Origin of the sequence: Mycobacterium sp. IS-1556 (assembly GCF_001499985.1) — a bacterium.
GTDB lineage: Bacteria > Actinomycetota > Actinomycetes > Mycobacteriales > Mycobacteriaceae > Mycobacterium.
The window spans coordinates 1-201,056 of sequence record NZ_LQIM01000042.1 but is presented as its reverse complement, the minus strand read 5'-3'; the positions used below and the strand labels follow the sequence as shown (position 1 = coordinate 201,056).

195 protein-coding genes, 4 pseudogenes and 2 riboswitches are annotated in these 201,056 nt (G+C 67.0%); of the genes and pseudogenes, 87 read left to right on the top strand and 112 right to left on the bottom strand.

All coding sequences use genetic code 11. From position 1 onward, the window contains the following. Nucleotides 1-176 precede the first annotated feature (176 nt). The gene (locus AU187_RS25745; RefSeq protein ID WP_172800353.1) at nt 177-332 is read right to left on the bottom strand and encodes a hypothetical protein; all 156 of its coding nucleotides are present in this window, start codon (nt 330-332) and stop codon (nt 177-179) included. A 90-nt stretch (nt 333-422) separates the two neighbouring features. Here AU187_RS25745 and AU187_RS24790 point away from each other — a divergent pair, with 90 nt between their 5' ends. Then, a complete protein-coding gene (locus tag AU187_RS24790) occupies nt 423-923 on the top strand; it encodes a MarR family winged helix-turn-helix transcriptional regulator (RefSeq protein WP_059100279.1) in 501 nt (166 codons plus the stop codon). A 17-nt stretch (nt 924-940) separates the two neighbouring features. After that, nucleotides 941-1,357 carry a DUF5313 domain-containing protein gene (locus tag AU187_RS24785; protein ID WP_059100280.1) on the top strand — a complete coding sequence of 139 codons (417 nt, stop codon included), beginning with the start codon at nt 941-943 and terminating at the stop codon, nt 1,355-1,357. Here the strand turns inward: AU187_RS24785 and metE are convergent. From metE to AU187_RS24730, 11 genes and pseudogenes are all read right to left on the bottom strand, one after another. Beyond that, on the bottom strand, nt 1,354-3,621 hold the full coding sequence (gene metE / locus AU187_RS24780; RefSeq protein ID WP_059100286.1) for a 5-methyltetrahydropteroyltriglutamate--homocysteine S-methyltransferase: 2,268 nt from the start codon (nt 3,619-3,621) through the stop codon (nt 1,354-1,356). The genes AU187_RS24785 and metE overlap by 4 nt on opposite strands. A 121-nt stretch (nt 3,622-3,742) precedes the next feature. After that, nucleotides 3,743-3,944, bottom strand: a riboswitch (cobalamin riboswitch). An 84-nt stretch (nt 3,945-4,028) separates the two neighbouring features. Continuing rightward, nucleotides 4,029-5,243 (bottom strand): Dyp-type peroxidase, encoded by a 1,215-nt coding sequence (locus tag AU187_RS24775; RefSeq protein WP_059100281.1) that lies wholly within the window; start codon nt 5,241-5,243, stop codon nt 4,029-4,031. Beyond that, nucleotides 5,236-5,766 (bottom strand): copper chaperone PCu(A)C, encoded by a 531-nt coding sequence (locus AU187_RS24770; RefSeq protein ID WP_059100282.1) that lies wholly within the window; start codon nt 5,764-5,766, stop codon nt 5,236-5,238. Before AU187_RS24770 ends, AU187_RS24775 begins: the two co-directional genes overlap by 8 nt. Next, entirely contained in the window at nt 5,759-7,180 is a 1,422-nt protein-coding gene (locus tag AU187_RS24765; RefSeq protein WP_059100283.1) for a PepSY-associated TM helix domain-containing protein, read from the bottom strand. The genes AU187_RS24770 and AU187_RS24765 overlap by 8 nt, the downstream gene beginning before the upstream one ends. 145 nt (nt 7,181-7,325) lie before the next feature. Then, the gene (locus AU187_RS24760; RefSeq protein WP_059100284.1) at nt 7,326-7,874 is read right to left on the bottom strand and encodes a hypothetical protein; all 549 of its coding nucleotides are present in this window, start codon (nt 7,872-7,874) and stop codon (nt 7,326-7,328) included. Between the two features lie 27 nt (nt 7,875-7,901). Next, the gene (locus AU187_RS24755; protein WP_059100285.1) at nt 7,902-8,777 is read right to left on the bottom strand and encodes an NAD(P)-dependent oxidoreductase; all 876 of its coding nucleotides are present in this window, start codon (nt 8,775-8,777) and stop codon (nt 7,902-7,904) included. Between the two features lie 8 nt (nt 8,778-8,785). Beyond that, nucleotides 8,786-9,166: a 4-carboxymuconolactone decarboxylase gene (gene pcaC, locus AU187_RS24750; RefSeq protein WP_059100287.1), complete on the bottom strand. Its 381-nt coding sequence runs from the start codon at nt 9,164-9,166 to the stop codon at nt 8,786-8,788. Nucleotides 9,167-9,382: 216 nt separating this feature from the next. Further along, nucleotides 9,383-10,114: pseudogene (locus tag AU187_RS24745) on the bottom strand (cutinase family protein); the annotation flags it as partial. 109 nt (nt 10,115-10,223) lie between these two features. After that, a complete protein-coding gene (locus AU187_RS24740) occupies nt 10,224-11,246 on the bottom strand; it encodes an NADP-dependent oxidoreductase (RefSeq protein WP_082691883.1) in 1,023 nt (340 codons plus the stop codon). 68 nt (nt 11,247-11,314) lie between these two features. Further along, nucleotides 11,315-12,550 carry a serine/threonine-protein kinase gene (locus tag AU187_RS24735; protein WP_082684053.1) on the bottom strand — a complete coding sequence of 412 codons (1,236 nt, stop codon included), beginning with the start codon at nt 12,548-12,550 and terminating at the stop codon, nt 11,315-11,317. A gap of 38 nt (nt 12,551-12,588) precedes the next feature. After that, a complete protein-coding gene (locus AU187_RS24730) occupies nt 12,589-12,825 on the bottom strand; it encodes a hypothetical protein (RefSeq protein ID WP_059101544.1) in 237 nt (78 codons plus the stop codon). Nucleotides 12,826-12,975: 150 nt separating this feature from the next. On the opposite strand from AU187_RS24730, the gene AU187_RS24725 reads away from it, so the two are divergent. Further along, nucleotides 12,976-13,950, top strand: a complete 975-nt coding sequence (locus tag AU187_RS24725) for a TIGR03885 family FMN-dependent LLM class oxidoreductase (protein WP_059101545.1) — start codon at nt 12,976-12,978, stop codon at nt 13,948-13,950. Then, nucleotides 13,947-15,623: an alpha-amylase family protein gene (locus AU187_RS24720; protein ID WP_059101546.1), complete on the top strand. Its 1,677-nt coding sequence runs from the start codon at nt 13,947-13,949 to the stop codon at nt 15,621-15,623. Before AU187_RS24725 ends, AU187_RS24720 begins: the two co-directional genes overlap by 4 nt. 202 nt (nt 15,624-15,825) lie before the next feature. Here the strand turns inward: AU187_RS24720 and AU187_RS24715 are convergent, their stop codons facing one another. Beyond that, nucleotides 15,826-16,479 (bottom strand): M15 family metallopeptidase, encoded by a 654-nt coding sequence (locus AU187_RS24715; RefSeq protein ID WP_059101547.1) that lies wholly within the window; start codon nt 16,477-16,479, stop codon nt 15,826-15,828. Nucleotides 16,480-16,959: 480 nt separating this feature from the next. Between AU187_RS24715 and AU187_RS24705 the strand changes: the two genes are divergently transcribed. The 5 genes from AU187_RS24705 (at nt 16,960) to AU187_RS24685 (ending at nt 22,569) form a co-directional block, all read left to right on the top strand. Next, on the top strand, nt 16,960-18,081 hold the full coding sequence (locus tag AU187_RS24705) for an XdhC family protein (protein WP_059101826.1): 1,122 nt from the start codon (nt 16,960-16,962) through the stop codon (nt 18,079-18,081). A gap of 74 nt (nt 18,082-18,155) precedes the next feature. Next, nucleotides 18,156-20,525: a xanthine dehydrogenase family protein molybdopterin-binding subunit gene (locus AU187_RS24700; RefSeq protein ID WP_059101549.1), complete on the top strand. Its 2,370-nt coding sequence runs from the start codon at nt 18,156-18,158 to the stop codon at nt 20,523-20,525. A 22-nt stretch (nt 20,526-20,547) separates the two neighbouring features. Continuing rightward, entirely contained in the window at nt 20,548-21,234 is a 687-nt protein-coding gene (locus AU187_RS24695) for an SRPBCC family protein (protein WP_059101550.1), read from the top strand. Next, complete coding sequence (locus AU187_RS24690; protein WP_059101551.1) at nt 21,231-22,106, top strand: FAD binding domain-containing protein; 876 nt, start codon at nt 21,231-21,233, stop codon at nt 22,104-22,106. The genes AU187_RS24695 and AU187_RS24690 overlap by 4 nt, the downstream gene beginning before the upstream one ends. Next, nucleotides 22,099-22,569 carry a (2Fe-2S)-binding protein gene (locus tag AU187_RS24685; RefSeq protein WP_059101552.1) on the top strand — a complete coding sequence of 157 codons (471 nt, stop codon included), beginning with the start codon at nt 22,099-22,101 and terminating at the stop codon, nt 22,567-22,569. The genes AU187_RS24690 and AU187_RS24685 overlap by 8 nt, the downstream gene beginning before the upstream one ends. A gap of 340 nt (nt 22,570-22,909) precedes the next feature. On the opposite strand, the gene ctaD is transcribed toward AU187_RS24685, so the two are convergent. The 6 genes from ctaD to AU187_RS24655 all read right to left on the bottom strand — a co-directional run bounded on the left by ctaD (nt 22,910) and on the right by AU187_RS24655 (nt 30,231). Then, nucleotides 22,910-24,595, bottom strand: a complete 1,686-nt coding sequence (gene ctaD, locus AU187_RS24680) for an aa3-type cytochrome oxidase subunit I (protein WP_502687795.1) — start codon at nt 24,593-24,595, stop codon at nt 22,910-22,912. A gap of 134 nt (nt 24,596-24,729) precedes the next feature. Then, nucleotides 24,730-25,206: a GreA/GreB family elongation factor gene (locus tag AU187_RS24675; RefSeq protein ID WP_059101554.1), complete on the bottom strand. Its 477-nt coding sequence runs from the start codon at nt 25,204-25,206 to the stop codon at nt 24,730-24,732. A gap of 132 nt (nt 25,207-25,338) precedes the next feature. Then, the gene (locus tag AU187_RS24670; protein ID WP_059101827.1) at nt 25,339-26,604 is read right to left on the bottom strand and encodes an NAD(P)/FAD-dependent oxidoreductase; all 1,266 of its coding nucleotides are present in this window, start codon (nt 26,602-26,604) and stop codon (nt 25,339-25,341) included. A 153-nt stretch (nt 26,605-26,757) separates the two neighbouring features. After that, a complete protein-coding gene (locus tag AU187_RS24665; RefSeq protein WP_059101555.1) occupies nt 26,758-28,284 on the bottom strand; it encodes a PucR family transcriptional regulator in 1,527 nt (508 codons plus the stop codon). Nucleotides 28,285-28,328: 44 nt separating this feature from the next. Further along, entirely contained in the window at nt 28,329-29,183 is an 855-nt protein-coding gene (locus AU187_RS24660) for an SDR family oxidoreductase (protein WP_502687793.1), read from the bottom strand. A gap of 115 nt (nt 29,184-29,298) precedes the next feature. Next, complete coding sequence (locus AU187_RS24655; protein WP_059101557.1) at nt 29,299-30,231, bottom strand: enoyl-CoA hydratase; 933 nt, start codon at nt 30,229-30,231, stop codon at nt 29,299-29,301. 159 nt (nt 30,232-30,390) lie between these two features. Between AU187_RS24655 and AU187_RS24650 the strand changes: the two genes are divergently transcribed. From AU187_RS24650 to AU187_RS24640, 4 genes are all read left to right on the top strand, one after another. After that, nucleotides 30,391-30,744: a hypothetical protein gene (locus AU187_RS24650; RefSeq protein WP_059101558.1), complete on the top strand. Its 354-nt coding sequence runs from the start codon at nt 30,391-30,393 to the stop codon at nt 30,742-30,744. A 100-nt stretch (nt 30,745-30,844) separates the two neighbouring features. Further along, nucleotides 30,845-31,201: a hypothetical protein gene (locus AU187_RS24645; RefSeq protein ID WP_059101828.1), complete on the top strand. Its 357-nt coding sequence runs from the start codon at nt 30,845-30,847 to the stop codon at nt 31,199-31,201. A gap of 50 nt (nt 31,202-31,251) precedes the next feature. Beyond that, nucleotides 31,252-31,416 carry a hypothetical protein gene (locus AU187_RS25615; RefSeq protein ID WP_156425646.1) on the top strand — a complete coding sequence of 55 codons (165 nt, stop codon included), beginning with the start codon at nt 31,252-31,254 and terminating at the stop codon, nt 31,414-31,416. Continuing rightward, nucleotides 31,417-32,877 (top strand): alpha,alpha-trehalose-phosphate synthase (UDP-forming), encoded by a 1,461-nt coding sequence (locus tag AU187_RS24640; RefSeq protein ID WP_059101559.1) that lies wholly within the window; start codon nt 31,417-31,419, stop codon nt 32,875-32,877. Here AU187_RS24640 and AU187_RS24635 read toward each other — a convergent pair. The 12 genes from AU187_RS24635 to AU187_RS24580 form a co-directional block, all read right to left on the bottom strand. Beyond that, entirely contained in the window at nt 32,864-33,352 is a 489-nt protein-coding gene (locus tag AU187_RS24635; protein WP_059101560.1) for a mammalian cell entry protein, read from the bottom strand. The genes AU187_RS24640 and AU187_RS24635 overlap by 14 nt on opposite strands. Next, nucleotides 33,352-34,044 carry an Rv1363c family protein gene (locus tag AU187_RS24630; protein ID WP_059101561.1) on the bottom strand — a complete coding sequence of 231 codons (693 nt, stop codon included), beginning with the start codon at nt 34,042-34,044 and terminating at the stop codon, nt 33,352-33,354. The genes AU187_RS24635 and AU187_RS24630 overlap by 1 nt, the downstream gene beginning before the upstream one ends. After that, nucleotides 34,041-35,852, bottom strand: a complete 1,812-nt coding sequence (locus tag AU187_RS24625) for a virulence factor Mce family protein (protein WP_059101562.1) — start codon at nt 35,850-35,852, stop codon at nt 34,041-34,043. The genes AU187_RS24630 and AU187_RS24625 overlap by 4 nt, the downstream gene beginning before the upstream one ends. After that, nucleotides 35,852-37,048, bottom strand: coding sequence for an MCE family protein (locus tag AU187_RS24620; RefSeq protein ID WP_059101563.1), 1,197 nt, complete (start codon nt 37,046-37,048; stop codon nt 35,852-35,854). The genes AU187_RS24625 and AU187_RS24620 overlap by 1 nt, the downstream gene beginning before the upstream one ends. Then, complete coding sequence (locus tag AU187_RS24615) at nt 37,045-38,451, bottom strand: MCE family protein (RefSeq protein WP_059101564.1); 1,407 nt, start codon at nt 38,449-38,451, stop codon at nt 37,045-37,047. The genes AU187_RS24620 and AU187_RS24615 overlap by 4 nt, the downstream gene beginning before the upstream one ends. 8 nt (nt 38,452-38,459) lie before the next feature. Further along, nucleotides 38,460-39,506, bottom strand: a complete 1,047-nt coding sequence (locus AU187_RS24610) for an MCE family protein (protein ID WP_059101565.1) — start codon at nt 39,504-39,506, stop codon at nt 38,460-38,462. Then, nucleotides 39,499-40,533: an MCE family protein gene (locus AU187_RS24605; protein WP_059101566.1), complete on the bottom strand. Its 1,035-nt coding sequence runs from the start codon at nt 40,531-40,533 to the stop codon at nt 39,499-39,501. The genes AU187_RS24610 and AU187_RS24605 overlap by 8 nt, the downstream gene beginning before the upstream one ends. After that, nucleotides 40,533-41,723 (bottom strand): MCE family protein, encoded by a 1,191-nt coding sequence (locus tag AU187_RS24600; RefSeq protein WP_059101567.1) that lies wholly within the window; start codon nt 41,721-41,723, stop codon nt 40,533-40,535. Before AU187_RS24600 ends, AU187_RS24605 begins: the two co-directional genes overlap by 1 nt. 11 nt (nt 41,724-41,734) lie before the next feature. Next, nucleotides 41,735-42,589 (bottom strand): MlaE family ABC transporter permease, encoded by an 855-nt coding sequence (locus AU187_RS24595; protein WP_059101568.1) that lies wholly within the window; start codon nt 42,587-42,589, stop codon nt 41,735-41,737. Next, the gene (locus AU187_RS24590) at nt 42,589-43,350 is read right to left on the bottom strand and encodes an MlaE family ABC transporter permease (RefSeq protein ID WP_059101569.1); all 762 of its coding nucleotides are present in this window, start codon (nt 43,348-43,350) and stop codon (nt 42,589-42,591) included. Before AU187_RS24590 ends, AU187_RS24595 begins: the two co-directional genes overlap by 1 nt. Before the next feature lie 259 nt (nt 43,351-43,609). After that, nucleotides 43,610-44,524: a 3-oxoacyl-ACP reductase gene (locus tag AU187_RS24585; protein WP_059101570.1), complete on the bottom strand. Its 915-nt coding sequence runs from the start codon at nt 44,522-44,524 to the stop codon at nt 43,610-43,612. Nucleotides 44,525-44,569: 45 nt separating this feature from the next. Further along, nucleotides 44,570-44,761 carry a ferredoxin gene (locus tag AU187_RS24580; RefSeq protein WP_015309489.1) on the bottom strand — a complete coding sequence of 64 codons (192 nt, stop codon included), beginning with the start codon at nt 44,759-44,761 and terminating at the stop codon, nt 44,570-44,572. Nucleotides 44,762-44,905: 144 nt separating this feature from the next. Here AU187_RS24580 and AU187_RS24575 point away from each other — a divergent pair, with 144 nt between their 5' ends. From AU187_RS24575 to AU187_RS25290, 5 genes and pseudogenes are all read left to right on the top strand, one after another. Then, a complete protein-coding gene (locus tag AU187_RS24575; RefSeq protein ID WP_059101571.1) occupies nt 44,906-46,087 on the top strand; it encodes an acyl-CoA dehydrogenase family protein in 1,182 nt (393 codons plus the stop codon). An 11-nt stretch (nt 46,088-46,098) separates the two neighbouring features. Then, the gene (locus AU187_RS24570; protein WP_059101572.1) at nt 46,099-47,196 is read left to right on the top strand and encodes an acyl-CoA dehydrogenase family protein; all 1,098 of its coding nucleotides are present in this window, start codon (nt 46,099-46,101) and stop codon (nt 47,194-47,196) included. A gap of 1 nt (nt 47,197) precedes the next feature. Then, nucleotides 47,198-48,697: a long-chain-fatty-acid--CoA ligase FadD17 gene (fadD17, locus tag AU187_RS24565; RefSeq protein ID WP_059101573.1), complete on the top strand. Its 1,500-nt coding sequence runs from the start codon at nt 47,198-47,200 to the stop codon at nt 48,695-48,697. A gap of 85 nt (nt 48,698-48,782) precedes the next feature. Next, nucleotides 48,783-49,346, top strand: coding sequence for a DUF6597 domain-containing transcriptional factor (locus tag AU187_RS24560; protein ID WP_059101574.1), 564 nt, complete (start codon nt 48,783-48,785; stop codon nt 49,344-49,346). Next, a pseudogene (locus tag AU187_RS25290) lies at nt 49,289-49,429 on the top strand (LpqN/LpqT family lipoprotein); the annotation flags it as partial. The gene AU187_RS24560 and the pseudogene AU187_RS25290, both read left to right, overlap by 58 nt. A gap of 79 nt (nt 49,430-49,508) precedes the next feature. Here the strand turns inward: AU187_RS25290 and AU187_RS24555 are convergent. Both AU187_RS24555 and AU187_RS24550 read right to left on the bottom strand, forming a co-directional pair. After that, nucleotides 49,509-50,639, bottom strand: coding sequence for an NAD(P)H-dependent flavin oxidoreductase (locus tag AU187_RS24555; RefSeq protein WP_059101575.1), 1,131 nt, complete (start codon nt 50,637-50,639; stop codon nt 49,509-49,511). 19 nt (nt 50,640-50,658) lie between these two features. Then, nucleotides 50,659-52,347, bottom strand: coding sequence for an acyl-CoA synthetase (locus tag AU187_RS24550; RefSeq protein WP_172800352.1), 1,689 nt, complete (start codon nt 52,345-52,347; stop codon nt 50,659-50,661). 33 nt (nt 52,348-52,380) lie between these two features. Between AU187_RS24550 and AU187_RS24545 the strand changes: the two genes are divergently transcribed. Next, a complete protein-coding gene (locus tag AU187_RS24545) occupies nt 52,381-53,181 on the top strand; it encodes a crotonase/enoyl-CoA hydratase family protein (RefSeq protein WP_059101577.1) in 801 nt (266 codons plus the stop codon). An 81-nt stretch (nt 53,182-53,262) separates the two neighbouring features. Here the strand turns inward: AU187_RS24545 and AU187_RS24540 are convergent, their stop codons facing one another. From AU187_RS24540 to AU187_RS24530, 3 genes are read right to left on the bottom strand one after another with little or no spacing between them, the layout of a single operon-like run. After that, nucleotides 53,263-54,456: a cytochrome P450 gene (locus AU187_RS24540; RefSeq protein ID WP_059101578.1), complete on the bottom strand. Its 1,194-nt coding sequence runs from the start codon at nt 54,454-54,456 to the stop codon at nt 53,263-53,265. Beyond that, nucleotides 54,453-55,172 (bottom strand): acetoacetate decarboxylase family protein, encoded by a 720-nt coding sequence (locus AU187_RS24535; RefSeq protein ID WP_059101579.1) that lies wholly within the window; start codon nt 55,170-55,172, stop codon nt 54,453-54,455. The genes AU187_RS24540 and AU187_RS24535 overlap by 4 nt, the downstream gene beginning before the upstream one ends. Before the next feature lie 43 nt (nt 55,173-55,215). After that, nucleotides 55,216-56,247, bottom strand: a complete 1,032-nt coding sequence (locus AU187_RS24530) for an LLM class F420-dependent oxidoreductase (protein WP_059101580.1) — start codon at nt 56,245-56,247, stop codon at nt 55,216-55,218. Nucleotides 56,248-56,305: 58 nt separating this feature from the next. Here AU187_RS24530 and AU187_RS24525 point away from each other — a divergent pair, with 58 nt between their 5' ends. From AU187_RS24525 to AU187_RS24505, 5 genes are read left to right on the top strand one after another with little or no spacing between them, the layout of a single operon-like run. Continuing rightward, nucleotides 56,306-57,310 (top strand): Zn-ribbon domain-containing OB-fold protein, encoded by a 1,005-nt coding sequence (locus tag AU187_RS24525; protein ID WP_059101581.1) that lies wholly within the window; start codon nt 56,306-56,308, stop codon nt 57,308-57,310. 10 nt (nt 57,311-57,320) lie between these two features. Continuing rightward, on the top strand, nt 57,321-58,376 hold the full coding sequence (locus tag AU187_RS24520) for a thiolase family protein (RefSeq protein WP_059101582.1): 1,056 nt from the start codon (nt 57,321-57,323) through the stop codon (nt 58,374-58,376). Nucleotides 58,377-58,380: 4 nt separating this feature from the next. After that, complete coding sequence (locus tag AU187_RS24515; protein ID WP_059101583.1) at nt 58,381-59,562, top strand: thiolase family protein; 1,182 nt, start codon at nt 58,381-58,383, stop codon at nt 59,560-59,562. Then, complete coding sequence (locus AU187_RS24510; RefSeq protein ID WP_059101584.1) at nt 59,559-60,437, top strand: TIGR03619 family F420-dependent LLM class oxidoreductase; 879 nt, start codon at nt 59,559-59,561, stop codon at nt 60,435-60,437. Before AU187_RS24515 ends, AU187_RS24510 begins: the two co-directional genes overlap by 4 nt. 3 nt (nt 60,438-60,440) lie before the next feature. Then, complete coding sequence (locus AU187_RS24505) at nt 60,441-60,857, top strand: nuclear transport factor 2 family protein (protein ID WP_059101585.1); 417 nt, start codon at nt 60,441-60,443, stop codon at nt 60,855-60,857. On the opposite strand, the gene AU187_RS24500 is transcribed toward AU187_RS24505, so the two are convergent. Continuing rightward, complete coding sequence (locus AU187_RS24500; RefSeq protein ID WP_059101586.1) at nt 60,854-61,837, bottom strand: MOSC domain-containing protein; 984 nt, start codon at nt 61,835-61,837, stop codon at nt 60,854-60,856. The two genes, AU187_RS24505 and AU187_RS24500, sit on opposite strands and share 4 nt — an antisense overlap. A gap of 81 nt (nt 61,838-61,918) precedes the next feature. Between AU187_RS24500 and AU187_RS24495 the strand changes: the two genes are divergently transcribed. Continuing rightward, nucleotides 61,919-62,578 (top strand): hypothetical protein, encoded by a 660-nt coding sequence (locus tag AU187_RS24495; protein WP_059101587.1) that lies wholly within the window; start codon nt 61,919-61,921, stop codon nt 62,576-62,578. Between the two features lies 1 nt (nt 62,579). Here AU187_RS24495 and AU187_RS24490 read toward each other — a convergent pair whose 3' ends face one another. Then, nucleotides 62,580-63,116: a gamma carbonic anhydrase family protein gene (locus tag AU187_RS24490; protein WP_059101588.1), complete on the bottom strand. Its 537-nt coding sequence runs from the start codon at nt 63,114-63,116 to the stop codon at nt 62,580-62,582. Nucleotides 63,117-63,225: 109 nt separating this feature from the next. Between AU187_RS24490 and AU187_RS24485 the strand changes: the two genes are divergently transcribed. Genes AU187_RS24485 through AU187_RS24475 form a run of 3 tightly spaced genes read left to right on the top strand, consistent with a single transcriptional unit; the run spans nt 63,226 to nt 65,594 of the window. Continuing rightward, nucleotides 63,226-64,392: a 3-ketosteroid-9-alpha-monooxygenase, oxygenase component gene (locus AU187_RS24485; RefSeq protein ID WP_059101589.1), complete on the top strand. Its 1,167-nt coding sequence runs from the start codon at nt 63,226-63,228 to the stop codon at nt 64,390-64,392. Further along, nucleotides 64,389-64,901: a hypothetical protein gene (locus AU187_RS24480; RefSeq protein ID WP_502687792.1), complete on the top strand. Its 513-nt coding sequence runs from the start codon at nt 64,389-64,391 to the stop codon at nt 64,899-64,901. The genes AU187_RS24485 and AU187_RS24480 overlap by 4 nt, the downstream gene beginning before the upstream one ends. 51 nt (nt 64,902-64,952) lie before the next feature. After that, a complete protein-coding gene (locus tag AU187_RS24475) occupies nt 64,953-65,594 on the top strand; it encodes a sensor domain-containing protein (protein ID WP_286132157.1) in 642 nt (213 codons plus the stop codon). A 74-nt stretch (nt 65,595-65,668) separates the two neighbouring features. On the opposite strand, the gene AU187_RS24470 is transcribed toward AU187_RS24475, so the two are convergent. Genes AU187_RS24470 through AU187_RS24460 form a run of 3 tightly spaced genes read right to left on the bottom strand, consistent with a single transcriptional unit; the run spans nt 65,669 to nt 68,735 of the window. Beyond that, the gene (locus AU187_RS24470) at nt 65,669-66,814 is read right to left on the bottom strand and encodes a sulfotransferase family protein (RefSeq protein WP_059101590.1); all 1,146 of its coding nucleotides are present in this window, start codon (nt 66,812-66,814) and stop codon (nt 65,669-65,671) included. Beyond that, nucleotides 66,811-67,593 carry an SDR family oxidoreductase gene (locus tag AU187_RS24465; RefSeq protein WP_156425654.1) on the bottom strand — a complete coding sequence of 261 codons (783 nt, stop codon included), beginning with the start codon at nt 67,591-67,593 and terminating at the stop codon, nt 66,811-66,813. Before AU187_RS24465 ends, AU187_RS24470 begins: the two co-directional genes overlap by 4 nt. Nucleotides 67,594-67,607: 14 nt before the next feature. Further along, nucleotides 67,608-68,735, bottom strand: coding sequence for a hypothetical protein (locus AU187_RS24460; RefSeq protein ID WP_059101592.1), 1,128 nt, complete (start codon nt 68,733-68,735; stop codon nt 67,608-67,610). Between the two features lie 85 nt (nt 68,736-68,820). Between AU187_RS24460 and AU187_RS24455 the strand changes: the two genes are divergently transcribed. After that, complete coding sequence (locus AU187_RS24455; RefSeq protein ID WP_082684057.1) at nt 68,821-69,804, top strand: IclR family transcriptional regulator; 984 nt, start codon at nt 68,821-68,823, stop codon at nt 69,802-69,804. A 117-nt stretch (nt 69,805-69,921) separates the two neighbouring features. Here the strand turns inward: AU187_RS24455 and AU187_RS24450 are convergent, their stop codons facing one another. From AU187_RS24450 to AU187_RS24430, 5 genes are all read right to left on the bottom strand, one after another. After that, entirely contained in the window at nt 69,922-70,332 is a 411-nt protein-coding gene (locus AU187_RS24450) for a heme-binding protein (RefSeq protein WP_059101593.1), read from the bottom strand. Between the two features lie 120 nt (nt 70,333-70,452). Next, nucleotides 70,453-72,549, bottom strand: a complete 2,097-nt coding sequence (locus tag AU187_RS24445; RefSeq protein ID WP_059101594.1) for a RecQ family ATP-dependent DNA helicase — start codon at nt 72,547-72,549, stop codon at nt 70,453-70,455. Between the two features lie 65 nt (nt 72,550-72,614). Beyond that, nucleotides 72,615-73,676 carry a 4-hydroxy-2-oxovalerate aldolase gene (gene dmpG, locus AU187_RS24440; protein WP_059101595.1) on the bottom strand — a complete coding sequence of 354 codons (1,062 nt, stop codon included), beginning with the start codon at nt 73,674-73,676 and terminating at the stop codon, nt 72,615-72,617. Continuing rightward, on the bottom strand, nt 73,673-74,623 hold the full coding sequence (locus AU187_RS24435; RefSeq protein WP_059101596.1) for an acetaldehyde dehydrogenase (acetylating): 951 nt from the start codon (nt 74,621-74,623) through the stop codon (nt 73,673-73,675). Before AU187_RS24435 ends, dmpG begins: the two co-directional genes overlap by 4 nt. 13 nt (nt 74,624-74,636) lie before the next feature. Further along, the gene (locus AU187_RS24430; RefSeq protein WP_059101597.1) at nt 74,637-75,422 is read right to left on the bottom strand and encodes a 2-keto-4-pentenoate hydratase; all 786 of its coding nucleotides are present in this window, start codon (nt 75,420-75,422) and stop codon (nt 74,637-74,639) included. Nucleotides 75,423-75,495: 73 nt separating this feature from the next. Here AU187_RS24430 and kstD point away from each other — a divergent pair, with 73 nt between their 5' ends. From kstD to AU187_RS24415, 3 genes are all read left to right on the top strand, one after another. Continuing rightward, nucleotides 75,496-77,178, top strand: coding sequence for a 3-oxosteroid 1-dehydrogenase (gene kstD / locus AU187_RS24425; RefSeq protein WP_059101832.1), 1,683 nt, complete (start codon nt 75,496-75,498; stop codon nt 77,176-77,178). After that, nucleotides 77,178-78,038, top strand: a complete 861-nt coding sequence (gene chsH3 / locus AU187_RS24420) for an enoyl-CoA hydratase ChsH3 (protein WP_059101598.1) — start codon at nt 77,178-77,180, stop codon at nt 78,036-78,038. The genes kstD and chsH3 overlap by 1 nt, the downstream gene beginning before the upstream one ends. A 210-nt stretch (nt 78,039-78,248) precedes the next feature. Next, complete coding sequence (locus tag AU187_RS24415; RefSeq protein ID WP_059101599.1) at nt 78,249-79,163, top strand: MPT63 family protein; 915 nt, start codon at nt 78,249-78,251, stop codon at nt 79,161-79,163. 36 nt (nt 79,164-79,199) lie between these two features. On the opposite strand, the gene AU187_RS24410 is transcribed toward AU187_RS24415, so the two are convergent. Genes AU187_RS24410 through AU187_RS24380 form a run of 7 tightly spaced genes read right to left on the bottom strand, consistent with a single transcriptional unit; the run spans nt 79,200 to nt 86,129 of the window. Next, the gene (locus AU187_RS24410) at nt 79,200-80,003 is read right to left on the bottom strand and encodes a hypothetical protein (protein ID WP_059101600.1); all 804 of its coding nucleotides are present in this window, start codon (nt 80,001-80,003) and stop codon (nt 79,200-79,202) included. 44 nt (nt 80,004-80,047) lie between these two features. Continuing rightward, the gene (ltp2, locus tag AU187_RS24405; RefSeq protein ID WP_059101601.1) at nt 80,048-81,202 is read right to left on the bottom strand and encodes a 17-hydroxy-3-oxo-4-pregnene-20-carboxyl-CoA lyase; all 1,155 of its coding nucleotides are present in this window, start codon (nt 81,200-81,202) and stop codon (nt 80,048-80,050) included. An 11-nt stretch (nt 81,203-81,213) separates the two neighbouring features. Beyond that, nucleotides 81,214-81,618 (bottom strand): MaoC family dehydratase, encoded by a 405-nt coding sequence (locus AU187_RS24400; protein WP_059101602.1) that lies wholly within the window; start codon nt 81,616-81,618, stop codon nt 81,214-81,216. Continuing rightward, entirely contained in the window at nt 81,615-82,595 is a 981-nt protein-coding gene (locus AU187_RS24395; RefSeq protein ID WP_059101833.1) for a bifunctional MaoC family dehydratase N-terminal/OB-fold nucleic acid binding domain-containing protein, read from the bottom strand. The genes AU187_RS24400 and AU187_RS24395 overlap by 4 nt, the downstream gene beginning before the upstream one ends. Before the next feature lie 38 nt (nt 82,596-82,633). Next, entirely contained in the window at nt 82,634-83,797 is a 1,164-nt protein-coding gene (fadE29, locus tag AU187_RS24390) for an acyl-CoA dehydrogenase FadE29 (RefSeq protein ID WP_059101603.1), read from the bottom strand. Nucleotides 83,798-83,799: 2 nt separating this feature from the next. Further along, nucleotides 83,800-84,825: an acyl-CoA dehydrogenase family protein gene (locus AU187_RS24385; protein WP_059101604.1), complete on the bottom strand. Its 1,026-nt coding sequence runs from the start codon at nt 84,823-84,825 to the stop codon at nt 83,800-83,802. A 44-nt stretch (nt 84,826-84,869) separates the two neighbouring features. Beyond that, entirely contained in the window at nt 84,870-86,129 is a 1,260-nt protein-coding gene (locus tag AU187_RS24380; protein ID WP_059101605.1) for a cytochrome P450, read from the bottom strand. Nucleotides 86,130-86,250: 121 nt separating this feature from the next. On the opposite strand from AU187_RS24380, the gene AU187_RS24375 reads away from it, so the two are divergent. Continuing rightward, nucleotides 86,251-87,414: a steroid 3-ketoacyl-CoA thiolase gene (locus tag AU187_RS24375; protein WP_059101606.1), complete on the top strand. Its 1,164-nt coding sequence runs from the start codon at nt 86,251-86,253 to the stop codon at nt 87,412-87,414. A gap of 82 nt (nt 87,415-87,496) precedes the next feature. Here AU187_RS24375 and AU187_RS24370 read toward each other — a convergent pair whose 3' ends face one another. Beyond that, nucleotides 87,497-87,877 (bottom strand): DUF8021 domain-containing protein, encoded by a 381-nt coding sequence (locus tag AU187_RS24370; protein WP_059101607.1) that lies wholly within the window; start codon nt 87,875-87,877, stop codon nt 87,497-87,499. Nucleotides 87,878-87,900: 23 nt separating this feature from the next. Between AU187_RS24370 and AU187_RS24365 the strand changes: the two genes are divergently transcribed. Beyond that, on the top strand, nt 87,901-88,356 hold the full coding sequence (locus AU187_RS24365) for a nitroreductase family deazaflavin-dependent oxidoreductase (RefSeq protein ID WP_059101834.1): 456 nt from the start codon (nt 87,901-87,903) through the stop codon (nt 88,354-88,356). Here AU187_RS24365 and AU187_RS24360 read toward each other — a convergent pair whose 3' ends face one another. Then, nucleotides 88,357-89,262 carry an SDR family oxidoreductase gene (locus tag AU187_RS24360; protein WP_059101608.1) on the bottom strand — a complete coding sequence of 302 codons (906 nt, stop codon included), beginning with the start codon at nt 89,260-89,262 and terminating at the stop codon, nt 88,357-88,359. Between the two features lie 18 nt (nt 89,263-89,280). Beyond that, nucleotides 89,281-90,054, bottom strand: coding sequence for an SDR family oxidoreductase (locus tag AU187_RS24355; RefSeq protein WP_059101609.1), 774 nt, complete (start codon nt 90,052-90,054; stop codon nt 89,281-89,283). Between the two features lie 67 nt (nt 90,055-90,121). Between AU187_RS24355 and echA20 the strand changes: the two genes are divergently transcribed. From echA20 to ipdC, 4 genes are read left to right on the top strand one after another with little or no spacing between them, the layout of a single operon-like run. Continuing rightward, nucleotides 90,122-90,880 (top strand): (7aS)-7a-methyl-1,5-dioxo-2,3,5,6,7,7a-hexahydro-1H-indene-carboxyl-CoA hydrolase, encoded by a 759-nt coding sequence (echA20, locus tag AU187_RS24350; protein WP_059101610.1) that lies wholly within the window; start codon nt 90,122-90,124, stop codon nt 90,878-90,880. After that, nucleotides 90,877-91,752, top strand: a complete 876-nt coding sequence (gene ipdA, locus AU187_RS24345) for a cholesterol ring-cleaving hydrolase subunit IpdA (protein WP_059101611.1) — start codon at nt 90,877-90,879, stop codon at nt 91,750-91,752. Before echA20 ends, ipdA begins: the two co-directional genes overlap by 4 nt. Continuing rightward, nucleotides 91,752-92,498 (top strand): cholesterol ring-cleaving hydrolase subunit IpdB, encoded by a 747-nt coding sequence (ipdB, locus tag AU187_RS24340; RefSeq protein ID WP_172800351.1) that lies wholly within the window; start codon nt 91,752-91,754, stop codon nt 92,496-92,498. The genes ipdA and ipdB overlap by 1 nt, the downstream gene beginning before the upstream one ends. After that, on the top strand, nt 92,495-93,556 hold the full coding sequence (ipdC, locus tag AU187_RS24335; RefSeq protein WP_059101613.1) for a (3aS,4S,5R,7aS)-5-hydroxy-7a-methyl-1-oxo-octahydro-1H-indene-4-carboxyl-CoA dehydrogenase: 1,062 nt from the start codon (nt 92,495-92,497) through the stop codon (nt 93,554-93,556). The genes ipdB and ipdC overlap by 4 nt, the downstream gene beginning before the upstream one ends. A 9-nt stretch (nt 93,557-93,565) precedes the next feature. On the opposite strand, the gene AU187_RS24330 is transcribed toward ipdC, so the two are convergent. Continuing rightward, the gene (locus AU187_RS24330; protein ID WP_059101835.1) at nt 93,566-94,834 is read right to left on the bottom strand and encodes a PucR family transcriptional regulator; all 1,269 of its coding nucleotides are present in this window, start codon (nt 94,832-94,834) and stop codon (nt 93,566-93,568) included. A 202-nt stretch (nt 94,835-95,036) separates the two neighbouring features. On the opposite strand from AU187_RS24330, the gene AU187_RS25610 reads away from it, so the two are divergent. The 9 genes from AU187_RS25610 to AU187_RS24290 all read left to right on the top strand — a co-directional run bounded on the left by AU187_RS25610 (nt 95,037) and on the right by AU187_RS24290 (nt 104,044). Beyond that, nucleotides 95,037-95,186, top strand: a complete 150-nt coding sequence (locus AU187_RS25610; protein WP_156425649.1) for a hypothetical protein — start codon at nt 95,037-95,039, stop codon at nt 95,184-95,186. A 120-nt stretch (nt 95,187-95,306) separates the two neighbouring features. Beyond that, a complete protein-coding gene (locus AU187_RS24325) occupies nt 95,307-96,110 on the top strand; it encodes a lysophospholipid acyltransferase family protein (protein WP_059101614.1) in 804 nt (267 codons plus the stop codon). A gap of 246 nt (nt 96,111-96,356) precedes the next feature. Then, nucleotides 96,357-97,640: a cytochrome P450 gene (locus AU187_RS24320; protein ID WP_059101836.1), complete on the top strand. Its 1,284-nt coding sequence runs from the start codon at nt 96,357-96,359 to the stop codon at nt 97,638-97,640. Then, entirely contained in the window at nt 97,637-98,635 is a 999-nt protein-coding gene (locus tag AU187_RS24315; RefSeq protein ID WP_082684059.1) for a PDR/VanB family oxidoreductase, read from the top strand. Before AU187_RS24320 ends, AU187_RS24315 begins: the two co-directional genes overlap by 4 nt. After that, nucleotides 98,632-99,675: a Rieske 2Fe-2S domain-containing protein gene (locus tag AU187_RS24310; protein ID WP_059101616.1), complete on the top strand. Its 1,044-nt coding sequence runs from the start codon at nt 98,632-98,634 to the stop codon at nt 99,673-99,675. Before AU187_RS24315 ends, AU187_RS24310 begins: the two co-directional genes overlap by 4 nt. Before the next feature lie 35 nt (nt 99,676-99,710). Continuing rightward, on the top strand, nt 99,711-101,447 hold the full coding sequence (locus AU187_RS24305) for a GMC oxidoreductase (RefSeq protein ID WP_059101617.1): 1,737 nt from the start codon (nt 99,711-99,713) through the stop codon (nt 101,445-101,447). A 51-nt stretch (nt 101,448-101,498) separates the two neighbouring features. Beyond that, nucleotides 101,499-102,149, top strand: a complete 651-nt coding sequence (locus AU187_RS24300) for a SatD family protein (RefSeq protein ID WP_059101618.1) — start codon at nt 101,499-101,501, stop codon at nt 102,147-102,149. Next, complete coding sequence (locus AU187_RS24295) at nt 102,146-102,871, top strand: hypothetical protein (RefSeq protein WP_059101619.1); 726 nt, start codon at nt 102,146-102,148, stop codon at nt 102,869-102,871. Before AU187_RS24300 ends, AU187_RS24295 begins: the two co-directional genes overlap by 4 nt. 57 nt (nt 102,872-102,928) lie before the next feature. Continuing rightward, complete coding sequence (locus tag AU187_RS24290; protein WP_059101620.1) at nt 102,929-104,044, top strand: NDMA-dependent alcohol dehydrogenase; 1,116 nt, start codon at nt 102,929-102,931, stop codon at nt 104,042-104,044. Between the two features lie 17 nt (nt 104,045-104,061). On the opposite strand, the gene fadA6 is transcribed toward AU187_RS24290, so the two are convergent. The 4 genes from fadA6 to ipdE1 are packed head-to-tail and all read right to left on the bottom strand — an operon-like array spanning nt 104,062 to nt 107,759. Next, nucleotides 104,062-105,222, bottom strand: coding sequence for a steroid 3-ketoacyl-CoA thiolase FadA6 (fadA6, locus tag AU187_RS24285; protein WP_059101621.1), 1,161 nt, complete (start codon nt 105,220-105,222; stop codon nt 104,062-104,064). Further along, the gene (gene kstR2, locus AU187_RS24280) at nt 105,215-105,826 is read right to left on the bottom strand and encodes a TetR family transcriptional regulator KstR2 (protein ID WP_059101622.1); all 612 of its coding nucleotides are present in this window, start codon (nt 105,824-105,826) and stop codon (nt 105,215-105,217) included. The genes fadA6 and kstR2 overlap by 8 nt, the downstream gene beginning before the upstream one ends. Then, a complete protein-coding gene (ipdF, locus tag AU187_RS24275; protein WP_059167446.1) occupies nt 105,823-106,611 on the bottom strand; it encodes a (5R,7aS)-5-hydroxy-7a-methyl-1-oxo-2,3,5,6,7,7a-hexahydro-1H-indene-carboxyl-CoA reductase in 789 nt (262 codons plus the stop codon). Before ipdF ends, kstR2 begins: the two co-directional genes overlap by 4 nt. Continuing rightward, nucleotides 106,608-107,759 carry an acyl-CoA dehydrogenase IpdE1 gene (ipdE1, locus tag AU187_RS24270; RefSeq protein WP_059101624.1) on the bottom strand — a complete coding sequence of 384 codons (1,152 nt, stop codon included), beginning with the start codon at nt 107,757-107,759 and terminating at the stop codon, nt 106,608-106,610. The genes ipdF and ipdE1 overlap by 4 nt, the downstream gene beginning before the upstream one ends. A gap of 47 nt (nt 107,760-107,806) precedes the next feature. Between ipdE1 and fadD3 the strand changes: the two genes are divergently transcribed. Genes fadD3 through AU187_RS24235 form a run of 7 tightly spaced genes read left to right on the top strand, consistent with a single transcriptional unit; the run spans nt 107,807 to nt 116,051 of the window. Next, on the top strand, nt 107,807-109,360 hold the full coding sequence (gene fadD3, locus AU187_RS24265) for a 3-((3aS,4S,7aS)-7a-methyl-1,5-dioxo-octahydro-1H-inden-4-yl)propanoate--CoA ligase FadD3 (protein ID WP_059101625.1): 1,554 nt from the start codon (nt 107,807-107,809) through the stop codon (nt 109,358-109,360). After that, nucleotides 109,360-110,484: an acyl-CoA dehydrogenase family protein gene (locus AU187_RS24260; protein ID WP_059101626.1), complete on the top strand. Its 1,125-nt coding sequence runs from the start codon at nt 109,360-109,362 to the stop codon at nt 110,482-110,484. Before fadD3 ends, AU187_RS24260 begins: the two co-directional genes overlap by 1 nt. 4 nt (nt 110,485-110,488) lie before the next feature. Next, the gene (locus tag AU187_RS24255; RefSeq protein WP_059101627.1) at nt 110,489-111,442 is read left to right on the top strand and encodes an acyl-CoA dehydrogenase family protein; all 954 of its coding nucleotides are present in this window, start codon (nt 110,489-110,491) and stop codon (nt 111,440-111,442) included. Next, a complete protein-coding gene (gene ipdE2, locus AU187_RS24250; protein ID WP_059101628.1) occupies nt 111,439-112,380 on the top strand; it encodes an acyl-CoA dehydrogenase IpdE2 in 942 nt (313 codons plus the stop codon). The genes AU187_RS24255 and ipdE2 overlap by 4 nt, the downstream gene beginning before the upstream one ends. Nucleotides 112,381-112,432: 52 nt before the next feature. Beyond that, nucleotides 112,433-113,545 (top strand): pyridoxal phosphate-dependent aminotransferase, encoded by a 1,113-nt coding sequence (locus AU187_RS24245; protein ID WP_172800356.1) that lies wholly within the window; start codon nt 112,433-112,435, stop codon nt 113,543-113,545. A gap of 13 nt (nt 113,546-113,558) precedes the next feature. After that, entirely contained in the window at nt 113,559-114,725 is a 1,167-nt protein-coding gene (locus AU187_RS24240; RefSeq protein WP_059101837.1) for an MFS transporter, read from the top strand. A gap of 45 nt (nt 114,726-114,770) precedes the next feature. Beyond that, on the top strand, nt 114,771-116,051 hold the full coding sequence (locus tag AU187_RS24235; protein WP_059101630.1) for an HNH endonuclease: 1,281 nt from the start codon (nt 114,771-114,773) through the stop codon (nt 116,049-116,051). Here the strand turns inward: AU187_RS24235 and AU187_RS24230 are convergent. From AU187_RS24230 to AU187_RS24220, 3 genes are read right to left on the bottom strand one after another with little or no spacing between them, the layout of a single operon-like run. Continuing rightward, nucleotides 116,032-117,930 carry an acetoacetate--CoA ligase gene (locus AU187_RS24230; RefSeq protein WP_059101631.1) on the bottom strand — a complete coding sequence of 633 codons (1,899 nt, stop codon included), beginning with the start codon at nt 117,928-117,930 and terminating at the stop codon, nt 116,032-116,034. The two genes, AU187_RS24235 and AU187_RS24230, sit on opposite strands and share 20 nt — an antisense overlap. Then, nucleotides 117,927-118,673, bottom strand: a complete 747-nt coding sequence (locus AU187_RS24225; protein ID WP_059101632.1) for a 3-hydroxybutyrate dehydrogenase — start codon at nt 118,671-118,673, stop codon at nt 117,927-117,929. The genes AU187_RS24230 and AU187_RS24225 overlap by 4 nt, the downstream gene beginning before the upstream one ends. Next, the gene (locus AU187_RS24220; protein ID WP_059101633.1) at nt 118,670-120,034 is read right to left on the bottom strand and encodes an MFS transporter; all 1,365 of its coding nucleotides are present in this window, start codon (nt 120,032-120,034) and stop codon (nt 118,670-118,672) included. The genes AU187_RS24225 and AU187_RS24220 overlap by 4 nt, the downstream gene beginning before the upstream one ends. Nucleotides 120,035-120,105: 71 nt before the next feature. Here AU187_RS24220 and AU187_RS24215 point away from each other — a divergent pair, with 71 nt between their 5' ends. Both AU187_RS24215 and AU187_RS24210 read left to right on the top strand, forming a co-directional pair. After that, nucleotides 120,106-121,071: a LysR family transcriptional regulator gene (locus AU187_RS24215; RefSeq protein WP_059101634.1), complete on the top strand. Its 966-nt coding sequence runs from the start codon at nt 120,106-120,108 to the stop codon at nt 121,069-121,071. 10 nt (nt 121,072-121,081) lie between these two features. Next, entirely contained in the window at nt 121,082-121,849 is a 768-nt protein-coding gene (locus tag AU187_RS24210) for an alpha/beta fold hydrolase (RefSeq protein WP_059101635.1), read from the top strand. Nucleotides 121,850-121,859: 10 nt separating this feature from the next. Here the strand turns inward: AU187_RS24210 and hsaB are convergent, their stop codons facing one another. Genes hsaB through hsaA form a run of 4 tightly spaced genes read right to left on the bottom strand, consistent with a single transcriptional unit; the run spans nt 121,860 to nt 125,463 of the window. Then, entirely contained in the window at nt 121,860-122,426 is a 567-nt protein-coding gene (hsaB, locus tag AU187_RS24205; RefSeq protein WP_059101636.1) for a 3-hydroxy-9,10-secoandrosta-1,3,5(10)-triene-9,17-dione monooxygenase reductase subunit, read from the bottom strand. A 34-nt stretch (nt 122,427-122,460) separates the two neighbouring features. Further along, on the bottom strand, nt 122,461-123,363 hold the full coding sequence (gene hsaC / locus AU187_RS24200; protein ID WP_059101637.1) for an iron-dependent extradiol dioxygenase HsaC: 903 nt from the start codon (nt 123,361-123,363) through the stop codon (nt 122,461-122,463). Next, nucleotides 123,360-124,265 (bottom strand): 4,5:9,10-diseco-3-hydroxy-5,9,17-trioxoandrosta-1(10),2-diene-4-oate hydrolase, encoded by a 906-nt coding sequence (gene hsaD / locus AU187_RS24195; protein WP_059101638.1) that lies wholly within the window; start codon nt 124,263-124,265, stop codon nt 123,360-123,362. Before hsaD ends, hsaC begins: the two co-directional genes overlap by 4 nt. A 13-nt stretch (nt 124,266-124,278) precedes the next feature. Next, nucleotides 124,279-125,463, bottom strand: a complete 1,185-nt coding sequence (hsaA, locus tag AU187_RS24190) for a 3-hydroxy-9,10-secoandrosta-1,3,5(10)-triene-9,17-dione monooxygenase oxygenase subunit (RefSeq protein ID WP_059101639.1) — start codon at nt 125,461-125,463, stop codon at nt 124,279-124,281. A 204-nt stretch (nt 125,464-125,667) separates the two neighbouring features. Here hsaA and AU187_RS24185 point away from each other — a divergent pair, with 204 nt between their 5' ends. Next, the gene (locus tag AU187_RS24185) at nt 125,668-126,726 is read left to right on the top strand and encodes a ferredoxin--NADP reductase (protein WP_059101838.1); all 1,059 of its coding nucleotides are present in this window, start codon (nt 125,668-125,670) and stop codon (nt 126,724-126,726) included. Between the two features lie 72 nt (nt 126,727-126,798). Continuing rightward, entirely contained in the window at nt 126,799-127,338 is a 540-nt protein-coding gene (locus tag AU187_RS24180; protein ID WP_059101640.1) for a hypothetical protein, read from the top strand. Nucleotides 127,339-127,365: 27 nt separating this feature from the next. Here the strand turns inward: AU187_RS24180 and AU187_RS24175 are convergent, their stop codons facing one another. Then, nucleotides 127,366-129,483 (bottom strand): acyl-CoA dehydrogenase family protein, encoded by a 2,118-nt coding sequence (locus AU187_RS24175; RefSeq protein ID WP_059101641.1) that lies wholly within the window; start codon nt 129,481-129,483, stop codon nt 127,366-127,368. A gap of 274 nt (nt 129,484-129,757) precedes the next feature. Between AU187_RS24175 and kstR the strand changes: the two genes are divergently transcribed. From kstR to AU187_RS24160, 3 genes are read left to right on the top strand one after another with little or no spacing between them, the layout of a single operon-like run. Then, nucleotides 129,758-130,363 carry a cholesterol catabolism transcriptional regulator KstR gene (gene kstR, locus AU187_RS24170; RefSeq protein ID WP_172799375.1) on the top strand — a complete coding sequence of 202 codons (606 nt, stop codon included), beginning with the start codon at nt 129,758-129,760 and terminating at the stop codon, nt 130,361-130,363. Nucleotides 130,364-130,365: 2 nt separating this feature from the next. Continuing rightward, nucleotides 130,366-131,118, top strand: a complete 753-nt coding sequence (otsB, locus tag AU187_RS24165) for a trehalose-phosphatase (RefSeq protein ID WP_059101643.1) — start codon at nt 130,366-130,368, stop codon at nt 131,116-131,118. Between the two features lies 1 nt (nt 131,119). Then, the gene (locus tag AU187_RS24160) at nt 131,120-132,058 is read left to right on the top strand and encodes a phosphotransferase (protein ID WP_059101644.1); all 939 of its coding nucleotides are present in this window, start codon (nt 131,120-131,122) and stop codon (nt 132,056-132,058) included. Here the strand turns inward: AU187_RS24160 and AU187_RS24155 are convergent. The 5 genes and pseudogenes from AU187_RS24155 to AU187_RS24135 all read right to left on the bottom strand — a co-directional run. After that, nucleotides 132,055-133,155 carry an Rv3575c family transcriptional regulator gene (locus AU187_RS24155; RefSeq protein WP_059101645.1) on the bottom strand — a complete coding sequence of 367 codons (1,101 nt, stop codon included), beginning with the start codon at nt 133,153-133,155 and terminating at the stop codon, nt 132,055-132,057. The genes AU187_RS24160 and AU187_RS24155 overlap by 4 nt on opposite strands. 32 nt (nt 133,156-133,187) lie before the next feature. Then, complete coding sequence (locus AU187_RS24150; protein ID WP_059101646.1) at nt 133,188-134,054, bottom strand: metal ABC transporter permease; 867 nt, start codon at nt 134,052-134,054, stop codon at nt 133,188-133,190. Then, the gene (locus AU187_RS24145; RefSeq protein WP_059101647.1) at nt 134,054-134,830 is read right to left on the bottom strand and encodes a metal ABC transporter ATP-binding protein; all 777 of its coding nucleotides are present in this window, start codon (nt 134,828-134,830) and stop codon (nt 134,054-134,056) included. Before AU187_RS24145 ends, AU187_RS24150 begins: the two co-directional genes overlap by 1 nt. Then, complete coding sequence (locus AU187_RS24140) at nt 134,817-135,818, bottom strand: metal ABC transporter solute-binding protein, Zn/Mn family (protein WP_059101648.1); 1,002 nt, start codon at nt 135,816-135,818, stop codon at nt 134,817-134,819. Before AU187_RS24140 ends, AU187_RS24145 begins: the two co-directional genes overlap by 14 nt. A 10-nt stretch (nt 135,819-135,828) precedes the next feature. Continuing rightward, a pseudogene (locus tag AU187_RS24135) lies at nt 135,829-136,596 on the bottom strand (class I SAM-dependent methyltransferase); the annotation flags it as partial. A 208-nt stretch (nt 136,597-136,804) separates the two neighbouring features. Between AU187_RS24135 and AU187_RS25740 the strand changes: the two are divergent. From AU187_RS25740 to AU187_RS24120, 3 genes are all read left to right on the top strand, one after another. Further along, nucleotides 136,805-137,515: a hypothetical protein gene (locus tag AU187_RS25740; protein WP_059157015.1), complete on the top strand. Its 711-nt coding sequence runs from the start codon at nt 136,805-136,807 to the stop codon at nt 137,513-137,515. A gap of 605 nt (nt 137,516-138,120) precedes the next feature. Next, the gene (gene bluB / locus AU187_RS24125; protein WP_059101650.1) at nt 138,121-138,792 is read left to right on the top strand and encodes a 5,6-dimethylbenzimidazole synthase; all 672 of its coding nucleotides are present in this window, start codon (nt 138,121-138,123) and stop codon (nt 138,790-138,792) included. Nucleotides 138,793-138,820: 28 nt separating this feature from the next. Then, a complete protein-coding gene (locus tag AU187_RS24120) occupies nt 138,821-139,576 on the top strand; it encodes a LamB/YcsF family protein (protein ID WP_059101651.1) in 756 nt (251 codons plus the stop codon). Here the strand turns inward: AU187_RS24120 and AU187_RS24115 are convergent. From AU187_RS24115 to rpmB, 7 genes are all read right to left on the bottom strand, one after another. Beyond that, on the bottom strand, nt 139,569-140,228 hold the full coding sequence (locus tag AU187_RS24115) for a (2Fe-2S)-binding protein (protein ID WP_059101652.1): 660 nt from the start codon (nt 140,226-140,228) through the stop codon (nt 139,569-139,571). The two genes, AU187_RS24120 and AU187_RS24115, sit on opposite strands and share 8 nt — an antisense overlap. Further along, the gene (locus AU187_RS24110; RefSeq protein ID WP_059101653.1) at nt 140,225-141,007 is read right to left on the bottom strand and encodes an ABC transporter ATP-binding protein; all 783 of its coding nucleotides are present in this window, start codon (nt 141,005-141,007) and stop codon (nt 140,225-140,227) included. The genes AU187_RS24115 and AU187_RS24110 overlap by 4 nt, the downstream gene beginning before the upstream one ends. After that, on the bottom strand, nt 141,004-142,074 hold the full coding sequence (locus AU187_RS24105; RefSeq protein WP_059101654.1) for a FecCD family ABC transporter permease: 1,071 nt from the start codon (nt 142,072-142,074) through the stop codon (nt 141,004-141,006). The genes AU187_RS24110 and AU187_RS24105 overlap by 4 nt, the downstream gene beginning before the upstream one ends. Further along, complete coding sequence (locus AU187_RS24100) at nt 142,071-143,051, bottom strand: ABC transporter substrate-binding protein (RefSeq protein WP_059101655.1); 981 nt, start codon at nt 143,049-143,051, stop codon at nt 142,071-142,073. The genes AU187_RS24105 and AU187_RS24100 overlap by 4 nt, the downstream gene beginning before the upstream one ends. Before the next feature lie 89 nt (nt 143,052-143,140). Beyond that, nucleotides 143,141-143,264: riboswitch (cobalamin riboswitch) on the bottom strand. Nucleotides 143,265-143,283: 19 nt separating this feature from the next. Further along, entirely contained in the window at nt 143,284-143,562 is a 279-nt protein-coding gene (locus AU187_RS24095) for a WhiB family transcriptional regulator (RefSeq protein WP_059101656.1), read from the bottom strand. Further along, nucleotides 143,562-143,726 (bottom strand): 50S ribosomal protein L33, encoded by a 165-nt coding sequence (gene rpmG, locus AU187_RS24090; RefSeq protein WP_059101657.1) that lies wholly within the window; start codon nt 143,724-143,726, stop codon nt 143,562-143,564. Before rpmG ends, AU187_RS24095 begins: the two co-directional genes overlap by 1 nt. Continuing rightward, a complete protein-coding gene (gene rpmB / locus AU187_RS24085; protein ID WP_059101658.1) occupies nt 143,726-143,962 on the bottom strand; it encodes a 50S ribosomal protein L28 in 237 nt (78 codons plus the stop codon). The genes rpmG and rpmB overlap by 1 nt, the downstream gene beginning before the upstream one ends. A gap of 62 nt (nt 143,963-144,024) precedes the next feature. On the opposite strand from rpmB, the gene mrf reads away from it, so the two are divergent. Beyond that, on the top strand, nt 144,025-145,212 hold the full coding sequence (gene mrf / locus AU187_RS24080) for a ribosome hibernation factor-recruiting GTPase MRF (protein WP_059101659.1): 1,188 nt from the start codon (nt 144,025-144,027) through the stop codon (nt 145,210-145,212). Nucleotides 145,213-145,222: 10 nt separating this feature from the next. Further along, nucleotides 145,223-146,143 (top strand): MBL fold metallo-hydrolase, encoded by a 921-nt coding sequence (locus AU187_RS24075; RefSeq protein WP_059101660.1) that lies wholly within the window; start codon nt 145,223-145,225, stop codon nt 146,141-146,143. Nucleotides 146,144-146,215: 72 nt separating this feature from the next. On the opposite strand, the gene rlmB is transcribed toward AU187_RS24075, so the two are convergent. Genes rlmB through carD form a run of 4 tightly spaced genes read right to left on the bottom strand, consistent with a single transcriptional unit; the run spans nt 146,216 to nt 149,601 of the window. Next, nucleotides 146,216-147,163: a 23S rRNA (guanosine(2251)-2'-O)-methyltransferase RlmB gene (gene rlmB / locus AU187_RS24070; RefSeq protein WP_059101661.1), complete on the bottom strand. Its 948-nt coding sequence runs from the start codon at nt 147,161-147,163 to the stop codon at nt 146,216-146,218. Next, nucleotides 147,164-148,564, bottom strand: a complete 1,401-nt coding sequence (gene cysS / locus AU187_RS24065; RefSeq protein ID WP_059167445.1) for a cysteine--tRNA ligase — start codon at nt 148,562-148,564, stop codon at nt 147,164-147,166. 45 nt (nt 148,565-148,609) lie between these two features. Further along, entirely contained in the window at nt 148,610-149,095 is a 486-nt protein-coding gene (gene ispF / locus AU187_RS24060; protein WP_059101663.1) for a 2-C-methyl-D-erythritol 2,4-cyclodiphosphate synthase, read from the bottom strand. Nucleotides 149,096-149,112: 17 nt separating this feature from the next. After that, nucleotides 149,113-149,601: an RNA polymerase-binding transcription factor CarD gene (carD, locus tag AU187_RS24055; RefSeq protein ID WP_003888533.1), complete on the bottom strand. Its 489-nt coding sequence runs from the start codon at nt 149,599-149,601 to the stop codon at nt 149,113-149,115. A gap of 340 nt (nt 149,602-149,941) precedes the next feature. Between carD and AU187_RS24050 the strand changes: the two genes are divergently transcribed. The 3 genes from AU187_RS24050 to disA all read left to right on the top strand — a co-directional run bounded on the left by AU187_RS24050 (nt 149,942) and on the right by disA (nt 153,133). Beyond that, nucleotides 149,942-150,508, top strand: a complete 567-nt coding sequence (locus AU187_RS24050) for a copper chaperone PCu(A)C domain-containing protein (protein ID WP_059101664.1) — start codon at nt 149,942-149,944, stop codon at nt 150,506-150,508. Between the two features lie 75 nt (nt 150,509-150,583). Then, entirely contained in the window at nt 150,584-151,984 is a 1,401-nt protein-coding gene (radA, locus tag AU187_RS24045) for a DNA repair protein RadA (protein ID WP_059101665.1), read from the top strand. Nucleotides 151,985-152,014: 30 nt separating this feature from the next. Beyond that, nucleotides 152,015-153,133, top strand: a complete 1,119-nt coding sequence (disA, locus tag AU187_RS24040) for a DNA integrity scanning diadenylate cyclase DisA (RefSeq protein WP_059101666.1) — start codon at nt 152,015-152,017, stop codon at nt 153,131-153,133. Between the two features lie 14 nt (nt 153,134-153,147). Here disA and AU187_RS24035 read toward each other — a convergent pair whose 3' ends face one another. Both AU187_RS24035 and AU187_RS24030 read right to left on the bottom strand, forming a co-directional pair. Further along, nucleotides 153,148-153,918: a hypothetical protein gene (locus tag AU187_RS24035; protein ID WP_059101667.1), complete on the bottom strand. Its 771-nt coding sequence runs from the start codon at nt 153,916-153,918 to the stop codon at nt 153,148-153,150. A 59-nt stretch (nt 153,919-153,977) separates the two neighbouring features. Next, the gene (locus tag AU187_RS24030; RefSeq protein WP_059101668.1) at nt 153,978-154,598 is read right to left on the bottom strand and encodes a carbonic anhydrase; all 621 of its coding nucleotides are present in this window, start codon (nt 154,596-154,598) and stop codon (nt 153,978-153,980) included. Between AU187_RS24030 and AU187_RS24025 the strand changes: the two genes are divergently transcribed. Beyond that, nucleotides 154,597-155,532, top strand: a complete 936-nt coding sequence (locus AU187_RS24025) for an HhH-GPD family protein (RefSeq protein WP_059101669.1) — start codon at nt 154,597-154,599, stop codon at nt 155,530-155,532. The genes AU187_RS24030 and AU187_RS24025 overlap by 2 nt on opposite strands. Here AU187_RS24025 and AU187_RS24020 read toward each other — a convergent pair. Continuing rightward, nucleotides 155,469-156,455 (bottom strand): GlxA family transcriptional regulator, encoded by a 987-nt coding sequence (locus AU187_RS24020; RefSeq protein WP_059101670.1) that lies wholly within the window; start codon nt 156,453-156,455, stop codon nt 155,469-155,471. The genes AU187_RS24025 and AU187_RS24020 overlap by 64 nt on opposite strands. 71 nt (nt 156,456-156,526) lie before the next feature. Between AU187_RS24020 and AU187_RS24015 the strand changes: the two genes are divergently transcribed. Next, a complete protein-coding gene (locus tag AU187_RS24015) occupies nt 156,527-156,781 on the top strand; it encodes a hypothetical protein (protein WP_059101671.1) in 255 nt (84 codons plus the stop codon). Here AU187_RS24015 and AU187_RS24010 read toward each other — a convergent pair. After that, a complete protein-coding gene (locus AU187_RS24010; RefSeq protein ID WP_059101840.1) occupies nt 156,755-157,549 on the bottom strand; it encodes an alpha/beta fold hydrolase in 795 nt (264 codons plus the stop codon). The genes AU187_RS24015 and AU187_RS24010 overlap by 27 nt on opposite strands. Nucleotides 157,550-157,604: 55 nt before the next feature. Between AU187_RS24010 and mhuD the strand changes: the two genes are divergently transcribed. Both mhuD and AU187_RS24000 read left to right on the top strand, forming a co-directional pair. Continuing rightward, complete coding sequence (gene mhuD / locus AU187_RS24005) at nt 157,605-157,928, top strand: mycobilin-forming heme oxygenase MhuD (protein ID WP_059101672.1); 324 nt, start codon at nt 157,605-157,607, stop codon at nt 157,926-157,928. Further along, nucleotides 157,909-159,279, top strand: coding sequence for a serine hydrolase (locus AU187_RS24000; protein WP_197413460.1), 1,371 nt, complete (start codon nt 157,909-157,911; stop codon nt 159,277-159,279). Before mhuD ends, AU187_RS24000 begins: the two co-directional genes overlap by 20 nt. On the opposite strand, the gene AU187_RS23995 is transcribed toward AU187_RS24000, so the two are convergent. From AU187_RS23995 to lysS, 6 genes are all read right to left on the bottom strand, one after another. Beyond that, nucleotides 159,276-159,827 (bottom strand): histidine phosphatase family protein, encoded by a 552-nt coding sequence (locus AU187_RS23995; protein ID WP_059101674.1) that lies wholly within the window; start codon nt 159,825-159,827, stop codon nt 159,276-159,278. The genes AU187_RS24000 and AU187_RS23995 overlap by 4 nt on opposite strands. Beyond that, nucleotides 159,824-160,621: a CbtA family protein gene (locus AU187_RS23990; RefSeq protein WP_059167444.1), complete on the bottom strand. Its 798-nt coding sequence runs from the start codon at nt 160,619-160,621 to the stop codon at nt 159,824-159,826. The genes AU187_RS23995 and AU187_RS23990 overlap by 4 nt, the downstream gene beginning before the upstream one ends. A 21-nt stretch (nt 160,622-160,642) precedes the next feature. Next, nucleotides 160,643-160,858, bottom strand: coding sequence for a CbtB domain-containing protein (locus AU187_RS23985; RefSeq protein ID WP_059101676.1), 216 nt, complete (start codon nt 160,856-160,858; stop codon nt 160,643-160,645). Nucleotides 160,859-161,180: 322 nt separating this feature from the next. Beyond that, nucleotides 161,181-163,724, bottom strand: a complete 2,544-nt coding sequence (gene clpC1, locus AU187_RS23980) for an ATP-dependent protease ATP-binding subunit ClpC (protein WP_059101677.1) — start codon at nt 163,722-163,724, stop codon at nt 161,181-161,183. A gap of 271 nt (nt 163,725-163,995) precedes the next feature. Further along, nucleotides 163,996-164,337: a histone-like nucleoid-structuring protein Lsr2 gene (gene lsr2, locus AU187_RS23975; RefSeq protein WP_059101678.1), complete on the bottom strand. Its 342-nt coding sequence runs from the start codon at nt 164,335-164,337 to the stop codon at nt 163,996-163,998. A gap of 112 nt (nt 164,338-164,449) precedes the next feature. Next, on the bottom strand, nt 164,450-165,982 hold the full coding sequence (lysS, locus tag AU187_RS23970; protein WP_059101679.1) for a lysine--tRNA ligase: 1,533 nt from the start codon (nt 165,980-165,982) through the stop codon (nt 164,450-164,452). 23 nt (nt 165,983-166,005) lie between these two features. Between lysS and AU187_RS23965 the strand changes: the two genes are divergently transcribed. Next, a complete protein-coding gene (locus AU187_RS23965) occupies nt 166,006-167,238 on the top strand; it encodes an alanine racemase (protein WP_059101680.1) in 1,233 nt (410 codons plus the stop codon). Here AU187_RS23965 and AU187_RS23960 read toward each other — a convergent pair. The 11 genes and pseudogenes from AU187_RS23960 to ftsH form a co-directional block, all read right to left on the bottom strand. Continuing rightward, on the bottom strand, nt 167,235-168,050 hold the full coding sequence (locus AU187_RS23960; RefSeq protein ID WP_059101681.1) for a type III pantothenate kinase: 816 nt from the start codon (nt 168,048-168,050) through the stop codon (nt 167,235-167,237). The two genes, AU187_RS23965 and AU187_RS23960, sit on opposite strands and share 4 nt — an antisense overlap. A gap of 4 nt (nt 168,051-168,054) precedes the next feature. Beyond that, the gene (gene panD / locus AU187_RS23955; protein WP_059101682.1) at nt 168,055-168,462 is read right to left on the bottom strand and encodes an aspartate 1-decarboxylase; all 408 of its coding nucleotides are present in this window, start codon (nt 168,460-168,462) and stop codon (nt 168,055-168,057) included. Continuing rightward, nucleotides 168,462-169,394, bottom strand: a complete 933-nt coding sequence (panC, locus tag AU187_RS23950) for a pantoate--beta-alanine ligase (protein ID WP_059101683.1) — start codon at nt 169,392-169,394, stop codon at nt 168,462-168,464. Before panC ends, panD begins: the two co-directional genes overlap by 1 nt. Continuing rightward, nucleotides 169,391-170,356 carry a Rossmann-like and DUF2520 domain-containing protein gene (locus tag AU187_RS23945; protein ID WP_059101684.1) on the bottom strand — a complete coding sequence of 322 codons (966 nt, stop codon included), beginning with the start codon at nt 170,354-170,356 and terminating at the stop codon, nt 169,391-169,393. The genes panC and AU187_RS23945 overlap by 4 nt, the downstream gene beginning before the upstream one ends. Nucleotides 170,357-170,445: 89 nt before the next feature. Next, on the bottom strand, nt 170,446-171,765 hold the full coding sequence (locus tag AU187_RS23940; RefSeq protein WP_059101685.1) for a DUF6779 domain-containing protein: 1,320 nt from the start codon (nt 171,763-171,765) through the stop codon (nt 170,446-170,448). Between the two features lie 78 nt (nt 171,766-171,843). Further along, nucleotides 171,844-172,320 (bottom strand): DUF3180 domain-containing protein, encoded by a 477-nt coding sequence (locus tag AU187_RS23935; protein ID WP_059101686.1) that lies wholly within the window; start codon nt 172,318-172,320, stop codon nt 171,844-171,846. Beyond that, the gene (gene folK, locus AU187_RS23930; protein ID WP_059101687.1) at nt 172,320-172,832 is read right to left on the bottom strand and encodes a 2-amino-4-hydroxy-6-hydroxymethyldihydropteridine diphosphokinase; all 513 of its coding nucleotides are present in this window, start codon (nt 172,830-172,832) and stop codon (nt 172,320-172,322) included. Before folK ends, AU187_RS23935 begins: the two co-directional genes overlap by 1 nt. After that, nucleotides 172,829-173,191 carry a dihydroneopterin aldolase gene (folB, locus tag AU187_RS23925; RefSeq protein WP_502687794.1) on the bottom strand — a complete coding sequence of 121 codons (363 nt, stop codon included), beginning with the start codon at nt 173,189-173,191 and terminating at the stop codon, nt 172,829-172,831. The genes folK and folB overlap by 4 nt, the downstream gene beginning before the upstream one ends. Next, nucleotides 173,183-174,023, bottom strand: a pseudogene (gene folP / locus AU187_RS23920) (dihydropteroate synthase); the annotation flags it as partial. The gene folB and the pseudogene folP, both read right to left, overlap by 9 nt. After that, nucleotides 174,020-174,628, bottom strand: coding sequence for a GTP cyclohydrolase I FolE (gene folE / locus AU187_RS23915; RefSeq protein WP_059101690.1), 609 nt, complete (start codon nt 174,626-174,628; stop codon nt 174,020-174,022). The pseudogene folP and the gene folE, both read right to left, overlap by 4 nt. 28 nt (nt 174,629-174,656) lie before the next feature. Next, nucleotides 174,657-176,975, bottom strand: a complete 2,319-nt coding sequence (ftsH, locus tag AU187_RS23910; protein WP_059101691.1) for an ATP-dependent zinc metalloprotease FtsH — start codon at nt 176,973-176,975, stop codon at nt 174,657-174,659. A 188-nt stretch (nt 176,976-177,163) separates the two neighbouring features. Here ftsH and AU187_RS23905 point away from each other — a divergent pair, with 188 nt between their 5' ends. Genes AU187_RS23905 through AU187_RS23895 form a run of 3 tightly spaced genes read left to right on the top strand, consistent with a single transcriptional unit; the run spans nt 177,164 to nt 179,912 of the window. Then, entirely contained in the window at nt 177,164-178,129 is a 966-nt protein-coding gene (locus tag AU187_RS23905) for an alpha/beta fold hydrolase (protein WP_172800355.1), read from the top strand. Next, nucleotides 178,130-179,149, top strand: a complete 1,020-nt coding sequence (locus AU187_RS23900; RefSeq protein WP_059101693.1) for a zinc-binding dehydrogenase — start codon at nt 178,130-178,132, stop codon at nt 179,147-179,149. Nucleotides 179,150-179,165: 16 nt separating this feature from the next. Further along, the gene (locus AU187_RS23895; protein WP_059101694.1) at nt 179,166-179,912 is read left to right on the top strand and encodes an SIMPL domain-containing protein; all 747 of its coding nucleotides are present in this window, start codon (nt 179,166-179,168) and stop codon (nt 179,910-179,912) included. Here AU187_RS23895 and AU187_RS23890 read toward each other — a convergent pair. From AU187_RS23890 to dacB, 5 genes are all read right to left on the bottom strand, one after another. Continuing rightward, nucleotides 179,909-182,128, bottom strand: coding sequence for a molybdopterin-dependent oxidoreductase (locus AU187_RS23890; RefSeq protein ID WP_059101695.1), 2,220 nt, complete (start codon nt 182,126-182,128; stop codon nt 179,909-179,911). The two genes, AU187_RS23895 and AU187_RS23890, sit on opposite strands and share 4 nt — an antisense overlap. Nucleotides 182,129-182,326: 198 nt before the next feature. Then, on the bottom strand, nt 182,327-182,917 hold the full coding sequence (hpt, locus tag AU187_RS23885; RefSeq protein ID WP_059167443.1) for a hypoxanthine phosphoribosyltransferase: 591 nt from the start codon (nt 182,915-182,917) through the stop codon (nt 182,327-182,329). Further along, nucleotides 182,904-183,893, bottom strand: coding sequence for a tRNA lysidine(34) synthetase TilS (gene tilS, locus AU187_RS23880; protein WP_059167442.1), 990 nt, complete (start codon nt 183,891-183,893; stop codon nt 182,904-182,906). The genes hpt and tilS overlap by 14 nt, the downstream gene beginning before the upstream one ends. Continuing rightward, on the bottom strand, nt 183,872-184,933 hold the full coding sequence (locus tag AU187_RS23875) for an Rv3626c family coenzyme F420 biosynthesis-associated protein (protein WP_286132151.1): 1,062 nt from the start codon (nt 184,931-184,933) through the stop codon (nt 183,872-183,874). Before AU187_RS23875 ends, tilS begins: the two co-directional genes overlap by 22 nt. After that, nucleotides 184,930-186,309: a D-alanyl-D-alanine carboxypeptidase/D-alanyl-D-alanine endopeptidase gene (gene dacB, locus AU187_RS23870; protein ID WP_059167441.1), complete on the bottom strand. Its 1,380-nt coding sequence runs from the start codon at nt 186,307-186,309 to the stop codon at nt 184,930-184,932. Before dacB ends, AU187_RS23875 begins: the two co-directional genes overlap by 4 nt. Nucleotides 186,310-186,429: 120 nt before the next feature. On the opposite strand from dacB, the gene AU187_RS23865 reads away from it, so the two are divergent. From AU187_RS23865 to AU187_RS23855, 3 genes are all read left to right on the top strand, one after another. Continuing rightward, a complete protein-coding gene (locus tag AU187_RS23865) occupies nt 186,430-186,924 on the top strand; it encodes an inorganic diphosphatase (RefSeq protein WP_059167453.1) in 495 nt (164 codons plus the stop codon). Between the two features lie 120 nt (nt 186,925-187,044). Continuing rightward, nucleotides 187,045-187,569 (top strand): 2-oxo-4-hydroxy-4-carboxy-5-ureidoimidazoline decarboxylase, encoded by a 525-nt coding sequence (locus AU187_RS23860; protein WP_172800349.1) that lies wholly within the window; start codon nt 187,045-187,047, stop codon nt 187,567-187,569. A gap of 60 nt (nt 187,570-187,629) precedes the next feature. Then, nucleotides 187,630-188,781, top strand: a complete 1,152-nt coding sequence (locus AU187_RS23855) for a serine hydrolase domain-containing protein (RefSeq protein WP_059167440.1) — start codon at nt 187,630-187,632, stop codon at nt 188,779-188,781. A 4-nt stretch (nt 188,782-188,785) separates the two neighbouring features. Here the strand turns inward: AU187_RS23855 and AU187_RS23850 are convergent, their stop codons facing one another. Continuing rightward, nucleotides 188,786-189,793 carry a TerC family protein gene (locus tag AU187_RS23850; RefSeq protein WP_059101700.1) on the bottom strand — a complete coding sequence of 336 codons (1,008 nt, stop codon included), beginning with the start codon at nt 189,791-189,793 and terminating at the stop codon, nt 188,786-188,788. Nucleotides 189,794-190,086: 293 nt separating this feature from the next. Between AU187_RS23850 and AU187_RS23845 the strand changes: the two genes are divergently transcribed. From AU187_RS23845 to AU187_RS23815, 7 genes are all read left to right on the top strand, one after another. Beyond that, nucleotides 190,087-194,016 carry a Pls/PosA family non-ribosomal peptide synthetase gene (locus AU187_RS23845; RefSeq protein WP_156442408.1) on the top strand — a complete coding sequence of 1,310 codons (3,930 nt, stop codon included), beginning with the start codon at nt 190,087-190,089 and terminating at the stop codon, nt 194,014-194,016. Further along, nucleotides 194,013-195,371 (top strand): M1 family metallopeptidase, encoded by a 1,359-nt coding sequence (locus AU187_RS23840; RefSeq protein ID WP_059167451.1) that lies wholly within the window; start codon nt 194,013-194,015, stop codon nt 195,369-195,371. Before AU187_RS23845 ends, AU187_RS23840 begins: the two co-directional genes overlap by 4 nt. Beyond that, entirely contained in the window at nt 195,368-196,645 is a 1,278-nt protein-coding gene (locus AU187_RS23835) for a polysaccharide biosynthesis protein (RefSeq protein ID WP_059167438.1), read from the top strand. The genes AU187_RS23840 and AU187_RS23835 overlap by 4 nt, the downstream gene beginning before the upstream one ends. Before the next feature lie 62 nt (nt 196,646-196,707). Next, nucleotides 196,708-197,685: a UDP-glucose 4-epimerase GalE gene (gene galE / locus AU187_RS23830; RefSeq protein ID WP_059167437.1), complete on the top strand. Its 978-nt coding sequence runs from the start codon at nt 196,708-196,710 to the stop codon at nt 197,683-197,685. After that, nucleotides 197,669-199,459 carry a hypothetical protein gene (locus AU187_RS23825; protein WP_082691882.1) on the top strand — a complete coding sequence of 597 codons (1,791 nt, stop codon included), beginning with the start codon at nt 197,669-197,671 and terminating at the stop codon, nt 199,457-199,459. The genes galE and AU187_RS23825 overlap by 17 nt, the downstream gene beginning before the upstream one ends. A gap of 24 nt (nt 199,460-199,483) precedes the next feature. After that, complete coding sequence (locus AU187_RS23820) at nt 199,484-199,984, top strand: EspA/EspE family type VII secretion system effector (protein WP_059167436.1); 501 nt, start codon at nt 199,484-199,486, stop codon at nt 199,982-199,984. Nucleotides 199,985-200,041: 57 nt separating this feature from the next. Next, nucleotides 200,042-200,917: an alpha/beta fold hydrolase gene (locus AU187_RS23815; RefSeq protein ID WP_286132149.1), complete on the top strand. Its 876-nt coding sequence runs from the start codon at nt 200,042-200,044 to the stop codon at nt 200,915-200,917. Nucleotides 200,918-201,056 lie beyond the last annotated feature (139 nt).

Below are 201,056 nucleotides of genomic sequence, written 5' to 3'. Positions count from 1 at the left end.
GCAGGCCTAAACCACTAACACCGAGTGTCAAGGATCAACCGAAACAGATTCGTCAAGGATCAACCGACGTCAGACAGGGGCTCAATGAAGGAGCGGACCCAACTGTGGCGAGGTTCGATCTCAGGCCTCGTCAGCGCGGCGGCCTACCACTACGTCGTCGTCCCGTTGCCAGCAAGTCAGGTTTCGTCGGCGACGTCGTGGCGATCCTGATGGCCGCCCGGCGCCTCGGGGTCGTCGTTGCGGTGATCCAGATCGTCCTGCAGGGCACGCTGTTCCTCGGTGACCTTGGTCGCGTCCTTCGGCGTGGCCGGCGGGTCGTTCGGCGTTGACATGCGAGCAGGGTCGCCCGTTCCACCTCTGGCGAAACCCATGTGACCAGAAGTACATTGCTAGGCCACTAACTATTAGGACACCATGGATATGTGACCACGTCGCTTCCGCCCAAGGTCGATCCCCTCGCGCTCAAACAGCAGGTCTGTTTCGCGCTAGCGGTCACCCACCGGGCGGTGCTGGCGGTCTACCGTCCCCTGCTCGAACCACTCGGCCTCACCCATCCTCAATACCTGGTGATGTTGGCGTTGTGGGACCATCACAAGTCCGGCGGTAGCGGCGACGCTCCGACGAAGCCGTTGTCGGTCAAGGACATCGCCCGCGCGCTGCAGCTGGACTCGGCGACACTGTCGCCGATGCTCAAACGACTCGAGTCGCTCGGTCTGATCACCCGATCACGCAGCGTTGAAGACGAGCGTGCCACCGATGTGCGACTCACCGAAGAGGGTGTGCGGCTCCGGCGACGCGCGCTGAAGATCCCGCCTGCGGTGGTCGAGCGCCTGGGCGTCGACCTCGACGAGCTCGAACACCTTCGCAACGTGCTGACCCGCGTGAACACCGCCGCCCTCGCTGCGGGCGCGCTAGCCGACTGACCACCCGAGGAGTAACTATGGCTGCAGCTCGTCCCGGCATCGTCCAATACCTGACCTACTCGTATGGACGCCGCCTGCCCGACTCCATGCGCGAGTGGGTGGCGCGCGACCTGGCAGGCCCGGGCGCCCTCCGTCGCCACATGATCCGGATGGCGATACCTCCGCTGCTTGTCCTGGCTCCGTTCTGGTTACTTCCCGCGTCGCTCTACGTGCACTTGGAAATGACTGTGCCGATCTACATCTGGGCTATCTTGATGGCGTTGGCGCTCAACAAGATTTGGCGTCGGCACCGCCTGGCCCAGCACGGGCTGGACCCGAACCTCGTCGACGAAATCAAGCGCCGCAAGGACGCGCGGATGCACGAGGACTATGCCCGCCGCTTCGGGCCCCGTCCAGAAGAGGCGCGCTGGCAGCAGAACAGCAGCCCGTTCTAACCGCCGCGGACCTCGTTGGCAGCGGCCACGAGATTACGCAGCGAGGCAGTCACCTCGTCGGTCTTGCGGGTCTTGAGGCCGCAGTCGGGGTTGACCCAAAGACGTTCGGCAGGAACGGAGTTCAAAGCTTCGCGCAACGCTGTCGCCATCTCCTCGACGCCCGGGATGCGCGGTGAATGGATGTCGTAGACCCCAGGTCCGACGCTGTTGGCGAACCCGGCCGCGTTGAGGTCGGCCAGCACCTCCATGTGCGAGCGCGCCGCCTCGATCGACGTCACGTCGGCGTCGAGGTCCGCGATCGCGCCGATGACCTCACCGAACTCCGAGTAGCACAGGTGAGTGTGAATCTGCGTCGAGTCCGCCACACCCGAGGTCGCCAATCGGAACGCGTCGACCGCCCAGCGCAGATAGTCGTCTTTGTCCTTGGCGCGCAACGGCAACAGTTCGCGCAAGGCGGGTTCGTCGACCTGGATGATCGCGATACCCGCCGCCTGCAGGTCGACCGTCTCGTCCCGGATCGCCAGCGCGACTTGGGCCGCCGTGTCGGCCAGCGGCTGGTCGTCGCGCACGAACGACCAGGCGAGGATGGTGACCGGACCGGTGAGCATGCCCTTCACCGGCTTGTCGGTGAGCGACTGCGCATAGGCGATCCAATCCACGGTCATCGGCTTGGGCCGGGCCACATCGCCGTACAGAATCGGCGGGCGTACGCACCGACTGCCGTAGGACTGCACCCAGCCGTTCTGCGTCGCGAAGAACCCGTCGAGTTGTTCGGCGAAGTACTGCACCATGTCGTTGCGCTCGGGCTCACCGTGGACGAGCACGTCGAGACCGAGTTCCTCCTGCAACCTGATGACATCGGCGATCTCGGCCTTCATCCGGCGCTCATACTCCGCGAAGTCGATGGTGCCGGCGCGCAGGTCCGCGCGTGCCACCCGGATGGCCGACGTCTGCGGATAGGAGCCGATCGTCGTGGTCGGAAGCAGCGGCAGCTTCAACCGAGCCTGCTGCCCGGCGCGACGCTCTTCCGCGGGCCCGCGCTGGGCCCTGGACGCCACGATCGACGAAATCCGCGACCGGACATGGCCGTTGTTCAATCGCGGATCCGCTCGCCGCGCCTCTACGGTCGCGTTCGACGCGGCCACCTCACCGGAGACCGCGTCGCGTCCCTCTCTCAAGCCTCGGGCGAGCGTCACCACTTCGGCAACCTTCTCGGATCCGAATGCCAGCCAACTGCGCAGCGCGGCATCGATATCCGGCTCGGCGTCGAGGGAGTACGGCACGTGCAGCGTCGAGCACGATGTCGATACCGCGACGTGGCCCGCAGAGCCCAGCAGCGTGGCCAGTGTCCCGAGGGCGGCCTCGAGGTCCGAGCGCCAGACGTTGCGCCCGTCGACCACACCTGCGACCAGCAGCTTGTCCGCGAGTTCAGGCACCGCGGCGACCGATGACCCACTGCCGGCGACCAGGTCGACGCCGATCGCCTCGACCGGCGTGCGCGCCAGTGCGGGCAGCGCGTCGGTGTGCTCGCCGAAGTAGGTGGCCACGAAGATCGCCGGACGCTTTGCCAGCCGCCCGAGGAACTGATAGGCCTCTTCGGCGAGTTCGCCTGCGTTATCGACGATGTCGGTGACGAGCACCGGCTCGTCGAGCTGCATCCACTCCACGTCCCGTTCGGCGAGCAGCTGCAACAACTCGCCGTACACGACGAGGAGTTCGCGGAGCCGCTCGATCGGCGCAACCGCGCCGTCGACCGCCTTGCTCAAGGCGAGGAAGGTGATCGGCCCGACGACCACCGGACGGGCCGGAACACCCTGCGCGCGGGCCTCTTCGAGTTCGCCCAGAATTTTGGCGGGGTTCAGCGCGAAACCGGTCTGCGGGCCCAGTTCGGGTACGAGGTAGTGGTAGTTGGTGTCGAACCACTTGGTCATTTCCAAGGGAGTGATGGCGTCATTGCCGCGCGCGGCCGCGAAATAGCGGTCCACTTCGTCGGGCACCTCGGCGACCCGTTGCGGCAGCGCGTCGACCATCACGGCGGTGTCGAGCATATGGTCGTAGTACGAAAAGGTGTTGACAGGAACGGAGTCCAGGCCGGCGGTGGTGAGCGCATGCCACGTATCGCGGCGCAGGTGCGCGGCGATGGACTCGAGTTCGGCGCGGTCGACCCGGCCCGCCCAGTACTTCTCGACGGCGCGTTTGAGTTCCCGGTTCGGCCCGATGCGCGGCGTACCGAGGATGGTGGCGGTGAATGGTCTTGCGGTCATGACGACGTCCTCATCGGTGCAGCGGATGGTCATCGCCAGTAGACGTCCAGCCGAGCACGGCATCGAACCGGCTTCGGCCACAGCCCATTCCACGAGGCGATGCACCACCGGGCGCGGCGCGTCCGGTACAGCTGGCAGGTCTTCGGACTCGCAGGCCCGCGCGAGGAGATCGCGCACCTAGTGGCCGTCGCTTCCCAGCCCGTCGGGGCCAGTGCTGGTGACGGCGGTCGTTCCTGCATACCGCTGCGGGACAGTCCCGGATTCTCACCGGGTTCCCTCTCGCGCCGCACCCGGACTGGCATACGGCACTCGATGTCGATGTTCCGACTTCGTCCCCGAAGTCGGGTCGCCGACAAACCAGTTGCGCTGACCAGCCTACCCTTGCCGGCATTCGGGTACACGGCCGGCTATGCCAGCAGCGTCTGGCCGAGATATCCGCCTGGCTCGACTCCGGGCAGGATCGCGAACGTCGCCGACCCGATCGTGGTGATCCACTCGTTCAGCGCATCCGATGCCGCGAGACGCTGCTGAACCGGCATGAACTGCGCGGCCGGATCACGTTGATAGGCAGCGAAAATCAGGCCGCTTTCGGTTGTTCGTCCGGCGGGCGGAGGGTCGTCGAAGTTGTAGGGACGGCGGAGGAACTGTTCGTTCTCGTTGCGGTGCCGGGCCAGCGCGATGTGCGAGTTCGGCGGAATCACCGGGATGCCGTTCTCGGTCGCGGAGAAGTCCGGTTCGTCGAACTCCCGCTGTCCGGTGAGCGGTGCACCGGTGTCGATTCGACGCCCGACCGTGAGTTCCTTGCTGCTGCGGTCGAGTTCGTCCCAGGTGTCCATCTCGGCGCGGATCCGGCGCAACACCAGGATCGTGCCGCCGTCGAACCACCGCTGATCGTCTCCGGCGTCCCATACGTGCCGGTCGAAGCCCGCCTCGTCGGTGATGTTGGCGGTACCGTCGATCTGGCCCATGAGGTTGCGCATGCTGGCGCCCTCACCGTTTCCGATTGCGTTGCGGAATCCGGTCTGCCGCCAGCGCTGAGTGGTCATGGTGCGGACGTTCTTCAGCAGCACCCGGCCGGTGTGCGCGACGGTGACCGGATCGTTGGCGCAGATCTGCAGCAGGAGGTCCCCGCCACACCACTGCGGTTGAAGCCGGTCGGTGGTGAAGGCGGGCGGTTCAGCCAGAGATCGCGGGCGCCGGTGTGCCAACCCGATCCGGTCGAAGAGACCTGGCCCGAGGCCCACGGTGACGGTGAGGCGGGCCGGCCGGTATGCCAGTTCGGGTTCGGTATCCGCCAGCGCGGGAGTGCCCTGCGTCAACCGCGCGGCGTCCGAGGTCCACAGTTTGAGGACCGCGGCCAGCGTCTCACGCGGACTGCGCCGGGATTGCGGTGTCAGGTCGAGCGCCACGAACAGTGCGTGCGTCTGTGGTGGCGTCGCGACGCCGGCCTGATGCTTGCCGTGAAACGGTTCGACGGCGCGGTCGAACGGTTCCGCCGGGACCGCGGACTGCGCGATGCTGCATTGTGTGAGCGTCGCCCCGGCCGCCACCGCGGCGGCGCTGCCCGCGAGGAGCCGCCGGCGGTTGAGCCGCAAGGAGGCGCCGGTCGAGCGCTCAGCCATGATCGTCGTGCGGCGCCGACCCGCCGGTCGACGGCTGATAGTCCTCGTCCGCCCCGGCGAAGTCACGCACCTGCGCGGTGACGGGCAGCGTCGAGCCGTCCTCGAACTCGACGGTCAGGGTGACCTCTGAACCCGGCGGCAGCGGCTGCGTGAGGTCCATCAACATCAGGTGATCTCCGCCGGGCACCAACGCATGTGAGCCGTCGGCCGGGATTGTCATGCCGCCCTCCTTGGGGCGCATCGTCTTGACGCCGGTGGCGCCGGGCGCGACCTCATGGACTTCGACTCGGCCCGCCACATCCGAGGTTCCTTTGACAATGCGGGCGTCGTGGTGTCCGGTGTTGGTGAAGGTGCCGAACACCGCCGCCATACCCGTCTCCGCCGAGCTTGCCCACTGGTCGGCGATGGTCACCGCCGACGCCATCGGCTCTTCATCGTGGTGGGCCTGCGTCGTACAACCCGCGGCAACGACCGTCGCCGTCGCCGCGAGTAGCAAAGCTTTGCGATACCGATTGTCAGACATGGGCTTTCGTCTCCTGCTTCTTTTCTTCTTTACGTTTCTTGACCGCGCCGACGAAGAGGTCGACGACCATGAATGCCGCGAGGCTGAGCCCGAACAACGGCAGCGCCCAGGCCAGGGCGAGCGCGACGACGGCCAGCGCGGTGACCGCGACTGGGTTCAGACCGCGAAGGGTGCCGCGCAGCGGCGGACGTCCCACTGCCCAAGCCGTTCCGCGCGTCGGTCGTCGTCGCCACCACATCACGTAACCGCGCGCGACAATCGTGATCAGCCCGATCGCGGTGAGCGCCAACAGGATCTGGTTCGGAACGCCGAACAGGACGCCCATGTGTGCGTCGATGGCCCAGTCGGTGAGCTTGGCCAGGACCGGCCACTCGGCGAAGTCGACACGGTCGGTGATCGCACCGGTGTGGGGGTTCACGGTGATCGCATCGTGTCGGGTCGGCCAGTCGCGCTTGTTCTCCGCGACCTGCCAGCCGTGGCCGGGTTCGGCGGGTGGGTACATCCACATCGGCCCACGCAGTCCCGCGTCGACCGCGGTGCGCAGCGCCGTGTCCGCGCCGTGCAGCGCGGCGTCACCACCTGTCGGAGACACCCCACCGTGCTGATGCCCGCCCCGGATGTCGCTGCCGGCCGCTTGCGCCAACGTCGTGTCGACCGTCGGCGCGGTGGTGTTCAACCGCTCCTGGAGAAGATTGACGGTCTCGCCGCCGTACCGCGACCAGGTGATGCCGGTGATCGACAACCCCAGCAGCGCCACGATGACCCAAACCCCCACCGCGCCATGCCAGGACAGCGTGCGGCGGCGATCGGTCTTGTCGCGGTCGGGCACGGCGATGCGGCGCAGCTTCTTCGTGTCGCGGCGGTGCAGGTACCACAGCGCCAACCCCGCCAGCGCGATCACCCACAGCCAGCTCGCGGCGAGTTCGCTGTAGTTGCGGCCCACCACGCCGAGATGCAGGTTGCGGTGCAGTTCGTCGAACCAGGCGCGCAGCGGCATCCACTGGCCGTAGGTGGTCAGCGCGCCGCGAACCTCGCCGCTGTACGGGTCGACGAAGACCGTGCGCGCGTAGTCGGGCGGTACGTCGTCGACGGCGAGCGTCACGCGTGTCGTCTCGTCGGCGGCGGCGGGTGGGCGGATGCTTTCCACCGTCCCCTCGGGGTGGGCGGCCCGCGCGGCGCGGATCTGCTCGGCCAGTGGCAGCCGCTGCTGGCCGACGCGGTCGACCGTGACCTCGTGGCGGTGTACCGCGTTGTCGATCTGGGGGATCACCGCGTACAGCAGTCCGGTGGCGGCGGCGATCAGGATGAACGGGCCGACGAAAACGCCGGCGTAGAAATGCAATCGGAGCAGCAGTGGGCGCAGCCCGCGCAGGTGTCGGCGCGTGGGCGCGCTACGGGTGGGAGTCGTCGTCATGGCATCGGAAGCTTTCGAGCCGGTGGCGCGCCGAGCGCCGGCACGCCGGAGATTGAGGTGGCTAGTGGGAACTAGGTGTCAGGGGCCGCGAAAAGCAGCCACCCGCGGTCGGCGAGACCGCGGCGAATTCAATCGAGGTGGCGGGCTATGCCGCCGTTGCGGACCTGACCGGCGGAGCGCGCATACCGAGCCCGTAGTTGTACAGCACGGATTCGGCGACAACGGTTTTGGCGGCGCGATGCAGTCGGCGCACCCGCGGCCGCAGGGCAAGAGCGGCGAAGATCCGCAGCCAGCGCAGCACGGACACGCAGACCACGTACAGGTATTCGACGGCGGCGATCGCCGCACCGAGAACGAGCGCGGCGCCGATGTGCGCCGCCACCATCGCGGGCGTGAAGCCGAGGGCGGCGGCCGAGTGGTGGTGTCCACCGGCGACGATGAACGAGAGGTGGCCCAGGACCTGCGCGAGGCTCAAGGCGCCGACGGCGCCCACCAGCCGCGCGTGGCGACCGTCGAGTGCGAGCCGCGCGACCGCTGTGCCCGCGGTGGCGCAGACGAGCGTCGCAACGATCAACGCCGACCCCCGGGGAAGCTCGCCCTCGGCGAAGGTGTGAGCGGTCGCGGTGAGGATGGCGGAGCACGCGCCGACCAGGCCCCCACGCAGCCAGCGTGCGCGCGATGTCGGCGTGCTCATTTGCCGCACTCTACCGGCCGGGTCCGGTCACCCTTCGACCACGACGCCCGCGGCGGCTTCGATCGGTTTCACCACCGCGGTGAAGTCCGAGTCGGCCCCCTCGCTCGCCATCGTCGACTCCCAGACCTGCGCCACGGCGTCGGCAACTTCGGTCGGCAGCCCCAGCGCTTTCGCCTCGTCGAGGTAAAGCCGAACGTCCTTGACCATCAGCCCGGTGGCGAAGCCGTAGTCGAACGTGCGTGGCAGGACCGCCCGCGGAAACTTGTCCCGACTGGCATGGGTGCCGCCCGACCCGGCGTTCAGGACATCGAGCATCACCCGGGCGTCGAGGCCGGACTTCACGCCGGCCACCATCGCCTCGGCGGTGACCGCCAACGTCGTCGCCGCGATCAGGTTGTTCACCAGCTTCATCGTCTGTGCCGCTCCGGGCTTCTCCCCGACAAACGTCGCTCGGCCGATGGTCTCGAAGATCGGCAGGCAGGCTTCGAAGTGGGCCGGCGGACCCGACACCATGACCGCGAGTGTGCCCGCCTGGGCTCCGTGCACGCCTCCGCTGACGGGACTGTCGAGCGCGGCGATCCCTCGCTCGGCGAGAAGCACGCTGTTGCGCTGCGCCGTTCGGCGGCCCACCGTCGACAAGTCGACGAAGCGTTCGGCGACGCTTCCGCGCGCGACGTCGGCGGCGACGGACTCCGATGTCGCGGGGGTCGGCAAGCTGACCAATACCGTCGCGACGCGATCGGCGACCTCGCGCACCGACGCCGCCGCTTCGGCACCGGCTTCGACTGCTTTGTCGACCACCTCAATGCGCCTGTCGCACACCACGACCCGATGCCCGGCCGCCCGCAGGCGAGTCGCCATCGGAAATCCCATGTTGCCGAGGCCGATGAAGCCGACGTCCATGCCGAGCCCTACTGGTGGTCGGCGTCGTCGAAGGCTGCACGCGCCACCCGGAACGCCGCCACCGCTGCGGGGACACCCGCATAGACGGCGACCTGCATGAAGATCTCGCGGATCTCCTCACGCGTGACTCCGGTGGTGAGAGCGCCCCTGACGTGCGTGCGCAACTCATCGGGACGGTTCAGCGCCGCCAGCATCGCAAGGTTGAGCATGCTTCGGGTTTTCCGGGGTAGGCCGTCGCGACCCCATACCGCGCCCCAGCAGTACTCGGTCACCAGATCCTGGAACGGCCCCGTGAAGTCATCCGCGCCGTCCGCGGCCTTCTGCACATAAGCCTCACCGAGTACCGCGGTGCGGATTTCGCGGCCCCGGTCGTACATGTCTTGGTCCACCACTCGAGAGTGGCAGACCGCGACAGCGCCGACTCAGCCGACTGGCGCAGGCGCTGGCGGCGTCGGTGCCGGCGCGGGGGCCGGGGCCGGTGGTGGTGGTGGTGGTGGGGGTGCGGGCGCCGCGAACGGGGCTGGGCCCAGCGCTGGTGCCGGTGCTCCGAACGGTGCCGGCGGCGCTGGTGCGGGGGCAGGTTCCGGAGCAGGCGGAGCCGGCTCGAGACGTGCCACCGCGTAGGCCGCTCCCTCGGCGGCCATCCCGTTCACGAGGTACGAGTTGTGCGCGAAGCTCGGAAGACCGATGGGCGCGCCGTTGCAGATCGTGTCGCCCTCGGCGCACAGGCTCAGCGTCTTGTCTTGATACGACGGCCCGATCGCGATCGCGGGTGCGCCAGCGTCGGTCAGGAATCGATCCGACGGCCGGCCAAACAGCACCACGGCGGCAACGTGGTCGCCGACTTCGTCGGACATCGGCTCGGGGATGAAGTGCCGGTACTCAGCGGGTACCTCCTCAGGAATCTCCGCAGAGGTCACATAACCGGCCACCGCGGCGCCCTGCGAGAATCCGCCGAGCACGATGTCGGTATCGGGGCACGCCGCCGCGGTCGACTCGACTTTCCGTCCCGCATCGCGGATCCCGTCTACGACCGTCCGCGCGAATTGGATCCGATCGCCGAAGTCCGCACTCGCCGGGTAGTTGACCGCGTAGACGTCGATCGAGCGCGGAGCGGCCTGCGCGCGCAGCGCGTCGACGAATGCCTGCCCGACCCCGCCGACACCGACTGGCTCACCGGTCCCGCGAGCGAACACGACTTGCACGTCGGGGCAGGCGGGCGGCGCCGGTGGTGGCGGAGGCGGCGGTTGGGCCGCCGCAAGAGGCACCGTTGCACTGACGAGCGCCGCGAAGGGCACGACCAGACCAACCATCCGAGCGATTCGACGAGCACCCATTCGACCACTCCCTCTACGTGTGTAGCTGTATCGACCGAACTGCCACGGCAGTCGCGGTTCGTCATACCCGCATTGTTTGCCAGTCAATCAACGAGCCTCGCGGCGGGATTCATCCGCGGCTCGGCTCGCTGATCCTCACCAGCATTTTGCCTATGTTCGCACCGGTGAACAAGCCGTTCATAGCATCCACACACGACTCGATGCCCTCGAAGATGGTCTGGCGGTGCACCAACCGGCCCTCCTGCGCCCACCGGCGCAACGGCCCGAACGCCTCCTCGAAACGGCCCCACTCGTCGAGCGCGTTGAATCCCTGCATGAGCGCGGTCTTCGACAGCAGGTTGACGTAGTTGGCCGGGCCGGGATGTTCGCCGGTCAGGTAGCTCGAAATGACGCCGCACAACACGACCCTGGCCTTGTGGGCCAACCGGCCGAGCATCGCGTCGAGGATCGGCCCGCCCACGTTGTCGAAGTACACGTCGACGCCCTTCGGGCAGTGCTGTTTCAGCGCCGCGGGCAGGTCGTCCGCGCGGTAGTCGATGCACGCGTCGAACCCGAAATCGTCGATGACGGCCCGGCACTTCTGCGGCCCGCCCGCGATGCCCACCACCCGGGCGCCGGCGATCTTGGCGATCTGACCGGCGACCGAACCCGTGGCACCGGCAGCCGCCGACACCACCACGGTCTCCCCCGGCTGCGGCTTGCCGATGCCGACCATCCCGAAGTAGGCCGTTGCGCCGGTCGGTCCGTACACCGACATCACCGCGAGCTGGTCGACGTCGGGGCCTTCGACGGGTGTGGTGAAGATGTCGTCGCGGCTGATGACGTATTCCTGGAATCCGGTCAGCGTGGTGACCACGTCACCGACGGCGTACGCGTCGCAGCGCGAGGCGACCACTTCGCCGATGCCCGCCGCGCGAATGACCTCGCCGAGTTGCACCGGAGGCAGATACCCCGGCTGGTCGTTGAGCCAGGTGCGCGCGGCGGCGTCGATGCCGATGTAGGTGGTGCGAACCAACGCCTCACCTTCGGCGGGTTCCGGTGCCGGGCGGGCGATCAGCTCGGTGTCGGCGGGCTGGACCAGCCCGGTGGGTCTGCGACGCAACACGATCTGGCGGTTCATCAGCTCGGCCACGACCGCAACCTACCGAAGGTCGAATCAGCTCAGCGGTCGTTCATCCCGATCCCCGGGTAGGACGGCGGTTAGCGCCCTTGCTCCTCGGCGCGCTTGCGCTGCTCCTCTTCACGCTTCTTCTGCTCTTCCTCGCGTTTCTTCTGCTGCTCTTCGAGTTTCTTCTGCTGCTCTTCGCGCTTCTTGAGTTCTTCCTCCGTCAACGGAGGCGTACTCGGAGTGGGAGGCGCCGTCGTGGTGCCGGGTGCCGGCGGCGGACTCGGCGGTGCGGTGCTCGTCGGCGTGGAGGCCGGTTGGGGCGCGTCGAACGGTGAGTTGATCATCAGCAAGACGGCGGCCAGGGCCAGCACCGCGGCGACCGCCGCCACGCCGATGCGTGTCTGCTTGCGGCTCGGCGGCTTCCAGCCGCTGTCGCCAGCCGCGTGCGGCATGTAGGTCGCCGGAGGCACCGGAGACGTCATCACAGCCGTGGGCGGTCGCAACGGAGCGCCGACCGGCGCACCGAATCCGTTCAGTGCCGCGCGCATCTGCCGGGCCGAGCCAAAGCGTCGCGCCCGATCAGGATGCATGGCCTGGGCCACCACCGCGGCCAATGCCGGGTCGGCGTCGGGCCGTAGCGCGGTGACCGGAGGGGCCCGGTGGTCGAGGATGGCTCGTGCCAACGCGGCGACATTCTCCTGATCGAATGGCCGTCGACCGGTCAGCGCCTCATATCCGACCACCCCCACCGAGTACACATCGTCGGCGACCGTAGCGGCCTCACCGGCGATCCGGTTGGGGCTCAGGTAGGCCATGGTGCCCACGATCTGACCGTCGGTGGTGAGGTCGACACCGGCGCTCTTGGCGATCCCGAAGTCGCTGAGCTTGGTGAGGCCGCTCGGCGTGAACAGAATGTTGGCGGGCTTGATGTCACGGTGCAGGATGCCCGCATCATGCGCGGCGGAGAGCGCACCCAATACCTCGTTCAGGACCCGTCGCACCAGCGGTTGAGGCAGCGGCCCCTGGGCGATCGCGTCCGCCAAGCTGTTGCCGGGCAATCGCTCCATGACGATGTAGGGCGTCCCGTTGTGCTCGCCGCTGTCATGGACGGCGACGATGTTGGGATGGTTCAACGCCGCCGCGGCGCGTGCCTCCTCGACGAAGCGGCGCCGGGTCGCGGTGTCCGCGAGCATCCCCGGGTGAAGGACCTTGACTGCGACGGCTCGGTCCAAGCGGGTGTCCCAGCCGTCGCGGACCACGGCCATTCCGCCGCTACCGAGCGCTCCTCGCAGCTCGTATCGGCCGCCGAAGACTTCGGGAGCCGACATCGATCAGATCGCGATTGTTCAGGCGATCCGGCGAGATATCAGTGCCAGCCTTCGGGCAAGTGGCCCCACGGGATCGCGTTGCCCCAACCCGGTACGTCATTCCAATACGGGATGTCGCCGGGGCCCGGAATCTTCGGGAACGGATAACCGCATGATTCGCATTTCCACGGATCAGCACCTGCCGTGCCGGCTGCGACGGTGGCGCCGGTGAACAGCGAACCGGCGATCGCACCTGCAAGCGCGGTGACTCCGGCGATGCGCTTGATCGTCTTCATCGTGTTCTCCCTTCGGTCAGCCCTGCAGCGGCAGACCGGTATCACGACCCGACCTGGTTACAGGCTTACCCTGCGCCGCTGCGATGTCAAACCGGCGGTCAACTGCTGACGGTCACGTAAGAGACCCGAAGAACGGGTACGCGGTAGGCCATGACGGTCATCGGCTTTCACTGTTCGCACGAGCAGATCAACCCCGCCCAGTTGCTCCGCGACGTGCAACATGCCGAACAAGCGGGATTCACTGCCGGCATGTCGTCGGACCACTTCAGCCCCTGGAGTGAACGACAGGGCGAATCCGGTTTCGCGTGGGCGTTCCTCGGCGCTGCGCTCGCCACGACGCAGCTGCCCTTCGGCGTCGTCAACGCGCCGGGGCAGCGTTACCACCCGGCGATCGTCGCGCAGGCGATCGCAACGCTCGCGCAGATGTTCCCCGGCCGGATCTGGGCGGCGCTCGGCTCGGGCGAGGCATCCAACGAACGGATCACCGGCGACCAATGGCCACGCAAGGAGGTGCGCGACCGGCGCCTCGTCGAGTGCGTCGACGTGATCAGGCGCCTGCTGCGCGGCGAAGAGGTAACTCACGAAGGTCTGGTCAATGTCAACCGGGCGCGGCTATGGACGCTGCCCGAGAAGGTTCCCGACCTCGTCGGTCCGGCCGTCACCCCGGAGACCGCCGCGCGGCACGCCGTCTGGGCGGACGGTCTGGTCACCGTCAACCAGTCGCGAGACGCGCTGCAGAAGGTGCTGCACTCCTACCGCGACGCCGGCGGCCGCGGACCTGCGCGCCTGCAGATCCACCTCAGCTGGGCCCCTTCGGAGGACGAAGCCCTCGCGATCGCCCACGACCAGTGGCGCACCAACGTTTTCGATCCTCCGGTCTGCTGGGACATCGAGACGGTGGAGGCGTTCGACGTCATCGGCGAGAAGGTCTCCACCGAGCACGTTCGCCGATCGGTTCGGGTCTCGAGCGACCTGGGCCAGCACACCGAGTGGCTCCACCAAGACCTCGCACAGGGATGGGACGAGCTCTATCTGCATTTCGTGGGTCAGCAGCAGAGCGCATTCATCGACGCGTTCGGCAAACACGTGCTCTCACAGCTGAATTCAGAGGCGGTCAGCGCGTGAGGAAGATCGAGACCGGCGACCTGTGGTGGAAGAACGCCGTCTTCTACTGCGCCGACATCGAAACGTTCTACGACTGGAACGGCGACGGCTGCGGCGACATCCGCGGCATGACCGAGCGCATCGAGTACCTCTTCGACCTCGGCGTCAACTGCCTGTGGCTCATGCCGTTCTACCCGACCGGCCGCATCGATGACGGCTACGACATCACCGACTTCTTCGGTGTCGACCCGCGTTTCGGTACCCACGGCGATTTCGTCGAACTGGTGCGTACCGCCAAGGCGACCGGAATCCGGGTGATCGTCGACTTCGTGATGAACCACACGTCGGACCGCCACCCCTGGTTCAAGTCCGCGTGCCGCAGCACCGACGATACGTATCGCGACTATTACGTGTGGAGCGCGACCGAACCCAAGTCGAGCCCGAAAGACGTCGTCTTCCCGGATCAGGAAGACAGTCTCTGGGAATTGGACCCGAAGAGCGGCGAGTGGTACCTGCACCACTTCCTCAAGCATCAGCCCGACCTCAACATCGCGAATCCCAAAGTGCAGGAGGAGATTTCCCGTGTCCTCGGGTTCTGGCTCGAGCTGGGGGTGTCGGGTTTCCGCGTCGACGCCGTTCCGTTCCTGTTCGCCCGCGACGGCGCTCCGGGCGACCCTGGCGTGTTCGACCCCTACGAATACCTCGGCGATGTACGCAATTTCATCACTCGCCGCGTCGGAGACGCCGTCCTGCTCGGCGAGGTCAACGTTCCCTACAAGGACCAAAAGAGCTTCTTCGGCGGCCCCGACGGCGACGGGCTCAACATGCAGTTCGACTTCATCGGCATGCAGAACCTCTACCTGTCGCTGGCCCGCGGCGACGCGCGTCCCATCGCCAAAGCCCTGAACCGGCGCCCGACACTCGACATCACCAGCCAGTGGGCCAATTTCGTCCGCAACCACGACGAGCTCACCCTGGACAAGCTGAGCGACGAGGAGCGCCAGGAAGTCTTCGACGCCTTCGGTCCGGATCCGGATATGCAACTCTACGGGCGCGGACTGCGCCGACGGTTGCCCGCCATGCTCGGCGGTGACCAGCGGCGGATGCGCATGGCCTACTCGCTGATGTTCTCGTTACCCGGCACTCCGGTGCTGTTCTACGGCGAAGAGATCGGCATGGCCGAAAACCTCGAAGTGGCAGGGCGATTCGCTGTGCGAACACCCATGCAGTGGACCGCCGACGTCAACGGCGGATTCTCCACCGCGGCCAAACGCCGGCTGCCGCGCCCGCAACCCGACGGGATGTACGGCCCGGACCGCGTCAACGCCGCAGACCAGCGCCACGACCATCGGTCGTTCTGGTGGTTCATGCGCGATCTGATCTACACCTACCGCTCACAGCCGGAGATCGGCTGGTCGACCCCGGAGGTTCTGCAGCAACCGAACTCCGCCGTGCTGGCCCATGTCTGCCGGGAAGCGTCGGGCTGGGCGATGGTCGCGTTGCACAACTTCGGCGGCGAAGCCTGCATCGTGCCGATCGAACTCGACGAAGCGCCGGAATGCCGGCTCGTCGACCTACTCGACGGACTGTCCGAACACCAGCTCGACAACAAGGGCCGCATCGAGGTGGGCCTGGAACCTCACGGGTACCGGTGGCTGCGGGTGCTGCGTCCCGGCGACCCGCCCATCATCTGAGGCGGCGTGCGTCAGCTCCGGAAAATGTGTCCCAGATCTGGGATTGATTCGGCTACGAGCGGGTAGATATGCGACATGCTCGAAGCCGATGAGACCACCGCGGTCGCGGTCTGCGCTGGTTGTGGTTATCCGACGCTCGGGCCGGAGTTGTGTGCGTACTGCCAGGCCATGACGGTCGGTCCGACCGCGGCCTGAGTTCGGCTCACCTCACCGGCGCATCGAGTATCGGCCGCTGCTCGTATGCGCCGGGCGCATCGAAATGCCACCATTCCCCCTCGTAGACGGTCAGCCCGCCCGCCGCCATCGCGTCCCGCAACCGCGCGCGGTTGGCCTGGGCCGCCGCGCCGACTCCGTCGGTCGCATAGGCGTTCGCCCGCGGATCGAACTCGTCGAAGCCGGTGCCCATGTCGACGAGGGCACCGTCGCGGGCCAACGTGACGTCGACCGACAGACCGGCCTCGTGGCTGCGGGCGTACGGCCCCGGCCGCGCCACCCAACCGGGCTCCGGCACCGCCTCGTACATCCGCACCTGCACGTCGTGCGGCCGGTAGCAGTCCCAGAACACGAGCACCTCGCCGCCGGGGCGCAGCGCGTCAGCGGCCGCGGACAGGCGTGGCGCCATCGACTCGTCGACCAGACAGCGCGCGTCGGCGGGATACAGCTGCTCGCCGACGAAGTTGTTGGTCGTCGCGTACCGCAGGTCGATCACCGCGTCGGGGACCGCGGTGCGCACATCGACCAGACCTGCCGCACGGGCCGCGTCGGACACCGGCGGCACCGGTTCGTCGGCGGCGGCCACGCCGGACATCGCGCATGCCAGGACGACCGCCGCCGCACCGGTCCAGGCTCTCCGCATCGCGGGCCTCGTTTCGCACTGGAGAAGTGGAGCTACGCGCGCAATCTGCACCGCGACGTGATGCTAGCCGCGACCGCCGGGAGCCCGAACACGTCGAGGTACTCCCCAGGGAAACATCGGCTGGTTGGCGGGGGGTGCGACCGTCGAGGGCCGCGTCTTGATCGACACACTGCCGTTGGTTTGGCAGGTCGTCATCGAGCCCGTGTCCTGGCAGGTAGGTCGAGCATCGGCGGCCGGAGCCGAAACGACCGCCATAACCGTCAAACTCACCATGACCAGCGCTGACTTGCGTCGAGTTGTCATGTGACCGTTGCCCTCCAGCCGCTCCCACCTGATACCACGATGCTCGCATGCGGGCAGTCCTGATAACCGCACCTTCACAGCACGGCTTTCCGATCCAGCGAGGAGATCGGCAGAGCGTTTGTGTCGAGTTGACGTGTGCTGAGCACTCGCACAGCGCCGCGGGCTTACACTGCGACGGTGCGCGACGTGCTCGACGAGTTGCTGACCGTGTGGCGGGCCGGCGGCACCGCCGGTGTGGCCACCGTCGTGCGCACAATCCGCTCCGCGCCCCGCCAACCTGGCGCCACCATGGTGGTCTGCCCCGACGGCACGGTCGCCGGCTCGGTGTCGGGTGGCTGCGTCGAGGCCGCTGTCTACGAACTGGCCAACGAGGTGGTCTCGGCGGGGCGCCCCGAACTGCAGCGCTACGGCATCAGCGACGACGACGCGTTCGCCGTCGGACTCACGTGCGGCGGCGTCATCGACATCTTCGCCGAGCCGGTGTCATGCGACACCTTCCCGCAACTGCAGGCCGTCGCCGACGACATCGCCGCGCACCGTCCGACCGCACTCGCCACGGTGATCGCCCATCCCGATCCGCACCGGATCGGCCGCCGGCTCGTCATCGGACCGCACTCGGTCGAGGGCTCGCTGGGCTCGGTGCGCGTCGACGCCGCGGTCACCGACGACGCCCGCGGATTGCTCGCGGCCGGCCGCACGGGCGTGCTGTCGTACGGGCCCGACGGTCAGCGTCAGGAGTCGGGAATGGAGGTGTTCGTCGCCAGCCACGCCCCGCCGCCGCGGATGCTGATCTTCGGGGCGATCGACTTCGCGGGCGCGTTGGCCCAACAGGCGACATTGCTGGGCTACCGCGTCACCGTGTGCGACGCGCGGCCGGTGTTCGCGACCCCCGCACGCTTCCCGGGCGCCGGGGAGGTCGTGGTGATGTGGCCCGACCGCTACCTCGCCGAGCAGGCCGAGCGCGGCGCGATCGATTCACGCACCGCGATCTGCGTGCTCACCCACGACCCGAAGTTCGACGTGCCGGTGTTGCAGGTCGCACTGCGTCTGCCCGATGTCGGCTACATCGGGGTGATGGGCTCACGTCGGACCCACGACGACCGGATGCAGCGGCTGCGCGAGGCCGGACTGACCGACGCCGAACTGGGCCGGCTGGCCAGCCCGATCGGGCTCGACCTCGGCGCCCGCACCCCCGAGGAGACCGCGGTGTCGATCGCCGCGGAGATCATCGCCCGCCGGTGGGGCGGAGGCGGTAGACCGCTGAGCGACACCGACGGACGCATCCACCACGAGGCGTGAGACAGCACGTATGGAAATGTCGTTCTCGAATGCGATAACGTCGCTCTTAACACGGCGAGGGGAAGGGTGAGCCGGTGACTTCTGCTTCAGCGGATAAAGTCGCGACCCGCTACGCGGGGGCCCGCGTGCCACGCATCGAGGACAACCGGCTGCTCACTGGTCGCGGAACTTTCGTCGACGACGTCGTACGACCGGGCATGCTGCACGCCTGCTTCGTGCGCAGCCCGTTCGCCAGGGCAACCATCAAGGGCATCGACGCGTCGGCCGCGCTCGCCATGCCGGGCGTACACGCGGTATTCACCGCCGAGGATCTCAACCCCGACGTCAAAGAGGCGTGGCACGCCGTCGCGGGTAAAGACCTCGCGGACACGCCGCGGCCACCGCTGGCCGAGGGCGAGGTGAAGTTCGTCGGGGACCCGCTCGCCCTGGTCGTGGCCGACAACCGCTACCTCGCCGAGGATGCCGCCGACGCGGTGGAAGTCGACTACGAACCGCTGCCCGCGATCGCCGATTTCACCCGGGCAGTCGGTGGTGCGGAGGCCGGCGTTCCGGTGGTGCACGAGGCCTATCCCGACAATGTCGCGGGCGGCATGGCCGGCGCGCCGCCCGACGAGGAGACCTTCTCCACGTCACCCCATGTTGTCCAAGCGAACGTCTATCAGCAGATTTACGCGCCGGTGCCGATCGAGTGCCGCGGCATGGTCGTCGAATGGACGCCCGCGACCGAGGAACTGACCATGTGGGCCTCGACGCAGACGCCCCATGAGTTACGGGCGTTCTGCGCCCGCCTGCTCGGCATCCCGGCGCACAACGTCCGGGTCATCATGCGCGACACCGGCGGCGGGTTCGGCCAGAAGGTCGTGCCGATGCGCGAGGACATGTGCATCATGCTGGCGGCGCGCAAAGTGCCTTCTGTGACGTCGAACGCGCAATCGGGCGCAGCCTTGAAGTGGATCGAGGACCGCCGCGAGAACCTGATGTCGGCCGGGCAGGCCCGCCACGTCGACGGCACCGCACGCGCGGCTTTCGATGACGAGGGCAACATCCTCGCGGTCGACATCGACTTCACCTACGACATCGGCGCCTATCCGACGCCGTATCCGGTGCTGACCACCGCTGCGGTCGGCATGTTCTTCCCTGGCCCGTACCGGGTGCCCAAGGCCAGCTTCAATTACAAGACGGTCTTCTCCAATACCGCCGGACTGGCCGCCTACCGCGGGCCGTGGCAGTACGAAACACTCGCGCGCGAAGTGCTTTTCGACATCGCAGCGCGAAAAATGGACATGGATCCGGTCAAGTTGCGCCGGCGCAACATCCTGCGCGGTGACGAGATGCCGTACTTCAACCCCAACGGCATGCCCTACGACCACGTCGCGCCCGCCGACACCTTCGAACAGGCCGTCAAGATCCTCGACCACGAAGGTTTCCGCAAGGAGCAGGCCGACGCACTGGCCGAGGGCCGCTACCTCGGACTGGGATTCTCGGCCTACATCGAACCGACCGGCGCCGCAACGGGTCACCTCGCCACCGAAGGCGCGACGATCCGGATGGAGCCGACCGGCAAGATCAACGTCTATGTCAACGGCGGTTCGACCGGCAACAGCCTCGAGACCACGGTCGTGCAGTTGACCGCCGACGCGCTGGGCGCCGACATCGAGGACGTCTCGACGATCCAGGGCGACACCGCGGTCACCCCGTACGGCGCGGGCACACAGGGCAGCCGCAGCGGACCGATGACCGCGGGCGCCGTCGCCGAGGCCGCCGCGATGCTGCGCAAGCAGATCCTCGCGATGGCGGCGCCGCGCCTGGAGGCCGAGGAGTCCGAGCTGGAACTGGCCGACTCACGGGTTCGGGTACGCGAGAACGCCGACAAGAGTGTCAGTTTCGCCGATCTGGCCTACCGCGCGTACTACGAGCCGCAACAGCTGCCGCCCGGTGTATCGGCGTCTTTGGAGGCGACCGCGCGGTTCACCTCGCAAGCGCCGATCCACTGGGCGAACGCCACCCACGCGTGCACGTGTGAGGTCGACATCGAGACCGGCCGCGTCACGCTGACCCGATACATCGTCAGCGAGGACGTCGGGCCGATGATCAATCCCAACGTCGTCGAGGGTCAGATCGCCGGCGGCACCGTACAGGGCATCGGCGGAGCGCTGCTGGAGGACATGGCTTACGACGACGACGGCAACCCGCTGTCGAGTACGTTCGTCGACTACCTGTTGCCGACGGCCACCGAGGTGCCCGCGATCGAGTACGGACATGTGGAGATCCCGGGACCGGGCGTCGGCGGATACAAGGGTGTCGGCGAGGGCGGCGCGATCGGTTCGACTCCTGCCGTGATCAATGCCATCAACGACGCCCTGGCACCCCTCGGCGTCACGCTGACCCGTCTGCCGGCCAGCCCCGCCGCGATCGTCGAGGCGATCGAACAAGCCAAGAAGTGATTGATCGAAGAATGGATCAAAGATGGAGTTGAACAACGAGTTCCGCGTCGCGGTGCCCGCCGCCAAGACGTGGGAGGTGCTGACCGACGTCGAGCGGGTCGCGCCGTGTCTGCCCGGTGCCACACTGCTGTCCGTGGACGGCGACGACTTCACCGGTGCGGTGAAGGTCAAGGTCGGCCCGATCACGGTGTCCTACAAGGGCGTTGCCTCGTTTCAGGAGAAGGACGCCGCCGCGCAGCGCGTCGTGCTCAAGGCCGAGGGCAAGGAGACGCGCGGTAACGGCAACGCCGCGGCGACCGTCACAGCGCAGTTGAAGGACGAGGGCGACGCGACCAGGGTGGTCATCAACACGGATCTGACGATCTCGGGCAAGGCCGCGCAGTTCGGTCGCGGCGTGCTCGCCGACGTGGCTTCCAACCTGATCGGCCAGTTCGCCAAGTCGCTGGAGGCCAGCGTGGTCGGTGACAAGGTGACCGCGGCACCGACGACGGAGGCGGCCGCGGCCGCTGCGCAACCTGAAGCCGGTGAGTCGATAGACATGCTGAAAGTCGTTGCGGTACCACTGGCCAAGCGTGCGGCCCCGGTGGCGGCGGGTCTCGCAGCGGGATTGGCGGTCGGCCTCCTGCTGGGCCGTCGTCGCAGGAAGGCGCCCGCCGCGGCGGTGGCCGAGGATCTGCAGGCCGCGCTGGCGCGACTGCTGTCGTCATGAAAGCCGCCCCGTTCGCCTACCACCGCCCCGAGTCGGTCAAGGAAGCGGTGGACATGCTCGCGGAATTCGGCGACGACGCGAAACTTCTTGCCGGCGGGCAGAGCCTGGTCCCGATGCTTGCGATGCGACTGACGTTTTTCGAGAACCTCATCGACATCTCGCGAATCGACGAGCTTCGCAGCATCGACCTGGTCGACGGCGCAGTACGCGTCGCTGCCGGCACCCCGCATTCCTTCGTCGGGATGGATGACGAAGTGGCGGAGTCGGTTCCGCTGCTGACCCTCGCGACGCCGCACATCGGTCACTTCCAGATCCGCACCAGGGGGACACTCGGCGGCGCCATCGCCCACGCCGACCCGGCGGCGGAGTATGCGGCCGTCGCGTTGGCGCTCGACGCGCGGATGGACGTCCTCTCCTCGACGGGATCCCGACAGATCGCCGCGAAGGACTTCTTCACCGGGCTGTGGGAGACCTCGTTGCGACCCGACGAGATGCTGACCGCGGTGGACTTCCCGATCTGGAGCGGACGCACGGGCTTCGCGGTGGAGGAATTCGCGCGCCGGCACGGCGACTTCGCAATTGCCGGCGCGGCGGTTGCGGTCGAGCTGGACGACGACGACCGGATAACCCGTTGTGGCATTGGGCTTTTGGGTTTGGGCTCGACACCGCTGCGGGCCAGTGCCGCCGAAGAGGCCGTCGTCGGTCGCCCGGTCGGCGACATCGACGCCGGGGAGTTCGGCAGGCTCGCGGTGAGCGGACTCGACGACATTCCGTCCGACCTGCAGGGGTCTGCAAGCTACCGAGCCAAAGTCGGGGCGACGATGGTCGCCCGTGCCTGGGCTTCAGCCATTACGGAGGCAATCGATGCATGACATGCCGGTCGAAGTGACGGTCAATGGGCGCACGTTCAGCGCGACCGTCGAGCCGCGGCTCACGCTCGCCGACTTCCTGCGCGAGAAGTGCGGCCTGACCGGCACACATCTCGGTTGTGAGCACGGTGCATGCGGGGCCTGCACGGTGCTGCTCAACGGTGACGCGGTGCGTGCGTGCCTGATGTTCGCCGTGCAGGCCGACGGCATGGAGGTCACCACGGTCGAAGGTATCGGCGACCCCGACGGTGAACTGTCGCCGGTGCAGGCCGCGTTGCGGGACTGCCACGGCCTGCAGTGCGGCTTCTGCACGCCGGGCTTCGTCACCTCGATCACCGCGCTGCTACGCGACAACCCCAAGCCGACCGACGAGGAGATCCGCGAAGGGTTGTCGGGCAACTTCTGCCGGTGCACCGGTTACCAGGGGATCGTCAACGCCGTCCATCGTGCGGCCGAGATGACCTAGCACTCGGAAGTGCTCCACCCTCGGTCTCCCACCGTGAAATCGCCTGATGGGTGAGCAGGTGATCATCGTTGTGCCGTAGACCACTTTCACGTAGTCGTGTCAACAGCGCGGTGCCACCGGCAGTTTCGGTGGATGTGGTCATGTCTGCTGCCCTCGTTCGGTCATGTCGCTTGGAGTCCCCAAGCCCGCTCCGTTGAGGGTTTGGGGAACACCTTCCATGGTGCCCGCCTCGGAGGGAACTGGCGTTGCACCATTACGACAACCGCCGAGTCACTTGTTGTCCGCGCGCAACAACGCCCGCGAAGCAGCGATTTGAGCTGCGCGACCCGCCAATGTCTAGCTAGCGGTCGGGTTCGGTGCGCGGGCCGAAGCCCGTCGGCGACTCGCCGGCGGTGGCGTGCCTGCCGATGTGGGACTCGGCGCGCATCCGATCGACCATGTGCGGGTAGTGCAGCTCGAAAGCGGGGCGCTCCGAACGGATCCGGGGCAGCTCGGTGAAGTTGTGCCGCGGCGGCGGACACGAGGTCGCCCACTCCAGCGAGTTGCCGTAACCCCACGGATCGTCGACGGTGACCGGCTCGCCGTACCGCCAGCTCTTGAACACATTCCACGTGAAGGGAAGCACCGAAACGCCGAGGATGAACGCGCCGATCGACGACACGACGTTGAGCGTGGTGAACCCGTCGGTGGGCAGGTAGTCCGCGTAGCGCCGCGGCATACCGTCGTTGCCGAGCCAGTGCTGCACCAGGAACGTGGTGTGGAAACCGATCAACGTCAACCAGAAATGCAGCTTGCCCAGTCGCTCGTCGAGCAGCCGGCCGGTCATCTTCGGGAACCAGAAGTAGATGCCCGCGTAGGTGGCGAACACGATGGTGCCGAACAGCACGTAGTGGAAATGTGCCACGACGAAATAGCTGTCGGTGACGTGGAAGTCCAGCGGCGGGCTGGCCAGCATGACGCCGGTGAGCCCACCGAGCAGGAACGTCACCAGGAATCCGATCGAGAACAGCATCGGTGTCTCGAACGTCAACTGGCCCTTCCACATCGTGCCGATCCAGTTGAAGAACTTGATGCCGGTCGGCACCGCGATCAGATAGGTGGTGAACGCGAAGAAGGGCAGCAGCACCGCGCCGGTGGCGAACATGTGGTGGGCCCACACCACCACCGAGAGCGCGGCGATGCCCAAGGTGGCGTACACCAGCGTGGTGTAGCCGAAGATCGGCTTGCGGCTGAAGACCGGGAAGATCTCGGTGACGATGCCGAAGAACGGCAACGCGACGATGTACACCTCGGGGTGGCCGAAGAACCAGAACAGGTGCTGATACAAGAGCGGCCCGCCGTTGGCCGGGTCGTAGATGTGCGCGCCGAGATGGCGGTCGGCGGCCAGGCCGAACAGCGCCGCGGTCAGAATCGGGAAGGCCATCAGCACCAGAATCGACGTCACCAGGATGTTCCAGGTGAAGATCGGCATCCGGAACATCGTCATGCCGGGTGCGCGCATGCACACCACGGTGGTGATCATGTTGACCCCGCCGAGGATGGTGCCCAGACCGGCGACGGCCAGGCCCAAAATCCACAGGTCCCCGCCGGCGCCGGGTGAGTGGATGGCGTTGCTCAGCGGTGCGTACGCCGTCCAGCCGAAGTCCGCCGCGCCGCCCGGGGTGATGAAGCCGGCGATCGCGATGAGCCCGCCGAACAGGAACAACCAGAACGAGAACGCGTTGAGTCGCGGGAACGCCACGTCGGGCGCGCCGATCTGCAGCGGCAGCACCAGGTTGGCGAACCCGAACACGATCGGCGTCGCGTAGAACAGCAGCATCACCGTGCCGTGCATGGTGAACAGCTGGTTGTACTGCTCGTTGGAGAGGAATTGCAGCCCCGGTACACCCAGCTCGACCCGGATGAACAGCGCCATCAGCCCGCCGATGAAGAAGAAGACGAAGCAGGTGACGACGTACATGATGCCGATCAGCTTGTGATCGGTGGTGGTGACGAGCTTGTAAACCAAGTTGCCCCGCGGGCCCATTCGGGCCGGGAAGGGTCTGCGGACTTCCAGTTGCGGAACCGGGGTGACTTCGGCAGTCACAAGACCCTCCTTCGGCGCGGGGCGTAGGGGTCGTCGTCAATCCATCCTAGTTAGCCGCAGAGCGAGCCGAAAGATTATTCGCGAAGCACCATCTCGCCGCCGTGCAGGCCGTATGGCACCGCGGTGAGCATCGTGACGGACAGATCCGCCCCGCTGGGGAGTTTGAACGTGCGTTGTTCACCCGGGCGGGCGCCGAGGATGGCCGCGCCCAGCGGCGACTGCGCGGAGTAGACCTCCATGTCACCGTGCTCGGCGCTGCGCACACCGAGGAGAAACGTCTCGACCTCGGCCGTGTCGTCGTAGCGAACGGTCACCACCATGCCCGGTTCGGCGATGCCGTCGTCCGGTGGATCCTCGCCGACCACAGCGTTGATGAGCATCTCGTGGATCTGCTGGATGCGCGCCTGGCGGGCGCGTTTGACGGCGGTCGCGTTCTCGTCCGCGTCTTCGTCACCGACTGCGTTTGCGACGAGCTCACGGAGCGTGGCGAGTTCCTCCTGCAGCCGCGTATGGGCGTCCGGTGATATCCAAACACGTTGTGCGATGGTCATTTCTGGTCCTTTCTCGGAAAAGGGGTTGCCGTCAGGGGCGGCCACGGGCGCAGACAGCGCCGCCGCTGACGACTCGCAGCGCCCATGGCGGGCGAGCATGCGACGGGTTTCGTTCGGTCGCCTGGCGCCGGTCTAGGCGACCGCGCGTCGTAACGGATCGAGGGGCCGCAGTGCTTCGGGCTGCTTGCCGGTGGTGATCTGTTCGGCCAGGAGTCGGCCTGTCACCGGGCCGTGCGCGAGCCCCCACATGCCGTGCCCGCCTGCGACGTAGACATTGCGCGACATCTCGCCGACCAGGGGCCGGCCGTCCGGGGTGATCGGGCGCGGACCGACCCAGATGTCGCTGCGCTCGGCCCACCGGACGCCTTGCAGCAGCGGGCTCGCGGACGCGACGATCGCACCCACCCGCTCGGCGGTCACCGGTTCGTGTGGGTCGCGGAACTCCATCGTGCCCGCCACGCGAAGCGCACCGTGGTAGGGCGTGCACGCGACTCGTACATCGGGCAGGTAGATGGGCCCGGGGATCGGACGGTCCACCGGCACGGTGAAGGAGTAGCCGCGACCGGACTCCACCGGGACGCGCAACCGGTGGCCCGTCAGCCGTGACATCCACGCACCGGTGGCGATCACCGCGGTGTCCGCGGTCAGATGCTTGCCGTGGTAGGGCTGCACCACCACTTGATTGCCGGAACTGAACACGCCGCGCACGTCCCGCGTCAGGATGCTCGCCCCGCGCTCCTCGACCGTCCGGCCCAGGGCCTGCACAAACCGTCCAGGATCGACGAACCGCTGACCGTTGATGTTGATACCGGCGGTGATCGCCGGCGATGCCAGCGGCACCTGTTCGCGCAACGCCTCACCGGACAACCCGGTGACGAACAGCTTCTGGCCGGCCCGCTCGAGGGCGCGGAGTTCGCGCATCATGTTCTCGGCGTCCTCGGTGTTGCGGAACACCGCTGTGATCGGGGCGTCGGTCACCGGCGCTTCGACACCGTTGGCGACGAGAACGTCGAACGCTTCGATGCATTCTTCGTTCAGCGGCACACTGGCCTCCACCGCCTGGCGCCACGCCGACGGGCGGCAGTTGGCGGCGAACTGCATCAGGAACAGCCACAACGCACCGTCGATGCTCAGCGGGATGTGCAGCGGGGCGCTGCGGTCACGCAACGAGCGCAACCCGTAGCGCAGCACCTTCGGCGAGTTCAACGGCAGGGTCAGCGCGGGAGCGACCCAGCCGGCGTTGCCCCAGGAGGCGCCGGCGGCCACCCCGCTGCGGTCGACGACGGTGACTTCGACACCGCGCTCCTGCAGGAACCATGCCGTCGACAACCCGACGATGCCGGCGCCGACCACGATCGCAGACCGCGGCCCACCGTCCATCCGCTCGCCGCTGACCATCTCGATACCCTCCGTCGCCGAAACACCGCGTTGTCCACCCATGGTGCCGCCGGTCGCGTCACCGTGAATTGCCGCGCCAGGACAATCCGCGGCGCTGCCGTTGTGGTGATCCGACAACGGCCAGACCTGGCCGGACGAAGCGGCGAAGCCGTTTCAATCGGTGTCGATGGCCGCGAGTTCGATCATGATGGCCAGCCGCTTGCGGGCGTCGTCCAGCGGGAGTTCGGTGATCTCACCCATCTTGCGCAGCCGGTACCGCACGGTGTTCTCGTGCACGCCCAGGCGGACGCCCGCCTGAACGGGGTCGCCCAGCGCCTCCAACCATGCCCTCAGCGTCGAGACGTACTCCGTGGCGTGGTCGTGATCGTGACGGCGAAGTTCGGCGACCGGTCCACGGTCCGGGGTACGACCGGACCGAGCCGCGGTGCGGAGACGCTGCAGCAGGATCTCGTCCCACGACTCGTCGTAGGCGGGGGGCACCGCGTTCGACGGCCTGATCTCGTGCAGCGCCAGGCACTCGTCAGCCTCCTCACGCGCGGCTGGCAGGTCGGTGGTGCCGGCGGCCTTGCTGATGCCGGCCAACACGGTGACCCGGTCGGGCAGGGCCGCCCGCAACCCGGTGACCCATTTGCGAGCGGGGTCAGCCTGCTCGCCCGGCAGCACGGTGTAAATCGTGTTGCCCGCCAGCGCGCTGCGCCCGGGGCGCGACCAACCGAAGCCGGCGGTCGCCCTTTCGAACGCCAGCAGCAGCGCGGCGTCGTGTTCCGTGCCGATGAAGGCCCGCACGGCGATGACCCGCATCGGTCCCTGCGAGAGGCCGAGTCTGCTGGCGGATGCCGCGGCGGCCGCACTTCCATCGAGGAGTCGGAGCACCAACTCGGATTCCACCTGGCGCTCCAGATCTGCACTGGCGCGGGACCGCAGCAAATGCAGAGCCACCGTGCGGGCGCCGTCGGCCAGCGCCGTGCGTTCGGGTTCGGCCAACGGCTCGGAGCACGAAACCCACACCGACCCCATCAACTCCCGCCCGGACCGCACGGCGACCACCATGCGGCCGGACAAGCCGTGTCCGGTGTCGGGTCCGACGAACAGCGGCTCGTCGGAGTTCAGCAGATGGGCGAATATGCCTTGGGCATGGAAGAATTCGCGCAGGGACTCCGGCGCCTGCCTGCTCATGACGGTCGCCACCCGCGCCGCGTCGGCGTTCTCCTGCATCGTCGAGTACGCGAGCACGCGCGACAACGGGTCTTCGATGGTGACTCCGCCGCCCGTCGCTTCGGCCAGGCTGTCGGCGAGCGCGAACAGATCCGTTGGCCCCCGCCCGGATTCGGTTTCGCGTCCCTCGAGCACCAGCCCGTAGACGACGGCGGCGAGCTCGCTCCAGGACACCGTCTGGTCGACGACCATCACCGCGACACCCTCGACCATGCCCGCGAACGTCGTGTCGTCGTCGCCGTCGCGAAGAAGTACCACCACCGCACGCGCCGAAACCGCCCACCGCAACGCCTCGTTGACGGTTCGCGCCCCGATCGCCATCAGCACGTCACCGGTGACCGTGCGGCCGCCGGCCATTTCGTGCATCACCACGCTGCCCAGCTCTCTGGAACGCGGGATCGGGCAGAAGCGTAGGCGCACGCCGTAACTGCCCAGCACGTTGACGAGCCGGTCCAAGGTGACCACGCGCCCGACGTTACCGGGCCGGCTGGACAGCCCGGGAGGATCGGCTAGGTGGAGACGACTCCCCGCAAGCCGTCCGCGCCGAAGAGCGGTTCGAGCATCGACGAGTAGTCCGGGCCGCGGCGCACGAGTTGTCCGCCGTCGACGTTGATGACCTGGCCGGTGATGAAACTGGAGGCATCGCTGAGAAGGAAGAGCGACGCGTTCGCGATGTCGGTGACCTCGCCGGGCCGGGGCAGCGGCGTGCATGCGGCGTAATCACCGCTCAGTTCCGGCGATTCGAGTACGGGCGCGACGAGTTCGGTGCGGATCAGACCGGGCCGGATGCAGTTGACCCGCACCCAGGAGGCACCGAGTTCGTCGGCGGCCAACTGCATCATGTGGTCGATGCCGGCCTTGGACACCCCGTAGGCGCCGAACCAGCGGTGGGTGTTGCTCGCCGCGATCGACGAGATGCCGATGAACGAGCCGCCGCCTCCGCGCACCATCTCCCGCGCCGAATGTTTGAGCACGTACATGGTGCCGTTGATGTTGAGGTCGACGGTGCGGCGCCACAGCTCCGAGTCGATCTGCGTGATCGGACCGATCGTCTCGCTGCCACCGGCGCAGTGCACGACGCCGTACAGCCGACCCTTCCATGCCGTGGTGGCCTCCACGACGCGGGCCACCTCGTCTTCGTTGGTCACGTCGGCCGGTTCGTAGAGCACCGAGCCCGAACCGCCCTCAGCGGAGATCTCGTCGGCCGCGGTGGAGAGCTTGTCGGCGTTGCGCCCGACGAGCATCGCGTTTCCGCCGGCTGCCACCACCGCCGCCGCCACACCCTTGCCGATGCCGCTGCCCCCACCTGTGACCAGTACCGTCCGACCCGCCAACGACAACTCCACCGAAGACCCTTTCGCCATCTGATTTCTTCTAACGACTTCTCATCCGATCACAATGTCGGTATGAGAGCGTCGCGGTGGATATATAGCCGCGACAGCGCCCTCAGCCCGACATTGCGTCAGCAATACCCCGCGGTCACGGTTCGTCACGGCGGGCAGGCTTGGGCGCCCCGAGCGTGCGCCAGTCCGGCACGTTCGGCGGAAGCCCGACGGGATAACGGTTCTCGTTGTGCGCCGCCCAGTGCGCGTGGCCGAGTTCGTGGATGTGGAAAGCGTGGCGCAACGCCTCGGTGAAACCCATCGCGTCGGCCGCGGCGTTCACCGAGTCCTTGATCAGCAGCGCCGCCATCGTCGGGCGCTCGGCGATGCGCCGGGCGAACTCGAGCGTCTTGTCCTCCAGTTGGTCGCGCGGAAAAACCTTCGAAACCATACCGAGCCGGTGCGCCTCGTCGGCATCGATCGAATCACCGGTCAGCAGAAGCTCTTTCGCTTTGCGGGCACCGAATTCCCATGGGTGCGCGTAATACTCCACGCCCGGCATGCCCATCCTGACGCCGACCACGTCGCTGAATTTCGCGTCGTCGGCGGCGACGATCAGGTCGCAGGCCCAGATCAACATCAGGCCGGCCGAGATCGCGTTGCCCTGCACCTGCGCGATGGTGATCTTGCGCAGATCCCGCCAGCGACGGGTGTTCTCGAAGAAGAAGTGCCACTCCTGCAGATATGTGCGCTCGGCGATCGCGGGCACGGTCGCACCGTGCGACTGGAAAGTCGGATGCTGCGCCGGACCGGGCTTGCGTTCCAGCATCGCTTCTTCGGACCCGAGATCGTGGCCGGCCGAGAAGTTCTTGCCACGCGCGGCCAGGATCACCACTCGCACCCGGTCGTCGGCCTCGGCGCGGCCGAACGCCTCGTCCAACTGCACAAGCAGCGTGCGCGACTGGGCGTTCTGCGCCTGCGGGCGGTTGAGCCAGATGCGGGCGATCTGGCCGTCGTCCAGCGTTTCGTACGCCACCTGTTGAGCGGCATCGCCTCCGGCGTCGGCGCTCGTCAGATCAGGGCTCGCCATCGCGGACCACCTCGCTTGCGTTGTTCGGCTTACTGCACATTACGGTGCCGCCCACCCCAGCCCTGCACCCCTTCCGGTTCGAGCCCCGCGGCGGTCGATGGCGACCCACCGACGCGCCAATCGAGCGCGGATACCGAGGCAGGCTCCTAGAATCGCGCAATGGCGAATTCCTCGTTCCCACTTCGACGCCTTGTCCTCGCCGGCGCATTCCTCGCAGCCCTCGCGGCCGCGCCCGCGGTCGGCCTGTCTGTCGCGCCCGGACCGGACGCCGCGCTGGCGCAGGGCTGCCAATCGGGCGAGGAAGCGGACCAGTTCACGACGACGTGTGTGCCGTACCTCGTGCCGACTTCGCCGCCGTTGTTCCAGACCACAGCGGCCAATCCGGACGTTCCGGAGATCGACGGCATCCCCTGCATCGGGCACAATGCCGGGGCCTGCATGGGGTTGGCCGAGGACGAGGCAGCGATGGGCCCCCCGGCGCAACCCCGATCCACCATCAGCTCCAGCCCGTAGCCACCGCTGCCCACGAACTCTGTGAAGCTGTGCAGAAAGCTGCCGGCTTCCATAGACTTCATGCCGACGACACGGTTTGACAACTACAGGAAGCGTGACGATGGCGACCTTGAAGTTCCCCGCACAACGACTGATGCTTGCCGGTGGCTTTGCGGTTGCGATCGCCGCTGCGCCAGTGCTCGCCGCCTTCGTAGCCCCCGTCCCGAACGTGGCGCCCGCGGCGCAGAGCTGCTCCGGTGGCGAAGAGCCCGACCCGTTCACCGGTGTCTGCGTGCCCCACACGGTGCCGAACGCCGGCTCGACGTTCTCCACTCCGGCCGGTAACCCGGACGTGCCGGAGGTGCTGGGCGTACCGTGCATCGGCCACAACCAGGGTGGCTGCATCGGCCTCGCCGAGGAGGCCCAGGCCGAGCAGGTGACTCCGCCGCCGGCGCCGGTCTTCAGCCACAGCCCCTAGTCAGCGGGTTGCCGGACCGCAGCGAGGGCTCCTTCGCCTAGAGTTGTCGTATGCCTGCCAAATCAGATTCCGCCGAACTCGGCGACGTCGAACCGCTCGCCGACAGCACTGCCCGCCAGGCGCGGCGCGTTGTCGCCGCATACGCGACGGACGCCGACGAATGCCGGGTCTTCCTCTCGATGCTCGGCATTGGACCGTCGAAGCTCGAGGCGTAAGTGACGCCGGGAGGCGGTCCGAGGGCCGGCTCCGGGAACGCCGACTTCGTGGTGGTGGCCAACCGGCTGCCCATCGACATGGAGCGGTTGCCTGACGGCAGCACCACCTGGAAAAGAAGCCCCGGCGGGCTGGTGACAGCCCTGGAGCCGTTGCTCCGCCGTCGGCAGGGGGCGTGGATCGGCTGGCCCGGCATACCCGATGCCGATGACGCGCCGATCGAGCAGGACGACATGACCCTGTGCCCGGTCAACTTGTCCGCCGACGACGTCGCCGAGTACTACGAGGGCTTCTCCAACGCGACACTGTGGCCGCTGTACCACGACGTGATCGTCAAGCCGATCTACCACCGCGAGTGGTGGGACACCTACGTCGAGGTGAACCGGCGCTTCGCCGAAGCGACCGCGAAGAACGCCGCACAGGGCGCGACAGTCTGGGTGCAGGACTACCAACTGCAGTTGGTGCCCAACATGTTGCGCACGCTGCGGCCGGACCTGACCATCGGCTTCTTCCTGCACATCCCGTTCCCGCCGGTCGAATTGTTCATGCAGATGCCGTGGCGGACCGAGATCGTCGAGGGCCTGCTCGGCGCGGACCTCGTCGGCTTCCACCTGCCGGGCGGAGCGCAGAACTTCCTCATTCTGGCGCGACGGCTGGTGGGCGCCAACACTTCCCGTGCGACGATCGGTGTCCGGTCGCGGTTCGGTGAGATCGATGTCGGCTCGCGCACGGTGAAGGTCGGCGCCTTCCCGATCTCGATCGACTCGACGGCCCTCGACCAGCAGGCGCGCTCGCGGTCGATCCGCCAGCGAGCCTTGGAGATTCGCCACGAGCTGGGCGATCCCCGCAAGATCTTGCTGGGTGTCGACCGGCTGGACTACACCAAAGGCATCGACGTGCGGCTCCGGGCGTTCTCCGAACTGCTCGCAGAGGGCAGGGCCGACCGCGAGGACACCGTGTTCGTGCAACTCGCGACACCGAGCCGGGAGCGGGTCGAGAGCTACATCGAGATGCGGCAGGACATCGAACGCCAGGTCGGCCACATCAACGGCGAGTACGGCGAGGTCGGGCATCCGATCGTGCACTACCTGCACCGCCCGGTGCCGCGCGACGAGTTGATCGCGTTCTTCGTGGCGGCCGACGTCATGCTGGTGACGCCGCTACGTGACGGGATGAACCTGGTCGCCAAGGAGTACGTGGCATGCCGCAGCGATCTGGGCGGCGCGCTGGTGCTCAGCGAGTTCACCGGCGCCGCAGCCGAATTGCGTCAGGCTTACCTGGCCAACCCGCATCACCTGGAGGGCGTCAAGGACGCCATCGAGGCGGCGCTGAACCAGTCACCCGAGGAGGGTAGGCGCCGGATGCGGGCGCTGCGCAGGCAGGTGCTTGCCCACGACGTCGACCGGTGGGCGCGGGCGTTCCTGGATGCGCTGGCCTCGACCGAAGAAGCTAAATCGGAGTGATGTAGTTGATCAGCCAATGGCCGTCGATGCGCTTGTATTCCACGCGCAATCGCGCGCCGTCATAGATCGGCTGATCGCGGTTTGACTTCTCCGACACCGTCCGATTGATGTAGACCATCACGGCTGCCGAGTTGCGCTGCGCGTCCATTACTCCCACGCCGACCACGTTGGCTTGGCTCACCACTTCCCGCTCCCGAGCCTGCGGGATGATGTCGGAAAACGCCCTGTCCTCGAACTCTCTGCGGTATTCCGGCGTCAGCAGGTTGTAGGCCTCGGTGAGGTTGCGCTCGACGGTTTTGTAGTCGTAGGTGAACACGGTCGGGATCTGCTTCTGCGCAAGCGGTCCCAGCAGGTCGCGGGCGGCTTGCTCGCCACGCGTCTCCACTCGCTGCCAGTACAGCGCACCGCCCACCGCGGCCAGGCTCACGAACGCCGCAGCCACCAGGCCCGCAACCAACCTCACAATCCAGCGCATCAGTTGCCGCCGTTGGGATAGTTGAGGTCATAGGCGGTCATTCGACCGTCCTCATCCTCGTGGACGATTATCCGCAACCGGTAGGGTTTCGACGGTCTGTTGTTCCCGTGCATGTCGCTTGCCGTGACCCGCGCCGACACCAACACCGATGCGTTATTGCTGATGTTGTCGATGCTCTCGAGCGCGGCGCCGTTGATCACGGCCTCCGAACTGCCACCGGTCTCCCGGAAAATGGCCTTGAGATTCTCGACATTGTTGCCCTGGCTGAACATGTCGCGCAACGGCCCACTGGTGCCGTTGTAGAAGCGGTCGACGCTCTCGTCGATGGTGTCCTGCTTGAAACTGAACATGTTCACCACGGTCTGCGTCGCGGTGTCGACGAACTCTTGGTTGCGCGCTTGCACCGCTTCTGCGTTGTTCCGCTGGACGATCAACACCGCCACCGCACCCCCGAGTGCGCTCATCGCGACGAACCCGAACATCAGGACAAGCGTCACGACCAGCCGACGGTGCGCCGGTCGGCGGGGCGGTGGCGCGACCGCAGGCGTCTTGCGGGCGGGTGTCGTGCCGGCCGTAGCCGGTGTCCCGACGCGCACCGCGGTGGCGTCGGCGGCCTTGCCGCTGGCCGGTCCGGCGGGCCGGGATGCGCGGCGGCGAACCGCCTGACGCGGGCGGGTGGAAGTCGATGTCATGTCTGCCTCGGATAAAGCATGAGATCTAGCCAATTCTCCTGCGGCTGGATGTTAGCGGCACCAGCCGCGTATACGCCGGTACCGCCGGCCGGGTCGATGAACACACCGCTGTTCTGGTCGTACGTACCGTAGACGGTGCTGTTCGCTTGCGCTGCGAGTGGCTGACCCCCCGGCGCAAGTGAGGCGGGCGCCGAGGCCTGCGGCTGGGGGGCCCCAGGTGGCGGCGGCGCTGCAGGAGCCGGGCCGGGCGGTGGCGGGGGCCCGTAGGGCCCGGCGAACACGGGCGGCGGGTTGGTCGCCCACCCCGGCGGGACCGCCGGCGGCGGCCATGCCTCCGGATACGGCGCCGGCGGTATCCAGGCCGTCAACGGTGGCGGCGGTGGCCCTTGGTTCGGCGGGGGAATATACGGCCAAGGCTGATGCGGCGCTGGGCCCGGGCCGGTCTGCACCCCCGGGGGAACCAGACCTGGCGCGACGGGATAGCCCGGGTCTGGGTCATTCTCGGGTGGAATGTATGGGAACTTGTTGGGGGGCAGGATATTTCGCCCGTCCTCAGGCGTGTCGTCCTCCATGACGTCCATCGGCGTGCCGATCGGCACCGGCGGACCGCGCCATGGACTGTTTCCGATCGGGACGTAGCCGCGCGGGTCGCGGCACAACTGGATTGTGGGCGCGCGCTTTCCGGGGAACTCCTGGCACGGGTAATTCCTCGCGCCACGCACCACCATCGGATCGTTCTGCGCAACTTTGCAATACATGTCCGTCGGCAGTTCACGCAAAGTCGTGTCGCCAGGTGTGCGAATCTCCGACGGCGGCAAGAACCCCGTGTTGCAGGGTGGCGGGTCGTTGATCGAGATCTTGAAGTCCTGCTTGCCACCTTCGTCAACGGGAAGCTGGCCGCCGATTGTCAACAGCGCCGCTTGCAGGGCGGGGAAGATCACGAGCGCCTGTTCGATCGACTTGTGATAGATCACGCCGACGCGGCCGAAGTTGGCCAGATTGGCCGCGAGCACCGGGAACGACGGACGGATGCCCGAGAAAGTCTCGCTGGCTTCGGCTGCCGCCCCTGGCGCGGTCGCGAGCAACGAACGCAGCTGCGGGTCGGCACCGGCCACTTCGCTGGTGAAGCGTGCAAGTCCGTCGGCCAACGACCGGATGTCATCGCCGCTGCGAACCTGCGCTTCCAAGAGCGGCCCGGCCTGATCGATCAGAGCCGAGGTCTGCGGCCAGCTTGCATTGGCCTCGTCTATCAGCCTCCGTGCCGACTCGATCAGCCGCGCCAGTTCGGGCCCGGAGCCGTTGAACGCCTTGAACGTCTCGCTCAACAGGTCCTGAAGCCGGGTGTTGTCGAGGCTGCTCACCAATTGGTCTGCCTCACGCAACAACTCGGTGACTTCCTGTGGTATCGCCGTGCGCTCCTTCGGAATGGTTGCGCCATCCCCCAGCACCGCCGAGGAGGGATCATCGGGCGGAACGAAATCTACGTATTGTTCGCCGACCGCGGACACGCTCTTGACGGTGGCCGTGGAGTTCGCCGGGATTTTGATATCGCTGTTGAGCCGCATGTGCGCGGCAACGCCGTCGGCGGTCAGCTCCACGCCCTCGACGCGTCCGGCTTGCACGCCGCGGAAGGTGACATTGGCGTTTTCGTACAATCCGCCGCCGGCGACGAAATTCGCCGACACCTGATACGTACCCAGGCCGAGCCGGGCGGGAATACGTACGTACAACAGGGCTATCGCGCCGACCGCAAGCACGGTCACGATGACGAAGACCCACAGCTGGATTTGCGTAGTTCGAGTGAACATTACTCGGGCGGCACCTCCTGACCCGACGCAGTGCCGGGCGGGATCTTGAACGGGTCCGCGGCCTGCCCGGACAGGTTCGCCATCTGCCCGGTCAGAAACTCCGGCGGGTTGACGACTTCAGAGAGTCGCTTCATGTTCGGGTCGAAAAACGATGTGGTGAAGATAGTTTCGCCGAGCCGGCGGATGGTCAGGTCGAATGTTTCGAAGATGTTGAAGTAATCGCCCCTGGCCACTCGATGCAGGTTCTTGCCCGGGAAGGGGAAGGTCGCCAAGCTGTCAAGGCTGGTCACAAGATCTGCGCGATTGTCGTTGAGCGGCTTGATCACCGCGTACACATCGATGATGTCCTCGGCGAAATCATCCTTGGTTTCGGAAAGGATGCGCGCCGACACAGTGGCCAGGCGCCTCAGCGCGGCGAAAGCGTCGACAATATGGGCACGGTTCTCGTTGAGTACTTTGAGCGCCCCGGGAAGAGTGTCCAGCGCGCGGCCCAAACTGTCCTTACTACGCGCGAGAACTCCCGCGAATCGGTTCAGGCCCTCGGCTGTCGCGATGATGTCTTCGGTCTGCCGATTCAGTGAGGAGGCGAGTTCGGCGAGTCGCGGTATCAGGTCGGCGAACTGGCCCTGGCGGCCGGCCACCGCGTTGTACACCTCTTGCGTGATGTCTTGCAGCGCCCCGAGGTTGCCCTTGTTGACAACCACGCCCAACGCCGACAGCACTTCCTCGGTAGACGGATAGCGGCTGCCCTGGCTCAGCGGGAGCTGAAGCCCGTCGCGCAGCTCACCGACCGGCGGTTCGTCGACCGGAGGTGCCAGCTCGATGTGCTGCGACCCCAGCAGCGATGTCTGCGCGACCTTCGCCGTCGAGTTGGCCGGCAATTTGACGTCTTCGTCCAGGGCGAGTTTCACCGCGGCGTAGAAGCTGCCGTCGGCCCGCTGAACCGCCTCGATTCCCGACACGCTGCCGACTGTGACGTTGTCAATCATCACGGGCGAGTTTTGTGGGAGCGTGGCCACGTCGGGCACCTCCACGGTGATCGAGAATGCGCCTTTGCCGTGGCCTGCGGTGCCCGGCATGTTCAGCGAGTTCAACCCGCCGAACTGACAGCCGGCCAGCAGTACCACGCCGGAACCGATGGCCAGGGTTCGGCGAGTCGCGCGACCCGCATTGATTCGCACTAGCTTGCGTGTCATTGTCCGCCTCCATGCGGGACGGCGGCCTCGGCCGGAAGTGGACCGGGTGCAGCTGGCGCAGGCGGTACACCCGGAATCGGACCAGGAGGGGGACCTGGCGGCGGTACCACTGGGCCGAGCGTGTACGGCTGCGCCGGTGGCGGGGGCCCCGGAACCGCAGGTTGAGGCAGCAGCAACGCGCTGGGATCTCCCGGATCGCCCTGCCGTGGCGGGAATCGCCCATCGGCCGGTATCCACTCCAAATACGGGATGTAGGTCTTCGCCTTGGCCTCCGTCGCCGGGGTGTCATAGATGACCTGACCCTTGTACGCGGTGATCGTGTTGATCCCGTGCGACATGAAGGGCGGGTAGTTGACCGCCAGGCGCTTCAGCACCGGGGCCATCCGCTGGCGACAGATCTCGGTTCGCTTGTCGTAGTCGGGCGTTCCAGCGGCGTCGAAATTACCGCAGACGAATTGCACTGGGTTGGCGAACTCCGGCAGGCCCAGAACGCCGTTAGCGGTGCCCTGAGCCGGGTTGTAGATGTTGTAGAAGTTCGCCATGGCGTTGGGCAGGACATGCAGGATCTGCTCGACGTCATCGGTCTGCGTTGTCAGGATGCTGGTGAAGTCGGTCAGCCTGTCGATGCTGCCTACCAGCGTCCGGTTGTTCTCGTCGAGGAAGCCGCGGACGTCCGACAACGCCTGGTTGAGGCTGCCCAGGGTGTCGTTGAGGCCCACCGAGCTGTCGGCCAACACCTGCGATACCGAGGCCAAGTGTCCACTGAATTGCACGATTTGCTCGTTGCTCTTCGAGAGCGCGTCGACCAGGATCTGCAGATTCTTCACGGTGCCGAACAGGTCGGCACTCGAGTCGCCCAGCCGCCCTGCGGTCTGCGACAGTTCGCGCAGGGCTTCCCGGAATGAGTCGCCGTTGCCGTCGAGCGTGTCGGCGGCCTGATCGACGAACTTGCTCAGTGGGCCCTGGACTTGGCCTTCCGACGGTCCGAGCTGCTGGCTGAGCCTGGTCAGCTCGGTCTTGACGTCGTCCCACTCCACCGGCACGGCGGTGCGGTCGAGTTCGATGGTGCCGCCGTCCTTCATCGCCGGGCCGCCTTCGTAAGCGGGGGTGAGCTGGATGAACCGGGCAGCCACCAGGTTCGGCGCCATCATCACCGCGCGGGCGTCGGCGGGTACCTTTACGCCGTCCTTGACATTCATGGTGATCTTGACGGCATCGGCCTGCGGTGTGATCGATTCGATCGAGCCAACCGGAACGCCCACGACGCGGACTTCGTCGCCTGGATACACGCCCGCCGCCGAGGCGAAGTAGCCGACGATCCTGTACGTGGTGGCTCGTGGCCATACCACGGACACACCACCGATAAGCGCCAGCAGCAGTGCGGCGATTAGTCCATAACGCATCCAGCGGCTCACGGTGACTTCGGCCTTATGATCAGCCGCTCGGTGAGGAACCCGCGCAGCATGTCGGCCAAGCTATCCGGGATCTTGCCCGGTTGGAAGTAGAGATCCAGCAGCAGAGCCTCGGTCGTACTGTTTGGTACCGCGTTGGGCAGGTTCACCTGGAAACCGGGCGCCGAGCCGACCGCCTCGCCGAGGGCGGTGGCGTACGGGGGCAGACGCTTCAGCGCCTCGCTGATGTGTTCGCGGCGTTCGAGCAGGTTGTCCAGTACCAGATTCAACTTCCTCAGGGCCGGGCCGAATTCGCGGCGGTTATCGGCGACAAACCCCGAAATCTGCTCTGAGACATCGTCGATGCCTGCGATCAAACTACTCAGAGCGGCCCGTCGTTCATCGAGAGCGGCGAAGAGCTGATTGCCGTCGATGATGAGTTTATTGACCTGACCGGCCCGGTCGGCGAGCACCGCGGACACCGACTTTGCGCGCGACAACAGCTGGCCCAACGCTGCATCGTTGGCATTGATGCTGCGCGACAACGTGGCCACCCCGTCGAGCGTTCGGCGCAGCTCCGGCGTCGCGTCGCGGAATGAATCGGTCAGTACCTGCAACGCCTGGGTCAACTGCTCCTTGTCTAGAGCGTCGGAGTTCTGAGCGAGATCTTGCAGTGCGGTGTTCAAGGTGTACGGAACCGTCGTGCGGCTCAACGGAATTGATGTCACCGATCCGCTACCTTGTGGATCGATCCCCAACGACCGCTCCCCCAGAACGGTGTCGGTCCGGATCGATACGAGCGTCTGATCCCCCAGCCTGACCTTGCGGTCAACCGTGAATGCCACCTTTGCGACGGTGCCGGCGAGGGCAACATCGGTCACTTTGCCGACCGTGATACCGGAGACGTTGACGTCGTTACCCGGCGAGATGCCGCCGGCGTCGGCGAAATAGGCCTCGTAGGACTTGCCTTGGGGATAGAACGGCAGGCTGGTGTAGCCGAACGCAACGAACAAGACCAACACCACGATGATGATTCCGAAGATGCCTGCCCGGAGCGTCTTATCCATTGTCTGAGCACCTACCCTTCGACATGTCCGGCACAGACATAATCGGCAGGATGATGTCGCTGCCTGCGGGCCCGTTGAACTTGAGCTTCACTTCGCAGATGTAGTAGTTGAAGTATGACCCGTACGCACCAAGTGAATTGAGCCGCAGGTAGTTCTCGGCCAGTGGTTCGATGACGCTGTTGACCTCGGCCTTGCGGTTGTCGAGTTCGGTTGCCAGCGGACGAAGGTTCTCGAGCACGCCCTGGAGCGGTCGTCTCGAATTGACCAGCATGTCGGTCAGATCCGCTTCCGCGGAAGCCAGCGGAGGAATCGCCCCGGCGATGGGATCCCGGCCCTGAGCCAGTCCGCTGACTAGCTTTTGGAGCTCGTCCACGCTGGCGTCGAACTCGACGCTCTTCTCGTCGATGGTGCCCAGCACCTCGTTGAGATTTCGGATCACCTCCGAGATCACCTGGTAGCGATCGCCCAAAGCCTGGCTGAATGACCCTGTCTCCGAGAGCAATTGGGAAAGCGCGCCACCCTCACCCTGGAGCAATTCGAGGATCGCATTGCTGATCTGATTGACCTGCTCACCATTGAGACCCTTGACCACTGGGCGCAGGCCGCCGAGCAAGGCGTCCAGATCCAGGGCCGGCTGGGTCTGGTTGATGGAAACCATGCCACCCGGCGGCAACTTTCGAAGCTCGCCCGGACCCGAGGTGATCTCCATATACCGGTCGCCGACCAGGTTTTCGTAGCGGATCACGGCTCGCGTCGACGTATACATCTGGTACTTCTTGTCGAGGGTGAACGCCACATCGACCGTATTGTCGGGATTCAGCTTGACACTTTCGACAGTGCCGACCGGAACCCCGGCGATGCGCACGTCGCTGCCGCCCTCCAGCTTGGAAGCGTCGCTGAACGTGGCGTGGTAGCTGTTGGTCTTGGCGAACCGGAACTCACCGAAGATCACCACCAGACCGACGGCAACCATCAGCATGACCACCGCGAAAATGCCCACCTTGAGCAGAATCCCTCGGTGGCCCATCAGAAGTCGTCCCGTTCTGCGAAGGCGCCGTTGAAGAGGAACTGGAACGTCGACGGAGCGTCGACCTGCACCTCGGTGAACGGCTCGTACGGGATGTAGGCGTTGTCAGTGACCAGGAATGGTGACCTGTAGAACGAGCCGCCAATCTCCTTGCTGGGCAGGTCGGGCAGGCCGCGGCAGTTCGGGCCGCCCGACGCGTTCACGATCGGCAGACTCTCTGGATAGGTGTACGACGGCACGCCCAACACGAAGCTGGAACTGACCATCGCCCCAGGCTTGTAGCCACCGAGGATGGCCGCGCCCCGCTCGGCTCCCCTCGCGACACCCTGCACTATGCAACCGAGTACCGGCGAATAGTCGCCCAGCACTTTCAACGGCGCCCGTAACCGCTGGATCGCAGCAATGTAGTCGTCCGCCGCGGGCTCCAGCGTTGCGGATCCCTCGTTCGCCACCCCGATTGCCGCGAGCAACGTCGCGTTCAGGTTCTCCCGCTCATCGACGATTGTCTTACTGATCGTGGGCACATTCTCGATCACGGTCACCAGGTCGGGGCCGGCATCGCCGTAGATGTTGGACACCGTCGCCGTCTGCGCGAGCAGCGACTCGACCGTCGGCAACTTTGGATTCAGTTGGGCGAGATACTGATTCAGATTCGCCATGGTGGAGCCGAAGTCGTCACCGTGACCGCGCAGGCCCTCTGCGATCGCCGAGATGCTTGCGTTCAGGTGGATGGGATCGATCTTGTTCAGTACATCGATCAGGGTCTGGAACAACGTGTTGGCTTCCAGCTGAACCGCGTCGGCCTGCACAACGGCGCCGGGGCGTAGCGACGTATCGGACGGGCGCTCCGGCGCAAGGAACTCCACCGACTTTGCGCCGAAAACCGTTGTGCTGCCGATACGCACCGGCGCATTCGATGGAACGTAGCCCAGCTCGTCACGGTTGATCGCGAGCGTCAGCGTCGCGTGTTCACCGGAATACTCGATGTCTTCGACCTTGCCGATTTGGATACCGCGGTATTTGACCTTGGCGTCCTTGTCCATCACCAAACCAGCGCGCGGAGCGGTCACCGTCACTGTGTCGGTCGGGGTGAATGCGGCGGTGTAGGCGAGATAGGTGAACACCGAGAACGCCACGATGATCGCCGCCAGCACTGCAGCGGCGATTCTGATCGCGGAGGTCCTCGACATGATGCTCTCCTCTAACCCGACAGGTTGAAGTTACCGGTCGCGCCGTACACGCCCAGGGAAATGAACAGGGTAATGATGACCACCACGATCAGCGACGTCCGAACCGCCTTTCCCACAGCGACGCCCACGCCGACCGGGCCGCCGGATGCGTTGTAGCCGTAGTAGGTATGCACCAGCATCACCGCGACCGCCATCACAATGGCCTGAGCGAAGGACCACAGTAGATCTGTCGGTATCAGAAACGTGTTGAAGTAGTGGTCGTAGAGACCGCCGGACTGGCCGTTGACGTACACGGTGATGGTGCGGGCCGAGAAGAACGCCGCCAGCGTTGCCAACGAATACAGCGGAATGATCGCGACCAGCCCGGCCACGATGCGGGTGGACACCATGTATGACACCGAGTGCACGGCCATTGATTCGACGGCATCGATCTCCTCGCTGATGCGCATCGCGCCCAGTTGGGCGGTCGTGCCCGCGCCGATGGTGGCGGCGAGCGCGATACCGGCGATGATCGGCGCAACGATTCGCACGTTGAGGTAGGCGGACAGGAATCCGGTCAGCGCCTCGATACCGATGTTGCCGAGCGACTCGTAGCCCTGCACCGCGATGACGCCGCCGGATGCCAGAGTAAGGAAGGCCGCGACGCCGACCGTGCCGCCGATGAGGATCAGCGCGCCGGTGCCCAACGTCATCTCCGCGATCAGCCGGATCGTCTCTTTGCGGTAGCGCCGCACCGCGTTTGGTATGTATCGGACCGATTCGGCGTAGAACAGTGCCTGCTCGCCAAACGAGTCGACGCCGTCGACCAGCCCACCGAACGCCCGCCGCATCCGCAGCGTGATGTCGTAGTTCCCCAGCTGGCTCATCAGCTCAGAACCCGAACGCCGATTGCGGTCATCAGCACGTTGATCACGAACAGGCAGATGAAGGCGTAGATGACGGTCTCGTTGACGGCCTCTCCGACGCCCTTGGGTCCGCCCTTGACGGTGAGGCCGCGGTAGCAGCCGACGAGCCCCGCCATCACCCCGAACAACAGGGCCTTGACTTCTGAGATCACCAACTCGCCCAATCCGGTCAGAATGGTCAGACCGTTGATGAACGCTCCGGGGTTCACTCCTTGCAGGAGCACGGAGAACACGTAGCCACCGCAGAGGCCGATCGCGATCACCAGACCGTTGAGCAACAGCGCCACACAGGTCGACGCCAGTACGCGCGGCACCACGAGCCGTTGAATCGGATCGATGCCGAGCACCCGCATCGCATCGATCTCTTCGCGAATGGTGCGCGCGCCTAGGTCGGCGCAGATTGCAGTCGCACCAGCGCCGGCGATGACGAGCACGGTCGAGATCGGACCCAGCTGAGTCACCGTGCCAAACGCGGTACCGGAGCCGGACAGATCCGCTGCACCAATCTCGCGCAGCAGGATGTTGAGGGTGAACGCGACCAGGACCGTGAACGGAATCGAGATCAGCAGCGTCGGAATGAGCGAAACGCGCGCGATCATCCAGGTTTGCTCGAGGAACTCGCCGAACTGGAAGGGGCGACGGAACACGGCCCGGAGAGTCTCGAGCGACATCTGCATGAACCCGCCGACAGCCCGCGTCGGAACCGTGAGCTGTTCGATCAACCTCGGCTCCGTTCTCCGGCAGATGCTCGGCGCGTGCGTCGTGGCGAATAAAGCGAATCGCGTTGCCGCGGCGGGCTTCCCACCCCTTGTTTAAGCGTGGCTCTTAGTGAGCCGGATCATACTAACTAGAACAAGTTCGCAGTGTCAAAGAACCGGAAAAGGAGTCGAAATTGTGATCTTTGCGCTGGTCAAGACAGGTGTGATGCAAATCATTCTAGAACGTGTTCTAATGCCGGTCGGCGTTTGACGCCCGAGACCGTCAGTCTTGCTCGGCCATCAGTCCGGTGGCCGCGAAACACTTCTGCGGATCACGTCCAGCAAAGTAACTTCTCAGCGTTTCGGACAGGTCCGCCGTGTCCCATTCAGCGGAATCCGAACTGAACTGTGCCTCGACAGTCGGCGCTGCCACCAACGTCACCGTTGGACCGTAGACGATGAACAGCTGTCCGTTAACCCCCTCCGCCGCGGGCGAGGCCAGGAAGCGGACGAGGTTCACGACGTGCTCCGGCGACAGCGGGTCGATCTGCCCCTCTGCAAGTTCCGGTGCCTCGCCGAACACGTCCGCGGTCATCGCGGTGCGGGCGCGCGGCGCGATGGCGTTGGCCCGTACCCCGTAGCGTTCGAGCGCGCGCGCCATCGACAGCGTCAGCGCGGTGATGCCGGCCTTGGCCGCGCCGTAGTTGGCCTGCCCGACCGGCCCCACCAGGCCGGCCTCCGAGGAGGTGTTGATGACCCGGCCGTAGACCTGTCCGTTGTTCTCCTTGGCTTTCGCCCGCCAGTACGTTGCGGCGTTGCGGGTCAGCAGGAAGTGCCCCCGCAGATGCACGGCGATCACCGCGTCCCAGTCCTCGTCGGACATGTTGAACAGCATCCGGTCGCGGGTGATGCCCGCGTTGTTGACGACGATGCCCAGGCCGCCGAGACCGTCGGCCGTTTCGACCAGTTCGTCGGCCGTCGACCGTTCGCTGATGTCACCGGCGACCGCGACGGCCTTGACGCCCGCGCCGGTGATCTCGTCGATGACGTCGGATTTGTCCAACGCCGCGGCGATGTCGTTGACGACGATGGTGGCGCCCGCCCGGGCGAGGCCGATGGCCTCCGCGCGGCCCAGTCCGGCGGCCGCGCCGGTTACCACCGCTACGCGGCCGGACAGGTCGTTGGCGTCAGTGCTCATGCGGCTCCTCGGGTGGCCGGTTTCGGCGTCAATTTATGAATACCTCTAGTCTCTGCGGATCAGTGCGGCCCGGGGGCACTCGGCGATCGACTGCTCCGCCAGATCCTCCTGGTCGGCAGGCACCGGGTCGGCCTTGACCACCGCATAATCCTCGTCATCGAGATCGAACAGGTCCGGCGCGATTCCCACGCATACGGCGTTACCCTCGCAACGGTCCCGGTCCACTTCCACTCTCATCACAACCTCCTCGCGGTCAGAGCTGCTCCGAGCCCAGTGTGGCACCGGTCTGGACCCCAAGACTAGAACGTGTTACAACCGGGGGTGAACGCGGGCTGGCTCCCGGCTGCCACTTCGTGCCTCTACAGAAGTTAGGACAAGGCGATGCGAATCGGCTACACCCCAGAGCAGGAAGAGCTGCGCCGCGAGCTGCGCTCCTACTTCACCAAGCTGATGACCCCCGAGCGGGCCGAGGCGCTGGCGTCCAACGACGGCGAGATGGGCCGCGGCAATGTCTACCGCGAGACCGTCGCTCAGATGGGCAAGGACGGCTGGCTCACGTTGTCGTGGCCCGAGGAGTTCGGCGGCCAGGCCCGCCCGCCGATCGACGGGCTGATCTTCAACGACGAGGCCGCGCTCGCCAACGTGCCGGTCCCGTTCCTGACCATCAACAGCGTGGCGCCGACCATCATGGCGTTCGGCACCGAAGAGCAGAAGAAGTTCTTCCTGCCCAAGATCGCCTCGGGTGATCTGCACTTCTCGATCGGGTACTCGGAACCGGGCGCAGGCACCGATCTGGCGTCGCTGCGCACCACCGCGGTTCGCGACGGCGACGACTACGTCATCAACGGCCAGAAGATGTGGACCAGCCTGATCGCGTACGCCGACTACGTCTGGCTGGCGGCCCGCACGAACCCGGACGCCAAGAAGCACCGCGGCATCTCGATGCTGATCGTGCCGACCACGGCGGAGGGGTTCTCGTGGACGCCGGTGCACACAATGGCCGGCGTGGACACCAGCGCGACGTACTACCAGGACGTGCGGGTGCCGGTGACCAACCTGGTCGGCCAGGAGAACGCCGGCTGGAAGCTGGTGACCAACCAGCTCAACCACGAGCGGGTCGCGCTGGTCTCCGCGCAGCCGATCTTTCTGGCGCTCAACGGCGTTCGAGAATGGGCGCAGAACACCAAGGATGTGCACGGCAACCGGTTGATCGACTCGGAGTGGGTGCAGCTGAACCTGGCCCGGGTGCACGCCAAGGCCGAGGTGCTCAAGCTGATCAACTGGGAGTTGGCGTCCTCGGACGAGGCTGCACCCTCGCCCGCGGACGCTTCGGCGGCCAAGGTGTACGGCACCGAGTTGGCCACCGAGGCCTACCGCCTGCTGATGGAGGTGCTGGGCACCGCCGCGACGCTGCGCCCCGATGCGCCCGGCGCGCTGTTGCGCGGGCGGGTCGAGCGGATGCACCGCAGCTGCCTGATCCTGACGTTCGGCGGCGGCACCAACGAGATTCAGCGCGACATCATCGGCATGGTCGCGCTCGGCCTGCCCCGAGTGAACCGGTAAGGATTGTCGACATGGACTTCAAGACGACGGAAGCGTCCGAGGACCTCGGCGGGCTGGTGCGCACCATCGCCGACTCGGTCGTCACGCCGGAGCGCCAACGCGAGCTCGACGGCCTCGATGAACGATTCGACAAGACCCTCTGGGCCAAACTGATCGAGGCCGACGTGTTGTCGGCGGCATCCCCGGAAGCGGTGGGCGGCGGCGGATTCGGTGTGCTCGAGCAGGTCGCGGTGCTCGTCGCGCTCGGTCGACAGCTCTCTGCAGTGCCTTACCTGGAGTCGGTCGTGCTCGGCGCGGGCGCGCTGGCCGCGTTCGGTACCGAGGCGCTGCAACAGGAGTGGGCGGTGCCCGCGGTCAAGGGCTCGAAGATCCTGACGATCGCGCTCGACGGCGAAATGGGTGAGGGGCCGGTGCAGGCTCAAGCAAGCGGGGCTCGGTTCCGGCTCACCGGCTCACGCACGCTGGTGCCGTTCGGACCGGTCGCCGATGCGTTTCTGGTGCCGGCCGAAACCGATTCGGGCACAAAGGTGTTTCTGGTGGCGGCGACCGAAGCGGGGGTAGCGGTCGAGTCGCTGAGCACCACCGGGCAGGGCAGTGTGGGGCATCTCGAGCTGCGCGGTGTCGAGCTGGGCGCCGACCGCGTCGTCGGTGATGCCGACACCATGGCGTGGCTGGTGACGCGAACCACCTTGGGACGCAGTGCGTTCCAGTTGGGTGCGCTCGAACGCGCCTTGGAGCTCACCGCGGAATACGCTCGGGAACGTGAGCAGTTCGACCGGCCGATCGGTAGCTTCCAGGCGGTGTCGTCGCGGTTGGCCGACGGCTACATCGACGTCAAGGCGCTGCGGTTGACGGTCACCCAGGCCGCGTGGCGACTCTCCGAGAACCTCCCCGCCGACGTCGACGTGAACACCGCGGCGTTCTGGGCCGCCGATGCGGGCCACCGCGTCGCGCACACCACGGTTCACGTACACGGCGGCGTGGGCATCGACACCGATCACCCGGTGCATCGCTACTTCCTGGCGGCCAAGCAGACCGAGTTCGCGGTCGGCGGCGCCACCGGACAATTGCTGCGCATCGGCCGGGAGTTGGCCGACACGCCCGCCTGAGGTGAACGAACTTCCCACCGTCGCAGGACTGTTGACGCCGCTGATCGACGTCGACGACCGCGGGGTGTACTTCGAGGAGTCGTACACACCGTGGCGTGAACACATTCGGTACGGCGCCGCGGTGGCGGCGACGCTGCGCGCTCGCCTCGACCCGGACCGGCCCCCGCATGTCGGCGTGCTGCTGCAGAACACCCCGTTCTTCTCGGCGGTGCTGGTGGCCGCGGGGCTGACCGGCATCGTGCCGGTGGGACTGAACCCGGTGCGACGCGGCGCGGCACTGCGACGCGACATAGAACACGCCGATTGCCAGGTGGTGCTTGCCGATTCAGCGTCGGCGTCGGCGCTCGGCGATGTCGACCACATAGACGTCGACTCCCCCGAGTGGGCGGCCGAGGTGAACGCGCACCGCGACGCGCCGGTGCAGGTGCGGACCGCCGACCCCGGCGACCTGTTCATGTTGATCTACACCTCGGGCACCAGCGGCGACCCCAAGGCGGTCAAGTGCAGCCAGGGCAAGGTCGCGATCGCGGGCGTGACGATGACGCAACGCTTCTCGCTCGGACCCGCCGACACCTGCTACGTCTCGATGCCACTGTTCCACTCGAACGCTGTGTTGGTGGGCTGGTCGGTGGCGCTGGCGTCACAGAGTTCACTGGCGTTGCGCCGCAAGTTCTCCGCATCGCAGTTCCTGCCCGACATCCGCCGGTTCGGTGCGACGTACGCGAACTACGTGGGCAAGCCGCTGTCGTATGTGCTCGCCACCACCGAACGGCCCGACGACGCGGACAATCCGCTGCGGGCGGTCTACGGCAACGAGGGCGCGCCGGCCGACATCGAGCGCTTCGCCGAACGATTCGGTTGTGTGGTCATGGACGGCTTCGGTTCCACCGAGGGTGGTATCGCGATCGCGCGCACGCCCGATACGCCGCCGGGTGCATTGGGCCCGCTGCCGCCGGGCACCGACATCGTCGACGTCGACACCGGCGAGCCGTGTCCGCCCGGCGTGACCGGTGAACTCGTGAACGCCTCGGACACCGGACGTTTCGAGGGCTATTACAACGACCCCGATGCCGATGCCGACCGGATGCGCGGCGGTGTCTACCACAGCGGCGACCTGGCCTACCGCGACGAGCAGGGCTACGCCTACTTCGCGGGCCGGCTCGGCGACTGGATGCGGGTCGACGGCGAGAACCTCGGCTCGGCACCGATCGAGCGGGTCCTGCTCAGGCATCCCGACGTCGTCGAGGTCGCGGTGTACGGAATACCGGCGCCGGACGTCGGCGATCAGGTGATGGCCGCGGTGACGCTCGCCGAGGGCACCGCATTCGATCCCGGCGGATTCCGCGACTTCCTTTCGGCCCAACCGGACCTCGGCCCCAAGCAGTGGCCGTCTTTCGTCCGGGTCAGCGAAACGTTGCCGCGCACCGAGACGTTCAAGGTGATCAAGCGGCAGTTGGCTGCCGAAGGCACCGAATGCGCCGACCCGGTGTACGAGGTCTAGTCCCTTTCGCCGAAACTGAACACAGATCGTCATTTCGGCGTGAATCGCAATCTCTGTGCAGTTTCGGTGATCCGGCGCGGGCTTCGTGTCGTCGCCCGTCGGTAGCCTGGCGGGCGTGGGATACCGCGAGTTCGCGTCGCCCACGACGCTGAGCGATCTCGTCGAGTGCGCCTGGGTGACGCACGGACCGCCCGCACCCGTGCGGGTGCTGCCGGACGGCTGCATGGACCTCATCCGGATGGACGGGCGGATCATCGTGGCGGGCCCCGACACCACCGCGGCGACGTCGGTACGCGGCACCGAACCGGTGCTGGGGCTGCGCTTCCGGCCCGGCGTGCTGCCGCGGCTATTGGGCATGCCCGCGGATCGGCTGCGCAATCAGCGGGTACCGCTGGCCGAAGTGCGGCCCGGGACGGGACAGTCCCGGTCGCTGGTAGAGCTGGCGGTCCGGCTGGCATCCGACGACCCGCGAGCCGAGACCGCGCCGTGGCCGCTGCCGCTGCTGCGCCGGGTGACGGGGCAACTGGCCGCCGGGTCGACCGTCGACCAGGTGGCGGCCGAGATGGGGTGGTCGCGGCGCACGGTTAGCTCGTCGCGCAGAAGACCGTCGTCATTCCCGGCCCCGACGGGGTCTATGTGCTGCAGCTGAATGCGGACGCGTTGGAGACCCAGGCGGACGTCATCGGTCCCGCGACGTTGGCCATCGACGACGGAACGACGATCGGCTTCTGACCACGCGCCGAGTGCACGCTCCAGGTACGGAATCACGCCAAAGGCGTACGTGAGCCGTGCACTCGGCGAGTGAAGACCGTCAGCTTTCGCGGATCCCGTCGAGCCGGCGGGACGCCTCCTCGAAGCCCTGCACCAACTCGGCGATGATGTCGGCGACAGGGCGGATTTCGTTCATCCGGCCGACGATCTGGCCCACCGGCATCGCGACGGTGTCGGGGTTGTCGGACTCGTTCATCCGCTGATGGGCCTCGCTGACGAGGATGTTCTGCAGCGGCATCGGCAACGGCTCCGGCGCATCGGGGGCATCCCACGCGTCAGTCCACTTGCTCTTCAACAGCCGCGCGGGCTTGCCGGTGTAGATGCGGCGGCGCACGGTGTCACTGGAGTTGGCGCGTAGCAACGCTTCCTGGATCGTCGACACGCCGCTGGGCTTGCGATGGCCGAGGTCATATTCGGCCGCCGTCAGGAACGCCGAACCCATCCACACTCCGGACGCGCCCAGCGCCAGCGCGGCGGCCACCTGCCTGCCGGTGCCGATACCGCCGGCCGCCAGCACCGGAGTTTTATGGCCAAGCGCGCGCAGCCCATCGACGATTTCCGGCCACAGCACCATCGATCCGATTTCACCGGTGTGTCCACCCGCCTCGTGACCCTGCGCCACCACGATGTCGACGCCGTTCTCGACATGCCGCTGGGCATGCTTGGCGCTACCGGCCAGCGCCGCGACCGGCACTCCCGCCGCATGCGCCTGGTCGATCACGTCCTTCGGCGGGGAACCGAGCGCGTTGGCGATCAGCTTGATCGGATGCCTCAGCGCGACCTCGACGTGCGACCGGGCCACCGAGTGAAGCCAGCCGAGCACACCCTCGTTGCGCTCCCCGTCGTCGGGAAGCGGCGGGACCCCAAGGTCGGCAAGGGTTTTCGCGACGAAGTCCCGGTGGCTCTGCGGGATCAGCTTGTCGATGTCGACCGCCGTGCCCTCCTGCGGCACCTTCGCAGGCATCACCACGTCGACGCCGTAAGGTTTGCCGTCGGTGTTCTCGTCCATCCAGCACAGGACGCGCTCGAGGTCGTCGGCGTCGTTGAACCGCACGCAGCCCAGCACCCCGAGTCCGCCGGCCTTGCTGACCGCGGCGGCAACCTTTTCCGACGGCGTGAAGACGAAGATCGGGTACTCGATGCCGAAGCGATCGCACAGTTCGGTGCGCATCTCTATTTCTCCCGTCGCGTCAGGACGCGGTCCCGACGTGGTTGGCGTGCGCATCGTCGGCGGCCCGTTCCTCGGTGATGTCCTTGGCCCACCGGTAATCCGGCTTACCGGCCGGCGTCCGGTGGATCTCGTCGACCCACCAGACCTTGCGGGGCACCTTGTATCCCGCGATCTCCTGGCGCACGAACGTGTCGAGGTCCGCGAGCGTCGGGTGGGTGCCGGGACGGCGATGCACCACCGCAGCGACACACTGGCCGTAGCGCTCGTCGGGCACCCCGACCACGAGGGCGTCGAACACGTCCGGGTGCCCCTTGAGCGCGGCCTCGACCTCCTCGGGGTAGATCTTCTCGCCGCCGCTGTTGATCGACTGCGAACCGCGGCCGAGCATCGTGACGGTGCCGTCGGCTTCCACCTCGGCGAAGTCGCCCGGAATGGCATAGCGAATTCCGTTGAACGTCTTGAACGTCTCGGCCGTCTTCTTCTCGTCCTTGTAGTAGCCGACCGGGATGTTGCCCTTCTTCGCGATCATGCCGCGCACTCCGGAACCGGGCTTGACCTCGTTGCCGTCCTCGTCGAGGACGACGGTGCGGTGGTCGATCGTGACCCGCGGTCCGCCGGTGTGCGACTGCCCCTTCGCCACGATGCTGGTGCCACCGAAGCCCGTTTCCGAGGATCCGATCGAGTCGGTGATCACGCGGTTCGGCAGGAGCTCGAGGAACTTGTCCTTGATGCTGCTGGAGAACAGCGCCGCCGTGCTCGCGAGCAGGAACAGGCTCGACAGGTCGGGCTCCTGGCCGGAGTCGTGCAGTTTGGTCAACGCATCCAGCAACGGGCGGGCCATCGCGTCACCGGTGAAGAACAGCAGGTTGACCTTGTGCTGCTCGATCGTCTGCCACACTTCGTCGGGGTCGAATTCCGGTGCCAGCACGGTCGTTTGGCCCGAGAACAACGACATCCAGGTCGCTGACTGGGTTGCACCGTGGATCATCGGCGGAATCGGGTAGCGGACCATCGGCGGGTTCTCGGCAGCGGCCTTGGCCAGGTCGTACTCGTCCTTGACGAACTCACCCGTCGCGAAGTCGGTGCCGCCGAACAACACCCGGTAGATGTCTTCATGGCGCCACATCACCCCCTTGGGGAAACCCGTGGTGCCGCCGGTGTAGAGCAGGTAGATGTCGTCCGCGCTGCGCGGGCCGAAATCCCGCTCAGGCGAAGCCTGCTCGAGCGCGGAGTAGAACTCGACGCCGCCGTAGCGCTCGAAGTCGTCGTCCGACCCGTCCTCGACAGACAAGATCGTCTTGACGTTCGGCGTCTCCGGCAGCACGTTGGCGACGCGGTCGGCGTAGCGGCGCTCGTGCACCAGCGCCACCATGTCGGAGTTCTCGAACAGGTACTTCAGCTCGCCCTCGACGTAGCGGAAGTTGACGTTGACCAGGATGGCGCCGGCCTTGACGATGCCGACCATCGCGATCACGATCTCGATGCGGTTGCGGCAGTACAGCCCGACCTTGTCGTCCTTCTTGACGCCCCGGTCGATGAGATAGTGGGCCAGGCGGTTGGCCTTGTCCTCCAACTCGGCGTAGGTGAGCTGGTCGTCGCCGCAGATCAGGGCGACGCGGTCTGGCACAGCATCGATGGCGTGCTCGGCGAGATCGGCAATGTTCAGGGCCACGGAACCTAAACTAGAACGTGTTACATTTTCATTCAAGTCTGTGGTGAATCAGGAGAGAGGCGGACACCTGTGAGTGAGCCGGCGAAGGGCCCCGACGCGCTCATTGAGCAGCGCGGACACACTTTGATCCTGACGCTGAACCGGCCCGAGGCGCGCAACGCGCTTTCCACCGAGATGCTCTCGATCATGGTCGAGGCTTGGGACCGCGTCGACAACGATCCGGAGATCCGCACGTGCATCCTCACCGGCGCCGGCGGCTACTTCTGCGCGGGTATGGACCTCAAGGCCGCGACGGCCAAGCCGCCCGGCGACTCGTTCAAGGACGGCAGCTACGACCCGTCGCGAATCGACGGGCTGCTGAAGGGCCGTCGCCTCAAGAAGCCGCTGATCGCCGCGGTGGAGGGACCGGCGATCGCGGGGGGAACCGAGATCCTGCAGGGCACCGACATCCGCGTCGCCGGCGAAAGTGCGAAGTTCGGCATCTCGGAGGCCAAGTGGAGCCTCTACCCGATGGGCGGTTCCGCGGTGCGCTTGGTGCGTCAGATCCCCTACACGATCGCGTGCGATCTGCTGCTGACTGGGCGTCACATCACCGCCGCCGAGGCGTTGGAGTACGGGTTGATCGGCTACGTGGTGCCCGACGGCACCGCGCTGGACAAGGCGCTGGAGATCGCCGAGGTGATCAACAACAACGGTCCGCTGGCCGTGCAGGCGATCCTCAAGACGATCCGCGAAACCGAGGGCATGCACGAGGAAGAGGCGTTCAAGCCCGATACCGCCAACGGCATCCCGGTGTTCTTGAGCGAGGACGCCAAGGAGGGCCCCCGGGCGTTCAAGGAGAAGAGGGCCCCGAACTTCAAGATGAAGTAGGCCTTCTCGGCACCGCGTTTGTGAATCTCACGACGCAAATCGCCGCTTTAGCGTCGTGAGATTCACACTCGAGGCGGGTTGCTAGGCGACCGGTTTCGTCGGCGTGAACACCACGGGCATCTGCTCCAGCCCGGACACGAAGTTGGCGGGGCGCAAAGGTAATTCGTCGCCGGAAGCCAACCGAAGATCGGGCAGGCGCTGCAGCAGCTTGGTCTGCATAATGGACAGTTCGAGGCGGGCGAGTTGGTTTCCCAGGCAGAAATGTGTGCCGAACCCGAACGCCAGGTGGTTGTTCGGATAGCGCTCGATGTCGAACCGTTCCGGATCCTCGAACACGGTCTCGTCGAAGTTCGCCGACTCGAACAGCAGGATCATTTTCTCGCCCTCCTTGAGGGCGGTTCCGTGAAATTCGGTGTCGGCGGTGACGGTTCGCGCCATGTTCTTGACCGGCGCAGTCCAGCGCAGCATCTCCTCGATCGCGTTGGGCAGCAGCGCCAGGTCGTTGATCAGCTTCTGATGCTGGTCCGGATGACGCAGCAGCTGCCGCGTCCCGCCGGAAAGGGTATGGCGGGTGGTCTCGTCGCCGCCGATCAACAGCAGCAGCACCTCGGTGACGATCTGGTGGTCCTCCAGCTTCGACCCCTCGACCTCCGCGTGCACCAGGACACTGACCAGGTCGTCGGTCGGCTCGGACTTGCGGGCCTCGATCATGCCCATCATGTACTGGCTGTAAGCCGCGAACGCGTCCATCGTGATCTGGAACTTCTCGGGGTCCGCGGTGCTGCTGAGGAAGCTGACCAAATCATCGGACCACTTGAGGAACATCTCGCGTTCCTCGGGGCGCACACCGAGCATGTCGCCGATGACGGCCATCGGCAGCGGCGCGGCGATGTCCCAGACGAAGTCGCACTCGCCACGCTCACAGACGTTGTCGATCAGCGTGTCGCACAGCGAACTGATCGACCCCTCAAGGTCTTTCACGCGCTTGCGGGTGAACCCGGCGTTGACGAGCTTGCGCCGCAACAGATGCTGCGGATCGTCCATCTCGATCATCATTTCGACGCCCGGCTGATCCGGCCGGATTCCGCCGGCGTTGGAGAACAGTTCGGGATTGCGCTCGGCTTCGATCACCGCGGCGTACGTCGCGGCGGCGGCCAACCCGTTGCGGTCGCGGAACACCGGTTCGTTCTCGCGCATCCACTTGTACACCGACCGCGAGTCGCCGGCGTAGAAGGCCCCGTCGGTCAGATCGACGTCCGGTCGAGTAAGCGTCATGGATGAACCTCCTGCGCGTCTGCGAACGACATCTCCACGTTGCCAGCCGAACTGGAGACCATCGCGCGTTTCGGGAAGCCTAACGAGGCCAGATCCTTCGCATAGGGATGTTCGCCCAACCGGACCTGTGCGCCGCCCAACCGATAGCGCACATCGGACAGCTTCATCTCCCCGACCGTCTGCCGCACCACTCCGTCGCGGTAGGAGTACGTGGGGTGCGCCTGCGGCTTGGACGTGAACGCCGCGGGCGCCTTCAGCCCCGGCTTGAAATCCATGCCGACCGCGAACTGGCCGTCGATCGTCACGTCGAACCCGAACGTGTGGCCGTCGCGAATCGTGAAGTCGGACATGACCTTCGGATAGCCCCAGATTTTCGTGCCCGCCTCGAGCGTGAACGCCTGGTCGACGGGCAGGTGGTGGATGAAGGCGCCGGCGTCCTGCAACGCGCGCGGGCCAGAAGCCGTCGACCCCGGCGGGTTCACCATCACGTTGGTGCCGTATTCGTAGTACTGGCCGAGATCGCCGTCGACGTAGTGCATCAGCATCAGCACGACGACCGCGCGTCCGGGCAGAAAGCGGCACACCTGCAGACCGCTGTAGTCGATCATCCGTTGGGCGGCGTCGGCGTCTACCGAGAACATCGCCATGTGTTGCTGCGCCTTGCGGATCTTCACCGGCATGGTCAGGACGGTGCCCGCGATGGTGTGCTGACTCATCGCGTCAATCTAGAACGCGTTATAGACAACTAGCAAGAAGTGTCTACACAAGTCCGGCGAGGTCGCGGATCTGCTCGGGCGACCGCGCGCCGACGACCATCATCGTCACCCCCGCGGCCTCCCACGCCTTGATCTGCTCCTGCACGTACGCGAGGTCGCCGACGATCGCCGAGTCGTCGACCAGTTCGTCGGGGATGATCTTTGCCGCCTCATCCTTGCGGTCGGCGCGAAACAGTTTGGTGACATCGTCGACCACCTCGGCGTACCCCATCCGGCGGTAGACATCGGCGTGGAAATTGGTGTCCTCGGCGCCCATCCCGCCCATGTACAGCGCCAGATGCGGCTTCATCAGTTCCATGATCTCCGCGCGGTCGTCGGTGACGACCACCTGGGCCGTCGCACAGATTTCGAAGTCCTCGCGGCTGCGGCGCGCGCCCGGTCGGGCGAAGCCCTCGTCGAGCCACTCGTTGTACATGCTCGCGATGCGCGGAGAATAGAAGATCGGCAACCAGCCGTCACAGATCTCGGCGGCCAGCGCGACGTTCTTCGGGCCCTCGGCGCCCAACATGACGGGGATGTCCGCGCGCAGCGGATGCGTGATCGGTTTGAGGTTCTTGCCCAGGCCCGTGGTGCCTTCGCCGGTCAACGGCAACGGATAATGCGGGCCGTCGCTGCGGACCGGCGCTTCCCGCGCCCAGACCTGACGCAGGATGTCGACGTACTCGCGGGTGCGGGCCAGCGGCTTGGGGAACTTCGCGCCGTACCAACCCTCCACGACCTGCGGCCCCGAAACACCGAGGCCGAGGATGTGGCGCCCGCCGGAGAGGTGGTCGAGCGTCAGCGCGGCCATCGCGCACGCGGTGGGGGTGCGCGCCGACAGTTGGATCACCGACGTGCCGAGCCGCATCCGCTTGGTCTCGCGTCCCCACCAGGCGAGCGGCGTGTATGCGTCCGACCCCCACGCCTCGGCGGTGAACACCGTGTCGAAACCCGCGTCCTCGGCCGCGGCGACCAGTTCGGCATGGTTTTCGGGCGGTTGGGCGCCCCAATAACCGAGTTGAAGACCTAGCTTCATTAGTTCGCCTCCGGACCCGTCCTTGAAACCATTGTTAGAACCTGTTCTACTCGATGCCGTGACCACCAGCCAAAGCAGCCCGGTGCAGATCGATCCCCATCAGCGGCCACTTTCGGCTCCGCTGAGGCTCTCATTCGACTACACCCGTTCAGTAGGGCCACTCCTGTCCCAATTCTTCACCGCCCTGCGCGAGCGACGCATCCTCGGCGTGCGCGGTTCGGACGGCCGGGTGCTCGTACCACCCGCAGAGTTCGACCCCGTCACCTACGAGAGATTGACCGAGATCGTACCGGTGGCCGGTGTCGGGACCGTGGTGTCGTGGACCTGGCAGGCGACGCCGCTCGAGGGCCAGCCGCTGGAGCGGCCGTTCGCGTGGGCGCTGATCAAGCTCGACGGCGCGGACACCCCGCTGCTGCACGCGGTGGACGCGGGTTCGTCGGACGCGATCAGCACCGGAACCCGGGTGCACGCGCACTGGATCGACGAGCCCGTCGGCGCCATCACCGACATCGCGTACTTCTCACTCGGTGACGAAGCCGAGCCGGAAGGTCAGGCCGACGAGCGCGACCCGATCACGGTGCAGGTGACGCCGAGCAGCATCGAGATCCAGCACACCGCGTCGTTTCCGGAGACCACGTTCCTCAAGGCGCTCGAAGAGGGCAAGCTGCTCGGCGCCCGCACGAAGAACGGTCGCGACGGCAAGCCCGGCAAGGTCTACTTCCCGCCGAAAGAGGCCGATCCGGCCACGGGCCTGGAACTCGACGAGTTCGTCGAACTGCCGGACAAGGGGACGGTGACGACGTTCGCGGTGATCAACATCCCGTTCGCCGGCCAGCGCATCAAGCCGCCCTACGTCGCGGCCTACGTCCTGCTCGACGGCGCCGACATTCCGTTCCTGCATCTGGTGACCGAGATCGACGCGGCCGACGTCCGGATGGGCATGCGCGTGGAGGCGGTGTGGAAGCCCCGCGAGGAGTGGGGCCTCGGCATCGACAACATCGACCACTTCCGGCCGACGGGTGAGCCCGACGCCGAATACGACTCCTACAAGCACCACCTGTAAAGGCGCTGAAATGACTGAGATCGCTGTCGTCGGATTCGCGCATGCACCGCACGTGCGCCGCACCGACGGGACCACCAACGGCGTCGAGATGCTGATGCCGTGCTTCCACCAGCTCTACGACGAGCTCGGCCTGCAGCAGACCGACATCGGCTTCTGGTGCTCGGGCTCCTCGGATTACCTTGCCGGCCGGGCGTTCTCGTTCATCTCGGCGATCGACTCGATCGGCGCGGTGCCACCGATCAACGAGTCTCACGTCGAGATGGACGCGGCATGGGCACTGTACGAGGCCTACATCAAGCTGCTGACCGGCGAGGTGGACACCGCGCTGGTGTACGGCTTCGGCAAGTCCAGCGCCGGCACGCTGCGCCGGGTGCTCGCGCTGCAGACCGACCCGTATACCGTCGCGCCGCTGTGGCCGGACACGGTGTCGATGGCCGGCCTGCAGGCCCGATTCGGTCTCGACGCGGGCAAGTGGACCGCCGAGCAGATGGCCCAGGTCGCACTGGACTCCATGGCGGCCGCCGGACGCACTGACAGCGAGAAACCGGCCAAGTCCATCGACGAGCTTCTGTCCAGGCCGTACTTCGCCGATCCGCTGCGCCGCCACGACATCGCACCGATCACCGACGGCGCGTCGGCCATCGTGCTCGCCGCCGGCGACCGGGCCCGTGAGTTGCGCGAAAACCCGGCCTGGATCACCGGATTCGAGCACCGCATCGAAACCCCCGTGCTCGGCGCCCGCGACCTGACCACCTCGCCGTCGACGACAGCTTCGGCCGACGCGGCCACCAACGGCGACGCCGGTTCGATCGAGGTGGCCGAGATCTACGCCCCGTTCAGCCATCAGCACCTGATCCTCAAAGAGGCGATCGGCCTGGGCGACACGACGAAGATCAACCCGTCGGGCGGCGCGCTGGCGGCCAATCCGATGTTCTCGGCGGGGCTGGAGCGCATCGGCTTCGCCGCCCAGCACATCTTCAACGGCTCCGCGCAGCGGGTGCTGGCCCACGCCACGAGCGGGCCTGCGCTGCAACAGAATCTCGTCGCCGTCCTGGAAGGGAAGTAACGAAATGGCGGGCCAACTCGCAGCGGTGCTGGGCACCGGGCAAACGAAGTACGTCGCCAAGCGCCAGGACGTGTCGATGAACGGCCTCGTGCGTGAGGCCATCGACAAGGCGCTGGCCGATTCGGGTTCGACGATGGACGACATCGACGCCGTAGTGGTCGGCAAGGCGCCCGACTTCTTCGAGGGCGTGATGATGCCCGAGTTGTTCATGGTCGACGCCGTCGGCGCGACCAACAAGCCACTGATCCGCGTGCATACCGCCGGTTCGGTGGGCGGGTCGACCGGCGTCGTCGCCGCGTCGCTGGTGCAGTCGGGCAAGTACCGCCGGGTGCTGGCCATGGCGTGGGAGAAGCAGTCGGAGTCGAACGCCATGTGGGCGTTGAGCATTCCGGTGCCGTTCACCAAGCCGGTCGGCGCGGGCGCGGGCGGCTACTTCGCCCCCCACGTGCGCGCCTACATCCGTCGCTCGGGCGCGCCGAACCACATCGGCGCGATGGTCGCGGTCAAGGACCGGCTCAACGGCGCCAAGAACCCGTTGGCGCACCTGCACCAGCCCGACATCACGCTGGAGAAGGTGATGGCCTCGCAGATGCTGTGGGACCCCATCCGGTTCGACGAGACCTGCCCGTCGTCCGACGGTGCGTGCGCGGTCGTGATCGGCAACGAAGAAACCGCGGATCGCCAGGTGGCCGAAGGCAATCCGGTGGCGTGGATCCACGCCACCGCGCTGCGCACCGAACCGCTGGCCTACTCCGGGCGTGACCAGGTCAACCCGCAGGCCGGCCGCGACGCGGCCAAGGCGCTGTGGAAGGCGGCCGGCATCACCAGCCCGATCGACGAGATCGACGCCGCCGAGATCTACGTACCGTTCTCGTGGTTCGAGCCGATGTGGTTGGAGAACCTCGGCTTCGCGCCGGAGGGCGAAGGCTGGAAGCTCACCGAAGCCGGTGAGACGGCGATCGGCGGCAGACTGCCGGTCAACCCGTCGGGCGGGGTCCTGTCATCCAATCCCATTGGCGCATCGGGCATGATCCGCTTCGCCGAGGCCGCAAGGCAGGTCCAAGGCAAGGCGGGCGACCATCAGGTGCCCGATGCCCGTAAGGCGCTCGGCCATGCCTACGGCGGCGGCTCGCAGTACTACTCGATGTGGGTCGTCGGTTCCGACAAGCCGGCAGCCCAGTCGTGAAATACACCTGCAGCGTCGCGATGGGCCCAGTCGAGGAGCTCATCGAGATTGCCAAGACGGCAGAGGAAGTCGGGTTCGACGCGATCGCACTGCCCGACTCGCTGTTCTACATGGAGAAGCAGTCGACCGACTATCCGTACACGCCGGACGGCTCGCGGATGTGGAACGCGGAGACCCCCTGGGTCGACCCGCTGATCGCCGCGGCCGCGATGGGTGCGGTGACGTCGACGCTGCGGTTCTACACCAACGTGCTCAAGCTCGGCTCACGCAACCCCCTGCTGCTGGCACGCCAGGTCGGCTCGGTGGCGAACCTGACGAACAACCGGTTCGGCTTCGGCGTCGGAATCGGCTGGGCACCCGAGGAGTTCGAGTGGTGCGGCCAGCCGTACGCCAAGCGCGGTAAACGCGTCGACGAGATGATCGAGGTGATCAAGCTCGTCCTGGCCGGTGGCATGGTGGAGTTCCACGGCGAGTTCTACGACTTCGACAAGCTGCAGATGAGCCCCGCGCCCAGCAAGCCGGTGCCGTTCTACGTCGGCGGTCACACCGAGGTGGCGCTCAAACGCGCGGCGCGGGTCAGCGACGGTTGGACCAGCGCGATGATGACCGGCGACCAGTTGGCCGAGACCATCACCAAGCTCAAGGCGCTGCTCGCCGAATACGGTCGTGCCGAGGCGCCGTTCGAGTATCAGGCGGTGTGCATCGACAAGTTCGGCGTCGACGGGCACCGCGAACTCGCCGAGGCCGGCGTCACCGACAACATCGTGATCCCGTGGGTCTTCGAGGGTCTGGGCTTCGACGCGCCGCTGGAGAAGAAGAAGGACGCGATGAAGCGCTTCGCCGACACCTACATACACTCGGGCTGGCAGGACTGACCGATGACCGTCACCGATCCGGACGCGCCGGTCCACCTGGCGGGCAAGCGCTCACGCGAGGCCGCGATCGCGCACGACAAGCAGGCATGGCTGGACAACTTCGCCGACGACGCCGTCGTGGAGGATCCCATCGGCCCCTCGCACTTCGATCCGGAGGGCAAGGGCCATCGCGGTAAGGAAGCCATTGCCGCGTTCTACGACAAGGCGATCGCACCGAGTGAACTGACGTTCAACTTCGAGCAGACGTATCAGTGCGGCAACGAGGAAGCCAACGTCGGCAACATCGTGATCCGGTCCGCCGGATACGAGGTGACGGCCGAGGGCGTGTTCACCTACCGAGTCGACGATGCCGGAAGGATCGTCGCGCTGCGCGCGTACTGGGAACTCGACCGAGCGACCGCCAGCGCTCGAAAGATCTAGCGCGAGAAGCGGTCCGCCGCCGACGTCGCCAGCCCGAACGTCAACCGCTTCGCGCGCCGGGTCGCGTCGGCGAGGATTCGCTGTGGCCTCGCAGCCGTGCGCACGTCGGCCGTATCCCCCACCCGGACAACGCCTTCGGTCTGCACCCAGCAGTACACGCCGAGGCACCGCTGCGCACGCTGCGCGACCGCGCGGGTGATGCGGCGGTCGACCTCGAGACCGGGTTGGGGGCGGCTGGGCACGACACAGCGGATCGTCGGCATGGTGACCTCGAGCACCGCGCCGCCCACCGTCAGTTGCCCTCCCGTCCAGTGTGATTCGGGCAGTGCGTCGTCGGAATCATCGAGCGTCAGAACGACGTTGGGCCGGAACCGGCGTACGTCGACGTCGGCGCCCACTGCCCCGCCGATCGTGGCAAGGCTCGTCTGGCTGATCACATGTACCGGCGCCAGGTCGACGAACATCCCCGGCGGCGTCGAGTAGCGGGCCAGCATGGCCAGATCGGACATCCGGAACATCGAGACGTCCGGGAACCCCTCGTCTTCGGTGATGCCGAAGTCCTGCCGGTAGGTCGCGATCGAGATGTTGTCACGCTCGTGCTTGCTCAGCCGATGCAGGCTGGTGTCCTCGGCCGGCGGCAGCGCGGTCAACCGGACGTCGCGGCCGGCCACTTCGGACAGCTTCGAATGGACACCGGCGTCATTGCTGGACATGACGGTGCCGTCGGGAAAGGTGATCTCGACCTCGGGCACGTTGCCGGGCCCTGCATCCGCCGCGAGTGGAGCGGCGTAGCGGGCGGTGGCGGTCAGCAGCGCCGGTATGCGCCTGGCCGACGCGGTGACGTCGCGTTCGAGGTCCCGCACGGCCCACAGCCGGTCGCCGTGCAGCCCCCGCGGTCCTATCTCGATGCGGTCGACCTGCTCGCCGCCCAGCGACTTCACCGGATACCGCCAGAGGGCCGCGACGTTGCCAATCGTCATCTGACCACCGTATCGCCCCGCGCCGGTACCTTGGGTGTTTGACCGATTGTTCAGCAACGAACGTCACGAAACGAAGATCGAATGCCTGCGAACCGCCGTAATTCATATCGGAAGTCTTTGTCCGCCATCGCTTTCGCGACGCTGGTATGCGCCGCGGGGGCCGGCTGTGAATCATCGGGGCCGGCACCCGATGGCGGCGCTCCACGCCTGCCCGCCTTCACGACCTCACAGGCGCAGCCGGCCCCGACCACCAGCCCCACCGGCGACGCGGCACCCGAGGGTGACTACAGCGGTTTGCTGCTTCGTCCAGAAGACCTCAGCGATGCCGAGGACACCTTCGCGGTGCGCTCGACAACCCCCGGCGGTCCCGACGGGCTGCCGGGCGCAAGTGCGCTCTTCGTCAACCAGGACGACACCCGGGCGATCTCCGACGCCATCGTGATCTATCCCGACGCCGCGACGGCGACCACGACGTTGCGTGAGGCGCTGCCGACGATCGGCACGGTCGTCGCCGGCGCGACTCCACGACCGGCCCCGGTCGGCACCGACGGCACCATGGCCATCGGCATGTCCCCCGACGGCACCAAGGCGGCCACGCTGCTGTTGTTCACGCAAGGTCCCGCGCTGGTACGCCTGGAATTCGAGAGCGCACCGGGCGACGCCACCACCGACGAGTTCGTCATCAACATCGGAAAAATGCAGCAGATCGCGCTGCGGACCGGGCTCAGCCGATCGCAGTGACTCAGCGCTCGTCGTCGACGCGCTGCAGTGACGCCGAGTACCTGCGAGCCAACTCCTGGTACGCGCCGGGATTGGTGTTCACCCACATCTCCGCGCCGGTCCCCGCGATCGGGCCGCGCACCTTCGCGGGCGACCCGGTGACCACGACCTCGTCGGGGATCTTCGTGCCACCGATGACCAGCGAGTGTGCCGCTATCAGGCTGCGCTTTCCGATGACCGCGCCGTCGAGCACCGTGCAGTGGTTGGCGAGCACCGCCTGCGCGCCGATGTGTGCTCCGTGCACCACGCACGCGTGCGCGACCGTCGCGCCTGGCCCCACGTCGACGGGAATCCCCGGCGGTGCGTGCAAAGCGCAGCCGTCCTGGACGTTTGCGCCCTCACGGATCACGATCGGCGCGAAATCGGCGCGAAGCACCGCGTTGAACCACACCGACGCGCCCGCCTCCACGTGTACGTCACCCACCAGCGTCGCAGTGGGCGCGATGAACGCGTCCGGATCGATCGTCGGAGCGCGGCCTTCGAAGGAGTACAACGGCATCGTTTGGTTATACCGCTGGATATACCGCAGGTAGAGGCGTTTGGATTGCGCGCCGCGCGGGAAAAACTGTAACGTGTTCTAGTTAGAGACACATAACGGGAGGCCCACCGTGACTACCGACAGTGCGGGAATTCGCGAGATCGACACCGGCGCTCTGCCCGACCGGTATGCCCGAGGCTGGCACTGCCTGGGCCCGGTGGAGAGCTACCTGGACGGGAAGCCGCACGGCGTCGAGATCTTCGGCACCATGCTGGTGGTCTTCGCGGACTCGCACGGCGACGTGAAAGTGCTCGACGGCTACTGCCGCCACATGGGCGGAAACCTCGCCCAGGGCACGATCAAGGGCGATGAGGTGGCGTGCCCGTTCCACGACTGGCGCTGGGGCGGCGATGGCAAATGCAAGCTGGTGCCTTACGCCAAGCGCACACCGCGACTGGCCCGCACTCGCGCCTGGCACACCGACGTGCGCGGCGGCCTGCTGTTCGTCTGGAACGACCACGAGGGCAACCCACCGCAACCCGAGGTCCGGATCCCCGATATCCCCGAGGTCGAGAGCGACGAGTGGACCGACTGGAAGTGGAACTCGATCCTGATCGAGAACGCCAACTGCCGGGAGATCATCGACAACGTCACCGACATGGCGCACTTCTTCTACATCCACTACGGGCTGCCGACGTACTTCAAGAACGTCTTCGAGGGCCATATCGCCTCGCAATACCTGCACAACGTCGGTCGGCCCGACATCAGCGACATGGGCACCACGTACGGTGAGGCGCATCTCGACTCCGAGGCGTCCTACTTCGGTCCCTCGTTCATGATCAACTGGCTGCACAACAACTACGGCGGCTACAAGGCCGAGTCGATCCTGATCAACTGCCACTACCCCGTCACCCAGAACTCGTTCATGCTGCAGTGGGGCGTCATCGTCGAGAAGCCCAAGGGCCTGGACGAGGAGATGACCGAGAAACTGGCGAACACGTTCACCGAGGGCGTCAGCAAGGGCTTCCTGCAGGACGTCGAGATCTGGAAGCACAAGACCCGCATCGACAACCCGCTGCTCGTCGAGGAAGACGGCGCTGTCTACCAGATGCGGCGCTGGTATCAGCAGTTCTACGTCGACGTCGCCGACATCACGCCGGATATGACCGACCGCTTCGAGATCGAGGTCGACACCACAGCGGCCAACGAGAAGTGGCACGTCGAGGTCGAGGAGAACCTCAAGCGGCAGGCCGAACAGAAGGACGAGAAAGAAAAGGCCGACCAAGCGAGCTCATGACTCCGCGCCGAGACGCTCCCGACTCCGGTCAGATTGTCGGCCCCGCCGACTCCGGCCAGATTGTCGGCCCCGCCGACGTCGACCGGCTGGCCCGGGCGATGTTGTTGCTGCACGGCGGCCATGACGACGACCACGACCACGGCCACGGTGGTGAGCCGAGGCCCGGAAGCACCTGGAAGGCACCGCCTTTCGGCGCGGACCGCGCCGCGGCACTGAGGGAGGCCACGCAGCGCGACCGTGAGCGCTATCTCAAGTCGGGCCTGGTGTCGGTCGACTGCCGGTTCTGCCACGTCTCGGTGGATGTCAAGAAGCTCGGGGCGGCTCACACATCGGTGCAGTGGAACGCCGAAGCGTCGCAGCGCTGCGCGTACTTCAACGAGATTCGGCAATCCGGCGGTGATCCGGCCCGCGCGAAGGCCTGTCCGAGGCTGGCCGACAGCATCAAGCACGCCGTCGCCGAAGGCTGTCTCGAGGAGATGTCGTCGGCCCCCTCCCCGGGCGACGGCTAGCGATATCTCGCGCTAGCCCCCTTCCCGCGAGAAGACGTAAAGTGCCCTGAAATGCGGCAATTTTGGGTCACTTTCTGTCTGCTCGCGATGGGTGTCGTCGCGGCCTGCACGCGCGTGGTGGACAGCCCGCAGCCGACGGCCGAACTGCCGGTCGCACCGATCGCTGCGGGACAGGTCGGCAAGCTGTTGAGTTCGAAGGTCGCCAAGGCCGACGGCAACCTGTTCGTCTCCGTCGAACCCCAGGACTGCGCGGGAGTCGCACGTGAGGTCGATCCGCCGTTCATCGTCGATCACCACCCCGCGGCGTACGACGGCGGCCACTGGTACGTCGACCAGCCGGAGACATACATCGAAGAGATGGTAGGCGTGTATCGGGCAGACTTCGACGCCGGAGCCGCATTGGCTGCAGCGCGCCAGTCCATCGAATCATGCCGGGGTAAGACGTTTCTGGTGACGAGCATGAGCGAGCGCGAGTACGCCTTCGAACTGCTACCGCCGATGGAGTCAGAGTCGCCGGAGATCCTGTTGTGGTCGTTCAAGGGCGACGACTGGGCATGTGACAGCGCATTCGTCGCCGCGCACAACGCGGCCGTCGAGATCTCGACATGTGGCCCCGCCAACGGCTACGACGTGCGTTCACTGGCCGAGGAAGCGTTGAAACGTATTGATACGCTGGCCAACACGACGGCGTGAACACCCGCGGGCAGACGTGAATTGCCCCGAAACGCTGCGAAAGAGAGGCACTATGCGTCTGCTCGCGGAGAAGGTCACAACCCCGCAAACCGGTCCTTGACCTGCTCGTCGCTCAGACCGTAGTCGGCCAGCGAATAGGTGTGCTTGGGCGCGCGCGGGCCCTGCTTGCTCTCCTCGTGGCTGCGTTCCATCGCGGCTCGCGCGTCCTCGGTGAAGTCGATGTCGAAGTGCCGGTACACGTTCTCCACGGTACGGACCGGGTCCTTCACGAACTCGAAGTAGTCCAGGTCATAGAACTGCGCCGGATCATGTTCGGCGCGAACCCGATTGAACAGCTCCAAACCCCGCGACCAGGTTTCCATCGCGTCCCGGCCGATGACCTCGCCGGTGAAGCTGTTCGACCAACCTTCGGTGGTGTGCTGGGCCAACGAGCACATCGACGCCATGATCGTCTCGACCGGCCGGTGGCACTGGATGACCAGAGCGTCCGGATAGGTGTTGAACAATGCGTCGAGCGCGAACAGGTGGCTGGGGTTCTTCAACACCCAGCGCTTCTCGGGTTCGTTCAGGCCGATCAACTGGAGGTTGCGGCGATGCCGCTGGTAGGGCTTGGTCCAGTCCTGCTCGGCCAGCCAGTGTGCGTAGGTCGGAATGTGCGCCAACGTCTCGTACGACACCGAGTGCAGCGACTGACGCAGCAGTTGCCAGCACTCCTCGACCTCGTCGGCGGTCATGTAATGCAGGCCGGTGTAGTCCGGGTTCTCCTCGTGCGCCTTCTTGAACCGGGCGTCGAGCTCGGCGAAAACCGGGTTGTCCAGCCATGTTTCGCGGGGTGGGCGCGGCTGCGGGAACTCCGCCAGCCACATCTCGAGGCCCTGGTGTCGCGGGTCGGCGGCCAGCAACCGGTGGATGGCGGTGGTACCGGTGCGGGGCAGGCCCGTGACGAAGATCGGCCGCTCGACAGGCACGTCGGCATGCTCGGGGTACTGCTTGAACGCCGCCTCGCTCACGAGCCGGGCCACCAATGCGTTGCGCACGAAGAACCGCTGCATCTTGCTGCCGAACTCGGTGAGATCGGCGTCCTTTCGGTAGGACTCGAGCAGCACCGCCAGCGCTTCGCGGTAGTTGTCGTCATCGCTGCCGAAGTCGTCGAGCCCGCACGCCTTGGTGGCCGAGGCATGCAGATCCTCGACCGTGCCGACATCAGTACGCGCACTCACGCCTTGTACTCCCCGCAGTTGACGTCGAGCGCCTGTCCGGTGATGCCACTGGACAAATCGCTTGCCATGAACAGGATCGCCGAGGCCACCTCGTCCTCGGTGGGCAGCCGCTTGAGGTCCGACGCAGCCGCCGTGGCCTTGTAGATCTCGTCGACGGTGGTGCCGTACTTGCCGGCCTGATGGCTGAAGTAGCTCTCCAGCGTTCCGCCCCAGATGTATCCGGGCAGTACGGAATTCACCCGGATGCCCTGCTCACCGAGTTCGGTGGCCAGCGACTGCGACATCGCCAGCAAGGCCGACTTCGCCATCTTGTAGGCGCCGTACTTGGCCTGCGAGTGGCGCACCACCATCGAATTGACGTTGACGACCGATCCGTTGGCCTCCGCCAGCGCGGGAGTGAAGCCTTGGATCAATCGCAGCGCGCCGAACACCGTCAGCTCGATCGCGTCCCGCATGTGCTCGAAGGTGGTGTCGGCCAACGGTTTCATCGACGGCACCCGAAACGCGTTGTTGATCAACACGTCGACCTTGCCGTACGCCGTCATGGTCTCCTCGACGAGGTTGCGCACCTGGGCCTCGTCGGTGATGTCGGTGCCCACTGACAGGGCGCGCCTGCCCAGGTTCGTCACCTCCTTGGCGACGTCCTCGAGTCGTTCGACCGTGCGCGCGGCGAGCACCAGGTCGGCGCCGTTCTCGGCGCACCGCCGCGCGAGCGTGGTGCCGAGTGCGGGACCGACGCCGCTGATGACGACGACCTTGTCCTTAAGCAGGCCATCCAGCGTACCCGCCATCGTCAGCCCACCATCCTGTTCTGAATCTGCTGTTGCCGCAGCGCGATCCGCGCGCGCCAGTCTTCCTCGGAAATCTTGTTCGACTCGTAATATGGCAGGTTTTCGGAGACCTTGTCGACTTCGACGATCTCGACCGTCGGGCCGTCGGCCTCGGTCAGCTCGCGCGACAGTCGCTGCCAGCGGAACTGCAGGTATCCCTTGGCGTGGCCGAGCGTCTCGCACCAGTTCGTCACGCCGGGATTGGCGTCGGACACCACGATGCGGATCTTGCCGTCCGGATCCGCTTGTGCCTGAGTGCCATTCAGCGACGTCTGGTGGTTGATGTAGTCCAGCGAGATGTACCACAGGCTGCCCAGCTGGAAGCCGAGGTACGGCGCGTCGGGCACCGGCAGCGTGATGACCATCGCCTGGTCGGGGCTCAGGTCGAAATGCCCGACCGACGAGTACTGGGTGGCCAGACCGCCGGGGGTGAGCCGCGGCGCCACCATGGTGTTGACCGGCAGGTTGTTGTAGAACCACTGCGGGAACTGCAGCCACGTCTTGATCCGCTGCACCAACTGCTTGCCCGCGACCGCGTACCGCTTCTCGATCGTCTCCTTGGTCAGCGGCGGCGGCGCGGTGCCCGCGGTGTCGGTACGCGCGATGCTGATGTAGCCGCGCTGGGCCGACCAGTCGTTGTACACCTCACGTACCAGCAACTGCGACGGGCTGGTTGGCGTGACTCGCCACTCGAAGGTGCCGTCGGCGGCGATGTCGAGTTCGCGGTCGTCGAACGCTGCCTGGCTGACGGGCACGTTGTCGTCGGTGTACTCGCCGCCGAGCATCTGGAAACTCAGGTCGGTGGTGGTACCGCGTTTTCCGGTGACGACGTACTCGTGGCCGGGCTGGACGCGGGTGCCGAAATAGAGCGTGTCGGGGTTGTCCAGGGCCATCTTGGTGAACGGTCCGGTGCCGGACTGCATGAACGGGTGGTCGCGGTCGTAGTCGAACGCCAGGTGCGTGCAGGCGGCGACACAGCCGGCCAGGTATTGCAGGCCTTCAAGAAGGTCGGCCTCGGACTCGATGAACGGCGCTTGCGTGACGAGGCGTTCGGCCTCGGCGATCGCGTCTACCAATGGCTGCGAGTACACCCCCTGAAACTAGAACGCGTTCTAGCGGTAGTCAATATATAGAACGAGCTGGTCCAAATATGGAACGTAGAGTAGGTTGTCCCGCATGGCCGGCCTGGATCGTCCGCGAGACTCACACCAGGGTGGTGATTCGTTGCACGATCACGACCCTGGTGTTGATTTCGCGAGAGCCACCGGTCGCGCGTCGCCGCCGACCGAACGCGTGGTGCGCATCCTGGATTACCTCGCGGGCCACCCCGACCAGCGGTTCGGTGTCTCCGAGTTGGCCCGCCGCCTCGGGCTGAGCAAGCCGACCTGCCTGGGTATCGTCACCACGCTCTCCGATGCGGGCTACCTCGTGCGCGACCCCGGCGACAAGACCTACCGGCTGGGTCCGTCACTGATCACGCTCGGCCACAAAGCGCAGGAGTCGCTGCGCGTCAGCCCAGCCGCCCGCGAGCAGCTACGGCGGCTGTCGTCCCGCTACGGGGTCACCGCCGCGCTGTCGGCTGTCATCGACGATCGGATCACGCTGCTCGACCTTGTCGCGCCGCCCGGCACCAGGCCCGGCGTCGTGGTCGGCCAGAGTTACCCGTTCGCGCCGCCGGTCGGGCTGATGTTCGTGCTCTGGGACGACGAGGCGCAACGCGACTGGTTGGCCAAAGAGCCGACAATCCCGTTGCGCACCGACACCGAGCGGCTGAACCGGGTGATCGCCGAATGCCGCGCGCACGGGTACCTCGTCGAACGGCTGACACCCGGCGGGCGGCGGCTGTATTCGTTGATGGCGGGAATGTCGACCGAGCTGCCCGACGAGTTGCGCGCGCTGCTCGGCGAACTGGTATCCGACATCGGCGAGCGGGTGTATCTGCGCGCCGAGACCGCGGGCGCCCGCAGACGACACGACATCAGCGTGATCTCCGCGCCGGTGTACGACCACTACCAACGGCAAGTCATGGTCGCGTCGATGCACATCGGAAAGTCGTTGACTGACAACGAAATTACCGAGCGGGCACGGGCAGTGGTGGCAACGGCCGATGCGGTCACCGCGCAACTGGGCGGAGTGAAGAGCGTAAACACTTCCCGGTAACGAACTTGTGCACGTTCTGGAGCGCTCACCGCTCGCGGTGCACAAATCGCAGAACTCACCGCGCCGACCGGAGCCGGCGCGGTGAGCTTCTGATGTCGTACTGGTCAATCAACCGATTCAGACGTCAGTCAACGCCTCTGAAATCGGCGTCGGCTCAACCTCGATGCCGCACTGGCTCGAGATCGCGGCTGCCGGCTCGTTGATCGCCTTGAGCTCGGACTCGACCTGCGGATTCTCCGCGAAGTAGGTGCGGAACGCCTCCGTGACCTGCTCCTGCGGTTGCGTGGCGATCTCCGTCAGCGCCTCGTTGGCCTCGGGGTGCGAGGAGAGGTAGTTGCTGGTGGACGCCGACACCGTGCTCGCGGTGTTGGCGATTGCGCTCACGCTGCAGGTGTTGTCCTGCGCCGGCGCAGGGGCCGGCTGGGCGCTGGCAACGGGTGCGACGATCGCGGCGGAACCGAATGCGAGAAGACCGCCTGCAAACATGCCGTACAGGCCGCGTCGCACGGTCGTAACGGACATCTTCATCGAATCACTCCTTCAGTCTGCGACCCGGTGGCCGCTCCCGAAGGCGTAACCGGCCTCGGGGGCGACCTAAACAACCCCAGGCCAGGCGCCGTATTCCGGCGGAGTCAGACTTTCGCCACGTCAGCTCACGCCCGCCAGCGTGAACGGCAGCACGGCCGGCGCGCCCGCGGCCCTCACCAGCCGCGATGCCATCGTCAGCGTCCACCCGGTATCGGCCACGTCGTCCACGAGCAGCACCGGCCCACCGGCCGCGGCGATCCGTGCCGGATCGGGCGCCGTCCACGCGTCGCACAGCGCGGCGACCCGATAGGCGGAGTTCGCCGCGGTCACCGGCCTGCGCCCGGGCGCGTACTGCAGAACACCCAGGTCGGTCAGTCGGCCGAGGCGGGCGAGTTCTCGCGCCAGTGACGAGATCAACATCGGGTGCGCGTGTGAATCCAGCGCCATCACCGCGGTCGGGCGGGTCTCCCAGTCCCACGCGGCCAACACCTGCACCGCGGCCTGGACCATGTCCCCGGGCACCTCCGCATCCGGAGCGTCGAGCAGGTGTCGTAAGCGGGCTCCCCAGCCGAGATCGGTCAGTCTGCCGATGGCCCGGCCGCAAGCGGGGCCATCGCCGATTCGGCCCTTGAGATCGATCCCGATCCTGCTCAATCCGGACGGCCACTGTTTGCGAGGCGTGAGTTCCACCCCAGGACGCAAGAGCGACGCTCTGGTGCGCTCCTCTGCCGTGGTGTCGACGGCCGCGTCGTACCGCGGTCCCTCGCAATTGTCGCAGCGGCCGCAACGCTCGCCGTCGGTGAGGGCGGGATCGTCGAGTTGAGCCCGCAGGAAGGCCATCCGGCAGCGGTCGGTGGCCTGGTAGTCGAGCATCGCCTGCTGTTCCCGCTTGCGCGCGTCGTCGAGCTTGCGATAACGCGGTTCGTCGTAGGTCCACTCCTGGCCGGTGCCGACCCAGCCGCCCTTGACGCGCCGCACCGCACCGTCGACGTCGAGCACCTTCAAGACCATCTCCAACCGGGTCCGATTGAGATCGACGAGTGGTTCCAGCGCGGCTGTCGACTGCGGGCGTTCCCGATCCAGCTCTCGGATCACCTTGCGCACCACCGCTTCTGGTGGAAATGCGACCGAAGCAAAGTACCGCCAGACGTCCTGATCTTCTCTGCCGGGCAGCAGGACGACCTCGGCGCTCTCTGTCGACCGGCCGGCCCGGCCCACCTGCTGGTAGTAAGCGATCGGCGAGGACGGAGCGCCGAGATGCACGACGAAGCCGAGGTCGGGTTTGTCGAATCCCATGCCGAGCGCCGACGTCGCGATCAGCGCTTTGACGCGGTTGGTCAGCAGGTCCGCCTCGAGTTGTTCGCGTTCGGCGGCCTCGGTGGAACCGGTATAGGCCGCCACGGGATGCCCCTGCTCGCGCAGCAATGCGGCAACGTCGTGTGCCTGTGCAACGGTCAAGGTGTAGACGATGCCCGAACCGGGTAACGAATCCAGGTGTGCGGCAAGCCATGCCGCTCGCTGCGCCGGGTTGCCGGCGTTGACCACCGACAGGCGCAGCGACTCCCGGTCCAGCCCACCGCGCAGCACCAGAGTGCTGCCGGCTTCGGAGCCGCCGACGCCCAACTGCGCCGCGACGTCGTCGACCACCCGGTCGTTGGCGGTCGCGGTGGTCGCGAGCACCGGGACGTCGGCGCCGAGTTCGGCGATCAGAGTGCGGATCCGTCGGTAATCGGGCCGAAAGTCATGACCCCAGTCCGATACGCAGTGCGCCTCGTCGACGACCACCAACCCGGCATCGCGCGCCAGCGCGGGCAACACCGCGTCGCGAAAGTCCGGATTGTTCAACCGTTCCGGGCTGACCAGCAGGACGTCGAGCTCGCCGCCGCGTACCCGGCGGTGGATGTCGTCCCAGTCGGCGACGTTGCTCGAGTTGATCGTCGCGGCGTGCACACCGGCCCGCTCGGCGGCGGCCACCTGGTTTCGCATCAGCGCCAGCAGCGGTGACACGATCACGGTCGGGCCGTGTCCGTCGGCGCGCAGCAGTTTGGCGGCGATGAAGTAGACGGCGGACTTACCCCAGCCGGTGCGCTGTACGACCAGGGCGCGCCGCCGGTGCACCACCAGCGCTTCGATGGCGGCCCACTGGTCGTCGCGCAGACTCGCCCGCGGCCCGGCCAACCGCTCGAGGATCGCCTGAGCCTGTTCGCGGGTCGTCATCGCGGCCGATTGTGAACCTGGCGACGAAAAATCCGGAAGAACGTCGTCAGATTCACAAATGCGGTTCAGGAGCTCGCCGACGCGGCCTCTTGCTCGCGCTTGATCTCCAGCGCGATGTCGATGAGCTGGTCCTCCTGGCCGCCGATCAGCTTGCGCTGCCCGGCGCGGTGCAGCAGCTTGTGTGCCGGCACGCCGTAGCGCTCGGACTGGCGGATGGCGTGCTTGAGGAAGCTCGAGTACACCCCCGAATAGCCCATGATCAGCGCGTTGCGGTCCAGCAGGCATTCGGCGGGCATCGCGGGCGCGACGACCTCTTCGGCCGCGTCGGCGATGTCGAAGAAGTCGATGCCGGTCTTGACGCCGATCTTGTCGAACACCCCGATCAGCGCCTCGACCGGCGCGTTGCCCGCGCCCGCGCCGAAGCGGCGGCACGAGCCGTCGATCTGCTTGGCGCCCGCGCGCACCGCCTCGATCGAGTTGGCCACGCCCAGGCCGAGGTTCTCGTGGCCGTGAAAGCCGACCTGCGCGTCGTCTCCGAGTTCGGCGACCAGCGCCGCCACCCGGTCGCGCACGCCCTCGAGCACCAGCGCGCCCGCGGAGTCGACCACATACACGCACTGACACCCGGCGTCGGCCATGATGCGCGCCTGTTCGGCCAGCTTCTCCGGCGGGATGGTGTGGCTCATCATCAGGAAGCCGACCGTCTCCAGGCCCAGTTCGCGGGCCAGCCCGAAGTGCTGGATCGACACGTCGGCCTCGGTGCAGTGCGTGGCGATCCGGCAGATCGACCCGCCGTTGTTCTGCGCCTCCTTGATGTCCTCCTTGGTGCCGACACCCGGCAGCATCAGGAACGCGATCTTGGATTCCTTGGCGGTCTCCGCGGCGAGCTTGATCAGCTCCTGCTCCGGCGTCTTCGAGAACCCGTAGTTGAAGCTGGACCCGCCCAGCCCGTCACCGTGGGTGACCTCGATGACCGGCACCCCCGCGGCGTCCAGCGCCGCAACGATCCCGTGCACCTCGTCCTTGGTGAACTGGTGACGTTTGTGGTGGCTGCCGTCGCGCAGCGACGTGTCCGTCATCCGGACGTCCCAGATCGGGTTGAAGTAGATCTGTTCGGTGACGCTCATGCCTGGCCTCCTGTCGATACGGAGAGGCTCGCCCCAGCCTGTTTCCGGGCGATCTCCTCGCCCACCTTGGCCGCCGCTGCGGTCATGATGTCCAGGTTTCCAGCGTAGGGCGGCAGATAGTCGCCCGCACCCTCGACCTCGATGAACGTGGTGACCAGATGGTTGCCACCGTTGACCACCGAGGGCTCGTCGAACTGCGGTTCGTTGAGCAACCGGTAGCCGGGGACATACGTCTGCACCTCGGCGACGACATCCTTGATGGACTGCGCGATGGCGTCCCGGTCGGCGTCTTCGGGAATGGCGCAGAAGATCGTGTCGCGCATGATCATCGGCGGTTCGGCCGGGTTGAGGATGATGATCGCCTTGCCGCGCTGGGCGCCGCCGATGTTCTGCACACCCGCAGCGGTGGTCTTGGTGAACTCGTCGATGTTGGCCCGCGTGCCGGGGCCTGCAGACGCCGACGACACCGACGCCACGATCTCGCCGTAGGGCACCCCACCGATGTCGCGGACCGCACGACTCACCGCGTACACGATCGGGATGGTGGCCTGACCACCGCAGGTGACCATGTTGACGTTGGGCGCATCCAGATGCTCGTCCAGGTTGGCCGGCGGAATCACGCCGGGCCCGACCGCGGCCGGGGTGAGGTCGATGGCGCGGATGCCGGCCTCGGCGTACTTGGGGGCGGCGTCGCGGTGCACGTAGGCGCTGGTGGCCTCGAAGACCATGTCGGGCTTCTCGTCCTGGGCCAGCAGCCAGTCCACGCCCTCGTGCGACGTTTCCAACCCGAGCTTGCGGGCGCGGGCCAGACCTTCGCTCTCCGGGTCGATGCCGATCATCCAGCGCGGCTCGAGCCATTCCGAGCGCAGCAACTTATACAGCAGGTCGGTGCTGATGTTGCCCGATCCGACGATCGCGACGGTGCTTTTCCCGGCCTGTCCGGCCATTGTGTCTCCCTACCTATTCGAAGCTCAAACGAACCGAGCCCAGCCCGGCGAAATCTGCGACGTAGTCGGCGCCGGGTGTGGCGTCGAACGCCTTGGTGCACGACCCCGGCAACACGATGTCACCCGCCTTGAGGCGGACGCCGAAGCTGTCGACCTTGCGTGCCAGCCAGGCCACCGCGGTCACCGGGTTGCCGAGCACCGCATCGCTGCGGCCCTTCGCCACCACCTCGCCGTTGCGGGTGAGGACGGCATCGATCGCGGTGATGTCGATGTCTTTGGGTGAGACCCTGGCTTCCCCGAGCACCCAGCCCGCCGACGACGCGTTGTCGGCGATGGTGTCGCAGAGTTTGATTTTCCAGTCCTTGATGCGGGTGTCGATCAGCTCGATCGCGGGCGCGAACGCCGCGGTCGCGGCGAGCACGTCATCCTCGGTGCAACCGGCGCCGGGAAGGTCGTCGGCGAGGACGAAGCCCACCTCCACCTCGACGCGCGGGTAGAGGTAGTCCGCAGATTTGACCGGCCTGTCTTCGAACACGGCCATCTCGTCGAGCAGGTGCCCGTAGTCGGGTTCGTCGACGTTCATCATCTGTTGCATGGCCTTCGACGACAATCCGACCTTGTGACCGATGACCTTGGCGCCCTCGGCCACCCGCTGGCGGATGTTGATCAGCTGAATCTCGTAGGCATCGACCACGTCGATGTCCGGATGCCCGTCGGTCAACGGTGCGATCGGAACCCGGCTGCGCTCGGCCTGCGCGAGGTCGGCGGCGAGCTCCTGACGCACCTGGTCACTGAGCATTCTTATGAAGTCCCCTTGTTCTGTTGACCGGCGCGGTTGTGGGTCTGCCGGACGATTCTATAACGTGTTCTACATGAGCGGTCAGGAGTATGACGTCGTCGTGGTGGGCACCGGCGCGGCCGGCATGGTCGCTGCGCTCACCGCAGCCCACCAGGGACTTTCCACAGTAGTCGTCGAGAAGGCTCCGCACTACGGTGGTTCCACTGCGCGGTCAGGTGGCGGTGTGTGGATTCCGAACAACGAGGTGCTCAAGCGCGACGGTGTCAAAGACACGGCCGACGCCGCCCGCACCTACCTGCACAACATCATCGGCGACGTCGTGCCCGCAGAGAAGATCGACACCTATCTCGACCGCGGTCCGGAGATGCTGTCTTTCGTGCTGGAGCACTCGCCGCTGAAGCTGTGCTGGGTGCCGGGCTACTCCGACTACTACCCCGAGACACCGGGCGGCAAGCCGACGGGCCGCTCAGTCGAACCCAAGCCGTTCGACGCGAAGAAGCTCGGGCCGGATCTGCCGGGCTTGGAGCCGCCGTACGGCAAGGTCCCGCTCAACGTGGTCGTCATGCAGCAGGACTACGTTCGGCTCAACCAGCTCAAGCGTCACCCCCGCGGTGTGCTGCGCAGCCTCAAGGTCGGTGCGCGCACGATGTGGGCCAAGGCCACCGGCAAGAACCTCGTCGGCATGGGACGCGCGTTGATCGCGCCGTTGCGCATCGGCCTGCGCGACGCGGGCGTGCCCGTGCGGCTGAACACCGCGCTGACCGACCTCTACGTCGAAGACGGCGTCGTGCGGGGGATTTACGTACGCGATGCCAGCGCGTCGGAAACCGCTGAGCCCGAACTGATCCGGGCTCGCCGCGGAGTGATCCTCGGCTCGGGTGGCTTCGAGCACAACGAGCAGATGCGGGTGAAGTACCAGCGCGCCCCGATCACCACCGAATGGACGGTCGGCGCCAAGGCGAACACGGGTGACGGCATCATCGCCGCCGAGAAGCTGGGCGCCGCGCTCGACATCATGGAGGACGCCTGGTGGGGCCCCACCGTTCCACTGGTTGGCGCACCGTGGTTCGCGCTGTCGGAACGCAACTCGCCGGGTTCGATCATCGTCAACATGGCGGGCAAGCGGTTCATGAACGAGTCGATGCCCTATGTCGAGGCCTGCCACCACATGTACGGCGGCCAGTACGGGCAGGGGCCGGGACCCGGCGAGAACATTCCGGCGTGGCTGGTGTTCGACCAGCAGTACCGCGACCGCTATATCTTCGCCGGACTGCAACCTGGCCAACGGATTCCGAAGAAGTGGCTGGAGTCCGGCGTGATCGTCACAGCGGACACGCTCGAGGAGCTGGCCGAGAAGACCGGTCTGCCCGTGCAGGCTTTCACCGAAACGGTCGAGCGCTTCAACGGTTTCGCCCGGTCCGGCGTCGACGAGGACTACAAGCGCGGCGAGAGCGCCTACGACCGCTACTACGGCGATCCGACCAACAAGCCCAACCCCAACCTCGGCGAGATCAGCCACCCGCCCTACTACGCAGCCAAGATGGTGCCCGGCGATCTGGGCACCAAGGGCGGCGTGGTCACCGACGTGCACGGCCGTGCGCTGCGCGACGACGGCTCCGTGATCGAAGGGCTCTATGCTGCAGGCAATGTCAGCGCGCCGGTGATGGGCCACACCTACCCGGGTCCGGGCGGCACCATCGGCCCCGCGATGACGTTCGGATACCTTGCCGCACTACACATAGCGGGGAAGAACTGATGCCCATCAATCTCGACGAGGCGCTCGGCGCGGAACTTCCTGCCGCCGAGTTCTCTTGGACAAGCAGCGACATTCAGCTCTACCACCTCGGGCTGGGCGCCGGCGCCGACCCGACGGACAAGCGCGAACTGCGCTACCTGACCGACGAAACCCCGCAGGTACTGCCGACATTCGGCAACGTCGCGCAGAGCTTCCACATGACCGAGCCGCCGACGGTGAAGTTCCCCGGCATCGACATCGAGCTGTCGAAGGTGCTGCACGCCAGCGAAGCGGTGTCAGTGCCGGGGCCGATCCCGCCGGCCGGCACCGGTATCGCGGTCACGCGCTTCACCGACATCTGGGACAAGGGCAAGGCGGCGGTGATCTGGTCGGAGACCACGGTGACCGCGCCCGACGGCACGCCGCTGTGGACCCAGAAGCGTTCGATCTTCGCCCGCGGCGAAGGCGGCTTCGGTGGTGAGCGGGGTCCGTCTGGGTCTTCGGAGCCGCCACCGCGTGCGCCCGATTTCGAACTCTCGATCCCGGTGTCACCGCAGCAGGCGCTGCTCTACCGGATGTGCGGCGACCGCAATCCGCTGCACTCGGATCCCGACTTCGCAGCAGCTGCCGGCTTCCCGCGGCCGATCCTGCACGGCCTGTGCACTTACGGCATGACGTGCAAAGCGATGGTGGATGCCCTGCTCGACGGTGACACCGCCCGGGTCGCAAGCTATGGCGCCCGGTTCGCCGGCGTAGTGTTCCCGGGCGAGACACTCAAGGCCAGCGTCTGGAAGAACGGCGACGGGTTCGTCGCGACGGTGACCGCACCAGAGCGTGACGACGCGGTGGCGCTCGCCGGCGTCGAGTTGATTCCCGCGTAACTCGGGCCCTGCCCAGTTTGCCCTGCCCGACGAAACCGTATGAAACGCAACGCCAACCGTGTCACATGCTCGAAAAGGTCGTTGCCACATGATGACTCGGGTAGCCCTAATGTCAAGGGCTTCAGTCGATCCGGAATCCACAATCGCCGAGTGACCTGATAGTTTCGTTCGGTGACCATCCCAATTGTCGGACGAGTCAGGAGCAAAATCATGAAGATCACGAAGATCACCAGTGTGTTGGCGGCGGCCGCGACCGCCGGCTTCATCGGGGCACCGCTGGCCTCCGCAGAAGCCGAAGCCACCCAGCGCGGGACCACCGTCCAGACGCAGACACTCGGAAGCCAGGGCAAGCTGGTCGACGGCGCAGTCATCCAGGGCTGGACCATCGACGACCTGAAGCCGAGCAGCGACGTCATCGCATACCCCGTGTCCGGACAGCTGTGGGAAGCCACCGCGACCGACCAGGCGATCCAGGGGTCGGCGACGCCGATCGTGTCGAATCTGAACGCAAGGGCCGCCGACGGTCAGACCTACCGCGCGCTGTTCGGCGCCGCCACCCCGCAGGGGGTGAACCCGGCGACGCTCGCCCAGGGTCAGCAGACGTCCGGCAAGGTCTATTTCGACGTCACCGGCGCCGCCCCCGACAGCGTCGTGTACAACGCCGGTGGTCAGGACCGGCTGGTGTGGACCGAGCCGCCCGCCTCCAGCTCGAGCAGCTCATCGCCGTCGACCTCCTACGACGCGGAAAGCGACCCGGCGACGGCCGCACCCGCCGAGGCTCCTGCCGCTGAGACTCCCGAGGGCACGACCGCCGCTCCCGCCGCTGCCGGCACCGAGGTACCGGAGGGCAGCCAGGGCACCCCGCTCCCTGAGGGCAGCCAGGGCACCCCGATTCCGGTCGGCAGCGAGGGCACCCCGACTGCACCCGAGGGCGCTCCGGTCCCGGCCGCGCAGGACGCTCCGGCTCCGACCGCGCACGGCACGCCCGTTCAGCCCGCCGACGCCGCTCCCGCCCCGGCGGGTACCGAGGGCGTTCCGCAGCCTGCGGGCAGCCAGGGCACGCCGCTGCCCGCCGGTGACCAGGTGCAGACCCCGACCACCTACGTCCCGGCGCCCACTCCCTGACGGGACCATCGGTAGCAAGTCAACCGGTCAGCGTCGTCACGAGTGCGACGACCACCACGCGTACAGCTGTGGGAAGGTCGGGCCGCCCGGCCCCGCTCGGACGGCGCTGACCGTCATCTTGGCCTCGTCGGTCCAGACGACGGTCGGTTGACCGGCCTGCAGACCGCAGAAAAGATTTCCGCTGATCCTGTCCGGAGTCGCGTTGCGCCGCCACGGCCCCGGCGACTGAATGTTGCCCGGGCAGTTGACCCTCGTCGCCGCTGCGACCGCGGCATTGAAGACCGCCTCGAGCGAAGCCTTGTCGCCGACCAGGCTGTAGGTCGCCGACACCGGGCCCCCGGGATCGTCGTTTCGACCGCAATTCACCTGCGCCAACACGCTTTTCGTGGGAGGGACCGTTTCGCATGCATCCGGCCGGTAGCCCTTGGGTAACTGACGTAACAACCGGACGTCGCCTTCGGAGCGGACCGGTTGCTCCGGCGACGGGGACGTCGTCGGCTCTCCGGCGCTCGGCGGTTGCTCACCGCCGCCAGACGGCCGTGACGACCAGAAGACCAAGCCGCCGACGACCGCGACAGCGCCCACTACGGCAGCACCGATGACCAGCGGCTTGAAATTGCGTTGAGGCTTGACCTGGCGCGGGTTGATGGTCAGCGGTGCATCGAACCTCGGCGACCAATTCCGCTGGGCGGCATAGAAGTCCGGGGGCGGCGGCGCGGCGGGTGGCCGGTGGGCCTGCAGCGGACCGGTGTCCGCCTCGTCGGCTTCCGGTTCTCGGACGCCGTCGACCGACGCGTCGCTCTCCTGCGGTCCCGGCTCCGGTGGCGTCGACGAACTCACCCCTCAGAGGGTAGTAGGCCGGCTACGCCCCACCCACCGGATGGTCAGCCCAGAATCAACCCCGACGTCGGCACTCCGGTACCCGCGGTGACGAGCACATGCTCGACGTCCGGTACCGGATTGACCGACGTGCCACGCAACTGTCGAACGCCCTCGGCGATCCCGTTCATGCCGTGTATGTACGCTTCGCCCAACTGACCGCCGTGGGTGTTGATCGGCAACCGTCCGCCGACCTCGATCGCGCCATCTTTGACGAAGTCCTTGGCGTCACCGCGATCGCAGAAGCCGAGTTCCTCCAACTGAATCAGCGTGAACGGGGTGAAGTGGTCGTAAAGTATCGCGGTCTGAATGTCTTGCGGTGTCAGACCCGATTGCGCCCACAGCTGCCTGCCCACCAGACCCATCTCGGGCAGCCCCAGCTCCGGTCGGTAGTAGCTCGTCATCGAGTACTGGTCCGGGCTGGAACCTTGCGAGGCCGCCTCGATGATCGCCGGCCGGTGCTTGAGGTCCTTGGCCCGCTCGGCGGACGTCACCACCAGCGCCACCCCGCCGTCGGTCTCCTGACAGCAGTCCAGCAGCCGCAGCGGTTCGGCGATCCAGCGCGAATTCTGGTGATCCTCAATGGTGATCGGCTTTTCGTAGAAGTACGCCTTCGGATTCTTCGCCGCATGTTTGCGGTCCGCGACCGAGATCATGCCGAAATCTCTGCTCGTCGCACCCGACTGATGCATGTACCGCCTGGCGATCATCGCGACCTGTGCGGCGGGCGTCGACAGCCCATGCGGATAGGAGAACGAGTTGTCGACTCCGGTCGAGTCGGCGTTCTCCACCAACCGCATCTGAACCTGGCCGAACCGCACACCCGAGCGCTCATTGAATGCCCGGTACGCCACAACACATTCCGCGACACCCGTCGCCACCGCGATCGCCGCCTGCTGGATCGTCGCGCAGGCCGCGCCGCCGCCGTGATGGATCTTCGAGAAGAACTTCAGCTCACCGATGCCCGTCGCCCGGGCGATCGCGACCTCGGTGTTGGAATCCATCGTGAACGTGACCATGCCGTCGACATCGGCGGGCGTGAGGCCGGCGTCGTCCAGGGCATCGAGCACCGCCTCCGACGCGAGACGCAGTTCACTGCGGCCGGAGTTCTTGGAGAAGTCGGTGGCGCCGATCCCGACGATCGCCGCCTTGCCGGACAATCCACTCCCACTCACGCCAGGTCCCCGATCGTCAAGGTCGCGGTGGCGATCACATGGTCGCCGAGACTGTTGCTGCCAACGATTTTCAGCGTGATCACCCCATCGTCGATCGCGGTCACCTCACCGGAAAACGTCACCGTGTCGTAGGCGTACCACGGCACACCCAGGCGCAGCGAGATCGACTTGATGATCGCGGTCGGACCCGCCCAGTCCGTGATGTACCGCTGCACCAGGCCGGTGTCGGTGAGGATGTTGACGAAGATGTCCTTCGATCCCTTGGCCTGTGCCTTGTCCCGGTCATGATGGACGTCCTGATAGTCCCGGGTGGCGATCGCGGTCGACACGATGAACGTCGGGTCGCCGTACAGCGCGAGCTCGGGAAGCTTCGTGCCAACCGATATGGAGGGGGCGCTCATCGTTGCGCCTCCTCACCGGGCTCCCACGCATACAGCGTCCACGCGGGACCTGACTCTCCCTCTGGGAAATCGATATACGTTGCGTGAACAGGCATTCCGATCTCCACGGTGGCCGGGTCGACGTTGCGGAGCTGGCCGAGCATCCGTACGCCTTCTTCAAGTTCGACGAGCGCGATCACAAACGGCAGCGTGCGCCCGGGCACCTTCGGCGCGTGGTGCACCACGAAGCTGAACACGGTGCCCTTACCGCTGGCGACGACGTAGTCGGTCGGCTTGTCTTTGTCCTGCCACAGCGCGGGCACTGGCGGATGCACCAATGTGCCGTCGGGGCGCTTCTGGATGCGCAACTCGTGCGCGTTGACGCCGTCCCAGAAGAACTTGGTGTCACGAGACGACGCCGGCCGCATCATCATGTCCGCGTCCAGATCGTCGGGCACCGCCGCGACCCCGCCTTTGTCGGCGTTGTCGGCCGGCCTGAACTTCATGATGCGCCACATCATCTCGGCGACCGGATCCTCGACGTCGTCACCGACCGTCCACGTGATCTTCTGCGTGATGAAGAAGCCCTCGCCGAGCGCAGTGTTCTTCGGCCCGATGACATCAGTCAGTTCCGCAGTGACGCTGACCTCTTCACCCACCTGCAGGTACCGGTGGTAGATCTGCTCGCAGTTGGTCGCGACCACACCGACATAGCCCGCCTCGTCGAACAAGTCGAGGATCTTGCCGAGAGGGTCGTCGTCGGGCCGGACACCGCCGAGGCCCATCATCGTCCACACCTGGATCATCGCCGGAGGCGCAACGGCGCCGGGATGCCCGGCCGCCTTGGCAGCCAGATCGTCGACGTAGATCGGGTTCCGGTCCCCCATCGCGTCGAGCCAGTGGTCGATCATCGGCTGGTTGACCGGATGCCTACCGGCCCGCGGCTTGCTCTTGCCCTCGGCCTTGATCCGTTCGGCGGCCTTCTGTATCTCGGTCACCGCCTGCTCTTCGCGCGAGCGCTCATCGCCGATGGCGCTCACCGCGGCACCCTCGGGACCTTCAGGCCGGCAGCCGCGATCATCTCCCGCATCACCTCGTTGACACCTCCGCCAAACGTGATCACCAGATTTCGTTTCGTCTGGGAGTCCAGCCATTCCAGCAGTTCCGCAGTGTCGGGTTCGGCCGGGTTGCCGTACTTGCCGACGATCTCCTCGGCGAGACGCCCGGCGTACTGGATGCGTTCGGTACCGAAGACCTTGGTGGCGGCCGCATCGGCGACGTCGATGGTTTCGCCTGATGCGGCGACCTGCCAGTTGAGCAGTTCGTTGATCCGCCACATCGCCTTGAGCTCGCCGAGCGAGCGCTTGACGTCGTCGTGGTTGATCGGGATGTCGCCGTTTCCGCCCGGCTTCGACGCCCACTCGTAAATCCGATCGTAGAGGCTCGCGAAACGGCCTGCCGGCCCGAGCATCACGCGTTCGTTGTTCAGCTGCGTGGTGATCAGCTTCCAGCCGCCGTTCTCCTCGCCGACGAGCATGTCGGCAGGCACCCGCACATCGTTGTAATAGGTGGCGTTGGTGTGGTGGGCGCCGTCGGACAGGATCATCGGCGTCCAGGAGTAACCGGGATCCTTCGTATCGACGATCAGGATCGAAATGCCCTTGTGTTTCACCGCCTCCGGGTCGGTTCGGCAGGCCAGCCAGATGTAGTCGGCATCGTGGGCGCCGGTGGTGAACACCTTCTGCCCGTTGATGATGTACTCGTCGCCCTGCCGAACGGCGGTGGTGCGCAGCGACGCCAGGTCGGTGCCCGCCTCCGGCTCGGTGTAACCGATCGCGAAATGGACCTCGCCGGCGAGGATCGCGGGCAGGAACTTCTTCTTCTGCGCTTCGGTCCCGTACTGCTGCAGCGTGGGTCCGACGGTCTGCAGGGTGACCGCCGGCAGCGGGACGTCGGCCCGGTGCGCCTCGTTGACGAAGATCGACTGCTCGATCGGACCGAAACCGAGCCCGCCGAATTCCTTGGGCCAGCCGACACCGAGCTTGCCGTCGCTGCCCATCCGCTTGATGACCGCGCGGTAGGCCTTGCCGTGGCGGTCCTTCTCCATCTCCTTCGCCTCTTCAAGGGAAATGAGATTCGAGAAGTACTCCCGCAGTTCGGCTTTCAGCTGTTTCTGTTCGGGCGTCAGTTCGATGAACATTTTTAGCTCCCGTCGCCTCGCTCGCCCAGTGCGGCTCCCACCGTGTCGAGCCGGTGTGACGGACCCCCCACCAGGCGGGCGAGGTCCTTGATCGAGGAGTAGTAGCGGTCCATGGGATAGGCGATGTCCATACCCATTCCGCCGTGCAGGTGGTGACACAGCTGCATCACCGGCGGCGCTTGGGAGGCCAACCAGTAGCCAAGGACGTCGATGTCATCGTCAGCTTCGCGACCCTCCGAAAGCCGCCAGGTCACCGAGTTGGACACCAAAGTCAGTGTCCGAGAGGCGATGTAGACCTCGGCCAGCTGCGCGGCGACCGTCTGGAAGGTCGACAGCGGCTTGCCGAACTGCTCCCGGTTGGCCACGTAGTCGGCGGTCAGCCGCAGCGCACCCGCAACCAGACCGGATGCGAAGGCACCGATCGCGGCGAGGGCCAACTGGTTGATGCGGCGGGCGTCCGCGCCGTCGAGCACTCCGTCGACCGCCGCATCGGTGAACGTCACCGAGTACTCGTCGCCGTGGTTCGACGTCGGCGTCTTGGTCGCCGTCACACCGTCCGCCGTCGGGGATACCACGGCTACCCCGGTGTCGGCGGTCACGACGAGCCAGTCCGCTTGCTCCGCATAGGGAACCGCGACTTTGATGCCGTTGAGTCTGCCGTTGGCGAACGTCACCGCAGGCCGATCCGGCAGCGGCGCGCCGGGTTCGTTGAGCGCGGCCGAGAGCACGGCGCCTTTCGCCACCCCGGCGAGATAGCGGTCCTGTTGCTCCTCGGTGGCCGCGTCAAGGAGCGGCAGCAATCCGAGGCCCAACGTGGCCAGCGCGGGGCTGATGGTGCCGTGCCTGCCGATCTCGGTGAGCGCCGTGGACACCTCTGGCAGACCCACCCCGTCGCCGCCGAGGCGCTCTGGCACGGCCAGTGCGGTCACGCCGCCGGCGACCAGTGCGTCCCAAGTGTTGTCACGGCCGAGCACCGAGTTCACCACGTCGGCGACAGCCTGCTGCCCTTCGTCTGGACTGAAGTCCACCCGAATCCTCCTTGATACCGGGAAATTTGCCGCGGTGGCTAAACCTACTTCGTGACCGGACACTTACCGGTGTAATCCACCTGCCAGTGCTTGATGCCGTTGAGCCAACCGGACATCAGCCGCTCCGGCTCGCTGATCGGCTTGAGGTCGGGCATGTGGTCGGCGACCGCGTTGAAGATCAGGTTGATGGTCATCTTCGCCAGGTTCGCACCGATGCAGTAGTGGGCGCCGGTGCCGCCGAAGCCGACATGCGGGTTGGGATCGCGCAGGATGTCGAACTTGTGCGGGTCCTCGAACACCTCGTCGTCGAAATTAGCCGAGCGGTAGGACATCACGACCCGCTGGCCCTTCTTGATCTGCACGCCACCCAGCTCGACATCCTCCAGAGCGGTGCGCTGGAACGCCGACACCGGGGTGGCCCAGCGGACGATCTCGTCGGCCGCGGTCTCGGGCCGTTCCCGCTTGTAGAGCTCCCACTGCTCGGGGTTCTGCGAGAACGCGATCATGCCGTGGGTGATCGAGTTGCGGGTGGTCTCGTTGCCGGCGACCGCGAGCATCACCACGAAGAAGCCGAACTCGTCGTCGGAGAGCTTCTCCCCCTCGATGTCGGCCTCGATCAGCTTGGTGACGATGTCTTCGGTCGGGTTCTTGGCCCGCTCCTCGGCCATCTTCATCGCGTACTGGATCAACTCGAACGACGAGACCGCGGGATCGACATCGGCGTACTCCGGGTCTTCACCGGCGGTCATCTCGTTGGACCAGCGGAAGATCTTGTCGCGGTCGTCCTGCGGCACACCGAGCAGCTCGGCGATCGCCTGCAGCGGCAGTTCGCACGAGACCTGTTCGACGAAGTCGCCGGAGCCTTCGGCCGCGGCGGTCTGGGCGATCTTCTGCGCGCGCGCCCGCAGCTCGTCTTCGAGCCGTCCCACGGCGCGCGGCGTGAAGCCGCGCGAGATGATCTTGCGAAGACGGGTGTGCTGAGGCGCGTCCATGTTCAGCAGGACCGCCTTCTGCAGGTCGATCGCGTCACGCGTCATGTCCTGCGGCCACACCGGGATGGCACCGTCCGGCGAACTGCCGAAGACCTCGTTGCGCTTGGACACCTCTTTGACGTCGGCATGCTTGGTCACCAGCCAATAGCCCTTGTCGCCGAAGCCGCCCGTGCCACCGGGCACGTCGACCCAGTGAATCGGCTCGGACTTGCGTAGTTCGGCGAGTTCCTCGACCGGGAGACGCTCGAGGTTCAGGGTCGCGTCGAGGAAGTCGAAGTCAGGGCTGATCGGGCATGAGTTGGGGCCGGGCATAGGAAAGCACTCCTCAATTGCAACGTGTTCTAGTGCCAGTAAAACATGCCTTCTGCGCAGATGAAAGGCACGTAGTCAACGCCGCTTGTCAGAGTAATGAAACGTGTTCTAGCCTGACGGAATGGGTAACCCTGTCATCGTTGAAGCCACCCGCAGCCCGATCGGAAAGCGCAACGGCTGGCTGTCCGGCCTGCACGCCACCGAGTTGCTCGGCGCCACCCAGAAAGCTCTCGTCGAAAAGGCCGGAATCGATGCCGGCGACGTCGAGCAGGTCGTCGGTGGTTGCGTCACACAGTATGGCGAGCAGTCGAACAACATCACCCGGGTGAGCTGGCTGGTGGCCGGCCTGCCCGAACACGTCGGCGCGATGACGGTCGACTGCCAGTGCGGCAGCGGGCAACAGGCCAACGGGCTGATCGCGGGCCTCATCGCGGCGGGAGCCATCGACATCGGCATCGGCTGCGGCATCGAGGCGATGAGCCGTGTCGGGCTGGGCGCCAATGCCGGTCCCGACCGCAGCATCCTGCGGCCGGCCTCGTGGGACATCGACCTGCCCGACCAGTTCACCGCCGCCGAGCGGATCGCCAAGCGCCGCGGGATCACCCGCGAGGAGATCGACCAGTTCGGTTTCGAGTCGCAGCGCAAGGCCAAGCAGGCGTGGGCCGAGGGCCGCTTCGACCGGGAGATCAGCGGCATCGAGGCGCCCGTGCTCGACGAGCAGAAGCAGCCGACCAGCGAACGCCACATCGTCACCCGCGACCAGGGGCTGCGCGACACCACGCTCGAGGGTCTCGCCGGGCTGAAGCCGGTGCTCGAGGGCGGTATCCACACCGCGGGCACGTCTTCACAGATCTCCGACGGCGCCGCCGCGGTGTTGTGGATGGACGAAGACAAAGCGCGCGCACTGGGGTTGAAGCCGCGGGCGCGCATCGTCAGCCAGGCGCTGGTCGGCGCGGAGCCCTACTACCACCTCGACGGGCCGGTGCAGTCGACGGCGAAGGTGCTGGAAAAGGCCGGCATGAAAATGGGTGACATCGACATCGTCGAGATCAACGAGGCGTTCGCCTCGGTGGTGCTGTCCTGGGCGCGGGTGCACGAGCCGGACATGGACCGCGTGAACGTCAACGGCGGCGCGATCGCGCTCGGCCATCCCGTCGGCAGCACCGGCAGCCGGCTGATCACCACCGCGCTGCACGAATTGGAGCGCACCGACAAGAGCACCGCGCTGATCACGATGTGTGCCGGCGGCGCGCTATCCACCGGCACGATCATCGAGCGGATCTAACCGCGCCGCTTTGTCTCACGAGCAGACGCGAAGTGCCCCGAAATCGCCGCGATCAGAGGCATTTTGCGTCTGGTCGCCCCGCCTACTCGCGCCTGACCGTCGGGCTGAAGCGCGCCCGGATGTGGTGAATCCTGCCGTCCGAGGCGGGAATCAAGAACGTCTCGCGCACCGGGGCCACGACTCGGCGGCCGGCGAGCTTCGCCTTGGTGACGACCGTGAACGTTGCGTGCACGTGGTCGCCGTCGACGGTGAACTGGCGGTCCGTCGTCGCTTCGATGATTCGGTACTGCGGTCCCCGATTGAGGCTGCGCCGCAGGTGGTCGCCGGAGAAGCCGGTCTTGACGCCCTGCTCGATGCGCACGCAGTCGGGAGCGAATGGCACATCGTCGGCCCGATGGCTGGCGAGCGCGTCGATGTAGGCGTCGGCCGCCGCAATGCGGTCGGTGTCGGAAACTGTGTCCACCGACCGAGCATAGGATGACCGCCATGCCAAAATCGCGGCCCCGGTTCATGGACACCAAAGCCTCCGACTTCTTCATCAAGTGGATGTCGAAGATCAACACCTTCATGTACCGCCGCAACAACGGCGCGGGGCTCGGCGGCGAGTTCCAGGGCATCCCGGTGGCGCTGCTGACAACCACCGGCCGCAAGACCGGTGAACCGCGGGTGAGCCCGCTGTACTTCCACCGCGACGGCGACAAGGTGATCGTCGCCGCGTCCAAGGGCGGCAGCGACAAGCACCCGATGTGGTACCTGAACCTCAAGGCCAAACCGAAAGTCAAGGTGCAGATCAAAAGCGAGGTGCTCGACCTCACCGCGCGCGACGCCACCGAGGAGGAACGCGCGCGGTACTGGCCGCGGCTCGTGGAGATGTATCCGACCTACGAGGACTACCAGTCCTGGACCGACCGCCGGATCCCGTTGGTGGTCTGCGAGCCCTGATCAGGCGCCGTAGACGGGAACCGGCGTGCGCGCCTTGCCGAGCAGGTCGGCGACGACGGGCCCCAATTCGGCGGGATCCCACCGGGCGCCCTTGTCCAATTGCGGGCCGTGCGCCCAGCCCTCTGCGATCCGGATGATGCCGCCCTCGACCTCGAACATGCGGCCGGTGACGTCCTTCGACTCGACGCTGCCCAGCCAGACCACCAGCGGGGAGATGTTCTCCGGGGCCATCGCGTCGAAGTCCTGGTCCTGAGTGGCCATCATCTCGGCGAACACGGTCTCGGTCATCCGGGTTCGGGCCGAGGGCGCGATCGCGTTGACGGTGACGCCGTACCGGCCCATCTCGGCGGACGCGACCAGCGTCAGCGCCGCGATCCCCGCCTTGGCCGCACTGTAATTCGCTTGTCCCACACTGCCTTGCAGGCCGGCGCCCGAACTCGTATTGATGATCCGGGCGTCGACTGGATTGCCGGCTTTGGACTGTGCGCGCCAATACGCCGCGGCGTGCCGCATGGTGGCGAAGTGCCCCTTGAGGTGCACGGCGATGACGGCGTCGAACTCCTCTTCGCTGGTGTTGGCGAACATCCGGTCACGAACGATGCCTGCGTTGTTGACAAGGACGTCGAGCCCGCCGAACGTGTCGACAGCCGCCTGGATGAGGCCCTCGGCTTGAGCCCAGTCCGCGACATTGGCACCGTTGGCGACGGCTTCCCCTCCGGCCGCGGTGATCTCGTCGACGACGCTCTGCGCGGCGCTACCGCCCCCGGCGGGCGACCCGTCCAGGCCGACGCCGATGTCGTTGACCACCACGCGGGCGCCCTCGGCGGCGAACGCCAGCGCATGCGCGCGTCCGATGCCGCCACCCGATCCCGTCACGATGACCACACGGCCGTCGAGCAATCCCATATCTGTTGTCTCCCTTGGTTATTTGATGTCAGCAGTGGTGGTTGCCAGGTAATGGGGCGGCTCGCCGCCACCGTGGACTTCGAGCGATGCGCCGCTGATGTAGGAGGCCGCGTCGGAGGCCAGGAATGCGGCGGCCCACCCCACGTCGGCCGGTTCAGCGAGTCGGCCGAGGGGGACGTTGCGTGAGATCGCCGCGATCGAATCCGCGTCGCCGTAGAACAATTCGGACTGCTCGGTCTCGACCATGCCGACCACCACCGAGTTCACCCGGACCTTCGGTGCCCACTCGACGGCGAGGGTGGCGGTGATGCTTTCCATACCGGCTTTGGCCGCGCCATAGGGTGCGGTTCCCGGCGTGGGTCGGCGGCCACTGACGCTGGCGACGTTGACGATCGACCCGCCGTGCTCCTGCTTTTGCATCACCGCGTTCGCGTGCGTGGAGACCGACAACGGGCCCAGGAGGTTCAGTTCGACGATCTTCCTGCTGAACTTCGCCGATGCTTCGGCGGCGAGCACATAGGGCGACCCGCCCGCGTTGTTCACCACCACATCGAGGCGACCGTGCCGGTCGACGATGGTCTGGATCAGCGCGCCCACCGCGTCGTCGTCACGCACATCGCACGGGTGGAACTCGTAGGGCAGGCCCTCGACCGGTCGGCGGGCACAGGTCACCACGCGGGCACCCTGGTCGGCGAACACCGCACTGATCCCGGCGCCGACGCCGCGCACCCCGCCGGTCACCAGGACCACCCTGTCCTTGAGTCCGAGCTTTATGTCTTGCAGGTCGGTCACTGTGCTAGCGTACCAAGCAAGTGCTTGCTTTCCTACGCCGTCCCCCAGGAAGTAGTCGGGAGTTTCGATGACAATCGCTCATTCCATCACCGAACCGGGCATCGTCTCGGTCACCGTCGACTACCCCCCGGTCAATGCGATCCCCTCGCGCGGATGGTTCGAACTGGCCGACGCGATCACCGCAGCGGGGCGGGACCAGAGCACCCACGTCGTGATCCTGCGCGCCGAGGGTCGGGGTTTCAACGCCGGTGTCGACATCAAGGAGATGCAGAACACCGAAGGCTTCACCGCGCTGATCGACGCCAACCGCGGCTGCTATGAAGCGTTTCGCGCGGTCTACGAGTGCGCGGTGCCCGTCGTCGCCGCGGTGAACGGCTTCTGCGTCGGCGGCGGTATCGGCCTGGTCGGCAACGCGGACGTCATCGTCGCCTCCGACGACGCCACGTTCGGGCTGCCCGAGGTCGAACGCGGCGCGCTCGGCGCGGCCACCCACCTGTCGCGATTGGTGCCCCAGCACATGATGCGGCGACTGTTCTTCACCGCCGCCACCGTGGACGCGGCAACGCTGCACCACTTCGGTTCTGTGCATGAGGTGGTACCGCGCGCCGAACTCGACGAGGCCGCGTTGCGCGTCGCCCGAGACATCGCCGCCAAGGACACCCGGGTCATCCGTGCGGCCAAGGAGGCGCTGAACTTCATCGACGTGCAGCGGGTGAACTCGAGCTACCGCATGGAACAGGGCTTCACATTCGAGTTGAACCTCGCGGGGGTCTCCGACGAGCACCGCGATGCATTTGCCGGCACGTCCAAGGGGGAAAAGGCGTGACAGACAAGAGAACTACGGTCGACGACGCGGTCTCTTCGATTCGTAGCGGCATGACCATCGGCCTCGGCGGGTGGGGTTCGCGCCGCAAGCCGATGGCGTTCGTGCGGGCGCTGCTGCGTACCGACGTCACCGACCTGACCGTTGTCGCCTACGGCGGACCCGACCTCGGGCTGCTGTGCTCGGCGGGCAAGGTCAAGCGCGTCTACTACGGCTTCGTGTCGCTGGACTCGCCACCGTTCTACGACCCGTGGTTCGCCAAGGCCCGCACCAGCGGTGCGATCGAGGCGCGCGAGATGGACGAGGGCATGCTGCGGTGTGGCCTGCAGGCGGCGGCACAGCGGCTGCCGTTCCTGCCGATCCGAGCCGGGCTCGGCAGCGATGTGCGCGCGTTCTGGGGTGACGAGTTGAAAACCGTGACGTCGCCATACCCGACCGGTGACGCTTACGAAGAACTCATCGCGATGCCCGCGCTGGCCCTGGATGCCGCATTTGTGCACATGAATCTCGGTGACGCACAAGGTAATGCGGCCTACACCGGTATCGACCCCTACTTCGACGACCTGTACCTGATGGCCGCCGAGCGCCGGTTCCTGTCGGTCGAGCGCGTGGTCGCGACCGAGGAGCTGGTCAAGGCCGTGCCGCCGCAGGCGCTGCTGATCAACCGGATGATGGTCGACGCCGTCGTCGAGGCCCCCAACGGCGCGCACTTCACTACCGCCGAACCGGATTACCGCCGCGACGAGAAGTTCCAGCGGCACTACGCCGAGGCCGCGGGTTCCGACGAGTCGTGGCAGCAATTCGTCCAGACCTATCTGTCGGGTACCGAGGCCGATTACCAAGCGGCCGTGCGCAAGTTTGGAGAGAGCAAGTGATGTCGGTATCCCGTGCCGAAGTGTGCGCCGTCGCGTGCGCCGAACTCTTCCGCGACGCCGGCGAGATCATGGTCAGCCCGATGACGACCATGGTGTCGATCGGCGCCCGGTTGGCCCGCTTGACCTTCTCCCCCGACATCCTGCTGACCGACGGTGAGGCGCGCCTGCTCGCCGACACACCCGCCCTCGGCGCCGCAGGCGCGATCGAGGGGTGGATGCCCTTCGGCCGGGTCTTCGAGACGCTGGCGTGGGGTCGACGGCATGTGGTGATGGGCGCCAACCAGATTGACCGCTACGGTAATCAGAATCTCTCGGCGTTCGGACCGCTGCAGCAGCCGACTCGCCAGATGTTCGGGGTGCGCGGTGCGCCCGGCAACACCATCAACCACGCGACCAGCTACTGGGTCGGCAACCACTCGAAACGGGTGTTCGGCGACTCCGTCGACGTGGTTTCGGGCATCGGCTGGGACAAGGTCGATCCGGGCAACCCGGCCTACCGGTTCGTCAACGTCCACCGGGTGGTGACCAATCTCGGCGTGTTCGACTTCAACGGCCCCGAGCATCAGATGCGGGCGGTCTCGCTGCACCCCGGGGTTCAGGCCGAGCAGGTCGCCGAGAACACCTCGTTCGAGGTTCACGGACTGGGATCGGCGGAGGAGACTCGACTGCCCACCGAGAGCGAGCAGAAGCTGATCCGCGAAGTAATCGACCCGAAAGGTCTGCGGGACAAGGAAATACGGTCATGAGTAAGTTGCGCACACCGTTGACCGAGCTGGTCGGCATCGACCATCCGGTGGTCCAGACCGGCATGGGCTGGGTGGCGGGTGCGCGGCTGGTCTCGGCGACTTCCAATGCCGGCGGTCTGGGGATCCTGGCGTCGGCGACCATGACGCTGGAGGAACTGCAGACCGCGGTCACCAAGGTGAAGAGCGCGACCGACAAGCCGTTCGGCATCAACATCCGCGCGGACGCGGGCGACGCCGGCGAGCGCATCGACCTGCTGATCCGCGAGGGCGTCAAGGTCGCCTCGTTCGCGTTGGCGCCCAAGCCCGACCTGATCGCCAAGCTCAAAGAGGCCGGGGTCGTGGTGATTCCGTCGGTGGGCCTGGCCAAGCACGCCAAGAAAGTGGCGGGCTGGGGCGCCGACGCGGTGATCGTGCAGGGCGGCGAGGGTGGCGGCCACACCGGTCCGATCGCGACGACGCTGTTGCTGCCGTCGGTACTGGATGCGGTCGATATTCCCGTTGTGGCGGCCGGTGGCTTCTTCGACGGCCGCGGCCTTGCGGCGGCGTTGTCGTATGGCGCCGCGGGCGTCGCGATGGGCACCCGGTTCCTGTTGACGTCGGATTCGACGGTGCCGGACGCGGTCAAGCGGCGATACCTCGATTCGGGGCTGGACGGCACCGTCGTCTCGACCCGCGTCGACGGAATGCCGCACCGGGTGTTGCGCACCGGGCTGGTGGAAAAGCTCGAGAGCGGATCGCGACTGCGCGGGTTCTCCGCGGCGGTACGCAACGCCCAGAAGTTCAAGAAGATGTCGGGCATGACGTGGCGGTCGATGATCCGCGACGGCCTCGAGATGCGGCACGGCAAGGAGTTGACGTGGTCACAGGTCGTGATGGCGGCCAATACCCCGATGCTGTTGAAGGCCGGCCTGGTCGAGGGCAACACCGACGCGGGCGTACTCGCTTCTGGGCAGGTCGCGGGGATGTTGGACGATCTGCCGTCGTGTGCCGAGCTGATCGAGTCGATCGTGGCAGATGCGGTCAAGCAGCTGCAGGCGGCGGCCGCGTTGATCGACTGAGCCGCGGTCTCACCTCAGCACCGCAGCGCCGAACCAGTGGCTCAACAGCAAGGCGACCTCGACGTCCGATCGGTCGTCGGCTATCGGCTTACCGCGGCGCTCGATGGCGCGCTGGACGCGATACTTCACCGAGTTGAAATGCAGATGCAGTTCCTCGGCAGCAGTGGTGTAGCTGGACCCGGTCCGCATGTAGACCAGCAGCGTTTCCCGAAGCCGCTCATCACTTTCCGTGGGAGATGCCAGCGGGCCGAGGATGTCGCCGATCCACGCCGACGCTGCGTCGAGGTCGTTACCCAGCAGAGCCGCCACCGAAAGGCCCGGATCACTCGCCAGGGTGACGCGGCGTGAACCCGCACCGGCCGTGATTGCGACCCTGCGCGCATCTTGCGCCTGTTGATGTGAACGTCGGAAACCGTCGATACCCGGCAAGGGGTTCCCTGCTGCGATGCATGGGCCGCTGGTGTCGCCCGCCAGCTCTCGTAGACGCATCGGCGCCTTGACAGCCGCCTCCTGCGACAGTGACATCCAACCCCACCCGGTGACGCGATCCACCGCGATGAACAACGAATTGTCCTGAGCACCTACAGATTCGGCGACTGATCGGAAGGACGGTTCCAACGCCGCCGGTTCGGCGCCGTCATCGGACTCAGCACACCAGACGACGACGGCGAGGTGGATTCTCCTGAGCGAGTATCGGATCGCAGTAGTCATCGCGTCGACGTCGACATTGCCGCCGGCGAGTATCTCGCGGACCCGCGCGGTGCGCAGGCTGTTTCGGTTCTCCAGCCAACGCTCACGCTCTTCCTGGTAGGTGGCGATGACCCGCTGCGAGATCCAGTCGATGTATTCGAATGACGTCGCCGCCATTCGTTCGAAGACATCCAGGCTCAGGCGGGGGTCCAGGTCGGCGGCGCGAATCTCGTTGAGCACCGCCTCCAGCGCAGCCCGGTGACCCAGCCGGTAGGCACGCACGAGCGCGTCGGCGGAAATCTCGCGCTGGGACAACCGCCGGGCGTACTCGAGCGCCGCCGTCGGCGGCTCGACCTGAGTAACCGGAATTCCGTGCCGGATCGCCGCAAAGAATGTGTCGACGTTTCCCGAGACGGTCTCCCGCAGCAACTGGGTGAGTTGTGGGTCGCCCCCGAGCTCGGCGATCTCGGTGACCAGCAGTTGCTGGATCCGCCCGGTCACCTCGTCGAGCTTCGCGGACAGCCGGCCGACGATGAGGGCCGCATTCTTTCCGACAACTGCGTCGTCATCGGGTGGGGGATCCGCCATGAATAGACGGTAGTTCGGCGACGATGCGGCGGAGGGCGTTTGTCGGTAACAGACGAAGCCCTGCCAACACTTGGTCGGTTTTCGACGTTCACCGCAGAAGTCGGTCTCCGTAACGTTCACGACGAACGGAACGCCGGCGATCCAGCAAACAGTCGGCACCAAATCCCACATCGATTCCGCCCTGCGGAGAAATGAGCGAACCATGTCCTACCTCGCGCCCATCGTGATCTTCCTGTTGGTGCTTCTGCCGCTGTTGCTCCCGGCCTCGATCAGCGGGTTCCACGCCATTGCCGACGTCCGGCGGAAGCGTCGCGATCCTCGGCCCCGCCGCCTCGTCACCGAGTTCGCGTGATCGCGGAAGCTCCCGACATCCCACGAGGACGGACATCCGACCATGACATCGTCAACCCAACCCAGCACCGCAACCCTGCGGACCGTCAAAGCCCCACCGCGAACCGCATCCCAGTCCGCCATGGCTCCTGCGCGCAAGCCCAACGAGAAGTTCATGCGATACGTGCAGAATCCCGTCTGGAACTTCTTGTGCGACCATTACTTTCGCCTTGAGATCGACGGCTGGCACCGGATCCCCGACGAGCCGTCACTGCTGGTCGGTATTCACTCCGGCGGTTCGCTGACCATGGACGCGTGGACCTTGGTGCACTCGTTCTATCGGCACTTCGAGGGGCGCCGTGCCCTGCACGGCACCGCCCACGACGTGCTGATGTCCGCACCGCTGTTGGGCGACTACTTCAAGGCCGTCGGGGTGATCCGCGCATCGCGCGACGGCGTCACATCCGCGTTGGCGGCGGGCCACGACGTGATCGTCTGGCCCGGCGGCGAGCAGGACGCGATGCGCAACTGGCGACATCGCGACAAGGCAGTTCTGGCCGGACGCAAGGGCTTTGTACGCCAGGCCATTCGGTCGGGGGTGCCGATCGTTCCGGTGGCGACCGTCGGCGGCCACGACACCGTGTTCGTGCTCTCCGAGGGACGGTTCATCGCACGCTGGACGGGACTGGGCAAGCGCCTGCGCGGCGCGACCGCACCGATCATCGCGGGGTTCCCGTTTCCGCTCGCCGTCGAGATTCTGCCCACGCATCTGCCGCTGCCCGCGAAGATCCGGACGGAGTTGCTCGACCCGATACGAGTCGACCCGGACCCGGCACGCGCCGACGACACCGAATACGTCGACGCGATCTACGACGAGGTCGAACGTGCGATCCAGGCCGGCATGGATCGGCTGGCCAAGCGACGCAGCTTCCCGGTGCTGGGGTGAGCAAGCGATGGCCAGCCACGAGATCGGCGCCAAACCGAAAACAATTGCGGTAGACCAATTTTGGCGTGAAAAAGACCTACCGAAGGGTGGGCTTCGACGTTCGTCAGTTTACCCGCATCGATGCTGCCAAACCACCGAGACGGCGCATTCAGAGGCGCACACTGGCTATCGCGCAAACCGATCAGCCCGCATAATCCCGCCTGCGTAAATAAATCAGCCACTAGGTCAGCTAGCAAAGGAGTGACGATGACAATCGCGGATGTAACGAAGGTTGATTTGGACAGCGTCGACCTCGCCGATCCGGCGGTCTGGGACGACGGCGTGCCCTACGAACTGTTCAAGCGGATGCAGCGCGAGGCACCAGTGCATTTCAGTCCGCAGAACAATGCGCCGGGCGAAGGCGGCTTCTGGTCGATCACCCGCTTCGACGACGTCCGCGCCGTCAGCAGGGACCACAGAACCTTCTCGTCCGAGAAACGCGGCATCTTCCATCTCAACGACATCGCCGAAGGTGTTCCGCTGGACCTTCAGCGGCTGCAGCTGATCTCGATGGACCCGCCGCGCCACGACCGGCTCAAGGCGCTGGTCATCAAGGAATTCACCCCGGAGAAGATCGCCGAGCACGACGAGGACGTCAAGCAGATCATCAGCGATGTCCTCGACAGCGTCGCCGACAAAGAGCGGTTCGACTTGGTGGCCGACGTGGCGCGGCCCATCCCCGCGCGGGTGATCGGCTCGCTGCTCGGCACACCACCCGAAGACGACCAGAAGCTGGTGCATTGGACGAACGTCTTCACCGCGTTCGAGGACCCCGTCATCCGGGAGCAATGGAGTGACGCCGGCGCCGTCGTCGCCGAGATCATCGAGTACGTCAACCATCAGCTCGCGGAGCGCACCGACAGCGTGTCGGGCAACCTGGTCAACACCATGCTCACGGCCGAGGTGGAGGGCCAGAAGCTCACCGAGCTCGAGATCGCCACGTTCTTCGTGTTGCTGATGTCCGCGGGCAACGACTCCACCCGCGCCACCTACAGCGCCACGATGCTGGAGATACTGCGTAACCCCCAGCTTCGCGACCAGCTCCGCGAGAATCCGGACCTGATCGACGCCGCAGTCGAAGAAGGGCTGCGCTGCTATCCCGCGTTCGCCTTCATGGCCCGCGCGGCAACCAAAGACACCGAGCTGCATGGCAAGACGATCAAAGAGGGTGACCGTCTGTTGCTCTGGTACATCGCTTCGAACCGCGACGAGAGCGTCTTCGAGAATCCGGGCGAGTTCGACATCACCCGCGAGGGTCTCGCCGACAAGCATCAGGCCTTCGGTGGTCGCGGCAAGCACTTCTGCCTGGGCGCCAACCTCGCGCGTCTCGAGCTCAAGCTGTGGATCCAGCAGACCTTGGAACGCTTCCCGGATCTCGAATTGGACGGTGAGCCGACCCGGGTGCGAGCCCTGTTCCTCAACCAGTACAACTCGATTCCTGTGCGGAGGTCAGCGATGAGCGGCTTGCGCGAAGAGCAGAGGACATCGTGACGACGACCGAGACGGCCCGCGCCAGACCGGCCTACCGTGAGGTCGAAATCGATGTCGAGGTTCGTCGCCGTGAAGTAGCGGCCGACGGTGTCGTGACCCTGACGCTCGCCGACCCCAGCGGCGCGGACCTGCCGGACTGGGCGCCGGGCTCGCACATCGACCTGATCATGACGCCGTCGCTGGTGCGGCAGTACTCGCTGTGCGGCGATACGGCGAATCGCTCGGAGTGGCAGGTCGGCGTGCTGCTCGACCCGAACAGCCGTGGCGGGTCCCAATTCGTCCACGACAAGCTCCACGAGGGCAGCACGGTACGGGTTCGCGGCCCGCGCAACCACTTTCCGTTGGTGAGCGCCCCACGCTACCTGTTCATCGCGGGCGGGATCGGGGTCACGCCGTTGCTGCCGATGATCGGAGCGGCCGAAGCTACCGGCGCAGACTGGCGCCTGCTGTACGGCGGTCGGGAGCGATCGACGATGGCTTTCGTCGATGAGCTGGAACGCCACGGGCCGCGCGTCAGCATATGCGCTCGGGATGTTCAGGACGGACCGAACTTCAGGGCCAGCCTCGCGACGGCGCTGTCCGAGCCAGGCCAGGACACGCTCGTCTACTGCTGTGGGCCCGAGGGGTTGCTCGCCGCGGTCGAGGAGGCCTGTAACACCTGGCCCGAGAACAGCCTGCACATCGAACGTTTCTCGGCCAAGGCGGTGGAGGAACCGGCCGACGCGCTGGCGTCATTCGAAGTGGAGTGCCAGCGCTCGGGCGTGACTTTGACTGTGACGCAGGACAAATCGATCTACGAAGCATGCGACGAAGCCGGCGTCGACGTGCTGGGCTCCTGCATGGAAGGCGTGTGCGGGACCTGCGAATGCGACATGATCGAGGGCGAGGGCGATCACCGCGACTCCGTGCTCAACGACGCCGAGAAAGCAGCCAACGAAACGATCATGATCTGCGTTTCGCGCGCCCGTTCGGAGAGGTTGGTGCTGGACCTATGAGACCGAACTACCCATTCAATTGCTGGTATGTCGCCGCGACGAGCGACGAGGTCGGCCAGGATCTGTTCTCCCGCCGCCTGCTTGGCGTTCACGTCATGCTGTACCGCCTGGGCTCCGGTGGCGTCGTAGCCATGGAAGACCGATGCGCGCACCGAGCCTATCCGCTTTCGCTCGGCTGGCGAGACGGCGACCGGGTGGTCAGCGGCTACCACGGCATGGTCTACGAACCCGACGGCCGGCTGGTCCATGTCCCGTCCCAGGAGAACGTCCCGCCGGGTGTGCGGGTGCGGACCTACCCGGTCTACGAGGAGTCGCCCTTCATCTGGGTCTGGCTCGGCGATCCCGGAGCGGCCACACTGCGCCCACCGCCGCGGGTGCCGTGGTACGCCGACGGAACGGGTTGGGAAAGTACCACCGAGGTGCTGCGCGTAGAGGCCAACTACCTACTGCTACAGGAGCATTACCTCGACCTGACGGACGTGTTCGTGATGCACCCGGAGGCCGTTCCTCCGGATATCGAGAGGCTGCCCCAACTCGACGAGGTCGAGGTCTCCGAGCGGTCGGTCGCCTACTCCCGATCGTTGCCATCCAGCCGGATGGCGGCATGGGAGGCCGAGATCACCGGTCTCCCGGCGGCCACGACCGGAGCACGACACGAGGAGGGGATATTCGTCTCGCCCGCCCTCCATGTGCAGCGGTACGCCATCGAGCCAGAGGGAGACCGGTCCTACGACCTATTGCGGATTCAGGGATTCACTCCTGAATCCCCTGGCATCACCCACGTCTTCCTGCGGATGGCCCGCAACTTTGCCACCGACGACGGCAAAGTCGGCGAGTTCCTGCGGACGATGTTCCACGACTGGGCGATGCGGGATGCCGGTGTGCTCGAGACGATTCAGCGTCGGCTCGACGAGGACATCTATCCTCGTCGCGACATCAACGTGAAAGCCGACCGCGCCGCGATTCGGGCGCGCCGCATCGCCATGGAGATGGTCGACGAGGAGTCCGGCCGCTTCCTGCTGCACGGGTTGATGTCATGACTGCGCTACGTCGTGGGGACCGACAAGAGAATGCGATGTCCAACGAATTCGACTACGACGTAGTGGTTGTCGGGTCAGGCTTCGGCGGCAGCGTCACAGCGCTGCGGCTCACGGAAAAGGGCTACCGCGTAGGCGTCCTGGAGGCCGGTCGGCGCTTCACCGACGACCAATTCGCGAAAACCAGCTGGGACATCCGCAAGTTCCTGTGGGCGCCGAAGCTCGGCTGCTACGGCATCCAGCGGATTCATCTGCTGCGTGACTGCCTGATCCTGGCCGGCGCAGGTGTCGGTGGCGGCTCGCTGAACTACGCGAACACCTTGTACCAGCCCTCGGGTCCGTTCTACAACGACCCTCAATGGGCGCACATCACCGACTGGCAAGACGAACTGGCGCCGTACTACGACCAAGCCAAGCGCATGCTTGGAGTGGTTCTCAACCCGGACATGACCCCGGCCGACGAGATCATGAAAGCGGTCGCCGACGACATGGGCGTTGGCGACACGTTCGTGCGGACTCCCGTCGGCGTGTTCTTCGGCGAGCCTGGTGAGACCGTCGCCGACCCCTACTTCGGCGGCGCCGGACCGGCGCGCACCGGCTGCATCGAGTGCGGCGGATGCATGACGGGCTGCCGATACGGCGCGAAGAACACGTTGGTGAAGAACTATCTTGGCCTTGCCGAAAGTGCCGGGGCCACAGTGCATCCGCTGACCACTGTCACATCGCTGCGGCAAGCACCGGACGGCACGTGGCACGTCGGCACCGTGCGCACCGGCCGGGTGCTGCGCAAGAACCGCCGAACTTTCACCGCGCAGCACGTAGTCCTGGCCGCCGGCACGTGGGGCACACAGAACCTGCTTCACAAGATGAAGGACAACGGCACGCTGCCCCGGCTGTCGGACCGGCTCGGCGTGCTCACCCGGACCAATTCCGAGTCGATCCTCGGCGCCTCGAAGTACAAGGTCGACCCGGCACTTGACCTCACTCGCGGTGTGGCGATCACCTCCTCCATCCACCCCACCAGTGACACCCACATCGAATCGGTGCGGTACAGCAAGGGCTCGAATGCGATGGCCTTTCTGCAGACCCTGATGGTCGACGGTGGCGGCCGATGGCCACGGTGGGTGAAGTTTCTGGGCGCGGCCGCGAAGAATCCGGTTGCGCTGCTGCGCGTGCTGACGGTGAAGAACTGGAGCGAGCGCACCGTGATCACCCTCGTGATGCAGAACCTGGACAACTCCATCACCACGTTCACCAAGGGCGGACTGCGCGGGCGGCATTTGTCGAGCAAGCAGGGGCACGGCGAGCCCAATCCGACCTGGATCCCTGTCGGCAACGAGGCGACGCGCAGGATCGCCGAGAAGATTCACGGCGTGTCCGCGGGAAGCTGGGGAGAGCTGTTCAACATCCCGATGACCGCGCATTTCCTCGGCGGGTGCACCATCGGTTCCGATCCCGAGCGCGGTGTCATCGACGCATACCACCGCGTGTACGGCTATCCCACGCTCAGCGTGGTCGATGGCGCTGCGGTCTCGGCCAACCTGGGCGTCAATCCGTCGCTGACGATCACCGCGCAAGCCGAGCGTGCGGCCGCGATGTGGCCGAATAATGGTGAAGTCGATCAACGACCCGAGCAAAGCCAGGGTTATCGCCGGATACCGCCCGTCACCCCACACAACCCTGCTGTACCGGCGTCTGCCCCTGGCGCGTTGCGGCTTCCGCACGTCGAGATTCCTCAATTGAGAATCGCCGTCCCTGGAGAGACACGTCTGTAGCTTGCTAGAGCTATTTGCTTCATCCGTGCTGGATTAAGCTATAGTCTTCATATGACTGAGGTGAAGCTTACTGCTTCATCTGTGCGGGCGACGCTGATCGGCGACGTGGTCGGTTCACGCCGTGTGGCCGACCGTGCCGCCGCGCACCGCGCGATCAACAAGGCGTTGGCCGACGTGGCCGCCGGAGCGATCGATCCGCCCGCGTTCACCGTCGGCGACGAATTCCAGGGCACCTTTCCGACGGTCGGCGAGGCGGTCGACGCGGCTTTGGCCATCCGGCTGGCCGTCGCGCCCGGCATCGACGTCCGATTCGGAATCGGGTGGGGCGCGGTGACGGTACTGGACTCCGAGGCCGGCATCCAGGACGGTCCGGGTTGGTGGGCGGCCCGCGAGGCGATCGAGTGGACCGCAACCGCGCAGCGACAGCCGGGGTTGGCGTCGGTGCGGACGTCGTTCCGGGCGGCCGCCGACACCCGGTCGGACAGCGACGCCATCAACGCCGCGCTGTTGTGTCGGGACCATCTGATTGGATCGCTCGATGACCGCTCATTACGGATTGTGAAGGGACTGTTGACCGATCAGACGAAGAAGGACATCGCCGCCGCCGAGGGAGTCAGCGCGTCGGCGGTGTCCCAACGTGCGGGCCGTGATGGGTTGGACTTGATCGTGGTCGCGTCGCGACTTCTGCGAGGTGTGCCGTGAGCGCGGTCGCGGTGATGCTGATCGCAATGGGCGTGGCCGACGTCGTTCGACGGATGACGGTGCGGGTGTGGGTAGCCGCGGCGGCGGCGCCGGCCGTGGTGGCCGCCTGCGCGGCGCTTGCCGGGCTGTGGCACTGGGGCGACATCGTGCTGTTGACCGTCGCGGCGCTGGCCAGTGTCGGGTGGGTGGTGCTTTGCGCCCGCGCCGAGGTCTCGGGTCGTGGTCAACTCGCCCCGCTGGTGGTGTTCGGCATGGCGCTGTCGGTACTGATCGTGCTGGCCGGGTGGGACTCGCACGTCTCCGGGGTCGTGGCGCGGTGGCCGTCATGGGTCGGACTGTCAGTGTCCGGAGACAAACTGCTGATGATCATCGGCGTCATGCTCATGCAGCTGGTGACCGGCAACCAGTTGGTGCGGCTGGTGCTCGGCTCGGTCGGGGCGGTCAAGCCGGCCGGCGAACCGCAGCCGTCGGACCGGCTCAAGGGCGGCCGCCTTCTCGGGCCGATGGAGCGTGTGCTGATTCTCGGGCTCGGACTGGCCGGTCAGCTCGCAGCGGCCACGGCCGTCGTCGCCGCCAAGAGCATCATCCGGTTCCCGGAGATCAACGCGCAGAAGGCCCGCGAGAACGGCGGTATCGGGATCGACGAGGTGACCGAATACTTCCTCGTCGGCAGCTTCGCCAGCTGGATCGTGGCGCTGGGCGGCCTCGCTCTCGCGCACTAAACAGTAAGCCTTTCGATTCTGCCGAATTCGGACCGCGCCTTTCCTACACTCGCGGCCATGAAGACGAACGCCGCCGTGCTGTGGGGACTCAACGAGCCTTGGAGCATCGAGGAGATCGACCTCGACGGGCCCAAGGAAGGTGAGGTCCTCGTCTCGTTCGAGGCCACCGGGCTGTGCCATTCGGACCACCACGTCGTCACCGGGGATTTCGCCGGTGTGCCGCTGCCGATCATCGGCGGACACGAAGGTGCCGGCATTGTCGCCGACGTCGGACCGGGAGTGCGCGATCTCAAGGTCGGCGACCACGTGGTCACCTCGTTCCTGCCTGCGTGCGGACGCTGCCGCTGGTGTGCCAGCGGGCATCAGAACCTGTGCGATCTCGGCGCCTTGATCCTGGTGGGACTGCAGGCCGACGGCACCTACCGGCGCAAGGTCCAAGGTAAAGACGTCGGCATCCTGTCGGGTGTCGGTAGCTTCTCCGAGTACGGCACGCTGTCGGAGGCCTCGGTCGTCAAGGTCGACGATGATCTGCCGCTTGCTCGGGCGTGCCTATTGGGCTGCGGTGTGATGACCGGGTGGGGCTCGGCGGTCAACACGGCCGACGTCAGCCCGGGCGACACGGTGGTGATCATCGGCTGCGGCGGCATCGGCAGCGGCGCGATCCAGGGCGCGCGACTGGCGGGCGCGGAGCACATCGTCGTCGTGGACATCGTCGAATCCAAGCGGGACAAGGCATTTGAGTTCGGTGCCACGCATTTCGTCACCTCGATGGAGGAGGCCATGGCGTTGGTTGGTGAGCTGACCCGCGGCGTGATGGCGGATTCCGCGCTGTTGACGATGGGCGTGCTCGAGGGCCGGATGATCGACGAGGCGCTCAACGTCGTCCGCAAGGGCGGTGCGGTGGTGATGACCGCCATCGCGTCGATGGCCGACGTGACCCCGACGCTGTCGATGGCGATGATGACGCTGTTCCAGAAGCGGCTACAGGGCAGCCTGTACGGCGAGGCCAATCCGCGCGCCGACATCCCGCGGCTGCTCAACCTCTACCGCGACGGCAAGCTGCTGCTCGACGAAACCGTCACGGCCGAATACAAACTCAACGACATCAACGAGGGCTACGACGACATGCTCGCCGGGCGCAACATCCGCGGCGTGATCATCCACGACCACTGACAGTTGGCCGCGCGGGACTAGAGGCGCTCGATGATCGTGACGTTGGCCGTGCCGCCGCCCTCGCACATCGTCTGCAGGCCGTAGCGACCGCCGGTGCGCTCCAACGTGTTCAGCATCGTGGCGAACAACTTGGCGCCCGTTGCACCGAGTGGATGGCCGAGCGCGATCGCCCCGCCGCTGGGGTTGACCTTCGCGTGGTCGGCGCCGGTTTCCTTGAGCCACGCCATGACCACGGGGGCGAACGCCTCGTTGATCTCAACGGTGTCGATGTCCTCGATCGACAGGCCGGTCTTCTTCAACGCGTACTCGGTCGCGGGAATCGGGCCCGTCAGCATGAACACGGGGTCGGCGCCGCGGGCACTGATGTGATGGATACGCGCGCGGGGCTTGAGGTTGTGTGCCTGCACTGCGTTCTCTGAGGCGAGCAGCACCGCGCTGGCGCCGTCGGAGATCTGGCTGGCCATCGCCGCGGTCAACCGGCCGCCGTCGACGAGGGTCTTCAGCCCGGCCATCTTTTCCAGCGAGGTATCACGCGGGCCCTCGTCGGTGACAAAGCCGGCCCCATCGACCGGGACCGGGATGATCTCGTTCTCGAAGTAGCCGGCGCGGATCGCCTCCTGCGCGCGCTGATGGCTTGCCAGCGAGTACTCCTCCATCTCTTCACGTGAGATGTTCCACTTCTCGGCGATCAACTCCGCGCCGCGGAACTGCGAGATCTCCTGGTCGCCGTAGCGATGCAGCCAGCTCTTGGATTCGTTTGTCGGAGAGGTGAATCCGTACTGCTCGCCGGCGGTCATCGCCGACGAGATCGGGATCTGGCTCATGTTCTGCATACCACCAGCGACGATCAGGTCGGCGGTGCCGGACATGATCGCCTGTGCGCCAAAGGAAATGGCCTGCTGGCTGGACCCACACTGGCGGTCGACGGTGACGCCGGGCACTTCCTCGGGGTAACCGGCGGCGAGCCACGACAACCTCGCGATGTTGCCGGCCTGCGGTCCGATTGCGTCGACGCAGCCGGCGATCACATCGTCGACGACACCCGGGTCGACGTCGACACGATCAAACAGCCCGCGCCACGCCGCGGCGCCGAGATCGACGGGATGCACACCCGCCAGCGATCCGTTGCGCTTACCGACGGCAGTGCGTACGGCGTCAATGACATAGGCGTCAGGCATTGTCGGCTCCTTCTTTGGTGATGCCGCCGAGAACGATCGACAGATATTGACGGCCGACGTCTTCGGCCGTGAGCGGACCGCCTGGCTGATACCAGCGGACCGAAACCCAGGTGGTGTCGCGGATGAACCGGTAGACCAGGTCGACATCGATGTCGGGCCGGAAGTAGCCCTCTTCGACCCCCTGGTTGAGCAGGTCCAGCCACATTTTGCGTTGCTCTTGGTTGCGCTTCTCGACATAGGAGAACCGCTCCTGACCCGCGAGCCGCTTCGCCTCGTCCTGGTAGATGACCACCTGGGCGTGCCGGTGCTCGATCGCCTCGAACGACGTCATGAACAGCCCTTTGAGCCGTTCCAGCGGATTGGGCTCGGTGTCGACGATCTCCTGGTAGCGCGCGAACAGCCAGTCGAGGAATCCGCGCAGCACCTCGTCGACCATCTCCTCCTTGGAGGCGAAGTGGTGGTAGAGGCTGCCGGAGAGGATGCCCGCCGAGTCAGCGATGTCGCGCACGGTGGTCGCGCGCAGGCCACGCTCGGCAAACATCGATGCGGCGAGCTCGAGAAGCTCGTCGCGTCGGCTCGCCGGCTGGCTCAGCGGTGAGGTCATGCCCGTTGACTCGAAACCGAAATGACCTCTCCAGTCAGGTAACTGGAGTACTCGCTGGCCAGGAACGCGATCGTGGCCGCGACTTCCCACGGCTCGGCCGCGCGCCCGAACGCCTCGCCTTCCGACAGCCGATCCAGCAGGTCCGACGAGCTGGTCTTCTCGAGGAACTTGTGCCGGGCAATGCTGGGCGACACGGCGTTGATCCGCACGCCGTACTCGACGGCTTCGATCGCGCTGCACCGCGTCAACGCCATCACGCCGGCCTTGGCCGCGGCGTAATGCGACTGCGAATGCTGTGCGCGCCAACCCAGCACACTGGCGTTGTTGACGATCACCCCGCCGTGGTCGGCTTCGCGGAAGTAGCGCAGCGCCGCCCGCGTCGCGCGCATCACCGACGTCAGCGTCACGTTGAGGACACGGTCCCATTCCTCGTCGGTCATGTCGACGACGGGGGTCTGGCCACCTAGACCGGCGTTGTTGACCAGCACGTCGAGTCGGCCCATCCGCGCGGTGGTCGACGCGATCAATGCATCGACCTGTGCGGTGGACGTCACGTCGCAGACCACACTCTCGACGCGCCCCAGCCCGAGTTCGGCCAACTGATCGCGGGTCTCACCCAGTCGCCGCTCGTGATGGTCGGACACGACGACGTCGGCACCTTCGAGCAGCGCCCGTCGCGCCACCGCCGACCCGATCCCAGTGCCGGCCGCCGCGGTCACCACGACGACCTTTCCGGTTAGAAGGCCGTGTCCGCCAATCTCTTTCGGAGCCTCAGCCAGGTTCACGCGCCTTTGACCTCCCTCGGTAGTCCGAGCACGCGCTCGGCGATGATGTTGCGCTGCACCTCGTTGGACCCGCCGTAGATGGTGTCGGCGCGCGAGAACAGATAGAGCCGCTGCCATTCGTCGAAGTCGCCGTCGGTCAGCGTCAGCCCTTCCCGGCCGAGTACATCCATCGCGATCTCACCGAGTTCGCGATGCCAGTTGGCCCACAACAGCTTCGACACGTTGTCTTGCCCCGGCTGCTCGACATCCATCGTGGCCAGCGCATAAGACCGCATCGTGCGCAAACCCGCCCACGACCGCGTCAGCCGCTCGCGGATCAACGGATCATCAACGGCGCCGGTGTGTTTCGCCAACTCCGCGACTCCCGACAGCTCGCGGGCATATTCAATCTGCTGGCCGAGCGTCGAGACGCCGCGCTCGAAGGTCAACGTGCCCATCGCCACCCGCCACCCGTCGCCGGGCTCACCGACCACCAGCGAGGCATCGGTGCGGGCATCGTCGAAGAACACCTCGTTGAACTCCGAGTCACCGGTCAGCTGCACGATCGGGCGGATCTCGACGCCCGGCTGGTCCAGCGGTACGAGCAGATACGACAGGCCCGCATGCCGCTTGGAGCCCTTCTCCGTGCGCGCGATGACGAAGCACCACTGCGCCCAGTGCGCCAGCGACGTCCATACCTTCTGGCCGTTGATGACCCACTGATCACCGTCGAGTTCGGCCGTCGTCGCCACGTTGGCCAGATCGCTGCCTGCTCCGGGTTCGGAGTAGCCCTGACACCACAGCTCGGTGACATCGAGGATTCTCGGCAGGAACCGCTGCTGCTGCTCGGGGGTGCCGAAGGCGATCAACGTCGGGCCGAGCAATTCCTCACCGAAGTGGTTGACCTTGGCCGGGGCATTCGCGATCGCGTACTCCTCGTAGAACGCGACCCGGTGCGCGACCGACAATCCGCGACCGCCGTGCTCCTGCGGCCAGCCCAGGCACGTCAACCCGGCGGCCGCCAGGTGCTGGTTCCACGCCCGGCGTTCCTCGAACGCCTCGTGCTCCCGGCCCGGCCCGCCGAGGCCTTTCAGCGCCGCGTACTCCCCGACGAGGTTGTCGGCAAGCCAGCCACGGACCTCGGCCCGGAACTCCTCGACCGTAATCACCCTTGTAGGCTAACCTACCAAGCACTTGCTTTGTTAGAGGAGCGTCAATGACTGGCGATCGGCGGACCATTCCGGAGGTCTTGGACCGGATCGCCGACCGGTTTTCCGGCCACAATGCGCTGGTCACAGAGGATCGCACAATCAAATACGCCGAGCTGCGCGATGAAGTCCGCCGCGCGGCCGCGGCGATGATCCAGCTCGGAATCAAGTCCGGCGACCGGGTCGCGATCTGGTCTCCGAACACCTGGCACTGGGTGGTGGCATGCCTGGCCACGCACTACGCCGGCGGCGTCATGGTCCCGCTGAACACGCGCTACACCGCCAGCGAGGCCACCGACATCCTGGCCCGCACCAACGCCCCGCTGCTGTTCGCCTCCGGTGAGTTTCTCGGGGCCGACAAGGCCGCGTCCGTGGATCGCGACGCGTTACCCGACCTGCAGCACGTGGTGCGCGTGCCGATCGAGAAGGACGACGGCACCTGGGACGAATTCATGGCTGAGGGAAAGGACCTCGACGAGGTCGACGCCCGCGCCGCCGCCGTCGCGCCCGACGACGTGTCCGACATCCTGTTCACGTCGGGCACGACGGGGCGCAGCAAGGGCGTGCTGTGCGCGCATCGGCAGTCGCTGGACGCATCCGCCGCGTGGGCCGCCTGCGGCCAACTCACCAGCGACGACCGCTATCTCTGCATCAACCCGTTCTTCCACAACTTCGGCTACAAGGCGGGCATTCTGACTTGTCTGCAGACCGGCGCGACGCTCATCCCCCAGCTGACATTCGACCCGGTGCAGGCGATGGCCGCGGTGGCCGAGCACCGCATCACCGTGCTGCCCGGTCCGCCGACCATCTATCAGACTCTGCTCGATCACCCGAAACGTGCCGACTACGACCTGAGTTCGCTGCGCTTCGCCGTCACGGGCGCGGCGACGATCCCGGTGGTGCTCATCGAACGCATGCAGAACGAACTCGACATCGACATCGTGCTGACCGCGTACGGGCTGACCGAGGCGAGCGGGTTCGGCACGATGTGCCGTGCCGACGACGACGCGGTCACCGTCGCCACCACGTCGGGCCGGCCGATCGCGGATTTCGAACTGCGCATCGATGATCCGGCCGCTGACGGTACGGGTGAGGTGCTGCTGCGCGGTCCTAACGTGATGCTCGGGTACCTCGATGATCCCGAGGCGACTGCAGCGGCGATCGATTCCGACGGCTGGTTGCACACCGGTGACGTCGGCACTGTCGACGAGAACGGCAACCTGCGCATCACGGACCGGCTCAAGGACATGTACATCTGCGGCGGGTTCAACGTCTATCCGGCCGAGATCGAGCAGGTCCTGGCCCGCCTCGACGGCGTCGCCGAATCCGCTGTGATTGGCGTCCCCGACGAACGACTGGGCGAAGTCGGCAAGGCATTCATCGTCACCAAGCCCGGTGTCGAACTAGATGAAGAAGGCGTAATCGCTTACACCCGAGAGCATCTCGCGAACTTCAAGACACCCCGGGCGGTGGAGTTCCTGGATGCGCTACCGCGTAACCCGGGTGGCAAAGTGGTCAAGCCGCTATTGCGGCAACACAGTGAGAGGACTGGGTCTTCCTGATGGACCTGAACTTCGACGACGCCACCCTGGCCTTTCAGGCCGAGGTGCGCGAGTTCCTGGCGAACAACAAGGACTCGTTCCCGACGAAGTCCTACGACACGGCCGAGGGTTTCGAACAGCATCGACATTGGGACAAGGTGCTTTTCGATGCCGGCCTGTCGGTCATCACCTGGCCCGAGAAGTACGGTGGCCGCGACGCGACCCTGCTGCAGTGGGTCGTCTACGAGGAGGAGTACTTCCGCGCCGGCGCGCCGGGTCGCGCCAGCGCCAACGGCACGTCGATGTTGGCGCCGACGTTGTTCGCGCACGGCACCGAAGAGCAGCTCGATCGCGTGCTGCCGAAAATGGCCACCGGCGAGGAAATCTGGGCGCAGGCTTGGTCGGAGCCGGAATCCGGCAGCGACCTGGCATCCCTGCGCTCGACCGCGAGGAAAACCGACGGAGGCTGGCTGCTCAACGGGCAGAAGATCTGGAGTTCCCGGGCGCCGTTCGGCGAGCGGGCGTTCGGCCTGTTCCGTTCCGATCCCGAGGCACAGCGTCACAAGGGCCTGACGTACTTCATGTTCGACCTCAAGGCCGACGGCGTCACGGTGCGTCCCATCGCACAGTTGGGCGGCGACACCGGGTTCGGCGAGATCTTCCTCGACGACGTGTTCGTTCCCGACAACGATGTCATCGGCGAGGTGCACGACGGGTGGCGCGCGGCGATGAGCACCTCGAGCAACGAGCGCGGCATGTCGTTGCGCAGCCCCGCCCGCTTCCTGGCGCCGGCTGAACGGTTGGTGGCCGAATGGGCCAGGGACCGCGACCCCGCGTACGCCGACCGGGTCGCCGACGCCTGGATCAAGGCGCAGGCGTACCGTTTGCACACGTTCGGGACCGTGACGCGCGTGGCCGCTGGCGGTGAGTTGGGCGCCGAGTCGTCGGTGACCAAAGTGTTCTGGTCGGACCTCGACGTCGCGATCCACCAGACCGCACTCGACCTGCGCGGCGCCGACGGTGAGCTCGTCGACAAGTGGACCGACGGCCTGCTGTTCGCGCTCGGCGGACCGATCTACGCCGGCACCAACGAGATTCAGCGCAACATCATCGCCGAGCGCCTCCTGGGACTTCCCCGAAAGTAGTCATATGAACTTCGAATTGGACGAACAGCAGCGCGACTTCGCGGCCAGTATCGACGCCGCGCTGGGCGCCGCCGACCTGCCGGGTGCGATCCGGGCGTGGGCGGCGGGTGACACGGCGCCCGGCCGCAAGGTGTGGGCGCAGTTGACCGACCTCGGCGTCACCGCACTCGTGGTGCCGGAGAAGTACGACGGTATCGAGGCCCACCCGGTGGATCTGGTCGTCGCCACCGAACGGCTCGGCCGGTGGTGCGTGCCGGGTCCGGTCGTCGAATCCATCGCGGTCGCACCCATTCTGCTCGCCGACGACGAGCGCAGCGCCGCGCTGGCCGCCGGCGAGCTGATCGCCACCGTCGCCCTGCCACCGCACGTGCCCTACGCCGTCGACGCCGATACTGCCGGACTGATCCTGATGGCCGACAACAGCGAGGTACGCGAGGGCGCCGCAGGTGCGCGCCACGAGTCCGTGGACCCGAGCCGAAAGCTGTTCGATGTCAGCGCTTCCGGCGATGCCAAGCCGGCCGATGTCGCACGAGCCTATGAGTTCGGCGTGTTGGCGACGGCGGCGCAACTGGTCGGCGCCGGGCAGGCGATGCTCGACATGTCGGTCGAATACGCCAAACAGCGCAGCCAGTTCGGCAAGGTGATCGGTACCTATCAGGCGATCAAGCACAAGCTCGCCGATGTTCACGTCGCCGTCGAACTAGCCCGTCCGCTGGTGTACGGCGCGGCACTCTCGCTGGCCGACAATTCACCCGACACCGCGCGGGACGTCAGCGCCGCCAAGGCCGCTGCGGCCGACGCCGCACTGCTGGCGGCGCGGTCGGCGCTGCAGACGCACGGCGCGATCGGGTTCACCCAGGAGCACGACCTGTCGCTGTGGCTGCTGCGCGTTCAGGCGCTGCGCTCGGCGTGGGGCGATCCGTCCATGCACCGTCGGCGGGTATTGGAGGCCTTGTGACCGAAGAACGTCAACTGCTTCGCGAGACGGTGGCCGCGCTGGTCGACAAGCACGCGTCGCCGGCGGCCGTGCGCGAGGCGATGGAATCCGAACGCGGATACGACGAGTCGCTGTGGAAGCTGCTGTGCGAGCAGGTCGGTGCGGCGGCCCTCGTCGTGCCCGAGGAGCTCGGCGGCGCGGGCGGTGAACTCGCCGACGCGGCCGTTGTGCTCGAGGAACTCGGCAAGGCTCTGGTGCCGACGCCGTTGCTCGGCACCACGCTCGCGGAGTTGGCACTGCTGGCCGCGGACGAACCGGACACCGACTCGCTGGAGGGCCTCGCCGAAGGCGTCAAACTCGGCGCCGTCGTATTCGATGCCGACCACGTGGTCAACGGCGATGTCGCCGACGTGGTGATCGCCGCCGACGGCGACCGGTTGTCCAGGTGGACCCGGTTCACCGCCGAGCGAGTCGACGCGATGGATATGACGCGCCGGCTGGCCCGCCTGGAACCGCAGGAGAGCGCCGACATCGGCGCCGACCCGGGCCTTGCCGACACCGCCGCGCTGCTGCTTGCCGCCGAGCAAATCGGTACCGCCACCCGATGTCTCGACCTCACCGTGCAGTACACCAAGGACCGGGTTCAGTTCGGCAGGCCCATCGGCAGTTTCCAGGCGCTCAAGCATCGGATGGCCGACCTTTATGTCGCCGTGCAGTCCGCGCGGGCCGTCGTGGATGAGGCGCTCGCCACGCCGTCACCGACTTCGGCTGCGCTGGCCCGGTTCTCGGCCAGCGAGGCGTTCACCAAGGTGGCCGCCGAAGCCGTGCAGATGCACGGTGGTATCGCGATCACCTGGGAGCACGACATCCAGCTGTACTTCAAGCGGGCGCACGGCAGTGCGCAGCTGCTCGGACCACCGCGTGACTATTTGCGGCGGCTCGAATCCGAAGTGTTCTAGCGTTAGCAGCGTGAGCATCTCGCTGCGGTCCGGGATTCCGCCGTTCTACGTGATGGACGTGTGGCTGGCCGCTGCGGAACGTCAGCGCAGCCACGGCGATCTGGTGAACCTGTCGGCAGGCCAACCCAGCGCCGGCGCACCCGCCGCCGTCCGTGCAGTGGCGAAAGAGTCGCTGGACACCACCGTGCTCGGCTACACCGTGGCGTTGGGCATCCCGGAACTGCGTGCGGCGATCGCCGGCCGGTACCTCGACCGGTACAGCCTGACCGTGGACCCGAACGATGTCGTGATCACGACGGGCTCGTCGGGTGGGTTTCTGTTGGCCTTCCTCGCTTGCTTCGACGTCGGCGACCGGGTCGCGATCGCCAGCCCCGGCTACCCCTGCTATCGCAATATCCTCTCGGCGCTGGGCTGCGAAGTCGTCGAGATTCCCTGCGGCCCCGAGACCCGCTTCCAGCCGACCGTGCAGATGCTCGAGAATCTCGAGCCGCCCGTGCAGGGTGTCATCGTGGCGAGCCCGGCAAATCCGACCGGCACGGTCATCCCTCCGGAAGAACTGGCGGCGATCGCCGCTTGGTGCGATATGGCCGGAGTGCGGCTGATCAGCGACGAGGTTTACCACGGGCTGGTTTACGAGGGCGCTCCGGCGACCAGTTGCGCATGGCAGACGTCGCGCAATGCCGTTGTCGCCAACAGCTTTTCGAAGTACTTTGCGATGACCGGGTGGCGGCTGGGCTGGCTGTTGGTCCCGCAGGAACTGCAGCGTGCAGTGGACCGTCTGACGGGCAACTTCACGATTTGCCCGCCGACGCTGCCGCAACTGGCGGCGGTCGCGGCATTCACGCCGGAGTCGATCGCCGAAGCCGACGCGCTGCTGCACCAGTACGCCGCCAACCGTCGACTGCTGCTCGACGGGCTGCGCGGTATGGGCATCGACCGACTGGCCCCCACCGACGGCGCGTTCTACGTCTATGCCGACGTCTCGCACCTGACCACGGACTCGCTGTCGTTCTGCTCAAAGCTGTTGGATGACACCGGTGTTGCGATCGCACCCGGAATCGACTTCGATCCGGCACGGGGCGGTTCGTTCGTCCGGCTGTCGTTCGCGGGACCGACCAGCGACGTCACCGAGGCGCTGCGCCGCATCGGCGCGTGGCTGGGCTGAGGTGCCCGCGCGCATGGGCACCACTGCGCAGCGGGCACCGCTGTTGGCGGCTGGTTTCACCACTGCCTTCGGCGCCCACGCCGTCGCAGGCACGCTCGGGACGACCACGACCGGTACAGCCGCCTCACTGCTGACGCTCGGTGCGCTCCTCGCGGTCTACGACGGTGCGGAGGTGGTGCTGAAGCCGGTTTTCGGAACGCTCGCCGACCGAATCGGCGCGCGCACCGTCCTGATCGCCGGGTTGGTGATCTTTGTGGTCGCGTCGGCGTCCTACGCCGTCTTTGACAACACCGCGTGGCTATGGGCAGGCCGGTTCGGCCAGGGTGTCGGCGCAGCGGCATTCTCGCCCGCCGCGTCGGCGCTGGTCGCCCTGATGACGTCGCCCGACGCCCAGGGGCGCGCATTCGGAACGTACGGCTCATACAAATCGATCGGCTACACGCTCGGGCCATTACTCGGTGGCCTGATCGTCACGCTGGGCGGGCTGCAGAGCCTGTTCGCCGTGATGGCCGTCCTCGGAACCGTGGTCGCCGTGTGGGCAGGGAGTTCCGTGCCGGCCGTGACGCCGCTGCCCCGGCGACGTCAGACCCTGGTCGATACTCTGCGCAGGTTTTCCGAGTCCTCCTTTGTCACACCGTCGCTCGCGCTTGCGGCGGCCACCGCCGCACTGTCGGTCGGCGTTGGCTTCCTACCGGTTCTCGGCACCCAGGCCGGCCTGAGTCCCGTTGTCACGGGCGCCGTCGTCTCCGTGCTCGCGCTCACCACAGCGGTCGCGCAACCGATGGCCGGGCGGGCGCACGACGCGGGCAGGATCACCCTCAACGCGGGCATTGCGATCGGAATGCTCTTGACCGCAGCCGGTTTGGTCGTCGCAGCCTTGCCCGGCCTCGCGGGACTGCTGTGCGCCGCCGTTGTCATCGGGACCGGCTGCGGACTCATCACCCCGCTCGCCTTCACGATGCTCGCGAAGACGACCCCCAGCGAGCGGCTGGGCCAGACGATGGGTGCGGCAGAGATCGGCCGAGAGAGTGGTGACGCCGCGGGGCCGCTCGTCGTGGCGTCGATCGCGGCGGCGTCGACGGTGCCATTCGGGTTCGCCGGCCTGGCCGTTCTCGTCAGTGCGGCCGGACTCACTTCTGCGGCGGTGGCGCGTGCGAAGGGCACCGCCACTCACCAGTGACCGGTGAGCGCCCGCTTGTCGGCAGCTGGGTGTACAGTCCGAATCATGTTCGAAAGTTTGTTCGATATCGGTCCGGAGGCTTCCGAGGAGGAGCTCCGGGTCGCGGTCGAGCGACTCGAACGGGTGAAGTCGTCCGCCGCCGCCGCGCAGGCACGCGTGACCGCATTGTGGAAGGCGAAGCGTTACGCCGCCGAGGAGGCTGCGGGAGTGCCTGCGAGTCGACGTGGTCGGGGGCTGGCGACGGAGGTCGCGTTGGCGCGCCGAGATGCGCCGGTGCAGGGCGGCCGTCACCTGGGACTGGCCAGTGCCCTGGTTGACGAGATGCCCCACACCCTCGCTGCGTTGGAATGTGGGGCGCTGTCAGAATGGCGAGCCACTCTGATCGTGCGTGAATCGGCGTGTTTGAGCGTTGAGGACCGTCGTCGGCTCGACACCCAAATGTGCGGCGACCTCTCGCGTCTCGATGGATGGGGCGACAAGCGGATCGCGGCCGAAGCTAAGAGGATCGCGTGCGAGCTCGACGTGGGCGCGGTGGTCGACCGCAGCGCCAAGGCCGAAGCGGACCGGTGTGTCACCATTCGCCCGGCGCCCGACTCGATGGTGTGGTTGACCGCGCTGCTACCCGTCAAGCAGGGCGTGAGCGTCTATGCGGCATTGAAAAGCGCCGCCGACACCACTTTCGACGACCGGTCGCGCGGCCAGATCATGGCCGACACAATGGTGGAACGGGTGACCGCACGCCCCGCCGAGCAGCCGGTGGATGTCAACTTGAACCTCGTGATGGCCGACACCACGCTGATGGGTGATGACGATGCGCCCGCGTGGCTCGACGGTTACGGACCACTGCCGAGCGCGATCGCGAGAGCGCTCACCGGCGAGGCGGTCGGCGACGCCACAGCCAAGGCGATGCTTCGCCGGCTGTACCGGCATCCCCGCAGCGGCCAACTAGTGGCGATGGAATCCCAAGCCAGAGCCTTTCCAAAAGGGTTGGCGGCGTTCATCGGGATACGCGATCAGACGTGCCGCACGCCCTACTGCAATGCGCCGATACGCCATCGCGACCATGCGGTGCCCCGGCATAGGGCCGGGCCGACGACTGCGCTGAATGGCCTCGGCGAATGCGAGGCGTGCAACTACGCCAAGGAAGCCACCGGCTGGTCGGTGACGACAAGTGAACATGACGGCGAACACCGCGCCGAGTTCACGACACCCACCGGTGCGACCTACCGATCGACCGCACCGCCGCTTCCCGGTCCGCCTGTGCGAACCATGAGCCTGATCGAGGGCCGACTCAGCGTTGACCTGATCACCTTCGACGCTGCGTGACGTACCAGTCGAGCAGATCGGGATCGTCGACGGCGCTGCGCTCGACGACCTTCGCGGCGTCCGCGCCCTGGAACAGTTTCTTGATCGGCACTTCGAGCTTCTTGCCCGTGCGGGTATGCGGAACGCCTGGCGCGGCGATGATCTCGTCGGGTACGTGCCGCGGCGACACTTCCTCCCGAATGGTGTTCTTGATGCGGTCACGCAGGTCGTCGGAAAGTTCCGCATCGCCCGCCAGGACCACGAACAGGGGCATCCAGTACCCGCCGTCGGACTGGTCGATGCCGATGATCAGCGCTTCGGCGACCTCGGGCAGCCGCTCGACCGCCTGGTAGATGTCCGCGCTGCCCATCCGGATGCCGTGCCGGTTGAGGGTGGAGTCCGACCGCCCGTGCACGATGACGCTGCCGTGGTCAGTGATCGTGATCCAGTCGCCGTGGCGCCACACGCCGGGAAACATCTCGAAATACGCGCTGCGATAACGCGACCCGTCGGGGTCGTTCCAGAACCCGACGGGCATGGAGGGCAGCGGCTTGGTGATCACCAACTCACCGACCTCGTTGCGCACCGGCTTGCCCGACTCGTTCCACGAGTCCAGCGCACAACCGAGGTACGGCGCCGACAGCTCACCGGGCCACACCGGGACGGTGCGGACCCCGCCGATGAACGCCGACACCACATCGGTGCCACCGCTGATCGATGACACCTGTACCTGCTCGCCGACGTTGTCGCGCAACCACAGTGACGTCGACGGCGGTAGTGAGGACCCGGTGATGCCGACCGTGCGCAGCGCCGACAGATCATGCTCCTTACGCGGCACCTCACCGGCCTTTGCGCAGGCGAGCACATATCCGGGGCTGGTTCCCAGCACCGTGGCCCTCACTCGAGCGGCGATGTCCCACAGTGCATCGGGCCGCGGGGCGCTGGGGCTTCCGTCGTAGCACACGATGGTCGCTCCGACGAGAAGCCCGGCGACTTGGAAGTTCCACATCATCCAACTCGGACTGGTGTACCAGAAGAAGGTGTCGTCGGGTCCGATGTCGGACTGCAGCGCAATGGCTTTGAGGTGTTCGAGCAGGACGCCCCCGTGGCCGTGCATCATGCCCTTGGGCAGTCCGGTGGTGCCCGACGAGAACAGAATCCACAGCGGGTGAGCGAAGTCGACCGGCGTCGACGCCAACTCAGCACCGTTCGAACCCGTCATTTCCGAGGCCATCACGGTGCCGCGCAGGGTCGGCAGGCCATCCTGCAGCGTGGCGATGTCGCGGCTCTTGTCGTGGAACTTGCCGCCATAGGTGTAACCGTCGGCGGTCACCAGCACCGTCGGTTCGAGCTGTCCGAGCCGGTCGAGCGCGGCCTTGGCCGAGTAGTCCTGACCGCAGGCGCTCCAGATGCCGCCGATGCTGGCGGTGGCCAGGAATGCGATCACGGCTTCGGGAATGTTCGGCAGGTACCCGATCACCCGGTCGCCGGCCGCCACCCCGAGCGAGCGCAACCTCTGCGCGAAAGCTGCGGTGCGACCGAGTAACTCGGTCCAGGAAACCTCGGTGACCCCGCCGCCTTCGGCGAGATAGAGGATCGCGGGCCGGTCGGTGCGGGCGTTGCGCACCACCTGATCCACGTAGTTGAGGTGAGTTCCGGGAAACCACTGTGCGCCGGGCATTTCGGCGGAGGCGAGCACGGTGTCAGGCCGGTCGCCGAGGCCGAAGTAGTCCCACAGCGCAGCCCAGAACGCGTCCGGGTCGTCGATAGACCATTGCCACAGCGACTGGTAGTCGGGTAGGTCGAGGCCGGTACGCCGCTGCACGAACTGCGCGAAGTCGGTGACTCGCGCGCCGGCGATGTCGGCCGTCGTGGGCGTCCATTGCGCAGTGGTGGTCATCGGGCGCTCCAGCCGCCGTCCATCGTGTACGACGCCCCGGTCACCATCCCCGCATCCGGTGAGGCGAGCCAGATGACCAGCGAGGCAACTTCTTCGGGTTCGACAAGTCGCTTGATGGCGCTCTCCTTCAGCAGAATGTCCGCGACCACCTTATCCTCGTCTATCCCGTGGGTGCGGGCCTGATCGGCGATCTGCTTGGTCACCAGCGGAGTTCGCACATAACCCGGGTCGACGCAGTTGCTGGTGACGCCGTGCGGGCCGCCCTCCAGCGCGGTCACCTTCGACAGCCCCTCCAGCCCGTGCTTCGCGGTCACGTACCCGCTCTTGAACTCGGAGGCGCGCAGGCCATGTATCGACGAAATGTTGATGATGCGCCCGAAGTTCTGCTCGTACATGTGCGGCAGCGCCGCACGAATCAAAAGGAACGGCGCCTCGAGCATGAGTTGGAGAATGAAGCGGAAGCGCTCGGGCGGGAACTCGGCGATCGGGCTGACGTGCTGCACGCCGGCGTTGTTCACCAGAATGTCTGTCTTCAGCCGAAGATCCGCGAGCGCGGAGACGTCGGAAAGATCGACCACCCATGGCTTTCCACCGATCTCTTCGGCGATCGCCTTGGCGCCGACATCGTCGCGATCCGCGACGGTGACCGTCGTCCCCTGCGCGGCCAAGGCTCGCGCACATGCGGCCCCGATGCCACTCGCACCGCCGGTCACCAGCGCGGTGCGGCCGTCGAGTTCGCTCATACGACGCCCGCCTTGGCGAGTTGCTCACGGTCGGCCGCATCGAGCGTCGCGAGATCGAGGCCCTTGGTTTCGCGGGTGAACAGCGCGGCCATCAAGGTGATCACCGAGGCGGCGGCCAGGTAGAGCGCGATCGGGACCGCCGAATCGTACCTGTCGAGCAGCCACGTGGCGATGGCCGGCGCCAGCGACCCGGCGACGATCGAGGTTACCTGATAGCCAAGGGAGACACCGGAATACCGCATCCGGGTCGGAAACATCTCGGCCATGATCGCCGGCTGCGGCGAGTACATCAACGCGTGGATCACCAGTCCGAGGATGACCGCGGCCATGATCAACAGGTAGGAGCCGCTGTTCATCATCGGGAACGCGAAGAAGCCCCACGTTCCCCCGGCGATTGCACCGACGATGTACACCGGCCGCCTGCCAAACCGGTCGGACAGCCGACCCACCTGGGGAATCACCACGAAGTGCACAGCGTGCGCGACGAGCAGCCACCACAGGATGTCACTGGTGTCGGCGCCGACGTGCGTCTTGAGGTAGACGATCGAGAACGTGACCACCAGGTAGTACATGATGTTCTCCGCGAACCGCAGCCCCATCGCGGTGAAAACGCCACGGGGATAACGCCTCAGCACCTCGAACACGCCGTAGGACACAGCCTTGACGCGTTCGACCTCCTCCTGGGCGGCCACGAAGATCGGCGCGTCGCTGACCTTGGTGCGGATGTAGTAGCCGATCAGCACCACCACCGCCGACAACCAGAACGCCACCCGCCATCCCCAGGACAGGAACGCCGTCTCCGGCAGCAGACCGGTCAGCACTAACAGCACGACGGTGGCGAGCATGTTGCCGACGGGCACCGCCGCCTGCGGCCAACTGGCCCAGAACGCTCGCTTGTCGTTCGGACTGTGCTCGGCGACAAGCAGAACTGCTCCGCCCCATTCGCCGCCGACCGCGAAGCCCTGAAGGAACCGCAGCACCACGAGCAAGATCGGCGCCCATACCCCGATCTGTGCGTAGGTGGGCAGGCAGCCCATGAGAAACGTGACGCCACCGACGAGAAGGATCGCGAACTGGAGCAGCTTCTTGCGGCCGTACTTGTCGCCGAAGTGTCCGAAGACCACCCCGCCCAGCGGGCGCGCGACGAATCCGACGGCGTAGGTCAGCAGGGCGGCGATGAGTCCACTGGCCTCGCTCGTGCCTTCGGCGAAGAACACCTTGTTGAAGACCAATGTGGCGGCAGTCGCGTAGAGGAAGAACTCGTACCATTCGACGACCGTGCCGGCCATCGAGGCGACCACGACGCGTTTGAGGCCCCTCGGGACCGGCGCGTCGCTGTTCGCGACATTGGTGACATCCATCGCGCACTCCTTCGGCTGTGATGGCAGGCACAGACGCCTGTGAGTATTCACGCAGATACCCGCGGCTAGCAATGGCGAAAAATGCAGGAGGTATCTGCGAAAATGCAGTTGTGCCGCCTCCGATGACCCAGCCGTCGGGTCGACGGCCGAGCGCCGACGACCTGCTCGTGTTGCTGGCGGTCGGCCGGTCCGGCCGCTACAAGGCCGCAGCGGAGGAGCTCGGCCTCAACCACACCACCATCTCTCGGCGCATCGCCGCACTCGAGGAGTCGGTCGGCGGGCGGGTGTTGGCGCGCGGAGCGGGTGGGTGGGAACTCACCGACCTGGGCCGCGACGCGCTGGCCGCCGCCGAAGCCATCGAGTCGGCCGTGCGGTCACTGGCCGTCGACGCAGCCGGCGACCGCGCACTCGAAGGCGTCGTGCGGATCTCGGCAACCGACGGCTTCTCGGCCTACATCGCGGCACCGGCCGCCGCTCACGTCCAGCGTCAGCACCCAAAGGTGGCCGTCGAGCTCGTCGCCACAACGCGACCCGCCACCCAGCAGAGGTCCGGTCTCGACGTGGAGGTGGTCGTCGGCGAACCCAAGGTCCATCGGGCCAGGGCGATCAGGCTTGGCGACTACTGCCTGGGCCTCTACGGTGCCCGGGGCTACCTGGCCGAGCACGGAACCCCGACCAGCATCGCCGACCTCGAGCGTTTCCCGCTGGTCTACTTCATCGACTCGATGCTGCAGGTCGACGACCTCGACGTGGCGGCGAGCTTCGCGCCCGCCATGCGCGAATCAGTCACCTCCACAAACGTTTTCGTGCATGTGGAAGCCACCCGCGCGGCCGCCGGCATTGGGTTGCTGCCCTGTTTCATGGCCGACCGGCACGACGATCTCCTCCGCGTGCTGCCCGGCCAGGTGGCCGTCCGGCTGACGTACTGGCTCGTCACCCGGGCAGAGGCGCTGCGCCGACCCGAGGTGGCCGCTGTCGTGGAGGCGATCCGCGACCGCGTGCACGAGCAGCGCGATGTGCTGCTCGGCAAAGGCTAACGTCGTCAGCATGCCGTTCATCGACCATCCGAAGGGCCGCGCTTACTACCGCCACTGGCCGTCGGCCGATCCGCGCGCCGCGGTGATCTTCCTGCACGGCTTCGGCGAGCACTCCGGTCTCTACCACCGCTACGGCTTCGCGCTCAACGCCGCGGGTATCGATCTGTGGGCGGTCGACCAGTTCGGCCATGGTCTGAGCCCGGGCACCCGCGGAGACTTCGGGTCCATCGAAGACAGCTCAGGTCTCGCCGATGCCCTGACCGATGTCGCCGAGACCGCACGGCCCGGGCTGCCGTTGCTCGCGCAGGGGCATTCGTTCGGCTCCATCGTCACGCTGTTCCGGCTGCTCGAACAGCCGGACCGCTATCGAGCCGGCATCGTCTCCGGTGCTCCGTTGGTGCCGACGCCCGCGATGCTCGACAGCGACACCTCGCTCGTCCTCAACCCAGGGTGGCTGTCCGACGATCCGTTCTACCTCGACCTGCTGGAGAACGACCCGCTGACGTTCGCCGACGCCGACGGTGCGGCACTGACCCGGGAACTCGACAGGGCCTGGGACCGATTCGGCGCCGACCTGCCGGAACTCACCGTCCCGACGCTGGCCGTGCACGGCTCGAACGACGTCGTCGCTCCGGTCGGCGCGGTGCGGGCGTACGCGGAGCAGATCGACGCGCTGCATTTCGCGGAGTTCGCGGGCGCACGCCACGACATTCTCAACGAGACGGTGCACCGGGAGGTCGCCGCAGCCGTCGTGGACTTCATCGACGAGCGGTTGTAATGCGGATCTACTACAGCCAGGTGTCGTCGGTCGTGGCGGTGAGGAACGCTTCGAGGTCGTCGCGCCAGTGTGCGGGCGTGTTCTTGTCCGGCTCGATACCGGTGTACTGCCCGCGGTAGAACAACAGCGGCCGCGGCTTCTTGTGCGGCACGTCCGAGAGCGAATGCACGGCGCCGAACACGACGTAGTGGTCGCCGCCGTCGTGCACCGAGTGCACCGAGCAGTCGATGTGCGCGAGCGTGCCTTCGATGACCGGTGAGCCCAGTCTCGACGGCTGCCAATCGATTTCGGCGAACTTGTCGGGCTCCTTCGAGCCGAAGCGCGCCGAGACGTCCTTCTGGTTCTCGTGCAGCACGTTCACGCAGAAGTGCCCGCTGGCTTCGATCGCCTGCCACGACCGCGACATCTTCGTCGGACAGAACAGCACCAGCGGCGGTTCCAGCGACAGCGCGGCGAATGACTGGCAGGCGAACCCGACCGGCGCGCCGTCGTGCATTGTGGTGATCACCGTGATGCCGGTGCAGAACTGGCCCAGCACATTGCGGAACGCGCGAGGGTCGATCGGTTCGGCCGCCATTATCGATTGTTCTTCGCGCGAGCGCTCATCACCGTCACTTGAAACCAACGCTGAAGTCGTGGCCCCAGAGACTCACCGCGGTGCTCTCCCGCGCGACCCAGTCCTCGCTGTCATCGACCTGCAGTCCCTCGCAACCGAATTCGACGTCGAAACCGCCCGGCGTCTTCATGTAGAACGAGAGCATCTTGTCGTTGACGTGGCGGCCCAGGGTCGCCGACATGGGCACCTTGCGGCGCAGCGCGCGGTCCAGGCAGAGCCCGACGTCGTCGGCCTCGCCGACCTCGACCATCAGATGCACGATGCCGCTCGGCGTCTCACCCGGCATGAACGCCAAGCTGTGGTGCCGCGGGTTGACCCCGAAGAAGCGCAGCCACGCGGGCGCACCGTCGGCCGGCCTGCCGACGAGCTGCGGAGGCAACCGCATCGAGTCACGCAGATAGAAGCCCAGCACGTCGCGGTAGAAATGCAGTGACTCGGCGTCGTCGCGGGTGGTCAGCACCACGTGCCCCAGACCCTGCTCCTCGGTGACGAACTTGTGGCCGTAGGGGCTGACGACGCGGCGGTGCTCGAGCGCGACACCGTGGAACACCTCGAGCGTGTTGCCCGAAGGGTCGTCGAATCGGATCATCTCGTCGACCCGACGTTCGGCGAGCTCGGCGGCCGAGGCCTCCTTGTAGGGAACGCCTTCGACGTCGAGCCGGTTGCGGATGTCCTGCAGCTGGGCGGCGTTGGCGGTCTCCCAACCGGATTGAAGCAGCCGATCGTGCTCGCCGGGGACGATCACCAAGCGGGCCGGGAACTCGTCCATCCGCAGATAGAGCGCACCCTCTGTCAGCCCGGAGCCCTCGACCATGCCGAGCACCTTGAGGCCGTATTCCCGCCACGCGGCGACATCGGTGGCCTCGATCCGAAGGTAGCCAAGCGATTTGATGGTCATCGCGAGCCTTTCGCAGAAGCGTCGGTCAAGAAATCAACAGTGAGCTTGTTGAACTCGTCGAATTTCTCCAGCTGCGCCCAGTGGCCGCACTGTCCGAAGACGTGCAGCTGCACACGGGGAATCTGTTTGAGCGCGACCAATGCGCCATCGAGAGGGTTGACGCGGTCCTCGCGGCCCCAGATCAGCAGCACCGGCTGACGCAGCTTGTACACCTCGCGCCACATCATGCCCAGCTCGAAATCCGCGCCCGCGAACGACTTACCCATCGCCTTCGCCGCGGCCAGCGAGTCGGGCTGGCTGGCGATCGCGAAACGCTCGTCGATCAACTCGGGCGTGATCAGGCTCTGGTCGAAGACCATGATGCGCAGGAACTTCTCCAGGTTCTCGCGCGTCGGCTCGCCGGTGAACCTGCCCAGCAGTTTGACGCCCTCGGTGGGATCCGGGGAGAACAGGTTGACCGACAGCCCGCCGGGACCCATCAGCACCAGTCGGCCGGCCCGCTTCGGGTTGTCCAGCGCGAACCGCACCGCGGTCCCGCCGCCCAGCGAATTGCCCACCAGCGCAGCACGTTCGATGCCGAGATGGTCGAACAGGTTCAGCAACGCGGTGGCGCTGTAGCGGTTGTACTGCTCGTGCTCGGTGTGCTTGTCGGAGTGTCCGTAGCCGGGCTGATCGACGGCGATGACGTGGAAGTGCCGGGCGAGCACCGCGATGTTCTTGGAGAAGTTCGACCAGCTCGACGCACCGGGCCCGCCGCCGTGCAACAGCACCACGGTCTGCGAGTGGCCGACGCCTGCTTCGTGGTAGTGCAGCCGCATGTCGTCTCGGACCTGCGCGTACCGCGACGTCGATTCGAAGGTGACCTCGACCTGCTGCTCGGTCTCCTGGATGTATGAGGTCATCAGGCCTTCCCGGTTAAACCATCGTGTCCTGCGGCGGCAGCCCGAACTCGTTGTTGCCGAAGATCAGGTAGGCGCGTTCGGGGTCGTTGGCCGCGTGCACCCGCCCCGCGTGCGCGTCGCGCCAGAACCGTTGCACCGGAGCGTCGTTGTTGAGCGCGGTGGCACCGGACGCCTCGAAGAGCCGGTCGATCGAGGCGATCGCGCGGCCGGTCGCCCGGACCTGGTCGCGGCGGGCGCGGGCGCGCAGGTCGAACGGTATCTCCTGACCCGCCGTCAGCAGTGCGTATTCGTCGCCGACGTTGCCGATCAGCTGACGCCAGGCGGCGTCGATGTCGCTGGCGGCCTCGGCGATCCGGATCTTGGCGAACGGATCGTCCTTGGCCTTCTCCCCGGCGAACGCGGCGCGCACCCGCTTGCCCTGGTGCTCGACGTGGGCGTCGTAAGCGCCATAGGCCATGCCGACGATGGGCGCCGAGATGGTGGTGGGATGCACTGTGCCCCAAGGCATCTTGTAGACCGGCGCGGTGTTGGTCTGCAGCCCGCCCGCGGTGCGGTCGTTCATCGCCTTGTAGGACAGGAAGCGGTGCCGCGGCACGAACACATCCTTGACCTTGAGCGTGTTGCTGCCGGTGCCCTTGAGCCCGACCACGTGCCACACGTCGTCGATCTCGTACTCGGTGCGCGGGATCAGAAAGCTGCCGAAGTCGACCGGCTTTCCGTCCTTGATCACCGGCCCGCCGACGAACGTCCACGTGGCGTGATCGCATCCCGAGGACCAGTTCCAGGACCCGTTGACGATGTAGCCGCCGTCGACGACGGTGCCCGCCCCCATCGGCGCATACGACGACGAGATCCGCACGGCCGGGTCGTCGCCCCAGACCTCTTCCTGGGCCTGCTGGTCGAACAGCGCGAGGTGCCAGTTGTGCACACCGATGATCGAACCGACCCAGCCGGTGGACCCACAGGCGCTGGCGAGCCGGCGCACCGCCTCGTAGAACAGCGTCGGATCGCACTGGAAGCCGCCCCACTGCTCGGGCTGCAGCAGCTTGAAGAAGCCGACCTCGGTGAGTTCGTTGATCGTCTCGTCCGGAAGGCGGCGCAGGTCCTCGGTGGCTTGCGCGCGTTTGGCGATCAGCGGCAGAAGATCGTCGATCCCGGCTAGGACCGACTGCGCGTCACGCTGTTCAATGGACGTCACTGATGTGCCTCCCGGATAGGACGGACTGCGATGAGCACTCACGGCAAGCGCGAATCGCTTAGCCGTCAGATTAGAACACGTTACGATTCGTGTCGAGTAGCGCATACCTGTGGCTGCTGGACCTGCACACATGCATTTCTGTAACCTGTTCTAGTTATTGCGCTGAATCGGCGGGATCGCCGGACGTGAAAGGTGGACGCGAAAGTGACCGACGAGCCGCTCGGCAGCCATGTGCTCGAGCTGGAGCTTGCCGACGTCGTCGAGGAGACCGACGACGCGCGCTCGCTGGTGTTCACCGTGCCCGCCGGTGCCGAGATTCCGGCTGAACGGCTGCGGTACGCGCCCGGACAGTTCCTGACGCTGCGCGTGCCCAGCGAGCGCACCGGATCGGTGGCGCGCTGCTACTCGCTGTGCAGCTCGCCGTTCACCGACGACCGGCTGACCGTCACCGTCAAGCGCACCGCCGACGGCTACGCGTCGAACTGGCTGTGCGATCACGCGCACACCGGCATGAAGGTGCACGTGCTCGCGCCATCGGGCACGTTCGTACCCAAGACTTTGGACACCGACTTCCTGCTGTTGGCCGCCGGGTCGGGGATCACGCCGATGATGTCGATCTGCAAGTCGGCGCTCGCCGAGGGCACCGGCAAGGTCGTTCTGGTCTACGCCAACCGCGACGAGAACTCGGTGATCTTCGGCGCGGCGTTGCGTGAACTGAGCGAGAAGTACCCCGAACGGCTCGTCGTCGTGCACTGGTTGGAAACGGTGCAGGGGCTGCCGAGCGCGGCCGCGCTGGCCGCCCTGACCGCTCCGTACACCGGTCACGACGCGTACATCTGCGGGCCGGGCCCGTTCATGGCCGCGGCGGAGGAGGCGGTCAAGGGCGCCGGAATTCCGGCCGATCGCGTGCACATCGAGGTGTTCAAGTCGCTGGACTCCGACCCGTTCGCCGCCGTGGTCATCGAGGAGGACGACAGCGACGAGGGCCCGGCCACGGCGATCGTCACGCTCGACGGCGAGAAGCACGAGGTGCGGTGGCCGCGCAACGCCAAGCTGCTCGACGTGCTGCTGGACAAGGGTCTCGATGCGCCGTTCTCCTGCCGGGAGGGCCACTGCGGCGCCTGCGCGGTACTGAAGAAAAGCGGCGAGGTCGAGATGGACGTCAACGACGTGCTCGAGCAGTCCGACCTCGACGAGGGCCTGATACTCGGCTGCCAGGCGCTGCCCCGCTCGGATTCGGTCGAAGTCACCTACGACGAATAGCGCGCGGGCTAGCATTCGCCGCACGACCGACATGGAAGTCGCCGGCAAGCGGCTCCAGAAAGGCAGAAACCAGTGAAGCGGTGCGCCGGCGTTCTGGCCGTGGTATCGGCGATGTGGTTGGCGGTTGCGCTCGTCGCCCCGACCGCATCCGCGGCGGTCGACACAAAAGTCGCCACGATCCCCGTCAACGCAGCGCAGACACTCGAAATGGCGGCAACGGCCAACTGCATCAAGGCCGAGGCGAAGTGCCTGGTCAACACCCAGGCGAATCTGCGCGCGCCCGAAGGGGTTATCGGATTCCCCGGCGATCTGTGGGCCCGTCAGACCACCACGCTGCGCACCATGGACCGCAGCGTCTACATCAACTTCAGCTTCAAGACGCCGAACACGCGCTCGTTCAAGTCGTTGACCGACGTGGAGTTCACCACGATCTACTTCGGCGGCGGACCGCCGGAGAAGTATCGGTTCGGTGAAGACGTCTGGCCGGTCGACTGGCGCACCGGCCAACCGAGGACCGACGTCCCACTGATCGTGTGCTCACACATCCAGGTGGTCTACGCCGGGGTGAACGTCACCTCGCCCGACGCCTGCGCACAGGCCGCGTTCAGCTAGGAGACTGCTGATCGGCCAACATGACTTCTAGCGGGGTAGCCCCAGCAGCCGCTCGCCGGCGAGGGTGAGCAGGATCTGCTCCGTGCCGCCCGCGATGGTCAGGCAGCGGGTGTTGAGGAAGTCGAACACCGTGGGGTTCTCGACCACGCCGCCACCTTCGGACAACTCCATCCGCAGTTCGGCCAGCGCCTGTCGGTAACGCACCCCGATGAGCTTGCGCGCGCTGGCTTGCGGGCCCGGATCCTGGCCTCCGACAGCGAGTTCGGCGATCTTGTGATCCAGCAGCGAGCCGACCTGGGCCGCCACGATCAACGAGCCGAGTTGATCCTGGCCGGCCACGTCGAAGTCGAGCGTGGCGATCTGCTCGAGCAGTTCCTCCATGGGATTGCCGAGCGCGGTGCCCGCGGCCATCGCGACCCGCTCGTTGGCGAGCGTGGTGCGGGCCAACCGCCACCCGTCGTTCACCTGGCCGACGACCATCTCGTCCGGGACGAACACGTCGTCGAAGAACACCTCGTTGAACAGGTTGTCGCCGGTGATCTCGCGCAGCGGGCGGATGTCGATGCCCGCCGACTTCATGTCGACCAGGAAGTACGTGATGCCTTTGTGTTTGGGCGCATCCGGGTCCGTGCGCGCGAGGCATACCCCCCACGCCGCCTTGTGCGCCGCCGAGGTCCACACCTTCTGTCCGGTCAGCTTCCAACCGCCGTCGGCGCGGACGGCCTTGGTGCGCAACGCCGCCAGATCGGATCCCGCGCCGGGCTCGGAGAACAACTGACACCACTGCAGCTCGCCCCGCAGCGTGGCCGGCACGAACCGCTCGATCTGCTCCTGGGTGCCGTGCTCGAGAATCGTTGGAGCCGCCCACCATCCGATCACAAGGTCCGGCCGCGACACCCCGGCCTTGGCCAACTCCTGATCGATCAGCAGCTGCTCGGCGGGGCCGGCGCCGCGCCCGTACGGCTTGGGCCAGTGCGGTGCCTGCAACCCCGCGTCGGCCAGCGCGGCCTGCTGCTTCTCGACGGGCAACGCGGCGATTTCGGCTACGGCCGAAACGATTTCGGGCCGCCTGTCCGCGACCGACGCCAGGTCGATGTGTAGTTCACGACGCACCCCCTGCTGCGTCAACGCGGCGATCCGACGCAGCCAACGCTGCGCTCCGCCGAGGAAGTGCCCGATGCCGTAGGCGCGGCGCAGATACAGGTGCGCGTCGTGCTCCCAGGTGATCCCGATGCCGCCCAGCACCTGGATGCAGTCCTTGGCGTTGGCCTTGGCCGCGTCGATGCCGACGGCTGCTGCCACCGCCGCAGCGATCGACAACTGCTGCTCGTCGCCGTCGGCCACCGCCCGCGCCGCATCGGCGGCCGCCACGGAGGCCTGCTCGGAGCGCAGCAGCATTTCGGCACACATGTGCTTGATGGCCTGGAAACTGCCGATCGGCTTGCCGAACTGCTCGCGCACCTTCGCGTAGTCCGTCGCGGTCTGCAACGCCCAGCGGGCCAGGCCCGCGGCCTCCGCCGCCATCACCGTCGCCGCGATGTCGATCACCCGTTGCGCCGGTGCGTTGACCGCCTCGGCGGGCGCGGCGTCGAGCACGACGCGCGCCAGCGGCCGCGAGAAGTCGGTCGCCTTCAGCGGTTCGACCGAGACGCCGTCGGCGCCGGCGTCGACCAGGACGAACCCGTCACCGGCGGGCAGCAGCAACACCCCCGCGGCGTCGGCGCCGAGCACGTACTCCGCGGTGCCCGAGGCGCGACCGTCGGTGACCTGCACATCCCCGCTGAGCGCCACCCCGGCGACCCGGTCACCGGCGGCGAGTGCCTGCAACACGTCTGACTGCTGGAGCACCAGCGTGGCCAGCGCCGTCGTGGCGATGGGGCCGGGAACCAACGCGGCGGCCGCCTCGTCGACCATCGCGCAGAGGTCCTCGACCGTGCCGTCGGCGCCACCGTGCTCCTCGGGCAACGCGACACCGAAGATGCCGAGTTGGGCCATCCCCGCATAGGGTTGCCGCCAGGCGTCCGACTGGCCCTGCTCGACGTCGCGTGCAGCCGAGATGGCGCCGGAGGCTGCTGCCCAGTCACGGACCAGCTCCCGTACGGCCGACTGCTCGTCGGCGATGGTCCCCGGGGATGCGAGCGACACCGTCCACTCCTAGCGATTGGGTGAGAAGGCGGTGCTCCTCACTAGAACGTGTTCTAATAGTGCCAGCGATCGAACGTCAAGTCGACCGTCATTACAGCAGGACACGTCGGTGCCAATGCGGGTGTCGAGGTGAGAAAATGAGGATCGGCATGCGTATCGTTTCGAAACGAGAACGCACGACGAAGGAGTTGCCCGCCGCATGTCCGGCCCCTCGCAGTCAGCGCCCGCCAGCTCGGGTTCGGCGTCGGATTCCCGACCGCGCCAGGTGATGAACGTGGCGGTGCTGTCCGAGTCCGAGCTCGGCTCCGAAGCACAGCGTGAGCGTCGCAAGCGCATCCTGGACGCCACGCTGGCCATCGCGTCCAAAGGCGGCTACGAAGCCGTTCAGATGCGTGCCGTGGCCGAACGCGCCGATGTCGCGGTCGGCACCCTCTATCGGTATTTCCCGTCGAAGGTCCATCTGCTGGTTTCGGCGCTGGGGCGCGAGTTCGAGCGGATCGACGCCAAGACCGACCGCGCGGCGCTGACCGGCGGCACGCCCTATCAGCGGCTCAACATCATGGTGGGCAAGCTCAACCGGGCGATGCAGCGCAATCCGCTGCTGACCGAGGCGATGACGCGCGCATTCGTGTTCGCCGATGCCTCGGCGGCCGGTGAGGTCGACCACGTCGGCAAGTTGATGGACTCGATGTTCGCCCGCGCCATGAGCGACGGTGAGCCGACCGAGGACCAGTACCACATCGCCCGCGTGATCTCCGACGTCTGGCTGTCGAATCTGCTCGCCTGGCTGACCCGGCGGGCCTCGGCGACCGACGTCAGCAAGCGGCTGGATCTCGCTGTGCGGCTGCTGATCGGCGACGGGGAGCACCCTAAGATCTAGGCGTGCTCCCGGCGGATCTGCAGCGTGCGCTCACGGCGGCCGCAGCGACACCGCGGCTGCTCGTCAGCTCTGATTTCGACGGCACCCTCGCACCGATCGTCAGCCACCCGGCGGACGCCCGACCGCTCGCCGACGCCGCCGATGCCCTGGCGTCCCTGGCCGATATTCCGCAGACGGCAAGCGCGTTGATCTCCGGGCGCGCGCTCGAAGTGCTGCGCGAGCTGTCCGCGCTGCCGCCGGCGGTGCATCTCGTCGGCAGCCACGGCGCCGAGTTCGCGTCCGGGTTCACACACGACATCGACCGCGGGCTGCTGGACCGGATCACCGCCGAACTCGACGCCATCGCGGCGGACCGACCGGGAGTGACCGTCGAGACCAAGCCCGCCAGCGTTGCGTTGCACGTCCGCAACGCCTCCGCGGACGACGGCGAGGCGGCGCTAGCGGCGGCCCGTGCGGCGTCGACGGCATGGGATGCGCAACTGACCGAGGGCAAGGCGGTGCTGGAGTTCGCGGTGATCCAGACCGACAAGGGGCAGGCGGTCGACATCTTGCGATCGCAGGAAAAGGCCACCACTGTGGTGTTTTTCGGCGATGACGTGACCGACGAGAAGGCGTTCCGGCGACTGGGCGGTGACGATGTCGGCGTGAAGGTGGGGCCGGGTGAGACGTTGGCGACCTATCGGGTGGACTCGCCCGAAGACGTTGCCGCTGCGCTGAAGTTCCTTCTCGACGCGCGTCGTTCGCAGTCGGGTTGACGTGCTGACCGACGCCGAGATCGCCGCCCGGACCGCACGGGCGGTTGCCGCAGCCGCCGCGGCCGGTGTCGACCTCGGCCTGCGTGTGGACGAACCCCGGGTGCTCTACGAGGCGTTCTCGGTGATCGTCCATTTGTCGCCCGCTCCGGTCGTGGTCCGGGTGCCCACGGTGCTGCCGCCGTCGTACACCAAGGACCCGCACGTGCAGACCAGGCAACAGCGCGCGGAACTGGCGGTGACCGGATGGCTCGCCGACCGTGGTCATCCCGTCGTGCCGCCCAGCCCGCTGGTGCCGCGCGAACCCGTTCGGCGCAACGGCTTTTCGATGACGTCCTGGCACTTCGTCGAGCAGATTCCAGACGCAGAGCCGGACATGGGCCGGCGGATGGAGCAGACCGCGCGATTGCACGCCGCGCTTCGCGACTACGACGGAGAACTGGAATTCTGGGCGCCGTTCAACTCCTACATCCCCGAAGGGCTTGCGCAGGTGCGACTCCTGCCCGAGCTGGTTTCTGCGGCTGATCTCGAACGCGCCCAACGGGAATGGGCCGTCATCGCCCCGGTACTGACGTCACGAGCGGCCTTCGAGGCGGCGTTTCCCGGTGTCGACGTGCAGACCATCCACGGTGATGCGCCGTACCACAACATGATCACCACTTCCGCCGGCGAACTGTGGTCGGACTTCGAACTCGTGACGTTGGGCGCGATCGAATCCGATCTGGCGTTGACCGGCCCGGAGGCCGTTGCCGCGTATGACGCGGCCGCCGCCGCGCTGGGGTTGCGCCGCACCGACGACCGCGTGTTGCGAATCACCGAGGCGGCCGGCCGGCTCGCGATGATCGCGGCGCTGGCGATGGCACCGGCCCTGCCGATGCTTGTCGAGGGCATCGCGCCGATGATCGACCAATGGCGCGCCACCGCGCCGCTGACCGAAATCTAGGCGGGCGGACCCGCGGTGCGGCCGCGGATGACCTCGGTGTCGAGCACCTCGACCACGGGTAGCCCGCTCCGAGGCGGGTGGTGCAGCAAACGCCCTGCGCGACGGCCCTTTTCGAGGCTCGGCTGCGCGACGGTCGCGAGGCCGCGCCGCAGCGCCTCGGGGACTCCGTCGAAGCCGGTGACAGTCATCTGGCCCGGCACATATATTCCCCGGGCCCGCAGATGGTCCATCGCCGAGAGCGCCAGCACATCGGCGGTGCACATCAGCGCGGTCAGCCGCGGGTTGGCGTTGAGCGCGACCTCCGCCGCCGCACCGCCCGAAGTCCGAAGGTGCTCATAGCTTTCCACCACGGTCAGCGATTCCGGGTCGAGTCTGGCCGCGGCCATCGCATCCCGCACACCTGCGATTCGCTCCCGCTGTACGTGGAAGTGCGGTGTCTGCAATCGGTCCGGGTCGGCAACCGTCGGACCTGGCCCGCTGCGCGGCCGGTCGCGGCCCAGCCGCATGGTCAACAGGCCGATCTCCCGATGTCCAAGCTGCAGAACGTGTTCGGCGAGCTGGCGCATCCCGGCACGGTCATCGATGCACACATGCGTGGCGCCCGGTACGTCCTTGGGTTGGTCGACGACCACCATCGGAAGATGGCGCTGCTGGACCACGGCGAGATACGGGTCGTCGTCGGACGCGGAGTACACCACGAAACCGTCCACCCCGGCGGCCAGCACCGCAGCCGTGCCGTCGCCGACACTGCGGTTGGGGCCGATCGCCACGAGCAGCAGTCCCTGCCCGGCCGCTTCACAGGACTCGGCCAGGCCGGCGACGAAGTCGAGCGCGGCCGGGTCGCTGAACGAGTAGTTGAGTGGTTCGGTGATCATCAGCCCGACCGCACCAGCCTTGCGGGTGCGCAAGGACCGCGCCACCGGATCCGGACCGGGGTAGCCCAATCGCTTCGCCGTGGCGAGTACCCGCTCACGAAGATCCGCCGACAGTTGATCAGGCCGGTTGTAGGCGTTGGAGATCGTGGTGCGCGAAACCTTCAGTTCCGCCGCCAGAGATGCCAGGGTGGCCCGCCGTCTGGGCGTGGGACTCCTGGGCATGCTCTCGGAGAGTAGCCGAAGCAGCTTCCCGCTCAGGTGACCAGCACGCGATCGGCAGTTTGTCGAAGGCCACGCTGCGCGGCCCACACCACTGCCCAGACGCTGCACGCAACCGTGACGATCACAAAGCTGGGTGGCGCGTTGAACATCGCCGACAGTCCCAGCCCGGCCCACACCGAGGCGAGACTGAACCCGGTGGACAGCGCGATCGCCCTGCCCGGCCGTGGTGTCAGCATGATCGCCGCGGCAGCGGGAGTGACCACGAGCGCGAACAGCAGTAGCGTGCCGACCGCCTGCACCGCCATCGTCACCGCCAGACCGAGAAGCGCCATGAACGCCACCGACAAGGCGCGCACCGGCACTCCTTTCGCGTCGGCCACCTGGGCGTTTACCGAGGTGAACAGCAGCGGCCGGTAGATCATCGCGACGCACAGCGCCAGCACCACCAACAGCGCCGCGAACATCACGATCTGTTGGTCGGAAATCGCCAGCAGGTTGCCGAACAGGACGTTGGTCATGGTGCTCGAACTCCTGGTCGCCAGCGAGTTGAAGAACAGCCCGAGGCCCGTCGCCATGGCCAACACGGTGCCGGTCGCCACCTCGCGGTCGGCGGCCCGTCGTCCCAGCGCACCGATGACCAGGGCACCGCCGATACAGAAGACGCCCAGTCCCACCGCGACGGGGACGCCGACCAGGACCGCGCCCGTCGCGCCGGGCAGCCCGATGTGGGCGAGTGCGTGGGCGGCGAACGCGGTGTTGCGCACGACGACGAAGTAACCGATGAGCCCGGCGGCCAGTGCGACGATCGTGCCGCCGATCAGCGCATTGCGCATGAACGCCGACGTGATGATGTGCCACCAGTTCTCCTGATAGCCCAGTGCGACGATGGTCGTGTTCATCACGTCTTCCGCGTGTACAGCTCGCCCTGCGGGGTGTGTACCACCTGAACCCGGGTGCCGTAGAGGTGGCTCAGCAGGGTCTCGTCGACGACACCGTCGAGAGTGTCGAAGTGGGCATGCCCGTCGAGCAGGTAGATGGCACTGGTGAGCACGCCCAGCAGCGGGTTGAGATCGTGCGCGACGACCAGGATGGTGACGCCGAACTTCGTGTTGACCCGCGAGAGGACGGCGACGATCTCGCGTTGGCTGCGCAGGTCCAGCGAGGCCAGCGGCTCGTCGAGGATGAGCATCCGGGGTTTCGAGACGAGCGCCTCGGCCAACGCGACCCGCTGGCGTTGCCCGCCCGACAGTTGGGACAGCCGCTTGTGCGCAACCGCCGTGGCGTCGACGGCGGCGAGCACTTCGTCGACACGATGGTTGTCGTCGCGGCTCGGGCGGCCGAATCCCCACCGGTGCCCCGTCAGGCCGAGCATCACGGCGTCGCGAGCCCGGATCGCCTCACCGGAGGCCGACGCGTAGTTCTGGGGGACGTAGCCGATGGCGTTGTTCAGCACGCCGGCCGGTTCGCCGAAGACACGGACATGTCCCGACGCCGGCGGAAGCAGGCCGAGCACGATCTGCAGCAGCGTGGTCTTGCCCGCCCCGTTGGATCCGATGACGGCGACGATGCCGCCCGCAGGCACCTCGAACGTCGCTTCCGACCAGATCAGTCGCCCGCCGCGCGCGGCGCTGACGTCGTCGAAGGCCAACGCCACCCCGGTATCAGGTTCTGACACCGAGCGCCTCGCCGAGTTCGGTCAACTGGTTCACCTGCCAGCTCTGGAACGAGTCGGTATCCGGCGGCACGGTCTCGGTGATGTCGACCACCGGGACGCCGGCCTGTTCTGCGGCGGCTCGAAGCTGTTGCGGGACAGCGCCTTCCGTTTGCACGTTGTAGATCAGCACGTCGACGCCGCGATCGGCCAGCAGTTGCAGGAAGGCATCGAGATCCGCGGGCGACGGTTCGGAGTCGTTGGCCGAGGCGACCTGATAACCCCGTGGGGTGCGGTTGACCAAGCCGAGCGCCGCGCCCATGTCGTCGAACACGGTCTCGGTTGCCGCATAGGACTTGCCGGAGGCACCGGCCCTGATTGAGTCGATGAGCTCATCGTACGGCTTGAGGGCCTCGCGGAACGCGGTGCGACGCTCGTCGAAGTAGCCCGCGGCGCCGGCCGACAGCTCGCGCAGCCGCGCGCTGACCGCGTCGGCGACCGCAGTCACCGTCGCCGGGTTGTACCAGGCGTGCGGGTTCACGTCGTGGTCATGGTCGTGGCTCTCGCCCTCGTGCTCGTGGGCCGCGCCGCCGACGGCCAGCGCGTCGACGACCGGCGCTTCCGGCGCCGCGCTGGCGGCGAGCTTGGCCGCCCACTCGTCGTAGTGGCCGCCGTTGAGAACCACGAGTTGGGCACCCTCGAACTTCGCCGCATCGGAGGGTGCGGGTTCGTAATCGTGCGGGTCGACCGCCGAACTGGCGAGCACCGTGGTGACGCGAGCGCAGTCGCCGCCGAGTTCGGAGACTATGTCGCCCCATTGGTCGACGCTGACCACGACGTCGACTGGCGTGCCCGGGCAGGCGCCGGTGGTGTCCGCCGCGTTAGGGCGGGAGTCGCCAGCTCCGCCGCATGCCGCCAACCCGAACGGGGCAGTCAGCACGAGGCTCGCAAGAAGTGCGCGAACAGCGACAGTCTTGGCGGTGATCATGGCGACAATGATAACCATTTTCATAGTGCGTCGCCTACATGGGTTCGGCGGCGATCACGTAATCGTTGCCGTGCCTCAAACCGTCTTCGCGTTCGTCGAGTTCCAGCGCCCGGGCGCGGAGTTCTTCGACGTAGTCGCGCATAGTCGAGGCGAGGTCCTTCGACGGAAAACGTTCGAGCCGCGTGAGACACATGTTGAGCTGACTGTGGATGTAGCGGGCGCGATATCGGATAGGAAACCGCCGCGCTTCGAGCATGCGAAAGCCGGCCGTGCCGAGCCGCCGCTGCATCCAGTCCAGCGGAAACTCCCGGTATGGTCGCTCGCCGGCAAGCAATAGACAGGCATCCCGCACACGACCGATTTCCCAGATGACTCTGCCGCTTTCGGTGGTGGGTTCGAATTGGACGTAGGGTTCCAAGCCGATGATGTAGACGCGGCCACCATCGGCAACTAGCGGCCGCAGCCGTGCGAACACTCGGTCCTGCCAGTAGGGCGCGAAACCCTCGATTGCGCCGACGAGGTAGTCGACCAGCACGGTGTCGAAGGTTTCTCCGGTGAGCAGACTGTCATCGATCCAATTGCCCACGAGCAACCGATCCTGCGGACGTACCGACGATCCCAAGGTGTCACGGGTCTTGTCTGCCATGCCGCGGGCGGCAGTGACGGCCGTCCAGCGCTCGGTGGGCAATGTCAGGATCCACTCGAGTGAGTTCACTCCGGTCCCAGCGTCGAGAAAACTGCCCCAAGCCCGATCGCCGTGCAACTCTTCGATATAGCGAAACAGCGATGAGATAGCCGGTTTTCCGTCCATGCGGTCACCGCCGCCGTCTGCGTAGGAAATTCCAGCTGTCCGCAACGGCGCGCGGGGTGCCGAGGAGCCAGCGGCCGGCCAGGGCCAAAGCGGCAACGAGCGCCGCAAGCCCCGTCCACATGATGGGTGATGTCCAGGCGGCGGGCTCAACCGAAGGCTGCGCACCGGCATCGGCGTCCGCCGCTTCGGGGTTGCCCTGATGGCCGACGTGATCGTGATCGTGGCCCTCGTGGTCGTGGTCGTGGCCTTCGTGATCGTGGACGTGGTCCTGGCCGAGCTCGTGATTGTGGTCGTGGTCCTGGCCGAGCTCGTGATTGTGGTCGTGGTCCTGGCCGGGCTCGTGAGTGTGGTCGTGAATCAGCCCATGGGCGTCGTCGCCGGAATGGCTGTGGCCGTGGTCATCTGCCTCGTGAGCGTGATCGTGTTCTTCGTCGATGTGGCTATGCGCGTGCCCTGCGCTGTGAGTGTGTTCGTGCTCTTGTCCGGCACCGCCGTGGCTGTGGCCGTGACCGTCTCTGTCGCCGCCGCCGTGGCTGTGGCCGTGACCGTCGTCGCCGCCGCCACCGCCGTGGCTGTGGTCGTGGCCGTCATCGACGCCACCACCATGGCTGTGATCGTGACCGTCATCGACGCCATCGTGATCATGATCGTGGCCGTCGTCGTCGCCACCACCATGGTCGTGGCCGTCGTCGTCGCCACCGCCATGGTCGTGGTCGTGACCGTCGTCGCCGCCACCGTGATCATGTTCGTGATCGTGATCATGACCGAGCGGCGGGTCGTTGCTCTCGGTTCTGCGCGGTGCACCGTTTCGGTCGGCGGCAACATCGGTCCCCGCGTCACCGTCCCTCCCGGAGCCGACAGTCACCTTGGGTTTGGTGCTGTCGCCGCGAACATGGGCAGTGGCGCCTGAGGATTGGCCATCATCACGACCGGAGCCGACAGTCACTTTGGGCTTCTCGTGGTCGCCGCGCGCAGGGGCGGCTGGCGTCGAATCACTGCTTCGACCGGAGCCGATGCTCACCTTCGGGTCGTTCGACCCACGGTCGTCGGAACCCGAGACGCCGGAGTGGTCGCTGACATCCGACGGGCTCAAGGGACGCTCATGACCGACCAGGTCTACCGCCGGCTGCTCAGCGGATTCTGCTCGCAAAGAGCAAACCGCGATGGATGGATCGGTGGTACGTGCACGCGAGACGCTGTCTGTGTAGGCAGCAATCAACACCGCCACCGACGGAACCACCCATACCCACCGCATGTTTGCCTGCACGTGTCGACCTCGAACTTTCTTGGTTCCCCAATAGATAGGCGGTCACGTTAACGATAATGAACATCGTTTTCAATAGCTGGCTGCGTTTCCAACTTGTCTCGGCCGCAGGAGGCCGCGAGAAGTCCGATTCCTGGGCGCTGCTCAGCCGGACCGGATGCTGATCACCGGCCAAGCGGCGGCAACGCTCTGAGTCGAAACATCTTGCGTCCCTTATCTGGTGTAGCGGTGACTCCGCCTAGGCTGACCGCGTGACAGAGCATGCCTTCACCCCCGCCGAGCGGCGGGCCGTCTACCGGGCGATCACCGAGCGACGCGATATGCGCCGCTTCGTCACGGGTGCAACGGTGCCCGAGGACATGCTTGCCAGGCTCCTAGAGGCCGCTCACACCGCGCCGAGCGTCGGACTCATGCAGCCGTGGCGGTTCGTCCGGATCACGGACACCGACTTGCGGCGCGAGATTCACCGCTTGGTCGACCAGGAGCGGTTGCGCACGGCGGAGGCGCTGGGGAACCGCGGCGACGAGTTCCTGGCACTCAAGGTGGAGGGGATTCTCGAATGCGCCGAGTTGTTTGTGGTGGCGCTCGCCGAAGGTAGGGCGTCACACGTGTTCGGCCGTCGCACGCTTCCCCAAATGGATCTCGCGTCGGTGTCGTGTGCGTTGCAGAACATGTGGCTTGCCGCCCGAGCCGAAGGCCTTGGCATGGGCTGGGTCTCGATTTTCGAACCACGCGATCTCGGCGCGCTGCTGAATATGCCCGATGACGCCGAACCCGTCGCCGTCATCTGCCTTGGGCCAGTACCGGAGTTCCCTGAGCGCCCCACCCTCGAGATCGAGAGGTGGACGCTTGCACGGCCCCTCGCCGAATTCGTTTCGGAGAACTCCTGGCACGATTCGCGTCGCCGTACAGAACTCACCTGATCCACGGCGTACGCCTAAGCTCTGTTGAATGAGGATCGACCTCAATGCCGACCTCGGCGAGGGCTTCGGAGTGTGGCACCTCGGCGATGACGAGGCCATGCTCGACACCGTCACCAGTGCCAACGTGGCGTGCGGCTTCCATGCCGGTGATCCCGCCCTGCTGCTGCGGACGTGCCGCGCCGCGGCCGAACGCGGCGTGCGCATCGGCGCGCAGGTGAGCTATCGGGATCTCGCCGGGTTCGGCCGTCGCTTCATCGACGTGCCGCCCGACGAGTTGACGGCCGAGGTGATCTACCAGATCGGAGCGCTGCGAGCGCTTGCCGAAGTCGCCGGGTCGACCGTCAGCTACGTCAAACCCCATGGGGCGCTGTACAACGCGATCGTCTCCAACCGGGACCAGGCGCACGCGGTCGCCGCGGCGGTGCATGCCGTCGACGCGACCCTGCCGGTTCTCGGGCTCGCGGGTTCGGCGTTCTTCCGCGAAGCCGAACAACTCGGGCTGCAGACAGTGCCCGAGGCCTTCGCCGACCGGTCCTATCGCCCGGACGGTCAACTGGTGTCGCGGCGCGAGCGTAACGCGGTCCTGCATGACACTGCGGAGATCGCCGACCGGGTCGCCTCGATGGTGAGCGCGGGCAGGGTCGCCGCGGTCGACGGGTCGACGATTCCGATCGCGGTCAAATCGATTTGTGTGCACGGTGATTCGCCGGGTGCCGTGCAGATCGCGACGGCAGTGCGGGAACGGCTGCTGGCCGAGGGCGTCGAGATCGGCCCCTTCAACTGAGTCGTCGTAGCGCACAGTCCGAACATTTCGACCCGTCACCGATGCGGTAGTAAAGGCAGCAGCTGCGGCGGCGAAAAGCCAAGTTGTGTTTGACCGTTCCGGATCCCGCGAGGCGTCCCGTCTCCAACAACGACCGAGCCAGGCGGGTGGCGTCGCCGCGGAGCTGCGGCCGGAGGGAATACAACGCGCGGGTCGCGGCGACCAACGCGGACGCGATGTTGCCGTAGAGCAGCGGGGGCGCGACCTTGACACGCAGTCCGTCGGCGAGCCGCTCCAAGTGCCCTTCGACGACGATGCGGTAGAGCGCGTTCGCCAACTGCGCGTCAGCCCGCGAGCCTTCGGGCACAGAAATTCTCAGCGCCGCGCTGTCATTGGCGCGCTGTAAGCCGATGAGGTCCGGCACCACGCCGTGCGCGACGGCGCACGCGAGGACGGGCGACCACAACCTCGACGCGTGACTCATCTGGACAAGCGACGCGCTGACACGACGGTCGGTCGTGCGGTACCTCCGGCACGTCGCATCGATCAGGTCCGCGTAGCCGTCGGCATAACACTCTTCGACTGGACGCCAGCCTCGATCATCGCCCCCAACGGCGATCGCGAAGAATCCGCCGTATCGTGCGACCTCGGAGAGTTCCGTGCTGATCCTCACCGGGCCTGCACCTTCGGAGTCACGTTGACCCGCAACAGGTTGGTGTCCTCATCGATGTCGACCCGGGTATCGACGCCGTAGACATCCGCCAGCATTTCGACCGTCAGGACCTCGGCCGGGGTACCGGTCGCAACGACACTGCCATGATCCAGGGCGCAGATCCGGTCGCAGTATGCCGCAGCGAGATTCAGGTCGTGCAGCGCGGCAATGACGGTGGCGCCCGTCGTCCGGAGCAGGTGCAGCGCATCATGCTGGTGACGCAGATCGAGATGGTTGGTCGGCTCGTCCAGCACGATCGTGTCGGTGCGTTGTGCGAGCGCCCGCGCGATCAACACACGTTGCTTCTGTCCGCCCGAGAGTCGGTCGAACGGCTCGTGGGCCAACGCCGATACGTCGACGGCGTCAAGCGCCTCAGCGATGATCCGACGGTCGTCGAAGTTGTCGCCTTCGAACGCGCGCTTGTACGGCGTCCGCCCCATGGCGACGACGTCGAACACGGTGAGCTCGAAATCGCCAGCCGTGTCCTGAAGTACCGCCGCCAACCGTCGTGCCGCTCGCTTGGCAGGCATCCGCCAGACGTCTTCGCCGTCGATCAACACGCGGCCCGACCTCGGTCGCTGGGCACGGTACAGCGTGCGCAGCAGCGTGGTCTTGCCTGCACCGTTCGGCCCGACGACGCCCACCATCTCGCCGGCGCCGACATGCAGGGAAACGTTGCTGATCAACGCTTTACGTCCGACCGTCACAGTGACGTCATCGATGTGAATCCGGCCGGTCATGCCGGTGCCTTGCGTCGCATCAACCAGAGGAAGTACGGGCCACCGACGAGCGCGGTGAGAATTCCGACCGGCAACTCCTCCGGCGCGGCGACCGTGCGCGCGGTGATGTCGCACACGATGAGAAACGAGGCGCCGAGCAGCGCGGCCGCGGGCAACGCGCGACGGTGGTCGGCGCCGACAAGCATGCGCACGATGTGCGGCATGATCAAACCGACGAAGCCGATCGCACCGCTGACAGCGACCATCGCGCCCACCATCAACGCGACCACGACGAACATCGCTGCGCGGAACCGGTGTACGTCCAAACCCAGCGCTGTCGCGGCCTCTTCACCGCCGTACAACAGGTTCAGCGACCGGGTCACCGCCAACAGCGCCGTCACACCGATTGCCACAACAATCGCCGGTATCCACACCATCGCCCAGGTCGCCCCACCCAGACCGCCGAGCATCCAACGCACCGCGGACTGGGCCTTGTGCGGGTCATCGGACGTGACGATCAGCAAACTCGAAGCGGCCGAGAGCACCTCGGCTACCGCGACCCCGGCGAGTATCAACCGCATCGTCGTCATCCGACCGCCCGTCCGGGCCAGGAAGTAGACGGCGACCAGCGCGGCCAGCGCTCCCGCGAACGCGGCCAGCGGCAGCGCCAACAGGCCGACTCCGACGCCGGCCACCAGCACCGAGACCGCACCCACCGACGCGCCCGACGAGACACCCAGCAGCATCGGGTCGGCCAGTGGATTGCGCACCACCGCCTGCAACGCCATCCCGCATGTCGCCAAGCCGGCGCCAACCACCGCCGCCAGCACGACCCTGGGCAACCGCGCATCGAGCACGATCGAGGCACGTGTCGGCGGCCATGTCGCGTCCAAGAACACCGGATTGAGTTCGTGCAGCAGGATTTGCCACACCTGCCCCGGAGGAATCGCCACCGACCCGATGGTGACCCCTGCGGTCATGCACACCAACAGCAACACCACGAGCAGCGTGAGCGCGACACTGTATGGAAGCCGTCCGCGAACCGGCGGTGCCGCCGAGGCCGGTCGGTCCAGGATGGCCGCCGTCATCCGATTCGGCCCGGGTGTAGCTGTTCGGCAAGTGATTTCACCGCGCGCCCGACACGGACACCGGCGGTGATCGACGACAGCGGCAGCACCGCGAAGCGCTGGTCACGAATCGCCGGCACTCGCTGTAGCACCGGGTTCTCCAGCAGAAACCTCTTCTTCTGCTCGACCGACTGGTCGCCATAGTCGTAGATCAGGATGACGTCAGGCGCCCGCTCGGCGAACTGTTCGAACGACACGTCGGCCCACACCTTCGGCACGTCGGCGAACAGGTTCCGCCCGCCCGCCGACTCGATAATCTGGTTGCCGATACCTTTCCCGCCGGAAGTGAACACCGTCGTCTCGCCGCTGTCATAGACCGCGACATCAATCGGCGCGACACCGTGGATTTGATCACGACTGTCCTGCAGGGTGCGGCGTTGACGTTCGATCTCCTGTTCGGCTCGCTCTCTGACACCGAATATCTCTCCCAGCGTTCGGATCTCATCGTCCACCGCGGACGCCGTCATCGGCCCGGAGGTGCAGTTCTCGGTGTTGAGATGGGTGTCGATGCCCACCTCGATCAGTCGCTCTCGTCCGCGCCCTTCCTTGTCGTCGAATGCGCTTGCCCACCCTCCGTAGACGAAGTCGGGCTCGGCGGCAAGCAGCGTCTCGAACGACGGGTACTCGTCGGCGATCACCGGAATCGAGTCATAGGCATCCTTGTACTCCGGCAGGATCTGGTCGTCCAGGAACGCGGTCCCGACCATGGATTCCTTCAGCCCCAGCGCCAACATCGTCTCGATCGCGTGCTGATTCAGGGCGACAGCCCGCCGCGGCGGACGCTCATATGTCGTGGTGATGCCGCAGTTGGTCACGGTGACGGGAAATCCCGCCAAGGCTTCACCGGCCGCGTTGTCCGATGGTGGTGCCGGTGTACCGCATCCCGCGGCAAGTAGTGCCGAGATCGCCGCCGTGGCAAGGTATCGACGCGCCGCCATTCTCCGTACCTCCCGTCATGGGCGGACGCGACGGGAAGCGCGCTCGGTATGCCGAGGCCGTCCTCGCCGGGGAAATCCGCCCCAGTTGTGGTGAGGAGGCGACCGCGAGGAGTATCTGGCTCCCGGCGCGTCGGAAAGACCGCGCCGATCACAGTGGCGGGACCGCGCCGGATTCACACCGGCTTCCTCGGGGTCACGGTCGCCTGTCGGCATCGATCCTGCCACACAGTGGTCAGCCGGCGCTCTTCCGATCAACCTGGCGAGATACGGCGAGCCGCTGCCGCTCCCGCGGCGTCGTCGCGCCCCAGATGCCCCAGGTCTCCACATTGGTCAGGGCGTACCGCAGGCAGTCGCGTTGCACGGGACACCCGCGACAGACTTTCTTGGCTCGTTCCTCGCGAATTACCCGGCGTTGACCGCGCTCGGCATCTGACGCGAAGAAGATCTCGGTCGGCAATCCCCGGCACCGCGCACGCAACTGCCAGAGTCGGTTGGCGGCTCCCGTGGCCATCAGCGCTCCTCGCGAAAGTCGACGTGGCGCCGGACCACCGGGTCGTACTTGCGCAACACCAAGCGATCGGGGTCGTTGCGCCGATTCTTGCGCGTGACATACGTATAGCCGGTACCGGCCGTCGACCGCAGTTTGACGATGGGCCGGATATCGTTGCGCGCCATCAGATTCTCTGCCCTTGCTTGCGTAACCGGACGACCACGGCCTCGATGCCGTCGCGGTCGATGACCTTGATTCCCTTGGCACTGACTCGCAGTGTGATTCGGCGGCCCTCGGACCGGAGGTAGTACCGCTTGGTCTGGATGTTCGGGTTCCAGCGACGCGGGTTCCGCCGGTGCGAATGCGATACGGAATTGCCGAAGCCGGGTGCTCGGCCGGTGACCTGACAGTGCGCGGACATGTTCCTCCTCGGCTGGGTACGCTAACGTTAATGACAATCATTTTCAACTCAGGGGAGGTCGAGTGCGCACTCCAGTGGTGCTGATCTGCGGTCAAGGCGATGCCGACGGTGTCGCCGAGGTGTTGGCCGGCGCGTCCGGCGCGGTGGTGGTCCGTCACACCTACGACGGTCAGGTGGTGGTGCGCAGCGTGACCACCGGCGGGCAAACGTCAGAGTGGCCGCTGGAGTTGGTCCGCGGTTGTGTCGCATGCACGGTGCGCAACGACCTCCTCGTCCTCCTGCGCCGGCTCCATCGGCGTGCGGACGTGAATCGCATTGCGGTGCACCTGATGCCGTGGCTGGAACCGGAGCCGGTCTGCTGGGCGATCGAGAATGTCCGTGTGCGGGTTGGCCCCGGCTACGTCGACGGGCCGGCGGCGCGCGATGTGTGCATCCACGCCGTGGTGACGTGTGTCGATGCCCGCGGCTGGCTGGAGCAGGCTGTCGGTGAGGACTACCTCGACGACGGCCGGACAGTGGCACAGGTGGTGGTGGCGCAGGCCGAGTTCGCCGACGCGTTGGTACTCAGCGAACCGCACGCCCAGACGCTGAAGGTGTTGCGGCGGTTGGCCCCTCGAGCGCGCCTGACCGTCGGGGCTGGACGGGTTGAAGTCGCGCTGGCCAATCTCGAGCCCGAGAGCAGGCGCGGGCGCAGCGACAGTCCTCACGGTCCACTGCTCGCGGGCCAACCGTCCCTGGATGCCGACGGCGACGTCGGCTTGTTGCTCTTCTCTGCGCGGCGCCCGTTTCATCCGGAGCGCCTGCACGCCGCGCTCGACGTGCTGCTGGACGGCGTGGTGCGCACCCGGGGCAGGCTGTGGTTGGCCAACCGCTTCGACGACGTCATGTGGCTGGAATCGGCCGGCGGCGGAATGCGGTTCGAATACGCGGGTCGGTGGCTGGCGGCGATGAGTGCCGGGGAACAGGTCTACGCCGACCCGCACCGCGTGGCGCTAGCCGCGGCCGACTGGGACGACCGCCTCGGTGACCGGCACGTGTCGATCACCGTGCTGGTGTGTGGTGCGGAACCGGAGGAGATCGTCGATGCGTTGCGCACCGCGCTGCTGACCGACGAGGAATGGTCGCGCCCCGGCGAATGGCCCAGCTACCCAGACCCGTTCGGGGATTGGCACGAGGATCCCTGCGATACCGGCGCGGAACTGGCGAGTGACATGGGCGCGACGTCCTTCGACGGCGAGGACCGCACCTAGAGTTGGCGCTATGCGCCTCAAGCTGGGCAGGCCGGACCTGACGGACTATGCGAACTACTTCGACGTCCCAATCGCAGCGCCGGACGCCCCGCTGACAGTGACCTGGGCAGGTGTCACGACGCTGCTGATCGACGACGGCGATTCGGCCGTGCTGACCGACGGGTTCTTCTCGCGGCCCGGACTCGGCGAAGTTGCGCTGCGGCGGCTCGCGCCGTCAGAACCGCGCATCGACGGCTGCCTGACCCGCCTACGCATCGACCGGTTGCAAGCCGTCCTACCGGTTCACACTCACTACGACCACGCGATGGACAGCGCGGTGGTCGCCGAACGGACCGGTGCGAGCATCGTGGGCGGAAAGTCGGCTGCCCAGGTGGGCCGCGGCCACGGGCTGCCGGAGGACCGCCTGGTCGTCGTCACCGCCGGGGAGGCCGTCCGGCTCGGCGCCTACGACGTCACGCTCATCGAGGGTGATCACTGTCCACCCGACCGGTTCCCCGGTGTCATCGCCCGACCGGTCATCCCACCGGTCAAGGCGTCGGCATACCGATGTGGCGAGGCGTGGTCCACGCTGGTTCACCACCGTCCGTCGGACCGACGCCTGCTGGTGATCGGCAGCGCGGGGTTCGTCCCCGGCGCGCTGGCAGGGCTGCGCGCCGACGTGGTGTATCTCGGTGTCGGTCAGCTCGGGTTACAACACGAGCGATATCTCGTCGACTACTGGCAGGAGACCGTGCGGACGGTGCACGCGCGCCGCGTGGTGCTCATCCACTGGGACGACTTCTTCCGTCCGCTGCACGAACCGCTGCGCGCACTGCCCTACGCCGCCGACGACCTTGATGTTTCGATGCGGGTGTTGTCGCGGTTGGCCGACGAGGACGGCGTCGCGCTGCACCTGCCCACGCTCTGGCAGCCCGCCGATCCGTGGATCTGATCCGTTTTCCGCGAGCAGACGCCAAGTGCTCCGAAATGCCCTCGGAATAGGGCACTTTGCGACTGCTCGCGCTCAGACCGGACGGCGTTGACGGGCGATCTCGGCGAGTACCACGCCCGCGGCCACCGACGCGTTCAACGACTCGGTGGGTCCCGCCATCGGGATGGACACCACGGCGTCACAGGTCTCCCGCACCAGCCGCGACAGCCCCTTGCCCTCGGAACCGACCACCACGACGATCGGCCCCGACCCGTCGAGTTCGTCGACGGTGGTGTCCCCGCCGGCGTCCAACCCGACAACCTGTAAGCCGGCGTCGGCCCAACTCTTCAGTGTGCGAGTGAGATTCGTCGCGCGGGCAACCGGCAATCGCGCCGCGGCACCTGCGCTGGTGCGCCACGCCACCGCGGTCACCGACGCCGACCGGCGTTGCGGGATCAATACACCGTGGCCGCCGAATGCTGCCACCGATCGCACGATCGCGCCGAGGTTGCGGGGATCCGAGATGTTGTCCAGAGCCACCAGCAGGGCCGGCGAACCGGCCGTTCTCGCCGACGCGAGCAAGTCGTCGGGGTGCGCGTACGAGTAGGGCGGAACCTGAAGCGCCACACCCTGATGCAAGCCGTTGGTGGCGATCCGGTCGAGATCGTGGCGCGGCACCTCGAGAATCGAGATGCCCGCATCGGCCGCGATCTGCACGGCCTCGGTGAGCCGTTCGTCGGCGTCCGCGCCCAGCGCGACATACAGCGCCGTGGCCGGCACATCGGCCCGCAGGCACTCCAGCACCGGATTGCGGCCCAGCACGATTTCGGTGTCGTCGGTCTTCTTGCCCTGCCGCCGCCCCTGCGACTTTGCCGCCTTGGCCGCGCGCTTTGCGGCCGGATGATTCGGGCGCATATGCGCGGGCGGGGTGGCGCCGCGACCCTCGAGCCCCCGTCGCCGCACACCGCCCGACCCGACCGTCGGCCCCTTCTTGGTGCCCGGCTTGCGGACCGCCCCCCTGCGCCGAGAATTGCCCGCCATCTACTTGGTGTACCCGTCGAGCAGCGTCCACTGCGGGCCGTCGGCGGTGTCGGTGACCTCGATGCCCGCTTCCTTGAGGCGGTCTCGGATCGCGTCGGCCTCGGCCCAGTCCCGCCGGGCCCGGGCGTCCTCGCGGCGCTTCACTTCCGCCTGCACCAGCACGTCGACCGCGGCCAACGCGGCCGACGTCTCGTCCTTGGATTCCCAGCGCTCGTCGAGTGGGTCGGCGCCGAGAATGCCCATCATCGCGCGGATCGACATCGCGTGGCCCAACGCGGTCTCGTGGTCGCCGACGTCGAGGGCGCGATTGCCCTCGGCGCGGGCGGCGTGTACCTCGGCCAGCGCGATCGGCACCGCCAGGTCGTCGTCGAGCGCCGCGGCGAATTTCGGCGTCCATTCGCCGGGCACCACCGCACCCACGCGGTTGCGCACACGGTGCAGAAAGTCCTCGATCCCCGTGTATGCCTTCGCCGCGTCCTGCAGCGCCGTCTCGGAGAACTCGAGCATCGACCGGTAGTGCGCGCTACCCAGGTAGTACCGCAGTTCCGAGGCCCGGACCCGTTGCAGCACAGCGGGAATCGCGAGCACGTTGCCCAGCGACTTGCTCATCTTCTCGCCGCCCATGGTGACCCAGCCGTTGTGCAACCAGTACCGCGCGAACGGGTCGCCGGCGGCTTCGGCCTGGGCTATCTCGTTCTCGTGGTGCGGGAACACCAGATCCATCCCGCCGGCGTGAATGTCGAACTCGGCGCCGAGGTACGCCTCGCACATCGCGACGCATTCGGTGTGCCAGCCCGGCCTGCCGCGGCCCCACGGCGTCGGCCAGGACGGTTCACCGGGTTTGGCGCCCTTCCACAACGTGAAGTCGCGGTCGTCGCGCTTGCCGGTCGCGACGCCCTCACCCTGATGCACGTCATCGATCCGGTGGCCGGACAGCTTCCCGTAGCCCGGCATGCCGAGCACGTCGAAGTACACGTCACCGCCGCTGGCGTATGCGTGCCCGCGTTCGATCAACCGCTCGATCAACTCGACCATCTGGGTGATGTGACCGGTGGCGCGCGGTTCGGCGGACGGTGGCAGCACGCCGAGCGCGTCGTACGCGGCCGAGAACGCGCGCTCATAGGTGGCGGCCCACTCCCACCACGGCCTGCCCGCATCGGCTGCCTTGTTGAGGATCTTGTCGTCGATGTCGGTGACGTTGCGAATGAACGCGACGTCGTAGCCCCTGGCCAGTAGCCAGCGCCGCAGCACGTCGAATGCGACGCCGCTGCGAACGTGTCCGATGTGTGGCAGCCCCTGCACGGTGGCCCCACACAGGTAAACGGAAGCGTGGCCGGGGCGGACCGGGACGAAATCGCGTACAGCACCGGTCATGGTGTCGTACAGCCGCAGTTCGGTCACCCTTCCCGACCGTTCGCTCCACTCACGACCGGCCAGCTTACCGGCCTATTCGGGCTTCACCACCAACGCGGTCGCGATCGCGGCGAGACCCTCGCCGCGGCCGGTCAGGCCAAGCCCGTCGGTGGTGGTCGCGCTCACCGACACCGGGGCGTCGAGCAATCCGGACAGAAGTTCCTGCGCCTCGCCACGCCGCGGGCCGACCTTGGGCCGATTGCCGATGACCTGTACGGCCGCGTTGACTATGTGAAAACCCTGCCCGGCGACCAGCTGACGGACGTGACGCAACATGTCCGCGCCGCTGGCGTCCCGCCACTCGGCACGGCCGGTGCCGAAGACTTCGCCGAGATCGCCGAGGCCGGCTGCCGACAGAAGCGCATCGCACAGGGCGTGCGCCGCCACATCGCCATCGGAATGGCCGGCGCAGCCGTCGGCGTCATCGAACAGCAGGCACAACAACCAGCACGGCCGCCCGACCTGGATGGGGTGCACGTCGGTGCCGAGCCCGACTCGGGGCAGGCCCGCCGCCGACATCAGCGAGTACGCAGCCTTCAGGAGGCGGCGGCGAGTGCCTCGTCGAGAATGGTCGCGGCCTTCTCGTCGTCGGTGTTCTCGGCAAGCGCGAGCTCGCCCACCAGGATCTGCCGCGCCTTGGCCAGCATCCGCTTCTCCCCCGCAGACAGGCCACGCTCCTGATCGCGTCGCCACAAGTCGCGGACGACTTCGGCGACCTTGTTCACGTCACCTGAAGCCAACTTCTCGAGATTGGCCTTGTACCGCCGCGACCAGTTGGTCGGCTCCTCGGTATGGGGGGCGCGGAGCACCTGGAAAACCTTGTCCAGGCCCTCCTGTCCGACGACGTCGCGCACCCCGACATACTCTGCGTTCTCGGCGGGCACTCGAACCGTGAGGTCGCCTTGGGCGACCTTCAAGACGAGGTATTCCTTCTGCTCACCTTTTATGGTCCGGGTTTCGATCGCTTCGATCAACGCAGCACCGTGGTGGGGATAAACAACGGTGTCTCCGACCTTGAAAATCATCAGTTTCGAGCCCCTTTCACACATCAATGCTAGCACGGGGCCGAGTCGGGGGTGCACCAACGGTGCAGGTCAGGGGCACCTCAGGAGAACGCCAGGGGTTGACACGACGGCGAATCCATGCATGGCTCCGGGCTCTGATCGGTGTCTCGTCGGCGCCCCGGCGGTAGCCGCCGCAGAGCCCTGAACACGCAGTTACCGATCTTGACGGGTGGCTGTGGCGAGAGTTTTCCCCGCCCACTCGGCCCTCAGCTACCGCCCGCTGCGAGCACCTACTACTGTGCATAGTCGAATCCCCGCGGCCGGACGCATCGGTCGCCCGACGGTCGAGCAGGAGGCAAGAGTGGACCGCTTCAAACTGGCCGCCTGTGGGCTGGCTGCCGCCGTCGCACTCGTTGGCTGCAGTTCCGGTCAGGTTTCGCAGATGACGTTGCAGGAACCGGCCGTCAACGGCACCAGCGCCGACCTCGGCGCGATCGCGTTGCGCAACGTGCACCTGCGGGCCGAGCAAGTGAGCGATTACGTCCAGCCGGGCAAAGAGGTGGAGCTGATCTTCCAGGCGTCCAACGCCTCGCCCGACACGGCGGACAAGCTGGTTTCGGTCACCTCCGACATCGGCAAGGTGACACTGACCGGTGACACCACGCTGCCGGCCGGCGGCGCGCTCACCGTCGGCGCGCCCGACGGACAGATCACCCCATTGGAGAGCGTCGAGGCGGCCGAAGCCGCCGAGGCGAAGGTGACGTTGTCCAAGCCGATCACCAACGGGCTGACGTACGACTTCACGTTCAAGTTCCAGAAGGCCGGCGAAACCACCGTGCCGGTGCCGATCTCGGCGGGCGAGGCGCCGCGGCGTGTGGACGCTTCCGAAGCGGGCGACACGGCCGGCGGTCACGGCGGCGGGCACTGAGCGAAGTCGGCGACACGGCGGCTCAGCACTGAGTTTCTGTCGGTTTCTGTCGGCGGCGCCGGTTACCGTCACAGCGTGGCCAAAGGTGGCGTCAATGCTCGTTCGCAGTACCGCTGCTCCGAATGCCACCACATCACCCTCAAGTGGGTCGGTCGCTGCCCGGAGTGCGGCACCTGGGGCACGGTCGACGAGGTAGCCGTCCTCTCCGCCGTGGCCGGAGCGGGCGCGCGACGTTCGGTCGCACCCTCCTCCCCGGCCGTGCCGATCACCTCCATCGATCCCGGCCGCACCCGCCACTTCCACACCGGTGTCACCGAATTCGACCGGGTGCTCGGCGGCGGCCTGGTTCCCGGCTCGGTGACGCTGCTGGCCGGCGACCCCGGCGTCGGCAAGTCGACGCTGCTGCTGGAGGTCGCGCACCGATGGGCCGCGGCCGGTAGGCGCGCGCTGTACCTCTCGGGTGAGGAGTCCGCAGGCCAGATCCGGATGCGGGCCGAACGCACCGGATGCACCCACGACGAGGTCTACCTGGCCGCCGAATCGGACCTCGCGACGGCGCTCGGGCACATCGACGAAGTGCAGCCCAGCCTGGTGGTGGTCGACTCGGTGCAGACGATGTCCAGCACCGAGGCCGACGGTGTCACCGGCGGCGTCACCCAGGTGCGGGCGGTCACCACCGCGCTGACGTCCTACGCCAAGGCCGCCCGATCCCGGGGCGTCGCGATGATCCTCGTCGGTCACGTCACCAAGGACGGCGCGATCGCGGGGCCCCGCTCACTGGAGCACCTGGTCGATGTCGTCCTGCACTTCGAAGGTGATCGCGCGTCGTCGCTGCGGATGGTCCGCGGTATCAAGAACCGGTTCGGCGCCGCCGACGAGGTGGGCTGCTTCCTGTTGCACGACAACGGAATAGAGGGGGTCGCCGACCCTTCGGCCCTGTTCCGCGACCAACGCCCCAAACCCGTTGCGGGCACCGCGATCACGGTCGCTCTCGACGGTAAGCGTCCCTTGATCGGTGAGGTGCAGGCGCTGATCGGGCCACCCGCGAACGGGACTCCGCGGCGGGCGGTCAGCGGTATCGACGCGTCACGCGCTGCGATGATCACCGCGGTGCTCGACAGGCACGCGGGCCTGGCAGTGGGCACGCGCGACATCTACCTGTCCACTGTGGGCGGGATGCGGTTGACCGATCCATCGACGGATCTCGCGGTCGCGGTGGCCATCGCGTCGTCGACGATGAACCTGCCCATGCCGGCCGAGGCGGTCGCGATCGGCGAGGTCGGCCTGGCGGGTGACCTGCGCCGGGTCACGTGCATGGACCGTCGACTGGCCGAGGCGGCGCGGCTCGGCTTCACCTCGGCGGTGATACCGCCGGGCGTCACGTCCGTTCCTGCGGGCCTGCGCGCGATCACCGCCGACGACATCGGTTCGGCGTTGCGGGTTTTACGCGAAATCAGCAAAGATCAGCGAAGATAGTGCAATGGCGGCCGAACCTAGGGAGGGGCGATGGCCGTGAAGGCGGGCGGCAGATCGGGCCGCACCGTAGTGCCGTTGGCCCGGCCGACGCTGCGCGAGACCATTGCCCGGCTGGCGCCCGGAACCGCGCTGCGCGACGGTCTCGAGCGCATCCTGCGCGGGCGCACCGGCGCGCTGATCCTGGTCGGCTACGACGACAGCGTCGAGGCGATCTGCGACGGTGGGTTCTCCCTCGACGTCCGCTATGCGCCGACGCGGCTTCGCGAGCTGTCCAAGATGGACGGCGCCGTGGTGCTCTCCAGCGACGGCAGCCGCATTCTGCGGGCCAACGTGCAACTCGTCCCCGATCCGTCGATCCCCACCGAGGAATCGGGGACCCGGCACCGCTCCGCCGAGCGCGCCGCGATCCAGACCGGCTATCCGGTGATCTCGGTGAGCCATTCGATGAGCATCGTGACCGTGTACGTGGCCGGCGAACGTCACGTGATCCCCGACTCGGCGACCATCCTGTCGCGCGCCAACCAGACCATCGACACCCTCGAGCGTTACAAGACGCGCCTCGACGAGGTCAGCAGGCAGCTCTCGACGGCCGAGATCGAAGACTTCGTGACGTTGCGCGACGTGATGACCGTGGTGCAGCGGCTCGAGATGGTTCGTCGCATCAGCCTCGAAATCGACTCGTATGTAGTCGAACTCGGCACTGACGGCCGTCAGCTCAAGCTGCAACTCGAGGAGCTGGTGGGCGACAACGACACCGCCCGCGAGCTGATCGTGCGCGACTACCACGCGAATCCCGACCCGCCGTCGGCGGCGCAGGTGAGCGCCACGCTCGAGGAACTCGACGGCCTCTCCGACAACGAGCTGCTCGACTTCACCACGCTGGCAAGGGTTTTCGGCTATCCGTCGACGATCGAGGCGCAGGATTCGGCGATGAGCTCACGCGGCTACCGCGCGATGGCCGGGATTCCGCGCCTGCAGTTCGCGCACGTCGACCTGCTGGTGCGGTCGTTCGGCTCGCTGCAGGGCCTGCTGGCGGCCAGCGCAGGCGATCTGCAGTCGGTCGAGGGCATCGGCTCGATGTGGGCGCGCCACATCCGGGAAGGCCTGTCGCAGTTGGCCGAGTCGACGATCGCCGACCGGCTGGCCTAGAGGTCTACTGCGGCTCAGCCCGCGGGTGCGGGTGCGGGTCCCGGCGGCGGCGCGGCACCGTTGCCGTGCACCGGCGACTGGGGCGCGGCGAGGATGAACGGCACCGTCGCCGACCGCAGATTGCCCAACTGCACGACCAGGTTGTACGTGCCTGGTCCGATGGGTTGCCGCGGCAGCGGGCAGCCCGGCGCGGAGCCCATGCCCGTCCAGGTGACCTCCGTCGTCACCTGCTCGCCGGGCTGAAATGCCTTGACCAGCGTTTCGTTCGACGGCGCACAGTCGAGGTTGGACCAGAGCCGGGTGTTGTCCAGCGAGTACACGTAGGCCGCCAGCACCGCGGCGCCGACGTCGCGTTTGCAGCCGACCAGCCCGATGTTGGTGACGACCATCGTGAACTTCGGCTGATCACCCACGACGTACTGCGGTTGGTTGGTGATGCCCTTGACGGCGAGCGTCGAATCAGGGCAATCGTCGCCCTCGTTGAGGAGCGGCGGCGGCACCACGGCCGCGGTCGGCGTCGCCGTCGGGGGCGGCGCGTCCTGCGCCGGCGGCATCACCGGCGTCTTGACTTCGGGATTCTCCCCCGGCAGCGGGGTTGGCGCGGCCGCCGCGGTGGACGCAGACTTCTCCGCGTTCTCGCTGTCGGTGCCCCCGGCGCTCTTCACGACCACGACCACGATGGCCGCGATCACGCCGATCACGAGTACCGCTATGCCCAGCGCGAGTGCCCTGCGACGCCAGTAAATCTGCGTCGGTAGCGGGCCATGCGGTTCCAGATCCAGCACAAGTTCAAGGTAAGGCCAGGTCACGTCTTATCGCCCGAGGTGACCCGGCGTGTCGCCGCTTAGGCTTCGCCGATGTCGCCCAAGTGGTTCCGCAGCGCCACCCGACCGTCGGCCAGGTGATAGGTCAGCCCGACGATCGCCAGGTCACCCGCCGCGACCCGTTCGGCGATGGCCGTGGAACGGGCCATCAACTGCGTTCCGGTCTCCGTCACGTGTCGCGCCTCGAACTCGTCGACCCTGGTCAATCCCTCACGCCGGCCCGCGAGGATCGACGGCGTGACCCGCTCGACGATGTCACGAACATAGCCGCCGGGCACCACGCCGTCGTCGAGCGCGGAAATCGTTGCTTTCACGGCGCCGCAGCTGTCGTGACCGAGTACAGCGATGAGCGGCACGTTGAGCACCGAGACCGCGAACTCGATGGAACCGAGCACGGCGGTGTCGATGACGTGGCCGGCGGTGCGGACCACGAACATGTCGCCCAGACCCTGGTCGAAGATGAGTTCGGCCGCCACCCGGCTGTCCCCGCACCCGAACACAACCGCCGTGGGGTGTTGCGCCGCGGCGAGGCTCGCGCGGTGTTCGACGCTCTGGCTCGGATGTACGGGCTTACCGGCGACGAAGCGCTCGTTACCCTCTTTGAGTGCTTTCCATGCGGTCACTGGGCTGGTGTTCGGCATGACCGACATTGTGCCTCAGCTGCTCGATTGGTTTGACCGCGGGCAGCGCGACCTACCTTGGCGCAGACCTGAGGTCACGCCGTGGCAGATCCTGGTCAGCGAGTTCATGCTGCAACAGACGCCGGTCGCCCGGGTCGAGCCGATATGGCTTGCGTGGGTGCGGCGTTGGCCCACACCGTCGGCGACCGCGGCGGCCGGTGCCGCCGACGTGTTGCGGGCGTGGGGCAAGCTGGGCTACCCGCGCCGCGCCAAGCGGTTGCATGAGTGCGCGACGGTGATCGCAGCCGAGTACGACGACGTGGTGCCGTCCGACGTCGAGACGCTGTTGACGCTGCCGGGTGTCGGCGCGTACACGGCGCGCGCGATCGCCTGCTTCGCCTACCACCAACGGGTGCCGGTCGTCGACACCAACGTTCGTCGCGTCGTCGCCAGGGTGGTGCACGGTCGGGCCGACGCACCGGCATCGTCGTCGCCGCGTGACCTCGCCGACGTGGAGGCTCTGCTTCCCGACGACGAACTGGCGCCGAAGTTTTCGATCGCACTGATGGAGCTGGGCGCGACGGTGTGTACCGCGCGGGCGCCGCGGTGCGGGGTGTGCCCGCTGGACGTGTGCGCGTGGCGTTCGCGCGGCTTCCCTCCGTCGACGGCGCCGGCGCGCCGCGCGCAGCGCTATGCGGGCACCGACCGGCAGGTGCGCGGCCGTCTGTTGGATGTATTGCGCGGCAACGACTCTCCGGTCACCCGCAGGCAGCTCGATGCGGTTTGGTTGTCCGATACCGCCCAACGCGACCGGGCACTGGATTCGCTGTTGGTCGACGGCCTCATCGAACAGACAGCCGACGGCCGGTTCGCGCTGGCCGGCGAAGGCGCTCAGGCGGTGGCCGCCGATTCCCCGTTGGATTCCTCTGTGTTACAAGCGAACCTGCGGCGGTAGTCCGACGGTGTCACTCCGATGATCCTGCGGAAGTGGTGGCGCAGCAGCGTCGCGGTGCCGAAGCCGCTGCGTTCGGCGATCCGGTCGACATCGAGATCCGTCTCCTCCAACAGGGTGCGCGCGTACAGGACACGTTGATCGGTGACCCATTGCATCGGCGTCCGACCGGTCTCTTCTACGAATCGGCGTGCGAACGTGCGCGCCGACATGTGCGCACGGGCGGCCAACGTGGCGACCGTGTGCGGTTTGTCCAGATTGCCCAGGATCCAATCGAGGTGCGGTGCAAAGCGTTCCGAACATCGCACCGGGATCGGCTGGTCGATGTACTGGCGTTGACCGCCGTCGCGTTGCGGCGGAACCACCATTCGGCGGGCGATCTTGTTGGTCACCTCGCTGCCGAGTTCGCGTCGGACCAGATGCAGGCACGCGTCGATTCCCGCCGCGGTGCCCGCACTGGTGATCAGATTGCCGTCGTCGACGAACAACACGTTGCGGTCGACTTTGGCGGTGGGGTACTTCTGGGCGAGTTCGTCGGCGTGCATCCAGTGCGTGGTGCAGGGCCTGCCGTCGAGCAGCCCCGCGGCACCCGCGACGAACGCACCCGAGCACACGGTGAGGATGATCGACCCGGCGTCGGCGGCGGCGCGCACGGCGGCCAGCGCCTCGGGCAGGTACTCCGATCCGCCGATCGCCGGGATCGCGACGAGGTCGGCGCCGACGAGGTCGTCGAGGCCGTGTTCGGGTGTGATCGTCGCCCCGACGGAGGTGCTGACCGGTCTGCCGGGTTGGGGTCCGCAGATCTTGAAGTCGAAATTGGGCACGCCGTCGGCGGAGCGGTCGATTCCGAAGACCTCGCAGATCACGCCGAACTCGAAAATCGCTAGACCGTCGAGCACCAGCGTCGATACGCTCTTTATCGCCATGGCAGCATTTTATCTCAATATGTCATTCCTGCCACTGGTGGCTGGATATGTCTCGGCGAAAGATTACTGCCATGACCACTGCACTGACACTCCTGCTTCTGGCATCCCCGTTCGCGGTGGCCGCGGCGTTCGGTTGGGTCGCCCACCGCTCGGGCGTCCTGCGGCTGCACCCTGACCAGTTCCGCGTCGCGGCGCCGATGGCGGGCCGGCTCTTCGAGGACGACCGCGACCTGCTGCGCATCGAGCATGATCTCGACGCGATCCGCACCCGGTTCGAGCGCGCGTCGGGCTGGTCCTCCTCAGCCGCCCTCGGGAAGCGCCGATAGGAACGACTCGACCGCCTGCCGGTAGGCCTGCGGTGCGTCGTCGTGCACGAGGTGACCTGCGCCGGGCACACGCAGATACGTCGTCCGGTGGCCGGTCTGCGCCATCTCAGCCATCTGAGCCATCTGGCCTTCAGGTGTGACGGAGTTGCCCGCCTCGAGAAGCAGCGCCGGTACGCGCACCGCTTCCCACTCGCGCCAGTAGTCGCGGGTGCCCCACTCGGCGGCGATTTCGATCCACACCTTGGGCTCACCGTGTAACCGCCAGCCGGTCGCTGTGCGGTCGAATGCCTCCAGAAAGTACTGGCCGGCCACCGGTCCGAACTCGTCGTAAACCCGTTGCGCGGAGTCGAATTCGATCGGCAGCGCGTGCAGCCACGGCTCCCACGGCCCGGTGGTGCGGCCGCGGAAGTCCGGTGCCATGTCCTCGACGACCAACGCCTCCACCAAGTCGGGTCGCGTCGCGGCCAGGCACCAGGAGTGCAGGCCGCCCATCGAATGCCCGATCAGGACGCTGGGCCTGCCGATTGTCGCCACCGCGTCGCCGAGTTCTTCGACGAACCTTTCGGTGCTGATCGGGCCGGCCTCGTCGACGTCACGGCCCCGGTGCCACGGCGCGTCGTAGGTATAGACATCGCCCAGCTGAGTCAGCCACGGGAGCTGGCGAGTCCACGTGCTGCCCCGCCCCATCAGGCCGTGCACGAGGACCAGCGGGCGGCCCCTACCACCGCGACGGGTCAGGTGGGCCCACTCGCGTGCTGGGGACGGCATGGGAGACATCATCGTGCCTCGGGATGCGCGCAGTGCATTCGGTAGCCTTTAGCGCATGCCCAGCCAGAACCCCGTGGTGAAGATCAACGCAATCGAGGTCCCGCCCGACGCCGGTCCCGAACTGGAGAAGCGGTTCGCACACCGCGCCCATGCCGTCGACAACCAGCCCGGCTTCCTCGGCTTTCAGCTTCTGCGCCCCGTCAAGGGCGAGAACCGCTACTTCGTGGTGACGCAGTGGGAGTCCGAGGAAGCTTTCCAAGCCTGGGCCACGGGCCCGGCCATCGAAGCGCACAAAGGCCAGCAGGCCAACCCGGTCGCCACCGGTGCGTCGCTGCTCGAGTTCGAGGTCGTCCTCGACGTTGCGGGTGCCACTCACTAGGGGCAGGCGTACCGCGCGCCGCGCGCTCGGGCTGACGGTCGCAGTCTCCGTCGTCGTCGCGCTCGCCGGTTGCTCGAAGGTCCACACCCCACCGGCCGACGCCGCATACGGCACGCCGATCGAGATCAACACGCCGCAGGGTCTGCGGGCCAAGCAGACCCTGGACATGCTCAACTCCGACTGGCCGATCGGCCCGGTGGGGGTGCGCACGCTGGCGGTTCCCGAGAAGGTCGACGACATCGCGTTCAAGCTCGACCGGATCTGGTGGGACCGGCCGTTCACCGTCACCGACGTGGAGATCGGCGCCGGCCAAGCCAAGGTGGGTGTGCTGACGTCTTATGGCGTCGCACAGGAAATCGACCTGAGCACCAACGGCGCCGGCATGGTCGACGGGTTGGACGTGTCGCTACGGCCGCCGGTCATCGACGAATGGGCTGATGTCGATGCCGAGCTGACCAAGTCGGGCGCGCGATATTCGTATCAGGTGTCGAAGGTGGAAGCGAACCGGTGCGAGGTGGTGGCCGGGACCAACACCGAACTGTCGCTGCCGTTGGCGTCGATATTCAAACTCTATGTGCTGCTTGCGGTTGCCGACGCAGTGAAGGCCGGCACGCTCGCGTGGACCGACACGTTGACCATCACGAAGCGAGCCAAGGCGGTCGGATCGGCCGGTCTCGAAGAACTGCCGCCCGGCGCCCGAGTGTCGGTGAGAACTGCTGCGCAGCAGATGATTTCGGCGAGCGACAATATGGCCACCGATCTGCTGATCGCGCGCCTCGGTCCCGGTGCGGTGGAGCGGGCGCTGGTCGCGGCGGGCCATCACGACCCGGGCAGCATGACGCCGTTCCCGACCATGCACGAGATGTTCTCGGTCGGTTGGGGTCGACCGGACCTGCGCGAACAGTGGCAGCAGGCGGTCGAACAAGGCAAGCCGCAGGCTCGTGCGCAACTGCTGAAGCAGACGAATTCGCGCCCCTACGAACCGGATCCACAACGCACGCACACCCCGGCGTCGAACTTCGGCGCGGAGTGGTACGGCAGCGCCGCCGACATCTGCCGCGTGCACATCGCCCTGCAGGCGGCCGCTGTCGGCGAGGCCGCACCCGTCAAGGACATCCTCGCCGCGATTCCCGGCATCGATCTGGACCGGTCCAAGTGGGACTACATCGGCGCCAAGGGCGGAAACCTGCCGGGCGACCTGACGTTCAGCTGGTATGCCGTCGACCACACCGGCCAGCCGTGGGTCGTCAGCTTCCAGTTGAACTGGCCCAGGTACCGCAGCCCGACGGCCGCGGGTTGGCTGTTGTCGATCGTGCGCCAGGCCTTTCGCCTGGAGCCGCTGAGCGGTTAGCGGTTCGACCGGAGCGTCCACGCGTGCCCGCGAAAGTGCATCACCGTGCGGCTGACCGGCGCAACGTCGATGCGCCAGAACGACTTTGCGGGCGCATCGAGCGCCACCAGAATGGCCGCCCGGATCACCGCCGGGTGCGTCACCACGACGATCCTGCTGCGGACCGTCGTCAGCGACTCCATCCAGTCGCGCACCCGCTCGACCAGGTCGACGACCGATTCGCCGCCGTGCGGTGCCCGCGTCGGGTCGGTCAACCAGACCGCCAGATCGGCCGGTCGCACCCCACCGAGGACGTCACCGCGCCATCGCCCGCAGTCGAGATCGGCCAGCCGACTGTCGACCTCGGCCTGCAGACCGAGCAGTTCGGCGGTCTGCCTGGTGCGCTTCTCAGGTCCGCAGAACGCGGCATCTGCGACACCCAGGTCGATGGACGCGTCGACCTGCCGGTGGCCGATCGGGCTCAACGGCTCGTCGGTCGGGAATCGTCCGGCCGACATCGCGTCCGTCAACGCATGCGACACGAGCGTCAGCCGAACGACCTCGCTCACAAACGAACGCTCTCCCGCCGCTTCTCGCCGAGCAGCCGCGCGGCCATCGCGCCGAACGCCAGGGCGATCGTCGTGTAGATGACGACCTGTGTGCCGAGAGAAAACAGCCGGAACTCGTAGAGCACGTCGGCCGGGAAGCCCTCGTAGACGATGGTGCCCGCATCGTCGCGCAGCGGCCCGGGCGTTTCGTGGATGGCCGGCAGCACCAGCATCAGCACCGCGACCGCAACGACGTAGGACCCCGCAGCGGCCAACGTCGCGTTCCATGCGCCCAGCCGGTCAGCCAACCGCCTACCCAGATACACCGCGCCGACCAGCAGCGCCGCGGACAACACCACCATCAGCAGGTACAGCAGCGTGCGCTGGCGGATCGTCTCGTCCAGGCTGAGCGCCGGTGGGCTCGCCGGATACTTCAGCGAAGGGACGATGTAGAGGCTCAACAACATTCCGCCGGCCACGTACACCGACAGCAGCCGCGCCGAGACGTCGCCGACGCGCCCGTAGGCCACCGCGAAGACCACCGCGAACAACGCGGCGATCGCGACACTGAAGGCCAGCACACCCAAGCCCATGCCGATGTTGGCCTGCACGACACGGTCGAACCCGCCCCCGTCACCGTGGCTGTGGCCGCCGTGCGCGTGGCCTGCCATCGCTTCGTGCGCGGCGCCGACGCCCTCCTCGTAACCGATCGCCCGCTCGATGACTGGTTCGACGAAGATGCGGGCGAAGACGAACGCGAACAGTCCGGCCAGGGCGCCGGCGAGCAGGCCGCGCCCGATGATCTGCTTTTCCATTGTCTTCGGTGTGCCGTGCGCTCAGTGGCAGGGGAAGCCGAGCAGGTGGCGGGCGTCATGCACGAACTCGTGGATGACGGTGCTGTTGCCGAACACCGACGTCGCACCCTGATCCATGCCGACGAAGTAGAGCACCAAGAGCGCGAAGAACGCGGTGAACGTCAACCACATCACCGCCTTGGTCGCCGAGAAGTCCAGCGCGGGCGCAACGCTCTTACGGGCCTCGGGAGAGGTCATGTCGGTGTCCTTTCCGGGATTTCGCGTCCCAGTTCCCGCACGACGAGCCGTGCATCGGGTCGAGCTGACGGCGAACGTCGGGTCTGACTTGACACAGTGGCGCGACCGTTCTGGATTCTCACCAGATTCCTTCGCCCGCCGATTACATCGCACATCCTAAACGGATTGCGCCGGCCGTGAGCGCCGGACCAGAAAAGGCTTCTTCGCCGAGTGCACGCTGTGCGTACGGTTTTACGGGTTTCGCGTACACCGACCGTACTTTCGGCGGTCCATGAGAACGGGCGGCCACCCGGGTAGGGTGACCGCCCGCTTCCAGCGTGAATTACTCGGCCGCGCTGGCCGCTCCGGCCGCACCGGCCTGAGCAAGGTCGGGCTCGGCCACCGGAGCCGGTTTCTTGGTTCCCTTGAACGTGAACACCGCATCCTCGCCGGCGCCTTCGCCGTCCCAGTTCTCGACATCGACAGTGACGAGCTGGCCCGGGCCGATCTCGTCGAACAGGATCTTCTCCGACAGCTGGTCCTCGATCTCGCGCTGGATGGTGCGCCGCAGCGGCCGCGCGCCGAGCACCGGATCGAAGCCGCGCTTGGCGAGCAGTGCCTTGGCCATGTCCGTCAGCTCCAGCGTCATGTCCTTGGCCTTGAGCTGGTTGGACACCCGGCCGATCATCAGGTCGACCATGCGGATGATCTCGTCGCGAGTCAGCTGGTGGAAGACGATGATGTCGTCGATGCGGTTCAGGAACTCTGGGCGGAAATGCTTCTTCAGCTCGTCGTTGACCTTCTGCTTCATGCGCTCGTAGTTGTTCTCGCCGCCACCCGGGCTGAAGCCCAGTCCGACCGCCTTGCTGATGTCGGACGTGCCGAGGTTCGAGGTGAAGATCAGCACGGTGTTCTTGAAGTCGACCGTGCGGCCCTGGCCGTCGGTGAGGCGGCCGTCCTCGAGGACCTGCAACAGGCTGTTGTAGATCTCCTGGTGCGCCTTCTCGATCTCGTCGAACAGCACGACGCTGAACGGCTTGCGGCGCACCTTCTCGGTGAGCTGGCCGCCCTCCTCGTAGCCGACGTAGCCCGGAGGGGCACCGAACAGCCGCGAGGCGGTGAAGCGGTCGTGGAACTCGCCCATGTCGATCTGGATGAGCGCGTCGTCGTCGCCGAACAGGAAGTTGGCCAGCGCCTTGGACAGCTCGGTCTTACCGACACCAGATGGGCCGGCGAAGATGAACGAACCGGACGGGCGCTTGGGGTCCTTCAGCCCGGCGCGGGTGCGGCGGATCGCCTTCGAGACCGCCTTGACGGCGTCCTCCTGGCCGATGATCCGCTTGTGCAGCTCCTCCTCCATGCGCAGCAGCCGAGTGGTCTCCTCCTCGGTCAGCTTGAACACGGGGATGCCGGTCCAGTTGCCCAACACCTCGGCGATCTGCTCGTCGTCGACCTCGGCGACGACGTCGAGATCACCTGAGCGCCACTGCTTCTCCCGCTCGGCGCGCTGGGCGACCAGCTGCTTCTCCTTGTCGCGCAGGCTCGCCGCCTTCTCGAAGTCCTGCGCGTCGATCGCGGACTCCTTCTCCCGGCGCGCATCGGCGATCTTCTCGTCGAACTCGCGCAGGTCTGGCGGCGCGGTCATCCGGCGGATGCGCATCCGGGCGCCGGCCTCGTCGATCAGGTCGATCGCCTTGTCCGGCAGGAACCGGTCGTTGATGTAGCGGTCGGCCAGCGTGGCGGCCGCGACCATCGCCGAATCGGTGATCGAGACGCGGTGGTGCGCCTCGTACCGGTCGCGCAGACCTTTGAGGATCTCGATGGTGTGCTCGACCGTCGGCTCACCGACCTGAACCGGCTGGAACCGGCGCTCGAGGGCGGCGTCCTTCTCGATGTACTTGCGGTACTCGTCGAGCGTGGTGGCGCCGATGGTCTGCAGCTCCCCGCGGGCCAGCTTCGGCTTGAGGATGCTGGCCGCGTCGATCGCACCCTCGGCGGCGCCCGCACCCACGAGCGTGTGCAGCTCGTCGATGAACAGGATGATGTCGCCGCGGGTGTTGATCTCCTTGAGGACCTTCTTCAGGCGTTCCTCGAAATCACCGCGATACCTCGAGCCCGCGACCAGCGAGCCGAGGTCGAGCGTGTAGAGCTGCTTGTCCTTCAGCGTCTCGGGGACCTCGCCGTGCACGATGGCCTGGGCCAGGCCTTCGACGACGGCGGTCTTGCCGACGCCGGGCTCGCCGATCAGCACGGGGTTGTTCTTGGTGCGGCGGCTCAGCACCTGCATGACCCGCTCGATTTCCTTCTCGCGGCCGATGACCGGGTCGAGCTTGCCCTCCATCGCGGCGGCGGTCAGGTTGCGCCCGAACTGGTCGAGCACCAGCGAGGTCGACGGGTTGCCGGCCTCACCGCCGCGGCCGCCGGTGCCGGCCTCCGCGGTCTCCTTGCCCTGATAGCCGCTCAGCAGCTGGATGACCTGCTGGCGCACGCGCGTCAGCTCGGCGCCGAGCTTGACCAGCACCTGGGCGGCGACGCCCTCTCCCTCACGGATCAGGCCGAGCAGGATGTGCTCGGTGCCGATGTAGTTGTGGCCGAGCTGCAGCGCCTCGCGCAGGCTCAGCTCCAGCACCTTCTTGGCGCGCGGGGTGAACGGAATGTGGCCGGACGGCGCCTGCTGGCCCTGGCCGATGATCTCCTCGACCTGGCTGCGCACGCCCTCGAGCGAGATGCCCAGCGACTCCAGTGACTTGGCCGCTACACCTTCGCCCTCGTGAATGAGTCCCAACAGGATGTGCTCGGTTCCGATGTAGTTGTGGTTGAGCATCCGGGCCTCTTCTTGAGCCAGGACGACGACCCTGCGGGCACGGTCGGTGAATCTCTCGAACATCGGTGGTTACCTGCTCTCCATCAATAGGTCGGTGCCATGCGCCTCGAAGGCTCCGAGCGACGCACCGCACCTGCCGTCCACTCTAATGGGCGGCTCGCCCCGATGCCCCGCCCGCCGGTCAGCTCTGCGCGGACAACGGCATCAATGCGTATCGGGTCGAATACCCGACGCTACCGAGTAGCAACGCGTCGACGGGGGGATTCGTTTCCCGATCGAGCCGCAGCAGGTTCGCGGCTAGCGAACGGGCTGGAGAACTCCCCGGACTCCCCGGCTACGTCGCCGCGTGGAAGGCGTCGATCACGTCGGCGGGTATGCGGCCGCGGGTCGAGACATTGTGGCCGTTGCGCCGCGCCCACTCCCGGATGGCCGCACTCTGCTCACGGTCGATGGCCGCGCGCCCGCGTCCCGACCCTGCGGAACGGCCGCGTCGACGGCCGCCCACCCGCCGGCCGGCCTCGACCCACTGCTTCAGGTCATTCCGCAACTTCGCGGCATTCTTCGAAGAAAGGTCGATCTCGTAGCTCACCCCGTCGAGGCCGAATTCAACCGTCTCGTCAGCCGCACCTTCGCCGTCGAAATCATCGACCAACGTAACGGTAACTTTCTTCGCCATTTTTCCCACACGCCCTTCTGCGCGATCACCGGATCGCGGTTAAGTCCTCGAACCCCGGCACCAATGTGCCATATGTGTGTGCCCCCTTCAACATAATCAGAATAGACGGTGTTCAGTTCCCGTGACGCCGAACAATCGGAAACAAAACTGTCTCCCGAATCGACAGTCCCGTCAATGCCATCAACAACCTATCGATGCCCATTCCGGTGCCCGTGGATGGCGGCATTGCATACTCCATGGCGGCGAGAAAATCTTCGTCGAGAGCCATTGCCTCGTCGTCGCCGGCGGCCGCCGCCTTGGCCTGGGCTTCGAACCTTTCCCGTTGGATTACCGGGTCGACCAGCTCGGAATACCCGGTGGCCAACTCGAAGCGCCGGATGTAGAGATCCCATTTCTCGGTGACGCCCGGAATGCTGCGGTGTTCGCGCGTCAGGGGGGTCGTCTCGACGGGAAAGTCGCGGACGAAGGTCGGTGCCCACAGCGTGTTGCCGACGGTGTGCTCCCAAAGCTCCTCGACCAATTTCCCGTGCCCGTAACCGCGATCACGCGGAATCTCGACACCGAGCCGATCCGCGATCTTCCATAACCGTTCGGCCGCCGTTTCGGGAGTGATGTCTTCGCCCAGTGCTTCGGATAGCGACGGATACATTTCGATGGACTGCCATTCGCCGTCCAGATCGTAGACTGTGCCATCAGGCAATGGCACGTTTCGCGTTCCGATCGCCTCATCGGCAACCTCTTGAATAAGCTCTCGGATCATGACTGCGGAATCGTCGTAGGTTCCGTATGCCTGATATGTCTCGAGCATCGCGAATTCCGGTGAATGTGTGGAATCTGCGCCTTCGTTTCGGAACACCCGATTCAGCTCGAAGACGCGCTCGAATCCGCCGACCATCGCCCGCTTGAGAAACAGTTCGGGCGCGATGCGAAGGTACAGGTCCGCGTCCAGCGCGTTGGAGTGCGTCACGAAAGGCCGGGCCGCTGCGCCGCCGGCGAGCGTCTGCAGCATCGGTGTTTCGACTTCGAGGAAACCGCGCCGTTCCAGCGCCGACCGCAGCGCCCGCACCACTGCGACTCGCTGACGGGCAATGGCACGGGCCTCGGGCCGCACGATCAGGTCGATGTAGCGTTGCCGCACCCGCGACTCTTCGCTCATCTCCTTGTGCGCGACCGGCAGTGGCCGCAAGGCTTTCGAAACAATTCGCCAGGAATCGGCCAGCACGGAGAGTTCGCCGCGCCGGGAGCTGATCACTTCGCCGTGGACGAACACGATGTCGCCGAGGTCGACGTCGGCTTTCCACGCGTCCAGCGATTCCTGTCCGACCTTGTTGAAGCTGACCATCGCCTGCAGCTGGGTGCCGTCGCCCTCCTGAAGGGTGGCAAAACAGAGCTTGCCGGAGTTCCGGGCGAACATCACGCGGCCGGCGACCCCGACGATCTGGCCGGTCTCGGTGTCGGCGGCCAGGTCGGGATAGGCCTGGCGGATCTCGGCCAGGGTGTGGGTGCGCGCAACCTCGACCGGGTACGGGTCCCGCCCCTCGACGAGCAGTCGCTCACGCTTGGCCTGACGGATCCGGTACTGCTCCGGAATGTCGGCCTCGGATGCCGCTGCCGGTGCGGTGCGGGGCGAGTCAGGTTCGGTCACGTCGTGCCAGCTTAAATGAACCCATGACGGCCCCGATCAGCGCAGCGGCCGTGGCCGCGCTGGCCGACGAACCGCTGGACTGGCGGTTCAAGGGGCTGCCCGCCGCCTGGTGGGGCCGCACGGTCGAGGAAATCTGTGGGCGCAGGCCCGATCTGTTCGCCGACGGCGCCATCGGCCCGGTCTGCGTCCTGCGGGCCGAGGCGGTGGCACACAACATCACGACCATGGCGCGGTGGTGTGCCGCGCACGGAGTGCAGTTGGCTCCGCACGGCAAGACGCACATGGCGCCGCAGCTGCTGGCCCGTCAGCTCGAGGCCGGAGCCTGCGCGGTCACCGCCGCCACCGTCAGCCAGGTGCGGGTGTTCCGGGCGTTCGGGGTGCGTGACGTGATCCTGGCCAACGAGCTCGTCGACGAGGCCGGGTTGCGCTGGCTCGGCGGCGAGCTCGATGCCGATCCGGCCTTCAACGTGACGTGCTGGGTGGACTCGGTCCGAGGGGTGGAGTCGATGGCGTCGGCGTTGGCCGCCGCCGGCACGGTCCGCCCGGTGGATGTGTGCGTCGAGGTCGGCATGCCGGGCGGGCGCACCGGTTGCCGTGACCGCGACACCGTCGACGCGGTGGCCCACGCGGTCGCCGCCTCGGATCGGTTGCGGCTCGTCGGAGTGGCCGGATACGAGGCCGCCCTCGGCCACGGGCTGGAGACGATAGGCGCGGTCACGTCGCACCTGACGGATGTGCGCGCCGCGGTGCTGCGGTTGGCGCCGCTCTTCGAGACCGACGTCGTGCTCGCCACCGCCGGCGGCAGCACATACTTCGATGCGGTGGCCGAGGCCCTGACCGGCTGGCCCGCCGGGCTGTCGGTGCGCGTGATCCTGCGCAGCGGCTGCTACCTCACCCACGACGACGGCCTGTACCGGCGGACGTCGCCGCTGCGCGACGCGCTGCGGCCCGCGCTCAGCGTCTGGGCGCAGGTGATGTCGCGCCCGCAACCCGATTTGGCGCTGTTGACGATGGGCCGCCGAGACGTGTCGTTCGACCAGGATCTGCCGGTGCCGCGACGGTTGCCGGCCAGCAGCGTCACCAAGCTCAACGATCAGCACGCGTACCTTCGTCTGGAGGGCGGCGACTCCGTCGATGTCGGCGATTGGGTGGAGTTCGGGATCTCCCATCCCTGCACGGTGTTCGACAAGTGGCCGATGATCCCGATGCTCGACGAGGCGGACCGCGTCGTCGACCTGATCCGCACGTTCTTCTAGCGGGCTTGTTTGAGGCGGCCGCGTTGGTTGTCGCGGTTGCGCTCGAATACCAATCGCAGGCCGTCGAGGGTGAGGTGCTCGTCGTAATGCTGAACGGTCCGCATGTCCGGCAGCACCAGCGGCGCGGTGTGTCCGGTCGCGACCACGGCAACGTCGGTGCCCGAGAAGCCGTCGACGTCGTCGCGGATGCGTTGCACCAGCCCGTCGACCAGCCCCGCGAACCCGAACACCGCACCGGCCTGCATGCATTCGACGGTGTTCTTGCCGATGACCGATCGTGGCCGGGTCAGCTCGATGCGCCGCAGTGCCGCCGACCGGGCCGCCGCCGCGTCGGAGGACACCTCGACACCAGGAGCTATCGCACCGCCGAGGAATTCGCCTTTCGCCGACACGACGTCGACGCAGATCGACGAGCCGAAGTCGACCACGATCGCAGCTGTGCCGTACTTGTGGTATGCGGCAAGGCAATTCACGATGCGGTCGGCGCCGACCTCTTTGGGGTTGTCCACAAGTAGCGGAATGCCGGTGCGCACCCCGGGCTCGATCAGCACGTGTGGCACCGTCGGCCAGTACTGCCCCAACATCTCGCGCAGCTCGTGCATCACCGAGGGGACGGTCGACAGGCCGGCGGCCCCGGTCAGATGTTCGGAGTCGTCACCGATTAGGCCGTCGATGGTCAGCGCGAGTTCGTCGGCGGTCACCTCGGATTCGGTGCGGATCCGCCACTGCTGAACGACTTTCGCATGATCTCCCGAGCCCGATACCAACCCCACGACGGTGTGGGTGTTGCGGACGTCGATCGCAAGTAACACGCGACTACCGTGGCGACATCAGTTCGGCCGCGTCGGCCGGTACGAACGCAGGGTCGTGTCCCAGGTCGATCTGCTTGTTGTCGGCGTCGACGAACACGATCCGAGGTTGGTAAGCACGGGCCTCCGCGTCCTCCATGGTGCCGTAGGCGATCAGGATCACCAGGTCGCCGGGATGCACGAGATGCGCTGCCGCGCCGTTGATCCCGATCACCCCGCTGCCGCGTTCGCCGGTGATCGCGTACGTCACCAGCCGCGCACCGTTGTCGATGTCGACGATGGTCACCTGCTCACCTTCGAGCAGGTCGGCGGCGTCCATCAGGTCCGCGTCGATGGTCACCGATCCGACGTAGTGCAGGTCGGCTTGCGTGACCGTGGCACGGTGGATCTTCGATTTGAGCATTGTTCGTAACATCAATTCCTCCAAGGGAGTTCGTGTTCGTCAAAGGCGACATCCGGGCCCGATCCCGACGGGACGCCGATGTCGATGGCGATGTTGTCCAGCAGCCTGGTGCGGCCGAGCCGACCGGCCACCAGCATGCGGGCCGCCCCCACGACGGGCGCGGGGCCCAGCATCGGGTCTCGCACCTGCAGGTAGTCGACCTCGATGGTGGGCACCTCATCGAGTACCGCGCGTGCCGCGTCCAACGCGGCCGCGGCACCTTCGCCCGCCGCGTACATCCCCGCCAACAGCGCCGCGGACAGCGCGCCGGCGTGTTCCCGCTCCTCCTCGTTGAGATAGCGATTGCGCGACGACATCGCCAGGCCGTCGGCCTCCCGCACGATCGGCACGCCGACGATCTGCGTGTCGACGTCGAGGTCGACGACCATCTGCCTGATCAGCGCCAACTGCTGGTAGTCCTTCTCCCCGAAGTAGGCGCGGTCGGGATGGACGATGTTGAGGAGTTTGAGCACGACTGTCAGCACTCCCGCGAAATGCTCGGGCCGAGAGGACCCTTCGAGGTCCGATCCGAGCGGGCCGGGATGGACGGCGGTGCGGGTGCCGTTCGGGTACATGTCTGCGACGGTCGGTGTGAACGCGATCTCGACACCCTCGTCGCGCAGCGCGGCCAGGTCGTCGTCGAGGCTTCGCGGATACGCGTCGAGGTCTTCGCCCTCGCCGAACTGCAGCGGGTTGACGAAGATCGACACCACCACGACGGCGCCCTGAACCCGCTTGGCGGCGCGGATCAGCGTGAGATGACCCTCGTGCAGGGCGCCCATCGTCGGCACCAGCACCACCCGGCGACCGGTGTTGCGCAACGCCCTCGTGACGGCCGAGACGTCGCGCGGGTTCGAATAGACGTTCAATTCGCCCGCGGTGAACTGAGGTTTGCTTCCGATCATCGGCCCGTCCCCAGCTGACGCGTGGACGCGCCCCGGCCGACGCTGGGTTCCGCTGCGAGCACAGCGAATACCTCGTCGGGGGCGTGCGCACGCTGGGCGGTGCGCAGAGAATTCGCCCGATAAGCCTGCGCCATTTCGGGATCCACCTCTGTCAACGCCTCCAGATGTGTCGCGACCGCGGCCGCGTCGCCGCGCGCCACGGGTCCGGTCAGCGCCGCCTGCCCGCGGTGCAGCGCGTTCTCCAGAGAGGCGCGCGCCAGCGGACCGATCACCCGCTCCGCGATGCCACCCGGCGCGTCGCCGACCAGTTCCTGACCCAACAGTTCCTGACCCCGCAGCGCGGACCGCAGCGCTTCGACCGCGTCGAGCAGCACGGTGACCACGTGGTTGCCGCCGTGCGCGAGGGCGGCGTGATACAGCGCGCGCGCGTCCTCACGGACCCGGAACGGCTCGCCGCCGATCTCGAGCACCAGCGACTGGGCGATCGCATAGGCGACTTCGTCGGCGGCGGTCACGCCGAAGCAGGTGTCGGGCAGCCGTTCGATGTCCTCGTCGGTCCCGGTGAACGTCATCGCCGGGTGGATCGCCAGCGGGATGCAACCCTGCTCGGCCAGCGGTGCCAGCACGCCTATGCCGTTGGCGCCGGAGGTGTGCGCGACGATCGTGCCCGCCCGTACCGACCCGGTCGCGGCCAAACCGGACACCAGGTCCGCGAGCACGGCGTCGGGCACCGCAATCAGCAGGAGTTCGGCGCGCCTTGCGACCTCGTCGACCGGGAGCACCGCCGTATCGGGCAACCTGCGATGCGCGCGGTCGCGTGACGCGCGCGAGATCGCGCTGCACGCCACCACGACATGCTCGGCGCGCTCGAGGGCTACGCCCAGCGCCGAACCGACGCGACCTGCGGAAATGATGCCGACAGTGAGCCGCGCCGGACGGAATCCGCCAGGTGGGGTCCCCATGAGAACCACGAAGCCGACCTCGCTGAGAGTTGATGTGTGTTCGTTCCGGTCCTGCGGTGCGGGTACCGGACGGTCGATACGAGGTTAGCTCACTCCTCGCGGCGGCGCCGACGCCCACCCGGCGTCGGGCTCGCTTGCAGCCGGGCCAGCAGTTCGGCGACTGACTGACCGGCGGTGTCGGTGTCGTCAGCGCCGCGGTGTCGCGACCGTTCGGCGGCCCGCGCCGACGGGGGCTCGGAAGCCTGCTGCGCCGGTTCGGCGGCCAGCGTGGGGGCGGCTGGGCGGCCGGGATCTCCGGCGTCCGGCGGGGCGGAATGCCTGCCGCGCCGCGGTCCTGGCGTCGGCGTCGACATGGCGGGCTGCACGCCCGTCCCCTCGGCCGCGTCCTGCGCGGGTTCGGGGGCGCGCCGCCTGCCGACGTATTCGTCCGCCTCTCCGTTGATGCTCGACGACACCCAGTTGCTGCCCGGGCTTCCCGGCGGAAGCCACAGGCCGTCGGCGGGCGCGGGCTGCCACTCGGCCGCCGCCGCCGGCTGCGGTTCCGGTGTCGGCGCCGGCTCCGGTGCAGGTGTAGGGGTCGGTGCCGGTGGCGGAGGAGGGGGCGCGGACGCAGCCGGCGCGACGGGTTCCGGTCGCGGCGGCGGTTGCGGGACGGGCTCGGGCTGCGGCGGCGGCTGCGGCGGCTGTGGCGTCGGAGCAACCCACGGGAAGGATTCCTCCGCCGGGCGGCGGACCCGCTCGTCGTCGAATGATCTGCGGTGCGCCCCAGCGGTTTCCGACGACGACGCCCAACCGAAGTCGTGTTGCGGTTCGGCGGGCACGTCGATGATCGGGCTTTCCTCGGTGCGCTCGTCGACGTGCGGCCGGTACGGCTCGAACGGGCCGGCCGTCACCCGCCCGGTGGTTTCCGAGTCGCGTGCCCAGTCGCTGTAGGCGCGGACGGTGGTGCGTTCGGTCTCGATCGCGGGACGGTGGGACAGATCGGCGTCGAACAGGATCTCCAGGTTGGCCCGCAGCGCGGCCAGCTCCGCCCGCAGCCCCGCCACCTCGTCGGCGGCCTGGGCGCGCACTTCGGAGGCGAGTTCGCGGCGCAGTTGCGACTCCAGCGACAGCTCGTATTCGCGGCGCGCCGAGATCTCACGGTCCAACTGCAGGTCGTAGACCAGCTTGAGGTCGCGCACCTTGGCCTGGTCGATATCGCTCTGCCGTCGGTAGATGACCGATACGAACGCCGCGACAACCGCAGCCCACAGCGCGAGTATGACGGCCAGCTTGAGCAGCTCCGCCCGGTTGGTGAACACCAAGGCGGAACTCGCCGCGATCGCCAGCACCAGCAACGCGGTCAACAGCATCCAACCCGGCCTGCGGCCGCCGCGCCGAGACCGGGCGCTGCGGGTCGGATCGGTCATGGGGGCGACTGTACCCGCCACAGGTCACTCCGCGTGTCGACCTTCGCGGCGATTCGACCGCGCGCCCGCGGAAGTCGGCTATTCCGTTGCCCCGTCGGGCTTCTCCGGCGGCTCCCCGGGAGACTTGCAGCAATGCTGCAACCACAGCGCAGCAACGACCAGCGCCAGCGCGCACCCCGCCGCCACTGCGGTGCCCGCGGTGTCGTCGGCCGCAACGCGCAAAGTCGAGCGGCGCGGAAGCAGGTAGATGAGCACGGCCGACCACCACCCCAGCACCAGCGCCCCGACCCAAGCCGAGGCCTTGGCGATCACCACCGACCTCGCCACCGCGAGGGGGTCCAACCGGCCGGACCCGACGCCGATCTCGCCGTCGCGGACCTTGGCGCGGACATGGAACGCCCAGCCCGCTTCGGCGATCGCGACCACCAGCAGCGATATGCCGGTCCACAGCGTGATCGGCGGAAACCACCGGTACAACGCGAGTACGAGCAAATAGCCCACAACGGCGGTGCACACCGCCGCCACGACGAGGTCCCGCCAGCGGGTCGGCCCCATCAGCTCAGCACCAGGTCGGTACGGCGAACGCCGTCGCGTTCGGTCGCGTCGAGCGCCGCGAGCAGCTCGTCCACCCGGTGCGCCCGCCCCGCCACGGTCAACACGGCGTCCGGTTCGATCGCGAGCCAGGGCACGAGCACGAAGGCACGCTGATGGGCCCGCGGGTGCGGCAGCGTCAGCTCCGCATCGCATGAGACCAGCTCGGCGCCGTCGGCGTGGCAGGTGACGATGTCGACGTCGAGGGTGCGCGGCCCCCAACGTTGCGTGCGCACCCGGTCGGCGGACCGCTCGAGCTCGTGCGCGCGCTGTAACCATCCGCGGCCGTCGAGTCCGGGGGCGTCAGCGATCACCACCGCGTTGAGGAACGGGTCCTGGTCGACACCACCCCACGGGGCGGTCTCGTACACCGGCGACGCTGCGCGCACCGCGTCGCCGAGCCCGTCCACGACCGAGCGCAACATGGCCAGCCGGTCGCCGAGGTTCGACCCGATCGAGAGAACTGCGCGGGTCAACGGACACCGCCCTGGCCGCGGCGTGATCGACGGGCCACCACCGCGACGTCGGCGAACGTCAGCGGGATCGGCGCCGCCGGCTTGTGCAGGACGACCTCGACGGCGTGCACGCGGTCGTCGGTCATGACGCCGTCGGCGATCTCGCCGGCCACCGCCTCGATCAGGTCGCGCGGCGGGCCGCCCACGATGTCGGCCGCCCGTTGCGCCAGCGCGCCGTAGTCCAGGGTGTCGGCCAGGTCGTCGCTGGCCGCTGCAGCGGCGAGATCCAGCCAGACCGTGATGTCGACGACGAACTCCTGGCCGTCGCGGCGCTCGTGCGCGTAGACGCCGTGGTGGCCGCGAACCCGTAAGCCGCGCAACTCGATTCGGTCAGCCATGCAGCCACGCCTCCAGCACCTTGATGGCATCCACCGAGGCGCGCACGTCGTGTACTCGCACGCCCCAGGCGCCGTGCAGACCGGCGAGCGCCGAAATCACCGCGGTCGCGGTCTCGCGGCCGTCCGGCGACCGCGGTCGGCCATCGGGATCCGCCAGCAGCGTGCCGAGAAAGCGTTTGCGCGACGCGCCGACCAGCACCGGGATGCCGGTCGCGACGAACTCGGGCAGCGCGCGCAGCAGCGCCCAGTTGTGTTCGCCGGTCTTGGCGAAGCCCAGACCCGGATCGATGACGATCCTGGCCGGGTCGACGCCCGCGGCCACCGCGGCGTCCACGCTGGCGAGCAGTTCGGTGCGAACCTCTTCGACCACGTCCCGGTAGACGGGAACCTCGTGAGGCCGGTCCGCGCCGACCGAGCGCCAATGCATCAGCACCCAGGGCACTTTCGCGTCGGCGAGCAATGCAGCCATGTTCGGGTCGGCGCGGCCGCCGGACACGTCGTTGACGATCTGCGCGCCGTTCTCCAGCGCCGCCCGCGCGACGTCGGCGTGCATGGTGTCGATGCTGACGGTGACGCCTTGTGCGGCGAGTTCGCTGATGACCGGTGTCACCCGCGACTTCTCGACATCGGGCTCGATGCGGACGGCGCCGGGACGGGTGGACTCACCGCCGACATCGACGATCGCCGCGCCCTGGGCGACCAACTCGAGGCCGTGCTCGACGGCGCGGTCACGGTCGAGGAACAAGCCTCCGTCGGAGAAGGAGTCGTCGGTGACGTTCACGACCCCCATGACGCGCACCTTGGTCTGGTTCATCTGCGCAGGATCAGGTCCAGCGCCTCGGCCCTCGATGCCGCATCGACCTTGAACTGGCCACGCACCGCCGACGTGGTCGTCACCGCGCCCGGCTTGCGTACGCCGCGTATGGACATGCACAGGTGCTCGGCCTCCACCACGACGATCACCCCGCGCGGATCCAGTTTGCGCATCATCGCGTCGGCGATCTGCCCGGTGAGCCGTTCCTGCACCTGCGGTCGTTTGGCGTAGAGATCGACGAGCCGGGCGATCTTGGACAACCCGGTGACGCGGCCGTCGTCACCCGGGATGTAGCCCACGTGCGCGACGCCGTGGAATGACACCAGATGATGTTCGCAAGTCGAGTACATCGGGATCTGCTTGACGAGCACCAGTTCGTCGTGCTGCTCGTCAAAGGTGGTGTCCAGCACCGAGTCCGGGTCGATGTAGAGCCCGGCGAACAGCTCCTTGTACGCCCGCGCCACCCGCGTCGGCGTCGACTCCAGCCCATGCCGGTCGGGGTCCTCTCCGACGGCGAGCAGAAGCTCGCGCACCGCAGCCTCCGCACGCGGCTGATCGAACTTCGCGGGGCTGAAGGTGACAGAGTTGTGCTGCGACTGCGCCAATGGAGCCTCCTGTGAGCCTGCCTGCTTGTCAGCCGTTTCGCCGGCTGTTGTCCTGACCCTGATCCTCGTTGGGCTGGGGCGCGTTCGGTTGGGCGCCGGGCGGGCCGGGCTGCGGATAGGGCTGATACTGCGGATAGGGCGGCGCGCCGGCGGCATTGGGGTGGTGCCAACCCGCCTGCGGCGGCGGATACCAGTAACCGTGGGGCTGCTGGACCGGCGGCTGTTGCGGCTGTTGCTGCTGCGGGGGCCAACCCGGGGCGTGCCAGCCGGCGGGAGCGCCGTAGTCCGGCTGCGTCGGCGCATTACCGGAGGATCCGTTGCCGCTGCCGTTGGTTCCGTTCTGGCCGCCCTCGGCGAGCTTGGTGGCTTCGGCGGCCTTGGTGGCCGCGGCGATCGCGGCCTTGAACGCCGGCTCGGGCACCGGTTTCGGCCATTCCTCACCGCGCTCGATGGCGAGCTCGCCGGGCGTCTTGATCGGCGGTTTGTCGGACGGCACGCGGCCACCGAAGTCGTCGAACATGGTCAACCGCGGACGCTTCTTCACGTCGCCGAAGATCGCTTCGAGCTCGCGCCGGTGCAGCGTCTCCTTCTCCAGCAGTTCGCCGGCGAGGGTGTCGAGCACGTCGCGATACTCGGTGAGAATCTCCCACGCCTCGGTGTGCGCGGCCTCGATGAGCTTGCGGATCTCGTCGTCGATGATCTGCGCGACCTCGTGGCTGTAGTCGGGTTGGGTGCCCATAGTGCGGCCCAGGAACGGGTCGCCGTGCTCGGTGCCGTACCGCACCGCGCCGAGCTTGGAGCTCATGCCGTACTCGGTGACCATCGCGCGGGCGATCTTGGTGGCTTGCTCGATGTCGGAAACCGCGCCGGTGGTCGGCTCACGGAACACCAGTTCCTCGGCCGCTCGTCCGCCCATCGCGAACACCAGCCGGGCGATCATCTCGGAGCGGGTCATCAGACCCTTGTCGTCCTCGGGCACCGCCATGGCGTGTCCGCCGGTGCGGCCGCGGGCGAGGATCGTCACCTTGTAGATCGGGTCGATGTCGGGCATCGCCCACGCCGCCAGGGTGTGACCACCCTCGTGGTAGGCGGTGATCTTCTTCTCGTGCTCGCTGATGATGCGGCTCTTGCGGCGCGGCCCGCCGACGACGCGGTCGACGGCCTCTTCGAGCGCGGGACCGGTGATGACGGTGCCGTTCTCGCGGGCGGTCAGCAGCGCAGCCTCGTTGATGACGTTGGCCAGGTCGGCGCCCGACATGCCGACCGTGCGCTTGGCCAGCCCGTCGAGGTCGGCGTCGTCGGCGATCGGTTTGCCCTGCGAGTGCACCCGCAGCACCGCCCGGCGGCCGGCCAGATCGGGGTTGGAGACCGGGATCTGGCGGTCGAAGCGGCCGGGGCGCAACAGCGCCGGGTCGAGGATGTCGGGCCGGTTGGTGGCGGCGATCAGGATGACGCCTTGGCGGTCGCCGAAACCGTCCATCTCGACGAGCAGCTGGTTGAGCGTCTGCTCGCGTTCGTCGTGGCCGCCGCCCAGGCCGGCGCCGCGCTGGCGACCGACCGCGTCGATCTCGTCGACGAAGATGATGCACGGGCTGTTCTGCTTGGCCTGCTCGAACAAGTCCCGCACCCGCGAGGCACCGACGCCGACGAACATCTCGACGAAGTCGGAGCCGGAGATCGTGAAGAACGGCACGCCGGCCTCGCCCGCGACGGCCCGCGCCAGCAGCGTCTTACCGGTGCCGGGCGGACCGAACAGCAGCACGCCCTTCGGGATCTTGGCGCCCAGCGCCTGATACCGCGACGGATTCTGCAGGAAGTCCTTGATCTCGTAGAGCTCTTCGACGGCCTCGTCGACACCGGCCACGTCGGCGAACGTGGTCTTGGGCATGTCCTTGGTCAACTGCTTGGCCCGCGACTTGCCGAAACCGAAGCCCATCCGGCCGCCGGTCTGCATCCGGGAGAACATCACAAACAACGCGACCAGCAACAACAGCGGCAGCAGGTAGATCAGCAGCGAACCGAGCATGCTGCCCTGGTTGACCACGGTGTTGGTCTTGACGTTCTTGTCCTGCAGCGCCTCGAACAGCGTCGCGCCGTAGCCGGTCGGGTACTTGGTGATGACCTTGTCGCTGCCTTCGACCTCGTTCTTCAGCTCGAGCCGGAGCTGTTGTTCGCGGTCGTCGATCTGGGCCGACTCGACGTTGTCGCCATTGATCTGGGCGACCGCCACCGACGTGTCGATGGGCTTGTAGCCGCGGGTGTCGTCGCTGAAGTAGTAGAAGGACCAACCCAGCAACAGCACGACCGCGATCACGGTCAGCGTGCGGATGACATTTTTCCGGTTCATCAACTATCCGTCGTCGTTCGGCCGCAAGGGCCGCTAGTTCTGTCCAATGTGCGCAGCTGGAATAGTTCAGGCTACCGCTAGACCAACGATCCGAGGTTCCCGACGGTTCTCCGCCGAGCGAACGCTTGTTCGCGAGTTCACCCGCGTTTTGTGTTCACAACCGTACTTTCGGCGTCGAAGATATGAGCGTGCTCACACCGGCCGAGCGGTTTGTCGATACCAATGGCGTCCGGCTGCGGGTGCTCGAAGCGGGTGAGCCGGGCGCGCCGCTGGTGGTCCTGGCCCACGGCTTCCCCGAACTTGCCTACTCCTGGCGCCATCAACTGCCGGCGCTCGCCGAGGCCGGTTATCACGTGCTGGCGCCCGATCAGCGCGGCTACGGGGCGTCGTCGCGGCCCGGCGCCATCGACGCCTACAACGTCGTCGAGCTGTGCGCCGACGTGGTCGGCCTGCTCGACGACGCCGGCGCGGAGCGGGCCGTCATCGTCGGCCACGACTTCGGCGGCGTCGTGGCGTGGGCGGCACCGCTGCTGCACCCGGACCGGTTCGCCGGCGCGGTCGGCATCTGCGCACCGCCGGTGCCGCGCTCGCGGGTGCCCACCACGCAGGCGTTCCGCCGCATTTTCGGCGAAAAGTTCTTCTACATCCTCTACTACCAGGAGCCCGGCCCGGCCGACGCGGAGTTGAACCGCGACCCCGCCATGACCATGCGCAAGTTGTTCGGCTCGGCCACCGCGGCCAAGGACGGGCTCGTCGACCAGCGGATGCTCGAGCCGGGTCCGCACGGCTTTCTCGCGCGCATTCCGGAACCCGGCGACCTACCCGACTGGATCAGCCAGGACGAATTCGACTACTACGTCGAGGAGTTCACCCGCACCGGGTTCACCGCACCGTTGAACTGGTACCGCTGTTTCGATCTCAACTGGGAACTGACCGCGGCCACCCCCGCCGCCACGATCGCGGTTCCCTCGCTGTTTCTCGGCGGCGCCGACGATCCGACCCTGGCCTACACGCCGCGACACCGCGCCCGCGAAATCGTCACCGGCGACTACCGCGAAGTGATGATCGACGGCGCCGGGCACTGGCTGCCGCAAGAACGGCCCGCCGCGGTCAACGCGGTGCTGCTCGATTTCCTCGCCGGATTGGAGTGGTGAATGCGCGCTGCCGTACTGCGCGGCGGACGGATGGTGGTCCGCGACGACGTGCCCGAACCGGTTCCCCTGGAGGGTCAGGTCCTCGTCGCGGTCAAAGCCTGCGGGATCTGTGGCTCGGATCTGCACTTCGCGAAGCACGGCGACCAGATGGTTCGGCTCACCCGCGAGATCACGGGAATGCCAGTGCAAGGCGGTCTGCCCGTCGACGTCGACGACGACGTGTACATGGGCCACGAGTTCAGCGCCGAGATCCTCGAGGCCGGCCCGCGCACCGACGCGCCGGCACCTGGAACGGTCGTGACATCGCTGCCGGTGTTGCTGTCGCCGAACGGTTTCGAGCCGATCCTGTCGAGCAACACGGTGCTCGGCGGGTACGCCGAGCGGATGCTGCTGTCGGCGCCGCTGCTGCTGCGCGTGCCCGACGGTGTCGACCCGCGGCACGGCGCCCTCACCGAACCGATGGCCGTCGGGCTGCACGCGGTCAACAAGTCCGCCATCGCACCCGATGAGGCCGCCCTCGTCATCGGCTGCGGCCCGATCGGCATCGCGATCATCGCCGCGTTACGGCTCAAAGGCGTCGAACACATTGCGGCCGCCGACTTTTCGGCGACACGCCGGGAACTCGCCGCGACGATGGGCGCGCACGTGACGCTGGACCCGGCGGACGGGTCACCGTTCGACACCGCGAAGCCCGCGGTGATCTTCGAGGCTGTCGGCGTGCCCGGCATCATCAACGACGTGATGCGACGCGCACCGCTGGGCAGCCGCTTGGTGGTGGCCGGTGTCTGCATGCAGCCCGACACCGTGCTGCCGCTGTTCGGCATCGCGAAGGAGATCAACGTGCAGTTCGTCAACGCCTACGACCACAACGAATTCGCGGAAGCGTTGCGCGCCATCGCCGACGGCCACATCGATGTCTCGCCGCTGATCACCGGCGAGGTCGGTCTCGACGGGGTGGGCGCCGCGTTCGAGGAGTTGGCCCATCCCGACACGCACTGCAAGATCATGGTGACGCCCTGACGGTAGGGTGCCGGTCATGCCAATCGCTGCGCGGGCGAAGACGCCCATCCGAGTCCTCGCCGTCGCCGCGGTGGGATTGATCGCCGTCCTTGCGGGCTGTGACGCGAAGTCCAGCCCGGTCCTCACCAACGACGACAGCGCGCCGCGTCAGGTCACGGTCGTCGGAACCGGCGAGGTGCTCGGCACGCCCGACACGCTGACGATCAACGCGGCGATGGAGGTCGTCGCCCCCGACGCTGCCGGCGCCTTGAACCAGACCAGCCAGCTGCAGCGTGGCGTCATCGACGCATTGGTCGACTCGGGCATCGACCGCAAGGACATCAACACCTCTCAGGTCAGTGTGCAGCCGCAGTACGCCGGCGGCGACTCCACCAACATCACCGGGTATCGGGCGTCGAACACCATCGACATCAAGATCCGCGAGCTGAACACGGCGTCGCAGGCGTTCGGGATCATCGCAAGCAGGGGCGGCAACGCGATGCGGATCAACGACGTCACCCTCGCAATCGAGGACGATTCGCAGCTCGTCCGCGAGGCGCGCGCCCGGGCGTTCAACGACGCCAAGAGCCGGGCCGAACAGTACGCGCTGTTGGCCGACCTGGATCTGGGCAAGGTCATCTCGATCTCGGAGGCGCCGTCGTCGACGCCTCCGACGCCGTATCCGGGTCCGCGCGGTCCGGCGGCGGAGATGGCCGCCGTGCCGGTCGAGCCCGGCCAGCAGGCCGTCGGCTTCAACGTGACGGTGGTCTACGAGCTCACCTAACCCGCGGGCGCGATGTCGACCGGTATGCCGTTGAGCACAGTCGTGCCCGACAGCGGATCCAGATGGTTGCCGTCGTTGAGCTGGTTGACATTCACCCCGGGCTCGTCCGCGGCGACGCGTTGTCCGGTGCCGCCGCGGTCGTGGCCCCATCCGTGCGGCAGCGACACCACGCCGCGGCGCATTTCGGGGGTGATCTCCACCGGGGCCAGGAGCTCGCCGCCGGGCCCCTTGACGACGGCCGTGTCGGTCAGGCCGAGATCGGCCGCGTCGTCGGGATTGATGCGCAGCGTGCACCGGTTCGACCCGCCCGACAACGCGTGCAGGTTGTGCATCCAGCTGTTGTTCGATCGCAGGTGCCGTCGCCCGATCAGTACGAACCCGTCGGCGCGCCGTCCCAGCGCATTCCGCAGCCGCGGGACATCAGCGGTCAACTGGTGCGGTGCGAGTTCGATTCGGCCACTTGGTGTCCGCAGCACCTCGGCGAGCCGCGGCCGCAGCGGGCCGAGGTCGATGCCGTGCGGCGCCGCCTTGAGCTTGGCGAGCGTGAGGCCGTCGGGTCTGGCGCCGAACGCGTCCCCGTAAGCACCGAGTCGCAGCATCATGTCGAGGCGCCGTTCGTAGCCCGGCGCGGGCGGCAGCATCGCCGTCAGTTCGTCGACGGACCGCCCGGCGACCGGCGAATGGGGGTCGCCGACCTCCTTGGCCAACGTCGTGGCGATCACCTGGTCGTCGACCAGCATCGGATCCGCATCGTGCCCGAGGCCGTACAGGATCAGGGCGATGCGCGACAGTATCTCGACTTCGTCCGGCCGGCCGGCCAGCGGAAGGGCAGGCGGTGAATAGCGGGCGTTGTTCCGCACCGCGGCGCTGTTGAGCGCGATGTCGAAATGTGCGCTGCGCGACGGCGGAGGCGGAGGCAGGATGACGTCGGCGTGCCGAGTGGTCTCGTTGAGATACGGGTCGACGCTGAGCATGAACTCGACGCTGTCGAGCGCCTTGGCGAGGCGGTCCCCGTCGGGCGCCGACAGCACCGGGTTGCCCGCGATCGTGATGACGGCCTTGATCTGGCCGTCGCCGGGGGTGTCGATCTCCTCGGCGAACGCCGCGGCCGGTAGCTCCGACAGCGCTTCGGGATAGCCGGATACCCGGCTGTGCCAGCGGCCGGTGAGGAAGCCGCGGCCCGGCTTCGGCGGGCGTGGCGCGGGCGCGATCGGCGAGAGCGGGAACATCGCACCGCCGGGGCGGTCCAGATTGCCGGTGAGAATGTTGACGACGTCGACCAGCCAACTGCCCAGCGTGCCGAATTCCACTGTGGACGTGCCGATTCGACCGTAGACGGCCGCCGACGGCGCGGCCGCGATCTCGCGGGCCAGGGTGCGGATGTCGTCGGCGGGCACTTCGCAGTAGGCGGCCACGGTGTCCGGGGAGAAGTCAGCGGTCAGCGCGCGGACCTCATCGATGCCGTCGACATGCCCGGCGAGTTCCTTCAGGTCGACGAGGTCTTCGTCGAACAGCACGTTGACGACACCGGCGAGCAGCGCCGCGTCGGTGCCCGGCCGGGGCGCGAGGTGGCGGTCGGCGAGTTCGGCGGTGCGGGTGCGGGCGGGGTCGATGACGACGAGGCGTCCGCCGCGCTTCCGCAGCGCGCGCAGCTTGCCAGGGAAGTCCGCAGCGGTCGCCAGACTGCCGTTGGAGACAAGGGGATTCGCGCCGATGACCACGAGGTAGTCGGTGCGGTCGAGGTCGGGCACGGTGAACGCGACCGGGCTGCCGAACATGTAGCCCAGCGCGACGTGCTTGGGCATCTGGTCGAGTGTGCTCGCCGAGTACACCTGCCGGGTGCCCAACGCTTTCACGACGAGCGGCGTGTACAGCCCGCCGGCGATGGTGTGGGCGTTCGGGTTGCCGAGGTACGCGCCGACCGCCGCGCCGCCGTGTTCGGCGATGACACCGCCGAGCCCCTCGGCAACCGCCGCGTACGCCTCCTCCCACGTCGCCTCGGTCAGCACGCCGTCCCGCCGGATCAGCGGGCGGGCCAACCGGTCGGGGTCGTTGTCGAGTTCGGCGAAGCTGGCGCCTTTCGGGCAGATGAAGCCCTTGCTGAACACGTCGTCTTTGTCGCCACGGGCACCCGTGATGCGACCGTCGTCGATGGTCAGGGTCAGGCCGCAGGTCGCCTCACAAATTGGGCAGATGCGAAGGGCTGTTTCGCTCATGGTCCTCATCCTGCGCCGAGCAGGTGATTCGCGCCATTACTTGAGGCATAGTTGGCGCGTCTTGCGCCGCGACCTGCCGGTTGCGCCGCTACGTGATCGGTAATCACCTCAGCTTGCACACCGATCAACGTTTTGCGGCCCGCTACTCGCCCGTTGTCGGCAAAACGTTGAGTGGTGTGACGCGCGAGGATCGTCGCCTCAATCCTGGTCATAGACCTTCGGGTCCAACGTCCCGATGTAGTTGAGGTCGCGGTAGCGCTCGGCGTAGTCCAGGCCGTAGCCGACGACGAACTCGTTGGGGATGTCGAATCCGACGTGTGCGATGTCGACGTCGGCGCGCACCGCGTCGGGTTTGCGCAGCAGCGCGCACACCCGCAGGGAGCGGGGGTGGCGGGTCGCGAGGTTGCGCAACAACCAGGACAGGGTCAGGCCGGAATCCACGATGTCCTCGACGATGAGCACGTCGCGGCCGTTGATGTCGCGGTCGAGGTCTTTGAGGATGCGCACCACGCCGGACGACGACGTGGACGAGCCATACGAGCTGACCGCCATGAACTCCAACTGCGTCGGCAGCGGAATCGCCCGCGCGAGGTCGGTGACGAAGAAGACCGCGCCCTTGAGCACGGTCACCAGCAGCAGGTCCTGGCCGCCTGCTTCGACGGCGTCGCGGTACTCCTCGCCGATGCGCGCACCGAGTTCGGCGATCTTTGCCTGAATCTCGTCGGACGACAGCAGCACCGACTTGATGTCGCCGGAGTACAGCTCGGCGGGTTGGTCAGGCACGGGCACAGTTTTCCACGTTTCGTACCGGCTCGGTGTGCAGGGTCAACATGCCGTCACGGCGAGCGGCGATCAGTCGTCGCTCACGAAGGGGGGATCCGACCGCCACGCCACCTTGGCCTCGCCACGCCGTCACCAGCGCGTCCACCCCGCGAATCTGCTTGACGGTCAGATCGCTGGCGCCACCGTCGAGCAGCCAGCGTCGAATCACCCGCAGCCGCAGGGCTTCCGGCAGTACGGTCAGTTTTTCGGTGTCGAGTGCACCGTCGCCGCGAATGTCGAGCAGCGCGCGGTCGGCGAGTTCGTCAAGCGTGTCGGTATCGGCGCGCAACGCGCTCGCGGTGCGGGCGAGCGCCTCGGCGACACCGCCGCCGAGCACGTCTTCGAGCAGTGGCAACACCTCCTCGCGCAGCCGGACCCGGGTGAAGCGACGGTCGGAGTTGTGCGGATCCTGCCACGGATCCAGTCCGAGTTCGGCGCACGCGGCCCGGGTCACCGCCCGCCGAACGCCGAGCAGCGGCCGGTACCACGGCGGGTCGCACGGTCGCATACCGGCGATGGACCGCGCCCCCGAGCCGCGGCCCAACCCCAGCAGAACCGTCTCGGCCTGGTCGTCCAGCGTGTGCCCGAGCAGCACCGGCGCCCCGTCCCGCGCCGCGTCGAGCACCCGGTAGCGGGCGGTGCGCGCGGCCGCTTCCGGTCCGCCTGTAGTGCCGACGTCGACGCGGATCACCTGTGTCGCAACGCATCCGAGTGACTGAGCCTGCTGCTGTGCGGTTTGCGCCACGGCCGCTGAGTTCGGCTGCAGCTGGTGATCCACGATCAACGCGGTGGTCGGTTTCACACCGGCCGCGGCCGCGGTCAACGCGAGAGAATCCGCGCCGCCGGACAGTGCGACGCACCAGCGGTCGTCGCCGGCGCAGTGGTCACGGGTGAACGCGGTGACGGCCGCCCGTACCGCGGTTACAGCACCCTGTCGATCCATCGTTGTGGCTCGTCGATTTCTTTTGGCAGAGGCAGTGTTTCGGGACCGGACCACACGGAGTTGAACCGGGCCATCCCGACAGCGGACACCACGTGGTCGACGAATGCCTTGCCGCGGGTGTACTGGCTGAGCTTGGCGTCGAATCCGAGCAATGCGCGCACCACCCGCTGCAGTGGCGGCTGTTTGCGTTGCCGCCGCTCGTCGAACCGGCTGCGGATGGTGGCCACCGACGGCACCACCGCGGGGCCGACCGCATCCATCACATGGTCCGCGTGACCTTCGAGCAGCGTGCCCAACACCAGAAGCTGGTCGAGCGCCTCGCGCTGCGGCTCGGATTGCACCGCACGCAGCAGCCCGATCACACCGTTCGAATTGGCATCCTGCGCAGCCCCGTTGGCGTTCCCGCGGCGACTGCGCACGAATTCCGCGAGCCGCGAGACCATTTCGGCGATGTCGTCGCTGTTTTCCTCGGTGAGTACGGCCAGCGCCCGAGACATGTGATCCGCCAGCCACGGGTTGGCGCGGAACTGCACCCGGTGGGTGACCTCATGCAGGCACACCCACAGCCGGAAGTCGTAAGGCTGCACGCGAAGTTGCCGCTCCACCGCGATCACGTTGGGGTAGACCAGCAGTAGTTCACCACCGTCGGGGCCGAAAGGGTCGTACTGGCCGAGGATGCCCGACGAGATGAATGCGAGCACCGCGCCGGTCTGGGCGCCGGTGATCCGGCCGCTGATGAAACCCTTGGGATTCTCGGTTCCGCCGGTCATCACCCGCATGGACCGCGTGGCGGCGCGGATCCACTGCGGCCGGTCCACGATCCGGGCCTCGGGGATCTCGCCACCCTCGTTCAAACCGGTCACCTCGCGCACCGGCAGTTCGGCGGAGCGCGCCGCCTCGGACAACTGCTCGATCACCTGACGCCGCGTGTACTCGCTCGACGCCGGACCCGGGCGGGCCAGCTTCTCCCCGACCGTCGCCGCGAACTTCCAGTCGACGGCGCGACCGACGGAGAGTGAGGACTTGGTCGTCGATGTCATACGTTGCATCCGCACGTTCGCAGCGTGGCGGCCAGGTTGTCGAGCGCGATGCGCCCGGTCGGGCCGGCGTTGTTGGAGATCAGCGCAAACGTCAGGACGCGTCCGCTCGCGTCGGTGACGATGCCGGCCAGTGAGTTGGTGCCGGTCAGCGACCCCGTCTTGGCGCGCAGGAAACCGGCGGCGGGCTTGACGATGTCGGTGTCCAGATAACGGTTGGACAGTGTTCCGCTGCCCCCGGCGATCGGCAGCAGGTCGACCAGCGGCCGTAGCGACGGATGGTCGCTTCCGGCCGCCGCCTGGACCACCTCGTCCAGCGTCTCCGCGGTGAGGCGGTCATCGACAGACAGTCCGCTGGAGTCGAACAACCTCGCGCCGGTGGTGTCGATTCCGGCTTCGTCGAGAGCGCCGAGCGTCGCACGGACGGCGCCGTCGAAGCTCTGCGGCAGGTTCCTCTCCGCGGCGACCTCCCGGCCGATCGCCTCGGCCATCACGTTGTCCGAGGCGTTCATCATTTCGCGCAGCCTTGGCATCAGCGGCGGCGACTGCACCGCGGCGATCTCCTTGCCGCCGCTTGCGCTTCCGGGCCGCACGCTCACCTTCGCCGGGTCGATCTCCAGCGCGGCCGCCAGCGCCCGGCCGGCGTCCAGCGCAGGTGTGCGCGACCGCGCGGAGTCCACGCTCACCGGCTGGGTGCGCCCGCAGTCGAGCATCACCGACTCCATCGGCGCGATGTCCCCGCCGTCGATGTCCAGCGGATCCCACCCCGGCGCCATCGTCGGGCCGCTGTAGGTGCTGGTGTCGACCTGCACGGCGGTCACCTCGATGCCGCTGCCCAAGACCTGCTCGGCCAGGTCGCTGATGCGCGCCGCGTCGCGGTACCAGGTCTCCTGTCCGGCGGGCGCGGCCGACAAGGTCGGGTCACCACCGCCCTTGAGCACCACCACCCCGGGCGCGTCGCCGCTGTACACGCGGGTGGTCAGCCGGGCGTCGCGGTCCAGCGTCAGCAGCGCTGCGGCGGCGGTCAGCATCTTGTTGGTCGACGCCGGCTGCATCGGTACCTCGGCTTCCTGCGCCCACAGCGTGGTCCCGCTGATGGCGTCGGTGACACGGCCGGTCAGGTGGCCCAGGTTCGGGTCGGCCAGCGCGGGCGCGAGCACGGCGGCCAACCGGTGCGGTACCGGCTTCGGCGCCGAGTCGGCAACCGGCACGACGGCGGGGTTCGCCGTTGCGGCAGCGGGCGCCGGCTTGACGGCGGCAGCTTCGGTGGACGGACCCGCGGTGAGCAGCGCGGCAACCACCACGACCACGGCGATCAGCACCAACACCGCCGCCCCGACCGCCATGTGCGTGGATCGCCGCCACCGAATGGGCCGCATGACACTCCTGCTCAACTAGACCGCCCCCGTACAGCAGCGTATCGCTCCATTAAGGTTGACCCGCGTTCTCACAGGACGACCCAGACCAGAGCACAGGGCAAGGAGCCAGGGCACGTGCAGATCGACAGCCAATATGAGGTAGTCATCGAGATTCCCAAGGGTTCGCGCAACAAGTATGAAGTGGACCACGACACCGGCCGGGTGAAGTTGGACCGCTACCTGTATACGTCGATGGCCTATCCGACCGACTACGGATTCTTCGAAGACACCCTCGGCGAGGACGGCGACCCGCTCGACGCGCTGGTGCTGCTGCCCGAATCGGTGTTTCCCGGCTGCGTCGTCGAGGTTCGTCCGGTCGCGATGTTCCAGATGACCGACGAGGCCGGCGGCGACGACAAGGTCCTGTGCGTGCCGGCCGACGACCCGCGGTGGGAGCACATCCAGGATCTCGGTGACGTCCCCTCCTACGAACTCGAGGCCATCAAGCACTTCTTCGTGCACTACAAGGACCTCGAGCCAGGTAAGTACGTCAAGGCCGCCGATTGGGTGGGGCGTGAGAAGGCCGAGGCGGAAGTGCAGGCGTCGGTGCAGCGGTTCAAGGAATCGGGTCACTGAGCCTGACCCCGGGCCCCTGAAACCCGCTCAAGTCCACTGAAACCCACTGAAATCTACTGAATTTTCCTCGCTGTAACCCGAGGTAACCTGCCTGTTCTCCACGGCTTCGATCATGATTCTGTGTTGATGCATCAGGGGATCGGCCTCGACGTGTTCAACGCAATGCCGATGCGCAGGGCGGTGCACGCCGTGTACGAATGTTGCTACAGCGTGCCGCTGGCCGCCGATCTGGCGCGCGCTCGTCCCTATCCCGATCACGCCGCGATGTTCCGCGAGGCGGACGCATTGTTGTTCGGGCTGTCGGAGCACTCCGTCGACACGATCCTGCAGGCGTATCCGGACGTCGGGCGGCGACCGGGCAGCGAAAAGTCGGCCGCCGAACAATGCGCGATCTGGTGCGACCAACCCGAGATGATGGAGCGGCTGGCCCGGGCCTCGAGGCGCTATGTCGAACATTTCGGCTTCGGCTTCGTGATGTTCGTCAACGGCTACGGCGCCGAACAGGTGCTCGCGACGGTGACCGACCGGATGCACAACGACGTCGACACCGAGCGCAAGATCGTCCGCAACGAGTTGGCCCGCATCAACCGCACCCGCTTCGAGCGCATGCTGGGTCCCGAGGGCGGCTACGACAACTGGTGGTGAGCCTGGTCGGCCGTGCGCCAACTGGCCACTCGACGCCCGCGCCGCGGGCATGATGAGCCGATGCACACCGTCATCGACGGCCACTGGGACAGCCGATTCGACAAGGTGGCCGAGGCCCTCGCCGACGAGATCACCAAAGGCGAGGAACTCGGTGCGTCCATCGCGGTCGATATCGACGGCGAGTCCGTCGTCGACATCTGGGGCGGCCACGCCGACCGCGGGAAGACGACCCCATGGGTCCGCGACACGATCGTCAACTTCTGGTCCTGCAGCAAGACGCTCACCGCGCTCGCGGCGTTGATGGTCATCGACCGGGGCCGGCTCGACCCCTACGCCCGGGTCGCCGACTACTGGCCCGAGTTCGCGGCGAACGGCAAGCAGGACATCGAAGTCCGACATCTCTTGGCGCATACCTCCGGGGTGTCGGGCTGGGAGGCGCCATTCGGGCTCGAGGACATGTACGACTGGGACAGTTCGACCAGCCGCCTGGCGGGTCAAGCTCCGTGGTGGCCGCCCGGGACGGCGTCGGGCTATCACGCACTCAACTACGGCCATCTCATCGGCGAGGTGATCCGGCGCGTCACGGGCAAGACGCTCAAGGAGTTCGTCCGCGACGAGATCGCCACGCCGTTGGACGCCGATGTGCAGATCGGCACGGCGCCGGAGGACGACCACCGGATCGCCGAGCTGATCCCACCGCCGCCTCTGGACCTGCCGTACGACGTTCTGCCGCAGGATCATCCGATGATCAAGACGTTCGGCACGATCCGGCCCGACCAGGACGTCGCCTCCATCGCCGAGACGGTCGCGTGGCGGCGGGCGGATATCGGCGGCGCGAACGGCCACGGGAACGCCCGGGGACTGGCGCGGGCGCTGTCACCGATCTCGTTGGGCGGCAAGGCCAACGGTGTGCAGCTGCTGGCACCGGCGACCATCGGCCTGATCTTCGACGAACAGTCCAACGGCCCGGACCAGGTGTTGATGATCCCGCTGCGTTTCGGCATCGGCTTCGGACTGCCTTGTCCGGCAAGCGTTCCCGCAATCCCAGAAGGGAACATCTGCTTCTGGGGCGGCTGGGGCGGTTCGATGGCGGTGATGGACGTCGACCGCCGAACGACATTGACTTACGTAATGAACCGGATGGGTCCCGGCACCACGGGAACCGATCGCACGAACCGCTACGCAAAGCTCATCTACGAAGCGCTCGCCTGACCGCTCAGCGTGAATCGATCGATTTCGTGGTCTCGCTCGCGCCGTTCTTCACGTCGTGCACCCGTGTCTTGTAGAGGCTCGCCGCGGTGGTGATGAGCAGCGTCACGACGATCACGCCCAGTGACAGCAGCGTCGGGATCTCGGGCACCGGAACATGCTCGCCGCCGTTGATGAACGGCACCTCGTTCTCGTGCAGCGCATGCAGCAGCAGCTTCACCCCGATGAACCCGAGGATGAACGCGAGGCCCTGAGACAAGAAGACGAGTCGCTTGAGCAGGTCGCCCAGCAGGAAGTACAGCTGGCGCAACCCCATCAGCGCGAACACGTTCGCCGTGAAGACCAGGTACGGCTCCTGAGTCAGGCCGTAGATCGCCGGAATGGAGTCGAGCGCGAAGATCAGGTCAGTGGTGCCGAGCGCGACGATGACGAGGAACATCGGCGTCATCAGCCGCTTGCCGTTGTCCTTCACCCACAGCTTCAGGCCGTCCCACTTGTCGGTCATGCTGAGGTGGTTGCGTGCGAACCTCACCACGATGTTGTCGCCGTCGTCCTCGTGATCGGTGTTGCGGGCGAGGTTGATCGCGGTGTAAATCAGGAACGCGGCGAAGATGTAGAACACCCACGAGAACTGGTTGATCGCGACGGCGCCGAGCGCGATGAAGATGCCGCGGAAGATCAACGCCAGAATGATGCCCACCAGAAGCGCCTGCTGTTGATACTTCCTGGGCACATTGAAGCTCGCCATGATGATCAGGAACACGAACAGGTTGTCCACCGACAGGCTGTACTCGGTGAGCCAGCCGGCGAAGAACTCGAGCCCGTACTGCCCGCCGTGGAAGAACCAGGTCCACAAGCCGAACGCGATCGCCAGCCCCACGTAGAACGTCAGCGCGATCCCGGTCTCCCGTCTCGACGGTTCATGCGGCCGCCTGCCGATCACGATGACGTCGAACAGCAGGATTCCGATCGTCACGCTGAGCGTGATGATCCATTCGAGTTGGGAAACGTTCACTGATCCTCCGGTCGTCATAGCGCCGGAGGTCTCTTCCACCGCCACGACGGCTCGTGTCGGCCCGCAGCACCGGTCGTCCGATGACGGCCGACGTGATGACGACACCGCGGCGAAGGAATACTCCCCTCCGCAGCCGATTCTGCCAGGTACCTGCGAATGACCGAAACCGGGGGAAATCAAACCTGCTGTCGACGACGTCGCCGACGGGCCACGTCCCGGCGTTGTCGTAATCGTGATCACGCCCCGCGTGCGGCGCGGGCAACACCACCCCGTCGCTGAGTAGCTTTGTAGCCGTGACTGGGGAGTCGGCGCCGGAAGTACCGCCTCAATATTTGTTGTCCCCGGTGGCGCCGGCGCCCCGCACGCTCATCGACATCCTCTACGAAACCGCGGGCCGCTATCCCGAAGCGCCCGCGATCGACGACGGCGAGGTGCAGCTCACCTACGCCGAACTCATCACCGACATCGAGGACAGCGTGCGGTGGCTGGCCGCGCGGGGCATCGGCCGCGGCGACCGGATCGGCGTCCGCATGCCATCGGGCAGTTACGCGCTGTACGTCGCGATCCTGGCGACCCTGGCCACCGGCGCCGCCTATGTGCCCGTCGACGCCGACGATCCGCAGGAGCGGGCCGAACTGGTGTTCACCGAGGCCAACGTGGTGGCCATCATCACCGAAGCGGGGCTTTCCCGCGGGCCCGGTTCTTCCCGGGGCTGGCGCGCGGTGTCGCCACTCGGTCGCGACGACGCGTGGATCATCTTCACGTCCGGCTCGACCGGCACCCCGAAAGGCGTCGCGGTCACCCATCGCAGCGCCGCCGCGTTCGTCGACGCCGAGGCACGAATGTTTGTGCAGGACAATCCGATCGGACCCGGCGACCGCGTGCTGGCCGGGTTGTCGGTGGCGTTCGACGCGTCGTGCGAGGAGATGTGGCTGGCCTGGCGCCACGGAGCCTGCCTGGTGCCCGCGCCGCGGTCGCTGGTGCGCAGCGGGATGGATCTGGGGCCGTGGCTCGTCGCGCGGGACATCACGGTGGTGTCCACGGTGCCGACCCTGGCCGCCCTGTGGCCCGCGGAGGCGCTCGAGGCGGTGCGCCTGCTGATCTTCGGCGGCGAAGCCTGCCCGCCCGACCTGGCGCACCGGCTCGCCGTCGAGGGCCGCGAGGTGTGGAACACCTACGGACCGACCGAGGCGACCGTCGTGGCATGCGCCGCCCGCCTGACCGGTGACGGCCCGGTGAGCATCGGGCTGCCGCTGGCCGGCTGGGACCTGGCCGTGGTCGACCGAAACGGTGAGCCGGTGCCGTACGGCGAGGTGGGCGAACTCGTCATCGCGGGGGTGGGGTTGGCGCGCTACCTGGACCCTGAGAAGGACGCGGCGAAATACGCGCCGATGCCACTGCTGGGTTGGTCGCGGGCCTACCGCAGTGGTGACCTGGTGCGGCTGGAACGCGACGGCCTCTACTTCGTGGGTCGCGCCGACGACCAGGCCAAGGTCGGCGGTCGGCGCATCGAACTGGGCGAAGTGGACGCCGCGCTGGTCAATCTGCCCGGCGTCAGCGGCGGTGCAGCGGCGGTGCGCCGAACGACCAGTGGCACCCCGCTGCTGGTCGGCTACGTCACCCTTTCGCCTGCCAGCGACGCCTCGTCGTTCGACCTCACCAAGGCGCGCATCGCGCTGGCCGAGACACTGCCGGCAGCGCTGGTCCCGCGCCTCGTGCTCGTCGACGAGCTGCCGACCCGCACCTCGGGCAAGGTCGATCGCGACGCCCTGCCGTGGCCGCTCGACCCTGCCAGAATCGACGCCGAGGACCACGGCGCCGACCTGACAGGCACGATGGGCTGGCTCGCCGGCCTCTGGCGCGATGTGCTGGGCGCCCCGGTCGACGGCCCCGAAGCGGACTTCTTCGCGCTCGGCGGCGGCTCACTGTCGGCGGCACAACTGGTCGCCGCGCTGCGCCGGCGCCATCCTCAGGTGACCGTCGGCGACCTCTACGACCATCCCCGGCTGGGATCGCTGGCGAGCTTTCTCGATGAACTTGAACCACCACCGCAGGTGGGTCCGCGCGAGGTGAAGCCGACGTCGCGTCTCGCGCAGGGGGCTCAGGTGGCGTTGTCGCTCCCGCTGGCGACGCTGACCGGATTGCAGTGGGTGGTGTGGCTGGCGTTGGCCAACAACGTTCTGGCCGGAGTCGTGCCGTGGACCGCGCCGCTGAATTGGTGGTGGGTCGGGGTGGGCTTCGTCTTGTTCGTCACGCCGATCGGCCGGATGGGCATCGCGGCGCTGTGCGCCCGACTCCTGCTCAGCGGGTTGGCGCCGGGCACCTACCGGCGCGGCGGCCCCGTCCACCTGCGGGTGTGGCTCGCCGAGCGGATCGCCGAAGCCAGCGGCGCCGAAAACCTCGCGGGCGCACCGTGGTTGGTGTTCTACGCGCGCGCACTGGGCAACAAGGTCGGCAAGGGCGTGGACCTGCACTCGACTCCGCCGGTGACCGGGATGCTCAAGCTCGGGCACCGCAGCTCGATCGAGCCGGAGGTCGATTTGTCCGGCCACTGGATCGACGGCGACCGATTCCACGTCGGGCCGATCACCGTCGGAAACGACGCGACCGTCGGTGCGCGCACGACGCTGCTGCCGGGCGCAGTCGTCGGAAAGAACGCCGATGTCGCCCCCGGCTCGGGTGTCGTCGGCAAGGTGAAAAACGGTCAGTACTGGAAAGGTTCGCCCGCGGTGAAGTCGGGCAAGGCGCGGCACCCGTGGCCGGACCACCGCCCGCGCCGGGCCCCGCTGTGGGTAGCGGTCTATGGCGTCACGTCCCTTTTGCTCGGCGGGCTGCCGCTCCTCGCGATCGCCGTCGGGTTGGCCATGCTGGGTTACGGCGTCCGCGATACCGCGTCGGTGACCGACGCGATCGCGCCCGCTGTCCTGTGGACGCCGGTGGCGACGCTGGCCGCGGTGGCGGCCTACGCGGTGCTCACGGTGGCCGGAGTGCGACTGCTGTCGCTGGGATTACGGGAGGGCTATCACCCGGTGCGCAGCCGCATCGGATGGCAGATCTGGGCCACCGAGCGCCTGATGGACGCCGCACGCACCTATCTCTTCCCGATTTATGCAAGCCTGCTCACGCCGTGGTGGCTGCGACTTCTCGGCGCCAAAGTGGGTCGGGGAACAGAGATTTCGACGGCGCTGCTCACCCCGAAATTCACCGTTGTGGAGGACGGTGCGTTCCTGGCCGACGACACCATGGTGGCGTCCTATGAACTGGGCGGCGGCTGGATCCACGTCGCGAAGGCGACAATCGGCAAGCGGGCTTTCCTCGGAAACTCGGGCATCACCCAACCGGGCCGCAGAGTGCCCGACGACGGGCTTGTCGCCGTGCTGTCGGCGGCCCCGCGCAAGGCCAAGGCGGGGTCGTCCTGGCTAGGCAGTCCGCCGGTCAGGTTGCGCCGCAAACCGACTGCGGCCGACGCGCTGCGCACCTTCGCGCCGTCGGCGCGGCTGAAGCTGCTGCGCGGGCTGGTCGAGACGTGCCGCATAGTCCCGCTGATCGTGACGTTCGCCATCGGTGTCGCGGTGTTGCTCGCCTTACAGTGGCTGGCGGTGCACGCCGGTTGGGGGTGGTCTGCGCTGGCCGGCGGTGCGGTGCTGCTGGGGGCCGGCGCGGTCGCCGGGATCACCGCCGTCATCGCGAAATGGCTTGTGGTCGGGCGTATCGAGGCCGACGAGCATCCGCTGTGGTCGCCGTTCGTCTGGCGTAACGAGGTCTCCGACACCTTCGTCGAAACGGTCGCCGCGCCGTGGTTCGCGCGCGCAGCCAGCGGCACGCCGGTGATGAACCTGTGGCTGCGCGCACTGGGCGCCCGGATCGGCCGCGGCGTCTGGTGTGAGACGTACTGGCTGCCGGAGGCCGACCTGGTCACCCTCGAGACGGGCGCAACGGTCAACCGCGGCTGCGTCGTGCAGACCCACCTGTTCCACGACAGGATCATGCGAATGGACACCGTTGTGCTGGAACGCGGTTCGACACTCGGCACGCATTGTGTCGCACTGCCCGCGGCGCGCATCGGCGCGGGAGCGACCGTCGGCCCCGCTTCGCTCGTGATGCGTGGCGATGAGGTGCCGCCGTCGACGCGCTGGCAGGGCAATCCCATCGCGCCGTGGCTTGCGCCGCACAAGAAGCGCCGTGGCGCGTCGGCACCTTCGACCAGAACAACGGCCGCGTGACGAGCAGCAAGAAGAAGGCCGCGGACGCGAGGAGCGGAGGTGCCGGAGCGCCGGTCATCGACCCGTACGTACCGGCCAGCGGCAACTTCGGTTACCGGGTGTCGCGCTATGAACTCGATCTCGAGTACAAGGTGGCGATCAACCGGCTCGCGGGCACGGCGACGATCACCGCGGTGACGCTTGCGGCGTTGCGCACCTTCACCCTCGACCTCAGCGACACGCTGTCGGCGACGAAGGTGACCGTCAATGACGCTCGCTCGCAACGGTTTCACACCTCGGCGGGCAAACTGCACATCGCATTGCGTGACACGCTGCCGGCCGGCGCGGCGATGACGATCGTCGTGCGCTACGGCGGGGCTCCGCGGCCAATCCGTTCGCTGTGGGGTGACGTCGGGTTCGAGGAACTGACCGACGGCGCCCTGGTCGCCGGCCAGCCGAACGGTGCACAGTCATGGTTTCCCTGCGACGACCACCCGAGTGCCAAGGCGAGCTTTCGCATCCAGATCACCACCGAGAGCCCGTATCGCGCGATCGCCAACGGCGAGTTGGTGTCGCGGCGTGCGCGGGCCGGGATGACGACGTGGACCTACGAGCTGCCGGAGCCGACGTCGACCTACTTGGTCACGGTGCAGATCGGGATGTACGACCGGCATCGCATGGCCAAGAACGGCATTCCGATCGACGCAGTGCTGCCGGACCGGTTGCTCGGCAACTTCGAACACGACTTCGCCCGACAGCCGCAGATGATAAAGCTGTTCGTCAAGCTGTTCGGCGCCTACCCGCTGAGCGGGGGCTACACCGTCGTGGTCACCGACGACGAACTCGAGATTCCCGTGGAAGCGCAAGGTATTTCGATCTTCGGCGCCAACCACTGCGACGGTAGCCGCGGCGCCGAGCGCCTCATCGCGCATGAACTCGCCCATCAGTGGTTCGGCAACTCGGTGACCGCGAAACGGTGGCGGCACATCTGGCTGCACGAGGGCTTCGCCTGCTACGCCGAGTGGCTGTGGTCGGAGAACTCCGGCGGCCGCAGCGCCGAGGACTGGGCGCGGCACTACCATCAGCGGCTCGCAAGCTCGCGGCAGGACCTCGTCCTCGCCGATCCAGGTCCGCGGGACATGTTCGACGACCGGGTGTACAAACGCGGCGCGCTCACGCTGCACGTACTGCGGCGCCATCTCGGTGATGCCAACTTCTTTGCCCTACTGCAGGATTGGACTGCGCGCTATCGGCACAGCACCGTGGTGACCGACGATTTCACCGGCCTGGCATCGCATTACACAAACACGTCACTGCGACCGCTGTGGGACCGCTGGTTGTATTCGACGGACCTTCCCGCGCTGGATCCGTCGTGACCGATGCGGGCGCGCCGTTCGATGCGCTCAGCGCAAGCGGCACATCGCCGACCGGTCCGGTCGCGCGCAGCAGCGTCGCTCGGGTCGGTGCGGCGACTGCCGTGTCCGCGCTGTGCGGTTACGCGGTGCTGTATCTGGCAGCCCGCGACCTCGAACCAGCGGGCTTCTCGGTGTTCGGGGTGTTCTGGGGAGCGTTCGGACTCGTCACGGGCGCGGCGTTCGGCCTGCTGCAGGAGGCCACCCGGGAGGTGCGCACCGCCGGCGATCTCGAGGCAGCCGACGGGCCACACACCCGTCCGGTGCGGGTGGCCGCCGTCGTCGGCGTCGTGTCGGCAGCGGCGATCGCGGTGAGCTCACCGCTGTGGTCGGAGCATGTGTTCGTCGAATCACGGTGGCTCTCGATCGCGTTGCTGGCCGTCGGGCTGGCCGGGTTCTGTTTGCACGCAACGCTGCTCGGGATGCTGGCGGGGTTGAACCGATGGACGGCCTACGGCTCGCTGATGGTGACCGACGCCGGGCTGCGGGTGCTGGTGGCCACCGCGACGTTTCTGATCGGCTGGGGGCTGGTCGGCTACCTGTGGGCCACCGTGGCGGGTGCGGTGGCATGGCTGCTCATGTTGATCGCCTCACCCACCACCCGGCACGCCGCCGGCCTGCTGACCCCGGTTCGCACCGCGACGTTCCTGCGCGGCGCGATGCACTCGATCGCCGCGGCGGGCGCCAGCGCGATCCTCGTGATGGGATTTCCCGTGCTGCTCAAGGCGACCTCGGGCGAGCTCGGCGCGGCCGGAGGTGTGGTGATCCTCGCCGTGACGCTGACCCGGGCGCCGCTGCTCGTTCCGCTCACGGCGATGCAGGGAAACCTGATCGCCCACTTCGTCGACCAGCGCGCGCACCGGTTGCGTGCGCTGGCGGCCCCCACGGTCCTCGTCGTCGGCGTCGGTTCGCTGGGCATGCTCGCCGCGTGGACGGTCGGGCCGTGGTTGCTGCGCAGCGGGTTCGGCGCAGAGTACCGGGCCGACGGCGCGCTGCTGGCCTGGCTGACGGCCGGGGCGACCGCGATTGCGTTGCTCACACTGACCGGTGCGGCGGCGGTGGCGGCGTCGCTGCACCGCGCGTACTCGCTGGGCTGGGTGTCGGCCACGGTTGCCTCGACGCTGTTGCTGCTGCTACCCCTCGACCTGCAGACCCGCACGGTGTTCGCGCTGATGTGCGGGCCGCTGGTCGGTATCGCGGTGCACCTGCGCGCGCTGTCACGCAAGCGCACAGGGTGATCGAGGGTGCGGATCGAGATCGTCCGTATGCTGGCCCCCGTTCCGAGGGTGAGGATGATCGAATGACTTGGCTGGTGACCGGTGGAGCCGGGTATATCGGTTCGCATGTGGTGCGCGCTTTCTCGGCCGCCGACATGCCTGTGGTGGTGATCGACGACCTCTCAACCGGCCTCGAGCGATTCGTTCCGTCGAACGTCCCTCTGGTGCGCGGCAGCCTGCTCGATGGTCAACTTGTCGCCCGTACGCTCGACGAGCATCGCGTGGCCGGCGTCGTACACATCGCGGGCTTCAAGTACGCAGGTGTCTCGGTGCAACAACCGCTACGCACCTACGAGCAGAACGTCTCGGCGACGGTCACGCTGCTCCAGGCGATGGAAGCCGCCGGCACCGACAAAATTGTGTTCTCGTCCAGCGCAGCCACCTACGGAACACCGGATGTCGACATCGTCACCGAGCAGACGCCGACGGCACCCGAATCGCCCTACGGCGTCAGTAAGCTCGTGGGGGAGTGGATCATTCGCGACACTGCCCGTGCGTGCGGGCTGCGGCACACGAGCCTGCGTTACTTCAACGTGGTCGGCTCCGGGTCGGAGGATCTGTTCGACGTCAGCCCGCACAATCTGTTTCCTCTGGTGTTCGACATGCTCTGTCGCGGAGAGACTCCGCGGATCAACGGTGCGGACTACCCGACGCCGGACGGCACCTGCGTGCGTGACTACATCCACGTGTCGGATCTGGCGCTCGCGCATGTCGCCGCGGCGAGGCGATTGGCCGCCGGCGAGCCGATCGAAGCCGTCTACAACCTCGGCAGCGGCAGCGGCACCTCGGTTCGCGAGATCATGACGACGATCCGCGATGTCACCGGCTTCGATTTCGAGCCGATCATCGCCGCGCGCCGACCCGGTGACCCAGCGCGCATCGTCGCGTCGGGTGATCTGGCGGCGCGCGACCTGGACTGGCGGATGCGGCACTCGCTGGAGGAAATGGTGCGGTCTGCCTGGACCGCTCGCCGGCAAGCAGGGGATGCGTATCCCCGGTAACGCTTGGCTGGGCACCTGGGTCGCTCGCACCGCCGTCGTCCTGATCGTCGTGCAGTTGGCGATCCGGGCGGTACTTGCGTTCGGCGGCTACTTCTACTGGGACGATCTGATCCTGATCGGTCGCGCCGGCACGCAACCACTGCTGTCGCCGGCATATCTGTTCGACGACCACGACGGCCACGTCATGCCCGCGGCGTTCCTCGTCGCGGGCGGCATCACCCGGTTGGCGCCGCTGAACTGGGTCGGCCCGGCGATCAGCCTGCTGGTCCTGCAGTTGCTGGCTTCGTTGGCGTTGCTGCGGGCCCTGCACGTGATCCTCGGTTGGCGGCCGGTGTTGTTGCTGCCGTTGACCTTCGCGCTGTTCACGCCGCTGGCGGTGCCCGGATTCGCGTGGTGGGCCGCGGCGCTGAACTCGCTGCCGATGCTGGCCGCGATGGCATGGGTGTGCGGCGACGCGATCCTGTTGGTGCGCACCGGTAGAAGGCGTTACGCGGCGACGGGTTTGTTGGTGTACGTCGGCGGATTGCTGTTCTTCGAGAAGGCGGCAGTGATCCCGTTCGTCGCGTTCGCGGTCGCTGCGCTGTTGGCGCATGTGACCGATACCGCATCGGTGAAGGCGGTGTGGCGCAGAGGTGTCCGCCTGTGGGTGCCGTCTCTGCTGATTACGGCCGGATGGATCGCCGTCTACCTCGTCGTGGTCGACCAGAAGCGCTGGAGTCTGGACCTGGCGATGACGCGGGACCTGCTCGCGCGGTCGGTGACGCACGGAATCGTGCCGGGCCTGGTCGGCGGCCCGTGGGACTGGCAGCGCTGGGCCCCGGCATCGCCGTGGGGAACCCCGCCGCTGACTGTGATGGTGCTGGGTTGGGTGGCGCTGGCCGCGGTGGTTGCGGTGACGGTGCTGCGCAAGCGGCGCATCGGCGCGGTGTGGCTGGTGGCGGCGGGCTACGCGGTGGCCTGCCAGATCCCGATCTACCTGATGCGCTCGTCGCAGTTCACCGCTTTGGAGCTGGCGCAGACGCTGCGGTATCTGCCGGATCTCGTCGTGGTGCTGGCGCTGCTAGCGGCGGTCGGACTGTGCGCGCCGAACCGGGAGGGGTCGGAATGGCTGGACGCGTCGCGCACCCGCACGGCCGTGATCTGTTCGCTGACCGCAGCATTCGTGGCGAGCAGCCTGTACTCGACCGCGACGTTTCTGACGAGTTGGCGCGACAACCCGGCGCAACCGTATCTGCAGAATGCGGTGGCGGGGTTGGCCGAGGCCGCCCGGACGTCCGATGCGCCGATGCTCGACCAGGAGGTCGACCCCATGGTGTTGCAACGGGTGGTGGGCCCGGAGAACCGCGCCAGCCACATGTTCGCGCTGCTCCCGCATCGTCCTGAATTCGCCGCGGCCACACCGGAATTGCGCATGCTGGACAATGCGGGTCGCGTGGTCGACGGCAAGGTCACGTGGGTGCGCAGCATCGCATCGGGCCCCGCGCCGGGTTGCGGATACCTGGTGCAACCCGATGCCCCGGTCCGGATGCCGTTGGACGGCCCGCTGCTGCCGGCCGACTGGACGGCAGAGATCAATTACCTGGCCAACAGCGACGGCTCGATGATGATGTCGCTGTCGGAGGGCCAGGAGGTCAAGGTGCCGGTCCGGCCGGGCCTCAACAGGGTGTTCGTCCGACTCCCTGGTGCCGGAGACGCGATCGAAGTGCGCGCGAACACCGCGGCGTTGTCGGTGTGCATCGCCTCTGGGCCGGTCGGATTCGTGGCGCCGAGGTAGCCGGCGGGCTGAGATACTTGACCGATGAGCGTGATCGACGCGTTCCTGACGACTTGGTCGAACGCGCGCCGGACCTATCGTGAGGGCGCCCCGCAGACCGGTGCGCAGTACGACAACAGCAGCGCGCTGCGCGCGCTGCAGTCCGACCTCGAGTCGGCCGCACCGGGTTTCCGGTGGAACGGCCGCGCCGCCACCGACTACGACGAGGCCAACACCGGGCACCGGCGCGTCATCGGTGGGCTAGCCGATCTGGACCGGCGACTGGCAGCCGAAGTCGACAATTCCGCGCAGTCGGTGGGCGCCGGCCGCCGCGATCTCGACGACTTGCGCAGGTGGGTCGTCGACGCCGCCAACAGCATCCCGGCGGGCAAGAACGGCGACCCGATGCGCGTGGTCATCGCGCAGAAGGGCCTTGCGCAACTGCAGGAGATCATGCACCGCACCAACGCCGAGTCCCACGCGATCGGCGCACGCATCAGGATGCTGGAGCAGGAGTATCGCGCGCTCGGCGGAAACCACGAGTGACCGCACTTCCGCGATCGCCGAGCGGGTAATGGAAGCGTTCCGTGCCACGCTGGAAAGGTGAGTATCGCACCGGTCACCCACCACCGCGTCACCGTCGACGGTATCGACACCTTCTATCGACAAGCGGGCCCGTCAGGGGCGCCTGTCGTCGTGCTGCCACACGGCTACCCGGCGTCTTCCTACGTGTATCGCAATCTCATGGCCGCCCTCGGCGACCAGTGGCGCCTCGTCGCACCCGACATGCCCGGATTCGGTTACAGTGCAACACCTTCACCGGATGACTTCGGCTACACCTTCGACGCCTACGCGGCGTTTCTGCAGTCCTTCGTCAACAGCCTCGGTCTCCAGCGTTACGTCATCTGGCTGCACGACTACGGCTCTCAGTTCGGCTTCCGTCTCGCCCTCGCCGAGCCCGGCCGCGTCGCCGGACTCATCATTCAGAACGGCGACATCTACGCCGACGCCTTCGGACCCAAGTACGGCTTCCTCAAGAAGCTTTGGGACAACCCGGGGCCCGCGTCGCGTCGCCGGATCGCCCGGCATGTCACCCTCGCAGGTTTCGAAAGCGAATTTCGCGGCGAACTTCGCGCTGAGGTCGCCGACCGCATCAGCCCCGACCTGTGGACGCTGCACTGGTCGCTGATGAACACCCCCGACCGGTTGGCCAACCTCATCCGGCTGCTCGAAGACCAACCGTCGACGCTCGACTGGTTCGCCCAGGAGCAGGCCTATCTCCGCGAGCACCGACCTCCGACGCTGATCGTGTGGGGTCCGCACGACGGGTACATGCCCGAGGAATCGGCGCGGGCCTATCACCGCGACCTACCTGATGCGCCGCTTCACCTGCTGGGCGGCGGACACTGGCTGCTGGAAACACACCTCGACGAAGTGGTGCCACTGGTCCGCGAGTTCCTTCACCGAGCGCACGGTTGAGGTACGCAAATTCGGAGCGACGGGACACCAAGCGTGCGCTCGGCGCGAAAGAGCTGGAGCCACTGTCTGACGTCGGTTGATCCTTGACGAATCTGTTTCGGTTGATCCTTGACACTCGGTGTTAGTGGTTTAGGCCTGC

Bases quoted from the DNA above. Each gene is read 5' to 3' on its own strand.
- AU187_RS25745 (WP_172800353.1), bottom strand. From the start codon at position 332: ATGTCAACGCCGAACGACCCGCCGGCCACGCCGAAGGACGCGACCAAG.
- AU187_RS24785 (WP_059100280.1), top strand. From the start codon at position 941: ATGGCTGCAGCTCGTCCCGGCATCGTCCAATACCTGACCTACTCGTAT.
- metE (WP_059100286.1), bottom strand. From the start codon at position 3,621: ATGACCGCAAGACCATTCACCGCCACCATCCTCGGTACGCCGCGCATC.
- AU187_RS24775 (WP_059100281.1), bottom strand. From the start codon at position 5,243: ATGGCTGAGCGCTCGACCGGCGCCTCCTTGCGGCTCAACCGCCGGCGG.
- AU187_RS24770 (WP_059100282.1), bottom strand. From the start codon at position 5,766: ATGTCTGACAATCGGTATCGCAAAGCTTTGCTACTCGCGGCGACGGCG.
- AU187_RS24765 (WP_059100283.1), bottom strand. From the start codon at position 7,180: ATGACGACGACTCCCACCCGTAGCGCGCCCACGCGCCGACACCTGCGC.
- AU187_RS24760 (WP_059100284.1), bottom strand. From the start codon at position 7,874: ATGAGCACGCCGACATCGCGCGCACGCTGGCTGCGTGGGGGCCTGGTC.
- AU187_RS24755 (WP_059100285.1), bottom strand. From the start codon at position 8,777: ATGGACGTCGGCTTCATCGGCCTCGGCAACATGGGATTTCCGATGGCG.
- AU187_RS24735 (WP_082684053.1), bottom strand. From the start codon at position 12,550: ATGTCGGCTCCCGAAGTCTTCGGCGGCCGATACGAGCTGCGAGGAGCG.
- AU187_RS24730 (WP_059101544.1), bottom strand. From the start codon at position 12,825: ATGAAGACGATCAAGCGCATCGCCGGAGTCACCGCGCTTGCAGGTGCG.
- AU187_RS24725 (WP_059101545.1), top strand. From the start codon at position 12,976: ATGACGGTCATCGGCTTTCACTGTTCGCACGAGCAGATCAACCCCGCC.
- AU187_RS24715 (WP_059101547.1), bottom strand. From the start codon at position 16,479: ATGCGGAGAGCCTGGACCGGTGCGGCGGCGGTCGTCCTGGCATGCGCG.
- AU187_RS24695 (WP_059101550.1), top strand. From the start codon at position 20,548: ATGGAGTTGAACAACGAGTTCCGCGTCGCGGTGCCCGCCGCCAAGACG.
- AU187_RS24690 (WP_059101551.1), top strand. From the start codon at position 21,231: ATGAAAGCCGCCCCGTTCGCCTACCACCGCCCCGAGTCGGTCAAGGAA.
- AU187_RS24685 (WP_059101552.1), top strand. From the start codon at position 22,099: ATGCATGACATGCCGGTCGAAGTGACGGTCAATGGGCGCACGTTCAGC.
- ctaD (WP_502687795.1), bottom strand. From the start codon at position 24,595: ATGGGCCCGCGGGGCAACTTGGTTTACAAGCTCGTCACCACCACCGAT.
- AU187_RS24675 (WP_059101554.1), bottom strand. From the start codon at position 25,206: ATGACCATCGCACAACGTGTTTGGATATCACCGGACGCCCATACGCGG.
- AU187_RS24670 (WP_059101827.1), bottom strand. From the start codon at position 26,604: ATGGTCAGCGGCGAGCGGATGGACGGTGGGCCGCGGTCTGCGATCGTG.
- AU187_RS24660 (WP_502687793.1), bottom strand. From the start codon at position 29,183: ATGGCGAAAGGGTCTTCGGTGGAGTTGTCGTTGGCGGGTCGGACGGTA.
- AU187_RS24655 (WP_059101557.1), bottom strand. From the start codon at position 30,231: ATGGCGAGCCCTGATCTGACGAGCGCCGACGCCGGAGGCGATGCCGCT.
- AU187_RS24650 (WP_059101558.1), top strand. From the start codon at position 30,391: ATGGCGAATTCCTCGTTCCCACTTCGACGCCTTGTCCTCGCCGGCGCA.
- AU187_RS24645 (WP_059101828.1), top strand. From the start codon at position 30,845: ATGGCGACCTTGAAGTTCCCCGCACAACGACTGATGCTTGCCGGTGGC.
- AU187_RS25615 (WP_156425646.1), top strand. From the start codon at position 31,252: ATGCCTGCCAAATCAGATTCCGCCGAACTCGGCGACGTCGAACCGCTC.
- AU187_RS24635 (WP_059101560.1), bottom strand. From the start codon at position 33,352: ATGCGCTGGATTGTGAGGTTGGTTGCGGGCCTGGTGGCTGCGGCGTTC.
- AU187_RS24630 (WP_059101561.1), bottom strand. From the start codon at position 34,044: ATGACATCGACTTCCACCCGCCCGCGTCAGGCGGTTCGCCGCCGCGCA.
- AU187_RS24625 (WP_059101562.1), bottom strand. From the start codon at position 35,852: ATGTTCACTCGAACTACGCAAATCCAGCTGTGGGTCTTCGTCATCGTG.
- AU187_RS24620 (WP_059101563.1), bottom strand. From the start codon at position 37,048: ATGACACGCAAGCTAGTGCGAATCAATGCGGGTCGCGCGACTCGCCGA.
- AU187_RS24615 (WP_059101564.1), bottom strand. From the start codon at position 38,451: ATGCGTTATGGACTAATCGCCGCACTGCTGCTGGCGCTTATCGGTGGT.
- AU187_RS24610 (WP_059101565.1), bottom strand. From the start codon at position 39,506: ATGGATAAGACGCTCCGGGCAGGCATCTTCGGAATCATCATCGTGGTG.
- AU187_RS24605 (WP_059101566.1), bottom strand. From the start codon at position 40,533: ATGGGCCACCGAGGGATTCTGCTCAAGGTGGGCATTTTCGCGGTGGTC.
- AU187_RS24600 (WP_059101567.1), bottom strand. From the start codon at position 41,723: ATGTCGAGGACCTCCGCGATCAGAATCGCCGCTGCAGTGCTGGCGGCG.
- AU187_RS24595 (WP_059101568.1), bottom strand. From the start codon at position 42,589: ATGAGCCAGCTGGGGAACTACGACATCACGCTGCGGATGCGGCGGGCG.
- AU187_RS24585 (WP_059101570.1), bottom strand. From the start codon at position 44,524: ATGAGCACTGACGCCAACGACCTGTCCGGCCGCGTAGCGGTGGTAACC.
- AU187_RS24580 (WP_015309489.1), bottom strand. From the start codon at position 44,761: ATGAGAGTGGAAGTGGACCGGGACCGTTGCGAGGGTAACGCCGTATGC.
- AU187_RS24575 (WP_059101571.1), top strand. From the start codon at position 44,906: ATGCGAATCGGCTACACCCCAGAGCAGGAAGAGCTGCGCCGCGAGCTG.
- AU187_RS24570 (WP_059101572.1), top strand. From the start codon at position 46,099: ATGGACTTCAAGACGACGGAAGCGTCCGAGGACCTCGGCGGGCTGGTG.
- AU187_RS24555 (WP_059101575.1), bottom strand. From the start codon at position 50,639: ATGCGCACCGAACTGTGCGATCGCTTCGGCATCGAGTACCCGATCTTC.
- AU187_RS24540 (WP_059101578.1), bottom strand. From the start codon at position 54,456: ATGACGCTTACTCGACCGGACGTCGATCTGACCGACGGGGCCTTCTAC.
- AU187_RS24535 (WP_059101579.1), bottom strand. From the start codon at position 55,172: ATGAGTCAGCACACCATCGCGGGCACCGTCCTGACCATGCCGGTGAAG.
- AU187_RS24530 (WP_059101580.1), bottom strand. From the start codon at position 56,247: ATGAAGCTAGGTCTTCAACTCGGTTATTGGGGCGCCCAACCGCCCGAA.
- AU187_RS24520 (WP_059101582.1), top strand. From the start codon at position 57,321: ATGACTGAGATCGCTGTCGTCGGATTCGCGCATGCACCGCACGTGCGC.
- AU187_RS24515 (WP_059101583.1), top strand. From the start codon at position 58,381: ATGGCGGGCCAACTCGCAGCGGTGCTGGGCACCGGGCAAACGAAGTAC.
- AU187_RS24505 (WP_059101585.1), top strand. From the start codon at position 60,441: ATGACCGTCACCGATCCGGACGCGCCGGTCCACCTGGCGGGCAAGCGC.
- AU187_RS24500 (WP_059101586.1), bottom strand. From the start codon at position 61,837: ATGACGATTGGCAACGTCGCGGCCCTCTGGCGGTATCCGGTGAAGTCG.
- AU187_RS24495 (WP_059101587.1), top strand. From the start codon at position 61,919: ATGCCTGCGAACCGCCGTAATTCATATCGGAAGTCTTTGTCCGCCATC.
- AU187_RS24490 (WP_059101588.1), bottom strand. From the start codon at position 63,116: ATGCCGTTGTACTCCTTCGAAGGCCGCGCTCCGACGATCGATCCGGAC.
- AU187_RS24480 (WP_502687792.1), top strand. From the start codon at position 64,389: ATGACTCCGCGCCGAGACGCTCCCGACTCCGGTCAGATTGTCGGCCCC.
- AU187_RS24475 (WP_286132157.1), top strand. From the start codon at position 64,953: ATGCGGCAATTTTGGGTCACTTTCTGTCTGCTCGCGATGGGTGTCGTC.
- AU187_RS24455 (WP_082684057.1), top strand. From the start codon at position 68,821: ATGGCCGGCCTGGATCGTCCGCGAGACTCACACCAGGGTGGTGATTCG.
- AU187_RS24450 (WP_059101593.1), bottom strand. From the start codon at position 70,332: ATGAAGATGTCCGTTACGACCGTGCGACGCGGCCTGTACGGCATGTTT.
- AU187_RS24445 (WP_059101594.1), bottom strand. From the start codon at position 72,549: ATGACGACCCGCGAACAGGCTCAGGCGATCCTCGAGCGGTTGGCCGGG.
- dmpG (WP_059101595.1), bottom strand. From the start codon at position 73,676: ATGAGCGTCACCGAACAGATCTACTTCAACCCGATCTGGGACGTCCGG.
- AU187_RS24435 (WP_059101596.1), bottom strand. From the start codon at position 74,623: ATGGCCGGACAGGCCGGGAAAAGCACCGTCGCGATCGTCGGATCGGGC.
- AU187_RS24430 (WP_059101597.1), bottom strand. From the start codon at position 75,422: ATGCTCAGTGACCAGGTGCGTCAGGAGCTCGCCGCCGACCTCGCGCAG.
- kstD (WP_059101832.1), top strand. From the start codon at position 75,496: ATGAGCGGTCAGGAGTATGACGTCGTCGTGGTGGGCACCGGCGCGGCC.
- chsH3 (WP_059101598.1), top strand. From the start codon at position 77,178: ATGCCCATCAATCTCGACGAGGCGCTCGGCGCGGAACTTCCTGCCGCC.
- AU187_RS24415 (WP_059101599.1), top strand. From the start codon at position 78,249: ATGAAGATCACGAAGATCACCAGTGTGTTGGCGGCGGCCGCGACCGCC.
- AU187_RS24400 (WP_059101602.1), bottom strand. From the start codon at position 81,618: ATGAGCGCCCCCTCCATATCGGTTGGCACGAAGCTTCCCGAGCTCGCG.
- fadE29 (WP_059101603.1), bottom strand. From the start codon at position 83,797: ATGTTCATCGAACTGACGCCCGAACAGAAACAGCTGAAAGCCGAACTG.
- AU187_RS24380 (WP_059101605.1), bottom strand. From the start codon at position 86,129: ATGCCCGGCCCCAACTCATGCCCGATCAGCCCTGACTTCGACTTCCTC.
- AU187_RS24375 (WP_059101606.1), top strand. From the start codon at position 86,251: ATGGGTAACCCTGTCATCGTTGAAGCCACCCGCAGCCCGATCGGAAAG.
- AU187_RS24365 (WP_059101834.1), top strand. From the start codon at position 87,901: ATGCCAAAATCGCGGCCCCGGTTCATGGACACCAAAGCCTCCGACTTC.
- AU187_RS24360 (WP_059101608.1), bottom strand. From the start codon at position 89,262: ATGGGATTGCTCGACGGCCGTGTGGTCATCGTGACGGGATCGGGTGGC.
- echA20 (WP_059101610.1), top strand. From the start codon at position 90,122: ATGACAATCGCTCATTCCATCACCGAACCGGGCATCGTCTCGGTCACC.
- ipdB (WP_172800351.1), top strand. From the start codon at position 91,752: ATGTCGGTATCCCGTGCCGAAGTGTGCGCCGTCGCGTGCGCCGAACTC.
- ipdC (WP_059101613.1), top strand. From the start codon at position 92,495: ATGAGTAAGTTGCGCACACCGTTGACCGAGCTGGTCGGCATCGACCAT.
- AU187_RS24330 (WP_059101835.1), bottom strand. From the start codon at position 94,834: ATGGCGGATCCCCCACCCGATGACGACGCAGTTGTCGGAAAGAATGCG.
- AU187_RS25610 (WP_156425649.1), top strand. From the start codon at position 95,037: ATGTCCTACCTCGCGCCCATCGTGATCTTCCTGTTGGTGCTTCTGCCG.
- AU187_RS24325 (WP_059101614.1), top strand. From the start codon at position 95,307: ATGGCTCCTGCGCGCAAGCCCAACGAGAAGTTCATGCGATACGTGCAG.
- AU187_RS24320 (WP_059101836.1), top strand. From the start codon at position 96,357: ATGACAATCGCGGATGTAACGAAGGTTGATTTGGACAGCGTCGACCTC.
- AU187_RS24310 (WP_059101616.1), top strand. From the start codon at position 98,632: ATGAGACCGAACTACCCATTCAATTGCTGGTATGTCGCCGCGACGAGC.
- AU187_RS24305 (WP_059101617.1), top strand. From the start codon at position 99,711: ATGTCCAACGAATTCGACTACGACGTAGTGGTTGTCGGGTCAGGCTTC.
- AU187_RS24300 (WP_059101618.1), top strand. From the start codon at position 101,499: ATGACTGAGGTGAAGCTTACTGCTTCATCTGTGCGGGCGACGCTGATC.
- AU187_RS24290 (WP_059101620.1), top strand. From the start codon at position 102,929: ATGAAGACGAACGCCGCCGTGCTGTGGGGACTCAACGAGCCTTGGAGC.
- fadA6 (WP_059101621.1), bottom strand. From the start codon at position 105,222: ATGCCTGACGCCTATGTCATTGACGCCGTACGCACTGCCGTCGGTAAG.
- kstR2 (WP_059101622.1), bottom strand. From the start codon at position 105,826: ATGACCTCACCGCTGAGCCAGCCGGCGAGCCGACGCGACGAGCTTCTC.
- fadD3 (WP_059101625.1), top strand. From the start codon at position 107,807: ATGACTGGCGATCGGCGGACCATTCCGGAGGTCTTGGACCGGATCGCC.
- AU187_RS24260 (WP_059101626.1), top strand. From the start codon at position 109,360: ATGGACCTGAACTTCGACGACGCCACCCTGGCCTTTCAGGCCGAGGTG.
- AU187_RS24255 (WP_059101627.1), top strand. From the start codon at position 110,489: ATGAACTTCGAATTGGACGAACAGCAGCGCGACTTCGCGGCCAGTATC.
- AU187_RS24245 (WP_172800356.1), top strand. From the start codon at position 112,433: ATGGACGTGTGGCTGGCCGCTGCGGAACGTCAGCGCAGCCACGGCGAT.
- AU187_RS24240 (WP_059101837.1), top strand. From the start codon at position 113,559: ATGGGCACCACTGCGCAGCGGGCACCGCTGTTGGCGGCTGGTTTCACC.
- AU187_RS24235 (WP_059101630.1), top strand. From the start codon at position 114,771: ATGTTCGAAAGTTTGTTCGATATCGGTCCGGAGGCTTCCGAGGAGGAG.
- AU187_RS24230 (WP_059101631.1), bottom strand. From the start codon at position 117,930: ATGACCACCACTGCGCAATGGACGCCCACGACGGCCGACATCGCCGGC.
- AU187_RS24225 (WP_059101632.1), bottom strand. From the start codon at position 118,673: ATGAGCGAACTCGACGGCCGCACCGCGCTGGTGACCGGCGGTGCGAGT.
- AU187_RS24220 (WP_059101633.1), bottom strand. From the start codon at position 120,034: ATGGATGTCACCAATGTCGCGAACAGCGACGCGCCGGTCCCGAGGGGC.
- AU187_RS24215 (WP_059101634.1), top strand. From the start codon at position 120,106: ATGGCGAAAAATGCAGGAGGTATCTGCGAAAATGCAGTTGTGCCGCCT.
- AU187_RS24210 (WP_059101635.1), top strand. From the start codon at position 121,082: ATGCCGTTCATCGACCATCCGAAGGGCCGCGCTTACTACCGCCACTGG.
- hsaB (WP_059101636.1), bottom strand. From the start codon at position 122,426: ATGGCGGCCGAACCGATCGACCCTCGCGCGTTCCGCAATGTGCTGGGC.
- hsaC (WP_059101637.1), bottom strand. From the start codon at position 123,363: ATGACCATCAAATCGCTTGGCTACCTTCGGATCGAGGCCACCGATGTC.
- hsaD (WP_059101638.1), bottom strand. From the start codon at position 124,265: ATGACCTCATACATCCAGGAGACCGAGCAGCAGGTCGAGGTCACCTTC.
- AU187_RS24155 (WP_059101645.1), bottom strand. From the start codon at position 133,155: ATGCCCAGGAGTCCCACGCCCAGACGGCGGGCCACCCTGGCATCTCTG.
- AU187_RS24150 (WP_059101646.1), bottom strand. From the start codon at position 134,054: ATGAACACGACCATCGTCGCACTGGGCTATCAGGAGAACTGGTGGCAC.
- AU187_RS24140 (WP_059101648.1), bottom strand. From the start codon at position 135,818: ATGAAAATGGTTATCATTGTCGCCATGATCACCGCCAAGACTGTCGCT.
- AU187_RS25740 (WP_059157015.1), top strand. From the start codon at position 136,805: ATGGCCGACGTGATCGTGATCGTGGCCCTCGTGGTCGTGGTCGTGGCC.
- AU187_RS24120 (WP_059101651.1), top strand. From the start codon at position 138,821: ATGAGGATCGACCTCAATGCCGACCTCGGCGAGGGCTTCGGAGTGTGG.
- AU187_RS24110 (WP_059101653.1), bottom strand. From the start codon at position 141,007: ATGACCGGCCGGATTCACATCGATGACGTCACTGTGACGGTCGGACGT.
- AU187_RS24105 (WP_059101654.1), bottom strand. From the start codon at position 142,074: ATGACGGCGGCCATCCTGGACCGACCGGCCTCGGCGGCACCGCCGGTT.
- AU187_RS24100 (WP_059101655.1), bottom strand. From the start codon at position 143,051: ATGGCGGCGCGTCGATACCTTGCCACGGCGGCGATCTCGGCACTACTT.
- AU187_RS24095 (WP_059101656.1), bottom strand. From the start codon at position 143,562: ATGGCCACGGGAGCCGCCAACCGACTCTGGCAGTTGCGTGCGCGGTGC.
- rpmG (WP_059101657.1), bottom strand. From the start codon at position 143,726: ATGGCGCGCAACGATATCCGGCCCATCGTCAAACTGCGGTCGACGGCC.
- rpmB (WP_059101658.1), bottom strand. From the start codon at position 143,962: ATGTCCGCGCACTGTCAGGTCACCGGCCGAGCACCCGGCTTCGGCAAT.
- AU187_RS24075 (WP_059101660.1), top strand. From the start codon at position 145,223: ATGCGCCTCAAGCTGGGCAGGCCGGACCTGACGGACTATGCGAACTAC.
- rlmB (WP_059101661.1), bottom strand. From the start codon at position 147,163: ATGGCGGGCAATTCTCGGCGCAGGGGGGCGGTCCGCAAGCCGGGCACC.
- ispF (WP_059101663.1), bottom strand. From the start codon at position 149,095: ATGTCGGCGGCGGGCCTGCCCCGAGTCGGGCTCGGCACCGACGTGCAC.
- carD (WP_003888533.1), bottom strand. From the start codon at position 149,601: ATGATTTTCAAGGTCGGAGACACCGTTGTTTATCCCCACCACGGTGCT.
- disA (WP_059101666.1), top strand. From the start codon at position 152,015: ATGGCCGTGAAGGCGGGCGGCAGATCGGGCCGCACCGTAGTGCCGTTG.
- AU187_RS24025 (WP_059101669.1), top strand. From the start codon at position 154,597: ATGACCGACATTGTGCCTCAGCTGCTCGATTGGTTTGACCGCGGGCAG.
- AU187_RS24030 (WP_059101668.1), bottom strand. From the start codon at position 154,598: ATGCCGAACACCAGCCCAGTGACCGCATGGAAAGCACTCAAAGAGGGT.
- AU187_RS24020 (WP_059101670.1), bottom strand. From the start codon at position 156,455: ATGGCGATAAAGAGCGTATCGACGCTGGTGCTCGACGGTCTAGCGATT.
- AU187_RS24015 (WP_059101671.1), top strand. From the start codon at position 156,527: ATGACCACTGCACTGACACTCCTGCTTCTGGCATCCCCGTTCGCGGTG.
- AU187_RS24010 (WP_059101840.1), bottom strand. From the start codon at position 157,549: ATGCCGTCCCCAGCACGCGAGTGGGCCCACCTGACCCGTCGCGGTGGT.
- mhuD (WP_059101672.1), top strand. From the start codon at position 157,605: ATGCCCAGCCAGAACCCCGTGGTGAAGATCAACGCAATCGAGGTCCCG.
- AU187_RS23990 (WP_059167444.1), bottom strand. From the start codon at position 160,621: ATGGAAAAGCAGATCATCGGGCGCGGCCTGCTCGCCGGCGCCCTGGCC.
- AU187_RS23985 (WP_059101676.1), bottom strand. From the start codon at position 160,858: ATGACCTCTCCCGAGGCCCGTAAGAGCGTTGCGCCCGCGCTGGACTTC.
- clpC1 (WP_059101677.1), bottom strand. From the start codon at position 163,724: ATGTTCGAGAGATTCACCGACCGTGCCCGCAGGGTCGTCGTCCTGGCT.
- lsr2 (WP_059101678.1), bottom strand. From the start codon at position 164,337: ATGGCGAAGAAAGTTACCGTTACGTTGGTCGATGATTTCGACGGCGAA.
- AU187_RS23965 (WP_059101680.1), top strand. From the start codon at position 166,006: ATGACGGCCCCGATCAGCGCAGCGGCCGTGGCCGCGCTGGCCGACGAA.
- panD (WP_059101682.1), bottom strand. From the start codon at position 168,462: ATGTTACGAACAATGCTCAAATCGAAGATCCACCGTGCCACGGTCACG.
- panC (WP_059101683.1), bottom strand. From the start codon at position 169,394: ATGATCGGAAGCAAACCTCAGTTCACCGCGGGCGAATTGAACGTCTAT.
- AU187_RS23945 (WP_059101684.1), bottom strand. From the start codon at position 170,356: ATGGGGACCCCACCTGGCGGATTCCGTCCGGCGCGGCTCACTGTCGGC.
- AU187_RS23940 (WP_059101685.1), bottom strand. From the start codon at position 171,765: ATGACCGATCCGACCCGCAGCGCCCGGTCTCGGCGCGGCGGCCGCAGG.
- AU187_RS23935 (WP_059101686.1), bottom strand. From the start codon at position 172,320: ATGGGGCCGACCCGCTGGCGGGACCTCGTCGTGGCGGCGGTGTGCACC.
- ftsH (WP_059101691.1), bottom strand. From the start codon at position 176,975: ATGAACCGGAAAAATGTCATCCGCACGCTGACCGTGATCGCGGTCGTG.
- AU187_RS23900 (WP_059101693.1), top strand. From the start codon at position 178,130: ATGCGCGCTGCCGTACTGCGCGGCGGACGGATGGTGGTCCGCGACGAC.
- AU187_RS23895 (WP_059101694.1), top strand. From the start codon at position 179,166: ATGCCAATCGCTGCGCGGGCGAAGACGCCCATCCGAGTCCTCGCCGTC.
- AU187_RS23890 (WP_059101695.1), bottom strand. From the start codon at position 182,128: ATGAGCGAAACAGCCCTTCGCATCTGCCCAATTTGTGAGGCGACCTGC.
- tilS (WP_059167442.1), bottom strand. From the start codon at position 183,893: ATGGATCGACAGGGTGCTGTAACCGCGGTACGGGCGGCCGTCACCGCG.
- AU187_RS23875 (WP_286132151.1), bottom strand. From the start codon at position 184,933: ATGACATCGACGACCAAGTCCTCACTCTCCGTCGGTCGCGCCGTCGAC.
- dacB (WP_059167441.1), bottom strand. From the start codon at position 186,309: ATGCGGCCCATTCGGTGGCGGCGATCCACGCACATGGCGGTCGGGGCG.
- AU187_RS23855 (WP_059167440.1), top strand. From the start codon at position 187,630: ATGCACACCGTCATCGACGGCCACTGGGACAGCCGATTCGACAAGGTG.
- galE (WP_059167437.1), top strand. From the start codon at position 196,708: ATGACTTGGCTGGTGACCGGTGGAGCCGGGTATATCGGTTCGCATGTG.
- AU187_RS23825 (WP_082691882.1), top strand. From the start codon at position 197,669: ATGCGTATCCCCGGTAACGCTTGGCTGGGCACCTGGGTCGCTCGCACC.
- AU187_RS23820 (WP_059167436.1), top strand. From the start codon at position 199,484: ATGAGCGTGATCGACGCGTTCCTGACGACTTGGTCGAACGCGCGCCGG.